Annotated in this window: 184 protein-coding genes, 4 tRNA genes and 10 pseudogenes (1 of these 198 cut by a window edge); 68 read left to right on the plus strand and 130 right to left on the minus strand. The window is 67.7% G+C overall.

Annotation, left to right across the window (positions count from 1 at the left end):
* Nucleotides 1-577, minus strand: a pseudogene (locus AMYHA_RS26555) (IS701 family transposase); the annotation flags it as partial.
* A 226-nt stretch (nt 578-803) separates the two neighbouring features.
* Between AMYHA_RS26555 and AMYHA_RS17200 the strand changes: the two are divergent.
* The 3 genes and pseudogenes from AMYHA_RS17200 to AMYHA_RS17205 all read left to right on the plus strand — a co-directional run.
* Nucleotides 804-1,598: pseudogene (locus AMYHA_RS17200) on the plus strand (IS1380 family transposase); the annotation flags it as partial.
* 577 nt (nt 1,599-2,175) lie between these two features.
* Nucleotides 2,176-3,390, plus strand: a complete 1,215-nt coding sequence (locus tag AMYHA_RS27110) for a phthiocerol/phthiodiolone dimycocerosyl transferase family protein (protein WP_157362199.1) — start codon at nt 2,176-2,178, stop codon at nt 3,388-3,390.
* Nucleotides 3,391-3,822: 432 nt separating this feature from the next.
* Nucleotides 3,823-5,319, plus strand: a complete 1,497-nt coding sequence (locus AMYHA_RS17205) for an ISL3 family transposase (RefSeq protein WP_034272546.1) — start codon at nt 3,823-3,825, stop codon at nt 5,317-5,319.
* A 199-nt stretch (nt 5,320-5,518) separates the two neighbouring features.
* Here AMYHA_RS17205 and AMYHA_RS17210 read toward each other — a convergent pair whose 3' ends face one another.
* The 8 genes and pseudogenes from AMYHA_RS17210 to AMYHA_RS17250 form a co-directional block, all read right to left on the minus strand.
* A complete protein-coding gene (locus tag AMYHA_RS17210; RefSeq protein ID WP_034277689.1) occupies nt 5,519-6,385 on the minus strand; it encodes a 3-hydroxybutyryl-CoA dehydrogenase in 867 nt (288 codons plus the stop codon).
* On the minus strand, nt 6,382-7,407 hold the full coding sequence (locus tag AMYHA_RS17215) for a 3-oxoacyl-ACP synthase III family protein (protein ID WP_330760617.1): 1,026 nt from the start codon (nt 7,405-7,407) through the stop codon (nt 6,382-6,384). Before AMYHA_RS17215 ends, AMYHA_RS17210 begins: the two co-directional genes overlap by 4 nt.
* 256 nt (nt 7,408-7,663) lie before the next feature.
* Nucleotides 7,664-10,603 carry a branched-chain amino acid ABC transporter permease/ATP-binding protein gene (locus AMYHA_RS17225; protein ID WP_051400026.1) on the minus strand — a complete coding sequence of 980 codons (2,940 nt, stop codon included), beginning with the start codon at nt 10,601-10,603 and terminating at the stop codon, nt 7,664-7,666.
* A complete protein-coding gene (locus AMYHA_RS17230; protein ID WP_157362201.1) occupies nt 10,600-12,828 on the minus strand; it encodes an MFS transporter in 2,229 nt (742 codons plus the stop codon). Before AMYHA_RS17230 ends, AMYHA_RS17225 begins: the two co-directional genes overlap by 4 nt.
* 1 nt (nt 12,829) lies before the next feature.
* Nucleotides 12,830-13,342: a hypothetical protein gene (locus tag AMYHA_RS27115; RefSeq protein ID WP_157362203.1), complete on the minus strand. Its 513-nt coding sequence runs from the start codon at nt 13,340-13,342 to the stop codon at nt 12,830-12,832.
* 417 nt (nt 13,343-13,759) lie between these two features.
* A pseudogene (locus AMYHA_RS27975) lies at nt 13,760-14,989 on the minus strand (ISAs1 family transposase).
* A gap of 158 nt (nt 14,990-15,147) precedes the next feature.
* Nucleotides 15,148-15,363 (minus strand): biotin/lipoyl-binding carrier protein, encoded by a 216-nt coding sequence (locus tag AMYHA_RS17245; RefSeq protein ID WP_034272560.1) that lies wholly within the window; start codon nt 15,361-15,363, stop codon nt 15,148-15,150.
* 28 nt (nt 15,364-15,391) lie between these two features.
* On the minus strand, nt 15,392-16,819 hold the full coding sequence (locus tag AMYHA_RS17250; protein ID WP_034272562.1) for an acyl-CoA carboxylase subunit beta: 1,428 nt from the start codon (nt 16,817-16,819) through the stop codon (nt 15,392-15,394).
* A gap of 414 nt (nt 16,820-17,233) precedes the next feature.
* On the opposite strand from AMYHA_RS17250, the pseudogene AMYHA_RS17255 reads away from it, so the two are divergent.
* Nucleotides 17,234-18,530 (plus strand): annotated as a pseudogene (locus AMYHA_RS17255) (IS701 family transposase).
* Nucleotides 18,531-18,554: 24 nt separating this feature from the next.
* Here AMYHA_RS17255 and AMYHA_RS17260 read toward each other — a convergent pair.
* On the minus strand, nt 18,555-19,628 hold the full coding sequence (locus AMYHA_RS17260) for an IS630 family transposase (protein ID WP_084037335.1): 1,074 nt from the start codon (nt 19,626-19,628) through the stop codon (nt 18,555-18,557).
* A gap of 160 nt (nt 19,629-19,788) precedes the next feature.
* Entirely contained in the window at nt 19,789-21,570 is a 1,782-nt protein-coding gene (locus AMYHA_RS17265) for a reverse transcriptase/maturase family protein (RefSeq protein WP_084037336.1), read from the minus strand.
* A gap of 692 nt (nt 21,571-22,262) precedes the next feature.
* Between AMYHA_RS17265 and AMYHA_RS26560 the strand changes: the two are divergent.
* Nucleotides 22,263-23,510: pseudogene (locus AMYHA_RS26560) on the plus strand (IS701 family transposase).
* Between the two features lie 38 nt (nt 23,511-23,548).
* Here the strand turns inward: AMYHA_RS26560 and ccrA are convergent.
* From ccrA to AMYHA_RS17285, 3 genes are all read right to left on the minus strand, one after another.
* Nucleotides 23,549-24,931, minus strand: a complete 1,383-nt coding sequence (ccrA, locus tag AMYHA_RS17280) for a crotonyl-CoA carboxylase/reductase (RefSeq protein ID WP_051400028.1) — start codon at nt 24,929-24,931, stop codon at nt 23,549-23,551.
* 122 nt (nt 24,932-25,053) lie between these two features.
* Nucleotides 25,054-25,398: a hypothetical protein gene (locus AMYHA_RS27120; protein WP_157362205.1), complete on the minus strand. Its 345-nt coding sequence runs from the start codon at nt 25,396-25,398 to the stop codon at nt 25,054-25,056.
* 2 nt (nt 25,399-25,400) lie between these two features.
* A complete protein-coding gene (locus tag AMYHA_RS17285) occupies nt 25,401-26,381 on the minus strand; it encodes an AraC family transcriptional regulator (protein WP_084037337.1) in 981 nt (326 codons plus the stop codon).
* Nucleotides 26,382-26,593: 212 nt separating this feature from the next.
* Here AMYHA_RS17285 and AMYHA_RS17290 point away from each other — a divergent pair, with 212 nt between their 5' ends.
* Nucleotides 26,594-27,637, plus strand: coding sequence for a sigma-70 family RNA polymerase sigma factor (locus AMYHA_RS17290; protein WP_034272568.1), 1,044 nt, complete (start codon nt 26,594-26,596; stop codon nt 27,635-27,637).
* Here AMYHA_RS17290 and AMYHA_RS17295 read toward each other — a convergent pair.
* From AMYHA_RS17295 to AMYHA_RS17305, 3 genes are all read right to left on the minus strand, one after another.
* Nucleotides 27,634-27,891 (minus strand): hypothetical protein, encoded by a 258-nt coding sequence (locus AMYHA_RS17295; RefSeq protein ID WP_034272570.1) that lies wholly within the window; start codon nt 27,889-27,891, stop codon nt 27,634-27,636. The genes AMYHA_RS17290 and AMYHA_RS17295 overlap by 4 nt on opposite strands.
* A 166-nt stretch (nt 27,892-28,057) precedes the next feature.
* Nucleotides 28,058-28,852, minus strand: coding sequence for an SDR family NAD(P)-dependent oxidoreductase (locus AMYHA_RS17300; protein WP_034272572.1), 795 nt, complete (start codon nt 28,850-28,852; stop codon nt 28,058-28,060).
* The gene (locus tag AMYHA_RS17305) at nt 28,849-29,703 is read right to left on the minus strand and encodes an SMP-30/gluconolactonase/LRE family protein (protein WP_051400029.1); all 855 of its coding nucleotides are present in this window, start codon (nt 29,701-29,703) and stop codon (nt 28,849-28,851) included. Before AMYHA_RS17305 ends, AMYHA_RS17300 begins: the two co-directional genes overlap by 4 nt.
* A gap of 282 nt (nt 29,704-29,985) precedes the next feature.
* Between AMYHA_RS17305 and neuC the strand changes: the two genes are divergently transcribed.
* Complete coding sequence (gene neuC / locus AMYHA_RS17310) at nt 29,986-31,167, plus strand: UDP-N-acetylglucosamine 2-epimerase (protein ID WP_051400030.1); 1,182 nt, start codon at nt 29,986-29,988, stop codon at nt 31,165-31,167.
* A gap of 17 nt (nt 31,168-31,184) precedes the next feature.
* On the opposite strand, the gene AMYHA_RS17315 is transcribed toward neuC, so the two are convergent.
* Entirely contained in the window at nt 31,185-32,267 is a 1,083-nt protein-coding gene (locus tag AMYHA_RS17315; protein WP_034272574.1) for a pyridoxal-phosphate dependent enzyme, read from the minus strand.
* A gap of 3 nt (nt 32,268-32,270) precedes the next feature.
* On the minus strand, nt 32,271-33,218 hold the full coding sequence (locus AMYHA_RS25945; protein ID WP_084037340.1) for a succinylglutamate desuccinylase/aspartoacylase family protein: 948 nt from the start codon (nt 33,216-33,218) through the stop codon (nt 32,271-32,273).
* 575 nt (nt 33,219-33,793) lie between these two features.
* Here AMYHA_RS25945 and AMYHA_RS27125 point away from each other — a divergent pair.
* Nucleotides 33,794-33,970 (plus strand): hypothetical protein, encoded by a 177-nt coding sequence (locus AMYHA_RS27125; protein ID WP_157362207.1) that lies wholly within the window; start codon nt 33,794-33,796, stop codon nt 33,968-33,970.
* Between the two features lie 174 nt (nt 33,971-34,144).
* Here the strand turns inward: AMYHA_RS27125 and AMYHA_RS17330 are convergent, their stop codons facing one another.
* Nucleotides 34,145-35,401, minus strand: coding sequence for a thiolase family protein (locus tag AMYHA_RS17330; protein ID WP_034272576.1), 1,257 nt, complete (start codon nt 35,399-35,401; stop codon nt 34,145-34,147).
* A 426-nt stretch (nt 35,402-35,827) separates the two neighbouring features.
* Between AMYHA_RS17330 and AMYHA_RS26565 the strand changes: the two genes are divergently transcribed.
* Together AMYHA_RS26565 and AMYHA_RS17340 are read left to right on the plus strand one after the other, a co-directional pair.
* On the plus strand, nt 35,828-36,910 hold the full coding sequence (locus AMYHA_RS26565; protein WP_084037341.1) for a 3-oxoacyl-ACP synthase III family protein: 1,083 nt from the start codon (nt 35,828-35,830) through the stop codon (nt 36,908-36,910).
* 110 nt (nt 36,911-37,020) lie between these two features.
* A pseudogene (locus tag AMYHA_RS17340) lies at nt 37,021-38,317 on the plus strand (IS701 family transposase).
* A gap of 1,125 nt (nt 38,318-39,442) precedes the next feature.
* On the opposite strand, the gene AMYHA_RS26570 reads toward AMYHA_RS17340, so the two are convergent.
* Together AMYHA_RS26570 and AMYHA_RS17345 are read right to left on the minus strand one after the other, a co-directional pair.
* Nucleotides 39,443-40,474: a class I SAM-dependent methyltransferase gene (locus AMYHA_RS26570; RefSeq protein WP_169732948.1), complete on the minus strand. Its 1,032-nt coding sequence runs from the start codon at nt 40,472-40,474 to the stop codon at nt 39,443-39,445.
* A 76-nt stretch (nt 40,475-40,550) separates the two neighbouring features.
* Nucleotides 40,551-40,992 (minus strand): annotated as a pseudogene (locus tag AMYHA_RS17345) (thiamine pyrophosphate-dependent enzyme); the annotation flags it as partial.
* 798 nt (nt 40,993-41,790) lie between these two features.
* Between AMYHA_RS17345 and AMYHA_RS17355 the strand changes: the two are divergent.
* Both AMYHA_RS17355 and AMYHA_RS17360 read left to right on the plus strand, forming a co-directional pair.
* Nucleotides 41,791-42,774 (plus strand): 3-oxoacyl-ACP synthase III family protein, encoded by a 984-nt coding sequence (locus AMYHA_RS17355; RefSeq protein ID WP_034272585.1) that lies wholly within the window; start codon nt 41,791-41,793, stop codon nt 42,772-42,774.
* A gap of 32 nt (nt 42,775-42,806) precedes the next feature.
* Nucleotides 42,807-43,856 (plus strand): 3-oxoacyl-ACP synthase III family protein, encoded by a 1,050-nt coding sequence (locus AMYHA_RS17360; protein WP_051400034.1) that lies wholly within the window; start codon nt 42,807-42,809, stop codon nt 43,854-43,856.
* A gap of 370 nt (nt 43,857-44,226) precedes the next feature.
* On the opposite strand, the gene AMYHA_RS17365 is transcribed toward AMYHA_RS17360, so the two are convergent.
* Genes AMYHA_RS17365 through AMYHA_RS17370 form a run of 3 tightly spaced genes read right to left on the minus strand, consistent with a single transcriptional unit; the run spans nt 44,227 to nt 44,740 of the window.
* The gene (locus tag AMYHA_RS17365) at nt 44,227-44,433 is read right to left on the minus strand and encodes a hypothetical protein (protein WP_034272587.1); all 207 of its coding nucleotides are present in this window, start codon (nt 44,431-44,433) and stop codon (nt 44,227-44,229) included.
* Nucleotides 44,430-44,558 (minus strand): hypothetical protein, encoded by a 129-nt coding sequence (locus AMYHA_RS28210; protein ID WP_269189759.1) that lies wholly within the window; start codon nt 44,556-44,558, stop codon nt 44,430-44,432. The genes AMYHA_RS17365 and AMYHA_RS28210 overlap by 4 nt, the downstream gene beginning before the upstream one ends.
* Nucleotides 44,555-44,740, minus strand: a complete 186-nt coding sequence (locus tag AMYHA_RS17370) for a hypothetical protein (RefSeq protein WP_034272590.1) — start codon at nt 44,738-44,740, stop codon at nt 44,555-44,557. The genes AMYHA_RS28210 and AMYHA_RS17370 overlap by 4 nt, the downstream gene beginning before the upstream one ends.
* A gap of 118 nt (nt 44,741-44,858) precedes the next feature.
* On the opposite strand from AMYHA_RS17370, the gene AMYHA_RS17375 reads away from it, so the two are divergent.
* The 3 genes from AMYHA_RS17375 to AMYHA_RS17385 all read left to right on the plus strand — a co-directional run bounded on the left by AMYHA_RS17375 (nt 44,859) and on the right by AMYHA_RS17385 (nt 47,250).
* Nucleotides 44,859-45,344, plus strand: a complete 486-nt coding sequence (locus AMYHA_RS17375) for an NUDIX domain-containing protein (RefSeq protein ID WP_034272592.1) — start codon at nt 44,859-44,861, stop codon at nt 45,342-45,344.
* Between the two features lie 33 nt (nt 45,345-45,377).
* Nucleotides 45,378-46,583 (plus strand): helix-turn-helix domain-containing protein, encoded by a 1,206-nt coding sequence (locus AMYHA_RS17380; protein ID WP_034272595.1) that lies wholly within the window; start codon nt 45,378-45,380, stop codon nt 46,581-46,583.
* 115 nt (nt 46,584-46,698) lie between these two features.
* Nucleotides 46,699-47,250, plus strand: coding sequence for a hypothetical protein (locus AMYHA_RS17385; RefSeq protein WP_034272599.1), 552 nt, complete (start codon nt 46,699-46,701; stop codon nt 47,248-47,250).
* Nucleotides 47,251-47,278: 28 nt separating this feature from the next.
* Here AMYHA_RS17385 and AMYHA_RS17390 read toward each other — a convergent pair whose 3' ends face one another.
* From AMYHA_RS17390 to AMYHA_RS17505, 24 genes and pseudogenes are all read right to left on the minus strand, one after another.
* Nucleotides 47,279-48,559 carry an MFS transporter gene (locus AMYHA_RS17390; protein WP_196776923.1) on the minus strand — a complete coding sequence of 427 codons (1,281 nt, stop codon included), beginning with the start codon at nt 48,557-48,559 and terminating at the stop codon, nt 47,279-47,281.
* On the minus strand, nt 48,553-49,827 hold the full coding sequence (locus AMYHA_RS17395; protein ID WP_051400035.1) for an ATP-binding protein: 1,275 nt from the start codon (nt 49,825-49,827) through the stop codon (nt 48,553-48,555). Before AMYHA_RS17395 ends, AMYHA_RS17390 begins: the two co-directional genes overlap by 7 nt.
* Nucleotides 49,824-51,122 (minus strand): ATP-grasp domain-containing protein, encoded by a 1,299-nt coding sequence (locus tag AMYHA_RS17400; protein WP_051400036.1) that lies wholly within the window; start codon nt 51,120-51,122, stop codon nt 49,824-49,826. Before AMYHA_RS17400 ends, AMYHA_RS17395 begins: the two co-directional genes overlap by 4 nt.
* Entirely contained in the window at nt 51,119-52,129 is a 1,011-nt protein-coding gene (locus AMYHA_RS17405) for a PLP-dependent cysteine synthase family protein (protein ID WP_051400037.1), read from the minus strand. Before AMYHA_RS17405 ends, AMYHA_RS17400 begins: the two co-directional genes overlap by 4 nt.
* Before the next feature lie 30 nt (nt 52,130-52,159).
* Nucleotides 52,160-52,801: a serine O-acetyltransferase EpsC gene (epsC, locus tag AMYHA_RS17410; protein ID WP_084037344.1), complete on the minus strand. Its 642-nt coding sequence runs from the start codon at nt 52,799-52,801 to the stop codon at nt 52,160-52,162.
* A gap of 7 nt (nt 52,802-52,808) precedes the next feature.
* Nucleotides 52,809-53,033 carry a tautomerase family protein gene (locus tag AMYHA_RS17415; protein WP_034272602.1) on the minus strand — a complete coding sequence of 75 codons (225 nt, stop codon included), beginning with the start codon at nt 53,031-53,033 and terminating at the stop codon, nt 52,809-52,811.
* Nucleotides 53,034-53,133: 100 nt separating this feature from the next.
* Entirely contained in the window at nt 53,134-56,982 is a 3,849-nt protein-coding gene (locus AMYHA_RS17420) for a non-ribosomal peptide synthetase family protein (protein ID WP_051400038.1), read from the minus strand.
* Nucleotides 56,983-57,018: 36 nt separating this feature from the next.
* Nucleotides 57,019-58,347, minus strand: coding sequence for an MFS transporter (locus AMYHA_RS17425; protein WP_034272605.1), 1,329 nt, complete (start codon nt 58,345-58,347; stop codon nt 57,019-57,021).
* On the minus strand, nt 58,344-59,825 hold the full coding sequence (locus AMYHA_RS17430; protein WP_034272607.1) for an FAD-dependent oxidoreductase: 1,482 nt from the start codon (nt 59,823-59,825) through the stop codon (nt 58,344-58,346). The genes AMYHA_RS17425 and AMYHA_RS17430 overlap by 4 nt, the downstream gene beginning before the upstream one ends.
* The gene (locus AMYHA_RS17435) at nt 59,822-61,930 is read right to left on the minus strand and encodes a molybdopterin oxidoreductase family protein (RefSeq protein WP_034277719.1); all 2,109 of its coding nucleotides are present in this window, start codon (nt 61,928-61,930) and stop codon (nt 59,822-59,824) included. Before AMYHA_RS17435 ends, AMYHA_RS17430 begins: the two co-directional genes overlap by 4 nt.
* A gap of 32 nt (nt 61,931-61,962) precedes the next feature.
* Nucleotides 61,963-63,021, minus strand: a complete 1,059-nt coding sequence (gene aroF / locus AMYHA_RS17440; RefSeq protein ID WP_034272610.1) for a 3-deoxy-7-phosphoheptulonate synthase — start codon at nt 63,019-63,021, stop codon at nt 61,963-61,965.
* A 113-nt stretch (nt 63,022-63,134) separates the two neighbouring features.
* On the minus strand, nt 63,135-64,811 hold the full coding sequence (locus AMYHA_RS17445; RefSeq protein ID WP_034272613.1) for a class I adenylate-forming enzyme family protein: 1,677 nt from the start codon (nt 64,809-64,811) through the stop codon (nt 63,135-63,137).
* Complete coding sequence (locus AMYHA_RS17450) at nt 64,808-65,713, minus strand: prephenate dehydrogenase/arogenate dehydrogenase family protein (RefSeq protein ID WP_034272615.1); 906 nt, start codon at nt 65,711-65,713, stop codon at nt 64,808-64,810. The genes AMYHA_RS17445 and AMYHA_RS17450 overlap by 4 nt, the downstream gene beginning before the upstream one ends.
* Nucleotides 65,710-67,863, minus strand: a complete 2,154-nt coding sequence (pabB, locus tag AMYHA_RS17455; RefSeq protein WP_034272617.1) for an aminodeoxychorismate synthase component I — start codon at nt 67,861-67,863, stop codon at nt 65,710-65,712. Before pabB ends, AMYHA_RS17450 begins: the two co-directional genes overlap by 4 nt.
* A gap of 17 nt (nt 67,864-67,880) precedes the next feature.
* The gene (locus AMYHA_RS17460) at nt 67,881-68,171 is read right to left on the minus strand and encodes a chorismate mutase family protein (RefSeq protein ID WP_034272619.1); all 291 of its coding nucleotides are present in this window, start codon (nt 68,169-68,171) and stop codon (nt 67,881-67,883) included.
* Nucleotides 68,172-68,179: 8 nt separating this feature from the next.
* Nucleotides 68,180-68,809 (minus strand): mycothiol-dependent nitroreductase Rv2466c family protein, encoded by a 630-nt coding sequence (locus AMYHA_RS17465; protein WP_034277721.1) that lies wholly within the window; start codon nt 68,807-68,809, stop codon nt 68,180-68,182.
* Between the two features lie 35 nt (nt 68,810-68,844).
* A pseudogene (locus AMYHA_RS28215) lies at nt 68,845-69,513 on the minus strand (aminotransferase-like domain-containing protein); the annotation flags it as partial.
* A gap of 80 nt (nt 69,514-69,593) precedes the next feature.
* A pseudogene (locus tag AMYHA_RS28440) lies at nt 69,594-70,070 on the minus strand (aminotransferase class I/II-fold pyridoxal phosphate-dependent enzyme); the annotation flags it as partial.
* 49 nt (nt 70,071-70,119) lie between these two features.
* Nucleotides 70,120-71,205, minus strand: coding sequence for a histidinol-phosphate transaminase (locus AMYHA_RS17475; RefSeq protein ID WP_084037345.1), 1,086 nt, complete (start codon nt 71,203-71,205; stop codon nt 70,120-70,122).
* Nucleotides 71,202-72,515 carry an MFS transporter gene (locus AMYHA_RS17480; RefSeq protein WP_051400039.1) on the minus strand — a complete coding sequence of 438 codons (1,314 nt, stop codon included), beginning with the start codon at nt 72,513-72,515 and terminating at the stop codon, nt 71,202-71,204. Before AMYHA_RS17480 ends, AMYHA_RS17475 begins: the two co-directional genes overlap by 4 nt.
* Nucleotides 72,512-73,783 (minus strand): ATP-grasp domain-containing protein, encoded by a 1,272-nt coding sequence (locus AMYHA_RS17485; protein WP_051400040.1) that lies wholly within the window; start codon nt 73,781-73,783, stop codon nt 72,512-72,514. Before AMYHA_RS17485 ends, AMYHA_RS17480 begins: the two co-directional genes overlap by 4 nt.
* Nucleotides 73,780-75,138, minus strand: coding sequence for an ATP-grasp domain-containing protein (locus AMYHA_RS17490; protein ID WP_051400041.1), 1,359 nt, complete (start codon nt 75,136-75,138; stop codon nt 73,780-73,782). Before AMYHA_RS17490 ends, AMYHA_RS17485 begins: the two co-directional genes overlap by 4 nt.
* A gap of 484 nt (nt 75,139-75,622) precedes the next feature.
* Nucleotides 75,623-76,303 carry a hypothetical protein gene (locus AMYHA_RS17500; protein WP_051400042.1) on the minus strand — a complete coding sequence of 227 codons (681 nt, stop codon included), beginning with the start codon at nt 76,301-76,303 and terminating at the stop codon, nt 75,623-75,625.
* Between the two features lie 10 nt (nt 76,304-76,313).
* Complete coding sequence (locus AMYHA_RS17505) at nt 76,314-77,120, minus strand: Rossmann-fold NAD(P)-binding domain-containing protein (RefSeq protein ID WP_034272623.1); 807 nt, start codon at nt 77,118-77,120, stop codon at nt 76,314-76,316.
* 198 nt (nt 77,121-77,318) lie between these two features.
* Between AMYHA_RS17505 and AMYHA_RS17510 the strand changes: the two genes are divergently transcribed.
* Nucleotides 77,319-77,498 (plus strand): hypothetical protein, encoded by a 180-nt coding sequence (locus AMYHA_RS17510; protein WP_034272625.1) that lies wholly within the window; start codon nt 77,319-77,321, stop codon nt 77,496-77,498.
* A gap of 44 nt (nt 77,499-77,542) precedes the next feature.
* On the opposite strand, the gene AMYHA_RS17515 is transcribed toward AMYHA_RS17510, so the two are convergent.
* The gene (locus tag AMYHA_RS17515; RefSeq protein WP_051400043.1) at nt 77,543-80,683 is read right to left on the minus strand and encodes an AfsR/SARP family transcriptional regulator; all 3,141 of its coding nucleotides are present in this window, start codon (nt 80,681-80,683) and stop codon (nt 77,543-77,545) included.
* Between the two features lie 526 nt (nt 80,684-81,209).
* Here AMYHA_RS17515 and AMYHA_RS17520 point away from each other — a divergent pair.
* Together AMYHA_RS17520 and AMYHA_RS17525 are read left to right on the plus strand one after the other, a co-directional pair.
* Nucleotides 81,210-81,629: a hypothetical protein gene (locus AMYHA_RS17520; RefSeq protein ID WP_157362209.1), complete on the plus strand. Its 420-nt coding sequence runs from the start codon at nt 81,210-81,212 to the stop codon at nt 81,627-81,629.
* Entirely contained in the window at nt 81,626-82,135 is a 510-nt protein-coding gene (locus AMYHA_RS17525) for a hypothetical protein (protein WP_157362211.1), read from the plus strand. The genes AMYHA_RS17520 and AMYHA_RS17525 overlap by 4 nt, the downstream gene beginning before the upstream one ends.
* A 1,122-nt stretch (nt 82,136-83,257) precedes the next feature.
* On the opposite strand, the gene AMYHA_RS17535 is transcribed toward AMYHA_RS17525, so the two are convergent.
* The 4 genes from AMYHA_RS17535 to AMYHA_RS17550 all read right to left on the minus strand — a co-directional run bounded on the left by AMYHA_RS17535 (nt 83,258) and on the right by AMYHA_RS17550 (nt 84,048).
* Nucleotides 83,258-83,332, minus strand: a tRNA-Val gene (locus tag AMYHA_RS17535).
* A 1-nt stretch (nt 83,333) separates the two neighbouring features.
* Nucleotides 83,334-83,405, minus strand: a tRNA-Cys gene (locus tag AMYHA_RS17540).
* Between the two features lie 45 nt (nt 83,406-83,450).
* Nucleotides 83,451-83,523: transfer RNA gene (locus tag AMYHA_RS17545), tRNA-Gly, on the minus strand.
* A gap of 99 nt (nt 83,524-83,622) precedes the next feature.
* Complete coding sequence (locus AMYHA_RS17550) at nt 83,623-84,048, minus strand: SsgA family sporulation/cell division regulator (protein WP_034272635.1); 426 nt, start codon at nt 84,046-84,048, stop codon at nt 83,623-83,625.
* A gap of 349 nt (nt 84,049-84,397) precedes the next feature.
* Between AMYHA_RS17550 and AMYHA_RS17555 the strand changes: the two genes are divergently transcribed.
* Nucleotides 84,398-84,469 (plus strand) — tRNA-Val (locus AMYHA_RS17555).
* A 248-nt stretch (nt 84,470-84,717) separates the two neighbouring features.
* Here the strand turns inward: AMYHA_RS17555 and AMYHA_RS17560 are convergent.
* Entirely contained in the window at nt 84,718-85,389 is a 672-nt protein-coding gene (locus AMYHA_RS17560; protein ID WP_157362213.1) for a transposase, read from the minus strand.
* Complete coding sequence (locus AMYHA_RS17565) at nt 85,386-85,793, minus strand: nuclear transport factor 2 family protein (protein ID WP_034272640.1); 408 nt, start codon at nt 85,791-85,793, stop codon at nt 85,386-85,388. The genes AMYHA_RS17560 and AMYHA_RS17565 overlap by 4 nt, the downstream gene beginning before the upstream one ends.
* Nucleotides 85,794-85,941: 148 nt before the next feature.
* On the opposite strand from AMYHA_RS17565, the gene AMYHA_RS17570 reads away from it, so the two are divergent.
* Nucleotides 85,942-89,478, plus strand: coding sequence for an ATP-binding protein (locus AMYHA_RS17570; protein WP_034272641.1), 3,537 nt, complete (start codon nt 85,942-85,944; stop codon nt 89,476-89,478).
* 25 nt (nt 89,479-89,503) lie between these two features.
* On the opposite strand, the gene AMYHA_RS17575 is transcribed toward AMYHA_RS17570, so the two are convergent.
* Complete coding sequence (locus AMYHA_RS17575; protein WP_034272645.1) at nt 89,504-89,926, minus strand: hypothetical protein; 423 nt, start codon at nt 89,924-89,926, stop codon at nt 89,504-89,506.
* Nucleotides 89,927-89,970: 44 nt separating this feature from the next.
* On the opposite strand from AMYHA_RS17575, the gene AMYHA_RS17580 reads away from it, so the two are divergent.
* The 7 genes from AMYHA_RS17580 (at nt 89,971) to crcB (ending at nt 96,856) form a co-directional block, all read left to right on the plus strand.
* Nucleotides 89,971-91,551: a winged helix-turn-helix domain-containing tetratricopeptide repeat protein gene (locus AMYHA_RS17580; protein WP_169732949.1), complete on the plus strand. Its 1,581-nt coding sequence runs from the start codon at nt 89,971-89,973 to the stop codon at nt 91,549-91,551.
* 126 nt (nt 91,552-91,677) lie between these two features.
* Nucleotides 91,678-92,490 carry a class I SAM-dependent methyltransferase gene (locus AMYHA_RS17585; RefSeq protein ID WP_034272652.1) on the plus strand — a complete coding sequence of 271 codons (813 nt, stop codon included), beginning with the start codon at nt 91,678-91,680 and terminating at the stop codon, nt 92,488-92,490.
* A 74-nt stretch (nt 92,491-92,564) separates the two neighbouring features.
* Entirely contained in the window at nt 92,565-93,815 is a 1,251-nt protein-coding gene (locus tag AMYHA_RS17590) for a hypothetical protein (protein ID WP_051400044.1), read from the plus strand.
* Nucleotides 93,812-94,297: a hypothetical protein gene (locus AMYHA_RS17595; protein ID WP_034272655.1), complete on the plus strand. Its 486-nt coding sequence runs from the start codon at nt 93,812-93,814 to the stop codon at nt 94,295-94,297. The genes AMYHA_RS17590 and AMYHA_RS17595 overlap by 4 nt, the downstream gene beginning before the upstream one ends.
* Before the next feature lie 549 nt (nt 94,298-94,846).
* On the plus strand, nt 94,847-96,025 hold the full coding sequence (locus AMYHA_RS17600; protein WP_169732950.1) for a glycosyltransferase family 87 protein: 1,179 nt from the start codon (nt 94,847-94,849) through the stop codon (nt 96,023-96,025).
* A gap of 1 nt (nt 96,026) precedes the next feature.
* Nucleotides 96,027-96,491: a fluoride efflux transporter FluC gene (locus AMYHA_RS17605; protein WP_051400436.1), complete on the plus strand. Its 465-nt coding sequence runs from the start codon at nt 96,027-96,029 to the stop codon at nt 96,489-96,491.
* Complete coding sequence (gene crcB / locus AMYHA_RS17610) at nt 96,488-96,856, plus strand: fluoride efflux transporter CrcB (RefSeq protein WP_034272659.1); 369 nt, start codon at nt 96,488-96,490, stop codon at nt 96,854-96,856. Before AMYHA_RS17605 ends, crcB begins: the two co-directional genes overlap by 4 nt.
* A gap of 93 nt (nt 96,857-96,949) precedes the next feature.
* On the opposite strand, the gene AMYHA_RS17615 is transcribed toward crcB, so the two are convergent.
* Nucleotides 96,950-99,025 (minus strand): S9 family peptidase, encoded by a 2,076-nt coding sequence (locus AMYHA_RS17615; RefSeq protein WP_034277741.1) that lies wholly within the window; start codon nt 99,023-99,025, stop codon nt 96,950-96,952.
* Nucleotides 99,026-99,221: 196 nt separating this feature from the next.
* Here AMYHA_RS17615 and rocD point away from each other — a divergent pair, with 196 nt between their 5' ends.
* Nucleotides 99,222-100,451, plus strand: a complete 1,230-nt coding sequence (gene rocD / locus AMYHA_RS17620) for an ornithine--oxo-acid transaminase (protein WP_034272662.1) — start codon at nt 99,222-99,224, stop codon at nt 100,449-100,451.
* 66 nt (nt 100,452-100,517) lie between these two features.
* Here rocD and AMYHA_RS17625 read toward each other — a convergent pair whose 3' ends face one another.
* A complete protein-coding gene (locus AMYHA_RS17625; protein WP_051400046.1) occupies nt 100,518-101,369 on the minus strand; it encodes a DUF429 domain-containing protein in 852 nt (283 codons plus the stop codon).
* A 62-nt stretch (nt 101,370-101,431) separates the two neighbouring features.
* Here AMYHA_RS17625 and AMYHA_RS17630 point away from each other — a divergent pair, with 62 nt between their 5' ends.
* Nucleotides 101,432-102,037 (plus strand): phosphatase PAP2 family protein, encoded by a 606-nt coding sequence (locus tag AMYHA_RS17630; protein WP_051400047.1) that lies wholly within the window; start codon nt 101,432-101,434, stop codon nt 102,035-102,037.
* Between the two features lie 41 nt (nt 102,038-102,078).
* Here the strand turns inward: AMYHA_RS17630 and zapE are convergent, their stop codons facing one another.
* Nucleotides 102,079-103,089 (minus strand): cell division protein ZapE, encoded by a 1,011-nt coding sequence (zapE, locus tag AMYHA_RS17635; protein ID WP_034272665.1) that lies wholly within the window; start codon nt 103,087-103,089, stop codon nt 102,079-102,081.
* A gap of 42 nt (nt 103,090-103,131) precedes the next feature.
* Between zapE and AMYHA_RS17640 the strand changes: the two genes are divergently transcribed.
* From AMYHA_RS17640 to AMYHA_RS27630, 4 genes are all read left to right on the plus strand, one after another.
* The gene (locus AMYHA_RS17640) at nt 103,132-103,902 is read left to right on the plus strand and encodes a pyrimidine reductase family protein (protein ID WP_051400048.1); all 771 of its coding nucleotides are present in this window, start codon (nt 103,132-103,134) and stop codon (nt 103,900-103,902) included.
* A 72-nt stretch (nt 103,903-103,974) separates the two neighbouring features.
* Nucleotides 103,975-105,531, plus strand: coding sequence for an alpha/beta hydrolase (locus AMYHA_RS17645; protein WP_196776926.1), 1,557 nt, complete (start codon nt 103,975-103,977; stop codon nt 105,529-105,531).
* A gap of 66 nt (nt 105,532-105,597) precedes the next feature.
* On the plus strand, nt 105,598-107,349 hold the full coding sequence (locus AMYHA_RS17650; RefSeq protein ID WP_084037347.1) for a hypothetical protein: 1,752 nt from the start codon (nt 105,598-105,600) through the stop codon (nt 107,347-107,349).
* A gap of 37 nt (nt 107,350-107,386) precedes the next feature.
* Complete coding sequence (locus tag AMYHA_RS27630) at nt 107,387-107,584, plus strand: hypothetical protein (RefSeq protein ID WP_034272668.1); 198 nt, start codon at nt 107,387-107,389, stop codon at nt 107,582-107,584.
* 62 nt (nt 107,585-107,646) lie between these two features.
* Here AMYHA_RS27630 and AMYHA_RS17660 read toward each other — a convergent pair whose 3' ends face one another.
* From AMYHA_RS17660 to AMYHA_RS17675, 4 genes are read right to left on the minus strand one after another with little or no spacing between them, the layout of a single operon-like run.
* On the minus strand, nt 107,647-109,539 hold the full coding sequence (locus tag AMYHA_RS17660) for a glycogen debranching N-terminal domain-containing protein (protein WP_034272671.1): 1,893 nt from the start codon (nt 109,537-109,539) through the stop codon (nt 107,647-107,649).
* Nucleotides 109,536-110,438: a carbohydrate ABC transporter permease gene (locus AMYHA_RS17665; protein ID WP_196777039.1), complete on the minus strand. Its 903-nt coding sequence runs from the start codon at nt 110,436-110,438 to the stop codon at nt 109,536-109,538. The genes AMYHA_RS17660 and AMYHA_RS17665 overlap by 4 nt, the downstream gene beginning before the upstream one ends.
* The gene (locus tag AMYHA_RS17670; protein ID WP_231104792.1) at nt 110,435-111,499 is read right to left on the minus strand and encodes a carbohydrate ABC transporter permease; all 1,065 of its coding nucleotides are present in this window, start codon (nt 111,497-111,499) and stop codon (nt 110,435-110,437) included. Before AMYHA_RS17670 ends, AMYHA_RS17665 begins: the two co-directional genes overlap by 4 nt.
* Nucleotides 111,500-111,551: 52 nt before the next feature.
* Entirely contained in the window at nt 111,552-112,799 is a 1,248-nt protein-coding gene (locus tag AMYHA_RS17675) for a sugar ABC transporter substrate-binding protein (RefSeq protein WP_034272677.1), read from the minus strand.
* 107 nt (nt 112,800-112,906) lie between these two features.
* Between AMYHA_RS17675 and AMYHA_RS17680 the strand changes: the two genes are divergently transcribed.
* On the plus strand, nt 112,907-113,917 hold the full coding sequence (locus AMYHA_RS17680; RefSeq protein WP_196776928.1) for a LacI family DNA-binding transcriptional regulator: 1,011 nt from the start codon (nt 112,907-112,909) through the stop codon (nt 113,915-113,917).
* 331 nt (nt 113,918-114,248) lie between these two features.
* Here AMYHA_RS17680 and AMYHA_RS17685 read toward each other — a convergent pair whose 3' ends face one another.
* From AMYHA_RS17685 to AMYHA_RS17695, 3 genes are all read right to left on the minus strand, one after another.
* On the minus strand, nt 114,249-115,001 hold the full coding sequence (locus AMYHA_RS17685; RefSeq protein ID WP_034272683.1) for an arginase family protein: 753 nt from the start codon (nt 114,999-115,001) through the stop codon (nt 114,249-114,251).
* A gap of 139 nt (nt 115,002-115,140) precedes the next feature.
* Nucleotides 115,141-116,004 (minus strand): esterase/lipase family protein, encoded by an 864-nt coding sequence (locus tag AMYHA_RS17690; protein ID WP_034272686.1) that lies wholly within the window; start codon nt 116,002-116,004, stop codon nt 115,141-115,143.
* A 72-nt stretch (nt 116,005-116,076) separates the two neighbouring features.
* On the minus strand, nt 116,077-117,846 hold the full coding sequence (locus AMYHA_RS17695; RefSeq protein ID WP_051400049.1) for an AMP-dependent synthetase/ligase: 1,770 nt from the start codon (nt 117,844-117,846) through the stop codon (nt 116,077-116,079).
* Nucleotides 117,847-118,041: 195 nt separating this feature from the next.
* Here AMYHA_RS17695 and AMYHA_RS17700 point away from each other — a divergent pair, with 195 nt between their 5' ends.
* The 5 genes from AMYHA_RS17700 (at nt 118,042) to msrB (ending at nt 122,772) form a co-directional block, all read left to right on the plus strand.
* On the plus strand, nt 118,042-119,280 hold the full coding sequence (locus tag AMYHA_RS17700; RefSeq protein ID WP_034272688.1) for a PucR family transcriptional regulator: 1,239 nt from the start codon (nt 118,042-118,044) through the stop codon (nt 119,278-119,280).
* 256 nt (nt 119,281-119,536) lie between these two features.
* Nucleotides 119,537-120,187, plus strand: coding sequence for a TVP38/TMEM64 family protein (locus tag AMYHA_RS17705; protein WP_034272690.1), 651 nt, complete (start codon nt 119,537-119,539; stop codon nt 120,185-120,187).
* Between the two features lie 185 nt (nt 120,188-120,372).
* Nucleotides 120,373-121,974, plus strand: coding sequence for a serine/threonine-protein kinase (locus AMYHA_RS17710; protein ID WP_084037350.1), 1,602 nt, complete (start codon nt 120,373-120,375; stop codon nt 121,972-121,974).
* 43 nt (nt 121,975-122,017) lie between these two features.
* Complete coding sequence (locus AMYHA_RS17715; RefSeq protein ID WP_034272694.1) at nt 122,018-122,320, plus strand: hypothetical protein; 303 nt, start codon at nt 122,018-122,020, stop codon at nt 122,318-122,320.
* Between the two features lie 23 nt (nt 122,321-122,343).
* Nucleotides 122,344-122,772 (plus strand): peptide-methionine (R)-S-oxide reductase MsrB, encoded by a 429-nt coding sequence (msrB, locus tag AMYHA_RS17720; protein ID WP_034272696.1) that lies wholly within the window; start codon nt 122,344-122,346, stop codon nt 122,770-122,772.
* A 19-nt stretch (nt 122,773-122,791) separates the two neighbouring features.
* Here the strand turns inward: msrB and AMYHA_RS17725 are convergent, their stop codons facing one another.
* The 4 genes from AMYHA_RS17725 to hemE form a co-directional block, all read right to left on the minus strand.
* Nucleotides 122,792-124,132 carry a CoA transferase gene (locus tag AMYHA_RS17725; RefSeq protein WP_034272698.1) on the minus strand — a complete coding sequence of 447 codons (1,341 nt, stop codon included), beginning with the start codon at nt 124,130-124,132 and terminating at the stop codon, nt 122,792-122,794.
* Nucleotides 124,133-124,840 (minus strand): hydrogen peroxide-dependent heme synthase, encoded by a 708-nt coding sequence (hemQ, locus tag AMYHA_RS17730; RefSeq protein ID WP_034272701.1) that lies wholly within the window; start codon nt 124,838-124,840, stop codon nt 124,133-124,135. It abuts the gene before it with no gap.
* A gap of 4 nt (nt 124,841-124,844) precedes the next feature.
* Nucleotides 124,845-126,272 (minus strand): protoporphyrinogen oxidase, encoded by a 1,428-nt coding sequence (gene hemG, locus AMYHA_RS17735; RefSeq protein WP_034272703.1) that lies wholly within the window; start codon nt 126,270-126,272, stop codon nt 124,845-124,847.
* Nucleotides 126,273-126,338: 66 nt separating this feature from the next.
* A complete protein-coding gene (gene hemE / locus AMYHA_RS17740) occupies nt 126,339-127,421 on the minus strand; it encodes a uroporphyrinogen decarboxylase (RefSeq protein WP_407919911.1) in 1,083 nt (360 codons plus the stop codon).
* A gap of 166 nt (nt 127,422-127,587) precedes the next feature.
* On the opposite strand from hemE, the gene AMYHA_RS17745 reads away from it, so the two are divergent.
* The 3 genes from AMYHA_RS17745 (at nt 127,588) to AMYHA_RS17755 (ending at nt 130,718) form a co-directional block, all read left to right on the plus strand.
* Nucleotides 127,588-128,151 (plus strand): DUF3000 domain-containing protein, encoded by a 564-nt coding sequence (locus tag AMYHA_RS17745; RefSeq protein WP_034272707.1) that lies wholly within the window; start codon nt 127,588-127,590, stop codon nt 128,149-128,151.
* A gap of 579 nt (nt 128,152-128,730) precedes the next feature.
* The gene (locus AMYHA_RS17750) at nt 128,731-129,384 is read left to right on the plus strand and encodes a response regulator (protein WP_034277762.1); all 654 of its coding nucleotides are present in this window, start codon (nt 128,731-128,733) and stop codon (nt 129,382-129,384) included.
* Between the two features lie 98 nt (nt 129,385-129,482).
* Nucleotides 129,483-130,718 (plus strand): ribonuclease D, encoded by a 1,236-nt coding sequence (locus AMYHA_RS17755; protein WP_034277764.1) that lies wholly within the window; start codon nt 129,483-129,485, stop codon nt 130,716-130,718.
* Here the strand turns inward: AMYHA_RS17755 and AMYHA_RS17760 are convergent.
* From AMYHA_RS17760 to AMYHA_RS17775, 4 genes are all read right to left on the minus strand, one after another.
* Entirely contained in the window at nt 130,704-131,837 is a 1,134-nt protein-coding gene (locus AMYHA_RS17760) for a sensor histidine kinase (protein WP_034277765.1), read from the minus strand. The genes AMYHA_RS17755 and AMYHA_RS17760 overlap by 15 nt on opposite strands.
* On the minus strand, nt 131,837-132,517 hold the full coding sequence (locus tag AMYHA_RS17765; RefSeq protein ID WP_034272710.1) for a response regulator transcription factor: 681 nt from the start codon (nt 132,515-132,517) through the stop codon (nt 131,837-131,839). The genes AMYHA_RS17760 and AMYHA_RS17765 overlap by 1 nt, the downstream gene beginning before the upstream one ends.
* A 32-nt stretch (nt 132,518-132,549) precedes the next feature.
* On the minus strand, nt 132,550-134,505 hold the full coding sequence (dxs, locus tag AMYHA_RS17770) for a 1-deoxy-D-xylulose-5-phosphate synthase (protein WP_034272713.1): 1,956 nt from the start codon (nt 134,503-134,505) through the stop codon (nt 132,550-132,552).
* A gap of 81 nt (nt 134,506-134,586) precedes the next feature.
* Nucleotides 134,587-135,861 carry a class I SAM-dependent RNA methyltransferase gene (locus AMYHA_RS17775; RefSeq protein WP_051400050.1) on the minus strand — a complete coding sequence of 425 codons (1,275 nt, stop codon included), beginning with the start codon at nt 135,859-135,861 and terminating at the stop codon, nt 134,587-134,589.
* Between the two features lie 54 nt (nt 135,862-135,915).
* Between AMYHA_RS17775 and AMYHA_RS17780 the strand changes: the two genes are divergently transcribed.
* Entirely contained in the window at nt 135,916-136,578 is a 663-nt protein-coding gene (locus AMYHA_RS17780; RefSeq protein WP_034272715.1) for a potassium channel family protein, read from the plus strand.
* Nucleotides 136,578-137,231: a potassium channel family protein gene (locus AMYHA_RS17785; protein WP_034272718.1), complete on the plus strand. Its 654-nt coding sequence runs from the start codon at nt 136,578-136,580 to the stop codon at nt 137,229-137,231. Before AMYHA_RS17780 ends, AMYHA_RS17785 begins: the two co-directional genes overlap by 1 nt.
* A 321-nt stretch (nt 137,232-137,552) precedes the next feature.
* Here the strand turns inward: AMYHA_RS17785 and AMYHA_RS17790 are convergent, their stop codons facing one another.
* Nucleotides 137,553-138,224: a DUF3159 domain-containing protein gene (locus AMYHA_RS17790; protein WP_330760652.1), complete on the minus strand. Its 672-nt coding sequence runs from the start codon at nt 138,222-138,224 to the stop codon at nt 137,553-137,555.
* A gap of 305 nt (nt 138,225-138,529) precedes the next feature.
* On the opposite strand from AMYHA_RS17790, the gene AMYHA_RS17795 reads away from it, so the two are divergent.
* Nucleotides 138,530-139,249, plus strand: coding sequence for an alpha/beta fold hydrolase (locus AMYHA_RS17795; protein WP_034272721.1), 720 nt, complete (start codon nt 138,530-138,532; stop codon nt 139,247-139,249).
* 3 nt (nt 139,250-139,252) lie between these two features.
* Here AMYHA_RS17795 and AMYHA_RS17800 read toward each other — a convergent pair whose 3' ends face one another.
* On the minus strand, nt 139,253-139,972 hold the full coding sequence (locus tag AMYHA_RS17800; RefSeq protein WP_034272724.1) for a DUF3710 domain-containing protein: 720 nt from the start codon (nt 139,970-139,972) through the stop codon (nt 139,253-139,255).
* A gap of 85 nt (nt 139,973-140,057) precedes the next feature.
* Nucleotides 140,058-140,510, minus strand: coding sequence for a dUTP diphosphatase (gene dut, locus AMYHA_RS17805; protein WP_034272727.1), 453 nt, complete (start codon nt 140,508-140,510; stop codon nt 140,058-140,060).
* 26 nt (nt 140,511-140,536) lie between these two features.
* On the opposite strand from dut, the gene AMYHA_RS17810 reads away from it, so the two are divergent.
* On the plus strand, nt 140,537-141,085 hold the full coding sequence (locus AMYHA_RS17810) for a DUF3093 domain-containing protein (RefSeq protein ID WP_051400051.1): 549 nt from the start codon (nt 140,537-140,539) through the stop codon (nt 141,083-141,085).
* An 82-nt stretch (nt 141,086-141,167) separates the two neighbouring features.
* Here the strand turns inward: AMYHA_RS17810 and AMYHA_RS17815 are convergent, their stop codons facing one another.
* Complete coding sequence (locus AMYHA_RS17815) at nt 141,168-141,476, minus strand: DUF4193 domain-containing protein (protein ID WP_034272733.1); 309 nt, start codon at nt 141,474-141,476, stop codon at nt 141,168-141,170.
* Between the two features lie 509 nt (nt 141,477-141,985).
* On the opposite strand from AMYHA_RS17815, the gene cei reads away from it, so the two are divergent.
* Complete coding sequence (cei, locus tag AMYHA_RS17820; protein WP_034272736.1) at nt 141,986-142,666, plus strand: envelope integrity protein Cei; 681 nt, start codon at nt 141,986-141,988, stop codon at nt 142,664-142,666.
* Between the two features lie 83 nt (nt 142,667-142,749).
* Here the strand turns inward: cei and AMYHA_RS17825 are convergent, their stop codons facing one another.
* Nucleotides 142,750-143,586 carry an inositol monophosphatase family protein gene (locus AMYHA_RS17825; RefSeq protein ID WP_196776929.1) on the minus strand — a complete coding sequence of 279 codons (837 nt, stop codon included), beginning with the start codon at nt 143,584-143,586 and terminating at the stop codon, nt 142,750-142,752.
* 204 nt (nt 143,587-143,790) lie between these two features.
* Between AMYHA_RS17825 and ppgK the strand changes: the two genes are divergently transcribed.
* The 3 genes from ppgK (at nt 143,791) to AMYHA_RS17840 (ending at nt 148,427) form a co-directional block, all read left to right on the plus strand.
* Nucleotides 143,791-144,549: a polyphosphate--glucose phosphotransferase gene (gene ppgK / locus AMYHA_RS17830; protein ID WP_034272741.1), complete on the plus strand. Its 759-nt coding sequence runs from the start codon at nt 143,791-143,793 to the stop codon at nt 144,547-144,549.
* A gap of 244 nt (nt 144,550-144,793) precedes the next feature.
* Nucleotides 144,794-146,128: an RNA polymerase sigma factor gene (locus tag AMYHA_RS17835; protein WP_034272743.1), complete on the plus strand. Its 1,335-nt coding sequence runs from the start codon at nt 144,794-144,796 to the stop codon at nt 146,126-146,128.
* A 187-nt stretch (nt 146,129-146,315) separates the two neighbouring features.
* On the plus strand, nt 146,316-148,427 hold the full coding sequence (locus AMYHA_RS17840; RefSeq protein ID WP_034272745.1) for an AMP-binding protein: 2,112 nt from the start codon (nt 146,316-146,318) through the stop codon (nt 148,425-148,427).
* Between the two features lie 55 nt (nt 148,428-148,482).
* Here the strand turns inward: AMYHA_RS17840 and AMYHA_RS17845 are convergent, their stop codons facing one another.
* Nucleotides 148,483-149,301: an EamA family transporter gene (locus tag AMYHA_RS17845; protein ID WP_084037629.1), complete on the minus strand. Its 819-nt coding sequence runs from the start codon at nt 149,299-149,301 to the stop codon at nt 148,483-148,485.
* 295 nt (nt 149,302-149,596) lie between these two features.
* Here AMYHA_RS17845 and AMYHA_RS17850 point away from each other — a divergent pair, with 295 nt between their 5' ends.
* Nucleotides 149,597-149,785 carry a DUF7455 domain-containing protein gene (locus AMYHA_RS17850; RefSeq protein WP_034272747.1) on the plus strand — a complete coding sequence of 63 codons (189 nt, stop codon included), beginning with the start codon at nt 149,597-149,599 and terminating at the stop codon, nt 149,783-149,785.
* A gap of 238 nt (nt 149,786-150,023) precedes the next feature.
* On the opposite strand, the gene AMYHA_RS17855 is transcribed toward AMYHA_RS17850, so the two are convergent.
* From AMYHA_RS17855 to AMYHA_RS17875, 5 genes are all read right to left on the minus strand, one after another.
* Nucleotides 150,024-151,193: an ROK family transcriptional regulator gene (locus AMYHA_RS17855; protein WP_034272750.1), complete on the minus strand. Its 1,170-nt coding sequence runs from the start codon at nt 151,191-151,193 to the stop codon at nt 150,024-150,026.
* A 73-nt stretch (nt 151,194-151,266) separates the two neighbouring features.
* Entirely contained in the window at nt 151,267-152,685 is a 1,419-nt protein-coding gene (locus tag AMYHA_RS17860; RefSeq protein WP_034272752.1) for a sugar ABC transporter permease, read from the minus strand.
* Nucleotides 152,686-152,711: 26 nt separating this feature from the next.
* Nucleotides 152,712-153,485: an ATP-binding cassette domain-containing protein gene (locus AMYHA_RS17865; RefSeq protein ID WP_034272756.1), complete on the minus strand. Its 774-nt coding sequence runs from the start codon at nt 153,483-153,485 to the stop codon at nt 152,712-152,714.
* A gap of 70 nt (nt 153,486-153,555) precedes the next feature.
* Nucleotides 153,556-154,677, minus strand: coding sequence for a sugar ABC transporter substrate-binding protein (locus tag AMYHA_RS17870; protein WP_196776930.1), 1,122 nt, complete (start codon nt 154,675-154,677; stop codon nt 153,556-153,558).
* 186 nt (nt 154,678-154,863) lie between these two features.
* The gene (locus tag AMYHA_RS17875) at nt 154,864-156,603 is read right to left on the minus strand and encodes a DEAD/DEAH box helicase (protein ID WP_034272767.1); all 1,740 of its coding nucleotides are present in this window, start codon (nt 156,601-156,603) and stop codon (nt 154,864-154,866) included.
* A gap of 211 nt (nt 156,604-156,814) precedes the next feature.
* Here AMYHA_RS17875 and AMYHA_RS17880 point away from each other — a divergent pair, with 211 nt between their 5' ends.
* A complete protein-coding gene (locus tag AMYHA_RS17880) occupies nt 156,815-158,011 on the plus strand; it encodes a YihY/virulence factor BrkB family protein (protein ID WP_231104795.1) in 1,197 nt (398 codons plus the stop codon).
* A 9-nt stretch (nt 158,012-158,020) separates the two neighbouring features.
* Here the strand turns inward: AMYHA_RS17880 and AMYHA_RS17885 are convergent, their stop codons facing one another.
* Nucleotides 158,021-158,275: a DUF3039 domain-containing protein gene (locus AMYHA_RS17885; protein WP_034272769.1), complete on the minus strand. Its 255-nt coding sequence runs from the start codon at nt 158,273-158,275 to the stop codon at nt 158,021-158,023.
* 233 nt (nt 158,276-158,508) lie between these two features.
* Here AMYHA_RS17885 and AMYHA_RS17890 point away from each other — a divergent pair, with 233 nt between their 5' ends.
* Entirely contained in the window at nt 158,509-159,420 is a 912-nt protein-coding gene (locus tag AMYHA_RS17890; protein ID WP_034272772.1) for a pseudouridine-5'-phosphate glycosidase, read from the plus strand.
* A gap of 111 nt (nt 159,421-159,531) precedes the next feature.
* Here the strand turns inward: AMYHA_RS17890 and AMYHA_RS17895 are convergent, their stop codons facing one another.
* The 7 genes from AMYHA_RS17895 to AMYHA_RS17925 form a co-directional block, all read right to left on the minus strand.
* On the minus strand, nt 159,532-160,404 hold the full coding sequence (locus AMYHA_RS17895; RefSeq protein ID WP_169732951.1) for an NUDIX domain-containing protein: 873 nt from the start codon (nt 160,402-160,404) through the stop codon (nt 159,532-159,534).
* A 4-nt stretch (nt 160,405-160,408) separates the two neighbouring features.
* Nucleotides 160,409-161,365, minus strand: coding sequence for an ROK family glucokinase (locus tag AMYHA_RS17900; protein ID WP_034272781.1), 957 nt, complete (start codon nt 161,363-161,365; stop codon nt 160,409-160,411).
* Nucleotides 161,362-162,009, minus strand: a complete 648-nt coding sequence (locus AMYHA_RS27135; RefSeq protein ID WP_051400053.1) for a hypothetical protein — start codon at nt 162,007-162,009, stop codon at nt 161,362-161,364. Before AMYHA_RS27135 ends, AMYHA_RS17900 begins: the two co-directional genes overlap by 4 nt.
* Nucleotides 162,006-163,166 (minus strand): ArsA family ATPase, encoded by a 1,161-nt coding sequence (locus tag AMYHA_RS17910; RefSeq protein WP_034272784.1) that lies wholly within the window; start codon nt 163,164-163,166, stop codon nt 162,006-162,008. Before AMYHA_RS17910 ends, AMYHA_RS27135 begins: the two co-directional genes overlap by 4 nt.
* A gap of 1 nt (nt 163,167) precedes the next feature.
* Complete coding sequence (locus AMYHA_RS17915) at nt 163,168-163,611, minus strand: SRPBCC family protein (protein WP_034272786.1); 444 nt, start codon at nt 163,609-163,611, stop codon at nt 163,168-163,170.
* A gap of 54 nt (nt 163,612-163,665) precedes the next feature.
* Complete coding sequence (locus tag AMYHA_RS17920) at nt 163,666-164,454, minus strand: metallophosphoesterase family protein (protein WP_034272788.1); 789 nt, start codon at nt 164,452-164,454, stop codon at nt 163,666-163,668.
* An 81-nt stretch (nt 164,455-164,535) separates the two neighbouring features.
* Entirely contained in the window at nt 164,536-164,967 is a 432-nt protein-coding gene (locus tag AMYHA_RS17925; protein ID WP_407919888.1) for a polyketide cyclase / dehydrase and lipid transport, read from the minus strand.
* 111 nt (nt 164,968-165,078) lie between these two features.
* On the opposite strand from AMYHA_RS17925, the gene AMYHA_RS17930 reads away from it, so the two are divergent.
* Nucleotides 165,079-166,884 (plus strand): AMP-dependent synthetase/ligase, encoded by a 1,806-nt coding sequence (locus AMYHA_RS17930; RefSeq protein ID WP_034272792.1) that lies wholly within the window; start codon nt 165,079-165,081, stop codon nt 166,882-166,884.
* 118 nt (nt 166,885-167,002) lie between these two features.
* Nucleotides 167,003-167,641 carry an LmeA family phospholipid-binding protein gene (locus AMYHA_RS17935; RefSeq protein ID WP_034272794.1) on the plus strand — a complete coding sequence of 213 codons (639 nt, stop codon included), beginning with the start codon at nt 167,003-167,005 and terminating at the stop codon, nt 167,639-167,641.
* Between the two features lie 3 nt (nt 167,642-167,644).
* Here AMYHA_RS17935 and AMYHA_RS17940 read toward each other — a convergent pair whose 3' ends face one another.
* The gene (locus tag AMYHA_RS17940) at nt 167,645-169,321 is read right to left on the minus strand and encodes a DUF885 domain-containing protein (RefSeq protein ID WP_034272796.1); all 1,677 of its coding nucleotides are present in this window, start codon (nt 169,319-169,321) and stop codon (nt 167,645-167,647) included.
* Nucleotides 169,318-171,030, minus strand: a complete 1,713-nt coding sequence (locus AMYHA_RS17945; protein ID WP_051400439.1) for a DUF885 domain-containing protein — start codon at nt 171,028-171,030, stop codon at nt 169,318-169,320. Before AMYHA_RS17945 ends, AMYHA_RS17940 begins: the two co-directional genes overlap by 4 nt.
* A 52-nt stretch (nt 171,031-171,082) precedes the next feature.
* Here AMYHA_RS17945 and AMYHA_RS17950 point away from each other — a divergent pair, with 52 nt between their 5' ends.
* Complete coding sequence (locus AMYHA_RS17950; RefSeq protein ID WP_034272797.1) at nt 171,083-172,312, plus strand: AsnC family transcriptional regulator; 1,230 nt, start codon at nt 171,083-171,085, stop codon at nt 172,310-172,312.
* Nucleotides 172,313-172,323: 11 nt separating this feature from the next.
* On the opposite strand, the gene lepB is transcribed toward AMYHA_RS17950, so the two are convergent.
* The 5 genes from lepB to AMYHA_RS17970 all read right to left on the minus strand — a co-directional run bounded on the left by lepB (nt 172,324) and on the right by AMYHA_RS17970 (nt 180,485).
* Nucleotides 172,324-173,004: a signal peptidase I gene (gene lepB, locus AMYHA_RS25955; RefSeq protein ID WP_169732952.1), complete on the minus strand. Its 681-nt coding sequence runs from the start codon at nt 173,002-173,004 to the stop codon at nt 172,324-172,326.
* A gap of 106 nt (nt 173,005-173,110) precedes the next feature.
* The gene (locus AMYHA_RS27140; protein ID WP_051400055.1) at nt 173,111-173,479 is read right to left on the minus strand and encodes a hypothetical protein; all 369 of its coding nucleotides are present in this window, start codon (nt 173,477-173,479) and stop codon (nt 173,111-173,113) included.
* A gap of 15 nt (nt 173,480-173,494) precedes the next feature.
* The gene (locus tag AMYHA_RS27145) at nt 173,495-174,106 is read right to left on the minus strand and encodes a hypothetical protein (RefSeq protein WP_157362223.1); all 612 of its coding nucleotides are present in this window, start codon (nt 174,104-174,106) and stop codon (nt 173,495-173,497) included.
* 389 nt (nt 174,107-174,495) lie between these two features.
* The gene (locus tag AMYHA_RS27150) at nt 174,496-175,107 is read right to left on the minus strand and encodes a hypothetical protein (RefSeq protein ID WP_157362225.1); all 612 of its coding nucleotides are present in this window, start codon (nt 175,105-175,107) and stop codon (nt 174,496-174,498) included.
* On the minus strand, nt 175,107-180,485 hold the full coding sequence (locus tag AMYHA_RS17970; RefSeq protein WP_051400056.1) for an RHS repeat-associated core domain-containing protein: 5,379 nt from the start codon (nt 180,483-180,485) through the stop codon (nt 175,107-175,109). The genes AMYHA_RS27150 and AMYHA_RS17970 overlap by 1 nt, the downstream gene beginning before the upstream one ends.
* A gap of 202 nt (nt 180,486-180,687) precedes the next feature.
* Between AMYHA_RS17970 and AMYHA_RS17975 the strand changes: the two genes are divergently transcribed.
* A complete protein-coding gene (locus AMYHA_RS17975; protein WP_034277011.1) occupies nt 180,688-181,953 on the plus strand; it encodes an IS256 family transposase in 1,266 nt (421 codons plus the stop codon).
* Here AMYHA_RS17975 and AMYHA_RS17980 read toward each other — a convergent pair.
* Nucleotides 181,950-185,459 (minus strand): DNRLRE domain-containing protein, encoded by a 3,510-nt coding sequence (locus AMYHA_RS17980; protein WP_169732953.1) that lies wholly within the window; start codon nt 185,457-185,459, stop codon nt 181,950-181,952. The genes AMYHA_RS17975 and AMYHA_RS17980 overlap by 4 nt on opposite strands.
* A gap of 384 nt (nt 185,460-185,843) precedes the next feature.
* On the opposite strand from AMYHA_RS17980, the gene AMYHA_RS17985 reads away from it, so the two are divergent.
* Together AMYHA_RS17985 and AMYHA_RS27155 are read left to right on the plus strand one after the other, a co-directional pair.
* Nucleotides 185,844-186,080, plus strand: a complete 237-nt coding sequence (locus AMYHA_RS17985) for a hypothetical protein (protein ID WP_157362227.1) — start codon at nt 185,844-185,846, stop codon at nt 186,078-186,080.
* A 337-nt stretch (nt 186,081-186,417) separates the two neighbouring features.
* Nucleotides 186,418-186,822: pseudogene (locus AMYHA_RS27155) on the plus strand (hypothetical protein); the annotation flags it as partial.
* A gap of 75 nt (nt 186,823-186,897) precedes the next feature.
* Here AMYHA_RS27155 and AMYHA_RS17995 read toward each other — a convergent pair.
* The 3 genes from AMYHA_RS17995 to AMYHA_RS18005 all read right to left on the minus strand — a co-directional run bounded on the left by AMYHA_RS17995 (nt 186,898) and on the right by AMYHA_RS18005 (nt 189,921).
* Nucleotides 186,898-187,824: an RluA family pseudouridine synthase gene (locus AMYHA_RS17995; protein ID WP_034272805.1), complete on the minus strand. Its 927-nt coding sequence runs from the start codon at nt 187,822-187,824 to the stop codon at nt 186,898-186,900.
* Complete coding sequence (gene lspA, locus AMYHA_RS18000) at nt 187,821-188,363, minus strand: signal peptidase II (protein ID WP_231104796.1); 543 nt, start codon at nt 188,361-188,363, stop codon at nt 187,821-187,823. The genes AMYHA_RS17995 and lspA overlap by 4 nt, the downstream gene beginning before the upstream one ends.
* A gap of 79 nt (nt 188,364-188,442) precedes the next feature.
* Nucleotides 188,443-189,921, minus strand: a complete 1,479-nt coding sequence (locus AMYHA_RS18005; protein WP_034272810.1) for a potassium/proton antiporter — start codon at nt 189,919-189,921, stop codon at nt 188,443-188,445.
* A gap of 268 nt (nt 189,922-190,189) precedes the next feature.
* Between AMYHA_RS18005 and AMYHA_RS18010 the strand changes: the two genes are divergently transcribed.
* Nucleotides 190,190-190,657 carry a hypothetical protein gene (locus AMYHA_RS18010; protein WP_157362229.1) on the plus strand — a complete coding sequence of 156 codons (468 nt, stop codon included), beginning with the start codon at nt 190,190-190,192 and terminating at the stop codon, nt 190,655-190,657.
* Between the two features lie 21 nt (nt 190,658-190,678).
* Here the strand turns inward: AMYHA_RS18010 and ileS are convergent, their stop codons facing one another.
* From ileS to AMYHA_RS18095, 17 genes are all read right to left on the minus strand, one after another.
* Nucleotides 190,679-193,828: an isoleucine--tRNA ligase gene (ileS, locus tag AMYHA_RS18015; protein ID WP_034272816.1), complete on the minus strand. Its 3,150-nt coding sequence runs from the start codon at nt 193,826-193,828 to the stop codon at nt 190,679-190,681.
* Between the two features lie 341 nt (nt 193,829-194,169).
* Complete coding sequence (locus AMYHA_RS18020; protein ID WP_034272819.1) at nt 194,170-194,859, minus strand: hypothetical protein; 690 nt, start codon at nt 194,857-194,859, stop codon at nt 194,170-194,172.
* Between the two features lie 149 nt (nt 194,860-195,008).
* On the minus strand, nt 195,009-195,905 hold the full coding sequence (gene wag31 / locus AMYHA_RS18025) for a DivIVA-like cell division protein Wag31 (RefSeq protein ID WP_034272821.1): 897 nt from the start codon (nt 195,903-195,905) through the stop codon (nt 195,009-195,011).
* Between the two features lie 48 nt (nt 195,906-195,953).
* Nucleotides 195,954-196,238 (minus strand): YggT family protein, encoded by a 285-nt coding sequence (locus AMYHA_RS18030; RefSeq protein ID WP_034272822.1) that lies wholly within the window; start codon nt 196,236-196,238, stop codon nt 195,954-195,956.
* A 116-nt stretch (nt 196,239-196,354) separates the two neighbouring features.
* Entirely contained in the window at nt 196,355-196,972 is a 618-nt protein-coding gene (locus tag AMYHA_RS18035) for a cell division protein SepF (RefSeq protein ID WP_034272825.1), read from the minus strand.
* 31 nt (nt 196,973-197,003) lie between these two features.
* Complete coding sequence (locus AMYHA_RS18040; protein ID WP_034277791.1) at nt 197,004-197,768, minus strand: YggS family pyridoxal phosphate-dependent enzyme; 765 nt, start codon at nt 197,766-197,768, stop codon at nt 197,004-197,006.
* 5 nt (nt 197,769-197,773) lie between these two features.
* Entirely contained in the window at nt 197,774-198,481 is a 708-nt protein-coding gene (gene pgeF / locus AMYHA_RS18045) for a peptidoglycan editing factor PgeF (protein ID WP_034272828.1), read from the minus strand.
* A gap of 334 nt (nt 198,482-198,815) precedes the next feature.
* Nucleotides 198,816-200,165, minus strand: a complete 1,350-nt coding sequence (gene ftsZ / locus AMYHA_RS18050) for a cell division protein FtsZ (RefSeq protein ID WP_034272831.1) — start codon at nt 200,163-200,165, stop codon at nt 198,816-198,818.
* 271 nt (nt 200,166-200,436) lie between these two features.
* Nucleotides 200,437-201,225 carry a cell division protein FtsQ/DivIB gene (locus AMYHA_RS18055; RefSeq protein WP_034272834.1) on the minus strand — a complete coding sequence of 263 codons (789 nt, stop codon included), beginning with the start codon at nt 201,223-201,225 and terminating at the stop codon, nt 200,437-200,439.
* A 3-nt stretch (nt 201,226-201,228) separates the two neighbouring features.
* Nucleotides 201,229-202,677, minus strand: a complete 1,449-nt coding sequence (murC, locus tag AMYHA_RS18060) for a UDP-N-acetylmuramate--L-alanine ligase (RefSeq protein ID WP_034272838.1) — start codon at nt 202,675-202,677, stop codon at nt 201,229-201,231.
* On the minus strand, nt 202,670-203,761 hold the full coding sequence (murG, locus tag AMYHA_RS18065) for an undecaprenyldiphospho-muramoylpentapeptide beta-N-acetylglucosaminyltransferase (RefSeq protein WP_407919889.1): 1,092 nt from the start codon (nt 203,759-203,761) through the stop codon (nt 202,670-202,672). The genes murC and murG overlap by 8 nt, the downstream gene beginning before the upstream one ends.
* Before the next feature lie 8 nt (nt 203,762-203,769).
* Nucleotides 203,770-205,272, minus strand: coding sequence for a putative lipid II flippase FtsW (gene ftsW, locus AMYHA_RS18070; RefSeq protein WP_084037354.1), 1,503 nt, complete (start codon nt 205,270-205,272; stop codon nt 203,770-203,772).
* Nucleotides 205,259-206,644 (minus strand): UDP-N-acetylmuramoyl-L-alanine--D-glutamate ligase, encoded by a 1,386-nt coding sequence (gene murD / locus AMYHA_RS18075; RefSeq protein WP_034272844.1) that lies wholly within the window; start codon nt 206,642-206,644, stop codon nt 205,259-205,261. The genes ftsW and murD overlap by 14 nt, the downstream gene beginning before the upstream one ends.
* Nucleotides 206,645-207,727, minus strand: coding sequence for a phospho-N-acetylmuramoyl-pentapeptide-transferase (gene mraY, locus AMYHA_RS18080; RefSeq protein WP_034272847.1), 1,083 nt, complete (start codon nt 207,725-207,727; stop codon nt 206,645-206,647).
* Nucleotides 207,724-209,253 carry a UDP-N-acetylmuramoyl-tripeptide--D-alanyl-D-alanine ligase gene (locus AMYHA_RS18085; RefSeq protein ID WP_034272850.1) on the minus strand — a complete coding sequence of 510 codons (1,530 nt, stop codon included), beginning with the start codon at nt 209,251-209,253 and terminating at the stop codon, nt 207,724-207,726. The genes mraY and AMYHA_RS18085 overlap by 4 nt, the downstream gene beginning before the upstream one ends.
* Nucleotides 209,250-210,809 carry a UDP-N-acetylmuramoyl-L-alanyl-D-glutamate--2,6-diaminopimelate ligase gene (locus AMYHA_RS18090; RefSeq protein WP_034272853.1) on the minus strand — a complete coding sequence of 520 codons (1,560 nt, stop codon included), beginning with the start codon at nt 210,807-210,809 and terminating at the stop codon, nt 209,250-209,252. The genes AMYHA_RS18085 and AMYHA_RS18090 overlap by 4 nt, the downstream gene beginning before the upstream one ends.
* 70 nt (nt 210,810-210,879) lie before the next feature.
* A complete protein-coding gene (locus tag AMYHA_RS18095; RefSeq protein WP_034277796.1) occupies nt 210,880-211,905 on the minus strand; it encodes a 6-phosphofructokinase in 1,026 nt (341 codons plus the stop codon).
* A gap of 333 nt (nt 211,906-212,238) precedes the next feature.
* On the opposite strand from AMYHA_RS18095, the gene AMYHA_RS18100 reads away from it, so the two are divergent.
* Nucleotides 212,239-213,327, plus strand: a complete 1,089-nt coding sequence (locus tag AMYHA_RS18100) for a 3-deoxy-7-phosphoheptulonate synthase (protein WP_034272856.1) — start codon at nt 212,239-212,241, stop codon at nt 213,325-213,327.
* Here the strand turns inward: AMYHA_RS18100 and AMYHA_RS18105 are convergent.
* The gene (locus AMYHA_RS18105; RefSeq protein ID WP_034272859.1) at nt 213,324-213,824 is read right to left on the minus strand and encodes a polyadenylate-specific 3'-exoribonuclease AS; all 501 of its coding nucleotides are present in this window, start codon (nt 213,822-213,824) and stop codon (nt 213,324-213,326) included. The genes AMYHA_RS18100 and AMYHA_RS18105 overlap by 4 nt on opposite strands.
* Before the next feature lie 48 nt (nt 213,825-213,872).
* The gene (locus AMYHA_RS18110) at nt 213,873-214,634 is read right to left on the minus strand and encodes a lysophospholipid acyltransferase family protein (protein ID WP_034272862.1); all 762 of its coding nucleotides are present in this window, start codon (nt 214,632-214,634) and stop codon (nt 213,873-213,875) included.
* Nucleotides 214,635-214,831: 197 nt separating this feature from the next.
* Here AMYHA_RS18110 and AMYHA_RS18115 point away from each other — a divergent pair, with 197 nt between their 5' ends.
* Both AMYHA_RS18115 and AMYHA_RS18120 read left to right on the plus strand, forming a co-directional pair.
* On the plus strand, nt 214,832-215,620 hold the full coding sequence (locus AMYHA_RS18115) for an alpha/beta hydrolase (RefSeq protein ID WP_034272864.1): 789 nt from the start codon (nt 214,832-214,834) through the stop codon (nt 215,618-215,620).
* Nucleotides 215,617-216,216 (plus strand): hypothetical protein, encoded by a 600-nt coding sequence (locus AMYHA_RS18120; RefSeq protein ID WP_034272867.1) that lies wholly within the window; start codon nt 215,617-215,619, stop codon nt 216,214-216,216. Before AMYHA_RS18115 ends, AMYHA_RS18120 begins: the two co-directional genes overlap by 4 nt.
* Nucleotides 216,217-216,255: 39 nt before the next feature.
* On the opposite strand, the gene AMYHA_RS18125 is transcribed toward AMYHA_RS18120, so the two are convergent.
* Nucleotides 216,256-216,582 (minus strand): DUF3099 domain-containing protein, encoded by a 327-nt coding sequence (locus AMYHA_RS18125; RefSeq protein WP_034272869.1) that lies wholly within the window; start codon nt 216,580-216,582, stop codon nt 216,256-216,258.
* A gap of 122 nt (nt 216,583-216,704) precedes the next feature.
* Between AMYHA_RS18125 and AMYHA_RS18130 the strand changes: the two genes are divergently transcribed.
* On the plus strand, nt 216,705-218,213 hold the full coding sequence (locus tag AMYHA_RS18130; protein ID WP_034272872.1) for a DUF7782 domain-containing protein: 1,509 nt from the start codon (nt 216,705-216,707) through the stop codon (nt 218,211-218,213).
* Nucleotides 218,210-218,635: a D-aminoacyl-tRNA deacylase gene (gene dtd, locus AMYHA_RS18135; protein ID WP_034272876.1), complete on the plus strand. Its 426-nt coding sequence runs from the start codon at nt 218,210-218,212 to the stop codon at nt 218,633-218,635. Before AMYHA_RS18130 ends, dtd begins: the two co-directional genes overlap by 4 nt.
* A gap of 358 nt (nt 218,636-218,993) precedes the next feature.
* On the opposite strand, the gene AMYHA_RS18140 is transcribed toward dtd, so the two are convergent.
* Complete coding sequence (locus tag AMYHA_RS18140) at nt 218,994-220,394, minus strand: HNH endonuclease signature motif containing protein (RefSeq protein WP_084037355.1); 1,401 nt, start codon at nt 220,392-220,394, stop codon at nt 218,994-218,996.
* Between the two features lie 433 nt (nt 220,395-220,827).
* Between AMYHA_RS18140 and AMYHA_RS18145 the strand changes: the two genes are divergently transcribed.
* Both AMYHA_RS18145 and AMYHA_RS18150 read left to right on the plus strand, forming a co-directional pair.
* Nucleotides 220,828-221,862 carry a sigma-70 family RNA polymerase sigma factor gene (locus AMYHA_RS18145; RefSeq protein ID WP_034272878.1) on the plus strand — a complete coding sequence of 345 codons (1,035 nt, stop codon included), beginning with the start codon at nt 220,828-220,830 and terminating at the stop codon, nt 221,860-221,862.
* A gap of 401 nt (nt 221,863-222,263) precedes the next feature.
* The gene (locus tag AMYHA_RS18150; RefSeq protein WP_034272880.1) at nt 222,264-223,922 is read left to right on the plus strand and encodes a fumarate hydratase; all 1,659 of its coding nucleotides are present in this window, start codon (nt 222,264-222,266) and stop codon (nt 223,920-223,922) included.
* 118 nt (nt 223,923-224,040) lie between these two features.
* On the opposite strand, the gene AMYHA_RS18155 is transcribed toward AMYHA_RS18150, so the two are convergent.
* The 4 genes from AMYHA_RS18155 to AMYHA_RS18170 all read right to left on the minus strand — a co-directional run bounded on the left by AMYHA_RS18155 (nt 224,041) and on the right by AMYHA_RS18170 (nt 230,260).
* Nucleotides 224,041-224,871, minus strand: coding sequence for a M23 family metallopeptidase (locus tag AMYHA_RS18155; protein WP_231104797.1), 831 nt, complete (start codon nt 224,869-224,871; stop codon nt 224,041-224,043).
* Between the two features lie 512 nt (nt 224,872-225,383).
* The gene (locus AMYHA_RS18160) at nt 225,384-228,113 is read right to left on the minus strand and encodes a bifunctional acetate--CoA ligase family protein/GNAT family N-acetyltransferase (RefSeq protein WP_034272884.1); all 2,730 of its coding nucleotides are present in this window, start codon (nt 228,111-228,113) and stop codon (nt 225,384-225,386) included.
* Nucleotides 228,114-228,128: 15 nt separating this feature from the next.
* Nucleotides 228,129-229,310 carry an acetoin utilization protein AcuC gene (locus tag AMYHA_RS18165; protein WP_034272886.1) on the minus strand — a complete coding sequence of 394 codons (1,182 nt, stop codon included), beginning with the start codon at nt 229,308-229,310 and terminating at the stop codon, nt 228,129-228,131.
* Between the two features lie 107 nt (nt 229,311-229,417).
* Complete coding sequence (locus AMYHA_RS18170) at nt 229,418-230,260, minus strand: sulfurtransferase (protein WP_034272888.1); 843 nt, start codon at nt 230,258-230,260, stop codon at nt 229,418-229,420.
* A 115-nt stretch (nt 230,261-230,375) separates the two neighbouring features.
* Here AMYHA_RS18170 and AMYHA_RS18175 point away from each other — a divergent pair, with 115 nt between their 5' ends.
* On the plus strand, nt 230,376-230,686 hold the start of the coding sequence (locus AMYHA_RS18175) for a metal-dependent transcriptional regulator (protein WP_034272891.1). Its footprint extends 388 nt past the window's final position; the window shows 311 of its 699 coding nt (coding positions 1-311); the start codon lies at nt 230,376-230,378; its stop codon lies off the right edge, out of view.

The following is a 230,686-nucleotide window of genomic DNA, read 5'->3' on the forward strand; positions in this document are numbered from 1 at the left end:
GTCGAGCGCGGCGAGGATCATCTCGCGCGCCAGCGTGGGCTTGGTCGCGAACTCCACCTCGCCCGGCACCCCCGCAGCAGCACGCCGCTCGGTGTCGGCGACCCAGGATTTCGGGAGGTACAACGCCCGGTCGATCAGCGCATGCCCCCGACTGGTGGCATAGGGTCAGATACACCGCGACCTGCGAGTTCTCGATCCGACCAGCGGTGCCGGTGTACTGGCGCTGCACCCCGACAGTGCGATTTCCCTTCTTGAGATCGCCCGTCTCATCGACCACCAACACGGCCCGTTCGGCACCGAGGCGCTCGACCACATAGTCACGCAGGTCGTCCCGCACGCCGTCGTGGTCCCACACCGCCCGGCGCAGCAGGTGCTGCAGCCCTTCCGGCGTGGCGTGTCCAACATGCTCAGCGATGGTCCAACAGTTCTTCGTCGGCACCTCCGAGACCAGCCCGCGCACCAGGTCCTCGGCGTGGCGACGCGGCTCTACACGGCCGAACCGGCCACAGATGCGTGCCAACAGATCCTGAAATCGCGCCCCGAACACGCCAGGGTCTACACTGGCAGCCGCGGCCACCGCAAGATCAACTTGGTTCCACACAAACCCGGCATGATCACGCGGTGGCCGCCCTCATGTCACGCCACCACGCCCAAGATCACGATCTACCGCTGTCGTACTAGCCTCGCGCTTTCACGGTGATGTGGTTGGCGGGTCGGGTCGATAAAGAAGAAAGGTGCTCCGAGCTGCGATAATTCGGATTGTCGAGGCCCGAGTTTTCGCGAGTTCGAGGAGCACCTTTCTGGTGGGTAAGTCTACTGGTCCCTACCCGGTGCTGTCGGTTGACACGGCCGGAAGCGGGGTCGTGTCGCAGGCCGGAGCGGTCACACTGCTGCGTACCGCCGAAAAGACAGGACTAACCGGGGCGCTCTCAGCGGCACTTGCATCGTGGCGGAGGCCGTCAGCTACCCATGACCCGGGCAAGATCCTGCTCGATCTCGCGGTCTCGGTGGCGCTGGGTGGGGACTGCCTGGCCGACATCGCGTTGCTGCGCGAGCAGCCAGCGGTGTTCGGCCGGGTGGCGTCGGATCCGACGGTGGTGTCGAGGCTCATCAGCGCTCTCGCCACCGACGCTGGCAAGGTGCTGTCGGCGATCGACCGGGCCCGCGCCGCAGCGCGGAAGCACGCATGGAGGCATGCCGGACAACGCGCTCCTGACCGCAGTATCGACGCCGCTCACCCGTTGATCATCGACCTGGACGCCACCTTGGTGACCGCGCATTCGGAGAAAGAACACGCCGCGCCGACATTCAAGCGTGGCTTCGGCTTCCACCCCTTGTTGGGGTTCGTCGATCACGGAACAGGCGGGACAGGTGAGCCGCTGGCCTGGTTGCTGCGACCGGGCAACGCCGGGGCGAATATCGCCGCCGACCACATCACCGTGGTGCGCGCGTGTCTGCGGCAACTGCCCTGCACTGCCCAGGGCGGCCGGGTTGGGCGCAAGGTATTGATCCGCACCGACGCCGCGGGCGGCACCCACGAGTTCGTCGAGTTCCTCACGAAACAGAAGCTGTCGTATTCGCTGGGGTTCGGACTGTCCCTCGATCTACCGCTGTCGTACTAGTGGTTCCAGTCTCCGACGGCGCGGCGGGCGTCGAAGTGCTGGCGCGGGATTGATCACGGACCTTGCCGGTATCGCAATCGCCTGAAGAAGCGTGATTTCAAACTTGCATGGCCTTCACGCCTTCAACTATGCCCTGTTTGTACGCTACAATTCAGTTGAAATCTGCTGCGGATATGACGAAGGTACGGGTAGACGCCCTTCAGCAAATCTCGCACCTGGTTGCCGATCTGCTCGCGCGCTCACATTGGTGCGGGTACCGTGGCGGGCCAGCCCATCCTCAGGCAGTCCCAGCGAAGGCGGCCAGTGCGGCGACCACGATAGACACCCAGCTCGTAGCGTTGCTGCGTCCTTTCCAACAGACACGCACACAACACAATTGCGGAGGCACGTTCCCTGACATCCAAGACCTACGAATCGCTATACTAAACCATACTAAGATGCCGCAACAGAGCGCTCTTATAGCGTGACTAACTACTGGCGAATATCCTTTTATTTTGCAGCGACGTAAATTGCAAATGTGCACTCATTTCATACAAGAAACAAGGCGGCAGGCATGGAGCGGTACCTAGACAATTTCGAAAGTTGGTCATTGGGAGACGGTGAGCCCCTGGTTGCAGAATACGAAGGAGATCTTGATGGAACAGAGTTTGCAACTGCGGTAAATTTGCTCGGCAAAGCTTACCCCGTTGTAAGAGCGCGTGTGCGATACGATGCCGGCCGACCTGTTTTGTATGCACCTACTGATAGCAGCCCTAAATTAACGGTGTTAGAAGGCGGCGAAAGCGCACTACTTCGCGCCATTGCGGCAAACTGGAATCCCCAGAAGTTCCTTGTGGAATTTACATTAGTTCGCGGAACATGTGCCGGTTACGTAGTCATGCGCATGGATCACAGTGTGTCGGACGGCCATAGCTTGTATGCATTATTTGGAGAACTATGGAATATCTACACGGCGCTTACATCGGGCAATGAAGTAGATATCCGACCAGGTGCATCATTGCCAAAGTCTCACGATGAGGTGCTACAGACAAGATTTTCAGATTGGAATATACCAAACGTGGTTACTAATGCAAACTACGAGACCGCTGCCATGCACCCGGCGGCGGTTCGCCGCGTAACCCTAGATGAGAAAGATAGTAGAAATATCAGAAACTTTGCAGGAAGTAATTCTACTACAGTTCAGGGACTAGTAGGTGGAGCGGTGCTGGTTGCGCAACGACGCTACATTGCAGATTTGTACCCAGACTCAATGCGTGGAAACATTCCAATGACCTGTCGATCTTCAGTGGATCTTCGAAATAGAACCAAACCTGCTATCGGTGCGACAGAAACTACATCTCTAATCGTTGCTCATAAGTCCGAGGTATCTGTGTCGCAAGATTCTGATCCACTGGCAATTGGAAGACAAATTAGCACTCAGATCAAGGAATCGATAGCTAATAAATGCATGCTTCCACCACTAGTGGGCATCACCAGTCGCACCTCTTCCTGCCCCGAGTCGAGGCTACTATCCGCCTCAATTAGCAACGTTGGTGCATTAAATCCAATAGTTTTACCCGGCGGGGTTCGGCTAAATATAGAGTGCAGGCTCTTCCGCGCACGAGAAGTTCCATGCTATGGGGCTTGGACAATCGAAGGTCGATTCAGTCTATCGATAGGATATCCATCTGACTTATTCTGTGAGCAAACCTTAAATTCAGTGACTGACTACATTTGCAAGAACCTTGAAAAATTCGGAGTTTCATCGCAGACTGTGCTTGATCATTGAGCTTTTTTGTTTCTGTTACGTTGGTGTGTGGTGGTGGGTGAGGATCACGGTGAGAGTCGACTGATGACTGATGCGGTGCGCCTGCGGCGAACGTTGGTCAGCGCGTGTCAGGCTGTGAGAGAGGCGGGGATGCTCGCCGATACCGCAGATGGTCGCATGGTGACAGTTGAACCTCTTGCAATACTGGCGGAGAAGTAGGCCTCCGAACCGGGGTCGTGGCGTCGTTGACTACTGTGACGTATCCCTTGTCTGCATGATAAGGATCGCCACGTTGACTGACGCGGCGATGAGACGGTGCAGCCGAACGGCAGGGCGTGTCAGATGGTCGGCTCTGGCCCATATTCGGTGGTGACGGTGGGTGTCGGTTCCGGTCGGATTTGGCGCGTTGTGCCAGGGTGACGCTGGTGCGATGTTGATCAACTTCTAAAGCTTGTGTTCTCTGGACTGTCTTCCCTGCTCATCGAGGGTGTCGAAGCTGGTGCTGGGACGATCGAGGTCCGGGCGTCGACGCTGTCCGAGCCCGTGGCCTGCCCGGAATGCGCGGTCGAGACGGCGCGGGTTTATGGCTATGTCGAGCGGCGGGTCGCCGATGTGCCGGTGGACGGGCGACCGGTCGTAGTCCGGGCGCGGCGGATGCGCTGCCCGAGGCTTGCTTCGCGGCAAACCTTCCGTGAGCACCTGGCCGGTGTCGTTGAGCGGTATCAGCGCCGCACCACGCGGCTGGCTGCGCAGGTGGGCCGTGTCGTGCGGGAGCTGGCCGGGCGTGCCGGGGCCCGGGTGCTGGCCGGTCTCGGTGTCACGCTGTCCCGGCAGACCGCGCTGCGGGCGCTGCTGCGTCTGCCGGTGCCGGTTCGGCCGGTGCCGCCCGTGATCGGAGTCGACGATTTCGCCCTGCGTAAGCGGCAACGCTACGCGACAGTGATCATCAACGCGGAGACCGGCGAGCGCGTCGACGTCCTTGCCGACCGCGCGGCCGACACGCTCGAGACCTGGTTACGGGACCATCGCGGCGTGCAGGTGGTCTGCCGGGATGGCTCGGGCGCATACGCCGAAGCGATCCGGCGTGCGCTGCCCAACGCGGTGCAGGTCGCGGACCGGTGGCACCTGTGGCATAACCTCGCCGAAGCGGTCCTTAAGGAGGTCGCCGCCCACAGTGCATGCTGGGGCAAGACCGGCCCGCCACCGCGCGAGGGCAAACGCGCCGCCACGACCCGTGAACGCTGGCAGCAGATCCATGATCTGCTCGATCGTGGCGTCGGACTGCTTGAGATCTCCCGCCGCTTGAACCTGGCGCTGAACACGGTCAAACGCTACGCCCGCATCGACCAGCCTGAACGGCTGGTGCGGGCTCCGCAGTACCGGCCGACCCTGGTCGATCCGTTCCGGGACTACCTGCGTCGACGCCGGGAGGAAGACCCGGCCGTGCCCGTACTGCAGCTGCTCCATGAGATCACTGAGCTCGGCTATACCGGAAGCCAGAACCTGTTGTATCGCTACATCACGCAAGGACGCGTCGAGTCCGACCGGCCAGCGATCTCTCCCAAGCGGCTGACTCGCTACCTGCTCACCCACCCCGAGCTACTTAGAGAGAACCAGCGGGAGCGGATCGACGCCGCGACCGGCGCCTGCGCCGAGATGACCGGGCTCGCCGCCCTCATCAGCGACTTCGCTGGCCTGCTCACCCCCGACCCCGGCAACGATGAGCGCCTCACCGTCTGGATCGACCAAGCCCGGGCCGAGGACCTGCCCCACCTGCACGCGTTCACGCGAGGACTCGAACTCGATCGCCACGCCGCGGACGCCGCCCTCACCCAGCCATTCCACAACGGACGTACAGAAGGAGTGAACACCAAGACGAAGCTGATCAAGCGGCAGATGTACGGCCGCGCAGGATTCCACCTCCTCCGCCACCGCATACTGCTCGGCTAACACTACCCACCGTCACCACCGAATATGGGCCAGAGCCGTTAATCGGACAGCCCCCGGCCCGATCTTGGTACGCACAGTCTTCGACCGGGTGCCGTTACGAGAGTTCCCACTATGCCCGGCAGGGTCGCGGGGTCTCTTTCCACGAGCCAGCTCGGCGTGTCGGACCAGACACACCCTACGGGCAGTCCCAGCTACCTTCCTACCCGGTGTGGTTGTGGAACCCATGGCCAGTCTTGTTGCCAAGAAGTCCCGAGTCGACCATGCGGACGAGCAACGGGGGCGGGCAGTAGTGGGGTTCGCGGAACTCGGCGTGGAGCGCCTCGGCGACACCCAGAACGACGTCGAGCCCGATCAAGTCGGCGAGCTCGAGGGGCCCCATGGGATGAGCGCAGCCGAGCTTCATGGCCCGGTCGATGCCCATCGCGGACGCGAAGCCGGACTCGAACATCCTGATCGCAGACAGTATGTAGGGGATCAGTAGCGCGTTGACCACGAACCCAGCCCGGTCGCGGGTCCGGATCACGTGCTTTTCGAGAACCGTACTCAGAAACCGCTCGGCACGAGTGACGGCTTCTTCGTCGGCGACCAACGTCTCGACGAGCTCGACCAAGGGCATGCGCGTGGCAGGGTTGAAAAAGTGCATACCGAGCACCCTTTGTGGTCGCGTCGTGATGCTGCCGAGACGTGTGACCGGGATGGACGACGTGTTGGACGCAAGGATCGCGTCCGGTGCTTGGACTATCTTGTCAAGGTTGGTGAAGATCTCGGCCTTCACGTCGCCGTGCTCGACGGCCGCTTCGATGACCAGCTCTCGGTCGGCGAGATCAGCCAGCTCGGTGGTTAACGTGATCTGCGCGAGTATGTCGTCGCGCTGGAGCTCGGTGGTCTGCTGTTTGCGAACGCTACGATCAAGCGACTTGATGATCCGGCCGAGACCGGCACGCTGTGAACTAGCGCTTCGCACCGCCATCCGCACATCGAGACCTGCTCGCGCACAGATCTCGGCGATGCTGGCGCCCATGACGCCGCAGCCGACGACACCAACTCGAGTGATGGTCTCGGTCATGCCGACCACCACCGAAGCAGGCAGCTACCGATCGACATACCGCCGCCGAACCCGGCGAGCAACAGCAGATCTCCATCGGCGAACGCGCCAGCTTGGTTGGCAACGTCGAGTGTGACGGGAACCGAAGCGCTGCCCACGTTGCCGTACCGTTGGAGTGTGCGGTGTGTTGTCACGTGGTCGAGGCCCGCTTTGGTGACGAGGTTGTCGAGCAGGTTGCCGTTCGGCTGATGTGGCACGAAGTGAGTCACCTGATCGGCCTCGATGCCGGCATTGCGCAGGAGGCCCGCCAGAGCGGGCGGCACTTCGTCGAGGACGAAGGAGGTGACGTTCCGGCCCTGCATGGTGAAGTTGTGACCGCCTGTGTCGACGGTCTCGTGTGACGTCGGGATCCGGCTACCGCCAGCGTCCACACGAATGTACTCGTGGGCATCGCCACGGGTGTGCAGCCCGCAACTGACGACGCCGTAGCTAAGCGGAACCGGCCCGACCACGGCCGCGCCCGCGCCGTCGCCGAGAAGAACCGACGTCGCTCGGTCAGCGACGTTGAGAATCCGGGAGTAGAGATCCGCCCCAATCACCAGGACGTACGCGCCGGGATTGAGCGACTGCAGTGCGGCCGCAAGCCCAACGCCATAGGGAAATCCGCTGCATACAACGTTGATGTCGAAGCAGCCCGCGTGGGGGGCTCCGAGCATGTTCTGCACCAAGGCCGCGGTCGGCGGCTGCGGCGAGTCTGGCGTCGATGTGGACACGATGATGTAGTCAACGCGATCGACGGAGATACCCGCCTGATCTAGGGCTAGTTTTGCCGCGCACACCGCAAGGTCTGATGTCGCCTCATGTGGCGCAGCATAGCGGCGTTCGCGGATCTGCGTCTTTCGCTCGATCCACTCCGGTGTCACCCCCACCTTCTCCGCCACCTCAGCATTACTGACTACTCGGTCAGGAAGATATGAGCCGGTCCCTAGGATTCCGGCGGCATGCCCGTTGGTGAACACGCGTCCTCCACGCTGACTTGGCACCGCTCTCTGGTTGCCATGCTCTCGACCTGTTCCAGTAGCAAGCAGAGGACGAGTTCAGGCCCTATGCGAGTCAACCGAGCCAGCAGGGCCAGCTCGACTACGGCGACCAAGACACCGAACGTTAAGGTCACGACGGAACGCAACATCCGCGGCCCGATGAGCAGCCGATCCTTCCCATACATAGGAGGCAACCGGACGTCGGTAGCCCACTATCGCGCGCGTCGAAGCTGAGCGAAGTCTGGCCACTCGGTCGCGCCTATACAGATCGCTGAACGGACACGGGATCCCGCTGGCCAGAACGTTGGATCGCGGTAGGATCGCCACCAAGGTATGCCTCAACTACCCGGCGATCGTGCCGCACCCGTTCAGGCGTGCCGGCGGCCAAGATCCGCCCGTCGGCCATCGCGATGACACGATCGGACAAGCTCATGACCATGGGGATGTCATGTTCGATAATGACTAGCGTCATGTCGAACTGACGCTTGAGATCGCGCAGAAGAATGCCGAGTGCTTCGGTCTCACGCTGAGCGACACCTGACGAGGGTTCATCAAGCAACAGCAGCTTCGGTTCGAGCGCGACAAGACAGGCGAGTTCGGTAATGCGCCGTGTTCCGGTCGACAGCTCGAGGATCTGCTTGGTGCGGTACCGCTCAAGTCCCATGAACTCGACGATGTCACGGGCACGCCTTCTCTTCCGGACGTCGCCGTAGCGCATGCCGAGCACGGAAGAGGCGAACCGGGTGGGCATGGTGCGCTCACATGCGAGCATGACGGTCTCCTCGACGGTCATGGTGGGAAAGAGAGCTGCATCCTGGAAAGAACGGACCAGGCCTAGCCGACCCCGGGCCTCCGGGGTGAGCCAGGTGACATCGCGTCCCTGGAACCAAGCTGTGCCGCGGTCGGGCTGAGTGAAACCACTAACCAATTCGAATGTGGTGGTCTTTCCGGCGCCGTTAGGTCCAATGAGACCAACGGTTTCCCCGTCGTAGATGGTGAAAGACACATCGTCGACGGCTTTTACGCCGCCAAAATGCTTCCGCAGGTGCTGTGCCTCAAGAAGCTTCTCGCGACAATAACCGTTTCGATGCATCACCGGTGCCACCTCCCGTGGACGTGTCATCGTGGGCGCTGGTGCGCCGTCACTGTGGCCGTCGCGTCGCGCGTATGCGGCGTCGACGTCGATCCCCGCACGCCCACCCAAGACGCGAGCGACGCGGTCGCGCAGCGGCACGATGATCTGCACCAGACCTTTCGGCAGATACATGATGATCAGTAACTGGCCGAAGGACGTGGCGGCGAGGCCTGCCGTGTCCAGTGGCACGAACGTCGGGACCCCCATGACGAACAGGGCACCCACGAGTGGTCCCGTGATCATGGAGATCCCGCCGATAACGGCGATCTTGGCAACATCGATACTGGCGGTGACGGGAAAGGCGGTCTCGCCGATGAACGACAGCGCATGCCCATACATTGCTCCCCCGATACCAGCGAGGAAACCCGCGATAAGCATGCCCTGCATCTTGACGGCGGTCGTGCCAACAGTGAAAGCGCGCGCGTTGTCCTCGTTATCACGGACGGCGATGAGCAGGCGCCCGAAGCCGGAGCTTCGGATGTTGCGCGCCAACAAAAGAGCGACGAGAAGAGTGGCGAGGCCGACGAAATAGTAGGCTTTGCCGGAGTCCAGCGGGATCCCGAAGACGATTGGCCGTCCAGGATCGACACCGTCGCCGAGCAACGCCGGGTGGGCGATGATTGCGGCCGGAGTAGCCAATGCGAAGGCGAGTGTCGTGACGGTGATCATGAGGCCGCGGATCCGCAGTGCTGGGAGCCCGACGAGCAAGGCTACAAGGGCGGCGACGACGCCGGCGTAGAGGAAGGACAGTGGGAACCAACCTGTGCGCATGGAGATGTGATACGAGGCGACGGCGCCGATTCCAGCAAAGGCAAACTGCCCTAAGGTGAGCTGACCGCCCATGCCGGTGACGATCACGAGCGATAGGGCAACGATGGCGTAGGCGAAGATGACCGTCATCGACACGGCCGCGCTGTGGGTCATCAGCAGGGGTAGGAGCAATGCCAGCCCGAGGGCGGCGATCCCGAAGAGGCGGCCCATGTTGCGGACCAGCCAGAGCGACCGCAGCTCTTCCGGAAGCGGGCGGATCGCTTGTACAGCTGCCCAGCTGCCCTTGTCCTCCTGGCGTCCTCCCCGTTGTTTCTGCACGAGCAGAGCGATGAGTATGAGCGCAAAGATCGCCAGCTCCACGGCGCCGCCACCCGGGTAGTTCCATTTCAGCACCTGTTCGAACAGCCCTAAACCGACGCCAGCGATGACAGCGACGGGAATGCTGGTCATCCGCGCAATGACCGCGCCCGCCAATGCCATCAGGAGAAGACTCGGCCCAAACGATTCCGCCGTAGTGAACCCACGGGTCGGCTGAGTGAGGATCGCAGTGAACGCGGCCAGAATGCCTGCAAGCCCCCAGGCCAGAGATGACATACGGGAAGCCATAATGCCCGCAAGCCGGGCAGCCTCGCTGTTGGCGGAGGCACTACGGATGCCGATGCCATAACGGCTCCGTTTGAGGAAGACGCCCAGCCCGATGACCAGGATCGGCGAAAGCAGGAGCATCCCGGAGTATGCGGGCGAGACTCGGAGCCCGCCCATCATGAAGTCGGGCAACCCGGGTGGCTGTGGATAGAGTTGCCCAGCTCCAGCTTGGTCGTTAACAGTGAATCCGAACAGCAGTAGGAATTGTCCGACACCCAAGGTGGCGATGATACTCATCAGCTTCGGGGCATTCCGTAGCCTACGGATGACGACGACCTCGGTACCCGCGGCCACGAGGCCACCGAGAGCGAGGGCGAGAGGGAAAGCCAGCCAGTACGGCAAGCCCCACCCGACTACGGACAGCCCGAAAACGGCGGCAGCGAACGCCCCGATCTCGCCATGAGCGAAGTTGATGACCTTGTTGGTGCGATAGACAATCACTAGCCCTGCGGCAAGCAACCCATACGTCGTACCGACGATGGCGCCAAGCATGAGGACCGGCGGGGGTGCCTCCCAGCTACCAGTAGGACTGTCGGTGGACAGCGTGGAAAGCTTCGGCCAGAGGACAAAGAGGGTGACCACGGCGACACCAATGATCGCGATAGCCTTCCTTCTTGACGCCCAGGCCTTCAACATCGTGGTCTTCATTGGCCTGTTCCCTTGGTGGCGCCTTCCAGGAACACCGCGCGTAGCAGGTCACCGCGAGCAAGCAGCTCATCACTCGGTCCGTCGAACCGGATCTCCCCCTTCTCCATGAAATACGCGTGCCGGGCCACGCTGAGGGCTACATTGACTGATTGCTCCACCAGCACCACGGCCGTTCCTTGAGCATTGATTTTCCGGACCAGCTCAAGCAACTGGCCCACAATGACCGGGGCCAGGCCAAGGGAGAGCTCGTCGATCAGTAGAAGTCGTGGACGCAGGATGAGTGCCTTGGACAACCCGAGCATCTGCTGCTCTCCGCCCGAGAGCGTGCTTGCTTGAGAATTTCGTCGCTCGTGGAGCCGCGGAAACGCCTCGAAACTACGGTCGATGGCAGCGTCAATCGCCTTTCGGTCGCGGCCAAGCGTGTAGCCATAAGCACGGAGATTCTCGACCACGTTCATCGTGCCGAACACCGCATGGCCGCCGGGGATCTGGCTGATGCCAAGCTTCACCCGACGCTCAGCATCGAGATAGGTGACGTCCTGTCCCCGGAAACGAACAGTACCGCTGCAGGGGAGAGCGATGCCGGAGATCGCCTTCAACAGCGTGGACTTGCCGGCCCCGTTGGTGCCAAGCAACGCCACCATCTCGCCATCGTCGACCGTGAAGTCCACGCCGAAGAGCACCTGCAGTTGTCCGTAGGAGAAGTCGACCTTGCGGCAGGCCAAGAGTGGCAAGTGGCCCCCCGACGCGATAGTCCTGCGGACCTCTTCGTCCTCGACGATGTCGACAATCAGGCGACCAAGATCCTTGGCGACAAGGTCCTTGGCGCTTCGGATGATTAGCGCGCCGACAACGCCGGGCACCATCAAGGAAATCATCGCTCCGAGAACGCCATAGCGTTCCTCGACACCGGTGAGGAGGAAGACGCCGGCGAGACTGCCTGAAGCCATGAAGACGCCGATGAGGGAGGCGGCATGGGGGCGCCACGCCGCCTCCACCACCGACAGTTGTGCGATCCCCAGCAGCGGTGAGAGGAGTCCGATCAACGCTTGCGCTGCGGAGAAGAGCAGCACCATGAGCAGGAACCACGGCATCAACGACGCAGTGAGGATGCAGATGACAGCCGCAACGAGCGCGATACCGGCGACATCCAGGACGCGGCCGGGATTCTCCCTGAAGATGGCTTCGCCCCGGGGTCCGTACGCGATCAGCGCAACAACACCGACAGCGGCGGTAAAGGCGAAGAAGATGCCGCGTTCGGCGGCGTCCATGCCCCACCGATCGTCAAGGTAGAACGATAGGAAAGTCGTGTAGGGAATAACGAGGATGCCGAACACCAGGTAGCCGAAGGCGAGCCGTCGCACCGTCGGGATGAGCATCAGGCGCCGCATGATTTCGAAGAAGCCTAGTTGAACGTCCTTTGAGGGAAGCCCGGTGGCGCCATCGCTGTGATCGGACTCGTGCACTGCTTCCCTGATCCGTTGGGTGTCCCATTTGCCGTAACCTGGGTCGCGGAGACCGAGCGCGAAGACGGCACCAATGATCGATACACCACCGAGCGCAAGGAAGACGCCTCTCCATGTGAGGTCGAATATCCCGGCAAACACGGCTACTAGTAGTGGTGCGGCAATGCTGGTACTGCGTTCGAATGCTTCTCGGATCGCCAACAAGCGGACACGTGCTGAAGGCGGATAGATGTCCATGATGAGTGGCCGGTGTAACGCCACGGCGCTGCCGACAAGCAAGCCGTCGGCAACAAGCACTATCGCCAGCCCCCACAGACTGACGACGAGCCCAGTCCCCGCGGTGATCAGGCTCCACCCGAACGCAGTGATGATCGATAGCCCGGCCCGCCAGGCACGATTCTGAGTCAATGCTGCCATCGGCAGCGGCGATAGTGCGTGCGCTAGCGCCTGCAGTGTGCGCATCCCTACGATCGCAGCGAGGCTCAATCCCAGCGAACGTGCCATATCGGGGGTGAGGACGGTGAACACGTAGCTTTGGAACTGGTCGACAATAGCCAGCATCCCGAGTGCGGATATCGGATACCAGCCAACCTTGTGCTCGCGGAATACCTTCCGAAGCGGCGGTGCGTCATGGCTCCCGGTGAAGCCAAGACTCTGTCGCGCCTGTTCGTGCAGCTGACGAGGACGACTACCCGCTTCGGTTAGTACTGTGGACGGTGCTGGATCGCTCCGTCGGCCGTTTTCCGGAACATTGACCACGTCATACCGTCCGTTCGAAGTTGAATTGAACGTAGAACGCGCTTTCACCGATCCGACGTCCGGTACCGTCGAGCAGCACGACTACGGCCTCATGCTTTTCGATGTCCCGTCCTGTCGCGGAGAGCCTGGTGAGTTTCAGCCGGGTGTCGTCAGTGGCGTAGACGCCAGAGAGGTTGTCGACAGATCCGCAGGCGCTACTGCCACACGAATCCTCTTGCTGAGCGAGCCATTCAAGACTCTGGCCGGGGGGCATTGGGGTTCGGTCGACAAAGACGGCAAAGTACCCTGCATCACGAAGGGCACGTCCGTCCTTACCCGTAACGCGGAACCCTTCCACTTCCCATCTGAGAGTGATCGGCAAAGTCACCGTGCTGCGGTCAGCCGGTTCGATGATGCGGACGCGATGGTCCTGTACGAACGCCATATTTGACCAGTCGCAGGCGGCAAGGAGGAGTGACAACCCCAGAAGACCTATAACAGCGGCTCCCCAGCGCCGCCCATGGCGGGTGTGCATCCATGACTCCTCTTTGAGTTGGTCGCGTTTAGTGACGTCTGCAGAAGGGGAAGATTATTCGACATCAAGCTCGAGAAACTCGGAGTTATCAAGTTACTGTTGGGACAGTATATTCAACGATATAAACTATTGCAGCAATAGCAACCAATCCGAAACAATAATAACCGAGTCCGAGTATTCAAAAATTAAATAGCAGAACTATGCTGAATGTCGGAACGTATTGTAACCTCAATATGATTCCGAGCTAGTAACTAAATAACTAACTTACATGGAAAAGAGGCTTAAGTTCTTTGTAGGTAATGTGCACACGAAAATGGTTAATTATCGAGCAATCTTCGATGCTTCACGTAAGTTCGCACAGTGCGTACTCAGCAACGCGGCAGCTGCGGCACAACATTTCGACCCGATGAATGCCCTCTACGGCACTCTCGTGTCAGCCACCCACAGCACGGCGTCGGCAAAGTCGGCTTTCAGCAGGTGAGTAGGAGTGTGATGGGGGATGGGGTCCCAGGCGTGATACCGCAGACCTCGTGCGATGTTGGTGACTCCGTTGGTGCGTAGCATGCTGATCACCAGGTTTCTCAGCGAAACCATGGTGCGCGGCGCGTTGCCGGTACGCACCTGGGATCGGTCCTCATCGAGGGTGACATCGCGAACCCAGTGAAGGCGAGTTTCCACGGTCCAGTGGCCGCGTGCCCAGGCGGCCAACTCGGCCGGTCGGGCTTGGTCGGTGGCGAGGCTGGTGACCGCATACACGGTCTCGACTGTGGTCCACTTCGTACTGTTGGCATTGATCCGACGGGGCTTACGGGTGATCTGTAAGGCCTGCCGGGCGTGCGGAAACGCGATCCCGGTCCGGATTGTGACGACCTTTAGCGTGCGCTGCTCGACGCGGCCATGCGCGCGATCGGTACGGCTGTGCACGACGGGTACGTCCTTCCATGGCAGCGCCTTGAGCTAGTTGTGCAACGTGGGCTGGTTCGCCTTCACACTGAGCAGATAGTCAGCCTCGCGCTCGAGCACCAGGTAGTCGGCATGCGCCTTCTGAGCGTGCAGAGCATCGGCGGTGATGACAGCACCTTCGACGTCATCGAGATGCTCGATGAGCTGGGAAAACATCGGAATCTCGTTGGTCTTCGAGCACACGTCGACCTGACCGAGCACCACACCGGCGCAATGATCGATCGCGGCCAACAGGTGCCGCGCATCGGCGACCTCGGAGCCCGAGCCCCGCACCGTCTTGCCATCCACCGCGATCGCCCGCCGCCTGCCGACAGCCGGTTCAGTGCGCGCCGTCGCCCACTGCCCGATCGCGGTGTCCAACTCGTCGCCATCGAGTCGCTGCAGGGTCCGGCGAATACACGACTCGCTGGGCACCGTGTGCACCTGCAGCGCCGCGAGCACCTGCTCGGAGGCATTGGCCGCCCACTCGCTGATCGCAGTGAACGAGCGGCACCCGGCCAGCACCGCGCACGCCGCCACCGCCAGGACCGTCGTGATCGAGTGCCGCACACCCCGCCGCTTGCGGGGATCCGGAACTCGCGCCAGCACCGCCAGCACACCCGCACCGGAGACCGTGTTCGACTCGGCCGCGGTGGCCAAATGAGCGAGCGCAGAGGGAATCAGAGATGATGACGATGCGGGCATGGCTCCTCGATGTCGATCAGGATGGATTCAGCACCCTTCATGATCAACATCGGGCCATGCCCGTCCTACTACCCCTGCGGCATGTCGCCCACCATCACCCCAGGTCACACCCCGCCCTCAAAGACTTTGCCGACGCCGTGGCCACCCACAGACGAGCGTCACTCGATCACGGCGATGAGGTCACCCTCATTGACGAAGTCACCCACAGCGGCATGCAGGGAAGTCACAGTGCCCGGGTCTTCAACGACCGTCGGTATCTCCATCTTCATCGATTCGACGACAACCACGTGGTCACCCCTACGCACGGCCTGGCCTTCGGCAGCGACAACTTCGATCACGTAACCGACTATCTCTGCACGAATTTCCTCGGCCACGGCTTTCCTTTCTCGCGCACCCGGGCGATCAGAGCGGGATGTTTCCGTGCGATCCGCGCTTCGCCGGGACCGCCGCCAGTGCCTTGGCCAGAACGAACCGTGTTTCTGTGGGGTCAATGACTGCGTCGACAACCCCTAGCGATAGCGCCCTCGCTATGCCTCCCGAGGTGTGTTCATGCTCGGCAACCCATCGCTCCCGCACTTCGTCACGTTGATCCTCCGAAAGGGCGGCCAACTCCTTACGACGCAGAATGCCGACCGCTGCTCGCGCTCCCATCACAGCGACCTCCGCATCAGGCCACGCAAAGACGTTCGTAGCATCTAATGCCCGACAGTTCATCGCGATGTAGGCGCCGCCATAGCACTTCCGCACAACTAAGGTCACCCGCGGAACCACGGCCTCAGCGAACGCATACAGCAGCTTGGCGCCCCTCCGCACGACCCCGCCCCATTCCTGGCCAACGCCAGGCAGGTATCCGGGTACATCGACCAGCACTACCAATGGCACGCCGAAGCAATCGCACATGCGGACGAACCGTGCAGCCTTCTCCGCGGCAGCGGAGTCAAGGCAGCCGCCTTTCCGAATCGGGTTGCTCGCGACGACGCCAACAGTATGGCCCGCAAGCCTGCCGAGCCCGACGACGACGTTCGGAGCCCATCCGGGCTGGAACTCCTCGAATGGGTCGTCATTGTTGTCCGCGTCGAGGACGTTTTGGACAAGCGGCTTGATGTCGTAGGCCCGGCGTGCCCGGTCAGGAAGCAACGCGCGCAGATCGCGCGGTCCGCTAACAGAAACTGGGTCGAACACCCCCGGACTGGCGAGAAGGTCGGTGATCCTACGAGCACGCCGCAGGGCGTCGTTTTCCGACGAAGCCACTACATGCACAACGCCCGACTTCTTGCTGTGAGCGTCCGGACCACCAAGGCTCTCCATGTCGATCCGCTCACCAGTGACCTCACGCACCACACCCGGTCCGGTAACAAACACCCGTCCCGCAGGCGCCATGACGATCACGTCGGTCAGTGCGGGACCATAGGCGGCGCCACCGGCAGCCGGACCGAGGATCACCGAAAGCTGCGGCACACGCCCCGATGCCTTAATCATGGCAGCGAACACCCGAGCAACCGCGTCAAGCGATGCCACCCCTTCGGACAACTGCGCCCCGCCGGAGTGCCACAGTCCGATTACGGGGCAGTCTTCGCGCAGGGCCGCCTCGATAGCGTCGACGATGTGCTGACATTCCGTAACGCCAAGCGACCCGCCCCTCGCGTTAGCATCGGTGCAATAGGCTGTTACGGGCGCGCCGTTGACTCGACCGCGGACAGCGATCACTCCACTCTCGTCATGTGGGTGCAGCGGCTCGACCGATGCGGAGTCCAGCAGCGCAGCCAGCCTGTCCTGCGGCGATGGATGGCCACACGCGGTCGAACCTTGCCTCTCCGACGTCGAGGTCATTCGCAATCTCCCACTGGGCTACCCCCGGTCTGGCACAAGTCAGGTGAAATACGTTCACCCCGAGTCCCGAATCTGAACACATTCATTGTCGATCCGGGCAGATCTCTAACGAAGACCGATCGAGTATTTCACAGATACGCCAGATCAACCGTAGCGTTTTTACACCGAGCCGGCGCGATTGTCGTTACGCCACGACTTTCCTGTGGAACTCACCCACACAACCAATCCGCGCGTTCGGCGTCTCGTTTGCATCCTATTGATTTGGATACAGCAGGTTGCGTAACCAGAATGAACATCCAAGGCCCGGGCCCTAGTACGACAGCGGTAGATCGTGATCTTGGGCGTGGTGGCGTGACATGAGGGCGGCCACCGCGTGATCATGCCGGGTTTGTGTGGAACCAAGTTGATCTTGCGGTGGCCGCGGCTGCCAGTGTAGACCCTGGCGTGTTCGGGGCGCGATTTCAGGATCTGTTGGCACGCATCTGTGGCCGGTTCGGCCGTGTAGAGCCGCGTCGCCACGCCGAGGACCTGGTGCGCGGGCTGGTCTCGGAGGTGCCGACGAAGAACTGTTGGACCATCGCTGAGCATGTTGGACACGCCACGCCGGAAGGGCTGCAGCACCTGCTGCGCCGGGCGGTGTGGGACCACGACGGCGTGCGGGACGACCTGCGTGACTATGTGGTCGAGCGCCTCGGTGCCGAACGGGCCGTGTTGGTGGTCGATGAGACGGGCGATCTCAAGAAGGGAAATCGCACTGTCGGGGTGCAGCGCCAGTACACCGGCACCGCTGGTCGGATCGAGAACTCGCAGGTCGCGGTGTATCTGACCCTATGCCACCAGTCGGGGGCATGCGCTGATCGACCGGGCGTTGTACCTCCCGAAATCCTGGGTCGCCGACACCGAGCGGCGTGCTGCTGCGGGGGTGCCGGGCGAGGTGGAGTTCGCGACCAAGCCCACGCTGGCGCGCGAGATGATCCTCGCCGCGCTCGACGGCGGCGCCACCGCGTCCTGGGTGGCTGGCGACGAGGTCTATGGTGCCGACCCGCGCCTGCGCAACGCACTGGAGGATCGCGGTGTCGGCTACGTTCTGGCCGTTGCCCGCAGCCACCCCGTGATGACCGCGGCGAGAAAGCTCCGCGCAGACGCCATCGCCGCCCGCCTGCCCAGATGCGCCTGGCAGCGTCTCTCCGCCGGAGCGGGTTCCAGGGGCCAGCGGTTCTACGACTGGGCTTGGATCACCATCGACACCGCCAAGCCGGGGCAGCGATGGCTACTCATCCGCCGCAACAGCAGCACCGGCGAGCTGGCGTTCTACCGCTGTTACGCCCCGAGCCCGGTGCCGCTATCGGAGCTGGTGCGTGTGGCCGGACGGCGTTGGACCGTGGAGGAGTCGTTCCAGGCCAGCAAAGGCCTGACCGGGCTGGATCAGCACCAGGTTCGCCGCTGGGTCTCCTGGCACCGCTGGACCGTGCTGGCGATGCTTGCCCACGCCTACCTCGCCGTGCTCGCTGCCACCGAACGCGAACGCCACCCGCCACCCGACGGGTTGATCCCGTTGACCTGCAACGAGATACACCACCTCTTCAACGTCCTCATCGCCCGCCCGATCAGCGACTTCAGCCACCGACTGCGCTGGTCACTCTGGCGACGGCAACACCAGTACCGCGCCAAAACCAGCCACTACCAGCGACGCGCACGAACCGAACCATGAACATCTCGATCTACCGCTGTCGTACTAGTGTCGTGTGTTTGAAGTGGTCTGACGGTTGGCTTTCTTGAGGGTTTGGTCTGGGGTTTTGGTCCAGACGAAGAGGTGGCAGCGGTCGTTCCAGCCGGTGATGAAAGCGCGGATTTTGGTGTTGAGGTCGCGCACGGAGCGGAAGCTGCCGCGGCGGATGGCTTGGCGCTCGATGATGCCGAACCACACCTCGATCAGGTTCAGCCACGACCCGGAGGTTGGGGTGAAGTGCACCTGGATCCGGGGATTGGCCTCCAGCCAGTCACGGACCTCAATGCGCTTATGGGCGGCGTAGTTGTCCATCACCAGGTGCAGCTCGCGGTCGGGATAGGCCTTGGCGACCTGCTTGAGGAAGGCAAGGAACTCCTGATGCCGATGTCGCGGCTTGCATGCCGCGGTCACCTTCCCGGTCGCGATCTCTAATGCGGCGAACAGCGTGGTGGTGCCGTGGCGGACGTAGTCGTGGGTGCGCCGCTCGGCCAGCCCAGGCTGCATCGGCAACGTCGGCTGGGTCCGATCCAGCGCCTGGACCTGCGACTTCTCATCGACACAGAGCACGATCGCGTTCTCCGGCGGCGCCAGATACAGCCCGACCACGTCGGTGATCTTGGCGATGAGTTCCGGGTCGGTGGAGAATTTGAACGTCTCGGCCCGCCAGGGCTGCACCCCGTAGTCGCGCCAGGCCCTGGCCACCGTGCCGTTACTGATCCCAAGCCGGGAGGCCAGCAGCCGCGACGACCAGTGCGTCACCCCGAGCTTCTTCGGCGGCGGTGTCAGCGTCGCCGCCACGATCTCCCGATGATCAACCAAGCGGGGCCTGCCCGAACGCGGCTCATCGTGCAGACCGTCGATCCCGCCGTGCTCGTAGCGTTCCCGCCAACCGATCACCGTCGGCCGCGACACCCCCACCCGCTCGGCGATCGCCGTATTCGACACCCCCTCGGCCGCCAGCAGCACGATCCGAGCCCGCTGCACCAGCCCAGCACGCGCCGACGAACTCCGCGTCAACGACACCAGCCGCTCACGATCACCATCACGAAGAGCAAGAGCAGCAGCAGGTCGATTCGCCATGCCGCATTCTGACACCTACACAACCGTCAAACGACTAACAACACGCGACACTAACCGGGTAAGCCGCGCGGCGAGGTGTCTGTAGGCACAGGTCCTTTGCCGCGCTGGCTCCCCGCCGAACCCCGCGGGCACCTTTCGGTGCACGAGGCTCTCCAGTGGTTCATGCCGCGTGCGCTGCGGGTTTCCCGTGGTGGATGGTGTCGTGGCAAGGAGTGCAGACGACGAGCGTCTTGCGCCGCTTCCTTGCCATGTGCGCCGCCCATGGGGGTTGATCTGGCCCGAGTCGGTCGAGCTGTGCGAGTTTGCGGATCTGGTGCACTTGCACCTTGGCCGGTTCTTCACAGAGCTCGCACCTTCCCCGCCTGAGCCTGATGATGAGCTCCTTGCGGGTATAGGTGATCGGGCTGATCAGGACGTGATCGGTGATGATCGCGTTGCGATCCCGTGCGAGGGGTATCCCGCCGAACCGTGCGACCAGTGGCTGCTTGCCGATGCGTGGAACGCGGGCTTCGAAGCAGGTCCGCGGTCCGTGTGCGGTATCGATCGTCGCCTTGTGTTTGGCGGCGATCTTGGACACGGTGGACTGGTGCTTGGCGGCCAGCGTCTTGAGCATCGATGTCTCGGCGACCCAGTGCAGGCGGGTGAGTCGCCAGACGTCGGTGGCGAGCAAGTAGTACTGGACGATGCCCCGGTATTCGGCCCCGTAGGTGGCGACGATGTCGTAGTCGTCGAGGTTGTGCAGGGCCGTCCTGGCTTCGGGTTTGCCTCGGCGCAGGTAGGGCAGGCATTTCGCCGTGATCACATCGCGGGGCACGCGCAGCGCGATGGTTCCGTTGGTCGACCGGCGACCTCGGGTGACCTTATTGTCGCTGCGCTGGGTGATGATCTCGTAGCCGAGGTATCGCGCTGCCCGGGTGCGGGCGTGCGTGATCAGCGTCTTGTCGGCGGATAGTTCCAGCTTGAGTTCGTCGCGCAGGAACGTCGCCAGCTGATCCTTGATCTGTTCGGCTTCGGCTTTCGGTCCAACGAATCCCAGAAGATGATCATCTGCGTAGCGGGAGTAGCGCAGCCGCCGATAGCCTGGATCGTGGGGATCTTGGCTGGGCATGCCGCGTAGTTGCCGGCACAGCTGGCGGGCTCGCGCCCGGTCGCCATGTCGGCGTGCCCGTACGAGGGCCTGACTGATCCTGTTGTACTCGGGATTGGGTGTCCGGAGCACTCCCTGGGTGTATTGCGGAATCAGAACCGTCTCGACGAAGGTGTCCAGTTTGTGCAGGTAGATATTCGAGAGGACGGGCGAAACGGTCCCGCCTTGCGGGGCGCCGCTCAGCGTGGCGTTCCACCGCCAGTCCTCCAGATACCCGGCTGTGAGCATGTTGCGGATCAGCCGCAGGAACCGGTTGTCGGGGATCTTCTCCGCCAGGATGTCGACCATGACGTCATGGTCGAGCGATCCGAAGCAGTCGGAGATGTCTCCCTCGATAAACCACGTGGTCCCGGTCCAGGTCCGGGCCACCTCGCGCAACGCGGTGTGGCAGCCCCGGCCGGGTCGGAACCCGTGCGAGTGGTCGGAAAACCGTGGCTCGTAGTAGGCCTCCAGTAGCAGGCGCACTACTTCGCCGACGAGCTTGTCCGACCAGGTCGGCAAGCCCAGCGGGCGCAACTTCCCATTCTTCTTAGGAATATGGACCCGTCGCACCGGAGTGAATCGGTAACGCTCGTGACGCATCGCCTCGATGATGGCCCCGATTTTCTCCAAGGACATGCCGTCCGCGGTTTCCTGCGTGGCCCCGGGCGTCATCGCCCCGTGGTTGGAATAGATACACCCGTAAGCCAGCAGGTATAGCTGCGGGTTGAACAGTTGTCGATACAGTTCTTCGCACGGCAGACCTTTCCTGCCGCGTTCACGGAGGACACCGAGTATCGTTTCGGCGTTCTGCATTTCGCATACCTCTCGGTCATGTAGATGTCCAAAACCACCTGTGCCCCTTCGCCCTGTGGGCGGCGTTACCGTCCTCCCTGGCAGGTCGTGACTCCTGCGACTACTACGGGCACTGTGTCGCCATGGGGCTCGCGCCCGACAGGCGATCCCACGTTCGTCTCTGCTGCACGTCTCTAGCGTGACGTAGGCGTCCCACTCATCTCCTTCAATGCCCTCGCTGGGCATCGCTCCACCGTCGGAGGATGCGGCGGGTCAGTACTCCCCCCGCCGCAGACGATGGCGCCGGTTTCAGACGTCTTTCCGGCGGGCGCGGCTTTTACACCTTCTGGAAATTGGGATTCAGGCAATCAAGCTTTCGCCGTATCACGCGGGTCGCCCAACGTGCCGCCCCATACGCCTGGGCACGACCGCTGGTTTCCTGGCATGCTATTGTCCCCTTCACCTTTCGGATCCAGGTAAGCCATAAGACCCAGAGATACTCCTCCAATCTCTCCCCGCTCCGCGAGGAATGCATTCAGAGCGCCTCGTGGCGCAGATACGGCAGCCGGACTTCGTGATCTTGAGCGTGGCGGCGTGACGTAGAACGGCCACCGCGTGATCATGCCGGGTTTGTGTGGAACTCAGATGATCTTGCGGTGGCCGCGGGTCACAGCGTATCGCCCGCCCGGTAGTGGGCGCACTTCGACGATCTGTTGGCGCGGATCGGGTGCCGGTTCGCGCGGGTGGAATCGCGTCGGCGGGCTCGTGACCTGCTGCTTGGGTTGGTGTCGGACCTGCCGGTCAAGAACTGCTGGACGATCGCTGAGCATGCCGGGCACGAGTCGCCGGACGGGTTGCAGCATCTGCTGCGTAAAGCGGTGTGGGACCACGACGCGGTACGTGAGGATCTGCGCGGCTATGTGGTGGAACACCTTGGCGCCGAGGGTGCTGTGCTTGTGGTGGACGAGACCGGCGACCTCAAGAAGGGCACCCACACGGTCGGGGTGCAACGCCAGTACACCGGCACCGCGGGCCGGATCGAGAACTCGCAGGTCGCGGTGTATCTGACCTACGCCACGAGCGCCGGTCACGCGTTGATCGACCGTGCTCTGTACCTGCCGAAATCCTGGTGCGAGGACATCGATCGGCGTGCGGCGGCGGGGGGGGTGTGCCCGAGGACGTGGAGTTTGCGACCAAACCCGCGCTGGCGAAGGAGCTGATCGTGCGGGCGCTCGAAGATGGCGCGCCGCCGCAGCCTGGGTCGTCGGCGATGAGGTTTACGGGGCCGACCCCGGGCTGCGCGAGGAGCTGGAGCAGCGCCAGGTGGGCTATGTGCTGGCCGTGGCCTGCAGCCACCCGGTGACCACCGCGGCCGGAAAGCAGCGCGCCGACTACATCGCCGCCCGCCTGCCCAAACATGTGTGGCAGCGGCTCTCCGCCGGGAACGGTTCCAAGGGCCAACGGTTCTACGACTGGACCTGGATCACCCTCGACGCCGAGCGGGGCGGGCATCGCTGGCTGCTGATCCGCCGCAACACCAGCACCGGCGAGCTGGCGTTCTACCGCTGCTACGCGCCCGGACCGGTGCCGCTGGCCACCCTCGTTCGCATCGCCGGTCGCCGCTGGACCGTGGAGGAATCCTTCCAAACCGGCAGGGCCTGGCCGGGCTCGACCAGCATCAAGTCCGCCGCTGGACCTCCTGGCACCGGTGGACCGTGCTCGCGATGCTCGCTCACGCATTCCTGGTCGTGCTCGCGGTCGCCGAACGCGCCCAGCGTCCCGCGCCCGACGGTCTGATCTCGCTGACCCGCAACGAGATCCACCACCTGTTCAACGTCCTCATCGCACAGCCCATCAACAGCATCTGGCACCGACTGACCTGGTCAACCTGGCGACGACGACACCAACACCACGCCAAAGCGAGCCACTACCGGCGACGAGCCGAAGCGGCAGCGCCATGAAGATCTCGATCTACGGCTGCCGTACTAGGACAAGGAGATCAGGCGCTCCGAACGAGCTGGAGGCGTTCTCCTACTTCGTCACGCAGCTCTGGATTCGTCACGCCAAGTCCCTCTTCGGGTGCCAAGCACAGCACCCCTACCTTGCCGATGTGCTGATTGAGCTGAACCAGCCGCGCGGCTTCACCGACGTGGTCGAGCGGATAGACCGTCGACAGCATCGGCACGACGCGACCCAGTCCGATCAGCCGGTTGGTCTCCCATTGCTCCTGCAGGTTTGCCACGTGGCTGCCGATGATGCGCTTGAGCTTCATCCAGAGGTAGCGATTGTCGTATTGATGGGCGTATCCGGTGCTCGACCCACACGTCACGACGACCCCACCGCGCCGAACGACAAACACCGATATCCCGAACGTAGCCTTCCCGACATAGTCGAACACCACGTGCGGCTCAGTGCCCGTTTCCCGCCGTATGATCGCACCCAGCCGCTTGCCAATCTCGACTGTCTGTGAGGGGTCATCCCCGTTGTAGTTGGCGAAGCCAAGCTCGTCCCGATTGATGATGAGGTCGCACCCCAGTGCCCGGAGTACCCGAGCCTTCCGCTCCGAACTGACCACGCCAACGGCGATGCCGCCACCGTTACGAACGTACTGCACCGCATACCCGCCGAGTCCCCCGGTCGCTCCCCAGATGAGGACAACGTCTCCTTGCTTGATCCGGGCAGCGTGCTCACCGACCAGCATGCGATACGCCGTGCCCGCGCACAGCGTGTTGCACGCAGCCTCTTCCCAGGTGAGATGCGCCGGCTTCGGAATCAACTGGCTTGCCCGCACGATCGTATAGTGCGCCAGTGCACCGAAGTTCGTCTCGAATCCCCACGCGAGCTGTCGGGAGCCCATCATTCCGTCAGCGTGCGTGCCTGGCTCTTGATCGTCGACATAGGCGGGGCTGGCGACAACGTGATCCCCTGCGTGCCAATGCCGAACGCCACTCCCCAGCCGCACAATGACACCCGCGGCGTCGGAGCCGACGACGTGATTCGGCTGATCGTGCCGCGCCTCCCACGCTCCCTGCTTGCCAAACTTCGCCAAGAACTGGAACGTCGGAATCGGCTCGAACATCGCCGACCACAACGTGTTGTAGTTGATGGAGCTGGCCATCACCGCAACGAGAATCTCGTCCGGCGCCAGCTCCGGCATCGGCACGGGGCCGACGTGCAACGACCTGCGGACGTCCTTGTCAGCAGTGTCCGCGAACATATCGACGTCCTCGCGGCGCAAATGAGCCGCGACGTACTCATCCGGGATCGGATGCTGTTCCAGCACGCTGCCGGAAGCACCGGCTAGAACAGCATCGGAAAGCTCGTCGGTAACCACTCGCACCTCTCCACAACTCACGTGGGCACTCGTCACTGGCGTGCTCATGGTTATTGATCGCGAGCAACCTCAGCAGAGGTCGACTTACAGTCCCCGGTCGGATGGGCATTATTTTCGGCGACACCGTATGTACGACGTAGACCCTTCGGACGACACCCGACGCGGACCGGTCAGCCGAGCCCGCGCGCGGAATTGACCGGCACATGAGCCGGCGCACGATACCCCGATTGCCGATATGGTCGCAGGACAACCACAGGCGGCCCGGAGCAGTCGGACGTCACATAGACCAACACCGGGAACTGGGAGTAGTTCACCGAAGACACCGCTTGCATAGGCGACGTTGCTCCGGTGCACGCTCCCCTTTCCACACGATTCGTCTGGGCGGACATCGCTGGCGAGAAGCCAGCTTCCGGGTAGAGCGTCACCGTGCCAACCGATTCGGAAGAATTCACCGCAGTGGTGAAAGCAAGCGCGAACGCGAGAAAGGCACTCGCCAGCAGCAAACGATCAGACATCCTCATGCTCCGCGCTTCAGCGTGCACATCGGAGTCTCGCCGTATCGCCGCCGATACGCGGCATACGTGTGGCCTTTGACCGGCAGGTGCCACTTGGCCATGACTTCGCTGACAGTGACGTCATCCGGGTGGGCGGCTCGGAGTTCGTCATGCACGCGTCGCAGCCGAATGTCCTGCAGCACCTCCTGGAACGTGGTACCGAGCGCAACGTGGAATCCACGCTGAAGGCTGCGGGCGCTCACGGCTACCTGTTCCGCCAGACCTGTCACGGTGTGCGGCTGCTCGGGATAGCTCTCGAGCAGGGCGACGGCGTGATCGATTTCTCTGGACCTTGCCGGCCTCGGGGCCGCATTGAGCTGGCCACTGTAGTTGTGCTGATGGCCGAGTAGCAGCTCGGTGATCAGCATGCGCTCGAACGCCCGCCCGAATGCCTCGTTGTCTAATAGCCCTCGGTTTCGATCCAGCTGTGTCGCGATATACCGAAGCGCGTTACTCACGTATGCCCCGACCCCATGGGTGGTGTCCATCTTTCGCTCGAATCGCAGTGGATGCCGCACGCATTCGCCGAGAAGGCTCGCGAGCCGCGCCTCCGCGGCACCACGCTCGATCCGGACGATGAGCTTCGCGCACCCGCTGTGCCAGCGCACCGGGATGTCGTCACCGGGCGAGACCACCCACGCGAGCGCCGGGGTGGACGGGAACTGATCGCCGTCACGTCCGATCGTGCTGGTGCCGGTCAGCGGGAGGTGGATCGCGAAGTAGGTGGTTGCCGCGTCCGGCTGCATGACGACTTCCGCACCGTAGATGAGGAAGTTGATCGAGACGTCGGATAAGCGGCGCGTGTACAACCTGGCATCAAGTGGGCTGGACGTGTCGACTGTCGTGAGGCGGTGTGGGCCGAGAATTCGGCCGACCACGTCGCACACATATTTCTGTTCCACTGAGTGAAACACTTTGTAGCGATGTAGGGGCAGACGTGCCATCTGGACTCCTCAACTCCTTGCGGTTGTCGTCCCCGACTGCAAGTTGCACGTCGCCAAAGCGGGATTTGTGACGACCGAACCACTCGATCGGGACGTATTTACCCGAATGGAGCAGTTGAAACCGCAAACGCGGCCCCCTTGTTTTGACCAATAAACCGTGGGTATCATTTACAATCTGCTTCCAACGGACTACAGATTGGGGCGGTGGGGAGATGCCGGGCCAGGACTTCATCGACTTCTTTCGTCGTCACTACGACTGGGTCAGGAGGTATGCGTCGCGTTACCAGAGCCTGGACGCCGACGAGCTCGCCCATCTCGCGCTGGTGCGTGTCTGGTTGAACTGGGAGGACTTCAACCCCCGCAAGCCGCGTGCATGGCTCAAAACGGTCGTCAACAACGCCGCGCTCGACGAAATGCGCAGGCAGCAACGCACGCACGTCGACGCGGATGTCGACGTGGAGGCAGCGGTGCTCGTTGCCACGCGCCAAGACGATCCCGCGGAGCAGGCGGTGTGGGCCGAGCGCCTAGAACAGCTGCTGGAACTTTTGCACGAGCTACCCCAGCAGCAGCGAGTGCTGCTCGAGCGAAAGTTCCTCGATGAAGCCAGCTACGACGTGCTCAGCGACGAATTCGGTATCAGCTACAACGCGGTGCGCCAGCGAGTGCATCGAGCGCTGAAGAAGCTCACGGAACTCGCTAAGAAGCGGCGCATCACATGTCTTGCGCTCCCTATCACGCTCGGCAGCATGCTCAGCGGTCTTCGCCGGATGTGGATGTCGGCACCGACCGGATTCGCGACGAGCGCCGGCGCCGTGGTGTTCGCCGTCGGCTACGGGACGGGAATCTTTGGTCCCGAGACCGGCACGGACGCCGATATCACGATGCGAACTCCCACGGTGGTCGCGCCATCAACGCCGTCGGCAGGACGAGCGGACCCACCCATCGGGGGATCCGTCGTCCCATCGACGGCCACTTCAGCCGCAAGTCCGCCACCTGTGTCGTCCGGCGCCCGGGCGCCGGACGGCGACCGCGCTCCCCCACCGCGGCCGCCGATGACCGCGTCGGTCGATATACCACCGCCCGACACCGGACCTGGCAAGAAGCAGTCACACGACGTCAGAATCCCGACACCAGCGGGCGACGTCACAACCGATAACGAGGTCTACTCCACGGGCCCGCTGGTGGGCCCTGCTTGTGACTCAGAACCGTTGCCGCGAGCTGATGTCGCGTGCCCGCAGGCTAGCTCCGACGACTAGATGGGCACACAGACGAAGGTCCTGACCATCACGGTCGGGTCCAGCCCTACTCCGGTCTTCGCGCACAGCGTCGACCACGGGTATGGCTGGCAGTACGGGCCGACTTCGTGGGTCCCGGTCGCGGTGCCGCTGACCGTTGCTCCGACGCAGATCGGGTCGGCCTGTGCCGGTGCGGCAACGGCGATCCCGAGGGCGGCGAGCACTGCACTCGTACCCAGCAGCGCGAAGCAGCGGTGGAAGATCGTGCGGTACATGTTTGCTCCTCTCGTAGTGGCTTACGGAAGGAGCACGCACCGGAACTGCGGTTGTGACCGGGTCGGAACGGAGTTGGCGCGATCGGTCGCGGCAACCGCTTTGAGGTCGCCGAATGGACGATCACGTTGAGCGTAATAGGTGTCGCTGCACCAGGGGCCCGAACCATCAGAGCGGTGTCCAGCCGCCGTCGACGGTGAGGGCTTGGCCGGTGATGAAGTCGCTGTCGGGGCCGAGCAGGAAGCTGACGACGCTGGCGACGTCGTCGGCCGTGCCTCTGCGTCGCAGGATCTGGTTGTCGAAGACCGTGGCCGTCACGGCGTCCTGGTCCGGGTAGGCCTCCAGCTCCTCCTCGGTCTGGATCGCCCCGGGGACCACGCAGTTCACCCGGATGCCGCGCTGGCCCAGTTCTTGTGCGAGGGAGCGGGTGAAGCCGAGGATGCCTGCCTTGGTGGTGGCGTAGTGCAGCGAGTTCGGGGCGCCGAGTCGCGCGAGCACGCTGCTGATCGTGACGATGCCACCCCCAGAGCCCGTGCCGCCCGGGCCGTCCGGTGCCGGTGGGTCGGTGCCGAAGGCGCGGCGACAGCACAGGAACGCTCCTTTCAGGTTGACGTCCATGATGCGGTCCCAGGTGTCTTCGGTGATCTCGGTCCACGACTCCCGCCCGGTCGCCGCGGCGTTGAGGACCAGTGCGGTCACTGGCCCCAGCTCCTGCTCGCACCGGGAGAACAGCTCGTCGACGGCGGTCGCGTCGCTGATGTCGGCCGGATACACCACGGCACGCCCACCCGCGTGCTCGATCTCAGCGGCGACGTGCTTGGCCACCGACAGCATCGCCTCGTCCGGATAACTGTTGATCGCCACCGCCATGCCGTCGGCGGCGAGCCGGCGCGCGGTCGCGGCACCGATACCGCGCGACGCGCCGGTCACGAGCGCGACACCAGCCGGCTCGCGCGGACTCATGGCGAGTCCCCGGTGAACCGCGGCGACCGGCGCCCTCGCGCGGGAAGGTCCACCGCGTACAGCAGACCACCACCGGGCGCGTTCTCGTGCGCCGCACTGGTGATGAACAACGTCGACAACGGCGTCGCGGGGGACCGGCTCCCGAACGCGCAGCTGGTCGGATAGCGGGTGGGCACGGTGACGATCCCGGTCTGCTCGCCGGTCGTCGCGTCGATGCGCCAGACCTGCCCGCACCCCCAGATCGCGAGCCAGATGTCGCCGTCGTCGTCGACCGTCAACCCATCCGGCAGTCCGACCTCGGGCGGGACCGTGCACAGCCGCCGCCCGTCACCAAGGGTGCCGGATACGACGTCGCAGTCCCACGCCGTGAGCGTGCCCGCCACGGAGTCAACGTGGTAGAGCACGCCCCCATCCGCCGACCAGTCGATACCATTCGACATCCCGATGCCGGTGAGCACGGTGGTGACCGCCGTGCCATCGAAGCGGAAGAGCGCGCCCCTGCCGCTGCCGTCCCGCACCGCCGACCCCGCCCAGCACGCGCCACCCGGATCGATCGCGCCGTCATTCATCGACATCGCCTCGTCGTGCAGGGTCGTAGCCAGCTCATCGACCCGCCCGCTCACCGGATCCAACACCCCGAAACCGTTACCAGTCACCGCGCACAACGTGCCGCCCGAACTCCGCTCAATCGCCGTCACCGTCCGGGTAACGCCGACAACCGACTCGACACCGTCCAGCGCACGAGTGAACAACCGCCGCCCAGCCACATCCAGCCAACGCAACCCCACATCGTCATCCCACAACGGAGACTCACCGAGTTCGGCGACGCCCTCAGCCACCGGCGCCGCCACGCACCGAAGCAGAGACGAAGCGCTACTCGAGATATCGCTCATCGACGCAAGGGTGACGGACAGTACCCAGTACTACCAGGACCTTGCTAAGCCGGAGTAGGCATTAGAAAGCGACCGCAGGCGTTACCGCCATAGGCACAATTCACACGAGCGTAAACGGCGCCCTTGTGCTCGGGTTCCCATCGTAGAGAATCGTGACCGACGGGATTTCTACTGCGCCCACTATTAGCGCATAGCTGGCCGGTGTCGCGAAGGGCTGGGTTCACGATCAGACGGATATGTGTGTTCACCGGTTCGCGTGCCGATTACGGCTCACTCGTGCCCGTCATGGCGGCCCTGCGCGACGACAGCGACGTCGATCTGAAGCTGCTCGTCTGCGGTGGTCACCTGGTGCCGACACAGGGCTACACGCTAGAGCAGGTGACTCAGGACGGCTTTGTCGCCGACGAGGTCGTCGACATGGTGCTGGCCAACGACACCCCAACCGCCGTCGCGAAGTCGTTCGGCCTTGGTTGCATCGGTTTCACCGATGCGCTCGAGCGACTTAATCCCGACCTTCTGGTCGTCCTCGGTGACCGTTACGAAGCGCTCGCGGTGGCCGTCTGCGCGACGTTGCGGCTGCTTCCCGTGGCACACCTTGCCGGCGGCGACGTCACCGAGGGGTCGACGGACGATCCGGTTCGCCACGCCATCACGAAGATGTCCCAGCTGCATTTCACGGCGACCGAGGACATGCGGCGACGCGTCATTCAACTCGGGGAGCATCCCGACACGGTGTTCAACACCGGTGCGCCGACCATCGATTCCGTCGTGAGCGCACCGCTGATCGGGCGCGATGACTGGGCGTCCCTCTACGGTCGCGAACTCACTGAACCCACCATTGTGGTCACGTACCATCCGGTCACCGCTGATCCCGACGCGAGCCATGAGGGTTTGGACGCGCTACTCGCCGCGCTGGAGCACTTCCCCGACGCCACTGTTGTCTTCACTGGAACGAACGTGGACCAGGGCGGCAGCTACCTCGCCAAGCTGATCGAGGATTACGTCACTGACTATCCACGGCAGGCGATTCTGGTTCCCTCACTCGGAAAGCTGCACTACCTCAGCCTCATCCACCACGCGAACGTCGTGGTCGGCAATTCCTCCAGTGGTCTCACTGAGACACCTACGCTGCAGACAGCAACCGTGAACATCGGATCGCGACAGGACGGCAGACCACGGGCCGATTCGGTGATCGACTGCGGCGAGACCGCTGCCGATGTGCGCGCCGCGATCGACCGAGCGCTGTCCGCGGACATGCAGGAACACGCACGGCGTGCCCAGTCGCCCTACGGCGATGGCAAGGCAACGAACCGGATCGTCGACATTCTCAAGCACGCCGACCTTGACTCACTCATCCCGAAGAGGTTCTACGACCTTCCAGTTACCGTTCGCACCAGCGACGCCGTCGACACCGAGGTGTGAGAGGACGGCGAGGCGCTTCAGAGGCTGCTACGCCATTTATCGACTCGGCTGACCACGTCGTCGACCGTAATGAGTGGGACGCGTGCGTCGTCGGCTTCGAAGCGCGCGAGGTCCTTCCACCCGGCACCGGTCAGCACGAGCACGGGGTGGTCGGTGGGCTGTAGTCGTCGCCGATCGAGGTCATTGAGCACGGCCGCGAGTGAGGCAGCCGAAGCGGGCTCGACGAAGACGCCTTCGGTCTTGGCGAGCAGACGTTGCGCGTCAAGGATGGCGGCATCGTCCGGCGCCGTACCCCAGCCGGCGGACGTCTCGACCGCGGTGGCGGCGAGCGTGCCGTCCGGTGGTCGCGGTAGCTGCAACGCCGAGATATCGCTGTCACAGCGCGAGATCGCCGACACGTCAGTGTTTCCGTTGAGGAAGTCGACGATCGGCGCGCATCCCGCTGGTTGGCAGGCGACGACTTTCGCGGTCATCCCCCGATGTCGCAAGCCTCGGGCGATCCCGGTGAGCAGCCCGCCGCCACCTGTCGGCACGTACACATGGGAGGCGTCCGGAACCTGCTCCGCGAGTTCGTAGCTGATGGTGTCGACGCCGCGCATCCCGGACGGGTTGAACGCGTGCGCGGTGATGCCGAGAAACAGGTTCTGTTGCTCCGCCGCCACGCGCACCTGCTCCATCAGCGCCGTGGCCACCTGAGCGGTTCCCTCCCGCCCAACACCGTCGACGCTCACCACCTCGACGGCATACGGCAGCAGCGCTAGGCGTTTCTCCTGCGGCGCGGAGGCGACCATGCACAGAAAGCCCGCTAGACCGGCGCGGGTGCCGTAGGCGGCCATCGACAGCCCAGCGTTGCCGGATGAGGTAGCGATCCAGCCCGCGTTGCCGTGGTGCAGGGCCAAAGAGAGCGACATCACCGCGATTCGGTCCTTATAGGACCCGGTGGGGTTTTGCGATTCCATCTTGGCCGACAGTCGGCTCAGCCCGAGGCGCTCGGCCAACGCCGTCAGTTCGATGACGGGGGTGTCCCCCTCGCCGAGGCTGACGAACCGCTCAACTGTGGGCAGGTCGTCGGCAAACCGGCTCACACCCTCGGATGCCATGGATTACTCCTGCCGCGGGGTGAGGTCGGCCAGCACGAACAGAACGTCATCGGCAAGCGTACGAGCCTGCCTGCGGAGGAACATGACCACGCCTGGGCGAGGTGCCCGCACGATCTCGAGCAAGCGGCCGCGGTAGTCATAGCAGCGGCCGATCTCGTCGTCGATGTCCACGATGTCGCCCGCGTTCACCGCACTCACGAAGAGACCGTCGCGCTTGGCCTGCATCCCCGAATCCAGGTCGCCCGGCCCGTACACCCAATGCGGTTCTTTTCGCGTATTCAGGCCTCCGGGATCGGGGAGCATGCCCAGGTCGGCGAGCACCGTCAGCACACCGGCCACGTACGTGTCGAGCTCGTGTCGGCGGATGCTGCCGCCACCGGAGCACTCGGCATAGATCGAGGGAACTCCGAGTTCGGCCGCGACGGACAGGCTGCGTCCCGGTGACGAATCCGTGTGCGCCCAGACCAGTGGGGTACCGAACGCTTCGGCGGCCCGCCGCGACTGGTCGGCAGCCTCGACGTCGCTCACGAACCCGCACATGAGCGGCATGCGGTAGCGCATCCCAGCTGAATGGAGGTCGATCAGCAGGTCGGCACCTTTGATGAGGTTCCTGGTGATGTCGGCGGCTAGGTGGTGGGTTGGTCCGTCCCCACCGGCACCCGGGAAGCACCGTGCGAGGTTCTCGCCGTCGAGCGGACTCACCCGGCTCTGCGCAGCCCATGCGACCGGATTTGCCGTCGCGACCGCGTGAACCGTGCCGGTCAGTTCGGACGATCGCAGCTCGTCCAACACCCGTAGTACGGCAAGCACGCCTTCGTCCTCATCGCCGTGGACGCCGCCGAGTAGCGACACTGTCGGCCCTGGTCGGGGACCCTGCAACGTCGTGATGGTGACACCGCTGGGTAGCGCACTACGGTCCTGCGTCGGCCCGTCGGAGGGGGTCACAACCATGAGTCAATAGTGAAATGGGTATTTTGCTATGGCAACTAAGTTTGATGTTCGCAGTTTGGGACCGGTCGTCGCCGCCATGGCCATGGCCGCATAGCTCCGAACTCAAGCAGATGAGTACTCACAGCCAATCAGCCCTATCCGGACGGTGCCGGATGGGGCTGACCTGGTGCGCAATACTTGGGTTGAACCACGCTTTCCGTCCTTTGACCGGGACCGTGTCCGGATTCTTTCCCGTCGTGCGGCGGACAGCCCCAAGGCGCGCATTGCCCGGTCCATGCTGCTCAGCGAGCCATCGGGAATCAGGCGCGTGACCAGGGGCGGTCATCTTCAGCGCCCGTTGAACCCTTCCGGAGTCGTCTTCCGGCGGGCGCCTGGATCGGTGGTCCAGGCGATGTCGCGCACCGGGTCGATCACCTGCGCGTCGGTGATGGTGCGGGCGGCCACCGAGCGGTCGGGCCGCTTCCACTCCCGATAAGCCCGCGCGGCGATCTGGCAGCCCTACTCCGACAGGGCTCGGCAGATCGACTCAGGCCGCTCCCCTTGCCGCGCCACGGTCTCGCACGCAGCCGTCTGCGATGGGTACTCTCCTGCTGGTGCTCGGTCACCAGCTGCGCCGCCCCTGCCTTCAGCTGCTCATCGACTTCTTCGGCATGAACCGCATCATTCCAACTCAGAAAGATGTGCCATCAAATCTAGGACGCTTCACTATGAATCCCGCCAGCCGCCTCATCGTGCATTCCCTGATCTTGTAGAAGCGGTCGCCCGAGTGTTCCCGTAACAGCAACCCGACCCGGCCACGCCGCAGCGTTGTTCGTTCCATCAACGACCAGACCCGCAGACTGGGCCGGGCTTTACGTTCAGCCCAAGGCGCTACCCTGGCGCAGTCGCCAGCCGCCACAGCTGACATCACGAAGTCCGCTGGATCACTACGCCGCGCGCTCCAGAATAGTAGTCGAGGTGACGGCGATGTCCAGTCCGACCAGGCCACCACCATTCTCTGCCATAGCAAGGCGTGCGTTGGGGACTTGAGATTCTCCAGCCTCACCGCGCAGTTGCACAGCAAGCTCGTTGAGCATCATGATGCCGGTGGCGCTGATCGGATGGCCGCGAGAGACGAGACCGCCGGAGGGGTTGACCGGGATCTTGCCGCCAAGCTGCGTCGCGCCTGATTCGGTGAAGGGCCCGCCCTCACCGCGCGCGCACAGGCCGAGGTCTTCGATCAGATGTATCTCGGCGAACGACGTCGCGTCGTGCAGTTCAACAAGATCCAGGTCCGACGGCTGCACGCCTGCCATCTCGTACGTCTGTTCTGCTGATACGACGGGCGAGCGCTGACCCTCCCAACTCGTGTTGATCCGGCCGCCAGCCATTGAGTGCCCACGCACCTTGATCGCCCGCTCGCGCACTGACACCGGCTGCTTCTTTAGGAAGTCGTCCGAGCACACGAGCACCGCTCCCGCGCCGTCCCCGCGCGGCGATGCCATCGCGCGGGTCAGCGGGTCCGCGACCATCCGGTCGGCGAGCACCTGATCCGTGGTCATCGGGAAGCGATACTGCGCACGGGGATTATGCACAGCATTCGTGTGATTCTTCGCAGCCGCTGAGGCGATCTGCTCAATCGTTGTACCGTAGTCACGCATGTGCGACATCGCCAGCACCGCGTAGAGATCCATCGCCAGTGATCGGTCCGGGCCGAACTCGAGTGTGATTCCAAGCTCATGGGCAAGCCGTCGGAAAGCGTCCCAGTAAGACTCGGGCACTCCAGCATCCAGCCACCGGATGAACTCCGCGACGTTCCCCTCAGGGTTCATCTTCTCCACACCAATGGCCAGTGTGAGATCCGCGCCAGATTGAATGGCCGACCAGGCGCCGTTGAACGCCGCCGATGCGCCCGCGCAGCCGGTCTCGATGTTAGTGATGCGCTGCCCATTCGGGAAAAGGCCCTCTTCGACTAGCGGGGCAAGAATTCTGAGTCCCCGTGCAGCACGCATACTCCAGTAGTCGGCATACATGTTGGCGAGCCACGTGCCTTCGATGCGCTCCGGTTCGGCCAATTGTGCGTCCTTAACGGAAGTGCTGTATGCGTCCGCGACCAGATCAGTAAACGAACGCTCCGGATACCGCCCGACCGATGTCACGCCAATGCCAATAATGTAAGTGTCCCGATTTCCTGTGTACGCCATATACTGCACTCCTCAAAATCGCGAGGTCAACATAGTTGAGCGCCAAGTTCGGATTTATAAGCCAGTCATTGTTCCGGCCAAAGACGTAACATATTGAACTACAACGACCACCACATTCGGCTACCAATAAGAATGGAGGACAATCTAAGATTGCAGTGTCAGTAGTATCAATTCTTCTATCTAGTAGTAATAGTACGGTTCGAAATACATTACGTCAAGAAATCTGCTATCAATTTGCCACACAGGCGCTCCAATATTCCGTACAGCACCCCTGTATGATTCCTCGCCATAGCCACACATCAATACGGCTATCAACCGACAGTTGAGGCAATTTGAAAATACACCCAGCGCGCCTTGGGCAAATTCGCCCCCTATCGTTTTCGTTCGGGCGTTAGAACTATAGCGTCAAGCAGCAATAATTCAGAGATGATATCTGAGTTGCGGGACCAACTGGAGGCGATAGTGAACGTAGGTATTGTGGGAACAGGCTCGTACTTGCCGCCAAATATTCTCACAAGTACAGATCTTGCAGCTAAACTCAACATAACCGAGGAATGGATTCTAGAGAAAACCGGAATCTATCAACGGCACATCGCTGGCCCTGATGAAGCTGCGTCCGACCTCGCTCTTGCGGCGTCCCGCCGTGCACTAAATTCTTGTCAGCTAAGTCCATCTGCAATTGATCTGATAATATTAGCAACTTCGACCGGCGACCAGCCTGTTCCAGCAACGGCTTGCCGCGTACAATCAATTCTCGAGGCAAATAATTCTATTCCACTGGACGTCAGCGCAGGTTGTAGCGGTTTCTTGTATGCCCTACGCATCGGACGCGACATGTTAATGGCGTCACCAGATATGCGATATGCGCTAATAATAGGTTCCGAAGTAACTTCTCGGTTTGTTGATTACACAGACAAGCGCACTTGTGTTCTATTTGGAGACGGAGCTGGAGCTGTCGTTCTCACTAAAGTCCATAGTGGCGGGATCATACGCTGTGTTTTGGGCGCGGATGGTCATCAAGGTGCTGAGTTTGGAGGCGTTCCGGGCGGCGGAAGTCGGATGCCCGCTTCTTCAACAACATTGGCAAGCGGATCACATTACCTAAGAATGAACGGCCGTAGGATTACAAAGTGGGTTGGTGACACGATATTCAAGCTGTTTTTTGATATGCTAGAGCCTGAAAAGCTATCAGCAAGCGAGATGAGGCTAGTTGTGCCGCATCAGCCAAATGGCAAAATGCTCGATGAATGGCCGCAGCTTCTCGGCTTGAGGGTTGATCAAGTTTACAAGAATGTACAGAAGGTTGGCAACACGAGTTCGGCTTCAATTCCAATCGCATTGGATCAGGCAGCCAAAGATTCGAATCTCCGCTTCGGTGAACTCATTCTCTTCCTGGCAGTGGGTGGAGGTGGCACATGGGGAGCAACATTGCTGCGATGGTGCTTAGGAGATGACGCGGTTACGAGTACTCCTGGCCTCGACTCAAGGTTACTCGGTGGAACGGTGTAGGGCTTCCTAGTACGACAGCGGTAGATCGTGATCTTGGGCGTGGTGGCGTGACATGAGGGCGGCCACCGCGTGATCATGCCGGGTTTGTGTGGAACCAAGTTGATCTTGCGGTGGCCGCGGCTGCCAGTGTAGACCCTGGCGTGTTCGGGGCGCGATTTCAGGATCTGTTGGCACGCATCTGTGGCCGGTTCGGCCGTGTAGAGCCGCGTCGCCACGCCGAGGACCTGGTGCGCGGGCTGGTCTCGGAGGTGCCGACGAAGAACTGTTGGACCATCGCTGAGCATGTTGGACACGCCACGCCGGAAGGGCTGCAGCACCTGCTGCGCCGGGCGGTGTGGGACCACGACGGCGTGCGGGACGACCTGCGTGACTATGTGGTCGAGCGCCTCGGTGCCGAACGGGCCGTGTTGGTGGTCGATGAGACGGGCGATCTCAAGAAGGGAAATCGCACTGTCGGGGTGCAGCGCCAGTACACCGGCACCGCTGGTCGGATCGAGAACTCGCAGGTCGCGGTGTATCTGACCCTATGCCACCAGTCGGGGGCATGCGCTGATCGACCGGGCGTTGTACCTCCCGAAATCCTGGGTCGCCGACACCGAGCGGCGTGCTGCTGCGGGGGTGCCGGGCGAGGTGGAGTTCGCGACCAAGCCCACGCTGGCGCGCGAGATGATCCTCGCCGCGCTCGACGGCGGCGCCACCGCGTCCTGGGTGGCTGGCGACGAGGTCTATGGTGCCGACCCGCGCCTGCGCAACGCACTGGAGGATCGCGGTGTCGGCTACGTTCTGGCCGTTGCCCGCAGCCACCCCGTGATGACCGCGGCGAGAAAGCTCCGCGCAGACGCCATCGCCGCCCGCCTGCCCAGATGCGCCTGGCAGCGTCTCTCCGCCGGAGCGGGTTCCAGGGGCCAGCGGTTCTACGACTGGGCTTGGATCACCATCGACACCGCCAAGCCGGGGCAGCGATGGCTACTCATCCGCCGCAACAGCAGCACCGGCGAGCTGGCGTTCTACCGCTGTTACGCCCCGAGCCCGGTGCCGCTATCGGAGCTGGTGCGTGTGGCCGGACGGCGTTGGACCGTGGAGGAGTCGTTCCAGGCCAGCAAAGGCCTGACCGGGCTGGATCAGCACCAGGTTCGCCGCTGGGTCTCCTGGCACCGCTGGACCGTGCTGGCGATGCTTGCCCACGCCTACCTCGCCGTGCTCGCTGCCACCGAACGCGAACGCCACCCGCCACCCGACGGGTTGATCCCGTTGACCTGCAACGAGATACACCACCTCTTCAACGTCCTCATCGCCCGCCCGATCAGCGACTTCAGCCACCGACTGCGCTGGTCACTCTGGCGACGGCAACACCAGTACCGCGCCAAAACCAGCCACTACCAGCGACGCGCACGAACCGAACCATGAACATCTCGATCTACCGCTGTCGTACTAGACGGCGTTATGAACAACGTGACGCAAAGGGAGCGTTGCGCAGGCCGCTACCCGTCGAGACCTAGACCTCCGCCGCCGCGAGGCCCGGCAGCAGCACTGGATGACCAAACGTGACACCGTCGAGTCGGACGCCATAGAAGATCATGTAATCACGAAGCTTGGCGACCCGGCTGGCAGGCCAGGGTTTTGACGAAGGGTGGGCGTCGTGCCCGGCCTTGAGCACCTAACGACCCTTGGTCGCTAAGACACGTCGGAAACACGGGCCGAGGATGAACGCCGGCACGTGGGACCGTCAACGGGAAACCCAGTCCCATCCGTCAGCAAACCGACGGTGATCTACTGTTCCAGCCGCCGTTGCTTGGAGAAGCCCGGGCTCGCGGACCCCAATCCCAGGCGTCGGCCTCTAAGTACATCGTCGTCACATCGTAGAGAAGCAGCGTCATCGCGCTGCCTCCTACATCGGCACAGATACGCAGCCGCAACTGACCGTCCGGTAGGATGGCTGGTCGACGCAGCCTCGACCAGCACCCGCAGTGAGTCCAGCTTGCTGGTCGGCTCGATGGTCACAGCAGTACCAACAACTTGAACACCTCATCCCGGTGCCAGGTGCGAGCCCCGGCGCGTTCTAGCCGCGGCTCAGGGCGTCCAGCACATGCACTATCCGCGAGACATGGCCCACAACGCCGCACCCTGGTTCGCTGGACTGTCCGGCAGAGGGAGTCTTACTCGCCCTGCACCGCGGCGAGCCGCTGCCGCGCTACCGCCTTGAGCAACTCCAAGTCCGCCTCAGTGTGCGCAGACCGACGTGCTCGATGCATACGATTCGGTGAAGAGAGTGCACGATCTGAACCGCCCACACTTCGGATGCCGCCTTCACCAATAGAACCCACCCGCTAAGTGCACGCACACCAAACCAATACTCAAAGTCACGCCACCGGACTCAAAATCAAAAACCCTGGCCCAAGTCGGAAGCTTTAAAGCGCAAATGTCGACTTGAACTGCGGGTTAGCTTCCGGCTTAACATCCGGCTAAAACCTGAAGCGAGACGAGCCATAATAGCGGCTCGATGGCTTAGTCTCCTGATCACAAATAGCGACCTCAATCTCTGAATTTACGGCATGTGATGTACGTCCACGGTCCACGAAGACGATCTCGCTGCATATATAGTTTCGTGGCACAGTACTTCATTAAGAACAATCGATCACGCAGTGCTTCTTGCGTTGGAGGATCACCCTCAACCTTCTCAGATCCACCGATCCAGCCCAATACAACATCATGATACGGAACGAGCGCGTCAATCAACTCCGTCGTAGAGATTTCGATCCACTCTTCGAAATGATGGAGCGGCTCCAATCCAGCATCAGAAAGTTCATCAAGATACAAATCGATCGGCTTGATCGGGGGGTATACTCGTGATCGGATTTCTTTATAGGCCAACATCAGCGAATCATCATCGATGAGATGGCGGTATTTCTCGAACAGAGGCTCAGTCTTGACAATTTCTTGGGCGATCGTATGTACGACTTCAACTGTATCATGAAGGCGCCAATCGCCCTGCCGCTTCTTCGGATTACTCATGTCCCCGGTGCTCACAAGCGCAAGTCCACCACGTCTAAGGACACGATTCCAAGACGCAAATGTATCGGCAAGATTCGGATACAAATGGACTGCATTTGCGGATGTAAGAATGTCAATTCCTCGATTTAGTAGAACCTCGCCGATAGTGTCATCGAGTGACTGAAGTTGGCCGTTTTCGCTAATCCTCTTCTGAAGTCGTAGTGCAACCCGATCGTCGAGCTTGAATTTGTCCGCAACAACTCTCAAGTATTTCGGAGATACGTCCACATTGAGTATGCGCGTTGGACGTGAAAAATATTCAAATAGTCGTTCAGTGAATAGCCCGGTTCCACACGAGTAATCGAGGATTATGTGTTCGTCGTCCAGAACCGACAACACCTGCGCGATCGTTGGATCCCAATTCTTGTTGAATGCGTTCGAACCGTGTTTATTATACCGCATCGCAGACTCTTCAACGGGCTTCTTCAGCCAATCTTCGTCAGGGATTCTATCGAAACCTTCCGGCCAGCGGCCGCCAGATTTCCTTGATTCATGATTCGAGTGCAAGTCCACTACTGCTCCGTTCATGTCGATTATACATATTGCGTTTCACGACTATCAGGTGGAAACCTTTCAGTCGACTTTCGACTCAGATCTCATCCTCGTTGAATAGAGATGGATAACGCGGCGGCCATGATCTCGTCGTTGCCGGTTCCCGCGGCGACCATCGGCCACACCTGGGCGTCCTTGCCGACGATGAAGTCGATGACGACCGGCCGGTCGTTGATGTCCATCGCCTTCTTGATCACGTCGTCGACCTCGTCCTTGGCGTCACACCGCAGCCCGACGCAGCCCATCGACTCAGCGAGCAGCACGAAGTCGGGGATGCGGTGGGCGTGGGTGCCGAGGTCGGTGCTGGAGTAGCGCTCGGCGTAGAACAAGTTCTGCCACTGGCGCACCATGCCCAGGTTGCCGTTGTTGATGACCGCGACCTTGATCGGGGCACCCTCGATCGCGCAGGTGGCAAGCTCCTGGTTGGTCATCTGGAAACACCCGTCCCCGTCGATAGCCCACACCTGCTTGTCCGAGGCAACCGAACCTGCTTCGCAACCCAACGCACGCCATGATTCACACGTCCCGAAACAACCTCAGGCGCTGCTCTCCGACCTGCGCTCGCAACGCCGGATCCGTGACACCCAGTCCCTCTCTGGGTGCGAGGCCCAGCACACCGACCTTCCCGGTGTGTTGGTTCGTCTGAACCAGACGGGCGACCTCTCCCACCCGCTCGAAGGAGTACACCGACGACAGGAGCCGGGACAACGACCACGTCGGCAACGTCCGAACCCACAACCTGATATGGCTGGTCGTGTCGCGCTTCCCAAACCCCTTGCCTTCCGAATTGCGCCAAGAACCCAATAGTCGGAACGGGCTCGAACTTCTCCGACCAAACTGTATTGTAGTTGATGACGCTCGCCATTACAGCTACGAATACCTCATCCGGCGACAGTTCCGGCACCGAGACAGTTCCGTCAATATCTTCCGCACCATCGAAAACATTGATGTCATCTGGTCGAAGGTGTGTAGTAAAATACTCTGCCAGTGCCTGTCTCTGGTGCAACTCATCATGTGTTGCACCACTGATAACTGCCTCGGAAACCTCGTCCATCGTCAACCTTTTCGCGTGCGCGCAGCTCCTTGATCTGGCCCAGATTTCGGCTGATTCCATGCGATGCTTCCTGCGGGAGACCGAAGGATACAGAGGGCTCCTTCAGGCACGGATCGCCTGGCCGTCCGTGCCTGCGCACAGCGCAGGTGAACTCGCCTCCTGGTTGGAGACGTCAAGCAACGGGAGCATTCAGATAAGCATCTACGCCAGAACCGGAGAAACTATGGGTGTCGGTATTGTCGCAACGGGGTCCTACCTGCCGATGTCCGTTCTCGGGAATGCCGAACTGGCTGCGCGGATAAAGGTTGACACCGACTGGATCGTGCAAAAAACCGGAATCCGCGAACGACGCATCGCCGCCCCGGGTGATGCCACGTCCGACTTGGCGGCGCGGGCTGGTAAACGAGCGCTTCGCTCGGCGGGCATTGCCGCGACCGATCTCGATGTGGTGATTGTCGCGACTGGCACAGGCGACCAACCCTCCCCCGCCACTGCGTGCTATGTGCAGGCCAAGCTCCGCGCGAGCAACGCGGTGGCATTCGACGTCATGGCGGTCTGCTCAGGATTCATCTACGGGCTGACTATCGCCCGCGACATGCTGTTCGCCGACCAATCGCGGAAGTACGCACTCGTCGTTGGCGCAGAAGTGTACTCACGCTTCGTCGACTACCAGCAGAAGGGAGCGAGTGCCCTCCTTGGAGACGGTGCTGGTGCAGTCATCGTGGGCAGGACCGAAAGCGGCGGAATCCTAGCCAGCCGATTGGTCACAGACGGCACGTTAGCCCACCTTGGCGGGATTGCCGGCGGCGGAAGCCGTCACCCCGCCTCCCCAGCAACTCTGTCATCCGGCATGCACTACGTAACCATGGACGGTCGCACCATCCGCGAGATGGTCGCTAGTCTCCTGCCCGGACTGGTAACAGCATTGACCGATCTGCTCGCCATCAAACTATCTGATCTGAATCTAATCGTCCCGCACCAAGCCAATGGCACGATGCTCAAAGAATGGGTACAGCTCCTCGACATCGATCCAGAAATTACACACGAGACTGTCACCAGGTACGGCAACACCGGGGCCGCGTCGATCCCCATAACACTCGATGACGCAGTTCAATGCGGACGCCTGTCCCCAGGAGATCGAATTCTATCGATTTCATTCGGAGCTGGCGTCGCTTGGGGCGGAGTCATCGTCGAATGGGAACAGTAATCGACCTATGAAGTGAAGGATAGCCGCACGTTATGCAAACTGCGATCATGGGAACGGGCTCTTACCTGCCAGAGAAGGTGCTAACTAGCACCGAACTCGGTGAACGACTCGGTGTAGGAACGCAATGGATCCTCGACAAAACCGGGATCGAGGCGCGTCGAATTGCCGCAAAGGACGAAACTACGTCTGACCTCGCGTCATTTGCCGCGCTGAACGCAATGAAAGACGCCGGCATTGCGCCAGCGGACGTTGATGTAATCGTACTTGCGACCGCGACGAAGGACCAGCCGATCCCGGCAACTGCATGTATGGTACAGAGAAGAATTGGAGCGTCGCGTGCGGCGGCCTTTGACATAGATGCGGCTTGCTCCGGATTTATCTATGGTTTGGTCGCGGCCCATTCGATGCTCGTGGCAGATCCCGCTCGCCGCACCGCCCTTGTCATCGGCGCTGAAGTGTACTCCCGATTTCTCGACTATGACGATAAACGCACGTGCGTACTGCTTGGCGATGGTGCTGGCGCGATGGTGCTCGCTAAGACGTCCACGGGCACTGGATTCCTGTCGAACAAGCTTGTATCAGAGGGCACCCTCTCCGATTTGGTGCAGATTCCCGCCGGCGGCAGCAGACACCCCGCGAGCCATGAGACAGTCGGCGCGCGAGAGCATTTTCTGACAATGCGTGGCCGGGATGTGCGGTCGCTCGCCGCGAAGGTGTTGCCCGAATTGGTGGTCGACCTCCTCGAGTCAGCGAACCTCGCACTCCCGGACGTCCGGCTCATCGTGCCACACCAAGCGAACGGCGTCATGCTGACCGAATGGTCAGACGCGCTGCACCTGGAACCCGGCCAGATGCACGTAACCGTACGGGGCTACGGCAACACTGGGGCTGCTTCGGTGCCGATCACGTTCGACGACGGCGTGCGAAAGGGAAAGATCAAGCACGGTGATGCCCTGATGCTCGTCGCGTTCGGTGGCGGGATGACCTGGGGCGGAGTAACCATGCGGTGGACGACAGAGCACAAAGGCTGCCTTAGTGCACCCGACCCGAGCGGCACGCTCGGGACCGCGCTTCTTGATTAGCTGGCACGAAACGCGTCACTTCTCCGCGTCCGATCCTCGGCGTTCTCCACCGGTACCACCGCTGCGGTCATCGGACGATGCGCACGGGCTGTCGATAGAGAGACACTGACTCGTTCAGTCGTCACAATTCACGACCGGACTACGTCGTCCCACACAGCTAACCGTCGCCAACCCGGGTTGGGACCCGTTGCGGCGTTCCCATCGCCGGAACATCGCCATGTGATCTTGCCTCGGTTGAGGGTGAACGACGACGCACGGAATAGGTCGGCTCATATAAACAGTCCTGCCACGGATCATCCCCGGGTGCATGCGGGGATGATCCCCGCTATCGACCTGATCATGCGCTACTCGCGGCAGCTGTGTCTTCTTCTCACCTCGAGTCGATCACGACGCGGTTGGCACGCTCAGTCAGCAAGCTGCCGATCTGGCTCAGCTCAGTGCCGAGCCCACGGAGGAGTTCGTCGTCCAGCCCCGCACCGTCGATCTCGTCAAGCAAGAGACGGATCGTGCGCACGATGCCAGGCTCGATCGCCGCGAGAGCCGCCCACAGCTCCGGGTCGCTCGTGCGGGTCTTCACAGCACCACCCGGAGCACGGCCCACGTTGTCGCGGTGATGAGCGCGAGCAGCAGGAGGGCAGCCACGACGGCCCCGCGCTGATCACTGCGCCGTTGCCGGTCCCACGAGTCAACGTGACGACTCACGACTCCCGCTCCCGCTCATCGGTCCCGCGCTGGGTCTCCGCTTCGCGCTCGGCCTCGTCGGCACGCACGTCCGCGTCCTCAATGATGATCGGTTCTGGATAGAACCGTGTGCTGATGAGCTGCCTGCCGCCCTCCGGCGGACCGCAGCTTGCCCCTGATCGATATGATATCGGGAGCGTCACACCACTGTCGGCGACAGAACAGCGCGCGCCGCCAGCAGTCCACCCGGTATGACCTGCCGTTCTATGCCTCTCACGCCTAGAAACCCACACCTGCTCCTACCCCGGTAGTCTCGCGGCCGTGGATCTCTTGCCGTTCGACGAATACGTCGCCCAGTTGCCTCGCAAGCGCATGGCCGCCGGCGTGCTACTGCGCTCGGTCGACGGCAGGATTCTGCTGGTCGAGCCGTCCTACAAACCGACATGGGACATACCGGGCGGAAGCGTGGACGCCGACGAAGCACCCTGGACCACCGCACGCAGAGAACTCCAGGAGGAATTGGGGCTCGACCGCCCCATACACACCGTGCTGGTGATCGATCACGAACACGCCGCGAACGGCTACCCCGAGGCCATGGTGTGGATCTTCGACGGCGGCACAGTCGACGACATCGAACACCTCCACCCCACCGATGACGAGATCATCTCGGTTGGCCTCTACCACCTCGACGAGGTCAGCGGAAAGCTCAAACCCGCCCTGGCCAGGCGGCTCTCCGTGGCCGCGGACGTCGCCACCCGTGGCGGCCCGCTGGCGTTGTGCGATGACGGCGTGCGCAGGACGTCGTAACGTGGTCACCGTTCGTAAAGATCAGGAGGACCCGTGTCGCCGCTCTCCGAAAATCTAGCCCGTTTCCGCAAAGCGCGTGATCTCTCCCAGGAGCGTCTCGCTGAACGGGCCGCTGTCGGCGTAGACACCATCGCCCGGATCGAACAGGGCACGAGAACCACCACAAGGCCACACACGCTCAATCGACTGGCCGCCGCGCTGGGCGTCAGCCACGATCAGCTGCTCGGCACCACCCCCACCACATACGCCACCGTCGACGTCGCGCCGCTGCGCCGCGCGATTACGTCCGGGCAGAACATCCCTGGTCTCACCGACTTCGCTGAGAACGACGAGACCATGACCGTGGACGACCTCGTCCGCAGCGCGCACCAAGCGTGGCGCGCCTACGTCGACGGCCGACACGGCGAGCTCCTGCACTCACTTCCCGCCGTCCTAGCCGACACGCGCCGGGTCATCCACAACTCGCTCGACGACGAACGCGGCGCCGCGTACCGCGTGCTCTCCACCGCCTACCGACTCTGCGCCGGCATCGCAGGACGCCTCGATCTCGACGACCTCGCCTGGACCGCAGCGGAACGAGCGCTCACCGCCGCCCGCCAGTGCGACAACCCCGACGTCGAGGCCGCCATCTCGTTGCGCTACCTCGCCTGGACGCTCGTGCGGCAGGGACGAGCCGGGGACGCCGAGCACGTGGCCGTGCAGGCGGCCGAGAAGATCCAGCCGGACATGTTCGACCGCGACCCGATACGGGGCGGCGTGTTCGGCAATCTGTTGTTCAACGCGGCCAGCGCCGCGCTCGCGGGCAACAACCCGCAGCGGGCGGAGGACCTTCTCGCCGAAGCCAGCGCCGCCGCAGCCCGAACGCGCGGCGACTCCGCCAGCGAAGCAGCCATCTTCGGACCCCGCGTCGCCGCCCTCCAAGTCATCGACAGCATCGCCCGCGCCGACGACCCCGACAAGGCGCTCAAGCGCGCCAGAACCATCCCGCACGCACACGGGAAGGTACCCGCGTTCTGGGAAGCAGGGCACCGACTTCGGCTCGCAGCCGCAGCGCTGGCGTGCCGCCACGAAACAGCAGCACTCACACACCTCGCCGACGCTCGCGACCTCGCACCCGACTGGGTCCGCTGCCAGCCCCTCGGCAAGAACGTCATGGCCCAACTCGTTGACCGCGCCACCCGACGCCGAGGGACAACCTTCGCCGAACTGGCTCAGCACCACGGCGTGGTACCACGCTGAACGACCGCACAGGTCGACGGCCGAGACCGCTCTCGGTTCCACCCGCCGGTTGCCTATCGACTCCGCGATAGGCAACCGATAGTTCGGGGTTAGCCGGCGGGCTCATCGTTGCGGCATGACCGCGACCGTCCACCACCTACCACGGGCCAGCCTCCCGGCGCTCCATCGAGCGCGCCGTCCCGCGGCCCTGGGTGCGCTCGACGCGGCGCGTGCGCCGTATCTCGCGCTCGGCTGGCCTGTCACCATCGACCGGATCACCCGCAGACTGCTGGTGATCACCGGGACCGCGGTCGAGGCCATCAGCATGCCCGCTCTCTTCGCCGAGGCGGTGCTGACCGACCTGAGGATCGCGCTGCAGGACGGCCCCGTGCTCGCGGACCTCGCCGACGACCGCTGGGCGTTCCTCACCCGCTGCGCCGACGAGCCGGTGAACCTCCCGGCCGACATCACCGGCTTCGGCGTGCGGCTGATCGCCGGAGGACAACCGCTGTACCTGCCCGCCGGTTCCGGCGACGAGCACGAGATCTGGATCCGGCCGCCGGAACGCGGCAGGGAACCGTGGCCGCGTACCGCGGCCATCGGTGCGGCCCGGCGGCTGGCGTACCGGCTCAGCCGGGACCACCACGACGAGCGGCGGGCCGTCCCGGATCTCGGGAGAAGAGCGTGATCGCTGCCGTGCGGGCCGCTGTCACACGCTATGCGTGCTGCGGGTGGGGCACGGGCCGCACGGCAGGCGGCGGCTGCGTGACCGCGCCACCCTGCGTGACCGCACCACCGATACGGACGGCGTCGGCGGGCAGCCTCCGCTCAAGGCGCAGCATGCCCAGCGCGGAGCCACCGACCCCGGCGGCCAGCAGCAGCCACATCCCGGTCGCGGACAGCGTGAGCAGCGCGGTCAGCACCGCGGGCGCCAACGCGGTCGGCACCGCCCAGGACAGCTGGTACACCGCGAGGTGTCTGCCTCGGGTGGCTTCCGGCGCCGCACTGGCCACCAGCGCGGACGCGGTCGCTCCGTGCATCAGCTCCCCCACGGTGAACAACGCGGTCGCGGCGAACACGGCGATCAGCAACCCCGTCCCACTCGACAGCTGGCCGAGCACCGCGAAGCTGACGAACGCGAGGCAGAACACCGCGCCACCGGACGCCACCACTCGGGTGCGTCGGTAGCGGGTCAGGCGGCGCGTCAGTGGAATCTGCAGCGCGGCGATCCCCACCGTGTTCACCGCGTAGAGCACGCCAGGCAGCGAGTTCGACGCCCCGAGCTCCTGCGTGACGTACACCGGCAGGCTGACGGCGAGCACCATGTAGCCGAACGCGGTCGGGATGTTGAGCAACGTCAGACCGAGGAACGGCCGGTTGCGCGCGACCAGCCGGTACCCGCGCCGCACCGGCGCGGCAGCGGCCGTTCCTGAGCTGCGCGGCACCGGGATACCGCGAATCAGGCTGGCGGCGACGACGAACAGCGCCCCGGTGCCAAGCACGATGACGTGGAACGCGGCGTCGTTACTCACCGCGAGGGCAGCACCGGCGAGGAGGGCGCCAACGCCGAGCCCCGCGTTCCGGATGCAGCGCTGGGCGGCGAGCAGCCCGTCCCGCTCGGCACCGGTAACGATCTCGGCGATGAACGACTGGATCGACGGCGGAAAGGAATAGTCACCGAAAGCGACCACACCCACGGCGAGTGCCATCGTCCACGCCGAGTCGACGAACGGGTAGCAGGCGAAGCCACTCGCCCGCAGAAGATATCCGCCGACCACGACGGCGCGCGCGCCGTACCGGTCGACGAGCACCCCGGCGAGCGGGTTGCTGAGCAACCCGACGACGGCAGCGGCGGTCATGATCGCACCGACCTGCGGCAGCGGCAGCCCGATCATGAAGTGGAAGTACAGCAGCGACAAGGGCAGATACATACCGGAACCGGTGGCGTCGACCACCATGCAGGCCAGGTACCTGCCCTTGACCGATGAGTTCAGCACGACGCGGCCTCCAGGGTGTCCGTCTCAGCGACGATGTCGGTCTCGTCGACAATGTCGGTCTCGGCGACGATGCGCGCGCCGAGGTCGCGCAGCCTGCGCTCGCATTCGGCGCGGGTGGGTGCGGTGGCGACCGCGGCGGTGAGGAAGTCCGAGGACCCGGCGGCTGGCGGGATCAGTTGCCCCGGCTCGGCGTACACCCAGAACCGCTGGACCCAGTCTTCGGCAGGCCGCGCGGGAAGCGAGCGAACCAGCCCCGGCCGTTTCATCGTCAGCACCTGGCCGCCCATCGCGCGCGGTCGCGGCAACTCCCCCGCCAGCATGGCCTGCTCCAGCGCGGGCAGCGGCAGGCCGAGCTGGGCACGGGTGGCGTACTCCGCCGGGTCGGCATCGAACAGGCTCCGCAGCACGTCACGCACCTTCGCCCCCGCGGGACGGCAGGCGATCTCGCAGAGCACCAGACGGTCGTCCGGGGTGTGAAACACCTCGGCGTGGAAGGCATAGTCGCGCAACCGCGACGTGCCGTCACCGGTCAGCGCGGCCAACGTCCTGTCGGTGAACTCCAGCAACCGGCCGGTCAGCGGGTCGTCGGCGTCCAGCGTCACGTCGACCCTCGCGCCGGTATCCGAGCCGAACGAGGCCAAGTCGTACTGGTACTGCGACGGCCAGGCCAGCGCGGTCTTGCCCGCGGCGACGACGCCGTCGACATGGCACATCCGGCCGGGTACGAACGCTTCCAGCAGCACGTCCCCGAACTCGATCCCGGCGAGCTCGGCACGATCGCGGACGATGCGCAGGCCGATCGAACTGAAACCCGCCCGGTCCTTGACCACCACCGGGAAGCCGTGCGCGGTGGCGAACCGCACCGCCTCGGCGCTGCTGCGCGGCACGCTATGCGGCGCCACCTCGATCCCGGCCCGCATCGCGCGCGCCTTCATGATCAGCTTGTCCCGGAACGGGACGACATCGGCAGGGTAGGCCCCCGCTAGCCCGAACTCCTCGCGCAGCGCCGCAGCACGGCCGACATCGGCCTCGTGATGGGCGATCACGTGGGTGATGGACCGTGCGGCGATCTCCTCGCGCGCACGCCGCAGCACCCGGGGGTGGTCGAAATCGGTGAACGTCTCCAGCACCGGATAGCCCCGCGCGGGCGCGACGCCGTCCATAGCCGCGGCGGCGGCCAGGACCACGACCTCGCCGTCGTACTCGGCCAGCCACCGTGGGTACGGGAACGCGGCCAGCGGCAGCCGCTGCAGCACCAGCACGCTCATGACAGCGCCGCCGTCCGCTGGGGCAGCTCGGCGACCCTGGCGAAACTGGTCTCGCCGTCGCCGGTGTCCACCGCGATCCGGATATGGTCGCCGATCAGCCGCGCGCCGCGCGCCACCGCCGCCGTGGTGTCCGCGCCGGTCACCGCAACCAGCCCGAGCCGGTCCCAGTTGTCCCGCAGCGTCCGGACCTCGTCACCCGGCTTCGCGGTGAGCCGCACGTCGAGGACGTCGTCCGCCCGCGTGGCCTCCTCCGTTCCCGCGACCGAGGTCACCGTGCCGGGGTCGCCGACGATGAACCGGGTGCTCGCACCCGCGTGCGGAACCGGGCGATCGGGCAGCTCCGGCACAAGGCCGAACGGCCAGCCGACGGCCAGCGTCACCATATCGATCCCGAACGCGCCGTAGATCAGCTCGGAAATGGCGTCGCCGCCAAGCCGGTTGTGGCTCTCGATCACCTGCGGACCGAACGCGCTGAGCCGCACCTCGGTGTGCGCGACACCGTCACGCAGACCCATCAGCGTCAAAAACCGGCTGACGCCCGCGCGGATCCGTTCCTCGGTGTCGGTGTCGAGCCGGGCGGGCAAGGCGTGGCCCAGCTCCGCGAAGTGCGTGTCATCGGTGAACTTCTCGGTGATCGCGATGACGACGTGCCGCCCGCCGAAGCTGGCGGTCTCCACGCTGAACTCCGGTCCGGAAACGTAGCCCTCCATCATGAAGTCCCGCAGCACGAACAGCGTGGAGATCCGATCGGTCCGCGTCCCGCGCAGCCGCCGCACCGTCGCCCACACTCGGTCGGCGTCCTCGGGGCCGTCGACCCGGTGCACGCCGATGCTCGCGGTCGCGTCCACCGGCTTGACGATGAACGGATAGCCGTGGGCGGCGGCGAAGTCGGCGAGGTCTCGTGCGGTCTCCAGCGGCGCGGCTGGCACGGCGTCGGGGTCGACCCCGGCCAGGTAACGGCGCATGGCGTACTTGTCGCGGAACCGCTCGGTCACCACCTGGCCGGTGCCGCCGAGGCCGAACAGGTCGTTGACCCGGCCCGCGCCGTCCAGCCCAGGCTCAGTCAGCGACATCGCGACGGAGAACCCCTGTGACGCGGCCAGCTCACGGGCGGCCGGCTCCAGCTGAGCCCAGTCGGTGTAGTCGAGCACCCGGACGACGTCGGCGTGCTCGTACTGCGCCGCTGTCAGCGTGCTCGGGTGCTGGACCAGCAGGACGCGCAGGCCAAGCCGCTTGGCCTTCACCACGGTCTCGTCGTTGCCACCGATCAACAGCAGCGTGCCCGCATTACTCATGCCTGAGTCCCCTCTTCGTCGGTTGTCCGCTCGGTCGTGGCGGCGTACACGCTCAGGTACCGTTCGCCGGTGTCCGGCAGCACGACGACGATCGTGGTTCCGGCGCTCTCGGGACGGCGGGCGATCCGCATCGCCCCGTGCACCGCGGCGCCGGACGAGATCCCGGCGAGCACACCCACCCGGCGGGCCAGCCACCGTGCGGTGTCCATGGCTTCGTCGTCGGTCACCGTGAGCACGTCGTCGATCAGGTCGAGATCGGTGGTCTCGGCGACGAAGCCACCGTTCATGCCGGGGATGGCGTGCGTGCCGGCGTAGCCGTGGGTCAGCAGCGGAGACGCGGCTGGCTCGACCGCGACCGCACGCACCCTCGGCTTGCGCTCCTTCAGGTACCCGGCGGTGCCGCACAGCGTTCCCCCGGTCCCGATCCCGCACACCAGGGTGTCCACCGTGCCTTCGGTGTCGGCGAAGATCTCCGGACCGGTGCTCTCCCGATGCGCGCGCACGTTGTCGGCGTTGGCGTGCTGGCGCGGGAACCACGATCCCGGCGTCCGCCGGTGCAGCTCCGCCGCGGCATCGATCGCGCCCTGGTAGCGCAGTTCGCGCGGGGTCAGCACCACCTCAGCGCCCAGCGCCTCAAGCAGGGCGACGCGTTCGGCGGTGGCGCTGTCCGGCAGCACGATGACGCACCGGTACCCGCGCGCCGCGGCAAGACCCGCGAGGGCGATCCCGGTGTTGCCAGACGTCGCTTCGATCACCGTGCCGCCCTCGGCCAGTTCGCCGGAGGCTTCCGCGGCCCGCAGCATCCACCGCGCGGGCCGGTCCTTGACGCTGGCGAGCGGGTTCGCTGACTCGAGCTTGGCGAGCACCCGCACGCCGGGCGCGGCGTCATCCGGCAGCGGCAGCCGCAGCAGCGGTGTATTGCCGATCAGGTCCTCGATGCTGTCGGCGACGCGCGGCGTCAGCCCGGACAGTGGTGACACTATGTGTGATGCGGTCGGGGTGGACATTCGGCACTCCTCACCTGGGGGACGTCGGGATCACCACGAGCCGGCGGACGCGGTGTGGCGCAGCAGATCGAGCGCAGTGGTTGCCCTGCCCTGCCGGACGGAACCGGCCGGTGCGTTGGCTCGGGCCCCGGCGGGCATGTCGTCGGTGACCAGCGCGTGCGCTCCGATGACCGCACCGGCTCCGATCGACACCGGGCCGAGCACCGAGGCGTTCGCCCCGATCACCACGCCGGAGCCGACCATCGGATGGCGTCGCTCACCGTCGTCGCGGCGGTTGTCCCGCCACCAGCCGAGCGCGCCGAGCGTCACTTGGTGGTAGATCGTCACGTCGTCACCGACCACCGCCGTCTCGCCGATCACCACACCGGAGCCGTGATCGATGAACACCCGGCGGCCGAGCCGGGCGCCGGGGTGAATCTCCACGCCGGTGACGGCGCGGACCAGCACCATGGCCAGTCGTGCGGAGAGCCGAGCGCCACCGCGGTAGCGCCGGTGCGCGAACCGGTGCACCCACAAGGCGGGCAATGCGGGGTGCAGCAGTGCCTCGACCGGCCCGGCGATCGACGGGTCCCGTTCGACGACGGTGCGCAGGTCCTCGCGCAGCAGGGCGAACAAGCCAGGGTGACCGGGCCCCTGCCAGGCCTGGTCCGAGGGCGGCGTCGTCACCGTCATGGCCGCCTCAGTAGTTCGGTTTCTTCGCCAGCGCGCGCCCGCCGTGCGCGATCTCGGGCAGGTACACCCGCTCGCGCCACACCTCCTGCGGCACCGGCTCGACCGCGACGGAGATCACCCCGTCGTCGCAGCCGAAGGCGCGTTGAATCGCCTCGGCCACCTCCTGGACCAGGCCATCCTTGTGCTGCTCGTCAAGCAGGCCAGCGAAATGTTTGATGGTGACGTGCGGCATGACGGTGCCTTCCCTTCGTCGTGAATCGCGTCGCGTGGAGTGAATCGCGTCGCGTGGAGTGGATCGGGTTGCGTGGCGTGGATCGGGTCGCGGCCAGGGATCAGGACGCGAGCGTGTCCGCCCGCGCGTCGTTTCCGGCCAGCCGTTCGCGCAGCATGGCCGCCAGCCGCTCGACGTGTGGTTCGCCGAGCAGGCGGTAGTGGCCGGCGGGCAACCGGACGATCGCCGGGTCGGCCACCATGCGGCCGGCCGGTGTCTCGATGAACGAACGCTGGTCGCCCCGTGCGGTGAACACGCTCACCGGTGCGGCGAGCCGGTCGGCGACGAGCGCGGTGCCGCGCATGCGGTACGTGTCGCGCACGATCCGCACGATCCGGCGCACCTGCGCCGGTTCGAACGCCGGGAATCGATCGGCGATGAACGCGGCGAAGCTGTCGTCGTCGGTGACCTCCGCGAGGCATTCCGCGAGGTGCGGGCCGTCGATCCGGCCCGCGAACACCGAGAACAACACCATCAGGTAAGCCCGGTCGCGGTAACTGGGCACAGCGACCGTGTCGGTGGCCCGCGCGCCGTCGATACGCGGCGAGCCCGGTGCGAGCAGGAACAGGTGCTCGACCCGCTCCCCCGCCGCCTCCAGCCTGCGCGCCACCTCGAACGCCAGTCGCGCGCCGAAGGAGTACCCGCACAACACATAGGGCCCCGCGGCCTGCGTGCCGCGCACCAGGTCGACATCGTGCTCGGCCATGTCGGCGAGCGTCGGGTATGGCTGCTCACCGCTGTTGACGCCATGCGCCTGCACGCCATACACCGGCCGGTCCGCGCCGAGCGCCGTGGCCAGCGGCCGCAGGTTCATCGGGTATCCGCCGAGGCCGGGCCAGCAGAACATCGCGGGTCCAGCGCCCGCGTCGCTGAGCCGCACCAGCCGCGAACCGCGCATCGGTCGCCGCCCGGACACCGTCCGCGCGAGCGCCTCGATCGTCGGGGATTCGAACAGCACCTGCATCGGCAGGTCGCAGCCAAACTCCCGGTTCAACCGGTGGACGAGTGAGACGGCGATCAGCGAGTTGCCACCGCACGCGAAGAAGTCGTCACGCACCGACAACGACTCGCAGTCAAGGGCCTGCTGCCAGATCGCGTGGATCCGTTCCTCGTCCGGCGTGCGCGGTGCCACGAGCGGGATCGACTCCGCGTCGGCTTCCAGCCGGGCGAGCGCGGCGGCGTCGACCTTGCCGTTGGCCAGCTCCGGCAGCCGGTCCACCACCCGAACCGCATTGGGCACCATGTAGTCCGGCAGTTCGGCGGTCAGGTCATCGCGGATCAGCTCGGCGGGTCCCTTCATGTGCACGATGTCCTCACGCATGCCCTCGCTGCGCCGCTGCTCCTCGCTGATCCGGCCGCCGAGGATGAAGTACGTCGGTGCGTCCGCGCCGTCGGCGAGGATCGTGGCCAGTTTCCTGGCCGCCGCGAGATCGTCGCCGGTGCGCGAGCTGTACCCGGACGGCATCATGCCCACCGCAGCCCCGGACATCGCCAGGTGCTGGGCCGTACGGCCCAGCGCGAGGTAGCGGGCCCACTCAGGGCCGCCGCGGCCGCGCAGCGTGATGCCGAAGCTCGCCCTGTCGTACACCGCCTGATTGATCGCGATGACGTCGTTGCGCTCCACCAGATCGTCGGCGACCCGGTGCAGCTGCCCGTCGGCATACCGGTACTGCCCGGCGGGCAGCTCGGGGATCCGGCCGGGGTGGCTCTGCACGTACATCTCGGTGCCGTCGTCGGGCGCGGCCGCAGCGAACGGGACGATACGGACCGAGCCGAGGTACCGGTCGTCGGCGGCGACGTCCAGCTCGCCGAGCACGGACGCGTTGTGGCAGGCATCGGTGAGCTCGCCGATGCCGTACCCGTATCCGGGAAGGACCGCGTCGAACAGGCCGACCATGTGGCCGGCCTCGATCTCCAGCACCTCCTGGATGTTCTTGGTGTACACCGGCTCGATGGCCTGGTTCTTGCCGACGAAGTGGACACTGATGCCGGGCGTCACCGCCTGGCTGGTCCCGCTCATGCGCACCAGCACATGCCGCGCCGGGTGGTAGTAGTACACGCCGTCGGGCAGCCCAGCGACCTCACCGGCTTCCAGGTAGAGCTGGGTGGCGTACAGGGCGCCGGGTGAGGCGTAGGCGTACTTGGGCAGCAGGCGCTCATCGCTGTGGAACTGCCCGAAGTTGCGCAGGATCTCGCCGAGTTCGGTCAGGGTCAGCTCGTCGAGACCGCGGTTGCGCGCCACGCTCACCGGACCTCGCAGGGTCCGCAGCAGGTCGTCGATCGAGACCTGCCCGCCATCGAAGAAGCGGTACGTCTTGCGCGCGAACGCCCGCCCGCGCTGGCGCGACGTCGCCTCCGTGCCCGGCAGAGCGATGATGGTTCTGGCATCGACGTCGGCGTCGTCGCGGCAGCCGAGCTGGTCGAGCTGCGCCTTCACCTGCAGCTTGCTCGCCTTCGACCGGTGATGGGCTCCGGCCTCGCCCTGGTCCATCACACTGGCCTCCGCCGGGTCCAGCTCGACGAAGGTAACCAGCTTCTGGTGCCCAGTACGCGGATCGTCGGCGACGATGGCCGCGGCGGCACGCACCCAGGTGTGCGCCTCGACGGCATGCCGCACCTCGTCCAGTTCGATGCGGAAACCACGCAGCTTGACCTGGTTGTCGACACGGCCGACGAACTGCACGGTGCCGTCGGCGTTGCGGTACACCAGGTCGCCGGTGCGGTACAGCCGCTGATGGCCGAGATGCTCGCCGGGATCGATGAACCGCTGCGCGGTCAGCTCCGGCTGGCGCAGGTAGCCACGGGCCAGCTGCACACCGCCGATGTAGAGTTCGCCGACCTCGCCGACGGCGAGTGGTCGCCGGTGCTCGTCGAGCACGTGGTAACTGGTGCCCGCCGCGGGCGCACCGATGGAGACGGTGTTCGGCCCGTTGGCGATCACGTCCTTGTCGACCCGGTGCGCGGAGGTGTTCACCGTGCATTCGGTCGGGCCGTAGAGGTTCACCAGCTCGGCGCCCGGCAGCTGGTCGAGGCAGCGCGCCGCCAGCCGCCGCGACAGTGCCTCGCCGCCGCTGAACACCCGCCGCAGGGACGTGCACGTGCCCAGATCACCGGTGTCCACCAGCGCCTGTAGCAAGGTCGGGACACACTGCAGGGTGGTCACCTCGTGCCCGCGGATCGTCTCGATCAGCGCATCGGGATCGCGGTAGGCGCCTGCCCGCGCCAGCACCACCGTGCTGCCGACGCCGCACGCGAGTAGTTCCCACTGCGCCGCGTCGAAGCTCATCGGTGTCTTCGCCACCACGGTGGCGTCCGCGTCGAGACCGTGCGCGCGCCGCAGCCAGCGCATCTGGTTGACGATGGCGTGGTGCTCGATCATCACGCCCTTGGGTGTGCCAGTGCTGCCGGAGGTGTAGATGACGTAGGCGAGGCTGTCGTGCCGGGGTCCATCGGACGGCAGCGCGTTCGCCAGCGCGGACCGCGCGACCTCCTCGACCGTCACGATCCGGGTCCCCTCCGGTGCGAAGCCGGCGATCTCGCTCCGGAGCGCTTCGGCGGTGAGAACCAGGTCAACGCGCGCGTCGGCGAGCATGTAACGCAGCCGGTTGGCCGGGTACTGCGGTGAGAGCGGCAGGTACGCGCCGCCCGCGCGGAGCACGCCCCACACCCCGGTGATCAGCTCGACGCCAGGGTCGAGGAACAGGCCGACCGGGGTATCCGCGCCGACACCGTGCCGCTGCAGGAACGCGGCGAGCCCGGCGCTGTCGGCCGCCAGCTCGGCGAAGGTGCGGGTGCGCTCACCCGCGATGACCGCGATGTCCTCCGGACGGTTCGCGGTCTGCTCCGCCAACAGCTCCGGCAGTGTGGTCGGAACCCTGCGCCGCCGGTTGGCCGGCACGGTTGGTGGCATGACGGTATCCCCTCTCCTCTGGCACGGACGGGAGTCTCAAACGTTGGCCGGGGCAAGGCTGGGCACCAGGCGCACGGCGATCGCGCGGCGGCGATAGCACCACCAGGTCAGCGCGAAGCAGCCCGCGTAGCAGGCGATGAAGCCGAGCATCGCCGTGTCGGCGGTGCCGGTGCTCGCCACGGACATGGCGAACGCACGGCTGACGCCGAACCCGCCGAACGCGCCGATCGCCGACGCGATACCGATCGCGGCAGCCGCCTCGCGCCGCGCGCGAGCCGGGTCATCACCGCAGCGTGCGGAGAAGATCGCCGGAATCATCCTGTAGGTCGAGCCGTTGCCGATGCCGCTGGTGACGAACAGCACGAGGAACGCGCCGAGGAACAGCGGGAAGCTCCCCGCTGCCCGGCCGACGACGACCAGACCGGCGGCACCGGCCATCGCGGCGAAGTTCCACTGCGACACCAGGCTGCCGCTTGAGCGGTCGGCGAGCCAGCCACCCAACGGTCGGCTCACCGCGCCGACCAGCGGCCCGAGCCAGGCGTAGTGCGCGACCGGCACCTCGGGGAACTGCGTGGCGATCAACAGCGGCATCGCGAACGAGTAACCGATGAACGATCCGAACGTGCCGATGTAGAGCGTCGACACCACCCACGTGTGCGCGCGGGTCGCGGCGGCGGCGTGCGCCCGGAAATCGCCGCGCACACCGGGCAGGTCGTCCATCAGCGACAGCGCGAGCAGCGAGGAGAGCAGCACCACCGGCAGGTACACGACGCCCGCGTAGGCCAGGTGGATTCCGGTACCGAGCGAGATCACGATCGGCACCACGACCTGGACCACTGTCACGCCGATGTTGCCGCCGGTCGCGTTGATCGCCAGCGCCGTTCCCTGCCGCTGTGCGGGGTAGAAGTGGGAGATGTTGGCCATCGACGAGGCGAAGTTGCCGCCGCCGAGCCCGGCGAGTCCCGCGGCGAGCAGGAACACGCCGTACGACGCGCTGGACGACACGCAGTAGATCAGCAACCCGCACGGGACGAGCAGCACGATGCCGCTCAGGAAGGTCCACAGGCGCCCGCCGAACACGGCCACCAGATAGGTGTAGGGCAGCCGCAGGGCCGCGCCGATCAGGTTGGGCAGTGCGGTGAGCCAGAACAGCTGGTCGACGCTGAAGGCGAACCCGGCGGCTGGCAGGCTCACCACCACGACGCTCCAGATCGCCCACAGCGAGAACGCGACATGCTCGCACAGCATGGACACGAGCAGGTTGCGTCGCGCCGTCGCGCGGCCGGTGCGCCGCCAGAACTCGGCGTCCTCCGGATCCCAGCGCGCCAGCCGCCGACGCGGGCTGGCCTTCTCGATAATGCTCACGCCGCAACTCCTTCTATCTCGGCCCAGTCCGCGGTCGCCGCCGCCGCGGCGGGTTCGGCTCGCGCGAGTGCGTCGGCCAGCGCGCAGACGGTGTCGCGGCAGCCGCCGCAACCGCTGCCGGCCCGGGTGGCCTCGCGCAGCGCGTCGACGCTGCGCGCGCCCGCCTGCCACGCCGTGACCAGCTCGCCCTTCGTCACCGTGTTGCACCGGCAGATCACCGAGGAAGCCTGCCGGTGGAGCACCGGTCCGCTCGCTGGCGCGGTCGCTCCGGCCAGCAGGTCCAGTGGCTCGGCAGGCGCCGCGTTCGGCGTGCCGTACAGCTGGGCGACGGTGGCGGCGCCAGCGGGGAAGCCGATCATGATCGCCCCGGTCACTCGCTCATTCCGTACGACGAGCTTCACGTAGCGGCGGCGCGCGGGGTCCGCCAGCCGCAGCACCTCGGCGACGGGGTCGGACGGTTCGGTGTGCGTCTCGCCGAGCGCTACTAGGTCGATCCCGCGCGCCTTGAGCGCCGTCACCGGCGCGCTCCCCCGGTAACGCGCGGCCGGATCGGCACCGGTGAGCAGGTCGGCGAGCACGCTCGCCTGCTCCCACGCCGGTCCGACGAGGCCGGAGCTCACACCGTCGTGCTGTGCGCAGTCACCGATGGCGTGCACCGCCGGATCGTCCGTGCGCAGCAGGTCGTCCACGACGACGCCGTGCTCGACCGCGATCCCGGCCGCGGCCGCCAGGCTCACCGCGGGACGGACGCCGGTGGCGACCACCACCAGCCGTGCGGGAACCACCGTGCCGTTGGCGAGTTCCAGCCCGGTTCCCGGCCGGTAACGCCGCACCTGGCAGCCAAGCAGCACGCCGACCCCCGCGTCGGTGAGGGCATCGGCGAGCACCGCACCGGCCGGTCCGTCGAGCTGACGGTCCATCAGCCGGTCGGACCGGTGCACCACGGTCACTTGGGTGCCCCGTTCGGCGAGCGCGCTGGCGCTCTCCAGGCCGAGCACACCGCCGCCGAGCACCGCGACCGGTTCGCCGCGCTCGGCGACTGCCGCGATGCGCGGGCAGTCGTCCAGGTCATGCAACACCGCGACGCCCTCGGCGAGTGCCGCGCCGTCGCGCAGCCCCTCGATCGGCGGAAGCCACGGCGTGCTGCCGGTCGCCAGCACCAGCCGGTCGTAACCGACCGTCCTGCCATCGTCGAGCAGGACGCGGTTGCCCGCGCGGTCGACGGCTCGCACGGTGGTGCCCAGCAGCAACTCGACGCGGTTCTCCCGCGCCCAGCCCGCGCCGTGCAGCGCCGCGTCCGCCCGGCTGAGTTCGCCCTCGACGATGTGCGGGAGCAGCACCCGGTTGTACGCCAGGTGCCGCTCCGCGCCGATGATCGTGATCCGCACGGCTGCCGCGTCCGGGTCGCGGGCCCGGATCTCCTCGGCGAGCCTGGCGCCCGCCATCCCGTACCCGACGATGACGACATGGGTGTTCATCTACCCTCCGGAAGGTCGGGCCACGGCGCCAGCCGGGCAGCGCACGTCTTGAACTCGGGCATGCGGCTGACCGGATCGAGCGCCGGGTTGGTGATCAAGTTCGCGCGCTGGGCGTCAGGAAAGTGGATCGGCACGAACACCGTGTCCCTGCGCATCGACGGTGTGCACCTGACCCTCGCCCGCACCTCACCCCGCCGGGATGCCACCACGGCGAGGTCGCCGTCCGACACGTTCGCGCGCGCCGCCGTGTCCGGATGGACCTCGACGAACGCCTCCGGCACCGCCGCGGCCAACTCCGGCACCCGCCGGGTCTGCGCCCCGGTCTGATAGTGCTGCAGCACGCGGCCGGTGGTCGCCCACAACGGGTAGCGCGCGTCCGGTTCCTCCGCAGGCCCGTTGTGGTCCACGGCCGCCATCCTCGCCTTGCCGTCCGGATGCGCGAACGCGTCGAGGAACAGCCGTGGCGTGCCCGGATGCGCGGCGTCGGGTACCGGCCAGTGCAGCGCCTCGCCCGCACGCAGGCGCGCGTGGCTGATGCCTGAGTAGTCGGCTGGACCGCCCGCCGAGGCCATACCCAGCTCGGCGAATGCCGCTTCCTGGCTGGTCGGGAACCGGCTCGCGGGCTGGCCGAGCCGCACGGCGAGCGCGTTGAGCACGTCGAGATCGCCGCGCACCCCGTCCGGAGCCGGTATCGCCTTGCGGCGCAACAGCACTCGGCCGTCGAGGTTGGTCGTCGTCCCGTCTTCTTCCGCCCACTGCGCCACCGGGAACACCACGTCGGCCAGCGCGGCCGTTTCTGATGCCACGAAGTCGGCCACGACAAGCAGGTCGAGCGCGCCGAGCCGGTCAGCGACGTGGCCGGTGTTCGGCGCCGACATCACGGGGTTCGACCCGAACACCACCAGCCCGCGCGGACCGCCGTCGGTACCGAGCGCGTCGAGCAGTTCATACGCCGAGCGGCCAGGGCCAGGCAGGCTGTCCGGCTCGACACCCCACACTCCGGCGACGTGCGCGCGGGCGGCGGGATCGGTGATGCGGCGGTAGCCCGGCAGCTGATCGGCCTTCTGCCCATGCTCGCGTCCGCCCTGACCGTTGCCCTGCCCGGTGAGGCAGCCGAACCCGGAGCCCATCGTGCCGGGCAGGCCGAGCGCCAGGCTCAGGTTGATCCACGCGGATACCGCGTTCACACCGTCAGCGTGTTGCTCGGTGCCCCGCCCGGTCAGAACGTATGCCCCGTCGGCCGCGGCCAGCAGGCGAACCGCCGACCGCATGTCCGCCACCGGGACACCGGTGACGCGCATCGCGCGTTGCGGCCACCATCGCGCCGCCGCGTGCCACGCCTCGTCGAACCCGGTGACCCGCGCGGCGAGGTAGTCACGGTCGATGTGACCCTCGGCGAGGGCGATGTGCAGCATGCCGAGGGCGAGCGCCACATCCGTGCCCGGCGCGGGCTGCAGATGAAGCGAGGCCAGCTCGGCGGTGGCGCTGCGCCGGGGATCGATCACGATGAGCCCGCCTGCCCGTGCGGCACGGCCGAGGTGTCGCACGAACGGCGGCATCGTCTCCGCCACGTTGGCGCCGACGAGCAGCACCGCCTCCGCGTCGGCCAGGTCGGTGACCGGGAACGGCAGTCCCCGGTCGATGCCGAACGCACGAGTGGCCGCCGCGGCCGCCGACGACATGCAGAACCGGCCGTTGTAGTCGATCTGCGACGTCCCGAGCGCGACGCGCGCGAACTTGCCGAGTAGATAGGCCTTCTCGTTGCTCAAGCCGCCGCTGCCGAACACGGCGACCGCGTCGTCGCCGTGGTCGGCCCGCAGCTCGCGCAGCCTGTCCGCCACGAAGTCCAGTGCCTCGTCCCAGCTCACCGGGCTCAGCGGCGCGCCGCGCCTGCGGCGGAGCAGCGGTGTGGTGAGCCTGCCCTGCGTGTCAAGCAGCGACGCCGAGGTCCAGCCCTTCTGGCACAGCCCGCCCTGGTTGGCCGGGAAGTCGCGGGCGGCGACCCGTACCGGCCCGCCGCCCTGCCGCGTCGTCGGCGAGAGCCGCATCCCGCACTGGAGTGCGCAATACGGGCAGTGCGTGTCGACCTGGGTTACGACCGGCATCGGCTGGCCGTCGCCGCTGGGTCGTTCGCGGCTCACCCTGTCGGTTGCAGCATCGGCGCCGTCACCCCGGCGAGCTTGCGGCCGAGGCCCATGGCCAGCATCTCCAGCCTGCCCATCAGCTGCTCGAAGTCAGCGGGCAGCAGCGCCTGCTTCCCGTCGCACAGCGCCGATTCCGGCTGGCCGTGGACATCGACGAGCAGGGCGTCCGCGCCAGCCGCCACCGCCGCCATGGCGACCGGTTCGACCAGCGACGGGATGCCCGCCGAGTGGCTCGGGTCGACCATCACCGGCAGATGCGTGCGCTGTTTGAACAGCGCGACCGCCGAGATGTCGAGGGTGAAGCGGGTCGCGGACTCGAACGTGCGGATGCCCCGCTCGCACAGCACGACCTGGTCGTTGCCCTGGCACAGGATGTATTCGGCCGCGGCGAGCACTTCGTCGACCGTGCAGCCGAAGCCGCGCTTGAGCACCACCGGCTTGCCGGCCGCGCCCGCCTCCCGCAGCAGCTCGAAGTTCTGCATGTTGCGCGCGCCGATCTGCAGGCCGTCGGCGACCGCCGCGACCTCGGTGACATGCCGTGGGTCGAGCACCTCGGTCAGAATTGGCAGCCCGCTGCGCTCGCGGGCCTCATCCAGCATCGCGAGGCCTTCCCACCACAGGCCCTGGAAGTCATAGGGAGACGTGCGCGGCTTGAACGCGCCGCCGCGCATCCCGACCGCGCCCGCGGCCCGGACCACGCCGACGGTGTCGTGCAATTGCTCGCTGGTCTCGACCGCGCACGGGCCCGCGAAGACCGAGATGGCCCCGTCGCCGATGTCGGCGGGTCCGATCTGGACGATCGTGCCCTCGGGGCGGATGTCGGAGTGGCCGTAGCGGCTCTTGCCCGTCGTCGGGACCACCGCCAGCGGCTCGGGCAGGTGCGCTGGGCGGGCGTGGGCTGGTCCGTCGCCGGTGGCCAGGATGGTGGGCGTGGCGCCGAACCGGAGCGGGGTGGCGGTGCCGCCCGCCGACGTGAGGTACTCGACCCAGCCGGCGACATCGGACGCGCCGACGGCGGGAGCGAAAACGTGGACTCGTTCGTGACCGGACATGACAGGTCCGCCTTTCGGGTATGCGATCGGAAAGGTCTGCGAATGGCGGTGCCGGCCGCGCTGTCGAGCGCACGGCCGGCACCGGCGGGTGTAGTGAGTTCGTCGCGGTGGCGCTAGATCAGACCGGTGTGGGCCAGGTCCACGCCGTCGGCACCTCGCAGATACGTGCCGAGGTCGGCGTACTTCTCCCGCAGCTGCCGCTTGAGGACCTTGCCGGTGACACCCACTGGGAAGTCCGCATCGGTACGGGCGATCTCCAGGACGTCGATCGCGGGATGCCCGGCTGCCCGCAGTGCCTCGTTGGACCGCGCGAGCAGCTTGTCGCCCTCGGCGACCGCCGAGCCGACGGTCACCACGGCGACCGGAGCTACCCGTCCGTCGATCCTGCCCGCGATGACGGCGCAGTCCACCACGTCAGCGACGTCGGACAGCAGCACTTCCTCCATGAACACCGTGTAGCCGGTGCCGGATGCCGTCTCAACCGCGTCGGCGGTGCGATCGACAAGGAAGTAGTCGCCGTTGTCGTCCCGGTAGGCGTTGTCGCCGGTGAGCCAATAGCCGGAGAGCCGGAACCGGTAGGACAAATCGGAGTTGTTCCAGTAGCCGGGGGTGATCGCCGGTCCCTTCGCGGCGAGCAGCCCGACCTCGTTGGCCTCGGCCTCCGTGCCGTCCTTGCGTAGCACGGTCACCTCAGCGACACCGACCGGCTTGCCCGCGCACCGGTCGTTGCGTTCGCTGGTCAGCTGACGCACCTTCAGCAGCACGCCCCAGCCGAGCTCGGTGGTGCCGAGCCGGTCGAGGAACGCGGCGGGCGGCTTGTCCGCCGACCGCCTGCCGAGGATGTTCTTGATGTGCGCCTCGTGCACCGCGTCGCCGATGGAGACCCAGGCGTCGACCGAGTCCAGCGCGCCGTCCGGCAGGTCAAGCGTGGCCATCTCGGAGTAGGCGTGGGCGAACGACATGACGGCCGTCGGCCGCTGCTCCCGCACCGCAGCGGCGAGTTCCGCGCCCGGCCGGTCGAAGGCGGCGATGGTCGGTGAACCGGACAACACCGCGTAGACGGTGTAGGCGATGCAGCCGAGGTGCGACTGCGGGAGGCTGGTCATCATCACCGCGCCGGGCGTTTCCTTGTGGTCGACCAGCCGGAACTGCGGACCCGCGACGATCGACCGGTGGTTGTGCACCGTTGGCTTCGGGACACCGGTGGTGCCGGAGGAATGCAGGATCACCACCGGGTCCTCGGATACGTGCCGGAACCGCGCGGTATCAGGCAGCTGGGCAGGCGGTGGGGCCGGTAGCTCCTCGACGGCCTGCACGAAGCGCAGGTCACTCAGCTCGCCGACGGCGTCGCCGAGCCTGCCCAGCCGCTCGCGGTCGGCGTACAGTCCCACCGGACCGGTTTGGGTCAGCAGCGACAGTGCGATCTCGCGGGGCGCGTTGCTGTTGATGAGCACCGCGACCGCGCCGATTTGTGCCAGCGCGTAGAAGTGCACCGAGTAGGAGAAGGAGTCCTCGAAGAAGACGGCGACCCGGTCACGCGGGCCGACACCCTGCTCGATGTACCACGCCGACCAGCTCTGCGCGAGGTGGTCGATGTCGTGCAGGCTCAGCTCGTGCATCGGCGTACCGTCGGTGCCGATGACGGGCCGGGTGGGGCGTACGAACGGGATCTCCGGGTGTGGGTTGGCCGCGATGGCCGAGGGGAGCAGGTTGCCGCCGCCGACGGACATGTCGGCCGCGAGCGCGGCCCTGTCCTGCGGGGACAGCACGGTGGGGGCGAACGAACTCATGCGTGTTCCTCTCTGTGTGGTTGCTGCGGCACGACAGCGAACAGCCGGGCGCAGTGCTCCCGGTACCGTTCGAGTTCGGGGCCGAGGTAGCCGGCGAGGCGCGCCAGCAGTGCGCTGAACGCGGCCGGGTCCGGGGCCTCGACCATGTCGGCGACGGCGCGCAGGCCGTGGGCGAGCGCTTCCCGCGCGGATGCCGCCATCGGGTTGGTGGACTGCACGTCCCAATACACGTCCGGCTCGCCGGTGCAGATTCGCGTGAGCAGCGCGAGCATCGTCGTGTGCGGTGGCGGCGCCAGCGCCGACAACTGCCGGACGTCCAGGTCGAGCCCGGCTAGCGCGTGGCCGAACGCGAGCACGGACGCGTGCGTCATGGCCTGTGCGGCGGCGGCGAGCTGGTCGTGGGCTGACGCGTCCACGGCCGTCAGCAGCGCGCCCGCCTCCGCGAGCACGCGGCGCAGCGTGCGAACCCGCTGCCCGTCGCGCAGCACGACCTCGGCGACCGGACGCCCTGCCATGCCAAGCGACGGCGCGAACATCGGGTTGAGGCCGACCGCCTCGATGTCGGCGCCGAGCTCAGCCACCGCGCTGGCGAACGGGCCTTTGACCGACAGCGTGTCCACCAGCAGCGCGCCGGGGCGCAGCGCGCCGGACACCGGGCCGAGGCAGGCCAGCGCCACCCGTTCCGGCACCGCCAGCACCACCGCGTCCGCGGTACCGAGCGCGCCGCGCAGCTCCGGGCCCGGCGCGGTCACGTCGGCCGCCATCACCCCAGGGCCAGGGGCGATGTCGACGATCGTCACCTGACTGCCCTCTGCCCGGAGCAGATCGGCGAACATCGCACCGACCGCACCAGCACCGCCTGCGACGACACACCGCGTGAGCCCGCCCGGCGGCGCGCTCACGCCGCCTTCCCGAGCGAGGGCCCGTCAACGGTGATCTCGGCGGGCTCGCCGAGTTCGAGCGCGGTGTCCAGCACCGCGCTGACCATCGGCCGCGATTTGACCGCGGTCTCCTCGAACTCGGCGTCGGCGTCGGAGAGCGCGATGATCGCGCCGCCGACGCCGAAGCTCACGTGGTCGCTGGTGGCGACCAGGGTGCGAATGATGATGTTGAGGTCGACCGCGCCGCTGAGCCCGAACCACCCCATCGCCCCGGAGTAGGCACCGCGCGGCCCGTCCTCCAGCCGGTCGATGATCTCCATCGTGCGGATCTTCGGCGCCCCGGTCATCGAACCGCCGGGAAAGGCGGCCCGCACCAAGCCGACCGGCGACTCCCCCGGCCGCAGCGTCCCTCGGATAGTGGACACCAGCTGGTGCACCGGGGCGTAGGTCTCGACGTCGAACAGCGTGGGCACGTGCACCGAGCCCACTTCGCAGGCGACGTTGAGGTCATTGCGGATCAGATCGACGATCATCAGGTTCTCGGCGTGATCCTTCGCGTTGCCGAGCAGATCCGCGCGCAACGCGTCGTCGTCGGCCGTGGTCGTTCCCCTCGGCCGGGTACCCTTGATCGGCTTGGACTCCGCGACCCGGTTCACATCGATCGACAGGAACCGCTCCGGTGAGGCGCACAGCACCGAGACGTCGCCGAAGTCGAGCAGCCCGCCGTAGGGAACCGGGCTGATGGTGCGCAGGTACGAGTACGTGCGCAGCGCGTCGATCCTCGCCCGCATGGTCACCGAGTTGGTCAGGCAGATCTCATAGGACTCGCCGTGGCGGATTTCCTGGAAACACTCGTCGATGCGTTTGACGTAGGCATCGTGGTCGTGCCTCGGCCGCACCACGCTCGCCGCTTCCGGCGCGTTCATGTCACGCAGCCGGTGCGGGCCGTCGACGGCGTGCACCGGCGGTTGCGCCTGGAGCGCTCCGAGCACCTCGGCGGTGTGCTCAAGCCAGGCACGCGCCCGTGCCTCGGACGATCCGTCGGCGTCATGGACGCTCAACGCCATCAGGTAGGCCTCGCCTTCCTGATGGTCCAGCGCCAGCGCCCGGTCCGTGAAGACCAGCGCGGCGTCCGGTTCCTCGGCATGGTAGGCCGCCGACCCGCGCGACTCCGCTTTCAGCTCGTAACCGAGGTAGCCCACGTAGCCGAGGTTGAAGTCGAACGGCAGCTCGGCGGTTCCTGCAACCCGCCGCCGGGCCAGTTCGGCGTCGAGGTAGTCGAACAGGCCGCTCTCGATGTGCTCGACGTGCCCGTCCGACGAGGTCACGGTGACCGTGCCGTCGGCGATGCGGTAGCTGACGAACTCGGCGAGCGGACCGCTGGCGTCGCCGAGGAACGAGAACCGCGACAGCCCGTCGATGACCGCGCTGCTGTCCAGCCAGAAGCTGTGGGCGTTCCGCGCGAAGAGGGCGCGATACGCCGTCTCCGGGTCCGGCATGGTGGCGAGCTTGCGCGCGTGCACCTGATACATCGGTGCGGGCTCCGGTTCCGGTTCCGGCGTGGCCACCGGCGACGGCACGGTCGCCGCCGCGACCGGCGAGTACTGCCGCACCAAGTCGCGGAAGTTGGCCACGATCTGGCGTCCGTACTGGCTGCTGATCGACTCCGGGTGGAACTGCACGCCCCACAGCGGGCGCTCGCGGTGCCGCACGCCCATGACGATGTCGTCGGTCCAGGCAACAGCTTCGATCTGCGGCGGCAGTTCGGTCACCGCGAGCGAGTGGTAGCGGACGACGTCGAACGGCGATGGCAGCCCGGCGAAGACGTCCACACCGGTGTGCTCGACCGGGAACACGCGCCCGTGCACCGGCTCAGGGGCCTCCTCGACCGTGCCGCCGAGCAACGCACAGATCCCCTGGTGCCCGAGGCACACGCCGAGCACGGGCAGCGAACCCTCCAGGATGACCCGCGCGCTGATGCCGAAGTCAGCTGGCCGGTCCGGCCTGCCCGGGCCTGGCGAGATGACCACGCCGTCGTAGTGATCGAGGTCGAGCTCGGCCCAGTCGGTGTCGTTGGGCACCACATCCGGCGGCGTGCCAACCACCTCGCCGAGGTACTGATACAGGTTGTAGGTGAACGAGTCGTAGTTGTCGATGAGCAGGATGCGCATGATGGTCTCCCGAGAACTCAAGACGGGGCGGGCACGCCGATCACGTGGTCCTCGACCCGGCAGGTCTCGGCGATGATCAGCTCGTAGAGGCGGTACAGGAAGTCGCCGTCGATGTCGTGCTCCTGGCCGAACCGCGCGGCCCTGCGCTGCACGATGCCGATGCGGTGCGGCTGCATCATCGGGACGTTGTTCTCACGCTTGTACTCGGCGATCTCGACACAACAGCGGATCCGGTCCCGCAGCGTCGCCAGCAGTTCCAGGTCGAGCGCGTCGAGTCGCGCACGCAGGTCTTCCAGTGCGTTGGTCATGGTGCTCCTCAGCTGAAGTCGAGCTCGCCGGTGCGGGAGCGTTTGAGTTCGCAGAACGTCGGGTGCGCCGCGAGTTCACGCGCGGCGTCGAACAGCCGGGCGGCCTGCTCCCCACGCGGAATCGCGGTGAACACCGGGCCGAAGAAGCCGCCGCCGTCGAGGTGGATGGCCGGTGTGCCGAGCTCCTCGCCGACCACGTCGATGCCGCGCTGGTGGCTGGCCCGCAGCGCATCGTCGAACTCGGTCGACTTCGCCGCGCCCGCCAAGTGCGCGGGTAGGTTCAGTTCGGCGAGCGCGTCGTCGATCACCGAGGGGAAGTCCTTGTTGCCACCGTCGTGGATCCGGGTGCCCAGCGCGGTGTACAGGTCGCCGAGGATGTCCTCACCGGCGTGCGCCGCGACGGCCATGGCCACCCGTACGGGACCCCACGCCCGGTCGCAGAACTCCCGGTACCACGGCTCGATCTCGCGGTGTTCGTTGAGCACCGCGAGGCTCATCACCTTGAACCGCAGGTCGATCTCGCGCAGTCGTTCGACCTCGACGATCCACCGCGAGGTGATCCAGGCGAACGGGCACGCGGGGTCGAAGTAGAAGTCGACCCGCGTGGAGGCCCGCGTGGAGGTCGTGCTTGCCGTCATCTCCGCCAGCTCCTGTCGTTGTTTCGTGGGGGTGGTCATGGGTGGGTCACCGGCCCTCGCGCTTCGCGGCCGATGACGCCGGCGAGCCTGCGAACGCCTTCGGCGATCTCGGCCGGTTCCGGGTACGAAAAGGACAGTCGCATGTGGTCGCGCCCCGACCCGTCGGCGTAAAAGCCCGTGCCGGGGACATAGGCCACGCCGGCGTCGATCGCCCGCGAGATCATCCGCTTGGCGTCCGTTCCCGGCGGCAGGCCGAGCCAGATGAAGAATCCGCCGTCCGGGGCGGTGAACCGGCAGCCATCCGGCAGCTCCGCGGCCATCGCGGACAGCATCGCCGCGCGGCGATCCCAGTACAGCTCGCGGAGCGCCTTGACGTGATCGAGCCATGGTTCCTCGGACAGGTACCGCGCGACGGTCAGCTGGCTGAGCGCGGAGTGGCACAACAGCGCCGACTCGGCCGCGCGGACCAGCTGATCTCGCAACGCGGGCGGGGCGAGCGCCCAGCCGACGCGCAGTCCCGGCGACAGGATCTTGGAGAACGACCCGAGATAGAGCACATCCGGGTGCCGGGCGCGGATCGGCGCGAGGTGTTCGCCCTCCAGCCGGAGCAGGCCGTACGGGTTGTCCTCCACCACGAGCACCCCGGCGCGGCGGGCCAGCTCGGCCACGTCGTCCCGGCGCGGGCCGCTGAGCGTGCTACCCGACGGGTGCCGAACGTCGGCACGGTGTAGAGCAGCTTCACCCGCCGTCCCGCAGCGGCCTGCTCGGCCAGAATCCCGGCCAGCGCGTCCGGTCGCATGCCGTCGTCGTCACCGGGGACGTGGACCACGTTCGCCTGATACGAGGCGAACGTGGTCAGCGCTCCGACATACGCCGGGGACTCGACAAGCACGACGTCGCCCGGATCGATGATGAGCTTCGCGACGAGGTCCAGTGCCTGCTGCGAGCCGACGGTCACCACCACGTCGTCCGGGTCGGCGGTGATGCCTTCGACGCCCATTACGTCGCGGATCTGTTCCCGCAACCTCGGCTCGCCCTGTCCTGGCCCGTACTGCAGTGCCTGGCTGCCGTGATCGGCAAGGACCTTGCCGATCAGCGCGCTGAGCAGCTGGGTCGGCAGCGCTTGCGGGGCAGGCATGCCGCCTGCCAGTGAGACCACCTCCGGCCGGGCGGCGACCGCGAACAGGCCACGGATCTCCGAGGCCACCATCGCGCTGGCTCGTTCGGCGAGCAGTCCGCCCGCCGCTGGTAAGGCTTCCATCGGATTTCTCCTCGCAGATTGTTCATCGCTGTTGCCTGCCAGCGCGGCGTTACCGCGCGTCGCGGTAGGCGGCGCAGATGCCGAGAAACGCGTCGTTGGCGTGCGGAGTCGCGATGGACATCCGCACGCCCTCGCCGTCGAAAGCGCGCACCAGCAGCCCTCCCGCCGCGCATGCCTCGGCCAGACCGACCGCTTCCGGCGTGCGCAGCCACAGGAAGTTGGCCTCGCTCCGCGCGACTCGCCAGCCCTGCTCGAGCAGCGCCGAGCGCACTCGGTCGCGTTCCTTGACGGTGTGCTCGACGCGGCCAAGCAGTTCGTCCTCGGCCGCCAGTGAGGCGATCACCGCGGCCTGCGCGGGGCCGTTGACCGCGAAACCAAGCCGGGCCTTGCGCACCGCCGACACCACCCGCTCGTCCCCCGCCAGGTACCCGACCCGTAGCGCCGCGAGGCCGTACGCCTTGGAGAACGTCCTGAGCACTGCCACGTTGGGGCGTCCTGCGGCCACGTACAGGCCGTCGGGCACATCAGGGTCGCGTACGTACTCGCGGTATGCCTCGTCCAGCAGCACAAGGCAGTCGGCCGGAACCCGGTCCAGGAAGGCCGACAGTTCGTCGGCGTGTACCGGCACCCCTGTCGGGTTGTTCGGATTGCACACCAGGATCAACCGCGTGTTCGGGGTGATCGCCGCCGCCATCTCATCGAGGTCGTGGCCGCCGTCCTCGCGCAGTGGTACGGCCACCGGCCGCATCTCGGCCAGCGCGGCGATCGTGGGGTAGGCCTCGAACGATCGCCACGGATAGATCACCTCGCTGCCCGGCTCGCTGACGGCCGAGAACACCATCTGCGTGACGCCGACCGCTCCCGCGCCGACGACGACGTTGTCGGGACCGACGCCGAGCCACCGGGCGATCTCGCCGGTGACCTCGGTGCAGTGGTAATCCGGGTAGTAGTTCAGTTCGGTCGCCGCCCTGTGCACCGCTGCCAGCACCGATGGCAGCGGGCCTTCCGGCGACTCGTTGGCCGCCATCCGCTGCCCAACCCGCGGTGGGCCGGCTTTTCGCTCCGGAAGGGCGTCGATGGCGGCACGCATGCGTGGCGTCGTCATGGTGTCCTCCGCTGTGATCGCGTCGCTCATCGGGCCTCGGTGGGTTCTCGGGTGGGTTCGGCGGCATCGGCGGAGATGTCGGCTGGCGCCGGGTTGACGATGCCTGCGGTGGTCACCGTGCGTAGCACCAGCCGGTACTGCCACACGATGATCAGGCCGAACACCGCGTACAGACCCGCCATGCCCCAGGAGGGCAGTACCGAGCCGACGGTGATGCACAGCGCGGCGATCAGCTGTGCCAGCCGGATGTTCAGGTTGTGCACGGCCATGTAGCGGGTGCGGCTGTGGTCAGGGACCAGGTTGGCCAGCAGGGTCTGCTTGATCGGCACGCTCATGAGCTCGCCGACGGTGAAGACGAACCCGGCGACCATCAGCAGCCAGCCGGTGTTGCTCACCGCGAGCACCATGTACCCGCCGATGAACAGCCCTGTGCCGAGGTAGAGCCCGATCCGATCGGACACCTTCCGCAGCAGCACCGGCGCGAAGAGCGCCATGATCACGACCAGGATGGTGTTCTCGGCGCGCAGCACGCCGAGCATCTCGGGCCCGTCCACCCGCACGCTCCAGGTGCCCAGCGACAGCAGGTCCTGTTCTGGCAGGTCGGCGGCCAGCCGCACGCCGACGTAGTTGATCAGCTGGAACTCCACCGCGAGGGTCAGCGTCCCGGCCACCATCAGCTGGATGAACGTGCGGTCGCGCAGCACCTGGCGGTATCCGCTGACGAACTCGCGCATCGGCGGCTTCGCGGCTTCGGTGCGTACCGTTTCCGGTTTCGTCTCCGCGATCCACAGCCACGTCGAGACCACCACCCCCGCCGACCCGACGGCTGCGATGACCAGCATGAGCACGAAGCGCCCGTCGTAGAGGACCGCGCCGAGCATCGCCCCGGTGGCCAGCGCCAAGTTCACGGCCCAGAAGTTGACCGTGTACACCTGCTTGCGGATCTCCGGCGTCGTGATGTCCACGATCAGCGAGTCGTGCGCTGGCAGCGCGAGACTGGCGGCGAACTTGTTCACCACGTAGGCCAGATAGACCACCAGGGGGCTGGCCAGCAGCGACGACTCGCCGAACACCATCACGACGAAGGTGACGACCACCGCCGATTCACCGGCCAGCAGCGTGACCCGGCGGCCCCTGCTGTCGGCGACATGCCCGCCGATGAGCATGCCGACCACGCCGAGCGAGACCACCGCGACCATCAGGACCCCGGCAAGCGCGACCGAGTACTCCAGCGCGAGGTAGATCGCCATGAACGTGGTGATCATGGAGTCGGCGAACCGGTTGACGAAGCCAACGCCGATACGCAGGCGCAGGGCGGGAGACAACGAGAAGAACGTCATGCCACTACCTCCGCGATATCGCTCGATTCCCCGGGCTCCGCTGCGGGGCTGACCCGGACGTCGAGCAGGTCCTCGACCTCGGCGAGCCGTGCCGCGGTCTGCGCGACCGACGTGCCGCTGACCACGACGAAGCCGTGCCGTGTCCGCCAGTCCACGGTTTCCGGGATGGTGTCGCCGACGGCGAACGGCATGCTCAGCTCGCTGACGTAGGGCAGCGCGCGGATCTCGGTGAGCCCGCCGATCGCCTCGATGACTCCGGTCGGCAGCTGGAAGTAACCGATCCGCGCCGCGCCGGCGCCAGGATCACTCGGTGTCGGGGGGCGACCGGCCAACGCGGCGAGGACGGCGCGCTCCATGTCCAGCCCGGTGGCCAGGTGCACCAGCTGCGGAATCTTGTCACCGGCCAGCCTGGCCTGCGATTCGATGATGCGCGGGCCAGCGGGGGTCATTCTGATCTCGGTGTGCGCCGGCCCGGTCTGATACCCGCTGAGCTCGAGCATCGTCACGGTCAGTGCGCCCAGTTGCGCGGTACTGTCGCCTTCCGGCTCCGGATGCACGTGTCCCGTCTCGACGAACAGCGGCGGTGCGCCGAGCAGCTTGCGGGTCACGCCGATCACGTGGTGCCTGCCACGCACGCTCACCGTCTCCACGCTGAACTCCGGTCCGGTGAGGAATTCCTCCACCAGGACCGGCCCGTCATAGTCGTACGACGTCAGCAGCGCGCCCCACTCGTCGAGCTGTGCGGGGTCGTCGAGCAGCAACACTCCTCGGCTGCCGGAAAGGTCGGTCGGCTTCACCACGACCGGGAGTTCGACGTCGCCGAGCAGCTCGGCGACGTCTCGCCAGTGTGTGGCGTGCGCGAACCGCACCGGCGACACGTCATGCTTGGCGAGCATCTCGCGCAGCGCGAACTTGTCGTTGAGCACCGCGATCGACGACGCCGGGTTCGCCGCGAGCCCCAGTTCCTCGGCCAGCCGCGACGGGCCGAGCATGCTCTCCTCCTGACCGACGTGGTACACGACATCGGCGTCGAAGTCGGCCACCGCCGTGCGGATCGCCGCCGACAGCGCCGCCTCGTCGTTGAAGTCGGTGAGGGCGAACCCGTCGGCGAGCTCGGCTGCTTCGGCCAGGTAGGCATCGGCGGGAGCACCCGCACCGAAGATGCTTTCCGCCACCGCCCGGTCCCAGATGGCGTGGATCCGCATGCCTTCGGACTTGGCAGCGGTCAAATACCGGTGGTAAGGCATGATCATCACGACGTTCTTCATGCCGCACACTCCTTCGTCCCCTCATCGGCGGCAGTACCGGGAGCGCTGACCGCGATGGTGATCGCGGCGCGCACCCTGGCTTCCAATTCGTCGAGTTCCGCCGGGTTCGGCGCGTCGATCAGCGCCGTCACCGCGCGGTCATCCGAGCTGCGCAACGGCCCGAGCCACGCGCCGCGCTCCTTGAGCACCAGCACCGCACGCAGCGTGGCCGGGTCATCGGCGGCGCCCGGTTCGATCTCCGGCCACTGGCCGGCCTCACCAACCCACGTGGGCGTGATCCCAGGCCAGTCCACCCGTACGTCGTCGAGTACGCCGTGGTCAGCCTCGACGTAGACCTGGCGGGTGAAGCGGCGCGGGGCGGGATACTCGGTGGGCACGCCGAGCGCGATGTCGACGATGACCGGTTCCAGCGGCGCTCCGGTGGCCAGTTCGTACAGGACGCACAGGCCGTCGCCGGGGGTGCGCGCGGCGACCTCCATCAGCCGCGGCACGCCGTCCGCGTCAACGCGCCACTCCGCGTGCGTGATGCCGTCACGCATGTCCAGCCGCCGCAGCACCGCCTCGTTCGCGGCGAGCACCTGGCCCGCCGCTGTCCCGTCGGCTGGCACCGAATGGGCCAGCTCGACGAAGGCCTCACCGCCTGCCTCGTTGGTGTCCTTGCGGGTGACAGAGGCGAACAGGATCGTGCCGTCCTGCGTCAGCGTCTCCACCGAGTACTCCTGCCCCCACACCCGGCTCTCGGCGAGCAACGTCTCGTGGCCCGGATACTCGGCCATGGCCACCCGCAGAGCCGACTCGTCCGGCACAGTGACCACACCAGAGCTGGAATGCCTGCTCGCCGGCTTGAGCACCGCGGGATAGGACACCTCGCGGAGGTCGGTCGTGTCCCGGCCGCCAGCCGGGATCACCGTCGACGGTGGGCTGGCGTCCGGCAGATACCAGCGCTGCAGATACTTGCTGCGGCACACCCGGCTGGCGCGCAGTCCAGGGCCAGGTAACCCGAGCGCGTCGGCGAGCAGTCCGGTGGGCTCGACCATCGTCTCGCCCACCGCGTACGCGCCGACGATGCGATACCGGCGCTGCCAGTCGCGCGCCGCGGCGATCGCGCCCGCGTTGAACGATCCCTCGTGGTCGGGACTGCCTGCCACGAAGGCGATCTCATCGGCCGCGGTGGCGGGGTGCCCCGGCTCGGCGAGGCTCGCCTCGGCATCGGCACGCCACCGGGCCGGGGTCGCCAGCAAGACCGTCAGCCCGCGACTGTGCAGCTCCGCGAGATAGCGGGGAGCCCGGCATATAGCGATGAACGAACCCGTGAGAATAAATGCGTCCTGCTTTGCTCCAGCGGTGCTATTCATGCTTCTTCTCTCTTGTATCCAGGCCGGCCGAAGCACGTCATGAATGCCGGTTAAGCACACGATGACGGCGATTCGAAATGGGGATAGAAGATACGATTCCTTGAGTGGCTTCACGGCTGTGCCGGCCCATCCTGCTGCGGGCACAGCGGTGCCACACGAAAAGCGTGACACTTCGCAAGCTGCGGAGTCAACACTTTTGGGCGATTTTTTTCCGAACACGTCTGCGACCATTTTTAACGCAGCATTGGGACCCGTCGCGGTGCGACGGGTCCCAATTCGTGTTTTCGACATTATCGTTATCAGGTCAATTGAACGCTCGACTCCGCGATCTCGAAAAGCTCGTCGAGGTCATACTCCGCACGACCGCGCTTGCCATACCGCGTCAATTTCCCGCGGCTGGCCCATTTCCGGATCGTGGCTTCCGATACGCCCACCGCGAGTGCGGCGAGCTGAGTGGGGACGGTGCGTCTCCGCCGCGCGCCGGTCATGCCGCCGCCCCGAGCGACTCGTCCGCCGCGGCGGTCCGCAGCCATCGACTGAGCAGCAGCCACTGGTGCGGCGGCAGAGTGTGTCCCGCCGAGCAGCTGACCGGCCGCCGTGGTTTCTCGCCCGGTGCGGCGTAGACGGTGGCCGCCACCGTCCGGTCACAATCCGGCTCGGCGCACACTCCGAGGTGCACTTGCTTTACCGGGGTGGGGTCGAGTACACGGCGGGCGTCCGCGAGCAGCGTGGTGATCTCGTCGGCGAAGTCGTCCACGGCCGGATGGGTGGCCAGCCACGGCAGGTGCTCGTCCAGGTAGGTGGCCATCACCGTGACATCGGCGCTGCCCGCACTGGGGACCCCTGCTTCCTCGGCGACCAACGCGCACCAGGAGGCCAGTATCGCGACGATGTCGCCGCGCACCGTCATCGCCGTCTCGCTGAGGCTGATGCCGATCCTGCGGGTTCCGCTGACCCGTTCGGAGAGCCAGCCCGGCCGCCGGTCGAGCATGTCCGCGCATTCGTCGTAGTCCTCGGCGAGGCTGCGCACCGTGGCACTCACCTCCGCCGCGCAGGTCTGGCAGATTCGCCACTCGTCTACGGGGCGGCGGTGGCAGGCCGGTAACGCACACGGCTCGGGCAGTGAGCCGCCCGCATGCGGGCCGATGGTTTCCGTGGTGAGCATGTCTGCCTCCTTAGTACTGTGCATCCGTCGAGTCGCTACTAGTCGCCGGTGATTCCTGGGCGGTGTCTGGTCGTAGGGCCCGATACAGCCGATACGCGAGCGCGATGTCCGGATGTTCGGCGCCGAGCAGGTCCATCAGCACCAGCCCGGCAGGCCGGGCTGGCGCCAGTCCGGTGATGAGTTCGCCAAGGTCGGCATCGGTGAACACGGCGGACACCCGCCGTGCGATGTCGCGAGATACGACCGAGCCGCCCGCGTTGATCAGCACCGCCTCATCGCAGAGCTGCCCGCGAGACAGCTGGGCGGCATCGGAGGCGGCGACCAACAGATTCGCGCCGTAGACGGCGTCCTGCTGCCGTGCCGCGATCGTGAACCCGATCCCTGCCTCGTCCAGTTGTTCGCCCACCTCGTCCGGGACGGGTTCCGGCGCCCAGGCCTCGATGTGGCTGATGTGCTGCGGGCAGTGCGCGAGAGTCGCGAGCATGACCGGTACCCGGACGGCGTCTCCGCACACACTCGCGGTGGCCGACCCTGGCGGCAGCAGCGCCCGCGTCGCGACACTCGCGAGCGCGGCGGCCCGGCACGCGTACAGCAGCGCCGGCGGGAACGCGCACAGTGCGACATCGTCCGGATCACGCAGCACGAGGGCCGCGGTTTCCTGCGCCCGCAAGGAATAGCCCCGTGCCACCGGCGAGTCCGCGGCGCCGTCGACGAAGGCATCGTCGAACAGTCCTCCGATGACACCGGCCGCGGGGTCCATGTGACGCAGCGCCGCGAGAACGTCGCCGATGCCAAGGGGCTGCTCGGTGCGTCTCATCCTGATCACCTCCGCGGGTCCGACTCACTCGTGCTGCCTACGACTGTCCGAATCCGGCCCTACTCGTCGCTATCGGCGCGCTATCGCGGCCGCGATAGTCAGCGGACGGCGCACGAGAGGTGAACCGAAACCGCCGCTCAGTCAACTGGTTCCAGGCCGGCAGCAAGCCGGAAGAAGCACCACTCGGAGGACTGAGATATGACCGCGACCCGCAAGCTCACGACCGCCGTGTTCGGCACCATCGCCAGCGCCATCGTCTGCGTCGCCATCGCGGCACCCGGCATCGGCGGGGATGACACGCACTGGAACGTGCGGGCCGACACGCACTGGGCGATCGCGCAGAGCGGCGACGCGGACCTGCAGGACACCCACTGGTGAGCAGGCGCCAACCAACCAGCGCGCCCGACAGGCTCGCCGGACCGTCAGTTCCCGACGGTCTCCGGCGAGCCTTCGGCTGTCGCGGTGGCGCCCGACCCGAGCTCGGTGAGCAGCCGCGAGGACTCCGGCGAGTCCGACTCGCTGAGCATCCGCACCGCCTCGGCATGATGGCCGCGCGCGGCATCGCCGTCACCGGCCGCGGACGAGACCTCGGACAACAGCAGCAGCGTGCGTGCCAGCCAGACGACCGATCCCAGCTCCGCGAACAGCTCCCGTGCCGGGTGCAGCTCCGCGGCCGCGCTCTCGACACCTCCGCGCGCCAGCCGCAACTCTCCGAGCGCGAAGCGCGCCTTGGCCTCGATCATCCGTTCCTCGATCCGGCGCGCGATGTCGAGCGCGTGCATCATCGACGCCTCCGCGGTGTCCAGCCGGCCCTCGCGCTGACGCACGATGCCCAGCCCGTAGAGCGCGTGCGCCTCACCGAGCCGGTCGCCGAGATCCCGGACAATCCGCAGCACCTGGTGCAGCGCCTGCCGCGCCTTGTCGATCTGGCCCTGCCGCAGGTACAGCTCGGCGAACCGATGCACCACCTGCGATTCGGTGCGCACACAGGACTCCTCCAGGCAGATCCGTAGCGCGCGTTCCAGCAGCTCCGCGGCCTTGTCCAGATCACCGTCCTCGATCCAGTACCGTGCCTGGCTACGCAGCACATGGGCTTCGCCGATGCGGTCACCGACCTTCACCAGCGTGGCGAGTGAACGCTCGTACTTGGCCATCATCGCCGTGACGTCACCGTGCATGCTGTCCACATTCGCCGCGTTGCGCAGCACCAGCGCGAGTCCGTGTTCGTCGCCGACCTCGCGAAAGATCGCCGCGGCCTCGGTGAAGCACTGTTCGGCATCGTCGAGCCGGGTTTGGAACATGTTCAGCGTGCCGAGCGAGTACAGCATGGCCGCGATACCCCGCCGGTTACCCACTCGCTGCGTGACATCCAACGCGATCTGGCTTGTCGACTTCCAGTCGTCGAAGTAGCCCTTCATCTCGAACAACGTCACCGACGTGAGGGCGAGGTCCCAGCACAGCTCGTCGAGCTGCTCGGCAGCGGCCTGGCGAATCGCCGCGACCAGTGCCTGCCGCTCGCTCTCCCACCAGGCGAGCGCGCGGCGGCCCGATTCGAGCAGCTCGACGTCGTCCGGGTGCCAGCGTGGCGCGTCGCCGTGCACGATGGTGTAAGCGCCGCCGTACTCGCGGTTGTGCGCCGACTCGGCAAGGGCCAACCAGCCGCCGAGCACCCTGATCAGCGACGCCCTGCGCTCATCGTCGGTGACCACCTCGTAGAGCTGCTCACGCGCGTACACCCTGATCAATGTGTGGAACCGGTACCGCATCAGATGCGCGTCCGGATACACCACGGTGTCCAGCAACTGCGCGTCGACCAGGGTCTCCAGCACCTCTTCGGCGTCGGCCACCGAGGTGTCCAGCAGCGCGGCGGCCGTCCACACTGGAAAGTCCGGCGCGTCGATCAGCGCGGACAGCCGAAACAGCCTGCGGCCGACCTCGTCAAGACCGCTGTAGGTGAGGCCGATGTTGGAACGCAGTTCGACGCCGTGATGCGCGAACTCATCGAGCCTGCCGGCCTCATCGCGAAGCCGGTGCACCAGCCCGCTGATCCGCCAGTTCGGCCGCGACGCCAGCCGCGCACCAGCGATCCGCAGCGCCAGCGGCAGCCCAGCGCAGAACCGCACCAGCTCGCTCGCCGCGTCCTGCTCGGCCCGCACGCGTTCCGCGCCGACCATGCGGTCAAGGAGTTCGGTCGACTTGTGCTCGTCGAAGACGTCGATGTCGATGAAGCTGGCGCCCGGCAGGCCGCCGAGTTTCGCGCGGCTGGTGATGATCACCGCGCAGGTCGAGCTGCCCGGCAACAGCGCACGCACCTGTTCGGCGCTGGCCGCGTCGTCGAGCACCACCAGGATTCGCTGTCCGGACAGTTTGCTGCGGAACAGCTCGCCGCGTTCCTCCACGTCCCCTGGTACGGCCGTGCCCGCGACGCCGAGCGCGCGCAGGAAACGCGCCAGCACGATCGCCGTGCGATCATCGCCGTTGGGCGCCTGCAGATCCGCGTACAGCTGACCGTCCGGATAGCACTCACCGACCTCGTGCGCGGCGCGGATCGCCAGCGTTGACTTGCCGACGCCGCCCTTGCCGGAGATCGCCACGACCGGGACCGCGAACCCCTCGTGCTCGCGCGCCTCGGTGAGCATCGCCTTGATCGCGTCGACGTGGTCGTGGCGGCCGGTGAAGTCGGCGATGGTCGCCGGAAGCTGCCGAGGGCACACCTGCTTGGGCTGGCTCGCCTTCACCGGCTGCGCCGCCGATGCCGACAGCGGCGGCCGCGCGCTTCCGGCCTCGGACGCTGGTCGCTCAGCGGGCTCCGGCGGGTCGAGGGACGGGTCTTGATTCAGGATGGCATGCTCGATGTGTTGCAGCTCAGCGCCGGGTTCGACCCCGATCTCCTCGATCAGCCGCTCGCGCGCGCTGCGGCCGACCTCAAGCGCCTCGGCCTGCCGTCCCGCACGGTACAGCGCGAGCATCAGCAGTTCGTAGAGCCGCTCCCGGAGGGGATGCTCGGCGACCAGCCCGGTCAGTTCGCCGCAGACCTCGCCGTGCCTGCCGAGGCTGAGATCCAGCCGAATGCGTTCCTCCATCGCCGCTAGCCGGGCGGTGTCCAGCACTACCGCGCCGCGTTCCACCAGCTCACTGCGTACCCCGGCGAGCGCGGGTCCGCGCCACAGCCGCAGCGCGTCCGCCAGCCTCCCCGCGGCCTCGGCTTTCCGCCCCGCGTTCGCATCGGACTTCGCGGCCGACACCAGGCTCGTGAACTGCAGGCTGTCCAGCTCGTCGGTGCCCAGTTCCAGCACATACCCGGGGGCTTTCGTTTTGATCGCGTGCGGCATCCCAGCGTCGGAGAACATCCTGCGCAGTGCGGAAATGCAGATCTGGATCTGGCCGCGCGCCGTCGACGGTGGGTCCTCGCCCCACACCGCTTCGACCAGCTGATCGACCGCGGTGACTCGATTCGCGTTGAGCCCGAGCATCGCGAGCACGACCTGCTGCCGATGCCCGCTCGGAGCGATGCCCACTTCTCCCAAGGCCAGTTCGACCGGCCCCAGCAACCTGAGCCCCACGTGACCGCCTCCCCGCCCTCGAAACTTTGCCCCGGCCGAGGGAACCAGCATGACTATAGGCACACACCGCCTCGCTGCCAACCGCCGGACTTGTACTGTTCGCGTCCCGCTGTCGTTATTTTCGTTTCTGATCTCTCCGTGAGAGATATCCGTCCAGCACAGCCGCTCACGACGTTCGTCCGCTCCCCCGACGGGTACGGCTCCGCATCCGTGCTGCCTGGTCCGGGCCTCGTCAGCGCGTTCGGGACGGATTCGCGCCAGCCAGCCGCACACAACCTCCTATGCCGCACATGGCAGCCCCCGGGATGATGTCCGACAGCTGACCCTGTTTCGTATGTCCAGCGAGGCGTTTGCTGTGGTGTAGCAGGTGAAGGATTCGAACCTCGAAGGGTGAGTCGGCTGATCTACAACCGCAATTCGAGGAGTTCGTCATCGACGCAGTGACAGGGGAACTTCTCCAGCAATCAGCTACCTGAGCTGAGTCAACAACCACCTCGCCCGGACCAGCCCACACGGAGACCCCACTGTGAATCGAAATGTTTATCGACGCCTACGCTTTGCCGTCATCCCTGCAGCAGTACTGACTCTTACGCCCTTTGCTCCCTTGGCCGCTGCAGCGACAGCCACCGACGCGTTACTCCCCGAAGAGCAAGCCGACGTTTTCTACAAGATCACGCTCGCAGAGCCCGCCAGCACCGCCGATCTCCTGGAGGCAGCCAAGGCCTACGACTTGTCGATCCAAAGCGTGCGCCATGGCGGGACGACCAATGGGGAGCTGATCGTTGGCGGCACGCCCCTGGCTAAAGCCCTGGACATGTACCGAGAGACCAACATCGGGAACTTCGGCACACCACCCCAGATTGAGTCCTTCATCACCGATCAAGCACCCCCTCCGACGTGCACGTTGGCGACACCGTTCCGACTTCTGTACAAGCTCAGACCTTGAGCTCTACAGATCCGACGCCAACCGAAGAAGATATAACTGCCGCAAACATTGAAGACCCGTGGGCACCGCGTAGAGGAACCCTCTGGGCCCACAACAGCAACACAGGCTTTCCTCGCCAAATTCGTCACAAGATGTACTGGAGTAACCGCGCCGGCCTCAATTCGTACGAGACCAGCGACGCCGAATTCGTCTACGAACACGACAACAAGCTGTACGACCGAGACCCCTATGGAGTCGGAGCCATGGGACACAAGGCATGTTTGCCCGACTACTGGCTCTCGGGTGACACCTGGATCGTCACATCCAACGTGCCGAGTTCTTCCAAGGTGTACGCAGACAACGCCAACGCCTCCGACCCTTGCGGCGTACACGACATCAGCTTCGGGATCTTCGACCCCGAAAACCTCCGAACCAACTACACTTACAAGATTGTCGTCGGAGGTAATGCTGGCGACGCCCGACGGTCGCCGTTCGGGCTGCTGGGTCAAAAAATGGTCCGCTCCTGAGGTGTGGATAGCGCATGGTGCGTAAGCCTCGGGAGCGACCCCCGCGAACGGAGCGACATCTACATCAATGAAAGTCGCAACTGGAAGGTACCTGGCTGCTACACGTGGTACACCTCCGACGACAAGTCGCCCGTCCGCGGCAGCTGCTGACGCAGACATGGGACCCGTTACCGGAGCTCAGGGCTAAACCGATGCTAATCTCCCGCCCTGTGACAAGGTATCAACCAACCGGCATACAGCCCCGGGCAAGCCGCCCAGGAGTCTCGTCGTGATCACGCCTGGCACCCGCCAGCTTCTCATCCAACGTGTCATCGCCGGGGTAGCTGTCGCAATTACTGGGCTAATCGGGCTCGCTGTATGGGCGGTAGGTCAGGCCCAGTACACGGAGGACTACTGCTTCACTCGTGCGCCAATGCCCGAAGGCGCTAACGACGAGCTCCGCGGGGAGATGCGACCGGCACACCTCGACGGCCCTATCACGATCCGCTGTGAGTACTCCGAGTATCCCGATGTGGTCGTCCGTGACGGTGCGATCCTTGCGGGAACCCTCGTCTTAGCGCTCATAGTCATCGGGGTATGGGCCCTCATCTGGCGGTGGTACAAGCACAAGACCTACAGACAAGGTCATTAGCAGGAACACCGACATTGAGGTAATCCGAAAGGCCCCGGTCTGGATTTTCCAGGAGCCGGGGCCTTCGAGGTCGTGCTACGAACATGTGCTTGGGCAACCGTTCGCCAACGATGCTGCTCTAGTTACGTCGCGAGGAGAAGACAGGAAGCTACCGCTATAGCTCAAAACGCGCCGCTGGAGCAGTGGCCGGCGGGTCGCGGTGCCGCCGGCCGACCGCGCGAACCGCCGCCTCCAGAAAGGCCGACCACCGCGGCGGCTGCCGGTGCTGCCCGTTAGCGTTCCCGCATGACCTATCCGCGCCGCTTTCAACGCCTCGACGACACAAGCCGAACTGTTCCCTGTCCCCTCAGCTGACGCGTGGACGTACACGACGCTTGCGAGATGCGATAGATCCAGCCGAGGCAGGACCAGTGTAACCCGGTTCGTTCCATGAGCCGTTCCACGCGGGTCCTGCTCACATGCCACTGGCCAGCGTTTCCGCTGGCCAGTGATGGTGCGCGATACTGGGATTGAACCAGTGACCTCTACCGTGTCAAGGTAGCGCTCTCCCGCTGAGCTAATCGCGCGAGGCGGAGACGGGAATCGAACCCGTGTACAGGGCTTTGCAGGCCCTTGCCTGAACCACTCGGCCACTCCGCCAGGTGGGCCAACCTCTACGTTGAGGCTATCGCAGGGGCCCAACCGAGCGGACGACGGGACTCGAACCCGCGACCCTCACCTTGGCAAGGTGATGCGCTACCAGCTGCGCTACGTCCGCCTGTGAGCGTCGGGAGGCCGTTGCTGACCTCGCCGCGCTGTGTGGAGAACTCTACAAGATCCATGATCGACGCCGAGAATCGGGGGTAGGACTTCGGAATCAGGCCAGGTCGTGCGGGATGAGATGGGTCAGCGCGTCGTCGACGTCGACCCACAGGTGCTCGTTGCCGGGCAGCACGACGTCATAGGTGCGGTCGAGGAAGTCGGCCAGTTCCTGCGCTGAGGCCTCGAACATCGCGTGCCCCGACGGCGAGTTCAGCTCGACGAGCACCGATTCGGGATCCTCAACGGAAGGCCGGATGCGGACGTCACCGTCGCCGGCGTCGGCGAGAAGGCCGTCAGCGAGCAGGTCCCGGGCGTAAACCCATTCGACCCAGCCCGCGCGTCCAGTGCGGAACGCGGCGACCACCGCGTACGGGTCTCGCGTGTCGTATCGCAACTCGACCTTCACCGGAACGGCGGGCGTCCGAGGTGCCAGCAAGTCGAATACCGCGGTCGAGCGGAGCGTCACGTGGTCGTTGCGCATCGTCCTACCCTTCGTCTCCCTTCCCCGGCCAACTAACGACCGAGCATTCCAGGTGTGACGCCATAGCCTGCGAGGTGGCCCCTGTTGTTGTCGCAGATCACCCAGATGGCGTCATCAAGGTCCTGGCGGTTCCCCCTTACATACTGGACGGTAATAATCGCGCACAACAGTGGGTTCCCGCTAATGCCGGAAGACGAACGTCACATGGACGTTATAGTCGCCAACACCATCCGTCCGGCTGACCACCGAGTTGTTCACAGGGTGTCGAGATCACTGCTTGGCGTGATCACCGGAATGGACCCGTGTGTGAGCGGCGTTGAGCGGTCCGGTAGAGTTTTGATCGTTCCCGGCGCGATTAGCTCAGCGGGAGAGCGCTTCGTTCACACCGAAGAGGTCACTGGTTCGATCCCAGTATCGCGCACCGAGGTCAGGCCGTAGACCCTGCCAGCTCTGACGTCTGTGCGGGTGACAAACTGAGTGACTAACTCCGGCTCGTCGAGTGACAAGCGACTCCTTCGCTTCGCTGCGGAAAGACCTGGTCCCTCAACATCGCACCGTGCCGCTCACAGGACGCAGCTGATATCAGCAGACCTTCTTAGTCATCATTGCGCCCGCGTGTCCGACGATCCTGGAGATCTTCTCGAGCGGCACACCGTCACAGCTTGTCGCTTAACCCCCACCTGGGAGTCGACCGCGCTGGAGCCGGTTGCGGGCCTGTCCGACTCCGAGGAGCTGCTTGGCTGCGGCGATGGCGGTCTCGATGGGCCAGCGGGCGGCGTAACGGGCCACAATCTCGGCTGCTGGGCTGTTCAGGTCGGTGGTGAACAGCGCCAGGTCGTACCCGTCGGCCCGGCCGGCCTCACGCACCAGCACCGTGCGGCCGGGTGCGTTGCCGAACGCGCCGTACCAGATCGAGTCGACGGCCGCGATCTCGATTGTGTCGCGGCGCCCGTAGCGAGAGACGGTCACCTGCTGCCAAGTCGCGGTCGTGGCGAGGTCGGCGGGTCTGCCGAGCCGGTGCCCCTGCAGCCGGGGCCGGCCGCGTGTGCCGGTGCGAGGCGGTTTCGGCCCGAACAGGGCGGCGTTGGACGGCAGCCGGGTGGTCCACGACGTGCCCGCCACCACGAGGGAGGTGCCGTGGTAGGCGGCGTCACCGACGCCGTGAATCGTGCGGCCGTCGAACTGCTCGGCAAGGAGTTTCAGCATGTCGCCGGCCAACTGGACGGGCGAGGCGAGGCGCTGCCCTTGCCGCCCCACAGCCGCAGCAGCACCAGCAGGAGCGAGCCGGTCGACCGGCCGGGACCGGCACCCTCGGCCCGTGCCCTGCCCGGCAGACGTCACCGACCGAGTTCCTCGAAGACCCGCTGAAGTTCAGCTGGCCGGTCGAGCATGGCCCAGCGTTCGGCGAGCTTGCCGTCGCGGAGCACGCATACATCAATGATCTGCACGCTGCGCTGGTGGTTGTTCAAGTCGAACGTGGCGGTGCCGAGGCCGACGACGTAGCCGGCGAGCACTTCGGCGTTGTGGTGCTCGATGGTCTGGCCACCGAGTTGCATCATCGCCGCGAACTGCTGCAGCACCGCGTCTCGCCCTTCGAGCACCGGCGGCATCCCCGTCACCCCGGGGATCGAGTGGAACACCACGTCGTCGGTGAGCTCGGCGGCAATCGCGTCGAGATCGCGGCGGTTGAACGCGTCATGGATGCGGCCGATGATTCCCGTGTCGGGCGGGGTCTGCGTGGTCATCGTGATCCTCCTTGGTTGCGGGGATGGCGGGGCGTCTGGGACCTACGGTGGCTCAATGGTGTTGGAGCAGTGTTGATGCCGTGTTGACGTTGCGTGCACGGGGCGCGATGCTCAGTGCGACAGACGGCGGGCACCCGGGGGGTGAGCAATGCTGGTCCGAGTGCTCGGGTCGATCGAGGTCAGGTCGTCGCCGGAGCAACCGTGGGTCCAGCCCACTCCGCAGCAGCGGCTGGTCCTGGCGTTACTGGTGGCGCAGGCGGGCCGGCCATGCAGCACCGACCGGCTCGTGCACGCATTGTGGGGCGAGCACGCCACCGACCGCGCGCCCCGGCTCGCGCAGGGGCTCGTGTCACGCTTGCGGTGCCTGCTCGAGCCAACCGACAGCCACAACACCAGGCTGTTGAGCGTGCCGGGCGGGTGGACGCTCGCGGTTGCGCCCGAGGAGGTCGATGCGACGCGCTTCGAACAACTCGCGCAGGCAGCAGCCGAGCTACTTGAGCAGCGTGACAACGCCGCGGCCGGCCGGAAGTTGCGGGAGGCCGCGAGCCTGTGGCGGGGCAGGCCATTCGGGGAGCTGGCCGACCGGCCGCACCTCGTTGGGGACACCGTGCGGCTTGAGGAGCAGTGGCTATTGGTGCGTGAGCGCCTGCTGCGGCTGCGACTCGACACCGGAGAGCACGCCGAGGTCGTTGGCGTGTTACAGGAGCTCGTGGCGGAGCAGCCGCTGCGTGAACGCTTGTGGGCGTTGCTGATGGAGGCGCTCTACGCATCGGGCAGGCAGGCTGATGCACTGGCGGCGTACCAGCGACTGCGTGAACAGCTCGTCGACGAGCTCGGTGCGGAGCCGAGTCCCGAGCTGCAGGCGCTGCATGCGGCGATCTTGCGTCACGAGTTACCGGTGAGTGCTCCTGTGCCCGCCGTCGTGTCATCTCGGCGGCGCCACGAGCCCGCCTCCTCGTGGCCGTGTCGTCGCGACCTGCGTCTCGTGGAGCGCGCACGCGAACTTAGCTCACTGCGGGCTGCGCTGGCGACATCCCGCGAAGGTCGGCGACAGGTCGTGCTCGTTGCCGGTGAGCCTGGGTCGGGTAAGACCCGCCTGGTTGCCGAGCTCGCCTGCGCTGCTTCCGCCGAGGACGTTACGGTGCTGGTGGGCCGCTGCGTTGACGCGGCGGCGGCGCCGTATCAACCGTTCGTGGAGGCGCTGCGCGCGGACGCCGGGGCGACACCGGACAGCGGGCTCGATGCGCGACTCGGCGTACGTCCTGGCGAGCTCGCACGACTGGTTCCCGAGCTCGCCGAGCGCACCGGACAGTGCCCATCACCGGACTCCACCAGAGCGGAGCTCGATCGGCACCGCCTGTTTGACGCGGTGGCTGGGTGGCTCGAGGCGGCCGCAACACCGGGACCGCTGCTGCTCGTTCTGGAGGACCTGCATGTGGCGACCCGACCCACCCTGCAGCTGCTCCGGCACATTCTCAACGCCACAGCTGGTGCCGCGCTTGTGGTCGTCGCGACTTACCGGGACACCACCGAGGAGCGTTCCGGCGAGTTCACTGACACACTCGCGGAGTTGGCAACCCATCCTGACGTCACACGTCTGGAGCTCGGCGGGTTGACCGCTGATGGCGTGGCGCAGTTGGTCGAGGACACCATCGGCGCCGACGCCCGGCTGGCATCGGAGTTGCATGCGGTCACCACGGGCAACCCGCTGTTCGTGCAGGAGCTGCTCGCCGGGCTGCGTTCGGGCGCGATCACCGGACTCACCCAGCTGCGCGACCCTGACTCGGTGCCGTGGACGCTGCGGCAGCTGACCGATGCTCGTGTGCAGCGGCTGGCGCCGGCGACCGTACGGTTGCTGGAGCAAGCGGCGGTGGCCGGTGCGACCTTCCCGTTCGGGCCCGTCGCAGAGGCAGCCATGGTGGCCGAGGATGCCGCGCTGGACGCGCTGGACGAGGCCATCCGGGCGCGGCTGGTGACGGCGGTCGAGCCGCGCCACGACCGGTATTCCTTCAGCCATGCGCTGATGCGCTCCGCGCTGCTCGGCCGGGTCAGCCCGAGCAGGCGGATGCGACTCCACGCGCAGCTGGCTACGGCCCTGGAGCAGCATCACGCCGGCGACCTCGACCGGGTTCTCGGCGAGCTCGCCTACCACCACGGTCAGGCCGGACCTGCCGGGAACCCGGCGAAGGCGAGACGGTTCGCCCGATCCGCAGGCGACGTCGCGCTCTCCCAGCTCGCCTATGACGAAGCCGCGGCCTGCTACGAGCAGGCGCTCGATCTGTTCGACCCCGCCGACCGCGACCGGCCGGTGGTCGAACAGCGCTGTGACCTGCTGATCGCACTCGGCGACGCCCAGCAGCGCGCAGGTCCCGGCGTGCACAGCATCACCCTGCGTGCGGCGCTCAACCTCGCTGTCGAGCTCGGCGACCCCGAGCGCGCCGCCCGTGCGGCGTGGGCGCACAATCGCGGGTTCCCCGGCCATCTGTCCAGCGTCGACGGCGAGCGCGTGGCAGTGCTGGAACGGGCGCTCGACGTCGTCGGCAGCGACGCGCCGGGGCCACGTGCCACGGTGCTCGCGGTGCTTGCCGGTGAGCTCGCGTTCGCCAGCGACCGCGCGTGGCCGCGGCGCTTGAGCGACGAGGCACTCGCCCTGGCCCGGCGTGCCGACGACGCCGTACTTGCCCAGGTGCTGTCGTTGCGGCAGTTCACGATCCAGGGTCCGGACACGGTGGCTGAGCGTCTGGCGGCCACCGGCGAGCTCGTCCAGCTCGCTGACCGGCTCGACGATGCCAACCTGCAGGTGTTCGCTCGCTGGTGGCGAGCGGTGGCGGCACTCGAGGCCGGTGACCGCGCTGAGGTCGATGCGCGCGTTCCCGAGGCCTGCCGGCTCGCCGACGAGCTCGGTGAGCCGTTCATGATGTGTGCGAGCCGCATGCTCGCCGCCAATCGGGAGCTCGCGTGGGGCGAGCTCGATAACGTCGCCAAGCTCGCAGACCGCTACCGCGAGTTCGGCAGGCTCGCCGACGCCGCCGACATCGACGGGCCCTACTTGTTCCACCACCTGTGGCTGCATCGTGAACGCGGCGATCTCGCCGAGGCGCTGCCCCACCTCGAGGAGCTGTACGCTCGCTTCGCCGACCGCCCTCACGCGCAGGCGATGATGGCCCGATCGTGGTGGGAAGTTGGCAGCAGCCAGCAGGCCCTCGCGGTCCTCGACCGCTTCGCGGCGGATAGCTTCGGCAGCGTCCCGATCACCATGATGTGGCTGCAAACCTTGTGCCCGCTCGCCGAGGTCGCGGCAGCCGCCGGTCGCGCCGCCGATGCCCGGGTCTTGCTCGACCAGCTCGCTCCGCACGCGGAGCAGCTGGCCGCCGATCCCGCGCTGTGCGGCGGGTCGGTGGCGCACTACTGCGGCCTGCTGGCCACCACGCTGGCCGATTGGGGACGCGCCGAGGACTACCTCGAGCTGGCCACCCGCACTCAGGAGCGTCTCGGCGCCGCCAGGTGGGTCAACCGCAGCCGACTCGCCCATGCCCAGCTGCTACTCGCCCGCGGCGATCCCGGTGATCGCGACGCCGCCGACGATCTCCTCCGCGCCACCGGGGCCTGCGCACGCAGCGAGGGCCAGATGGCGCTCACGCGCACCTGCGACGATCTGCGCCTCGCAGGCGCGAGCCGCGGATAGGTGCGACCACACCCTGCCCGCGTTCTTATCGGTCCGCCATGGCACGTGACAGGCGCTCGCGGCCTTCGATAAACGCGTCGGCAGACCGTGAGCCGGTCGCCGTAGCGACCAGATCGCAGGAGAGCACAATGTCACGCGAGCAGTACCCCAACACTGGCAGGGACCGCGCCGCATCGGCTGCCGCGACCGTGCCGCCAGGCACCGCATCGGCCTCGGGTACCGGCAGCCCGGCAACCTCGAACGTCGCCTCGCCCTCGATGACCAGCGGCACGCGGCTGGTGGCCAGCACGCACAGCCGCGGACACGCCGACGACAACTCGCCGACCAGCTCCGCGCACACCTCCACCACGTGCTCGCAATTATCGAGTACCACCAGCAGATGCCGGTTATGAAGCTGCTCGGCGAGCGTGGCGGTCAGCGCCTGTTCGGGTCGTTCGTGGATGCCCAACGAAGCAACAGGTCCGTTATGACCGAACTGGTACCGTTGTCGTGGTGCTGTACTTCGGCGACTGCGTGCTTGACCGCGGCCGTTTCGAGCTCAGGCGGGCCGGAGAGGTCGTGCCGATCGAGCCGCGCGCCCTGCGGGTTCTGCTGCACCTGATCGATCATCGTGATCGGGCGGTGCCGAAGGAAGAGTTGCTCGACTCGGTGTGGGGTAGCCGGTTCGTCAGCGAGTCCGCGCTGTCCGCGCAGATCAAGGGCGCGCGACGGGCGATCGGTGACACCGGGCGTGGTCAGCGCATGGTAAAGACCGTGCACGGGCAGGGGTACATGTTCGTCGCACCCGTGTCCGACGAGGCTGCCGCCCAGGACACAGACCCATCAGCGCCAGAGGGCCCCGACCACACAACTGTCGCCGCGTCCGCGGCGCGCGATCGGCCCGTGGTGGCCGTCCTGCCCTTCACCAACCTCACACCAGCGACCGGACACCGTCACGTGGCCCGGGGGCTCACCCACGACGTGATCGCCGCTTTGTCGAAACACCGGTGGCTGCGGGTGCTGACCGCGGCGGCGACGGCGGGGCTCAGTGACGATCCCGATGTCGTCCAGCGGCTCCACGACGAACTCGGCGCCCGCTACGCGGTGGACGGAACGATCCGCCTCGACGGGCAGCGACTACGGGTCACCGCGAGCCTCACCGACACGGCCGCCGGTGTCTGCCTGTGGGCGGATCGCTTCGATCGCGAGTTCAAGGATTTGTTCGACGTCCTCGACGAGCTGACCGACATGATCGTGGCGACCGTCGAACCCGAGCTCGGCTATGCCGAACGCGGCCGAAGCAGCAGAACGCCGCGGCCTGACCTTCGGACGTGGGACCTGTTCCACCTGGGAGTTGATCGCTTCTTCCGGTTCACCAGCGAGGGCAACCATCAAGCCCAGCGCATGCTGCACCGGTGCCGGGAACTGGACCCCGACTTTCCCGACGCGCACGCCTGGTGGGCCTATGCCGTCGTACTAGGGATGGTCTACTGGGACACCGACCCCAAGCCGGACCTGCTCGACAACGCCCTCGACGCCACCAGGATCGCGCTACGGGCTGATGACCAGAACGCGCTATTCCACGTGTTGTATGGCCGGGTCCAGCTCGCCCGCCGGGAGTACCAGGCAGCGCTACGCGCGAACGCGCGTGCCATCGAGCTGAATCCCACCTTCGCAGCCGCGTACTGCGGGCTGGGTGATTCGCTGTGTTACGAGGGCCGCTACACCGAGGCGATCGCCCGGTTCGAACGCTCGGTGGCGCTCGGCGCGCACGACCCCCAGTTGTGGGCGTTCCTCACCTACGGCGCCTTGGCTCTGCTGTTCGCGCAGCGCTACGAGGAGGCGATCGACTGGACCGAGCAGGCCGCCTCCATCCCCAACTGCCAGTACTGGACGACGTCGCATCGGCTGGTCGCGTTGGCCCACGCAGGACACGCTCGGCAGGCGTCGGCCACGGTGCCCGCACTGCTCGAGCAGTGTCCGATGTTCTCGATCGACTACGCCGAACGCAAGCTGTTCTACCTGAAGCGGCCCGAGCAACGCGCCTTGTATCTCGACGGCCTGCACGCCGCGGGCGTGCCGGAGCAGTCGTAGGCGCTTCACCGAAACTCCCGGGTTTCTTCACGCGATCTCCAAGATTCGCGGCCAGCTGTCACGGAGTCTGAAACCGGTGTATCGCCAGAGGACGACTGGCGCCCGTGACCAGAAGGGACTGCGACGATGACGACCACGCTCAGCTTCGACGAGATCAAGCACAAACAACAGGCGACGTGGAATAGCGGGGACTACGGCAGGATCGCGTGGCTGACCGTGCCACTGGGAGACGCGCTGTGTGAAGCCGTCGACGTGCGGCCGGGGTCGCGCGTGCTTGACGTCGCCACGGGCACCGGGCACGTGGCGCTGGCGGCAGCGCGCCGGTTCTGCGAGGTCACCGGCATCGACTACGTGCCATCACTCATTGAAACGGCGTCCACCCGGGCAGCGGCCGAAGACCTGTCCATGGATTTCCGGGAAGCCGACGCCGAGAACCTCCCGTTCCCCGACGGCTCGTTCGACACCGTCCTCTCCGCGTTCGGGGTCATGTTCACCGCTGATCACCAGCGCGCCGCCGACGAACTGGTGCGGGTGTGCCGTTCCGGGGGCCACATCGGGCTGGCCAGTTGGACACCGACAGGGTTCGTCGGTCAGCTGCTGGCAACCGTAGGCAAGCACGCCGCCCCGCCACCGGGCACGCTGCCACCCGTCCGGTGGGGCAGCGAGGAGACGCTACGGGAGCTGTTCGGCGACCGCATCACGCGGCTGTCCTGCGACACCCGGACGCTGACGCTGCGATTCCTCTCGCCCGAGCACTTCGCCGACTTCTTCCTGACCCACTACGGGCCAACGCTGAAGGCGTCGCAGCGACTCGACGCCCAAGGCAACAAAGCCTTCCGGGCGGATCTCGTCGCACTCGCCGCCGACGAGAACCGAGTCACCGACGGCAGCCTCGTCTGCGACTGGGAGTACCTCACCGCCGTGGCCACCAAGGCCTGACCTCACACCGACACCTGTGCGCTCCTGGCGCGGGCGCTCGACGCTAGCTGAGCGTGTGTGGTTCGCTATGGCGCGTGACCGAAGTAGCCGAATGGTCTGGGCGCGAGGCGGCTGCGCTGCGGCTCGCGCTGCGGTTGAGTGTGCGTGAGTTTGCCGATCACCTTGGGGTGAGTCAGCGCATCGTGTCGCAGTGGGAGCGTCTTGGCGCTGGCACGGTGCCGCGCCCGCACATGCAACAGATCCTCGATACCGCGCTCGCGAGGGCCGACGAGGCCGTGCGGCGGCGTTTCGACGCGGTGTGTGGCGGTGCGACACTGGAGACGGCAGCAACGGACGACGTCGAACGGGCCGACGACGTGAACCGCAAGGACTTTCTCCGTGTGACGCTCGGTGTGGGTGCTGGGGCATGGGTGGCGCACCATTTCCCTGGCCACGATGCGAGCGAGCTGGTGGCGTCGATTGCTGGGCCGACCGCGCATTACCGGCGTATGGAACAGACCGTGCCCACTGATCGGCTGGTGCTTGCCGTTGAGGCGCACCGCCAGCTCGCGGCGGGCATCGTGGCCGACGCGGTGCCGACTTCGGCTGGGTATGCGGTGCTCGCCGAGACCACCGGGCTGGCCGCGTGGCTGGCCGCCGACCAGGGCGCCACGGGTGCCGCGCGCAAGCACTACGCCACCTCTGTGATGCAGGCCGAGCGCGCCGGGCACCCACTGTTGGCCGCGTACATGCGCGCCAGCCTCGGCCGCTACGCCGCCGACACCGGCGACCCTCGGCACGGGCTGACGCTGCTGCGACAGGCGCGCCGCACGGTCGGCGAGCAGGCACCGGACGCCGCACGGGCATGGTTGGCCGCACTGCACGCCACCGCGCACGCCGCGCTCGGCGACCAGGTGGCCGCGCATACGGAGTTGCGTACCGCCGAGCGGCTCGCCGATCGGCAACGCGGTGAACCGTCGTGGCCGTGGGTGTTCACGTTCGACAGCGCCAAGGCCGCCCGCTACCAGGCCGCCACCCTCGCCGCACTCGGCGACGTCGACGCCGCCCGCACGGCCTACGACGCCGCTGCGCCCGCGCTGGCCGCGCCGAAGGCCCGCGCGCTCGCGCAGGTCGGGCACGCTCGCGCGCTCGCCGACGCCGGGCATGTCGCCGAGGGGTGCGCGCTCGCGGCCGACGCGCTCACCATCGCGCGCCGCTACGGCTCCGAACGCATCACCGGCCGGGTGCGGGAGTTCCGCGCCAGCCTGCCGCACTACACCAGCGACGCGGCCGACCTCGATGACGAGCTGACCGCGCTGTATGCCGCCGACGAGGGCATGTCGTGACGCGGTTAGCGATCACCGGCCACCGAGGGTTGCCGGACGAGACGGTGCGGCTCGTCGACGCCGCGCTGCGCGCCGAGGTCAACCAGCGCGCCCGCGATCACGGTTCGCTCATCGGGGTGAGTGCACTCGCCGACGGTGCCGACACGCTGTTCGCTCGCGCCGTGCTCGACGCCGACGGTGAGCTGGTAGTGATCGTGCCCGCTGAGCAGTACCGCGACGGGCTACCCGCCGAGCACCACCCGACCTATGACGCGCTGTTCAACCACGCTGCCGACGTGATCCGCCTGGACCACACCGCCTCGACCAGCAATGCGCACATGGCCGCGTCGGTGCGCATGCTCGACGAGGCCGACGAGCTGCTCGCCGTGTGGGACGGGCAGCCCGCACGCGGCTACGGCGGAACCGCCGACGTCGTCAACGCCGCCCGCGAGCGCGCCCTACCCATCACCGTCGTGTGGCCCAACGGCGCCACCCGCGACTAAAGCCACGCGCGGGGTCGACATGACGTGTGCGCCGTCACGACGCACCGCCAGGCTTCGGGTGCCCGTCAGCACTACCGTCGTCGTACTTCCGGTGAGTACCCCTGCACCACGCAGGGCAGGGACGCTGCTGCCAGTAACGAAGCTTACGATTACTCATGGGTCGGACCTCCTCGTCCGCTCAAGGCCCCTCGGCTGGTGTTACCGGCACCGCTGGGGGCGGTCTACAATGGACACTCTGGGGAGCCCAAAAGGGAGCCTATGCAGGCGGACTTTGACGGACTCGCCCGAACACAACGGGGCGGCTACATGCGGTATGACCTGCACGTTCATGTAGGTTCGCGCGGACCTACGCGGACGTGCTGGCGTTCCTTCACATCGAAGAGATCACTGGTTCGATCCCGGTATCGCGCACCCAGTCAGCCGCTCAGTGCAGTGACGTAGGCATACCGTAGACGACGAAAGGCATCCGTGACACCGAGCATCCCCCACAGGCTTCTCAACAGCACGCGGTTCCACGTGCTGTTGGCCATGGGCGTCACGGTGCACGTCGTGACCTTCCTCATACTCCAGCTCGGCATCCCGCATATCGACCTGCAGGTATACCGATTTGCCGTGGATGTCTGGTTCGGCAACGGCGACATCTACGGCCCGCTGCCGATGACCGACGTCGACCTCGAACTCCCCTACATCTACCCACCGTTCGCGATCCTGCCCGCGATTCCGCTCGCCCTCATGCCGATGACGGCGGCGTTCGTGGTGCTGTTCGCGCTCAACATCGTGGCCATCGCGGGCACGCTGTACCTGGTCGGCAGGCGGGTGTGGCCGGAAGGCGGAACACGCGGCGCGGCGCTCATCGCGGCGGCGGGACTGTCGCTGTCGCTGACCCTGGAGCCGGTGCGCGACACGTTCTCGTTCGGCCAGATCAACCTGCTGCTCATGGGCCTGGTCGCGGCGGACTGCCTCACCCGCGCGCCGCGCTGGCCGCGGGGTCTGCTGATCGGTATCGCGGCGGCGATCAAGCTCACCCCCGCCGTGTTCGTGCTGTTCTTCCTCGTCCGCAAGGATTACCGCGCGGCGATCGTCGCCGGAATCACTGGCGTCGCCGCCACCGCGCTCGGCTTCCTGACCAGCTTCTCGGCGTCGGTGGAGTACTGGTTCGGTGGGCTGGGTGATACCGCGCGCATCAGCGGCTCGACGTATCGCGCGAACCAGACCGTCACGGCGGCGTTCGCGCGGTTCGGCATCGAAAAGCCGCTGCTGACGGTGCTGGTGGCGGTCGTCGTGCTGGCTCTGCTGATCCTGGTGGCGCGCACCATCCGGCACAGCGGCCCCGCGACGGCGCTGGCGTTGGTCGGCACGTTCCTCGTGCTGGCATCGCCGACGTCGTGGTCACACCACTGGGTGTGGATCGCGCCCGCGTCCGTGGTGATGCTCGCGGCGACCACCAGGGCGTTCGGCGACGGCTCGCGAGCCCGCTGGCCGCTGGCGGCAGCGTCTGGCACGACGGTGCTGCTGTTCGTGATCGCGCCGTTCCACTTCCTGCCCGGTAACCACGACTGGACCGTCGGCGTGCCCGACGTCGAACTGACCTGGTCGCCGTGGGAGCACCTGGTGGGTGACCTCTACATCCTCGCGGGCATCGCGTGGATCGTCGGCTGCGCGATCGCGCTGCGTCCTCGGACGACTAACCCCCGGCAGCAGCCGCAGCCGGTGAGTGCGCGGGGCTGACGTGCGGACGTCACCATCAGAGACGGCGTCCGGTGTCGCTGTCGCTCGTCGCCCGATCCAGTGGGACGTGCCGCTCGCGGTGGCCGCCGGTGGCGCCATCGGCAGCCTCGCGCGTTACGGCCTCGCCGTGGCGCTGCCGACGACGCCGGGCGGGTTTCCGTGGGCGACGCTGCTGGCGAACGTCCTCGGCTGCCTGCTGATCGGGGCGCTGATGGCGGCGCTCACCGAGGCGGGCCGTCCGCATCGACTGCTGCGGCCGTTCGTCGGCATCGGGGTGCTCGGCGGGTTCACCACGCTGTCGACGTACGTCATCGAGGTGATCGACGCGGGCGCGGCGGGTGCGCCCGGCGTCGCGGTGCTCTACGGCCTGGGCACGGTGGTGACCGCGCTGCTGGCCGTCGTGGCGGGCCTCGTCCTCACCCGTGCCGCGCTCCGGCCCCGTATCCGCAGGACGGAGCCGTCATGACGGCGTTGCTGGTCGCGGCGGGCGGCGCCCTCGGGGCCACGCTGCGCTACCTCATCGACCAGTGGGTGCAGCGGCGCAGCAGCGGCGGCTTCCCCTACGGCACGCTGACGGTCAACGTCCTCGGCTCGGCACTGCTCGGCCTGCTGGCCGGGCTCACGCTGGACGGCGCGGGTGGCGATGCGGTTCGCTCGCTGGTCGGCATCGGCCTGTGTGGGTCGCTGACGACGTACTCCACGTTCGGCTACGAAACCGTGCGCCTGGTCACCGATGGCGCGCGGCGGCACGCCGTGGCCAACGTCGTCGGCACGCTGCTCGCGGGGTTCGCGGCAGCGGGTGTGGGCCTGCTGCTAGCGACGGCGTTCTGACGCGCACTGCACTGACGGCGCTGTTCCGGCGCCGGGTGTGGCCGCCGCACCCGGGCGACAGCGCCAGAGACGACGGCCACGCCTGGCCAGAGGTCAGCCGATGCCCAGCTCGCGCTTGAGCCAGTCCACCTGCAGGTGCAGCAGGTTCTCCGCGACGACCTCGTCGCTCGGCGTCATGTGGGTGGTGCCGACCAGCGGCAGGAAGTCGTGCCACTTCCCCGCCGCGAGCAACGCCGAGGACAGCCGCAGCGCGTGCGCCACGAACACGTTGTCATCGGCGAGCCCGTGCACGATCAGCAGCGACCGCTCCAGTCGGTCAGCGGCGTCGATCAGCGAGTTCCGCTGGTAGGACTCCGCCTGCTCGGCGGGGTGGCCGAGGTAGCGCTCGGTGTAGTGCGTGTCGTACAGCGACCAGTCGGTGACCGGGGCACCCGCGATTCCGGCGTGGAAGACGTCCGGCCTGCGCAGCACCGCCAGCGCCGACAGGTAGCCGCCGTAGGACCAGCCCCGGATCGCCACCTTCGATGTGTCCAGTTCGGACTGCTGGGCAGCGACGGCGTGCAGCGCGTCCACCTGGTCGGTGAGGCTGACCTCGGCCAGCGCGCCGCCGATCTCCTTCTCCCACGCTGGTCCACGACCGGGGCTGCCCCTGCCGTCCGCGATGAGCACGGCGAATCCCTGGTCGGCGAACCACTGCGAGGTCAGGAACGCGTTGCGGGTGTGAAGCACGCGCTGGGCGTGCGGCCCGCCGTACGGGTCGAGTAGCACTGGCAGTGGGCCGTCGGTCGGCTGGTAGCCGGTGGGCAGCAGCAGTGCGCACCGCAGGTCCCGCTCCCCCACCGTGAGCATCCGCAGGTTCGGAGTGATGCCGGGATCCGCCGTGTGGCTGGCGATCGGCACCGCGGCGCCGTCGCGCCGGACACTGACCTTCGGCCCGGCGTGCTCCAGCGACCAGGACGACACCACGCACGTCTCGGCCCTGCCCGCGGCGACGTGGACGCCGTCCACATCGGACACGCGGGTCACGCTGCCAGCCGACGTGCGGTAGACGTGGATCTGCGTCGGGTCGTCCTCGGAGCCGCTGAACAACACCTCATCGCCGACGTGCAGCACTGAGCGCACCTGCAGTCCGGGGTCGGTCACCGGCTTACCGTCGATGACCAGCTGGTAGGAGTCGTCGGCCGCCTCGACTCGCACCAGCCTGCCGTCCGGTGTCCAGGCGGGCACGCCGGAGATGATCTCCACCCAGGCGGGGTCCGTCTCGCTGTGCACCAGTGACGTCGAGCCATCGGTGACGTCGATGGCGAGGATGTCCAGCCTGCGCTGGTCGCGCGGCTGCACCGTGATCAGCGGCAGTCCGCCCGCCGACCAGTGCGCCGCGACCAGGTACTCCCAGTCGCCGCGCTCGACGTCCACAGTGGATCCATCGAGCCCGATGATCCGCAGCGACACCGCGACGTTGCGCTCCCCCGCCGCCGGGTAGGCGACGGTGTTGACCGGCGCGCCCGGGTTCGCGGGGTCGGCGATGTTCCAGCGCGGCACTCCGGTGCTGTCGGTGCGCTGCGCCAGCACGGCCGTGCCGTCCGGCGACCACCAGTACCCGCGCGAGCGGTTCATCTCCTCGGCGGCGATGAACTCCGCGACGCCCCACGTGATCTGCGGGTCGTCCTCGGCGGCGAGCACGGTGTCCGCGCCACTGGCGCGTTCGATCACCCGGAGCGCGCCGTTCGCAGCGTAGGCGACGTGCGTGCCCTGCGGGTTCAGCCTGGGGTCGATGACCGCGCCGGAAACGTGTTCAGCGACCGCGCCGCTGGCGACGTCGACGGAGTACAGCGTGCCGCCGAGCGAGAACACCGCCGTCTCGCAGGCGGCGTCCACGGCGTAGCGCACGACGCCGCCACCGGACTCCCTGCTGCGCTCACGGCGCGCCCGCTCCTCCTGCGACAGCTCCTCCTCGCCTGGCAGCAGCCGCTCGGCGTCGACCAGCTTCGACTCCGTGCCGTTGGTGACGTCCAGCGACCAGAGGCTGTGCGTGCGGTCATAGCCATCGCCGCTGCGCAGGTACAGCACCCGTGAGCCATCCCGCGCGACCTGGAACTCCTTGGGCGCGCCGAGGGTGAATCGCTGGGTACGGGCGAGCTTGCGAAGAAACGAGAGATCTGCTGTCACAGGATGCACTCTGTCAGACGCGCGTCTGCCCGCGCACGCCTCCCGACTCGGTCCGGCGCGACCCGGCGTGGCCGCAACCACAGTCCCACTCGATCGCAACGAATCGTCGATCCAAGCGGATATTTGCGCAACGAATAATGGCAATGCGCAACGTTGCCCGGATGATCGAACGCCGCTAGCCGCATAATCTGGCCTCATGACGATGACCGCAGCCACCACCTCGCCGCTCACGCAGGAGTTCATCGACGCCGACGAGCAGTGGTCGACGCACAACTACCACCCGCTTCCCGTCGTCATCGCCGAAGCGGAGGGCGCGTGGGTCACCGACGTCGAGGGCAACCGCTACCTGGACTTCCTCGCCGGGTACTCGGCGTTGAACTTCGGGCACCGCCACCCCGCGCTGATCGAGGCCACGACCGCGCAGCTGGGCCGGGTCACGCTGACCTCGCGGGCGTTCCACCACGACCAGTTCGGCGCGTTCTGCCGCGAGCTGGCGGAACTGACCGGCACCGAGATGGTGCTGCCGATGAACTCGGGAGCCGAAGCCGTCGAGTCGGCCATCAAGATCGCGCGCAAGTGGGCTTACCGGGTGAAGGGGGTGCCCGCCGACGCCGCGCAGATCGTCGTAGCCGGGTCGAACTTCCACGGCCGCACCACCACCATCGTCTCGTTCTCCGACGACGAGGAGGCCCGCGCGGACTACGGCCCCTACACGCCCGGTTTCGTCACCGTGCCGTATGGCGACGCGGACGCGCTGGCGGCTGCCGTCACGGACAACACCGCCGCCGTGATGCTGGAGCCGATCCAGGGCGAGGCGGGTGTCAACGTCCCGCCACAGGGCTACTTCGCGGAGGTGCGGCGGATCTGCGACGAGCGCGGTGCGCTGTTCGTCGCCGACGAGATCCAGTCGGGCCTCGCTCGCACCGGCACGTTGCTGGCGCTGGAGCACGAGGGCGTGCGGGCGGACCTGACCACGCTCGGCAAGGCGCTCGGTGGCGGCATCCTGCCGGTCTCGGCGGTCGTCGGCAGCCGCGACGTCCTCGGTGTGCTGCGGCCGGGTGAGCACGGCTCGACGTTCGGTGGCAACCCGCTGGCCTGCGCCGTGGGCCGTGCGGTGGTCAAGCTGCTCGCGACCGGCGAGTTCCAGCAGCGCTCCGCCGAACTGGGCGCGCATCTGCACGCCAGGCTGGGTGAGCTGGTCGGCCACGGCGTGTCCGCTGTGCGCGGGCGTGGCCTGTGGGCTGGGGTCGACATCGCCGAGGGTGGGCTGACCGGCAGGCAGGCCGCGCAGGCGCTCGCGGGCAAGGGCGTGCTGTGCAAGGAAACGCACGGCTCGACGTTGCGGCTCGCGCCGCCGCTGGTGATCAGCAAGGACGACCTCGACCGGGGCATCGACGCCGTGGCCGACACTGTCTCGCGCGGGTAGCCGCACACGATCCAGCGGGTCGAGGGTAGCGCCCGTTGTGCGTGTGGGCGCCACCCTCGGCGTTCGTCAACTGCCTTGGGCAGGGTCTTCACAGTTCAACGATGACGGCGCGGGCCCCCGATGTCCCGCCCGGCCGGGCGACTTCGAGGCGGGAGGCGCTTGCCGCGAATGATCGTGGGCTGGTGGTTCGGGCGGTAGAAGCGGTGGCGGCGGCGTGACGATGTATCCGTCTTCGAGTGAACCGTAGACCTGCAGGTGGTCCGGGCGGTGGTGCCAGAGCCAGGCCAGGTGCGCGCACAGGATCGCGTCCAGCTCGTCCTCGATCCGATCCAAGTCGCCGGGCTTCGGATCGGCGACCACGCGAGACAGCTCGGTCCAGCGTGGATACTCGCTCAGGCACAACTCATCGATCGAGGCGAGGTGCCGGACCAACAGGGCGAAACCTTCCGCCCGGAATGGCCCCGACTTGTACATGATCCGCTCCGAGAGACCGAACAGCCCGACCATCGCCGGATGCGGATAGACCTCGATGCACGCCGGGGAACCAACACTCCCACGCTGCGTCGGGTCTACCGACCACCCGAATCGGCCCGCCAGCGTCGCCGCACGCGGAGGGTCGAACTCGGCACGGCCTCGGTTAGACGAGTGCGCGCCGATCTTGTACCGCCAGAATGCTCGGGAGATCTCCGTCTCGCATCGTCGCTGCCCCGACTCGTTCGGCACGATCAGCGGCGCGTCGACCGCAGCAACGACAACGTGGCCAGCGAACGTTCGGAGCCACGCATCGATCTCATCATCGGTCCGGACAGCGCCGGAGTGGATCAACCGGCCAGCGTCGTCGACCACGGCAACGCCCGTCCTCGCCTTGGAACCCCAGGCCAAGTCGATGCCGACGAAGCTCGGCAACATCGTGGTCATAGCCAGAGCGTAGTGCGGTGCCCACTCCGTGAACCGGCATGCCGTTAGGAGATGATCGAGGCGTGCTGGTAGTTGCGGTGGTAGGCGCGCTGATCACGACGCTGATCGGGCTGCGCTACGCGGGGGAACGCGAGGCGAGCGCGGTCGACACCGTCATCGAGGACGTCCTCGTTGGCGCTGTCGGGTCCGGTGACCTGGCGTGGCTGCTGGTGATGCCGTCGGAGCCGCAGGTGGTGCTGCCGCTGGCAGCGCTGCTGGCCACGGTCTGTCTAGTGCAGCGCCGGTGGCGTGGCGCGGCGTTCGCGGCGGCCGCTCCGCTGCTGGCGGTCGCGCTCAATACGTGGGTGCTCAAGCCCGCGTTCGGCAGGCTGGCCGAGGGCCACCTCGCGTATCCAAGCGGCCACACCGTCAGCATCGTCGCGGTCAGCGCGGTGTTGGTGCTGCTGGCGCGGCCGGGCGTCGCGCGCTGGGTTGCCGCGGTCGTGGGTGCGGCGGTCTCTCTCGGTGTGGGTGTCGCGCTGGTGACGCTGGACTTCCACTACCCAACCGACGTCCTCGGCGGGATTGCGTTCGCGCTGACCGTGGTGCCGCTGGTGGCGCTAGCGTTGCGCCGGTTCGGGTCGGAAGTCGGAACTCGCGACAGCGAAGGTGCAATTCACGCGGATTAAGGTGCAACTCGGCGCATTTAAGGTGCGACTCGCGGGCGGTGTCAGCCTGCGTCGCGTGCCAGTGCGGTCAGGCGGCTGATGGCGCGGAGGTATTTCTTGCGGTAGCCGCCGTGCAGCATCTCGTCGGTGAACAGCTCCGAGAGCGGCTTGCCCGAGGTCACGACCGGGATCGCGCGGTCGTAGAGCCGGTCGGCGAAGGCCACCAGCCGCAGCGCGACGCCCTGGTCCGGCGCCGCTGTCACGTCTCGCAGGTGCACCGCGCTGACGCCGTCCACGAGCGTGCCGTACTTGGACGGGTGCAGCCGCGCCAGATGCCCGCACAGCGCGTCGAAGTCGTCCAGTGTGGCGCCCTCGCGCGCGGCGGAGTCGGTCAGTTCGTCCTCGCTGACCGGTTCCGGCGCGTCCGGCAGGCCGCGATGACGGTAGTCGGGGCCGTCGACGCGCACCACGTCGAACCGCGCGGACAGCGCGTGGATCTCACGCAGGAAGTCCTCGGCGGCGAAGCGGCCCTCCCCCAGCTTGTCCGGCAGCGTGTTGGACGTCGCGGCGACGTGCACGCCGGTGGCCATCAGCTCCTGGAGCAGCCGGGTGACCAGCATGGTGTCGCCGGGGTCGTCCAGCTCGAACTCGTCGATCGCTAGGAGCGTGTGCCCGGAGAGCCGGCGGACCGCTTCGGTGAAGCCGAGCGCGCCGACCAGGTTGGTCAGCTCGACGAACGTGCCGTACGCCTTGGGGCCGGGCACCTCGTGCCACAGCGAGGCGAGCAGGTGGGTCTTGCCGACGCCGAACCCGCCGTCGAAGTACAGCCCCCGCGTGGCGTCAGACGAGCGCGAGCCGAACAGCGACCGCAGACGCCCGCGCTTGCCGGTGCCCCCGCTGACCCGCTCGGCGAACGCCGTGCCCTCGGCGACGGCGGCGGCCTGGCTCGGTTCGTCGGGGTTCGGCACGTAGGTGCTGAACCGGACGACGTCGAACCGAGGCGGCGGTACGAGCGCGGCGACGAGTTCGTCCGCCGCGAGCTCTGGCACGCGATCGATCAGCTGGCCTGGCACGGTCCGAGCGTAACGGCGCGACCGGTGTGATCAGATGGAGCCGTGCACACGCTGTGGCCCCTGACACCCGGACAATCACCGGACAACCCCGCTCAGGACGCCGTCACCGACGCCGACCTCGAGCGGATCTACGCCTACCCCGATGATCTCGATCGGCCGTGGGTCCAGGTCAACTTCGTCAGCTCCGCCGACGGCGCCGCCGCGCTCGGCGGACTGTCCGAAGGTCTGTCGCACCCGGCGGACAAACGTATCTTCGCGCTGGGCCGCGACCTGGCCGACGTCGTGCTGGTCGGTGCGGGCACCGCCGTCGCGGAGCAGTACACCGGCGTCAAGCGCGGCGAACGCCGTAAGGAGCGCAGGCAGCGGTTCGGGCTGGCGCCGATCCCGCCGATCGCGGTGGTCAGCGCGCGGTGCTCGCTGCCGCTCGACTCCCCGGTGCTCACCGACACCCACGTTGCGCCGATCGTGTTCACCACGGACGCCGCGCCGCACGAGCGCCGATCCGCGCTGGCCGACGCGGGCGCGGAGATCGTCGTCGCGGGTGACGGGCATGTGCATCTGCCGTCGGTGCTGCACGAACTGGGCGAGCGCGGCCTGCTGCGGATCAACTGCGAGGGCGGTCCCAGGCTGCTCGCCAGCATGGTGGCGGCCGACCTGGTTGACCAGCTGTGCCTGACGCTCGCGCCGGTACTCACGGGCGCCGGCGCGGAGCGGATCGTGACCGGCGCGGTCACCGATGCGCCGCGCGAGTTGGCGCTGGCCTCGGTGCTGCACGAGGATGGCTTCCTGATGCTGCGCTACCGCAGGCGGTGACTGGCTCACCGCACGCTCACCCGCGTCGTGCCATCCTCGAAAGGACCGGACCACAACGCAGAGGGGACGACCGTGGCTCGTGTTCGGCCTGCCGCGCGGCGCGCGCTGCTGCTTGGCGCCGTGCTGCCTGCGCTGCTCGCTGGCTGCACGGTGGGGCCGTCCGACCGCCCCGCTGTGCTCGCCCGTGACGGTAATCCCCAGCCGAGCACGGAGACGCCGCGGGACGAGGCCCCGCTGCCGCCGCTCGGCACGCAGAGCGACGACCTCGTGCCGTGGGCCGACTGCGACGAGCGCACCCGCCGTGCGCTCGACATGCCGGAGCGGCGGGACGCGGGCACGGTGCGCTACTCCTGCGCCACCGTCCCCAGCACGCTCGACGCGCCGCAGCTCCCCGACCGGGGGGTGCTGCGGATCTCGGTGCTCAAGGCGGAGTCGGGCACCGGCGGCGACCGGATTCCGCTGCTCGTCGTCAACGACATCGACGGCGAACCGGGCACGGTGTTCGCGGCGCGGCTCGCGGCCCAGCTGCCCGACGAGCTGCTGAAGCAGTTCTCGATCATCGGTGTCGACCGCAGGGGTACCGGCGAGTCGAATCCGACCGATTGCATCCCGGCGAAGGTGCGGGGCGAGCTGCTCAGCTTCGACCCGGCCGCCACCGACCTCGATCCGCTGTTCGACGCGACGCGTGAGGCAGGCCAGGAGTGTGCGCTGATCCTGAAGAACCAGCAGGGCGCGCTCGACACCTGGCGCACCGCCGGTGACCTCGACGAGGTCCGGCGGCAGCTCGGCACGCCGTTCCTGCACGTGCTCGCGCGCGGCGAGGGTTCGGGGGTAGTGCAGGCCTATGCGCAGCGATTCACCGACAAGCTCGGCAGGGTGGTGCTCGACGGCATCCCCGACCCCTCCGAGCAGGCACAAACCGTGCTGGAAGGCAGGGCGGCCGGCGCGGAGGACACCCTGGACGCCTTCGCCAGCGACTGCGACTCCCGGAGCTGCCCGCTCGACGACCCGCGCGACGCGGTGTCGCGGCTGCTGGACACGCTGCGGCAAGGCGATAGCCAGCTGCCGCCCGGTCTCGCCACCCGCGCGATCCTCACCGGGCTCGGCGAGCCGGACCGCTGGCCCGCGCTGGCGAAAGCCATCGACGCCGCACTGGACGACGACGTCCGGCCGCTGGCCGAGTTCCTCGGTCCGCTCGGCACGGACAACCCGCACCCGTCGGTGCTGGACGCGGCCCTGGCCACGGCGTGCAACGACACCCGCACCCGGCTGGCGCCGCCACGCATCGCCGAGCTGGCGGACGACTGGCGAGAGCAGCATCCGGTGTTCGGCGGCCTGCTCGCGCAGCGGCTGGTGTGGTGCAGCCAGTGGCCGGTGCGCCGCGAACCGGTGGCTGATCCCGCCATGCGGGGTGCCCCGCCGGTCCTGGTAGTGAGCACGGCGGCCGACCCGCGCACGCCCGAGCTGGGCACCAAGCGCACGGCGCAGCAAATGCCGTCTTCGGTGCGAGTCGGCTGGGAAGGTGCTGGCCACGGCGCGGTCGGCCGGTCGGATTGCGTCACCAAGGAGGTCGCCGGGTTCCTGGTGGACGGGAATGTGCCCAGCGAGGGCGTGACCTGCCCGCCGTAACCTGCCCACTGTGACCGCCGCGCGGCACCCGCTCGCTGGCCGCCGCTCTGGTTACCATGCGCTGTCATGACCGCAGCGCCACCTCCCAGCGTCCGCCGCGCCCGCGATGATTCCGCCCACGAACTGGGCTTCACCCGGCAGCACGCCGTGCGGTGGCTCGCTCCCCGGGTGCTCATCGCGACCGGTGCGAAGGCTCTGCTGGCGGCGATCTTCGGCGCCTACGCCGACAAGCGGGAGTTGCAGGGCTCCCTGCCGTGGGAGGTGTACCGGTACACGAGCGACGGGAGCGGCACCGACGGCGGCGAGCTGTGGCTGGACTACGTGGCCGACCTCGGCGACGGCTTCGACGCCACCTACTCGGTCGCCACCGTGCTCGCCCAGCGGGAGATCGACGTCGGCGACGCCACGCTGCCGCGCGGCAGGCTGCTGGTCATGGGCGGCGACCAGGTCTACCCGGCGGCATCGATCCAGACGTACCGGGACCGCACCAGGGGCGTCTATCAGGCCGCGTTCCCGGAACCAGACGGCGAGCCGAGGCCAGCGCTGTTCGCGCTGCCCGGTAACCACGACTGGTACGACGGGCTGACGGCGTTCCTGCGGGTGTTCGCCCAACAGCGGTCGTTCGGCGCGTGGTGTACCGAGCAGACGCGCAGTTACTTCGCGGTCGAACTGCCGCAGCGCTGGTGGTTGTTCGCGATCGACACCCAGTTCGACGACCACATCGACGCGCCACAGCTCGCCTACTTCGCCGAGGCGGCGGCACGGCTGGAACCCGGTGACGCGGTGATCCTCTGCACGCCATCGCCAGCCTGGGTGTACGCGGGATCGCACGCCGGTGAGGCGGCCTACGACATCATCGAGTTCTTCGACGCCGAGTTCGTCCGCCCGGCGGGCGCGTCGATCCGGGTCATGCTCTCCGGCGACAAGCACCACTACTCCCGTTACGCCGAGCGCGACGGCTCGCGGCAGAACATCACCTGCGGGCTGGGCGGGGCGTATCTCGCCGCGACGCACGAGTTGCCAGAGCAGGTCGAGCTGCCGCCGCCCACGACGCGGGTGCGGGAGGCGGAGCCGCGTGGGACCTACGACCTGGCAGGGCGGTACCCGAGCAAGTGGCAGTCACGACTGTTCGCGGCGGGCATCTTCCGGCTGCCGTGGCGCAATCCCGGCTTCTGGGGCATGACGGGACTGGTGCAGTCGGCGGTGACGCTGGCGGTGCTGTTCGGCATCGCTGGCCCGTTCGGTGGCGGAGAACGTGGGTTCTTCGCACTTGTCGCCAGCTGGACGCCCGCGGTGATCCTCGGCGGGCTGCTGGTGCTGGCCGGGATCTTCTTCGCCAGAATGGACTCGCACACGCCGCGCAGACCGGCGACAGTGGCCGGTTCGCTGCACGGCGTCGCGCACATCGCGCTGAACGTGACCTGGGCGTTGGGCATCATCCAGCTGCACCGGCTACTGCCGCCCAACCTGGTGACGGAATGGACGACGCTGCTGCTGATCGTGGTCGGCACGCCGCTGGTGCTCGGGTTCGCGCACAGTGAGCTGGTCGCGGCGTACCTGGTGATCGCGAGCCGGTTCGGCATCAACCTCAATGAGGTGATGGCGGGCCAGAGCATCGAGGACCACAAGGGATTCCTGCGACTGCACATCGCCACCGACGGCACGCTGACCATCCACCCGATCGCGATCAGCCAGGTGTGCCGGACGTGGCGCGCCGACCCCGATGGCGCACCAAGCGACCCGTTGCTGCGGCCGGTCGGCGTCCCGCCCGCACCAACCCGCATCGAGGAGCCGATCGTGGTGCCCCGGGCGGAGTGAAGGGCGTCGGCCCTCGGACACACGCACGATTCACCCGGTGGTGCTCAGTACCCAGGCACTGATCTCACCGGCGTTGACTGGTCCTGACTTCCCGCACGTCAACTTCCTGTTCTTCTGGAGAAGCCACCTACTGCTGACGGTCGCCGCCCTGCTCGCCACTGTGTGGGCTCTAATGACCTTCCTGACTGGGTGGCACGACGCTCGTGCGTCCGATCGTGCCGGTCCCCGTCGCTAGAATCGCCGATGATCGAAAACCTCCCCATCGCCGCGCTGTCTTAGGCGACAGCGCCCGATCCATCACACACACGCCGACGGGCCAACGAGCGTGCCCACTAGACCTAGGCAGGTGACGGCGGCGGCGGCCGACCACGCTTGCGGTCGGCACGCGGCTGGATAGGGCACCGGCTGGGACCATTCGCTGCAGTCGTGGCCTGAGTGCAACTCGGGCATTCGGTAGCGGAAGCCTTCGGCGGCGTTGAGCAGTCCGTCGACGATAATGGCCGCTTCCTTGTGGTTGCCGGTTCGCGTCATACCGTGCGCGATAATCGCCGAGTCGTGCGCCCATACCGCGCCGACGTGGTAGCCCAGCTGCCAGTACCCGCCAGACTCGGTCGACAGAGTCCGCACGCCGTAACCGGAGTACATGGCCGGCCCTGTCAGGAGGCGGGCGATGCGGGACTCGGCGTCGGCGTCGAGGATGCCGGTGCCGAGGAGGTGCCCGATGTTGCTGGCGAGCGCGTCGACCGCCCTGCCGTCGCGATCGAGTGCAATGGCCGGGTAGGTGCCCTCGTCGGTGGTGACCCAGAAGCGCTCGTTGAACCGGGCGCGAAGGTCGGCGGCCCAGGAACGCCATCTCTCAGCGCCCTTCTCGCCGAACGCATCGAGGAGTTCGGCCGCTCCTGTCGCCGCCTCGTGGGCGTAGCCCTGCACCTCTGACAGCGCGATGGGCCCGGCGGCGAGTCGCCCGTCGCGCCATTGGATCGAGTCGCCGGAGTCTTTCCAGCCCTGGTTCGACAACCCATTGCCGTTACGGTCGAAGTAGGAAATGAAGCCGTCTGCGCCCGCTGAGGCCGCGAGCCAGTCCAGCGCTGCCCTCAGGTTCGGGATGAGCTCGGCCACCTCCTCCCTGGGCATCCCGGCCCGCCATGCCTCTCTCAGCAGGCAGACCCACAATGCGGTTGCGTCGACCGTGCCGTAGTACAGCGACGGCAGCGAGATCCCCTCGCCTGGCATCTCGAAGGCCGAAGCACGCAGCTCATGCGCGATCTTGCCGGGCTGTTCTTCGGTCACCGCGTCATCGCGCGTGCCCTGCAGGCGGGCGAGCACCCGCAGTGTGGAGGCGGCGATTGAGACGTCAACCGGGAGCATCATGCGTGCCGCCCAGATCGAGTCGCGACCAAACAGGGTGAAGAACCAGGGCGGCCCAGCCGCGAGAAAGGCGTCCTTCGGGTGGTCGGGCAGCGCGAGCCGGAGTGCGTGCAGGTCGTCGAGGGCGGTCCGCACCCAGAGCGCCAGGCGCGGGTCGACGCCATCGGTTGGCAGTTCCCAGTCCGACGGCATGGAAGGAGAGCACACGACCAAGCTCGGGTCGTGCATGGTGGCCGACCACGTCAGGACGACCTGTGTGCCGGGTTCGACGCGGAACCGCCATTCAAGGCACAACCGGTCGGGTTCGATCCGCCACTGCCCGCGGTCCGCCGCCAGTTCGAACGAAGCGTCGCCGCTGGTGACCGTCACGCGGTCGCCGACAACGGTGGTCCGCCAGGGCCGAGGCTCGCCTATTCCCGCCTTGACCTCCTGCAACGGCTCGAAGTCCGGTTCGACGACCAGCTGGAGCGTCGCCTCGGCCGCTGTCGCGAGGGCGGATCGGATGACGATCGTCTCACGCATCTGTCCTTCCGCGACAGTGCGGGTGCGCGCCAGGTCGATGTGCGGATCGGGCGCGGCGTCGTCGATGCCGCGCAGGATCGCTCCGAACACGGCCGTGCGTGCGGTGCTCTCGTCGACGGCGATCTCTTCCGGGCGTTCGCCGTTGACGTCGATCCAGAGCCCGCGCAGGAACCGGCGATCGCCGTGGAACAGGCCGTCGATCGCGCTGGTCATCGCGCCATCGGACCGTGACCAGGCCTGAGTCGGCGCGTGCAGGGCTATGACGGCATCGTGCAAAAGCGGCTGGCGGCCGGTACTCATCCCTTGACGGCCCCTCCTGTGGTGTTCGTGATGTGTCGTTGGAAGATGAAGAACAGGACCGCGACCGGGATCGTCATGATCGCCGCGGCCGCGAGTTTGAGTGGGTACTGCGTACCTTGACTGAGCTGGCCCGACGCCAGTGCGGCGACGCCCTTGGTGAGGGTGGTCAGTTCAGGAGACTGGGCTGAGACGATGAAATGGCTCAACTCGTTCCACGACCCTTGGAACGAGAGGATGACGATGGTGATCAGCGCCGGTCGGGCCATGGGCAGCACGACCGACCAGTAGATGCGGAAGGCTCCAGCCCCGTCGATTCGGGCCTGCTCCTCCACCGACCGAGGGATGGACTCGAAGAAGTTCTTCATGATGAACACGCCCGCGGCGTCGACTAGCAGCGGGAGGATCATGCCCGCGTACGAGTCGTAGAGCCCGAGTTGGTTGAGCACAAGGAACTTCGGGATCAGCAGCACGACCTGTGGCACTGCCATGACGGCCACAAGGGTTCCGAACACCAAACCGCGGCCAGGGAACCGCAACCGCGCCAGCGCGTATCCGGCGAGAGAGGCGAAGAAGACGCGTCCAATCGTGACCGCCACGGTCACGAAGGCCGAGTTCGCGAACCACACCGGGAAGTCCGAGTGAGCGAACAGCATCTCGTAAGCCGCGAACGTGAACGTCTGGGGTACCAGCGACACGGCGTTCGAAGCCGCTTCCGCCTCGGTCTTGAACGACGTCGCGATCTGCACCAGGAAGGGCAGAATGTAGATCAGCGCGAGGACGACCAGCACCGTGTACAGCCCGATGTCGCCGATCGATCGTATCGAGCCTGGACGGCGGGCGCGTTGCTTCGGGGTCGTCGTGGCCGACGAGGACTTGGGCGTAAGGGTCGTCGTGGTCACGATGCGCCCCCGTTCTCGCGGGCCGTCATCCGGTATTGCCGCATTCGCCGCTTGGCCACGCCCCGCTCCCGCAGTGCCCAACGCTGGACGACGGTGAACGCGACGATGATGAGGAACAGAATGAAAGAGATCGCCGCGCCCTGTCCCCATCGCTGGTCGGTGAATGCCGACTCATACGACAGGTAGGCGGGGGTCAGGGTGGTCTTGCCAGGGCCGCCCTGTGTGCCGGTGTAGATCTGGTCGAACACCTGCCAGCATCCGATCAGCCCCAGGGTGAGCACGGTGAACAGCGCGGGTCGCAGTTGCGGCAGCGTAATCCTCCAGAACCGCTGCCATGTGCTCGCACCGTCGACCCTGCCAGCCTCGTCGACATCGGGGCTGAGGCTCTGCAGCGCCGCGAGGAAGAGCAGCATGAAAGTGCCGCTGGTAGTGAACACGGCCATGAGGATCAGCGCGGCCATCGCGATCGACGGTCCAGACAACCAATCCCACCACGACACACCGAGGATGTCGGCGTCGGTGAGCACCGCTGGTCCTGCCTCCACCCCGACTGCGGACAACGCCACGTGCACAATGCCGCGTGGGTCGTTGAACCAGTTCGGTCCGTTCATTCCCACCCAGGACAGCACCTGGTTGACCACACCGGTGGATGAGAACAGGAACAGCCACAGCACGGTAATCGCGACTGAGCTGGTGACCGACGGAAAGTAAAAGGAGATGCGGAAGAAAGTGCGGCCCCGCAGCGCCGCGCGGTTGACGAGGAGCGCCAGGAACAGCGACAGCGCGGTCTGCAGCGGGATGACCAGCACCGCGTACCAGGCGTTGTTGCGCAGCGCTATACCGAAGTTTCGCTCGGGCAAGCCGCCGCCACTGGTGATCTCGGCGTAGTTGTCGAAACCAACGAAACCGGTTCCCGCTGAGAACGGGCTGCCGCGACCGGTCCAGTCGGAAAAGCTCACCCACAGTGCCATCAGGACTGGCACGAACAGGAACAGACCGAGGATGACTATGACCGGGAGCGTGAACAGCCACCCTGCGGAGCCCTCACCGCGTCGGGCCACGCTCGTGCGGCGAGACCCGACACGGCTTGACGCCCGTGCGGCGACACCCATCTCAGCCGACCACGGCTTCCAGGTTGTTCTGGACCGTGGTGAGCATCTTCTCGGGGTCGGAGCTCTTGAGCGATTCCAGCTGAGCATTGAAATCGCTGATGACCTCGTCGGCACCGACATCGGTGGGCATGCCGGTCGCATAGTCGGCGCCGTCGAGGAATGCCGTCAAGTCCGGATTGTCGCTGCGCCACTGATCGCCTGCTGATTCGACAGACGGCATGGGTCCGAACGCCGCTGAGAATTCGAGCTGTTGCTCAGCGCTCGTCAGGAACTCGACAAGCTCGAGCGTCGCCTCTTGGTTGGGGCTGTCGGCGGCCATGCCCCAGCAGTTGGTGAACTGCAGCGTGCCCTGCCCTGCTGGGCCCGTGGGGAGCGGCACGACCTGGTAGTTCACGTCAGGGAAGTCGGCTTCGAGCGCACCGGTGATCCAGTTGCCCTCGATGGTCATAGCCGCCTGACCCTTCCCGAACGCCTCTCCGCCCCATCCGGCGCCGAGATCCGTCGCATAGGCGAACGTGCCGCCCTTGAGGTGAGACCGCACGAATTCCAGGCCTTCGATGTTCTCGCTCGACTCAGCCACGGCCTGGGCGCCGTCATCGGTCACCAGACTGCCGCCCGCCTGGGCCATGAAGACGCCGACTCGCTGGTATTCGGGACTGAACGTCAGTCCCGCGCGTTGGCCGGTGGTGAGGGCGTTCGCCGCTGCGTCGAGTTCGTCCCAAGTGGTGGGGATATCGGCGTCGGTGAGTCCAGCCTTGTCCCACAGGTCGGTGTTGATCACCAAGGCGAGGGTCGAGAAGTCCTTGGGGGCGCAGTAGAACTCGCCGTCGACGGTGAAGTTCTCCACCAGCGACGGGTAGAAGTCGTCCCTATTGGACAGCAGATCACCATAGGGCTTGAGCGAGCCGTTGTCGGCGTACCCGGCGATCTGTTCAGGCGCGAGATAGAACAGGTCGGCCGGGGAGCCGGACGCGAATCCCTGCGAGAGCTCCTGAGTCAGGTTGGTCGCTGCCAGCGCGGTGACGTCGATGCCGGATTCTTTAGACCAGGCAGCGACGGCGTCCTCGACGGCGTCCTTCTCTGCGTCGCCGCTCGCGCCGTAGAGCACGGTGAGGGCGGAGTTCGACGAGGTCAGTTCATCGTCGGTGCTGTCTTGAGCGGAGTCGTCGAACCCCGAACCTCCGCAGCCCGAGAGGGCGAAGAATGTGGAGGCGGCCGTGCCCCCTGCGATGAGTGCTCTGAAATTCACGCCGCATCTCCCTTGATAGTGGAATTTGATCGATCTAATTTCGGTTGGAACGGTCAAACGCTAGAGTGCGAAGAAGCCCCCGTCAATGGTGAATGCGGAGAGTCAGGTTGCCAGCACGACGAGTAGCAACGATCGCGGATGTCGCTCGCGAAGCGGGTGTGTCGCGGCAGACGGTGAGCAACGTGCTCAATTCACCGGAAATCGTGCGTGAATCCACGCGACAGCGGGTACGGGCAGCCGTTGATGCCCTCAGTTACTCGCCGAACACCGTGGCCCGCAATCTACGCACCCGCCGCACTTCCACGATTGGGGTGCGGCTCGATGCCTACTCGGGAGGGATCTCCGGCGTGGTCTTGGACCGGTTCGTCCACGCTCTGACTGAGCAGGCTGCCTCCCTCGGCCTGCGCGTCCTCCTATATGTGGCGCGGACGCTGGAGGAAGAGTTGGATCGGATCGACGAACTCGCCGACGGCGCCGAGGTCGACGCTGTGGTCCTTACCGGCACCAACAGCGTTGACTGTCGCGCGGCGCGTCTTAGGAAGCGCAACATCCCCTTCGTGGCATTCGGCCGCCCATGGTGGGCCGACGACGTCGACCGCGCCGGGCATCCGTGGGTCGACGTCGATGGAGCAGCGGGCGTCCGGAACGCTACTCGGAATCTGCTCGCGCAGGCCGGCGAGCGTGTCGCGTTCCTCGGGTGGCCACCCGACTCGGGAACCGGCGACGACCGCGAACGCGGCTGGCGCGAGGTTATCGGGGATCGAGCGGGAGGGTCGTCCGCACCTCGGCTGATCAGTATCGACGGGGCCCCCGAAGGCCAAGTCCAAGCGCGGGCACTGCTGGAGAAGACTGCGGTGGACGCGATCGTCTGCGCCAGCGACGCACTGGCCATCGGCGCTCGTCTCGCGAGCGTGGAAGCGGGAAAGCCAGACCTGCCAATCGTCGGATTCGACAACACCGCCGCCGCCGAGTCATTAGGAGTCTCCAGCATCGAGCAGTTGCCAGAGAAAATCGTGGCCGAGATTCTGGACATGCTCACCGACCAGGCAGCCCCCGCGGTCATCCGACAATCCGAACCCGAGGGGCGCCTCATCGAACCCCGTATAGTCTGGCGCTGACCCCAGCGACCGACCGGTGGCGTCGGACTCGACGACCAGCTCGGCTACTCCGGCGGGCAGGCTTCCGTCCGCCCTCGTTTCGAGCGCACCGATCTGTGTGCTTCCTGCTACCTGGTTCAGCCGCAGCTGGACCTTGACCGGGATCCGGTCAGGGGATCCGACAACAACGCCCTCGCCCGACGGCTACATCTCGGTGACCCCACTCGACGGGGACTGGACCGCATCCAGCGAGGCCTACCGGATCGGGTCGACGCTGCCACCAGTGGCGATGAGCCGACCGGCGAGCCCGTGTGGGACCCGCGGTCCAACCCGGCTGACGATGGGCATGCGATCAAGCAGGAGCTCGGATAGCCGCGTCGACCACGGCTTGCACACGCGCTGCTGCGCCGTTGCCGTGATGCCAGGTGCAGCCCAGGCCGACCGCGGCGACGCGGCCGACGTCGACGACCCGGCTCACAGCCTGCGCCACGGCCTCTTCAGTCGGTCCGCCTGCTGCGGGGAACAGCTGATCAGGCAGATACTCCGGGTTGATCACGTCGAGATCAATGTGCAGGTAGATCGGCGCGCTGGGCAGCACATCGGTAGCCAGCTCGTCGATGGCGATGTGCTGGATCCGTGAGCGTTCGAGGTACGTGCGCTCCGGCGGGTCGAGGTCGCGAGCGTCGACCAGCACAATGGCGTCCTCGGCAACCGGGGTCAGGCCGATGGCCGCAGCGATCAGCTCTGTCCGGTAGCCCGCTATGAGCCGCAACGGTATCCCGCCCAGGTAGCCGGACGTCGATGTCTCCAGTGTCTGCACGTCGCCGTGCGCGTCGAACCACACCACCGACGGTGTCTGACCAGCGCGTTGCAGACCGGCGACAACGGCCAGCGACGTCGTGCAGTCACTCGACATCACCAGTGACCGCTCGCCGCGCCGGGCATTGGCGGCAACCGTGTCGGCGACCGGGCGGTAGAGGGAGGCCATGCGTGTCCACACATCACCGTCGGGCAGCTCCGCCGTGATCGTGCGATCCGGCGACACTGGCGCGTCGAACCCCGACACATACTCGTCGAGGTGATACGGCACCGAAATCGTCTGCATGCGGCAAACGGTAGCCGCGAGAGTGGCCACCGTCATCCGACTTTCCGCGCGCCAAGTGGACCTTGAGACATCGCGGCGGCCAGAGCAGCCACAACGCCTCAAGATCCACTACCGGACGTCGGTCAGCGCCGCCCTTCGCTCAGAACGGGAATCCCGCCGAGCACGGGAACGGCATGGCGTTGGCCGGGTCGAGCGCGTTGGTCACCATGTTCCAGACGTTGGTGTCGTACGCCTCGCCAATGTGACCCACCGGGTCGTGCGGGCACGTCTCCTGGACGTACTTGTTGTCCACCCCTGGCTCCGGCACGAACGACGTCTCGGTGGGGGTGACCATCTGGTCGTTGGTGGAGGTGATGATCGTGTAGGTGACGCCTTGCTGAGCGATCGGGCCGTCCGTGAGCACCTCGACGGCGTCCCCATCGGGGCCGAGATCGGTGCACGCGGCGCAGCCGACGGTCTTGAGCGCCTCGTCGACGAGGTCACGCGAGGTGTCGCCGTACACGTATGCCAGCGCGTAGAGCCCGCCGAACGTGGTGCCGTGCGTCGGCGGCGCGATGGCGATGACCTTGTCGATCTTGTCAGCGATGCCTTGCGTCTTGGTGACGTAGAGGGACTGGAACCCACCCTCCGAGTGGCCGACTATGTCCACTGTGGACGCACCGGTCGTGGCGAGCACGTCGAGGATGAACGCCCTGATCTCCTGCGCCGAGTCGGCGATGGGTCGCAGACCGCCAACGAACGGGAATTCCTCGTGCGCGCCGTAGGTCAGGCTGTAGGTGCAGTAGCCCTGGCTGGCGATCTCGTCCTGCATGACGTTGGTGTCGGCGTTCTTGTTCGCTCCGAGGCCATGCAAGAACACCACCGGGTTGGGGTGCGCGGCGCTCGGCTGACAGTCCGGGTCGTTGACGCCGCCTTCGGCCGCCCGCACCGGCGCGGCGGCGGCCGTGGTGATCACCGCGGCGGTGAGCGCGACACCGAGCGCGCGTCGGACTAGTCGTTTCATGGAATCTCCTTTGTGTGCTGCCGCGTCGCGGCATGGTGACGGCCAAACCCCCTGGTCAGGCCCGTGAAGCGATCAGGAGTACAGCGATGCGACGAGGTCGGCGTAGCGCTGCGCGACGACGTCCCTGCGGACCTTGAACGTCGGCGTCAGCTCACCCGCTGCGATGGTGAACGGCTCGGGCACGATGGCGAAGTCGCGAATCCGCTCCGGCGGGGAGTACGACGCGTTGACCCGCGCGACGTCGTCAGCGATGAGATCGCGCAGTCGCGCATCGGCACGCCATGCGGGATCACCGACGTCGATCCCAGCCCCGGTGACGGCATCCTCGTCGAGCGCGATCAGCGCCACCGGGTACGGACGCCGGTCGCCGAGCATCACCGCTTGTTCGATGAATCGGGTCTGCCGCAGGTCGTTCTCGATGTTCGCCGGGGTCAGGTTCTTCCCTGCCGAGGTGATGATGATGTCCTTCTTGCGACCGGTGATGCTGAGGAATCCGTCCTCGTCGAGCGTGCCGAGGTCACCGGTGCGGAGCCAGCCGTCCACAATGGTCTCGGCGGTGGCGGTCTCGTCGCGCCAGTAGCCGGAGAAGATGCCAGCCGACCGCGCCTGGATCTCCCCATCCTCGGCGATGCGCACCTCTACCCCGCTGACCGGGCGGCCGACGGTGCCCACCCGCCACGCACCGGGGACGTTCGCGCTGATCACCGCAGACGACTCGGTCAGCCCATACGCCTCGTAGACAGGCACGCCGCAGGCGGAGAAGAATTCGACGATCTCGGGCGCGATCGGTGCGCCCCCGGTCAGCGCCTGCTTGATCCGGCTGCCGAAGGCGGCCCGAACCAGGCTGAACAGGCGTTCGTCCGCCGCGGCGAATCGCCGTTCGTTCTCCTCGCTGACCGGTTCTCCCCGTTCCCGTGCCCCACGCACGGCCAGTCCCAGCGCCACGGACTCCTCGAACTCGGCACGCTCCGCGTCGCCACGAGCCGCGACCCGCGCCCGCACGACCGAGTACACCTTCTCGAACAGTGTCGGCACCGACGGCAGATGCGTCGGCGCGACCTCGTTCAGCTCGCCGACGATTCCGTGGATGTCGCCCCGCGAATACGCGATCGTGGCGCCGGTATGCAGGCAGAACAGCTGCAGCATCCGGGTCAGCAGGTGTGCGAGCGGCAGGTAGGCGAACACGACGTCGCCTCGGCCGAGGTCGGTCAGCCCGCGCAGCATCGCCACTACCGCGCTGATGTTGCGGTGCGAGAGCACGCAGCCCTTCGGGTTACCTGTCGTGCCCGACGTGTAGACGATCGTGAACGGGTCGTCCTCGGCCACGGCGACGTCGGGCAGATCCTCCGTGGCTTCGGCATCGCCCGAGTCGATCAGCTCAGCGAGGGGACCGCACCACGTGGTGGCGACGTCGATGCCGAACACCAGCCGCACGTCGGCCAGCTCACCGACCAGCGCTACCTGCTCGGCCGTCTCGGCGATCACCGCGATCGATCCCGAGTCGTTCAGCACCCACGCGATCTGGTCTCGGGTGCTCGTCGGATACACCGGAACGCAGATCGCCCCGATGCGGGTGATCGCCAGGTCGCAGACCGTCCACTCCGCACGCGTCGCGGATTGCAACGCCACCCGGTCCCCCTGCCGCACGCCTGCCGCGTGTAGCACTCGTGCGACGCGGGTGACGGCCTCGTGCAGCTCGGTGAAAGTGCGCTTCGCCCAGCCGCCCTCGACTGGTATCCGCTGGGCGACGGCGTCGCCGAACCACAGCGCCGACGCCTGGGCGAGGTCGGTGAGCACGCCGGATTTCACTGGCTGTGCCGCACGGTCGGTCGGCATCGGCATTCGCTGCCTCCGGAGCTGGCTTCGGCGGGCGGTATGCGCTGCACGCTAGGAGCTGGATCACACCCTGCCCAGGCTTCGCGCTGGATTCCGTGCAGCGTCCGAACTCGCTCGCCAAGGGTTGTCACCACGCCCAAGGAACGGGTCTCACCTGTCACCGCACCTGCCTACGGACTGGTGACCTGCCAGAATCCACGAATGGAGTTCGCACCGGCGCCGCGGTCTCGGCTCAGCGCCGCGCTGTACACCCGCGCGACGGCACGCATCACCCAGATCGCGGAACAAGCCGTTGACCAGTTCGTCGCGGAGATACCGTTCTATGCCGTGCTGCCGACCGACGTCGTCCACGGCGAGACGACCGAGTCGGTCACGGCGGCGCTGTCGGCGTTTCTCCGCGCGCTGCGCGACGGCACCGCGCCCACCTCGGAGGAGCTGGCGATCCCGCTGGCAGCGGCGGCCCATCGCGCGCAGGAGCACGTCCCGCTCGCCGTGGTGCTCACCGCGTATCACATCGCCGCGCGTGTCGGGTGGGAAGCGCTACTCGACCTCGCGGAACAGGACGAGCTACCCGAAGTGCTCGCGGCGGGCAGCCAGGTGCTGCGCTACCTGCAGGGTGTCGTGCCCGCCGTGGCCGACGTCTACTTGGAGGAACGCCAGGCCATCCACGGCGAGGAGCGGGAAGCCCGCCGCGCGCTGGTGTCAGCGCTGCTGACCGGCCAGCCCTCCGCCGCACTGGCGGAACGCCTCCAGATCGACCTCGCCCCGGCCTACGCCGTGCTGCACCTCCACGTGCTGACCGGCGCCGGCGACGGAGCGTCGGCCAGGTCGGCGGTCGCCGCACGCAGCCGCGCTCGGCGGATGCAGTCCGCACTGGACGAGTTCGTCGGTCAGCCCGTGCTGAGCGCTCTGGACAGCAGGGGCGGAACCGCGCTCATCCCCGCCACCGGTGAGACGACGTCCGCGGTGCTCGCCGACGTGCCGAGGCTCGTCGCGAGCATCGCGGACGCGATCGGATACGGCGTGATCGCGGGGGCCGCGCTCGCCGAGACCGTCGACGCGGTGCCGCAGGCTGCCGGTGAAGCCGGCGAGGTCGCCACGCTCGCCGCGCGGCTCGGCCACCCCTCCGGCTTGTACCTGCTGGACGACCTGCTGCTCGAGTACCAGATCACCCGGCCGGGCGCGGCCCGCGCACGTCTGGCAGGGAAGCTGGCGGAGTTGGCCGAGCACCCCCATCTGCTCGACGCCCTGCGTAGCTGGGTGGCCCAGGAGCACAACCGGCGGCGTGCCGCGCGAGACCTGCATATTCACCCGAACACGCTCGACTACCGGCTCAGCAGGGTCGGCCAGATCACCGGCCTCGACCCGCAGCAAGCCTCCGACGCCCGGATCCTGGCGGCCGCCTTGCTGATCCACACCGTCACGAGCGAGTCTGACTAGCGCCGCGTCCGCGAGTCCCGGGACAGTGCGAGAACGTCCTGCCGCTGAGCTAATGTGCACGTCCCCACCTCCCGGCGCTCACCCAGCCGAGGTGGCATACCGTTGTCTGGTGCGGGATCAGACACGACGGGGGTCGCTGCGACGTCGCGCAGCGGACGCGATCTTGAGACATCGTGGCGATACGGATCACCAAAACGCCTCAAGATCGACAGGCGCCACCGCACGCGCCGTCACGACGTCGAGAACACGCGCCGTAGTGGCACTGGGCGTGCTCATCGCCTGCGTCGTGCTCGCGTTCACCGCGCCAATCCCCAGCCCAGCCGAGGTGCGGGCGATGGCGGTGGCGGCCGGACCGGCGGCGCCGTTGCTGTTCTTCTGCGTGTACGCGGTCTGCGTAGCGCTGCCGCTGCCACGGACGGCGTTCAACCTGGCCTCCGGGCTGCTGCTCGGCAACGCACTCGGCATCGGCATCGCGCTCGCCGCGACCATGACGTCGGGCGTGCTGGGCTACGCCATCGCGCGACCCATTGGCACTCGGCTGTTCCACCGGCACCTGGACCACGACGCGGTGCGGGCCGTCGACGCGAAGCTCACCGGCGGCGGGCTCTTGGGGGTCGCGTCACTGCGGCTGATTCCGGTGATCCCGTTCGCCCCGATGAGCTACTGCTGCGGGTTGTCGTCCATCCCGCTGCGCCCGTACGTGCTCGGCACCGCGCTGGGCAGCGTGCCTGGCACGGCGGCGGTGGTGATCCTCGGTGACGCGCTGACCGGCCAGACCCCACCCGCGCTGATCGCGTGCTATGCCGCGTTCGCTCTAGTCGGCGGATTCGGGGTGTACCGGATCGTGCGCACCTCACCTGCGGGGGTAACACCGGCACCCGCGACCGCGACACGCTCGAATGAGTGAGTGGCGGGTGACATAGGACCGGCGAACGCTCGCCAGTACACTCGATCGGGCGCTCGCAATGCTGTCCTGCGGCGGTGTCACCCCCGCGCCGTGGTGACACGCGGTAGCGGCACCCGAGGCACAACATCCTTAACTCTGGCGCGGAAACTCTCTCGCTAGGAGCGTTCGTCATCGAAACAGGGCAACTGGTAGCTGGGCACTATCGGCTCGTCGAGCACATCGGCAGTGGCGCGATGGGCGTCGTGTGGCGCGCCGTCGACGAGCGACTAGAGCGATCCGTCGCGGTCAAGAAGGTCGTAGGCCAGCAGGGACTGTCCGAGGCTGACCGCGCCGACCTGCACCGGCGCGCGATGCGCGAGGCCAAGATCGCGGCCCGGCTCCAGCACCCCAACGCCATCGTCGTCTACGACATCACCGAACACGAGGGCGATCCGTGTCTGGTGATGGAGTACCTGCCCTCGCACAGCCTGTCCCAGCTGCTCGCCCAGCACGGCACCATGCCGGTCGCCGAGGCGTGCCGCATCGGCGAACAAATGGCTAACGCCCTGGTCGCCGCGCACCACGCCGGGATCGTTCACCGCGACGTCAAGCCGGGCAACATCCTCATCGAGGAGTCCGGTGTGGCGAAGCTCACCGACTTCGGTATCTCCCGCGCGCAGGGTGACATCACGCTCACTCAGACCGGCCTCGTCGGCGGCACGCCCGCCTACATCGCGCCAGAACTGGCGCGCGGCGCCGACCCGTCGCCGTCCTCCGACGTCTTCGCGCTCGGCGCGACCCTCTACCACGCGATCGAGGGCCAGTCGCCGTACGGCAGTAACCCGAATCAGCTCGCGCTGCTGCACACCGCCGCCAGCGGCAAGATCAACCCGCCGCGCGTGGCCGGGTCGGCGACCGCGCTGCTGATGGCGATGCTGCGCCCCGAGCCGGGCGACCGGATCAGCATGCAGCAGGCCTCGGAACGCCTCGCCGCGATCGCATCCGGCGGCGGCGTGCCCGCTCCTCCCCCGCCGGTAACGCCGAACCAGCCGCCGAACGACCCGCACCAGCCGAGCAACGGCCAGAGACCGCCGTGGCAGCGCACGGCCGTGGCGCCCGCCGCCACACACCAGCCCGCACCGCAGCAGCGGCCCCAACACGGCACCGCCGCCTTCACCGCCGTGAACGGCGCTCACGGCATGAACGGCGCGACCCACACCGAGCACCAGCCAGGCCCGCCGCCAGGGCAGCGGCAGACCGGCGAGCGGGACGGGAACGACCGCAAGCGCACCATCGCGCTCGTCGCGGGTATGGTCGCGCTGCTCGCGCTCGTCGGCATCTCATTCGCGCTGCTGTCCGGCGAGGACGACCAGCCGGGCACAGCGGCGCCGAACCAGGGCGGCGACCAGGCGACGACCGCCCCGCCGACGACGACCACCGAGCCGCCGGAGCAGACCCAGCCGCAGGCCAACGCGGGCAACGAGCCGATCCCGTGGGGACAGGCAGGCCAGCTCGTCATCGACTTCTACACCTTCCCTGACGGGATGAGCAGGTCATGGGACATGCTCACGCCGCAGGCGCGGGCCGAGTTCGGCAGCTACGAGGAGTTTCAGGATCACTGGTCGGAGTTCAGCCAGGTCTACGCGGAGAAGGCCGTAGTCGTAGGCGGCGAGTACAACGACGACGGCTCCGTCACGATCAGCACGACGGTCACCGAACTCGAGGGTGACGACCAGAACGTCGAGCGCAGGCAGCTGCGGGTGGTCCGCTCCAACGGGTCGCTGCTGATCGACTCCGACCCTCGCTGAGGTCGACGTAGGAAAACCCGCGCATTTGCCATACGGTTGATGTATGGCGCGTGAACAGCCCGACACTGGCCCGCACTCGCGGTTCACGGACGACCTCATCGGCCTCGACCCCGATGACCCTGAAGCGCGCGCCTTCGCGGCGCACCTGGACCGGATGGAGCGCAGCGGGCCCAACTTCACCATCGAGTCCTCGCTGGCAGGCGTGGCCGACTTCGCGGAGTCGACGAACCGCATGGACGGCGTGCGCAGGCATTTCGCCTGGCTGGTCGTCACGCTGATCCTTCTCGGCGTGCTCCTCGGCGCGTGGGAGACCTTGCGCTTGGCCCTGACCTGGCTCGCGGGCTGATCCTGCCCGGTACCGTGGCTGACATGGAACCAGTTGTCGGCGCTACCCCCAAAGTCGTCAAATCCGACGAAGAATGGCGGGAAGAACTCTCGCCAGACGAGTACAGCGTGCTCCGCCAAGCGGGTACGGAACGCCCGTTCACCGGCAAGTACACCGACACCACCACGGTCGGGGTCTACTCCTGCCGAGGCTGCGGTACCGAGCTGTTCACCAGCGACACCAAGTTCGAGAGCCACTGCGGCTGGCCGTCGTTCTACGACCCCGCCGACTCCGACGCGGTGATCACCCGGGAGGACCGCAGCCTGCCTGGCCGTCCGCGCATCGAGGTGCTGTGCGCGACCTGCCACGGCCACCTGGGGCACGTGTTCGAGGGCGAGGGTTACGACACGCCCACCGACCAGCGGTACTGCATCAACTCCGTCGCGCTGACGCTGCGCCCCGCCGACGACTGACCGCGCTGGGCCGGTCCCGCTACCACCAGGCGGCGGGATCGGCCCCCGCCGCGTGCGGGCCGTGCGTCCAGCGTGGCGGCGCGGCGGGCACCGTGCCCGGCATCCGCACGTGCGTGACCGTGCCGATCGCGGACGGCGTCTCGGTGAGCAGGTCATCATGTGGCGCGACGTCGGCGCCCGCGGTGCGGCCGAGCGAGTCCAGCCAGGCCGCCGTGTGCGCGAGCGCCAGCCTCGCCCGCCACGAACCGCCTTCGCGTGTCCGCCTGTGTAGCAGCGTCATCGCGGCAGCCGCCGCGAGCCAGCCGGTCGCGTGGTCCAGCGCCTGTGCGGGCAGCGCAGCTGGGCGCGTCACGGTGCCGCACTCGGCAGCGATGCCGGTGGCGCACTGCACCAGGCTGTCGAAGCCGCGACGGGTCGCCCACGGGCCGCGCCAGCCGTACGCGGACAAGGCCACGCTCACGATGCCAGGCCGCAGTGCCGCGAGCGTTGCCGCGTCGAATCCCTTCGCGTCCAGCGCACCCGGCCGGTAGGAGTGCAGCACGACGTCCGCCTGGCTGATCAACCCCCGCAGCCGGTCGCGGTCCTGCTCCGCGCGCAGGTCGAGATGAGCGGAGCGTTTGCCGAACCCGGTATCGGCGACAACCGGCGGCAGGTCCGGCAGATGCGCCGCCCCGATGTGCAGTACGTCCGCGCCGTGTGCCGCGAGCACCCTGCCCGCGACCGGTCCCGCGATCACGTGCGTCAGCTCCACCACCCTGACCCCGGCCAGCGGCCGATCCCCCGGCGGTAGCGGCGCGGCGGGCGCGTCGCCGAGCCGGTCGATGCCGATCAGGGGCGCGTCCCGGACCGCATGGCCCTGCGGATGCGTCGCCCACTGCTCGGCGGTCCGCACGGCGGCCGCAGCGCCGCCCTCGGCGATGACGGCCTCCTGCACGTCCCACGCCGCCCAGCGCGCCACCTCGGCCTCGACGGCCGAGCGGTCCTCCGTCACGCCGAGCGCGCGGCAGGCGGCGCTGGCGTGGTGGGGATAGTTGCCGTGCAGCCGGACCCAGCCGTCCGCCGCCCGGTAGAGCCCGGACAGCGGCGCCCACAGCTCCCAGTCCTGCCTGCCGTCGACGGCGACGTGCTGCTCGCTGCGAAACGCCGTCGCCGCGTGGCGGGTGTCCACGCTGATCGGGCCGGGGTCGATGCCACGTGCCCTGAGCAATTCCGCCGCTGCCGACGTCGCGGCTGCCACGGTCGCGGTGGCGGCGTCGGTTACCCGGAACGGGCCGGGCAGGGCGTCCTCCGGACCGGTAACGGCGACGTGCGGCGGGTCAACGTCGAGTGCCCGCGAAACGGTGGCGAGCGCGCGACGCACTTACGGCAGGCCGGTGACGAGGTCGGCGGCGGCGACCCGGGTGCCGGTGTAGAACGGCACCTCCTCGCGCACGTGCCTGCGCGCGTCGCTCGCCCGCAGCGCGCGCATCAGGTCGACGATGCGGTACAGCTCGTCGGCCTCGAACGCCAGCATCCACTCATAGTCGCCCAGTGCGAACGACGCCACCGTGTTGGCGCGCACGTCCGGGTAGTCGCGGGCCTGCATGCCGTGCTGGGCGAGCATCGCGCGGCGCTCCTCGTCGGGCAGCAGGTACCACTCGTAGGAGCGCACGAACGGATACACGCAGACGTACTTGCGGGGCTCCTCGTCGGCGAGGAACGCGGGGATGTGGCTCTTGTTGAACTCGGCGGGCCGGTGCAGCGCGGCCTGGCTCCACACCGGCTCGGACGCGCGGCCGAGCGGGGTGCGGCGGAAGCCGGTGTAGGCGTCCTGCAGCTGCTCGATTTCCTCGGCGTGCCACCAGATCATGTAGTCCGCGTCGGCGCGCAGGCCCGCGACGTCGTACACACCGCGCACCGTGACGCCTTTGCCGTCGAGCGCGTCGAGGTACTGCTGGGTCTCGGCGGCGGCCGGTCCCCTGTCGTCGGCCAGCGTGCCCGGTCGCACCCGGAACACCGACCACATGGTGTAGCGGATGGTCTCGTTGAGCTCGCGGATGCGGGCGGCATTGGGATTCGATTCGGCCATGGTTCTAGTCTCCCACCAGTGCGGACGCGGGCAGCAGTTGGTCGGCGAGCTCGTGGGCCGCGGCACTCGCGGTGGCCACGCAGGCAGGGATGCCGACGCCGTGCCAGGTGGCCCCGGCGAGCGCGATCCGGCCCAGCGCGGCGACGTGCCGCTCGATGCGGGCGACGCGCTCGGGGTGGCCGACGCCGTACTGCGGCAGCCCACCGCCCCAGCGGCGCACGGTCGCGGCGACGGGCTCCGTAGTGATGCCGGTCAGCTCCGCGAGGTCCGCGCGGACCCTGCGGATCAGCTCGTCGTCGGTGGGGCGCAGTGCGTCGGGGTCGCCGAAGCGGCCGACAGAGCCACGCAGCAGCACCGGGCCGCCATGGTCGCTGTCCAGGTGCGCCCATTTCCGCGAGGAGAGTGTGAACGCCTTGGCGGTGAACGGCGTGCCGTCGTCCCACGTCTCTCCGGCTCCGATGAGGATGCCGCTCGCCTCGGGCAGCGCGGTGCCGGACGGCAGCGCCAGCGCGACGACGGCCATCGAGGCGAGTTCGACGTCGGCGAGGTCGGTGGCGGCGTTCTCGTCGCCCGCGCTGGCGAGCAGCTTGCGGGCGGCGGGCGCGGGGACGGCGAGCAGCACGGCGTCGCAGTCCTCGCTCCGGGTACCGGCGTCGGTGGTGACGGACAGGCGCCAGCCCGTCTCGGTGCGATGCAACTCCCGCACCATGGCGCCGGTGACGACATCGGCGCGGGCGGCGTCGACGAGCGCGTCGACGAGGACACCCAGCCCGCCGGGCAGGGTGCCGAACACTGGCGAGTCGCTCGCGGGTGGCAGCAGCCCGGCGACGGCCTCGGTGAGCGAGGCCGTGCCCGCGTCGATCCGCTCCGCCAGCGCGGGCAGCACCGCGCGGAGGCCGAGCGAGTCCGCTCCCCCGCCGTAGACACCCGCCAGTAGCGGGTCCACCAGCCGGTCGACCAGTTCGTTGCCGAACCGCTCCCGCAGCAGCGCGCCCAGCGAGACGTCGTGGCCCGGCAGCGTCGGCGGCGGCAGGGTGGGCTCGGCGGCCACCGCCGCCACGCCGTCCTCGGACAGCACCCCGGCGACCTGCGCGGCCGAGGCGGGAATGCCCATCAGCGTGCCGGTCGGCAGCGGGGCGGTGCGCCCGCCCGCGCGGACACGGGGCCGCATCGACGTCGGATGCACCACCCGGTCACCGAGGCCCAGCTCCTCGGCCAGCGCGACGGCTTCCGGCCTGCGGACCAGGAAGGCTTCGGCGCCCACGTCGACGGCGGCGCCGTCGGTGCCAGCCAGCGTCTCTGTGCGCAGCTTGCCACCGGGCCGGTCAGCGGCGTCGAAGACGGTGAGTTCGGCGTCGTCCCCCAACGCCTGCCGCAACCGGTAGGCGGCGGTGAGTCCGGAGATCCCGGCCCCGACGACGGCCACCTTCATGCCCGGCTCCCGCCGCGTCCGCGCTGGCGAACGCTGTCACCGCGTCCGATGCGGGGAAAGCGTCGTTCAGCGCACCGACTCACTGTGCACCAGCTCCACGATGCGGGTCAGCACGTCGGGATCGGTCTCCGGCAGCACGCCGTGGCCCAGGTTGAACACGTGCCCAGCAGCGGAGCGGCCCTCGGCGATGATCCGGCGCACCTCGCGCTCGACGCCGTCCCACGACGCCAGCAGCACCGCGGGGTCGAGGTTGCCCTGCACGATCGGCCGGTACTTGCCAGCGGGGCACGCGGCGGCGAGCCTGCTCACCGCGACGTCCAGCGGCACCCGCCAGTCCACCCCGACGACGTCGGCGCCCGCCTCGCGCATCGATGGCAGCAGCTCGGACGTCCCGACCCCGAAGTGGATGCGCGGCACTCTGGCGTCGGCGATGCCCTCGAACACCTTCGCCGAGTGCGGCATGACGTACTCGCGGTAGTCCCGCTCGGACAGCGCGCCTGCCCAGGAGTCGAACAGCTGCACCGCGTCGACGCCGGCGGCGAGCTGCGCGCGCAGGAACGTCAGCGCGACGTCGGAGAGCCGGTCCATCAGCTCGTGCCACAGCGCGGGCTCGGAGTGCATCAGCGCCTTGGTGCGCTCGTGGTGCTTGCTCGGCCCGCCCTCGACGAGGTAGGAGGCCAGCGTGAACGGTGCCCCGGCGAAGCCGATCAACGGCGTCTGTCCCAGCTGCGACACCAGCAGTGTCACCCCGGCCGCGACCGCGTCGACCTGGTCGGCGTGCAGCGGCGGCAGCGCACGGACGTCGGCGGCGGAACGGATCGGCGAGGCGACCACCGGCCCGGTGCCCGCGACGATGTCGATCTCCACGCCGGCCGCCTTGAGCGGCACCACGATGTCGCTGAACAGGATCGCGGCATCGACGCCGTGCCTGCGCACCGGCTGCATGGTGATCTCGGCGAGCAGTTCCGGCTCGAAGCACGCGTCCAGCATGGGGGTGTCTTTGCGCAGCTCGCGGTATTCTGGCAGCGAGCGCCCGGCCTGGCGCATGAACCAGACCGGGATGTGGCGCGGGCGTTCTCCGCGAGCGGCGGCGAGGAACGGCGACTCAGCGAGAACGCGCCGAGCGCCTGCAAGGGCTGGTTCAGTCAGTGAGGGCATCACGGCTTATGATCCCACACGGCGATTCCCCGTTTCTTCCGCAGTCCTGCGATTCGCGTCACGGTCTCGCAGGCCAGGCACGCCGAGCCTGCCCGCTTGCCCCGTCCTCGGCGTGGCTACGGCCCACCCAGGGTGGTTCCGTCCTACAGTCAGCGTCGTGTCTGCGATGACCCAAGCGCCTTCCGAGTTTCAGGCAGCAGTGGCGGCACTGCGGTCGGTGGAACCCAGGCCGGAGATCGAACTGGAGCCGGTCCGGCCGCCGCAGCGGCTCGCACCCTGGTCCTACGCGCTGAGCTGCGAGGTCACCGGCCCGGCCGAGGTGCTCGCCTCGGGCAGACTCGTGCTGCTGCACGACCCGGACGGCCAGGACGCGTGGCACGGGGTCCTCCGGCTCGTCGCCTACGTCACGGCGGAGCTCGACGCGGAGCTGGCTTCCGACCCGTTCCTGCCGTCGGTAGGCTGGTCCTGGCTCACCGAGGCACTGGAATCGACCGAGGCCAGCTACACCGCGCTCGGCGGCACCGTGACTGAGACGTCGTCGGCGCGCTTCGGTGACATCGCGGGACCGTCGCAGACCGAGGACCTCGAACTGCGCGCGTCCTGGACGCCCCTGTCGAGCGACCTCAAACCTCACGGCGATGCGTTCTGTCAGCTCATGGCCAGTGTGGTGGGCCTGCCACCGGTTGGGGTTACCTTGTTCGAGCAACGCAGCGGCTCCTGAACGACCCAGCCGAACCCCGGCGCACGCCCCGGTGAGTGATATTCACCCGAACGTGGGCGGATCGCGCTCGCATCCGACGCAACGCGGGGTGGCATCCGCGCGTCCCCCTAATAGCAACCTGGACTCGTGGTTTCGCGTGAAGATCGGTTCCTCCCTACCGTCCGCGCGTACACCCAGATGGGTGGCCACGGTGCCCCGTCCAGGCCCGCTCGCGCAGGCGTGCCCCCGCCTGCGCGAGCGGTATGCACATGCACTCGCAGGCCCAGGTCAGAACGGTTAACCTTGTTACATCGCCCGCTGCGCGGTGTGTGTTACAGGTTCGGGAGTTAATACCCCATTTGTGGGACATCGATGGCATACGGTGAGGAATTCGTTCAAATACTTACCCAATCGATCCCCCCACTGACCCTCTCGGGCGGCTAGAGTGCTCTCCACGACACCACTTTCGGTCCATAGCTGGCGCGGCTACATGGCCGAAGGTGCCTGTGCCGGTCGGGGGGCACGACCGACTCCAGGGAGGTAGTGACGTGGCTACCGTCGGCTTTACTCAGGCCGTTCGATCCACGCCTGCCGGCAAGCATGGTTCCGCATCCGCGGGAAGAGCTGTTCTCGGTGCTCGTGGTCGATGACCACCCGTTACTGAGAGAGGCGATTTCCGCACGACTCGCACAAATGGGTGCGGGTACTGTTCACGAGGCCGCCACGGTGGCCGAGGCGAGGTTACGGGCGTCGGCCACTGGGCCGTGCGATCTCGCGATCCTCGACCTCGGGTTGCCTGATGGCAGCGGCATCGAGCTGGTTACGGAACTCCGTAGCCACGGGTGGCCTCGGGTTGTGGTGCTCGCATCATCAGATGACCCGTACGCGGTACGGGCTGCGTTTCAGGCAGGTGCCCAGGCGTACCTGCTGAAATCGGCATCACCAGTCGCGGTGACCGACGGCGTCCGTAGGGTGCTCGAGGGTGGGGTGTACGCCGATCCCGGCGTCGCTCCGATACTGGCGACCGGAACCAGGGTGCCTGGCACCGACAACACCCCGCGCGAGTTGTCCTCGCGTGAGGTGCAGGTGCTGCAGCTCGTCGCGGACGGTCAGTCCAACAAGGAAATCGGTGAGGAGCTCAACCTCTCCGCGCTCACGGTGAAGTCTCACCTGTCGCGGATTGGCCGCAAGCTCGGCACCGGTGACCGGGCGCAGATGGTCGCCCTCGCCATGCGCGCGGGTGTCATTCGCTGATCACAGATCCCTACGGGACGGACGGCACCGCCGTCCGTCCCGTAGGGTTTCCGTCCGTGACGGACTTCTCGGACAACTCCGGCGAGGGCACTGACGGCATGGGTGGTGACGGTCTCACGGGCCAGGTGACGGTGATCCCGTTGCATGAGCCCAGGGACGGCGTCCCCGACGTCGTCGCCGACGATGCGGCGCTGGCGCGCGCCTGCGAGCGGATCGCCGAGGGCACCGGCGCGATCGCCGTCGACACCGAGCGGGCGTCCGGCTACCGCTACTGGCCCAAGGCCTACCTGATCCAGATCCGCCGCGACGGCGCGGGCACGCACCTCATCGACCCCACGGCGCTCGACGACGGTGGCCTCGCCCCGCTCGCCGAGATCCTCAACGACGCCCCGTGGGTGCTGCACGCCGCATCGCAGGATCTGCCCTGTCTCGCTGAACTCGATCTGTATCCCGCCGCGCTGTTCGACACCGAACTCGCCGCGCGGCTCGCCGGATACCACCGGGTCGCGCTGGGCACCATGGTTGAGCAACTGCTCGGCTACCAGCTGGAGAAGGGCCACAGCGCGGCCGACTGGTCCACCCGGCCGCTGCCAGCCGCCTGGCTGAACTACGCCGCACTCGACGTCGAATTGCTGCTGCCGCTGCGCGACCGGCTCCATGACGACCTGGAACAGCAGGGCAAGCTCGGCTGGGCCGAGCAGGAGTTCGAGGCCGTGCGCACCGCACCGGCACCCGAACCGAAGGCGGAACCATGGCGGCGCACCTCAGGCATCCACAAGATCCGCACGCCACGGGCGCTGGCCACGGTGCGCGCGCTGTGGCAGGCGCGTGACCAGCTCGCCCGCAAGCGGGACCGCGCGCCGGGCAGGGTGCTGCCTGACAGCGCGATCATCGCCGCCGCCAGCGCCGATCCCCGCACCGTCGAGCAACTGCGCGCGCTGCCGGTGTTCGGCGGCAAGATGCAGCGACGGCTCTCGTCGATGTGGCTGCGCCACATCCAGGCCGCGCGGAGCCTGCCCAAGGAGGAGCTGCCCAGCGCGGCGCAGAACAACGGCGGCCCGCCGCCCACGAACCGCTGGGCCGACCGCGACCCGGACGCCGCGGCGCGGCTGGCCGCCGCCCGCACGGCGTTGACCGAGCTGGCCGAGCGGCTACAGCTGCCGGTGGAGAACCTGTTGCTGCCGGACCTCGTCCGCAGGCTGTGCTGGGAGCCGCCCGACGACGTCTCCCCCGACGCCATCGCGGCGGAGCTGGCCGTTCGTGGCGCCCGCCCGTGGCAGGTGGAACAGACGGCGGGGTTGCTGAGCGAGGCGTTGCGCTCACGTGCTGGGTAGCGTCACCGTCACGCCCAGCCCGCCGCCAACGACCGGCTCGGCGGAGACGGTGCCGTCGTGGGCGTCCACGGCGGCCCGCACGATGGACAACCCCAGCCCGGCCCCCGCGCGCCCGGTGCGGCCCGCCCCGCCCCGGTGAAACGGCTCGAACAGCTCCGCCACCGTCGCCGGGTCGATCAGCGGCCCGGCGGAGCGCACCGTCAACGTCGAGTGTGTCGCGAACGCCTCGGTGCGCACGGTGATCCAGCCGCCGTCGACGTTGTGGCGTACCGCGTTCTCCAACAGGTTGCCTGCCACCCGTTCCAACAGCGCGGCATCACCCACCGCGGGCGCGGGCGCCACGCTCAGCTCTACCCGCAGACCGCGCTGCTCAGCTTCGTCGGCCACCGCCTGCCACGCGGTGCTGACCACGGTGCCGAGATCCACGGGCTCGCGCACGGCGAGCCCGGTGGCGTCGGTGCGCGCGAGCAGCAGCAGCGCGCCGACCAGCTGCTCAGCGCGGCGGGTGGCGGTGCGGACCACCTCGGCCATCCGCCGCAGCTCAGCCTCGTCGGCGGTGTCGTCGGCGAGGGTCACGTCCAACTCGGTACGGATCACCGTCAGCGGCGTCCGCAGCTCGTGACTGGCGTTGGCGACGAACCGGCGTTGAGCGTCGAACGCGCCCGCCAGCCGGTCCAGCATGTCGTCGATGGTCTCGGCGAGCGCGGCCAGTTCGTCGCGCGGCCGCAGTTCGCCGATCCGCTCCTCCAGCGACTCTGCGGAGAGACGGCGCGCGGTCCCTGCGATCTCGGCGAGCGGGCGCAGCACCCGCGAGGTGAGCGTCCACGCCAGGATCCCTGCGGCGAGCACCACGAACCCGAATGACAGCCCACCAGCGAGCAGCACCTGCTCACGGGCCTGCGCGCGCAGGTGATCGGCCAGCGCGGACGCCTCCACCTGAACACCGTCGACCTCGACCATGGTGCCGGGCGGCATCTGCGGCACGGCGGCGACGGAGTCGCGCACCAGCAGCCAGGCCAGCACCAGCAGCGCGGCGCTGACGCCCGCCGTCAGGCACACCGCGAGCAGGGTGATGCGCCCGCGGAGACCGCGGATGGGCAATGATGCCTGCCTGCCGATCACTCGTGTGAGGCTGTCCCGGCACCGGGCACCCGGTAGCCGGAGCCGACGACGGTCTCGATGATCCCCGGCTCGCCGAGCTTCTTGCGCAACGTCATCACGGTGACCCGCACGGTCGTGGTGAACGGGTCGGCGTTCTCGTCCCACACCCGCTCCAGCAGCTCCTCACTGCTGACCACGGCGCCACTGGCGCCGAGCAGCACCTCGAGCACGCCGAACTCCTTGCGGGTCAGCTCGATGGGGCCGCTGTCGCGATGCACGGTGCGCTTGGCGGGGTCGAGCCGCACGTCGCCAGCCGTCAGCAGCGGCGGTTTCGCCGGGGTGGAGCGCCTGCCGAGCGCGCGCACCCGCGCGACCAGCTCCGGGAAGGCGAACGGCTTGGCGAGGTAGTCGTCCGCACCGAGGGACAGGCCGGTGACCCGGTCTTCCACCGTGCCGCTCGCGGTCAGCATCAGCACGCGCGAGAGCTGGCCAGCGGCCACGATCTCCCGGCACAGCTCGTCACCCGGCATGCCAGGCAGGTCCCGGTCGAGCACGATCACGTCGTAGCGGGTGATCATCGCCTTCTCGTGCCCATCGTCACCGTTGAGCGCGACGTCGACAGCCATGCCCTCGCGTCGCAGGCCTCGCGCGACCGCTTCGGCCAGCGCTTCCTCGTCCTCAACTACCAGTACTCGCACGTCGTTACCGTGCCACAGCTCACGAACTGGCTTCAGTTCGGGCTCTCCGGAGCGGTTTGGTCTATGGCAGCGCGATTGTCCAGTTCAGCCTCCGCGACGACGCCGTCCAACCGGTCGGCCACCCATTCGGTGACCCGGCGCGCCACGTCTTGCGCGGTCAGGCCGAGCGAGGCGAGCAGCTCGCCTCGCGAGGCGTGCGAGTGGAACCGCTGCGGCACGCCGAGATCACGCAACGGGACGTCGACGTCGGCGTCCCGGAGCGCCTGCGCGAACGCCGCCCCGAAGCCACCGTGCCGTCCGCTGTCTTCCACTGAGACCACCAGCCGGTGCCGCCGCGCGAGCGCGATCAGCTCCTCGGGCACCGGCAGCACCCAGCGCGGGTCCACCACGGTGACACCGATGCCCTGGTCGGCGAGCTTGTCAGCGGCGTCGAGGCCGAGCTGGCCGAACGCGCCGACCGCGACAAGCAGCACGTCCTCGGAATCAGCCGCGCTGGCGGGCTCGCGGAGCACGTCGACGACGCCCTCGCGGCGCACCGCCTCGATCGGCGCGCCGACCTTGCCCCGCGAGAACCGCAGGGCCGTCGGGCTGTCGGAGACCGCGACCGCCTCGCGCAGCTCCTCGCGCAGCGTCGGCTCGTCGCGCGGCGCGGCCACCCGCATGCCCGGCACCATGCCCAGCAGCGACAGGTCCCACATGCCGTGGTGGCTCGCGCCGTCCGGGCCGGTGATGCCCGCGCGGTCCAGCACGAACGTCACCGCCTGCCGGTGCATCGCGACGTCCATCAACATCTGGTCGAACGCGCGGTTCAGGAACGTCGAGTAGATCGCGACGACGGGGTGCATGCCGCCCATGGCGAGTCCCGCCGCCGAGGTCACCGCGTGCTGTTCGGCGATACCGACGTCGAACACCCGCTCCGGGTGCGCCTCCGCGAGCTTGTGCAGCCCGGTGGAGTGCAGCATCGCCGCCGTGATGCCCACGATGTCGGAGCGGTTCTCCGCGACGCGCGCCAGCTCGTCGCCGAAGACCGACGTCCAGGCGGTGCCCGTGCTCGCGGGCGGCTTGCCGGTCGCCGGGTCCACGGCGGCCGTCTGGTGCATCTGGTCGACCTCGTCGTTGACGGCGGGCTCGTAGCCGTGGCCCTTCTCGGTGACCGCGTGCACGATCACCGGGTGCCGGAACGCCTTCGCGCGCGTCAGCGCGGACTCCAGCGCGTGCAGGTCGTGTCCGTCGACCGGGCCGAGGTACTTCAGCCCCAGGTCGGAGAACAGCGCCTGCGGGCTCAGCGCGTCCTTCAGGCCCGCCTTGGCGGCATGCGCCGCCGCGTACATCGGCTTGCCAACGACCGGGGTGTGCTGCAGCAGCTCTTTGCCGCGCTGCAGGAAGCGCTCATAGCCGGGCTGCAGCCGCAGTGACGCGAGGTGCTCGGCGATGCCGCCGATGGTGGGCAGGTAGGAGCGACCGTTGTCGTTGACGACGATCACGACGGGACGTTCCGAGGCCGCGATGTTGTTCAGCGCCTCCCAGCACATGCCGCCGGTGAGCGCGCCGTCGCCCACGACGGCGACCACGGTGCGGCCCTCACCGCCGGAGAGCTCGAACGCCTTCGCCATACCGTCGGCATAGGACAGTGCGGTGGAGGCGTGGCTGTTCTCGACGTGGTCGTGCTCGCTCTCGTCGCGCGCCGGGTAGCCGGAGACGCCGCCGCGTTGGCGCAGCAGGTCGAAGCCGTCCTGTCTGCCGGTGAGCATCTTGTGCACGTAGCTCTGGTGGCCGACATCCCAGAGCAGTGCGTCCTTGGGCGACTCGAACACCCGGTGCAACGCCAGCGTCAGCTCGACGACGCCGAGGTTCGGGCCGAGGTGCCCACCAGCGGCGCTGACTTTGTCGACGAGGAACTCCCTGATCTCAGCCGCGAGCTGAACCAGTTCGTCCTCGCTGAGCCGGGTGAGATCCCGGGGTTCCTGCACGGTTTCGAGCAACGTCACGCTCCACCTCGTCTCCAGCCCACGTTCTGGGAACCGTTGTACCAGTCTAGGAGCGCGGACCCATCCGAACGTGGCACCCGGCTATTGTGACGCCCGCGACGCGGTGCTATCAGGCCGCAGCAGGGCGACGCATTCGACGTGATGCGTCAGCGGAAATGCGTCGAAAGCTCGCAATTCAGACAGGCTATATCCGTGCTTGGCGAGTATCGCCACATCTCGGGCGAGTGCCGCCGGATCGCATGCGACGTAGACGATCCGCTCGGGTTCGCGGGCCGCGATGGCGTCCACGACGGCCTTGCCCGCGCCCTTGCGAGGCGGGTCGAGCACGACCACCTGTGGCAGTCCGGCGAGGCGTTCGAGCTGCCGCGCGACACTCCCCCGCCGCCATTCCACCTGGCCGACGTCCACCAGCGCGCGTTCGCCGTCGGCCACGGCCTGCCGGGATGACTCCACCGCGACGACGTGGCCATCAGCACCGACCTGCTCGGCCAGCACGGCGGCGAACAGCCCGACTCCGGCGTAGAGGTCCCAGGCCAGCGCGCCCTCGTCCGCCCGTGCCCACTCGGCGACCACGTCGGCGAAGGCGTCCGCGGCGGCCGGATGCACCTGCCAGAAGCCGTGCGCGTCGAACCGCCAGTCCCGTCCCGCCGCATGCTCGCGCGCCTGCCCGCCCGCGTACTGCCTCGTCTTCGTTCTGCCCCGCACGGTCTCGCTCGACCGCACGTGTACCCGGCCGCTGCCGTCCCGAGTGACCTCGATGTCCGCGCCCGGTCGCCAGCGCCGCGCCAGGACGTCGTCCAGCGCGCCAGGCACCGTGATGGCGCAACCGTGTCCTTCCAGCGGGATCACCTGGTGGCTACGGTGCGCGCGCAGGCCAGCGCGGCCGTCCTTGCCCGCCACCAGCCGGGTGCGGGTGCGCCAGCCAAGCGACCCGCCGGGCAGTTCCTCGACCTCGACGTCCCGCTCGATCCCAGCCAGCCGGCTGAGCTGTTCCGCGACCACGGCGGCCTTCAACTCGCGCTGGGTAGCGGGCGAAGCGTGCTGCCAGTCGCAGCCGCCGCACCCGCCCGGCCCGGACACCGGGCATGGCGGCGTCACCCTGCCCGGTGCGGCGTCGTAGACCTCGACGGCATCGGCGCGACAGAACGACCCGCCATTGTCCTCGGTGACCAGGGCCCGCACCCGCTCGCCCGGCAGGCAGTGCCGGACGAACACCACCCTGCCGTCGTGACGGGCGACGCAGTGGCCGCCGTGCGCGACGGCGTCGATGGTCAGATCGATGTGCTGGCCGTGCCAGCTCGTCTGTTGGTTCGTCGCCACATCGCGATCCGGTGCGGACTGTCGGTCGGTAGCCATGAGACATCAACAGTAGCCTGGTCGGCAGACCAGACGGTGTTGGGAGGTAGCGGCGTGCGCGTGATCATCATGGGGTGCGGCAGGGTCGGCGCCTCGCTCGCGGGCGCGCTGGAACGCCTTGGGCACGAGGTGGCCGTCATCGACAAGAACCTGGAGTCGTTTCGCAGGCTCGGCAGCGAGTTCCACGGCGACCAAGTGATCGGGACAGGATTCGACCGGGATGTGCTGGTCGAGGCAGGCATCGAGCGGGCGAGCGCGTTCGCGGCGGTGTCCAGCGGCGACAACTCGAACATCATCTCGGCACGGGTGGCGCGGGAGACGTTCGGCGTGCCGCGCGTCATCGCGCGCATCTACGACCCGAAGCGCGCCGCCGTGTACGAACGGCTCGGCATCCCCACCGTCGCGACGGTGCCGTGGACGACCGACCGGTTCCTGCGCACGCTGGTGCCGGACGGCGACGCCGAGGCCTGGCGCGACCCAACCGGCACGGTCGCGCTGCTGCGGCTGCAGCTGCACCAGGACTGGGCCGGGCACAGCGTGGCCGATCTGCAGGCGGCGACCGGGGCGCGGATCGCGTTCGTGAGCCGCTCCGGCGTCGCCCGCATCCCCGCCGAGACGGACACGCTGCACGCGGTCGACGAGGTCTACGTCGCGGCCCCCGCCTCGACGACCCGCGACATCACCACGCTGGCCGCGAGCACCCCACGGAGGACATGATGCGTGTCGCCATCGCGGGCGCGGGCGCCGTCGGGCGCTCCATCGCCTCCGAGCTGACCGACGCTGACCACGTCGTGATCCTGATCGAGCGCTACTCGGGCTCGTTCGAGCCGGAGAGCGTCGAGCGGGCGGACTGGATCCTCGGCGACGCCTGCGAGGTGTCCACGCTGGAGGAATCCGGGCTGGGCGACTGCGACGTCGTCATCGCCGCGACCGGGGACGACAAGGTCAATCTCGTGGTGTCGCTGCTGGCCAAGGAGGAATTCGAGGTGCCGCGCGTAGTGGCGCGGGTCAACGCGCCGGCCAACGAGTGGCTGTTCACCGAGGAATGGGGCGTGGACGCCGCGGTGTCGACACCTCGGATGCTCGCGGCGATGGTCGAGGAAGCCACCGGACTCGGCGAGCTGGTGCGGCTGATGACGTTCCGGCAGGGCCAGGCCGCGCTGGTGGAGATGACGCTGCCGGAACACGCTCGCGTAGTGGGCAAGTCGGTGCGCGACCTGGCTCTGCCAACGGGCGCGACGCTGGTGGCGATCCTGCGCGGGCCCACCGCGATCGCGCCACAGCTGGACGACCGGCTCGCGCCCGGCGACGAGCTGCTGTTCGTCGCCCGCGCCGAGACCGAGCCCCAACTCAGGGAAGCCCTCAGCTAGCGCACCCCCGCATCGCGGGGTCGCGCCGTGTCCCCCACTCGGCACGTTGTGTCCGACGTTCCCGACGCCGTGTCCTGCACTCCCGGCGCCGTGTCCGACGTTCCCGACGCCGTGTCGTGCACTCCGGACGCTGTGTGGCACTGACCGTCACCGTCGGCGAGCCCGCGATGTCCTGGGTGCGCACCACGCCCTCCCGGGCGCTCACTACGACGTCACGAGCGCCAGACATGGCGTCCTGAGTGCCGGACACGACGTTCTGAATGCAGGACACGGCGTCCTGAGTGCCGGACACGGCGTCCTGAGTGCAGGACACGATGTTGGTTAGGAGTACTTCTCGCGCAGGCGTTGTTCGATCTCGGCCTCGGTCTCGATGCGCTCGGCGGCGAGCGCTTTGAGACGCCGCTCCGAACGGCGGATCGCCCAGATCACCACGATCAGCGCGAGCCCGAACAGCGGCAGGCCCATGGCGATCTTGGTGAACGCCAGCCAGCCGGTCAGGTTCTCGGCGTAGAGCCACTGCTGCACGGTGTAGCGAGCGAAGAACACCACCGCGCACGCCAATGTGGCGATGTCGTATGCCCGCAGCGACGGCTTGTCCTTGCGCCACGCCATGCCTGAGCCGTTGAGCAGGTTCCAGGCGACGCCGACCAGCGGCCAGCGCACCAGCACCGAGGTCACGAACACTCCGCCGTAGACCAGGCTCACCCAGATGCCCCACAGGAAGAACCCGCGCGCCTCGCCGGTGCGGTAGGCGATGAACGCCGCGATCCCGACGCCGAAGAAGCCGGACACCGCAGGCTGCACGGTCTCCTTGCGCACGACACGCACGACCGTGATGATCGCGGCGCTGACGAGCGCGCTCCAGATACCGATGGTCAGGTTCCCGATCGAGTTCGCCAGCACGAACACGATCACCGGGATGGCTGAGTACACCATTCCGGTGACGCCGCCCATCTGCTCCAGCAACGACTTCTCGTCGACCTTGCGCCGCACCTCGGCAGCGGCGTCGGCGGGAGCGGCACCGCCAGTGCCGTCGGGCTGCGCGCCCGCACCGTCGGCGTGCGCACCACCACCGTCAGGGTTCGCGCCGTCACCACTGGGGTTGCCGCCGCTGTCGATCGGCGCCGCAGCGGTGTCGCTGGGCGCATCGCCGGATTCGGCCTCGGCCTGTGCCTGCTCTACTCGGTCGGCCACGCGGGTCTCACGTTTCTGTCGCGGTGCGGCTGTCTGTGCTGGTGCTGCTGCCAGCGTAGCGCCCACCGGCGTGGGCGCGGATGTGGTCAACGATCATAAGGCGCATGGACGTCCCCGACAGCCAGCACGCGCGGACCGCGATCCTGCTGCCCGGCACCGGTTCGGACGAGGTGTTCGTCGCGGCGGCGTTCGCGCGGCCGCTGGCCGAGCACGGGATCCGGCTGATCGCCCCGCCCCCGGAACCGGGCGCGGACCTGGCGCACGCCGCCACCCGCGCACTGGACGAGGCGGCGGACGAGGCGGGCGCGCCGGTGCTGGTCGGCGGAATCTCGCTCGGCGCGCACGTCGCGGCATCCTGGGCGCTGCGCAACCAACGCCGCTGCGCTGGTCTGCTCGCGGCACTGCCAGCGTGGAACGGCGCGGCCGACGCCGCACCAGCCGCACTCGCGGCACGCTCATCGGCAAGCCTGGTGCGGGCCAACGGGCTGGACCGGGCGCTCGACATCGCCACCGCGGACGTCGCGCCGTGGCTAGCCGCCGAGCTCAGCCGGGCGTGGCGGCGCACAGGACCCGGCCTCGCGGACGGCCTCGACGCGGCGGCATCACACCCCGCACCGGAACTGACCGCGCTGGCCACCCTCGACGTCCCCGCCGGGATCGCGGCCTGCTTCGATGACGACGTCCACCCCGCCGACATCGCCTATGCCTGGGCGGACGCGCTGCCGATGGCCGCAGTGCGGGAGACGTCACTGACCGCGATCGGCGCGGACCCAGCGTGTCTCGGCCACGCGGCGGTACGCGCCTACCTGGACATCACCGGGTAGCGGCTACTCGCCCCTGCGGGCTGCGATGTGGTCGGCGATCGCGGCCGGAAGCGTGATCGGCAGCGGGTTGCGCACCGGCATCGGGCCCTCGCCCCGGTTCACGACCGTGCCCCTGACCAGCGCGCGCAGCATCTCCGGCGCGCCCTCGGCGACCTGGTGCGAGCCCGCGATGACACCGCGCAGCATCCACCTCGGCCCGTCGACGCCGACGAAGAACAACGCCGTGTCGCCCATGCGCACCGACAGCTCCATGCCCCAGACGCCGCGCAACCGCCGCACGGTCGCGCCATCGGAGCGCAGTTGCTCGGCCAGCTCGTTGCTCACGTCGGGCCACAGCCGTCCGCTTCGCGGCGCGGCGTAGGCGCTGATGGTGACCTGCCCGTGCGCGGTGACGACGTGCACGGCGCGCACGTTCTGCGTCTCCTGGTCCATCTCGACCTGCACCTGCGCGCCTTCCGGCACCGGCACCTGCACCGAGCCGAGGTCCATTCGCGCGACGCTGTCGTCCGGCGCGTCGGCGATGTCGTAGGGGCCATCGGTCTCGGCGAGCGTCGCGCCGCGCGGGGCCGACGCCTCGTCCTCGTAGTACTCGTGGCCCTCGTAGCCGTAGTGATCGTACTCGGGCTGCTCGCCATCGACGTAGTCGGTATCGCCCGGTTCCGGCAGTGCGTGGCGCCCCCGCTTGACGGGCTCGCTGCGACGCTTCCGACCGAAGATTCCCACTATGCCCACTTCTCCATCATTCGCACGCGCTTCTCGTCGCGCGCGTCGTCCGGGTTCGTCACCTGGTGTATCACGAGCATGGCCATCACAGGATGGCGTGGCCGCCGGTGGACCCGTAACCACCAGCGCCGCGCTCGGAGTCCGGCAGCTCGTCGACCTCGACGAACTCGGCCTGTGCCACGCGCTGCACGATCAGCTGCGCGATCCGGTCGCCCCTCAGGAGCTTGATCGACTCCCTCGGATCGTGATTGATCAGGCAGACCTTGATCTCGCCGCGATATCCCGCGTCAATCGTGCCCGGCGCGTTGACGATCGACAAGCCCGACCGGGCGGCGAGACCGGAACGCGGATGCACGAACGCGGCATACCCGACAGGCAGCGCGATCGCCACCCCAGTGCCGACCATCACCCGCTCCCCCGGCGCGAGCACCGCGTCGGTCGTGGTGACGAGATCGGCTCCGGCGTCTCCTGGCTTCGCGTAGCGTGGCAGCGGCACATCGGGGTCGAGCCGCGACAAGGGGACCTGAACGTCTGGCACGGCAGCCGAGACTACTCTGACACCTTGTGGGAGCTTCCTCGGAGTCTGGTGAACCGTCCGGTCCGGCAGCGCGAACCGCCCCCGCCGTGATCTATACCGAGCGGCTGTATGTCGCCTGGTGGGGCTGGCTGCTGCCGCTGGCCGCCGCCGTGCTGATCGCCTTCGAAGTGGGCATGGCCTACGACGCCGTGCCGGCTTGGCTGCCGTATGTCGTCACGGTGCCGCTCGCGCTGGCCGTGTTGCTCATGCTCGGCAAGACGACCGTGCGCATCACCACAGCGTACGACGAGGACGGCGAGACCGAGCTGCACGTGGGGAACGCACATCTGCCGGTCCGCTACATCGGCGACGTCGAGGTGATCGCGCAGCCGGACAAACGCATCGCGCTCGGTCCTGGCCTCGACCCGGTCGCCTTCGTCGTCCACCGGGGCTGGATCGGCTCGCTGCTCCGCGTCGAGGTCGCCGACGAGCGGGATCCGACGCCGTACTGGCTGTTCAGCACTCGCAAGCCGGAGCGGGTGGCCGCACTCCTGACCACCGCGGCTGGCCGCGACGGCTCGAGCACCCAGCGTTAGCACCGGTAGAACACCGGTAGAAACAGTTCGGCGGGGTGACCGGACTAATCCCGTCACCCCGCCGGACGCGCCGCGTCACGCTTCAGGCGCAGTCCCTGCAGATCATCTTGCCGCCGCCTTCCTCGGCGAGCCTGCTGCGGTGATGCACCAAGAAGCACACCGAGCAGGTGAACTCGTCCGCCTGCTTCGGCACGACCTTGACCGTCAGGTCCTCACCGGACAGGCCGGACAGGTCAGCACCTGGCAGCTCGAAGTTCTCGGCAGACGCGTCCTCGTCGACGTCAACGACGCCGGACTGCGTCTCGTTTCGTCGCGCCTTCAGCTCCTCCAACGAGTCTTCGGCCAGCTCGTCGGCTTCGCTGCGGCGCGGAGCGTCATAGTCAGTCGCCATGGTCCCTCACCCCTGCGCTCAGCATCGTTCATCGGTTACCTGGATACCCAGTCCTCGACCGGGTATACCGTTTTCGCTGGACAACGATCCAGCACCCAGATTTGTGCCCGAATCGCAAGGGAAATCGTGGGTTGGCGGCGATGTACGCCTCTTACCTGGTGGAATCCCTCCACGCTCCGGAGCCCGCAGAGGGTAGCCCATGGCAGGTGCCAATATGCAACTACTCACGCGGCACTGATACGCAAGTCACGCCGAGTTTAAGCCAATCGGGTAACGGTCACACAAATTCCAGCCGAACCATCGCCGTGTCAGCTTGCCCGGGTTGCCCCGTTCGTGATCCGATTTCGGCTGGATAGCCGCCGGTAGGCCACCCTGCTGGCGGTCTTATGCTGAGCCCGGCTCATCGCAACCCCGATGTCTGAGCCGGTGGCCCTGGGACGTAAGACTTACGCTTGTTAACAGCGATATACGGGGCGCGTAGCGGTCGGCTGAGCGGAAGGGACAGGCAAGTGCCAGCGGGGATCGGGTTCTCGGGGCGAAAATCACGCCCCTACCGGAAGCACCGTCCTCTACCTGCCGTGCTCCTGGTCACCCTGCTCGGAGCGGCCTCGCTCTACATCTGGTTCTCGGTATTCGAGAATGCGGGCAACGTCGACGAGGCCATCCGCTGCCATCCACCGGCGTCGGCGCCACCAGGTACGCAGTACACCTCGGTCGGCCACGACGCGCTGGACGACGTCGCCCCGATCCCGCCTGGCGCGGTCCCCGTTCAGGTGCTCAACGCCGGCGATATGCGCGGCGAGGCCGCCATCACCACCGCCGAGCTGCGCCAGCTCGGCTTCACACAGCTCGAGGAACCGGCCAACGATCCCGCCTACAAGGACCGGACAGCCAACTGCAGGGGCCAGATCCGGTTCGGTGACAACGGCGCGGCCGCCGCGCGCACACTGAGCCTGATCGACACTTGCCTCGAGCTGATCAACGACGGCCGCAAGGACGCGACCGTGGATCTCGCGATCGGCACCCAGTTCACCGACGTGATGCCGCGCAGCGAGGCCGTCGAAGTGCTCGACCAGCTCAGCGCGTGGGCGAAACGCAACTCCGGCAGGGGAAACAGCGAGCTGGCAAGCAAGAACGGGCCCGCCATCGACGAAAACCTGCTTGAGGCGGCTCGCCCGCCCAACTGCTGACGGCCCCCGCGCCGCACGTGTCGGACGCGGCCCAGAACGTCAGAGTCACGCCCGCTGCGGGCACCGCCCGGCGCCGCTGACGCTCACACCTCGGCGGCGCCGCAGTCGATCAGCGCGGTGCGCAGCGGCTCGGCGATCGTCGGCGCCGCGGCCAGGATGGCGTCGGCACCCAGCTCGAGGTCATCGCCGGGCAGCGTCACCCGCACGCCTGCCTCCGCCGCGATGAGCGCGCCCGCAGCCCAATCCCAGCGGGACAGGCCGTGCTCGCAGTAGGCGTCGACCCAACCCGCCGCGACCGCGCACAGGTCCAGCGCCGATGACCCGCCCCGGCGGATGTCGCGGACCCTGCCCAGCATCGCCGCGACCAGCCGCGCCTGGCGCTGCCTGCGGTCCGACCGGTAGGCGAACCCGGTCGCGAGCAGGGTGAGGTCGAGACTGTCCGGGCTGCCGCGCAGCGGAACGCCGTCGAGCCAGGCGCCCACTCCCCTGGCCGCCGTCCAGCGCCTGCCGCTGACCGGCTCCACCACCGCACCCGCGACGGAAACGCCGTCAATCTGCGCGGCAACCGAGACCGCGAACGCCGGATAGCCGTAGAGGAAGTTCACGGTGCCATCGATCGGGTCGACCACCCAGGTCACGCCGCCCGCCGCGGTGTCGGTCGCGCTGTCCGTAGCGCCGTTGCCTTCCTCCTCGCCGAGCACAGCGTCACCGGGTCGCAGCTCGGCGAGCCGTGACCGGATCAGCCGCTCGGACTCCGTGTCGGCGGCGGTCACGACGTCGGTCGCGCTGGACTTGGTCTCCACGCTCATCGCGCCGCCGTCGCGCATCTCGGCGTGACGCTGGCGCACCAGCTCGGCCGCGTCGGCCGCGACGGTCTCGGCGATCTCGGCGATCTCGGTCAAGCTCCGTTCGTCTGTCACGACGTCATCCGACCACAGTCAGCCGCGTGTCGCGGACGCAGGGGCACGCGCGGGTGACGCGCTGAACGGGCGACTCGCCGCGTCAGAACGGAGGACTCGCGGCCACCTTACGGAATTGATACAGACACAACGCCATGCCCGGGACGGGAACCCTCTAGAGTCACACCATCGACCCATGCATGACAGGAAGGGACTACCGTCCAGATGACCTCCCTCGGCTTCGGTATCGACATCGGCGGCAGCGGCGTCAAAGGGGCGCTCGTCGACCTCGCCACCGGCACCCTCGCTGGCGACCGGATGCGCATCCCCACTCCCCAGCCAGCGACACCGGACGCCGTCGCCGATGTGGTGGCCGAGCTGGTCGAGACCTTCGACTGGGCGGGCCCGGTCGGGGTCGCGCTGCCCAGCGTCGTCAAGCATGGCGTCACGCAGACCGCCGCCAACGTCGACAAGGCGTGGATCGGCACCGATGCTGATGAGCTGCTGGCCAAGCGGCTCGGTCGCGACGTCGACGACATCGGGGTGCTCAACGACGCCGACGCCGCGGGCATCGCGGAGGTGCATTTCGGCGACACGCGCGCCAGCAAGGGCGTCGTGGCGTTTCTGACCTTCGGCACCGGGATCGGCAGCGCGCTGTTCGTCGACGGCACGCTCGTGCCGAACACCGAGTTCGGCCACATCGAAGTCGACGGCGTCGACGGCGAGACACGCGCGGCCGCGTCGGCGCGCGACACCGAGAATCTCGATTACCCAGAGTGGGCCGAGCGGGTCTCCCGTTATCTGACCGTGTTCGAAAATTTGCTGTGGCCAGATCTGATCGTCGTCGGCGGCGGTGTCAGCAAGAAATCCGAAATGTGGGTGCCACTACTGACCGTGCGCACCCCCATCGCGGTGGCCTCGCTCAAGAACCATGCGGGTATCGTCGGTGCCGCGGTCGCGGCCAACGAGGGCCTCGCACACTGACACAGAGTAGGTTCCCATCCGGCGATGGACCGCGTGTTCCAGTCCATTTGGGTGACGAAGACGCGGTAGGATTGGCGGTCGCGATGATCGCTTCGGAGCCTATTCCTGGTTCGTCGTTACAATGGAACACGGCCCCCGCTTCCGGCACACGAAACCGCAGGCAGGAGCCTTTACCCCGAAACCTGAAGCAGCTGAGGTCGTTGATCCTCGGCGTAGCAGATTCACGAGCTGCGAAAGGGCATACGTGGCAGCCGCAAACACTGCAACCCGGCACGGGTCCAAGGCAGGCAACACAGAGCGCGCCGACGACACGACCGACGCGGCGTCGGGTGTCACCGACGCTGAGTCAGCTCCGAAGACGGCCAAGGGTCGCAAGGGCGGCACGAAAGCAGCAGGCAAGAAGAAGACCAGCAAGAAGGCTGGCACCGTCGCCGACGCCGCCGAGGCCATCGAGGCAGCCGCCGAGGAGAAGGAATCCCCCGACCTCGCTGATCTCGAGGCGGTCGAGGTCGATGTCGTCGATGCGACCGTGACGGAGGAGCTCGAGGAGGTCGCTGAGCAGAAGCCAGGCGGCAAGACCAAGGCCGACGGCGACTTCGTCTGGGACGAGGAGGAATCCGAGGCGCTGCGGCAGGCGCGCAAGGACGCCGAGCTCACCGCGTCGGCGGACTCCGTCCGGGCGTACCTCAAGCAGATCGGTAAGGTCGCGCTGCTCAACGCCGCCGAGGAGGTCGACCTCGCCAAGCGCATCGAGGCCGGTCTGTACGCCTCGGAGCGGCTGCGCGCCGCTGAGGAGGACGGCGAGAAGCTCGCCACCCAGATGCGCCGGGATCTGCGCTGGATCGTCCGCGACGGCGAACGCGCCAAGAACCACCTGCTTGAAGCGAACCTCCGGCTCGTCGTCTCGCTCGCCAAGCGCTACACCGGCCGCGGCATGGCCTTCCTCGACCTGATTCAGGAAGGCAACCTCGGCCTGATCCGCGCGGTGGAGAAGTTCGACTACACCAAGGGCTACAAGTTCTCCACCTACGCGACCTGGTGGATCCGGCAGGCGATAACTCGCGCCATGGCCGACCAGGCCCGCACCATCCGTATACCGGTGCACATGGTGGAGGTCATCAACAAGCTCGGCCGCATCCAGCGCGAGCTGCTGCAGGACCTCGGTCGCGAGCCCACCCCGGAGGAGCTCGCGAAGGAGATGGACATCTCCCCGGAGAAGGTCCTTGAGATCCAGCAGTACGCCCGCGAGCCGATCTCGCTTGACCAGACCATCGGCGACGAGGGCGACTCGCAGCTCGGCGACTTCATAGAGGACTCAGAAGCCGTCGTCGCGGTCGACGCGGTCTCCTTCACGCTGCTGCAGGACCAGCTGCAGTCGGTGCTGCAGACGCTGTCCGAGCGCGAGGCGGGTGTCGTGCGGCTGCGGTTCGGCCTCACCGACGGCCAGCCGCGCACGCTGGACGAGATCGGTCAGGTCTACGGCGTCACGCGGGAGCGGATCCGGCAGATCGAGTCCAAGACGATGTCCAAGTTGCGCCATCCGTCCCGTTCGCAGGTGCTCCGGGACTACCTCGACTGACCCCACTTCACCCTTCCCCATCCGACCGTCCGCTTCGGCCGATTGGCGTACTTGGTCGGCCGTTCAGCGGTCCTGGCGGGTCATCACGGACGCCATTTACTAACCCGAGCGCACTAGTACTTGACCGTGTGTTGTTCCTCTCGCTAGACAAGGGGGCGCACTAAGTCACAGCGGGGATGGGTGAAGGGTGAAGCAGTCACGACAGCGTGGCACGTCGTCCGACTACGTCAGGTATGAGACGGTTCTCGACCACCCCAGAAGCGAGTTGTGGGAGCTGCTCAGCAGGCCTGAGCTGTACCCACGCTTCTTCCGGGGCCTGAGCGTCTGCACCAAGATCCCGCCCGCCGAGCCGGACAAGACGACCGAGTACACCGTCCGGGTGACGCGACCAGGGCACGGCGCGACCGACTTACGACTGCGCACGGTGACCCGTCGTAAGCAGGAGAAGTTCGTGCTGGCGCCGGTGCCGGAGAGCGGGAAGTGGATCTCGCTGACGCTCAGCGACGCGCGGCCGGGCAGAACCAAGGTCGCGCTGGTGATGTCGACGCCGATCGGGCTGCCCGCCGAGTTCACGCCGCGCAAGGCCGAGCTGCGCACCTGGGCGCAACACGGCCTCGACCGCGTGTCGCGGTACCTGGGCCGGGTCCCCGACCGGCCGGTGAGGCACCCGGATGACACCGGGCCGGCGCGGGTCCAGATCGCACGCACGCTGGTAACGTCCGGCATCCTCAAACCCACCCGGCCCGACGTCGCGGCGCGGCAGCTGACTCTGCTGAACCGGTGGGGCTTCAACCTCGTCGGCGGCTACGCGCAGGCGTCGGCACGCGATCCGCGGGCGCCAGCACTGATCGACGAGCACGAGCCGCGCACCTTCGCCGAGGTGTGGCAGCGCGCGCAATGGCTGGCCGCGGGCCTCATCGAGCGCGGCATCGGCCCGAGGACCACCGTCGCGGTGATGGCGCGCAACCACAGCGCGATGGTCGAGTGCATGACGGCGTGCGGCATCATCGGCGCGACGCTGATCCTGCTCAACACCGGGCTGTCGAGCAGACAGATCGAGGACATCGCCGAGAAGCACGAGCTGCACACGTTGTTCGTCGACGACGAGTTCTCGCCGCTGGTGCAGTACCTGCCAGCAGAGGTGGACCAGATCAGCACAACGCCGGGCGGCACGGTCACGCGGCGCGAGACGATCGACGAGATCATCGACACCGCGCCGGATCGCGCCCTCACCCCGCCGAAACAGCAGGGCAGGCTGGTGGTGCTCACCTCGGGTACCGGCGGCACGCCGAAGGGCGCCAAACGGCCAGCGGCGAAGGGCTGGAGCACGATCGCGGCGATCCTGTCGCGGCTACCGCTGCGCACCGGGGAACGGATGCTGATCGCCGCGCCGATCTTCCACAGCTGGGGGCTGGCTGCGCTACAGCTCAGCACGCCGCTGCGGGCGACGGTGATCCTGCAGGACCGGTTCGACGCCGAAGAGTGCCTGCGCGCGATCTCGCGGCACCGCGCCACCACGCTGGTCGCGGTGCCGATCATGCTGCAGCGCATCCTGAACCTGCCTCCCGAGATCAGGGACAAGTACGACACGTCGAGCCTGCGGATGGCGGCGAGCAGCGGCTCGGTGCTGCCCGGCCCGCTTGTCACCGGGTTCATGGACACCTTCGGCGACATTCTCTACAACTTCTACGGCTCGACCGAGGTCTCGCAGGCGACCGTGGCGACGCCAGCCGACCTGCGGGCGGCGCCCACCACGGCGGGCCACGCCGCGCTCGGCACCCAGGTCGCGATCCTCGACCAGGACGGGCTGCAAGTCCCGCGCGGCTCGGTCGGCCGGATCTTCGTCGGCAACGAAATGCTGTTCGACGGCTACACCGACGGCAACTCGGCCGAGATCAAGGACACCTTCATGGACACCGGCGATCTCGGCTACGTCGACGCCGACGGCAGGTTGTTCGTCTCCGGCCGCGACGACGAGATGATCATCTCCGGCGGCGAGAACGTGTTCCCGCGCCCGGTCGAGGAGGCCCTCGCCGCCCTGCCCCAGGTCAGCGAGGTGGCCGTGGTCGGCGTGCCGGACGACGAATACGGCCAGCGCCTCGCCGCGTTCATCGTGCCGAGGACGGGCGCCCGGCTGGACCCCGCGATGGTGCGTTCTTACATCCACCACCGGCTGAGCCGGTTCTCGGTGCCAAGAGACGTGACGTTTCTGACCCGGTTGCCGCGCAACACCACCGGCAAGATTCTCAAGCGGCTGCTGGTGGAGCGCAGCGGCAGGCCGCCGGAACTGACCGCCTGAGTGGCTCGCAGCGGCGGCCATGGGTTCAGCGGCTCCCAGGGCGTCTCCCGCCACCTCACGGCGGTTCCTGGGGCGACTCAGCCGTCCGCTGGCCATCCTCACGGGACCGCAGCGCCACGCCGATGACGACGGCGAGGATGCCGAGCGCCTCCATGCCGGTCGGTACCTGCGCCAGCACCAGCAGCCCGATCACGGTCGCCGTCACCGGCAGCAGCGCCAGCAGCAGCGCGAACGCCGCACGGCCGACCTTGCGGAGCACGAATTGGTCCAGGGTGTAGGGCACAACCGTGGAGAGCACCCCGACCCCGACGCCGAGTGCGAGCAGGTCCGGCGCGCCCCAGACCGCACCGGTGCCGAGCGCCAGCGGCGAGAGCACCACCGTGGCCACCGCGAAACCGACCGCGAGACTGTCGAAGCCCGACACGCCGGTGTCGGCGAGTGCGACCCGGTTGCCGAGCACGATGTAGCCGGCCCAGGCCGCGGCGGCCGCCAGCGCGAACGCCACGCCGAGGGGCTCGCCAGCGAGCTGGACGTCGGCGATGAGCACCACGCCGAGGGCGACCATGGCCAACGCGGCGATGTCGCGCCGCGTCCGGGAGCCGATGGCGGCGACCACCACCGGCCCGACGAACTCAAGCGCGACCGCGGTGCCGAGCGGCAGCCGGGCGATCGCCTCGTAGAAGACCACGTTCATGCCCGCCGTCACGGTGCCGAACGCGCCGGCGAGCAACAGCGCCTTGCCGCGCCAGGCCGCGCGCGGTGGTCTGCGCCATGCCAGCAGCACCATCGCCGCGCCGAGGCACCGCAACCAGGCCACACCGGAGGGGGTGGCGTCGTCGAACAACCACACCGCCATCGCCGCGCCGACGTACATCGACGTTCCGCTGATGGCGAACAACACCGGGGCCGGTGCCTGTGCCAGCCAGGGAGCAACACGCAATCCAGTCACCATGCCATCGTGCCTGACGTGCGCAAACGACTTTCCATGACGGTGGGCTACTGGATCGTGATCTTCGGCTGCGACATCCGGAGGATTTCGGCGTGACTGACATCCCAGCTATGCGGGAACACTTGCAGTGGTGGAATCGTCTGCAACAGTAGAAGCAACGCATGACAGCGTTGAGTCGAGTGGCATCGGGCTCACGATGCTGGGACGGAGGGAGACTCCAATGAGCGCTACGCTCACCCGCCCCGAGTTGACCAAGGCGGATCGCTGTGATCGCTGCAGCGCGGCGGCGCAGGTTCGCGCAATCCTGCCCACCGGCGGTGAACTGCTCTTCTGCGGTCACCACGCCCGCCAGCACGAGAACAGGCTGAAGGAGCTTGAGGCCGAGATCCAACGCGACGAGACCGAGTGATCGCAACTCGACCCACCACTAGACGCCCTCGGGCGGGAATCCAGCCAGGATTCCCGCCCGAGGTGTATCTAGGGCCTCGGCCCGCCCGTCGAGGGCCAGGCCCGACCGGGCTCAGCCCGATCACGTGGATCTTGAGGCGTTTTGGTCGCTATAGCAGCCACAACGCCTCAAGATCACCGGACATCGCCGCTGCTCACCCCCGCGCGACCGCGCCAGGCACGCCCGCGGCGTTCGGAGCTCACACGGTGTCGAGTACGCCCTCGAACGCCGACTCCGCCGCACCGAGCAGCTTGACGTCCGCACCGAGCGCGGACGTCACCACCCGCACTCCCCCGACGGCGCGGCTGACCATGCTGCGCGCCCGCACCTGCTCACCGACGGCGTCCAGCACTGGCCGCGGCAACGCGGCGAACAGGTCGCCGAGCACGACCAGCTCAGGGCCGAGCACATTCACGAGGCTGACCAGTCCGAGCGTCAGCCACTCCGCGAACTCGGCCAGCTGCTCGCCAGCGGTGCCCGCCTCGCCGAGTAACCGCAGCTCGGCCACGATCGCCCCGCGCGGGCTGTCGTCCGGCAGATCGAGCGCCCGCGCCAGCGCCGCCTCGCCGATCTCGGTCTCCCAGCAGCCGACGTTGCCGCAGTAGCACGGCCTGCCGCCGGGCCGCACGATCATGTGCCCGATCTCGCCGACGTAGCCGCCCCCACCGCGCAGCGACGAGCCCTGGGCGATCACCCCGCCACCGACACCGACGTCGGCGGAGACGAACACCATGTCGTCCGAGCCGCGCGCCACCCCGCGCAGGTGCTCGGCCAGCGCGCCGAACTCCGCGTCGTTGCCGACCGTGACTGGGATGCCGAGCCCCGCGCTCATCAACTCACCGAGCGGGACGTCGTGCCAGCGCAGGTTCGGCGCCTCGTGGATGTGGCCGTCGGAGCGCCGGGCGACGCCGGGCACCGAGATCCCTGCCGCCACCGGCCGCACCCCCAGATCGGCCGCAAGCAGCTGGGTCGACTCGATGACGTGCGTGATGACCTCGCCCGGCTCTCCCATACGGCCATGCAGGTTCCACCGGTTGCGGCCGAGGATCTGCCCGCCGAGACCGACCAGTGCGATCGCGACATGCTCGACCTGGACGTCGACAGCGAGCACGACGGCGGCCTGCGGCTGCGGCAGCACCAGCAGCGAGGGGCGACCCGCCGCTGCCCTGCCCGAGCGCGGCACGCGCTCCTCGACCACGCCCGCTTCGGCGAGCCCGTCGACCAGGGTCTTGATCGTGCTGCGGTTGAGCCCCAGTTCGGTCGCCAGCACCGCCCGCGTGCACGGGCCGGTGACGTGCAGCAGGCGGAGCAGGCTGGATCGGTTATACCGGCGCACCTCGTCGGGTCGGGCAACGGATGTGCTGGTCACGAGAGCATCGTCTCACTCCCTGTGGCACCACCCGTCACAGCACCAGCCGGGCAGCCGGTCAGCGGACATCGCATCAGCGGGCCGCCGTCGTCGCGCGCCGCCTCGACAGCGCGTCGACGGTCGCGGCCAGCAGCAGCACCAAGCCGGTCACGATCGCGACGACGGCGGCGGGCTGTTGCAGCAGGCCGAGCCCGTTGGCGATGGTCGCCAGCACGGTGCCACCGATGACCGCGTCGATCACCTTGCCCCTGCCGCCGAACAGCGACGCCCCACCGATCACGGCGGCGCCCACGGCGAACAGCAGCGTGTTGAGGCCGCCTGCTTGCGGGTCCACCGAGCCGACCTTCGAGGAGTACACGATCGCGCCGAGCGCGGCCATCGAGGAACACACCACGAACGCGCTCGCCTTGACCTTGGTGACGTCGATGCCAGCCCTGCGCGCGGCCTCCTTGTTGCCGCCGACGGCGTAGATGTGCCTGCCGTAGCGGGTGCGGTTGAGCACGTAGGTGCCGATGACGAGCAGACCGAGCACGATCGGCACCACGTACGGCACCCCGGAGATCTCGATGCTCTCGTTGGGAGAGCGGTTGATCGTCAGCAACGCCGTCACCACCGCCCCGAGCACGCCGACCGCGCCCACCTTGAACACGACGAGCGGTGTTGGCTGGGTGACGAGACCCCGGTTGAGCCTACGGAAGTGCTGGCCGAGCGTCGTCGCGGCGAACCCACCCGCGGCGACGACGAACAGCGCCCAGCTACCGACCGTGGACAGGTTGCCGTTGGCGACCTTGTTCAGCACGTCGGACGTGCTGATGCCGATCACGCCGCCTTCACCGATGAACTGCAGGATCACGCCCTGCCACGTCAGGAACAGCGCCAGCGTCACCACGAACGATGGCATGCCGATCTTGGCGACGAGGAATCCGGTGATGCAGCCGATCGCGGTGCCGACCGACAGCGCGAGCAGCATCTCCAGCCACGGATTCGCCGCCATGCCCGATACCGAGATCGCCAACGCGACCAGCGACATCGCCACGCCTGGCCAGATCCGCAGCAGCGCGGCGAGCACGGCGGCGAGCACCAGCACGGCGTTGAACACGATGAACACGGTGGTGCCCATGCCGCCGAGCAGGTTGCCGTTCTCGGCGTAGTGCAGCGCGAGTACGGCACCGGCCACGCCGGACGCCGTGCCCGCCGACAGGTCGATCTCGCCAACGAGCAGCACGAAGACGATGCCCATCGCGAGCATGGTCTGCCCCGCACCCTGAGCGAGCAGGTTCGCGACGTTGTGCAGCGAGAAGAAGACGTCCGACAGCGACGAGAAGAGCACGAACAGCGCGACGAGACCGAGCGCGGCGGGCAGCGAGCCGAGCTGGCCGCCCCGCAGCCGGGAGAAGTAGTCACGGATCGCCTCGGTCGTGGACATCGCGGTGGTGTCGATGCCGAAATCGGTGATCGCCGCGCCGGACGGTGCGGAAGAGGTCTGGGTCATGGTGGGTTCTTCCTTGCTCACGAGGCTCACACGGTGGCGGTATCGGGGCGGGCAAGGCCGAGGTCGCCAGAGCGGCCCGCGGTGATCAGTTCGACGACCTGGCCGTGGGTGACCTCCTTGGTGTTCACCTCGGCGGCCAGCCGGCCCAGGTACAGCACGGCGACCCGATCGGAGACCTCGAACACGTCGGCCATGTTGTGGCTGATCAGCACCACGCCGAGACCCTGCTCGGCGAGCCTGCGCACCAGGTCGAGCACCTGGCGGGTCTGCGCGACACCGAGCGCGGCGGTCGGCTCGTCGAGCAGCACCACTTTGCTGTCCCACAGCACGGATTTGGCGATCGCCACGGTCTGCCGCTGCCCGCCGGACAGCGACGACACCGGGGTGCGCACCGACTTGACCGTGCGCACCGACAGCGAGGCCAGCGTCTGCCGCGCGGCCTGTTCCATGCTCGCCTCGTCGAGCAGCCAGCCGCTGCCCCGCTCACGGCCGAGGAACATGTTCTGCACGATGTCGAGGTTGTCGGCCAGCGCGAGGTCCTGGTACACGACCTCGATGCCGAGCTCGGCGGCGTCCTTCGGACCGCGAATGTGCACCGGCTCGCCCTGGAACCGCACCTCACCCGAGTCGGAGGCGTGGATCCCCGCGATGCATTTCACCAGCGTTGACTTACCGGCACCGTTGTCGCCGACCAGCGCGGTGACCTCACCGGCGCGCACCTTCAGGTCGACGTCGTGCAGCACGTGCACCGGCCCGAAGCTCTTGTTGAGTCCGTGCAGTTCGAGGATGGGCTCACTCATCGTTGTCTCCGTGGTGCTGGGGCGGGCCACGCGGTCGGGGCGCGCGGCCCGCCCCAGCGGGTAGGGTCGGTCAGGAGATGCCGAGCTTGTCGCAGACGTCGGCGAGATCGCGGACGCAGAGGTCGCTCGCGGGCACGTAACCGGCGTCGACCACCGTCTTGACGTTGTCCTTGGTGATCAGCTCTGGCTCGAGCAGCATCGACTTGACGTCACGGTCGCCCTTCGAGTCATGCACGGTGTCCGAGGCGAGTTCGTCGGCGGCCGCGGTGTCGCCCTCGGCCAGCGCGGCGGCCAGCTTCGCGGTGGCCTCCGCCTCCTTCTTGATCGGCTTGAACACCGTCATGTACTGATGGCCGCGCAGGATCGACTTGAGCCCCGCAGGGGTGGCGTCCTGGCCGGTGACCGGGACCTTCCCCGCGAGACCGTTCTTCTTCAGCACGGTGATGATCGCACCGGCGAGGCCGTCGTTGGCGGCGACGACGCCGTCCACCGTGCCGCCGTTGCTGGTCAGGATCTGCTCGAAAATGGTGCCGCCCTTCTGGTTGTCCCAGTTGTCGATGGGCTGGCTTTGCACGAGTTCCAGCTCGCCGGAGTCGTAGAGCGGCTGCAGCACGTTGCGCTGACCCTCGTGGAACAGCGTGGCGTTGTTGTCGGTCGGCGCGCCCTCGATCTCGATGACCTCGGCACCCTGCTGACCCTCGAGCGCCTCGGCGAGCCCCTCGCCTTGCAGCTCACCGACCCGCACGTTGTCGAACGAGACGTAGTAGTCCGAGCCACCACCCAGGTTGAGCCGGTCGTAATCGATGGTGGGGATGCCAGCGGCCTTCGCCTGGGAGACGACCGCACTGCCGACCTCGCTGTTGATCGCGGCGATCACGAGGACGTCGACGCCCTTGGCGATCATGCCGTCGGCGAGCGTGGTGAACTTCTGCACCTCACCCTGCGCGTTCTGCACGTCGGCCTCGAAGCCTTCCGCACGCAGCGCCTTCTCCAGCAGGGGTTTGTCGAAACCTTCCCACCGCGATGAGCTCGCGGTCTCGGGCAGGATGACACCCACCGTGCCCTTGGTGGCTTCGTTGGAACCGGTGTCGGCGGCGGCGCCGTCGTCGCCGCCCGCGGTGTTCGCACCGCAGGCGCTGAGTACGAGCAGGCCGGCCGCCGCGGCGGTCGCGAGGAGTCTCTTGGTCCGCATCACTGAGAACCTTTCCGGGTCTAAGCTGGCGGCTAACCCGGCTGCGCCGAGGTCCGCCATGTAAATGTTGTGAGCGACAACATATTCGGCGACGCGGCGGCGCGGAAGAGGACCTGTATCGATTTAGTTCCCGGCGTCAGGACACGATTCGGCAACGACACCTACGGGACATCCGTTAGATAGCACTCACCATGAGCGCATCGTCGCAATGCGCTCCTCCAGTTGCTCCACCGTCGCCATGGCGGTCGGTGGGCCGCCGCAGACCCGGCGGAGTTCGTTGTGGATCGCGCCGTGCGGCTTGTTCGTGCGGTGGTGATACATCCCGACGAGCGCGTTGAGTTCCTTGCGCAGCGCGGCACGGCGCTCCCGCATGCTGGCGGGCGCTGCCTGCCGCTGCGGTTCCTGCTCGGGTTCCTTCGGCTTCCTGCGCTTGTCGTCGGCGAGCTGTTCCTCCTGCCGCTTACGCAGCAACGCCCGCACCTGGTCCGGCTCAAGCAGACCAGGCAGGCCCAGGTACTCCTGCTCCTCCTCGGAACCGGCGAACACGGCGGTTCCGAACGAGTTGCCGTCGTAGATCACCTGGTCCAGCTCGGCGGAGGCGTGCAGCGACTGGAAACCGCGATCGTCGTCGGTCTGCTCGTCCTCGGTGCGGTTGGCCGCGGCGAGCAGCTCGTCGTCCCAGCCATCCTTCTCCCGGTCCGGCTTGCCGAGCACGTGGTCGCGCTCCGCTTCCAGCTGACTGGCCAGTTCGAGCAACGTGGGCACGCTGGGCAGGAACACGCTCGCGGTCTCCCCCGGCCGCCGCGCACGGACGAACCGGCCGATGGCCTGCGCGAAGAACAACGGCGTCGACGCGCTCGTCGCATAGACGCCGACCGCGAGCCGCGGCACGTCGACGCCCTCGGAGACCATCCGCACCGCGATCATCCAGTGGTCGTCCGACTCGGCGAACTCGCCGATGCGCTTGGTCGCCTGTGGATCGTCGGAGAGCACCACCACCGGCTCGGTGCCGGTGACTTCGCGGAGGATCGTGGCGTACGCCCTGGCCGAGTCCTGGTCGCTGGCGATGACGAGGCCGCCCGCGTCAGGCACACCACCGGAGCGCAGCTGGGTGAGCCGGACATGCGCGGCGTGCAGCACCGATGGCACCCACTCGCCGCTCGGGTCCAGTGCGGTACGCCACGCTCGCGCCGTCTGCTCTGCTGTCAGCGGCTCGCCCAGGCGGGCGGTGAACTCCTCCCCCGCGTTGGTCCGCCAGTGGGCCTCACCCGAGTAGGCGAGGAACACGACCGGGCGCACGACGCCGTCGGCCAGCGCGTCGGAGTAGTTGTACGAGTGGTCCGCCTTGCTGCGCATGGCGCCATCGGCGTCTTCCTCGTACGTGACGAACGGGATCGGCGAGTCGTCGCTGCGGAACGGTGTTCCGGTCAGCGCGACTCGTCTCGTGGCTGGCGTGAACGCCTCGCGGATCGCATCACCCCAGGACTTGGCGTCGCCACCGTGATGGATCTCGTCAAGAATCACCAGCGTCTTGCGGTTCTCGGTGCGCACCCGATGCAACGTCGGATGCGCCGCCACCTGCGCGTAGGTGAGCGCGACACCCCGGAAGTCCGGCGAGACCGCGCCATCGGCGTTGCGGAAGTTGGAGTCGATCGCGATGCCCGCGTGGCTCGCCGCGCTGGCCCACTGGTGCTTGAGGTGCTCGGTCGGGGTGACGATCGTGACACTGTCGATGGTGCGGTCCGAGAGCAGCTCAGCGGCGATCCGCAAGCCGAACACCGTCTTACCGGCGCCGGGCGTGGCCACCGCGAGGAAGTCCTTCGGGTTGCGGGTGAGGTACTTCGTCAACGCCCTGCGCTGCCACGCACGCAACGGCTTCGCCGTCGCGTCCTGCTCCGGCTCTGGCGCAACAAACGTCTCCGGCAACTCCCGGCTCCTCTCCCCGCTGTCGGCACGGCGCAACACCGCACGGTCAAGACAGGCAAATGCCCCCACACGAGAGCCGTGCCGCAGGCGCCGCGGCACGCGGTGAGGGCGCCCGTTGAGGGTACCTGGCGGGTGAGGGTGACCGGGCACAGAGACACACCTCGCGAGTGACGAGCCAAAATTACGGAAATACACCATGCTGGAAGGTGAGATGACTGCTCACGGGGACGCCACGGATACCGACGGCAAGCGGACCAGGAAAGGTCCGCTGCGCCTGATCGGTCTCACCCTGAGCAAGGCATGGCGCGGCAGCATCTTCTCCGAGTCGGCCGAGGCCGCGTTCTGGCAGGCACTCTCACTCGCGCCGCTGATGCTCGGGATACTCGGGCTGCTCGGCTACGTCAGCGACTGGTTCGGCCACCGCGTCGCCGCGCGCGCCAGCGAGCAGATCGTGAGTTTCAGTGACAAGGCGTTCAGCGACGAGGTCGTCGGGAACATCGTGAAGCCGACCGTGGAGAGCATGCTCACCGAGGGCAAGGGCGCGATCGCCTCGGTGGGTTTCATCATCGCGCTGTGGGCGGGATCGTCCGCGATGTCGTCGTTCGTGGACGCCATCACGGTGGCGCACGACCAGGAAGGCGTCCGTAACGAGGTGTGGCAGCGGATTTTCTCGCTGCTGCTCTACATCGGCAGCCTGGTGTTGCTGATCATCGGACTCCCGCTGATCGCCATCGGCCCCGACCTGCTGCCCCGGTTCTTCCCGGAGTCCTGGCACGGCATGATCGGCTTCTGGGTGCGGGTGCTGTACTACCCCACCCTCGGTGTGCTGATCGTCGTCGCGCTCGCCACGCTGTACAAGGTGGCGCTACCGCGCAAGCTGCCCTGGCACCGGGGCATACCTGGGGCGATCCTCGCGATGGCGATCTTCCTGCTGACCAGTGCCAGCCTGCGGTTTTACCTTGGCGGGGTCTCCGCGACCGGCTACACCTACGGCGCGCTCGCCACGCCGGTGGCGTTCCTGCTGTTCCTGTTCTTCATCGGGCTCGCCGTGGTCGGCGGGGCGTACTTCAACGCCGCCATCCAGGAGCTGTGGCCCGCCAAGCCGACGCGGCGGCAGCAACGCAGGTGGCGACGGCTGGAGCTGGAACGGGTCAACCGCGCGCTGCATCCGGAGGAGGGCGGACGGCGTGGCACCGGGCAGCCCAGTGGGCGGGGTGACGATGCGCAGGGTGGCCCGGCGGAGGACGCGGAGCGCCGCCCCGCCGTGCCGGAGTCCAACGGGACTGGCGCGGCGGCTGATCACGGACCAGCGCAGTCCGGTGACAGCCCGGCCACCCCTTCGGAGGCATCACCAAGGGCGCGCTCGGCGTCGTCCAGCGAGAACTCAGACGCCGAGCACGTCCGCTGACCAGCGGGCTCAGTCGTTGTCGTCGCCGCCGGGCGGCAAGCCCTTGTAGATGCGCTGGCACTCCGGGCATACCGGAGAACCTGGCTTGGCTGACTTCGTCACCGGGAACGTCTCACCGCACAGCGCCACCACGTACGAGCCCATGACCGCACTCTCCGCGATCTTGTTCTTCTTCACGTAGTGGAACATCTCCGGCGTGTCGTCGTCGGTGACGTCACTGCCTTCCGGCCGCGTGTCTACATCGGGAAGAACCTGAGTACTCACGCCTCTATTCTGCCCCAGGCTCGCGCCGTGTCCCACACCCATACCGTTGTGTCCTGCACTCTCGACGCCGTGTCCTGCACTCTCGACGCTGTGTCCTGCACTCTCGACGCCGTGTCCTGCGTTCCCGACGCTGTGTCCTGCACTCTCGACGCTGTGTCCTGCACTCTCGACGCTGTGTCCTGCAGTCCTCCCCCGAGACGCGGCCGTCAGCACACTTCGGCACGATGCCAGGCATGGCTCTCACGTTCGCGCCCGAGGTAGCGGAGGCGCTCGATGCTGGACGTCCTGTCGTCGCACTGGAATCCACACTGCTCGCTCATGGCCTTCCGAGCGGCCGCAACCTCACGCTGGCGCGGGGATTGGGCGACGCGATCCGGGCGCAAGGCGCCGTCCCCGCCACGATCGCGGTCCTCGACGGCGCGCCCACGATCGGCCTCTCCCCTGACCAACTCGGCCGGGTCTGTACCGAAAGCACCGCGCTGGCCAAACTCAGCGCGCGCGACCTCGGTCCCGCCATCGCGCTCGGCCGGTCTGGCGCGACGACCGTCGCCGCGACCAGCGTCCTGGCGCACCGTGCGGGCATCAGGGTGTTCGCCACCGGTGGTCTCGGCGGCGTCCACCTGCCAGCACCCGGCGACGCCACGACCTGGGACGTCTCGGCGGACCTCGGCGTCCTCGCGACGACGCCACTCCTCGTGGTGTGTTCCGGGGTGAAGTCGGTGCTGGACATCGCGGCGACACTCGAAGTGCTGGAAGCGCGGTCCGTGCCGGTGCTCGGCTACCGCACCGACGACTTCCCCGCGTTCTACCTGCGCTCATCTGGGCACCCGGTGCCATGGCGCGTCGACGACCCCGGAACCGTCGCGGCCACAGTCCTCGCCCACCGTGAACACGCGACGTCCGGGGCCGTGCTGGCGAATCCGGTGCCGCCCGAACATGAGATGGAGCGCACGCTGCACGACCGGCTGCTCGCCGAAGGCCTCGACCGGCTGCGGGACACCGGCGCGTCCGGATCGGACGTCACGCCGGTGCTGCTGGAGCATTTCCACACGGCCAGCGGCGGCATCAGCGTCGCGACCAACGAGGCGTTGGTGCTCGCCAACGCCACCCTCGCCGCCCAGGTCGCCGTCACGCTCTCGGCGTAGCCGTGCGTGTGGGTGCGGGACACGGGGTCCGGAATGGGGAACACAACGTCGAGACTGCAGGACACAACGTCGAGACTGCAGGACACAACGTCGAGACTGCAGGACACGACGTCAGAGCGGCAGGAGTCCTAACAGGGCGAAGGGGCGCATCCGGCTGGCACCTTCGGCCTCCACCCTGGCGCGGAGCTCACGGTCGGCGGTGGCGACCAACACGTGATCGTCGGGCGCGTCGATCACGGCCTGCCGGGTGACGTCGACGATGGCGGAGTCACCGTCGCGCTCGGCGGCGACCACCTCGACACCGTCGACGCCGGTGACACCACGCGCGGCGCCCTCGACGACGAGGACGATGCGCGGCAGCCAGCACCACAGGTCGCTGCCGGGAATGTCGTCCCGTCCGCCGGCGATGCCGTCGGTCGCGAGCACGGCGAGCCCGTCACGCAGCCGCTCGGCAGCGCCAGCGCGGTCCCGCCACCAGCCGTCCGGCCGGGAGCCCATCACGTTGGCGGCGTCCACCACCAGCACCAGCCGCCTGCCCACGTGCTCGCGCAGCGCGGGCCAGGCGCGGGCGAAGTCGCGGTGCAGCGGGTAGTGCTCCACTTCGTGCGGCGGTACCCACCGCATGCCGGTGCTCTCCGCGTTGGCCGCCCGCGCGTCGACCGCCCGACGTACCGACGCGAGCACTGTGGTGTAGCGCCACGTGCCGTGGTCGACGACCGAGATCGCCGTCAGCCGCACCGCCTGCGCTGGCACGTCGGCTTCTTCCTCGGCCTCCCGCATCGCAGCCTGCTCGGCTGTCTCGGCGTTGCGCAGCGCCCCGCCTGGCAGCGCCCAGGTGCGCCCGTGGTGCACCCACCACGCCCTGCGCTGCAACAACACGCCGCGCTCCGGGTCGGACAGCAGCAGCCCGGCGGCGCCGTTGGTGCCCCAGTGCACGTTGCCGCACGAGCACCGCACGAAGCCGTCACCGTCACCGAGTCGCACGACGCTAGCCTCGCACATCACCGGCGGCCGCTGCCGCCAGTGTCGCGGCGCCGACGATGCCCGCGTCGCCGCGGAGCTGGGCGGTCCTGATCCGCGCGAGTGGCCGGTGCCCCGCCCCGGTCAGCACCGAGGCGTAGTGCTCGCGAGCGTCGTCAAGGAACAGCGGCGCGGACTCCGACACCCCGCCCCCGATGACGATGACCTCCGGGTCGTAGACGTCGGCCACGAGCGCGAGCCCTTCGCCCAGCCAGATCGCGAACTGCGTCATGGCTTGCTTGGCGACGACGTCGCCCTCCCGCGCGGCGGCCGCCACCCGGCGTCCGGTGAGCGCGCTGTAGTCGTCCGCGAACTCGCGGGCCAGCACGGTCGACGCCGTCTCGTGCCTGGCCAGCAGCTCAAGCGCCGTGGTGGCCAATGCGGTGCCGCTGCAGTAGCGCTCCCAACAGCCGCGCTTACCGCAGGAGCACGACCGGCCGTCCGGTACGAGCCGCAGGTGCCCCAGCTCGGGCCCGACGCCGTGCGCGCCGTGGAACACCGTGCCATCTTGCAGCAGCGCGCCGCCGATTCCGGTGCCGATCGCGACGAGCACCACGACGCCCGCGCCCCGGCCCGCGCCGTAGGTGTGCTCGGCGACGGCGGCGGCGTTCGCGTCGTGTTCCAGCGTCACCGGCAGCCCGATCCGCGCGGCGATGCGGTCAGCGACGGGCGCGTCACGCCACGGCAGGTGCGGCGCGTACCGCACGGTGTTGCGATCGACCGCGACAAACCCGGCGACGGCCAGACCGACCGCGGTGATCGGGTGCCGGCTTCGCAGTTCGTCGACGGCGTGCGCGATCGCGACTTCCAGCGCGTCGGCGTCGTCCGGGGTCGGCGCGCGCGCCGTGTCGATCACAGTGCCGTGCTCATCGACGACACCCGCGCGCAAGCTGGTGCCGCCGACGTCGATGCCGACGGCGTTCAGAACGTCTCCCCCGGCTCGGCGGACCAGCTCGACTCAGCGGACCCAGCGGGATCTGCGGACCCAGAGGAGCCGGTCTTGCGCACGGTGATGTGCTGCGCACGCGAGGCCCCAGCGGGTCGACCGGCATCGGAGCGGCCAGCAGCGGTGCCCCCAGCGGTGGACCGCCCGGCAGCCGCGGCCTGCGGGGCCGAGGGCCGGGTGCGGGGACCATCGGTCCAGGCCGGGCCGGTGTCCTGCCGTTCGGCGCGCGGTGCGCCGGGCATGTGGATGCCCTCGCCCGGGTACCACCGGTCCGCGAGTACCGCCCGCAACACCCCGACCAGCTGCGCCAGCTGTTCAACGGCCCGTGAGGAGAACTCCGGCCGGTCGCCACGCGCCATGCTGACAACGGCGCACAGCGGGCACCAGCCGCAGTTGTACTGCGCGTTCGCGTGTTCGGACGATGCCCCGCCGCCGGAGTCGCCGGTGTCATCGGGGGTGCCAGAAGCACCACCGCCGAACAGTCCGCCGGTGTGCCCTGCCGCGATGAGCCCGTCGAGCCACGGCGCGGCATGCTCCACGATCATTTCGATGAGCAGCATGAGTTCGGTGCCGAGGTCAGCGGCGGCATCGTTGGCCGAGATCCGCTCGGTTCGCTCGGTCATGCCTGACCTCCTGGGTCGGTCAGCAGCACCACAAGGCCTTCGGCGTCGGTCTCCGCACCGACCACCTCGCACGGTCGCAGCAGTCTCGGCAGCGCGACCAGCCTGCGGAACCCGTCGATGGTGATGGCGAGGTCGTCGTCGATGCGTGCCAGATCGACGTCGGCATCCGGCGCGAGCGGCAACGCGATCCGCAGCCGATAGCCCTCGTCTGACTCGGTGATGCGCAGCATCGGGGCGACATCGTCGGCTTCTCCCGCCAGCGGGTCCCCGCCACCGTAGAGTTCCTTGGCGATCTCGGCAAGTGCCTCAAGCCCGACCGGTTCGGACGCCCGGTGCTCGACGAGCCGCACCCCGGACAACCCCGCGGCGCCCGCTTCGGCGAGCACCGCTTCTTGCTGCGATCGGCGCTCCCGCAGCCAGGACGCCGCGCCGCCGCGCCACAAACCGGCGGCGGGCATCATCCGGTTGGCCACGATGCCGTCGACGCGGATGCCACGCAGCGCGAGCGCGGTGAGCGTGCGGCGGGTTTCGGCGACCACCATGCGTTCCGGGGTGAGTACGAGCCGCACCGTGGTGATCTCGCGGTCGGTGAGCATTGCCCGCAACGACTCCAGGTGGGTGCCCAGCTCCATCACCGACGCCGCCGCCCCGCTCAGCGCCCGCGCCCGTGGCGAGACCGGCTGCCAGCCATACACCCGCCGCAGATAGCCCGCGACGGCTTCCGGCAACGCGAACAGCCGCAGCGTCTCGGCGGTCGGGCCGCAGTCGACGACGACGGCGTGCCAGTACTTCGTCGCGGCGAGCCGCCGCACCTCGCTGAGCGCGAGGAGTTCGTCGACGCCAGGCAGCACGGTCAGTTCCGCGGCATCCAGCGCGTCCACGCCGATCCCGGACAGCGCGGTGCCGAGCTGACCCCGCAATCGCTGCCACGCGGTGTCGGCCAGCGATCGGCTGTCGATCTGCACCGCGTCCAGCCTTCTGTCCACTTCGGTGGGTTCGGGGCCGAGCGGGGTGCCGTAGGAGTCGGCGAGCGAGTGCGCCGGGTCGGTGGAGACGACGAGCGTCCGCCTGCCTTGCGTGGCCAGCGTCGCTCCGGTGGCAGCGGCGAGCGTGGTCTTGCCAACTCCCCCCTTCCCGGTGAACAGCACCAGCCGCACGCTAGCGATCACTCTCCGCGCGCCGCTTGAGCTCCTTCAACGCGATGTCCATGATCATCTTTTCCGCCTTGCGCCGCAGCTGGCCGATCATCGGCAACGCGAGTTCCACCGAGAGGGTGTAGGTCACTTCGGTCTGGCCGTCCTCGAGGGGCGTGAGCTCGTAGCGGCCACGTTGCGCCTTCTGCATCTGGCCCTTGACCAGGTGCCAGCTGACGCTGAGCCCGTCCGGAGCCCAGTCGTACTCCAGCGTGTAGACATCCTTGACCGGGCCAGCGTCGAGGGTGAACGACACCCGGAACGCCTGGCCGTTGGCGTCGCGTTCCAGCACCTCGGTAGAGCGGACAGCCTTCGCCCACTCAGGATAAGACTCCAGATCGGCGATCACCGCCATGATCTGGTCCGGTGGTGCGTCGACGACGATCGACTGAGTGGACTCGTCGGCCATGCCAAGAGGGTAGCTGGAAGGGCACCCCCTGTTGGTGCGACGGGTGGGGTTATGTCACCACCGCAGCACGAAAGGGCGTTCGGCCAGCTTGAAATGGCCGACGTTGCAGCACTCTGTCCTGCCGCTGCGCAGCCGTTCCGTCAGCGGTTGGTGCACGTGGCCGAACAGTGCCCAGCGCGGTTGCTCCCGCTCGATGGCCTCGCGCAGGCTTGGCGCGCCCGCTTCGGATCGTTTGGTGACGACGTCGTAGGTCAGCTCCGGGATATCCGGCGGGATGTGGCTGCACAGGACATCGATCTGGCCGAGTCCGGCGACCGCCTCGGCGAACTCGTCGTGCGGGCGCAGGTACGGCGTCCACGCCGATGACGTGCGCGGCGGCGCACCGTCCGGGCGCAGCGAGCCGCCGACGAAACCGAACCGCAACCCGCCGATTTTCGCGACGTCGCCGTCGAGCACATGAATGCCGCCCTCGGCGAACTCCGGCCACAGCCACGGCGCGTCCACATTGCCCGGCGTGGCGTAGGTAGGCGCGCTCATCGCGCCGAACAGCTCGGCGTACTGCTCCCGGATCGCCTCCTCGATCAGGGCGGCCGGATCGTCGAGGCTGCCCCACAACTCACGCGAGTAGGCGATGGTGGCCTCGCGGTCGCCAGCGCGACGCAGGTCAGCGAACGTCTTCACCTTGTCCGCACCGAACAGCCTGCCGAGGATGCCCTTCTCGTGCTGGTGGTAGTCGACGAAGTCGATCAGGTCGCCCAGTACGACGAGCGCGTCCGCGCCGTCCCCCGCCCTGGCGAGGGCTTCGGCGTTGCCATGGACATCGGACACGACGTGTACACGCACTGCGTTGTCCCCTCGCTGGTCGCTGTTAGCACGGCGGCATCGGTCGTGAGTGGCTATCCGGGTTAGAACACCGCTAGCCACTCACGACCGCGGTGGCATCCCTGGCTGACGGCCGTCCTCCAGGGTGTCTTTCAGCCCGAGCGCGATCGCCTTGGCCGCGCGCGCCCGCGCGTCGTACTCCCTGGCGAGCTGGCGCGGCGGCAGGTCGAGCGGCTCCCCGGCGGCGTCGGCGGGGGTGGCCCGCAGGAAGTAGTGCAGCAGCGTGCCGTCCAGCATCGCCTCGCACCACACTTCCATGGTGCCGATGAGCGCCCCGCGCACCGTCCAGCGCATGCCTTCCTCGCCGCGGTCGCGGTAGACCTTGAGCACCAGGTCGGGCCAGTAGCGCGACCACGAACCGGGATCGGCGAAGGCGGCGGCGACCGTCGACGGCGGCACCGCGAGGAACGTCTCGTCCACGAGATCGATCGCCGGAGCTGCGGGAACGTTCACCTGGTCTGATAATGCGGTCACGGCCTGAAGAATCTCACGTCATCGTATCGCGGCATCCGGCGTGGTCCCCGAAAACGGGCCAACGATAGAGTTACCCCGAAGTAACAGGATCCGTCATGAGAGGTTGTCATCGTGCGCGAGTACACCGCTGCGTCCGCCCCCGACATCTCGGCTGAGGAGAACCTCACCGACGTCATCTGGGCGCACGCCGAGCGATACGGCGACGTCGTCAGCTTCCGCCGTCAGGCGGACGGTGGCTGGCGCGACGTCACGGCGCGCGACTACGCGACGGAGGTGCTCGGCGTCGCCAAGGGCCTCATCGCGGCGGGCATCAGCACCGGCGACCGGGTTGGCCTCATCGCCAAGACCCGCTACGAGTGGACGCTGCTCGACTTCGCGATCTGGACGGCGGGCGGCGTGACGGTGCCGGTCTACGAGACGTCCTCGCCGGACCAGATCGCCTGGATCTTGTCGAACTCCGGTGCGAAGGCCGTGATCGTGGAGACCGATGAGCACCGCGCGCGGGTCGACGAGGTGGCGGGCAAGCTCGACGCCCTGGACAACATCTGGCAGATCGAGGGCTCCGGCTCGGCGACGCCCGCCGTGACGGCGCTCACCGAACTCGGCTCAGACGTCAGCGACGAGGCCGCGCACGAGCGGCGCCGGTCGGTCGGCGCGGACGACCTCGCCACGATCGTCTACACCTCAGGCACCACCGGCCGACCCAAGGGTGTGGCGCTGACGCATCGCAACCTGCTCGCCGAGATCCGTGCCTGCGTGGCCGCGCTGCCGAAGCTGCTCGCCGCGGGCAACTCGATGCTGGTGTTCCTCCCGCTGGCGCACATCTTGGCCCGCGCGATCGCGCTGATGGCGGTGTACTCGCGGGTCACGGTCGGCCACACGCCCGACCCGAAGACCCTGCTCGACGACCTCGCGCAGTTCCAGCCCAGCGCCGTCATCGCGGTGCCACGGGTGTTCGAGAAGGTGTACAACAGCGCGAAGCTCAAGGCTCACTCCGAGGGCAAGGGCAAGATCTTCGACGCGGCCGAGCGCGCCGCGATCGCCTACAGCGAGCGGATGGACACGTTCCCGATGCCCGTCACGCTCAAGGTCAAGCACGCGATCTTCGACAAGCTGGTCTACAGCAAGCTGCGCGCCGCGCTCGGCGGCCACTGCCTCGGCGCGGTCTCCGGTGGCGCCCCGCTCGGCAGCAGGCTGGCGCACTTCTTCCGGGGCATCGGCGTCACCGTGTACGAGGGCTACGGGCTCACCGAGACGTCGGCGGCGGCCGCGGTCAACACCGAGGGCGCCATCAAGATCGGCACCGTGGGCAAGCCCGTCGCGGGCACATCGGCGCGCATCGCCGAGGACGGCGAGATCATGCTCAAAGGCGACGTCGTGTTCGACGGCTACTGGCGGAACGAGGAGGCCACCGCCGAGGCGCTGGAGGACGGCTGGTTCCACACCGGCGACCTCGGGGCGATCGACGACGAGGGCTTCCTGTCGATCACCGGCAGGAAGAAGGAGATCATCGTCACCGCGGGCGGCAAGAACGTCGCGCCGTCCGGGCTCGAGGAGACGCTGAAGTCGAAGCCGCTGATCAGCCAGGCGATGGTGGTCGGCGATCAGCGGCCGTTCATCGCCGCTCTGATCACCATCGACGAGGAGTTCTTCCCGGCCTGGAAGCAGCAGCACGGCAAGCCGGAGGACGCGACGGTGGCCGATCTCGCCGACGACCCCGACCTGCGGGCCGACGTGCAGGCCGCCGTCGACGAGGCCAACACGTCCGTCTCGCAGGCCGAGGCGATCCGCAAGTTCACCGTGCTGCCGGAGGACTTCACCGAGGCAGCGGGCGAGATCACGCCGAGCTTGAAGCTCAAGCGCAACGTCGTCAGCGAGCACCAGGCCGACACAATCGAGCGGCTGTACCAGTCCTGAACCAGGCCGACACCGCGGCGGCGTGGCTATACTCCGGTGAGCCGCCCGCCCGTCGCGGGGACGTCCGGTTCCGGGAAGACCACCACCGGGACCCCAGCTGGCTTGGTGAGCGCTGGCCATGAGCACCTTCGAGCACATCCGCACCGCCGTCATCACGCTGCTGCGGGCGGAGAGTGTGGAGTTCGACCCGCCGCCGCGCAAACTCGCGCGATCGGCGCTCACCCGGCGCATCGAACGGCTGGAGATGCGCGCCAGCGGGGTACCGATCGAGGACACCGACGTCCTGCTGGCCCGGCTCGACCTGGTCGCCGAGGATGTGCGGGTGCGGTTCTCGCTGCGCGGTCCCGTGCTTGACGTCGGCGAGACGACGTTCGCCGCGACGCTGACGCAGGACCAGCTGAGCACGCTGGTGCCGCTGCCGCCGGGGGTGGACCGGCTGTCGGTGACCCGGCGCGGGTTCACCTTCCACACCGTGGCGGGCATCCCGATCTACACGTCGGTGAGCCTCAACGACAGCAAGATCGTCGTCGCTCCGTCCGCACCGGCGAAGGTGCCGCTGCTCGACCTGATCGGCATCGACATCGAGATGCCGCAACTGCCGGTGCGCAGCGGGCTGGAGCAGCTCACCCGGTTCGGGCTGAGCTTCGACCTGCCCGAGCTGCCCGCGAACGCCACGATCGAGCGGCTGCAGCTGCGGGACGGGCACGTGGTGGTGTCCGGAACGGCGGAGTTGAGTGGTGGCGACGCGGGCGAGTAGACCTCACACCGCCGCCCGCGCCTTGCGGTGTGCCCAGTCCGCCACCACGGTGTTGAGGATCGGCATCGGCAACGACCCGCCGCCGAGCACGACGTCGTGGAACTCGCGGATGTCGAACGCGGCGCCGAGCGCCTGCTCGGCCTGGCTGCGCATCCGTTGCAGCTCCAGCCTGCCCACCATGTACGACAGCGCCTGCGCTGGCACAGCGGTGTAGCGGTCCACTTCGGACTCGATCTCCATGGCTGGCATCGGCGTGTGCTCGGTAAGGAACGCGACCGCGCGCTGCCTGCTCCAGCCATAGGCGTGCAGACCGGTGTCTACCACCAGCCGCGCGGCGCGCATCGACTCCTGGCTGAGCAGGCCGAGTCGCGCGAGGTCGTCGGAGTACAGCCCCATCTCGTCGGCCAGCCGCTCCGCGTACAACCCCCATCCCTCGGAGTAGGCGTTGATCTCCGCGATACGGCGCAGCAGCGGCAGCTTCTCCAGCCCGAGCGCGGTGGTGATCTGGAAGTGATGCCCGGGGACGGCCTCGTGGAACGCGATCGCCTCGGACAGGTGGCGGCAGCGCTGGGTCACGTCGAGGGTGTTCGCGAAGTACGTGCCGGGCCGGGAACCGTCCAGCGACGGCGGCGTGTAGTACGCCAGCGACCCACCCTCGGCCTCGGCCGCGGGCACCGGCGCCACGACGACCCGCTCCGACGGCACCCGGCCGAACCAGCGCGCCGCGGCAGCCTCCGCGCGGGCGATGGCGCGCCGCGCGGAGCTGAGCAGTTCCTCGCCACTGGACCAGCGCAGCGCTGGGTCGTGCCTGAGCCGGTGGAAGATCTCGGCCTGCGAGCGGGTGCCGAACACACGCGCACCGACCGTGGCGTACTCGGCGGTCAGTTTCTCCAGCAGCTCAAGGCCAGTCTGGTGCAGCTCCCCAGGGCTGTGGTCCGTCGTGGTGTGCACGGCTGCGAGCGCCTGGTACCGCTGCTCGCCGTCCGGTTGCCACCACAACCCCGACTGACCGTCCTCCCGCGCCTTGGGCAGCAGTTCGTAGGCCAGGAAGTCCCGGTAGTGCCCGTAGGCCGGCCGGACGGCGGTGTCGATCAGCAGGTCCCTGCGGGCCGCGAACCGCGCGTTCTCCCGCTGCGGCCGGATCGCACGCAGCGGGTCGTCGTGTTGGGCGCGCAGGTAGCGGTCGATGAACTCGACACCGGCCCGCACCAGGAACGCGGGCGGCGCGAGGCCCCTTGCGACGCCGTCTCGCTGCCGCTCGGACACCGTGGCCAGGTAGCCCGGCAGCGCGTCGAGGCGGGCCAGGAATCCCTCGGCCATCTCGTCGTCGGACAGCGAGATCAGCGGCAGCGCCAACAAGGGCCACAACGCGGGCGCGGACAGCCCGTCGCTGACCGAGAACTCCTCGAGCCGGACGTCGATCTCAGCGGCCAGCGCGAACGCCTGCTGCACGATCAGCTCCCGGGTGACTCGATCCGACTCGTCGAGCGTGGTGGGATCGATGTCGGTCGCGGCGCGCGCCAGCGCGAACATGTGGTCGCGGGTGTGCTGGCGGCGGTGTTCGCGGTAGTCGGTCAGCCGGTGGTGCGGCCCTGGCAGGCCGAGCAGCGACGCCTCGAAGGGATAGGCCTCGAAACGGGCGGCGACCAATTCATCGGCAAGCTCGGTGATCTCACTCATGCGCCGCGGTGTGCCTCACCGTCCGCCCACTCGGCGATCAGTTTCTCAAGCACCGCGAGCGGCACCGCCCCGCTGCCAAGCACGACGTCGTGGAATCCCTTGACGTCGAAGGCGTTCCCGAGGCGCCGCTCGGCATCGGCCCGCAGCCGCTGGATCTCCAGCCTGCCGACCATGTACGACAGCGCCTGGCCAGGATACGCGATGTAGCGGTCCACTTCGGACTCGATCTCGACCAGCGGCATGGGCGTGTTCTCCCGCAGGTAGTCGATCGCCTGCTGGCGGCTCCAGCCCTTGGCGTGCAGACCGGTGTCGACGACGAGCCTGCCCGCGCGCATCGAGTCCATACTGAGCATGCCAAGCAACGCCACGTCGCCGGAGTAGAGCCCCATCTCGTCGGCGAGCCGCTCGGTGTAGAGCCCCCACCCTTCGGTGTAAGCGGTGAAGTGACTGATCCTGCGCAGCAGCGGCACCTCGGTCAGGCCCTGCGCGAGGCTGATCTGGAAGTGGTGCCCTGGGATGGCCTCGTGGAAGGCGATGACCTCAGCGGTGTGCCGGAATCGCTCGGTCGCCTCGTAGGTGTTGGCGAAGTAGGTGCCGGGTCGGGAACCGTCGGTCGACGGCATCAAGTAATAGGCGGCGGGCGCGCCCGGTGCGGCGGCTTCCGGCACCGGCTCGACGGTCCACGGCTGCTCCGGGATGGTGCCGAACCAGCGGGGCGCCTCTTCGGCGGCGCGCTCGATCGTGGTGCGGGCGGTGTCCAGCAACTCGTCCGCGCTGGACCAGCGCAGCTCGGAGTCGGTGCGCAGCCGCTCGAAGATCTCCTGCTGCGAGCGGGTGCCGAACACCCGCTCACCGATCTCCGCGTACTCCTCGGCGAGTTCGGCGATGAGGTCGAGCCCAGTCTGGTGGAGCTCGTCCGGGCCGCGGTCGGTGGTGGTGTGCACCCGCGCGAGCGTCGCGTAGCTCGCGTCGCCGTCCGGCAGCCAGCACAGGCCCGGCTTGTCCGAGGGACGGCTGTGCGGCGCGATGTCGCTCGCCAGTCCGTCACGGTAGGCGGCGAAGGCGGGGCGCACCTCCTCGCGCAGGATCCGCTCCCGGTCGCTGTCGAACCGCTCGGCCAGGTCCTCGGGGGCCTGCGGGCGCAGCAGCGGGTCGGACTCCGGTGCGGCGAGGTGCCGATCGATGTGCTCGATCGCGGCGGTGACCAGGTGGGCGACACCGACCCTGCCGGAGGCGACACCCGCCCGATGCCGCTCAAGCGCGGCGTCGAGATACGCCGGGATGGCGCGCAGCCGCCCCAGGTAGGACTCCGCCGATGCGGCATCGGAGATCGCGAGCATCGGCAGCGAGGTCAGCAACCCCGACGCTGGCGCGACGAACAGGTCGGTGATGGTGAACTCGGCCAGCTTCAGCGCGGCCTCGTCCAGGTGGCTGGTGGCCAGCGCGATGACGACGTCGCGGGTGATGGCGTCCTGGGTGCTCAGCCCGTGCGGGTCGATCGCCTTCGCCCGCGCGAGGACGTCCTCGGTGGCGGCGGCTGTGCGCCGCTCGTCGGCCTCGCTGATGTCGCCGAGGCCGCCACGGGTGCTGTCGACGCCGAGCAGGGCAGGCAACAGCGGGTTCGCCGCGAACTGCACCTCGAGAAGTTGATCAGCAACCGCCGCGACGTCTGGTCGCGCTCCGTCCGTGTCCGTGCTCGTATCGTGCATGGCGGTCAGCCTATCCAACATCGCGTCGGTTCCACGCGGTAGCGTTTGGCGTGTGGCCGTGACCGATCCGAACGACGCTCGATTACTCGCCGCTCTCGCCGAGCACGGCAAGGCACCGGTACATGAACTCGCCGCACGGCTGGGCATGGACCCCCGCGATGTCGCGTACCGGCTGGTCACCCTCTCCGGCAGCGGGCTGCCGCTGCTGGTCGGGGTGGAATGCGACGTGCGGGGCCTGCGGGCCGCACTCGCGGGCTCGCCGTACGGGCAGGGCTCGGGTATGCAGCCAGGGCCGCCATCGGAGCCGCAACCTGGTGGCCAGCCTTCGGGAGCGCAGCCGGGCGTGTCGCCTGGCCCGCCGTCGGGCGCGCAGCCGGTGCGGGGCGTGCCGAGTGGGCCGTATCCGCACCCCGGCCAGGTGCCGCACCAGGCCCAAGGGTGGTACCCGCAGGGCCCCGCGACGTCAGGGCCACACGCCACGTCGCCATCCGGGGCGTCGTCAGGCGCGTACGCCGCCCCAGCGGCCGGGACACCATCTGGTCCGTACGCTTCGCCCTCGTCGGGCGCGTATCCCGCTCCGCCTGCCGGGGCGCATCCCGCCTACGGCGCGCCGTCCGCGCCGTACTCCCCACCTGCCGCACCGTCAGGCCCGTACCCCGTGCAGGGTGCCGCGTCGGGGCCGTATGCCATGCAAGGCGCGTCCGCGACGCCGTCTCCGTCCACGTCCGGCCCGCACGCTTCGGCGCCGCACTCCCCCGCGACGGCCGATCCGGTGATGAGCACCTGGGGTCCGCCGCAGACGGCGTCCTGGGCGCGGGGCGACCAGCCACCCGCCGCGCCAGCCACGACCTCCGCTGTGCGGCACACCGGCCGGATCGGCGAGGCGCTGGAAAGCCAGGGGCTCGAAGGCGAGCGCCTTCGCCTGCAACTGCTCGAGGTGCAGGATCCCGCCGATTATCTGTTCGGCGCGGCGGGATACCAGCTTGACGAGGGTGAACGCGCCGTCGTCGTCCACACCGAGATCACCAACATCGGGCAGATCCCGTTCGCCTCACTGCCGGACAACTATCTCGAACTGCTCACCGACGACGGCGCGCCCATCGGCAAGGCAGCGGTGTCGTTGACCTCAAGGCCGCCGCATCGGATCGGCGTCCAGCCCGGCGAGACCCTCGGCGGGCACACGGTGTATGTGCTGCCGGAAACCACCACGGTGCGGGCGGTGCGGTGGAGTCCCCGCCCTGAACCGGACGAGCGCACCGTGACGTGGGTGCTCGACAACTGACGCCGAGTTGGTTAGCGGCTCGCTCGCGCCTGCGTCCTCTTGCGCCGGAGCCAGAAGAGCGCCGGGACCAACCACAGTAATCCGGCGAGGGTGAGCAGCAGGCCCCCGCCCGTAGCCGCGAACGGCGTCACATTCACCAGACCGGCGCGGTCCGTGCGGTTCGGGAGTCCGGCGTCGGTGAAGGCCGTCGTCGAATGGACCTCCCGGTAGTCCGCACCCGCCGCCACGACGACACCCTCGATATCGGACTGCGGAATGCCACCCCGATCAGGCTCGTCCAGGCGCAGACGTGAGTCAGAGGAGTTCGTTCGGTTGTCACCCATGACGAACACCGTGCCGTCAGGAACTGTGGCCGTGAACTCCCGCTGGGGGCGGTTCGCGACATAAGGTTCTCGCACAGACTTACCGTTGACCTGCACGTTTCCGTCCTCATCGCAGCATGTGACCGTGTCGCCTCCCACGCCGATGATCCGTTTGATCCAGAGGACGTCCGCGCGGTTTCCCTGGCTCCAGGCCGCGCGGAACACCGCGATGTCTCCGCGCTCAACCTCCACGCCCTTGCGAACCAGCACCCGTTCCTCAGCCCCAATGGTTGGGCTCATTGCTCCGGAAGGAACTATGTAGCGGGCATAGTCGCTGAGCATGACGACGAGGCCACCCACAGCCATCACCAGCCCGATCACGATCACCACCGCCGGGGGCACCCACACCCGACGCCGACGGGCCTTGTCCCGCCGCACTAATCGCGGATCGTCACCCCAGCCCTCCTCGCCTGCCGCAGAACCTCTCACGGTTGGTTCAGTCATAGAACGCACACCACACATTCATGCCATCAGGAACCGTCACAGACCCCGCTCCGGAACCCATCTCGTCCGGCGTCACCCAATCGTCCGGGGCGAGGCGTTCGGGAAACCACCCCGCCACCTCAACTACCGAAGCCGAGGTAACAACCCATATCGTGTCAGTGCGACGCTCCGCATCCTCGGCATCAGCATTCTCGACATAAAGCCGCACGTCCGCGACATCTGGCCTCGCCCGGATCGAACGCAACAGCCGATAAAACTCCTGCGGCTCGGGAGGATCCGGCAAGTTATACCCAATTGACTCTGGGTCATCATTACCTTCAAAGAAGGCTTCCAGACTCACCAACCACTCGGACAAAGACATACCATCACGCCCAACCTACCCCTCACTTGCCACCAGGATCGCGCCCTCAATCGGCGCATCGGCCGACTCCAACATCGGCACACCCAACGCCCTCAAATACCGTTCCAACATCTCAGGAGTAAAGCGATCACGAATACGCCGCTTCGAATAATTCTCCACCTCCTCAAAATCAAACGGCTCCCCCTCGGTACCGAATGACCAACGCCCGCGATCACACGCGGCGCGAATCAGTCGCCGACTGTGAAGTGGGCCTGGACAAGCTGGATCGTAAACCTCAAACATTACTGACGGGTGCTCGAAGCCGTAAGATGAAACAGCCTTGATAGCACGAGACGACAACACATCCGGCGCCTTCCACGGAAGTGGACCGAGATCAGTTCCTGCGGATGCGTTGTTTAACAGTGCCGTCCATTGTCCGAGTGGAATCAAAAGATCGCGCCGATCACCAGTCTCCGGAATACGGGATGAGAGAACGTCCGCGAGAAGATTACACAACTTCTCTCGCGGCTTAACCGTAGTCGATCGACGTTCAATTTCTTTGATCCAGTTTGCGAGCTGAACAGAGTGGGTCTCGAAGTATCCGACCGTGTGGGTCGTTCGGCCCGCAGCATCTGATGGGAGGATCATGGTATCTCCACAACCGTGACGGAGGCTTTTGGATCGTTCGCCAGGATACGGCGTACGTGCGACAACCCGCGCGGAGCTCCCGGACCCTCATACTCACTGTAGTACCGTCGGTCACCGAGGGTGTACCGACGATCAGGTCGGTTGAGACCGACCCGTTGCCCTGAAGCATCGAATTGCTGTTGGTTACTACGGATGTCTGTTACATCATTTGGTAGATTGGCGATGTCGAAATCCTGCCTCGCCCGGATCGAACGCAACAGCCGATAAAACTCCTGCGGCTCGGGAGGCTCCGGCAAATTGTACCCGATTGACTCTGGGTCATCGTTACCTTCAAAGAAGGCTTCCAGACTCACCAACCACCCGGGAAACGACATACCATCACACCCAACCTACCCCTCACTTGCCACCAGGATCGCGCCCTCAATCGGGTCATCCGCCGACTCCAACATCGGCACACCCAACGCGATCAGATACCGCTCCAACATCTCAGGAGTAAACCGATCCCTGATACGCCGCTTCGAATAATTCTCCGTCTCCTCAAAATCAAACGGCTCCCCCTCCGTATCAAACGACCAACGCCCCCGATCACTCATCGCATAGATCAGCCGACGCCTATTCAGCGGCGCACCTATCCCTGGTTCGTAAACTTCAAGCATCGTGGCCGGATGTTCGCTAAGTCTTGATGAAACTGCACGTATACCACGATATCCGTGATATTCAGCGGCCACGCCAGGTAACCCTCCAACGTCGGTACCGGCAACGCTGTTATTGATAAGAGCAGACCACGAACCCAACGGAATCAATAAATCACGCCGCGCGAAGTCTCGCATATCGGCAGCACTTGGGACCTCGCGTATTAGGTCAACAAGAGTTGCAGACGGCAGGAGATGCCAAGATCGGTTACCGATACTGGCAATCCATTGCGAGGCGTTCCGGGCCTCGGTTTCGAAGAATCCGACCTCCCGTGTTGCTGGTCCTGCGATGTCTGAAGGGAGCAGCATTATGGGATCTCCACGACGGTGACGACGGCGTTGGGGTCGTTGGCCAGAATACGACGGACGTGGGACAAGCCACGTGGTGCCCCTGGACCCTCGTACTCGATGTAGTGGCGCCGACCATCAAGGGTGTACTGAAGGTCTGGGCGATTGATCCCAACACGGTTTGGACCAGCATCAACTTGCTGTTGGTTGACGCGAATGTCTCTGGCGCCCAGCCGCCTAGCATACCGAAGGTCGGCCAGGAGCTGTGCGTTGTGAGATGCGCGTTGTCCACGGGCCGGCACCTTCTGCGATGCCCGTGGCGGTGTCCGAAAGACACTGCCAGCAGCGACATCCTGCGACTTGCGTGGCGCGCCGAAGACCCCGCCTGGGCCGTGCGGGCTGGTGATCTTCGGGGTGTCTCCGCAGCCGCCGAAGATGGTGTTGCGGTTGAAGGTGGTGCCGTTCTGGTTGGGGGTCCAGGTTTGACTTACGGTGCAACCGTTCTGCGAGGCATATAGGTGCTGCTGTGATGGTTGGCTGGTTGCCTGCGCCATATGCTTCGGCTTGAACGGATCGAGAGTCTGGTTTCCGGCGACGATGCCCAGGTGGGTGTCGTTGGCCGGATCGTTGGCGTCCTCCCATGCGCCGGACGCGGCCTTGCGCACCGTCATTTCATACTCTGGGCGAGACGCGAACGTGTTAGCGCGTTCCTTCACGATGCGCGCCCAGTACTGCTGCCGCGCCTTCTCTTGGGCCTCTTTCTGCATCGCCTCGGCGCACGAAGCAGTACAGCTTGCACCGCCGCTATACGTCGTGTCGACGTAGTCCACCTGTGTGGTGTCTGAGCTGCCGCAGAAGTAGCCACCAATCAACTGACAACCGGCTCCGGGCATGACGACTGGCGTGGGCGCCGGTGCGTAGTCATACGTGACAACCGGATTCCTAATTTGTCCTGGTGCTACCCGATATTCTCTCGGCCAGAGCCCGTAGAGCAGGAGAGAAGTGGCATTAGGACCACCCCAGAACAGAGCTTCCCAGAAGAACTCCGCCTCACTATCGACGCAATACGCACCCGGGTCTGAACACGGATCCGGGTAGTTGCCGCTCGGGTCGGTGTGCACCAGTGGGCTGCTGGCCGCGTAGCCGTAGCGGTTGGCGTTACCTACGTCGCGGGGGTCGAGGGTGGCGGTGTCGCGGGAGGCGAATCCTCCGGTGCCGGGTTCGTACCAGCGGGTGCCCATGTTGGTCATGCCCGTGGCGGGGTCGGTGTACTGGTGCTGATAGCCCAGCAGCGGCTGAGCACCGGCGGAGCCGGTCTCATCGCCGAACGGGTCGTAGCTGCGCGACCCGCCCAAGCCACCGGTGGTCGGGTCGTAGAGTCCGATCAGGTCGGTGTGCCGGTCGGTGGCCGCGAGCCCGGTGGTGGTGCCATCACCGGCACCCAGCAGGTCCCCGCTGGGTAGGTAGCTGTAATCCCACGAACCAGTGGCGGTGACATTCCTGCTGGTGCCGAGGTACGACAACGTCGTACTGCCACGGGACACGAGCCGGTTGAGTGCGTCGTAGGCGTAGTTCGTGCCGTCCGCCGCGACGAGCTCGTCGAACGCGTTATAGCTCATCGTCGACGTCGTGCCGTCGGTGGTGCTCGACGACAGGGTGCCGCGAGCCGTGTATGTCCGAGTGGCCCCACCGGACTCGACGAGCTGGTTGCGTTCGTTGAACACCTGGGTCGTGCCAGCCTTGTCGACCAGGTTGCCGGCGTCGTCCCAGCCATAGCTGACCGTGTTGCTGCCGTTGTCCCACGAGGTCAACCGACCGGCCTGGTCATAGCCATAGGTGTGGGTGCTCGACCCGGCGTACCCGGTGGTGGTCTTCGCCGTCAGCCGATCGGCCTTGTCGTAGCCGTAGGTGACCTTCGCCGACACTGAACCGTCCGGCTTCGACACCGTGTCCGAGGTCAGGCGTCCGTGGGTGTCGTAGCCGTACTCCCGGTTCGCCCCGTCGACCACACCGGCCGAGGCCACTCGACCTGCTTGGTCGTAGGTGTAGTCGACGGTCGCGCCACTGACGGGATCAACCGCCGAGGCCAACCGGCCCTGGGCGTAGGCGTAGTCAGCCGTACCCGCGCCGGTTGTGGCACCGGCGAGTTGGCCGTCGGCGTTCCAGGTGAAGTCGGTGTCCCCCGAAGGACCGGTGGCCGAGACCAGCAGTCCCCGGTCGTTGTAGGTGTAGACGTTGTCCCCACCCGGTGCCGACGCTCGGGTCATCCGGCCCGCGAGATCGTAGGAGAACGCCCGATCCTGCGTCGCCACGTCGGCACCCGCACCGGTCTGCGTGACCAGCCGTCCCAGCGCGTCATAGCTGTTGCTGATCGTCACACCACCGGGCTTGGCCAACGACGCCATCAACCCGCGCGCGTTGTAGCTGACGGTGTAGGTGCGATCAGCCGCGTCGGGATGCTGCGTGGTCGCCGGTTCGATGGTCGATTCCGGCAAACCCCAGGCGTTGGCGGTGAACACGGTCTCGTTGCCGTTGCCGTCGGTGGCCCGGGTGATGTTGCCCGCCGCGTCGTAGCCGTAGCTGGTGGTGATCGACGCGGTGTCCGACACCGGCCGCGTGATCGTCCTGAGCTGATCGCGCGCATCGAACGTGTAGTTCGTGGTCGCGCCCGTGGCATCGGTCGCGGCGGTCAGGTTACCGACACGGTCGTAGACGAAGCTGCGTTCCCGCAGTGTCGTACCCGTGGCGTCCTCATCCCAGGACGAGACCTGCCGACCACCCATGTCGTAGTCGAACCGCTGCACGGCGTTCTGCGGACGCTCCGAGCGAACGACATTGCCACGCACGTCGTAGGTCGAGGTCGTCGTGACCCCTGCCGGATCGGTCACCTCGATCGGGTTGGACAACCCGTCGTAGGCGACGGTGCTCGTCAATCCGGACGGCGACGTCGTCGAGGTGAGGTTGCCCAGCGGGTCGTAGCGATACTCGGTCGTCAGGTTCCGCAGCGACGGCGTCCGCTCGACGACGGTCGACGTCACCTTCCGGCCGAGTTGGTCATACGTCGCTTCGGTGCGCGCACCGGTGGGGCCAGTCACCGACAACGGCAGACCGGTCGGCGTGTAGGTCATCTCGGTGACCCCACCCGAGCTCTCGGTGCCCACCGGGGGATCAACCTTCCGGCGCAGGTTACCGAGCTTGTCGTATGCGAACGTCGTCACATTCCCCGCGGGATCGGTCTGCTTGGTAACCCGGCCCGCGGCGTCGTACTCCCAGCCAGTGGTCGCCACGACCGGCTCGGCCACACCCGGTGGCGTGTAGTTCGGCAAGGTCCGCGACACACGGCGGCCCAGCTTGTCGAACGCCGTCGTGGTGGTATTGCCGTTGGCGTCAACGACCCTGGTGGCCTCGCCGAAGGCGTTGTAGCCGGTCTTGCTCACCGGCCGCTTCGTACTGGCCGCGTTGCCACCGGACTCAACCTCGACCGGAGGTTCAGCCACCTGCACCTGACGTCCCCGCGCGTCGTAGCTGAAATCGGTGGCGAACTTGTTCGGATCCGCACCCGTGACATTGCCCCGTGGGCCGACCACGCGAGTCGGCAAGCCACGCTCATCGCGCGTCGTGGTGGTGACAGCGGTCGTGGTCGCGTCAAGGTGCTCGACCCGCCTGGTCTCACGACCCAACGCGTCATACTCGAAATCCTGACGGGACACCTCGGTGTCGTCCGGCTTGTGCAGACTGACCCGCACGGGGTTGTCGACGTCGTCGACCACCCGCTTCTCGACCCGCTGCTCATCGTAGAGGCCGTCGCGCTCACTCACCTCTACCGCACGACCGCCCGGATCGTAAGTGGTGTAGGTGGAGTGCTCAGTCTCCGGCCCGATGTCCCACGTGATCTCTCCAGTACCGAGGTGGTTGTACCAGTTGAGCATCCGGTTCGAGGTGTCGCCTGTGTCGGGGTCGACATAGTCGAGCAGATGCGTCCACGTGAGCCAGTTGTTCCGGAAGTAGGCGTAGCTCAGCGTGTTGCCCATCGCGTCCGTCTTGCGCGCTAACCGACCGGCGGGGTCATACGCGCGAGACTCCAGCACGACATCGCGTGCCTCGCCGCCGTCACCGGCCCAGCCGTGCACGGTGGTCTCCGCTAGCTGCCGACCGGCATGAGTGGGCACATACGAGTAGGAGAACTCGGTTCCGGTCTTGTCGGTCCTGGTCGCGACGTCACCAAAGATGGTGTAGCTGACCGTCTCAGTACCGCCTTCCGAGTCGGTGACCGTGGTGCGACGGCCTCGCTCGTCATAGCCGAACGTGGTGGTCCGCTCGGAACCCGTCTGCTTGACGTCCGAGACTGAGGTTGACGTCAGCCAGCCGGCGGCGTCGTAGGTGTTGACCGTGCGCCGCTGCTGCTCGGCACCCGTCACCTCATTGGTGACAACGGGGCCGACCTTCTCGGTCACGCGGGACGCGCCGTCATAGCTGTAGCTCGTTGTCGCGGCGTCCGCACCATCGGATGCTGCCTCGGTCGTGCTAGTTAGGCGACCGAGGCCGTCGTAGGCGTGATCCACACGATGCCCGGCCGGGTCGGATTTCCACGCTAGGTCACCGGATTCGGTGTAGGAATAATCGATCGTGCTGCCATCGGGTCGTGTGATCTGGCGCAGCAGGCCCGCGGGCATAGTGCCGCCACCGACGGCCGTCTCCGTGCCATCGGTATAAGTGCGGGTGGTGATGCGCTCCAGACCGGTGGTGGCACCGGGGGCTTGGATTTCCTCCACCTGGCCGTTTCCGTTGTGGACGTAGCGAGTCAGGTAGGTGTCGTCGGTTGCCGATTCCGAGCGGGCGTTGCGGTGGTCGGTCACCTGGTCATTGCGGGGATCAAGCGGATCGTCCGGGTTGAGGAAGTATTCCCAGTGCTCCGTCAACGTCGATGACGACCCGTAGGGCACTGTCCGTGACAGCAAATTGCCCCGCTTATCGTGCCGCAACTCCGTGGCGTTCCCGTTGGGATCGGTGACCGTGTAGAGGAAGCCGCGTTCGTCGTACTCGTACGTGACACTGCCCCCGCCACGGTCGCCGGGATTCGTGATCGATGTCAGGCGACCAGCCCGTGCCGGGTCGTAGGCGTAGGTGGTGTCCTGGCCGTTGGGGTCGGTGACGGCCACTTTGGTGCGCCAGATGGTGTTGTCGTCAGCGTCCACGGACTCGCTCACCGTAGGGTCGCCATAGGTCCAGGTGGCGCCGTCGGCATCGGTGTAGTCGTGCACCCGTTCGCTCGCCCGGTCGTAGACCAGGTCCGCAGCGGTCACCGATCCAGGCTCGGTGATCGTGGTCAGCCAGTCGACCGCCGTGTGCGCGCCGTAGTTTTCGGCGGCTTCGATATGGCCGATCGGCCGGTTGTACACGGCGGCTTCGGCGATGCTGCCGTCGAAGTAGCCCCAGTCGTCGACGGGGCGGGCGGGGGGTGCAAGATCTTTTGTGGAAGTGGGCGGGCCATGATCATCGGTGGGCCGGAGGGTCCGGGCCGGTGGAAGGGAACGCTACGTGACGACGGACAAGGCGCAGGATGCGGTCGAGGGCTCGGCGGCGGAGGAGGCTTCGCGGCGGTTGGCGGAGCTGGTCTCGCCGGAGGGTATTGATCGGATTCTGGCTGACGCGAAAGCGTCGGGGACGCCGTTGGATGGCCCGGACGGCATTCTGAATCAGATGAGTAAGGCGGTGATCGAGCGGGCGTTGGGCGCGGAGATGCATGAGCATCTCGGGTACGCGAAACACGACGCTGCGGGACGCGGAACGGGCAATTCCCGCAACGGGTATTCGGCGAAGACGGTCACCACCAACACCGGTAAGGTCCAGATCGAGGTTCCGCGGGACCGCACGGGCGGGTTTGAACCGCGGATCGTGAAGAAGCATCAGCGTCGGCTCGGCCAGATCGATGACATGATCTTGTCGCTGTATGCGAAAGGGATGACCACCCGCGATATCAAGGATCATTTGCTCGAGGTGTATGGCGCCGAGGCGAGCCACGAGCTGATTTCGAATGTGACCGATGTGGTGCATGACGAGATCAAGACGTGGCAGAACCGTCCGCTGGACCAGGTGTATGTGATCGCCTACATCGACGCGCTGGTGGTCAAGATCCGCACCAACGGGGTGGTGATCAACCGGCCGGCCTACATCGTCACCGGTGTCGACGTCGACGGGTTCAAGCACGTGCTGGGTGTGTGGATCGGCCCCACCGAGGGGGAGAGCAAGGCCCACTGGCTAGCGGTACTGACCGAGGTGAAGAACCGCGGCGTGGAAGACGTACTGATCGTGTGCTGCGACGGGCTGACCGGACTGCCGGACGCGATCCGCACTGTGTGGCCGAAAGCCGAGGTGCAAACCTGCGTGATTCATTTGATCCGGAATTCGATGAAATACGTGTCCTATTCCGACCGCAAGAAGGTTGCCGCCGCGTTGAAACCGATCTACACGGCCGTCAACGCCGAAGCCGCCGAGATAGCGCTGGAGCATCTCCGTAAAGAGTGGGGCACGAAATACCCAGGCATGCTCGCCGCGTGGGATCGCGCCTGGGAAGACTTCACTCCGTTCCTCAAATACCCGAAAGAAATACGAAAAGTGGTGTATACCACTAACGCGATCGAATCATTGAATTTTCAACTGCGGAAAATCATGAAAAACAGAGGACATTTCACCACCGAGGACGCCGCGATGAAGCTGCTTTATCTCGGCATCCGACACGTCACCGGACGCTACATCGACGGTGACGGTCATGTTCGCGCCAAGGGCGAACGCGGCACCGGCACTTACGGGTGGAAAGCCGCGCTCAACCACTTCGCCGTCCTCTTCGGCGACCGGCTCGTCCTCTAACGCGCCGTCACACACAGTGACGGATTCGACCACTCATCAAAAGCAACGAAAAGGATAAACAGGCCCAAACATCCACAAAAATCTTGACACGCTGGGCGGGCGGGCCAGTCCAGCGTGGTGACCAGACCCGCACCCAGGTAGGTGTAGTTGTAACCGCCACACCAGTAGCCGGTGTCCTGAGTGCCTGCCAGATTGCCGTCGAGGAACAGCGACTGCGCGCCATCGGCCTGCGACAGCACCACGTGGTGCCACGCGCCATCGTTGACCGCCGCCGAGGTGACGATGCCGGTGACCTCACCATTACAGAAATGCCCGTACAGCTTGCCGTCGGTGCCGACATACAACACAGGCATCGACCCGCCCGACCCGGTCTCGCCCGGCTGGAACCGCGACGTGTTGACCAGCACCCCGCCCTCGGTGGTCGTGGTCTTGAACCACAGCTCCACCGACCGATACCGCTTACCCATCACCGGGTTCTCATCGAACTTCACATAGCTCGACGAGCCGTCCAAACCGGCCGCGGGCACACCGTTCCCATCGACCGGGCCACCAGCATCATCGACCACGTTGTTCGCGGTGCCAGACAGATCGGTGCCCAGCCCGGGAACCTCACTAGCAACCGCGCCAGAGTCCGCATCGGACAGTCGCCAATAGCCGGCGGGATTCGAATCGGTCACCGTCGACCGGTAACCGTTCCCGGCCGTCCACGAGTAGCGGGTGCACTCGCCCTCGGGGTTACAGACCTCCGTCAGCCGGTCACCCGAGTAGCCGTACGTCCACGACAACACCGGCGATGGACCGGTCGTCACCGTCGTGACATGGCCGCCGCTCCATACGAAGCTCAGCGAGCGCCCGGACGCGGTATCCGTTGCCGTGGTGAGCTGACCGCCCGCGTCGTAGGTGAGTTCCTGGGCACGGCCATGGGCGTCGGTGATCGTGACCAGACGACCCTGGCCATTGAACTCGTACCGGGTGTTGCCGACCGTGCGTAACGTCCAGCCCCCGGTATCGGTCGCGACCAGCGTCGCCTTCTGCCCGTCCGGGGCGGCGTAGCTGCCGTCGGGGTTGAGCCCGAACCGGGCCTGCTGCCCGTTCGGATAGGTGATGACGACGTTGCCGGAGTCGTCATCGTCGACCACCAACCGGGTGTCCCATCGCGTGGACCACCCGGAACCGAAAGCGAGATCCCCTCGTGGGTCCAGGCTGTTGTAGGTCCGTGTCACCGACAGCTCGGGTCCCACGACCGCCAGCGTCGCATCAGTCGCCGACGTGGTGAAGTTCCCAACACCCGGATCGACCCCGCCTCCGGACTTTCCACCGAGATGACTGGTGATCGCAGGCTGCGGCACCTTCGTGACGAGCTTGGCGGCCCGCGTCCATGGACCCCACGTCTCGGTATCCGACACGCGTCCGTACCACAGATACGATTCGGACCATTCCAGGAGCTCATCAGGCACCCGCCAGCGCTTCGACGTTCTCACCGCGGACTTCGTGCAGTTCGCGCCATCCGAATCGCAGACCTTGAACTGGTACTCCAACCCGTTGCCCGGCCAGTCGTCCGGATCGGTACCCGTCAACCGCAACGTCGGACGCAACGTATCCGCCACATACCCGCTCCGCGGGTTCATCGACGTCACATGTGGCTTCTGGTTCGGTATCTCGAAATGTACCGCGTAGGACCACGGAACACCTTTGCCCGAGAACCAGAACGAACCGGTCTTCACCATGTCCCAGCGCAGCTTGTACTTGCCAGGCGGCAACGCCTTAATCTTGGCGTCCAGCGTGATGCTCTGCCCCGTCGTGACCTTCTTCGTCATGTCGGTGCGCAGCTTGTATTTCCTGCCGAGCTTGTCACCGCTGACGGTGTCCCACAGCTTGTAGCCGAGATCAAACTCGTTGCTCGGCGTCCACGTGTCCTTGCCGTCGTTCTTGACCGTCACCCGCATGACACCGTCGTCGGTGGCTGTCGGCGCCGTGATCATGTCGCCGACGGTGTACTCCGCCCAGTGACGTGAGTAGGTGATATCCAGGTACGGCGCGTTCACCGTGTTCGCGCTCGCGAACTTCTTCCACCCGTACGAATCCGTCGTGGACGCCGAAAGCCGCAGACCGTGGTTCGCCTTACCACGCACCCACCCCTGAACCAGGTCCACACCGTTGGCACCGAGGTTGATCACTTCCCACTTCGGGTCACAACTGTTCGCGTAGCCATGAGCGAACTTCTTCCTGCCTACTCGTGAGCCGACTGACGGTCCCGGATACGACTTGTTGCCGCCCACCGACCACGACTCGGTCACGGGATGCACCTTCACCCGCCGCGCGTCACAGGAATACGACCAGACGTTGTACAACCCCAGCCGCGCGTCCAAGATCTTCATCCCCGACAGATCCGAGGACACGCTGTTGAACTTCATGAACGCCTTCGCTTTGTTGCTGCCGCCGTTGTAGGTGCCCACCTTCAGAACCGACTCACCCGAGTAGTCGTTCGTGTAAGGCGAGAGCACATAGGTCGAGCCGTTCGACTCCTTCTGCACCGACGGATCAACCTTCACCGGATAAACCCGCTCCGGAGCCCGCAGCCACTCCTTGTCGGCAGACACATGCAGCACCTGCCGCCCACCTGGCTCCTCCGAGAGCCGGTACGACACATCATGCGACCGCGCACCATCACCAGAGCGCGGATCGATGTTCGAGTCCTCCATGAACCCCGGCGGAATGACAGCCTCGACGCCTCCGTCCACGTTGACCAGCTCCACCGCGCCCTCGTCATTCAGCCGCGCGCTCAAGCCGTCCAATGTGAGCGGAAAAGACCACTCCGCCGGCGCGTCCGCCGAGTGCAGAACGATGGTCTCCTTGACCCCATTCGGTGTCGCCTGCAGTACCAAGTCTGAGGAGGCACGTACCTCCTCATAAGTCACGGTGTCTTCGGTTACCGACCCGATCGCGCCGCGAGCATCCGAAACGCCGAACCCAAACGACTGGCCATCTCCCAGGTCAACCGACACCAGCTGACGGGCGTTCGCCGCCCTCGCGAACCGCTTATCCCTGGAATCCGCACGCGCGCGCCATCCCTCATCTCCGGCGCGCTCAACCAACGTCGGGTCGACACGCTTCCAGCGCCCATCCGGGTTCTTAAACATGCGCCGACCGATGAAATGTCGAACCGTCGTCGTGCCGTCCGCGTTCTCGAACACCTGGCGCCGCGGCCCACCTCGTTCGGGAAGCTCACGGCTCGTCTCAGGATCAAACCCAGGCGCCGCGGGCGCCTGTTCATCCCGGTCCACCTCGACAGTCGTCTTCTGCCGTTTCGGCTTAGCCAGGTCCGGCTGCCGCACCGACTCGTCCGGCGCGTTACCGCCCTTCGCCGGCGGACCACCCGGCGGGTCATCCAGCACAGCGTCATCACCGACTGCGGTCTCATCTGACGAGACCTGATGTGGCTGGCCATCCGCATTGCCCATCGACTGCTCCGGCCGATCGCCGGGGTCTGGTGCAGCCGCAGTCACAGCCTGAGGCAATGCCGACATCAACCCGACGATCATCACCATCGCCAGCAGCACAGACAGCAGGCGAGACACACTCGCGTGGACCACTGAGCTCTCCCCTCGCACGGTCGCGACACGGAGCGAGACTGCGTGACTCGTCACGCTCAGTGGTTCGGCAACTACTGGCTAAAACCGACTGACCACGTTAACCAGACGAACGAGCCGATACAACACATTCGACTGAACTACTCAAATGGAATTTATCCGCATATACAGTGAGTAGAAATCTCAAATGGACAGTGAGAACGAATACCACTGACGGAGTACTTGACGCTACCCAGCTTGGACGTCCAGTCCGTCCTGAACAGACTCGCGACCGCGCCGTACGACGCGCACAGCAACGTAATGAGCCTTAGTGACCGTAGCGCGTGGGTCGACGGCACCTGTGTCGTCAATTATGGCTGGGATGATGCGAGCAACCTGGTCGACAACGCCGGTACGACGCAGGTGTTCAACGAACGCAACCAGCTCGTCGACTCCGGTGGGTCCAGTCGGACCTACACCGCCCGCGGCACACTCTCGTCGAGCACGACCGACGGTGTGACCTCAACGGTCAGCTGCAACACGTTCGACATCTGGTAGGAGTTTGTTGATGGGGCGAATTATGATCGACACGACACCGCAGGGCGCTGAGTTTATGGAGCGGATAGTGAATATCATGATCCGGCTATTCGCTATGTCGCGAGGCGAAGCGATGGGTCGCTTGAACAGGCATTGGTCTGGACAGCAGTTTAGGACTGCAGGAAAACAAATGGCGCTATTCCATGAGACGCCCGAGTGGTGGGCCAAAACTATCGTCTACGGCCCGGCTTCAGAGTGGTGGCTTGACGAGGAGAACGCGAGAGCTCTTCCTTACCCATAAACAATCCTAACCAGCGATCAGTACACTCTGCGAGACTGGGTGCTGAGCGAAAGGAACATGGCCGGTGTTGATCGAACTCACGGTGGGAGACGCGTACGGCGGGTTTCGAGTACGCCGACCCCGCGTTCGTCGCTGAACACAACACGCTTGCGGGCTACGTTCAGCACCCAACGCACCTCGATCTGCGCCCCGGCTGCTACACCGACGACACCCAGACGAGCATCGCCATCGCGGAGGCGCTGGTGTCCGAGGTCGTCGTGGCGGGCTCACCGATTCGTCGACACATTTCATCGCGACCGACGTGTCGGGTACTCCGGTCGACTCTATGAAATGCTGCTCCACGTCGAGGACGGCAACGACCTGCTCACCAGGATCAACCCAGCCAGCGACAAGAGCGGCGCAGCCATGCGCGCCGGACCCCTCGGTTTACTGTCCGAGGTCTCCGACGTGCTGCGCTACGCCGACGTCCAGGCACGGATCACGCACGACACGCCGGACGGTATCGAGGCCGCACAGGCCGCGCCGCGCCACACACCGTCACTGCTCCTCGCGGAGCTCCTCCAGCGCGTCGGCCAGGTCGTCCGGGTGCTCCGAGACGAACTCGACCCAACGGCCGTCGTCCGGGTGGGCGAAGCCGAGCGAGTGGGCGTGCAGCCATTGCCGCGTCAGCTTGAGCCTGCGCGCCAGCACGGGATCGGCACCATAGGTAAGGTCCCCGACGCAGGGGTGACGCAGCGCCGCGAAGTGCACCCGGATCTGATGGGTGCGACCGGTCTCCAGCTTCACCTGGACCAGCGACGCCGCCCGGAACGCCTCGATCAGCTCGTAGTGGGTGACGCTCTCTCGCCCGCCCGCGACGACGGCGAACTTGTAGTCGTGCTTCGGGTGGCGGTCGATCGGGGCGTCGATCGTGCCCTTACTCGGGTCAGGGTGGCCTTGCACCAGCGCGTGGTAGCCCTTGTCGACGGTGCGCTCCTTGAAGGCGCGCTTCAGCACGCTGTAGGCGTGCTCGCTCTTGGCGACCACCATCACGCCGGTGGTGCCCGCGTCGAGGCGGTGCACCACGCCCTTCCGCTCGGCAGCGCCCGACGTCGAGATCCGGGTTCCCACCGCGGCGAGTCCACCGATCACCGTCGGTCCGGTCCAGCCGGGGCTGGGATGCACCGCGACGCCGATCGGCTTGTCCACGACGACGATGTGATCGTCCTCGTGCAGCACCCGCATGCCCTCGACCGGTTCAGCGGCCACCGGTTCCGCCCGTTGCGGCTCTGGCAGCGTCACCTCGAGCAGCCCGCCCGCCGAGAGCCGATCGGACTTGCCCGCTGGCGCGCCGTCGAGCAGCACATCACCGGCCGTGGCCAACTCGGCGACGGCGGTGCGGGACAGCCCCAGGAGTTTCGCCAGCCCCGCATCGACACGCATGCCGTCGAGACCGTCGGGCACCGGCAGCATCCGCACGCTCATTCCTCCGCCACCGACTGCTTACGTCGCTTGCTCACGGTGCCGTCGTATTCCTTGCCAAGCAGGGTCAGCACCACGATCAGGATGCCGCCACAGACGATGGCGGAGTCTGCGACGTTGAACACCGGCCAGACCTCGCCGTTGGGAGCGAACACCGACACGAAGTCGACGACGTGGCCTTGCAGCACACCGGGCGCACGGAAGATGCGGTCGATGAGGTTGCCGAGCGCACCGGCGAGCACCAGCGCCAACCCGATCGCCCAGCCGGTCGAGCGCAGCTTGGGCGCGATCCAGCAGATGGCGGCGACGACGATGATCGCGATGATCGCGAGCAGCCAGGTCATCCCGGTCGCCATCGAGAACGCCGCGCCAGGGTTGCGCAGCAGCTGGAGGTAGACAAATCCGCCAAGGACGCGGACGGGTTCCTGGCCTTCGAGCACCGCGACCGCGAGAATCTTCGTCGCGAGGTCGAGCCCGAGGACGATCAGCGCGATCAGGGCGACAAGTACGCCCCTGCGCCGAGGTAGCTGCTCGGTGTTCACCCCGCCATTGTCCACTATGCGGACATGCCTAGCAGCGCCCGGCCACCCGACGCGCCTGGCGCCCGGTTCCGTGGTGGGCTCAGCCACCGGTCTCGCCCCGCCAGCGAGCGAGCCTGCCCGCCCGGTCGACGGCCCTGATCCGGCGCTCGGCAGCATCGCGCACCCGTGCGGTCGTCACCACAAGCAGCTGGTCGCGCTCCTGCAGCCGAGTGGTGTCCTGCGGCGTGAACCCCTTGCCGCCCCGCACGATCAGGCTCACCGACGCGCCCTTCGGTAGCCGCAGCTCGGCCAGGTAGACGCCGTGGAGCCGCGACCCTGGCTGGATCCTGACCTGCAACAGCTCAGCACCCAGCTCATCCAGCGGCGCCGCATCGACCTCCAGCGCCCTCGGCTCGGCGCGTTCGGCGAGGCCGAGCAGCCGGACCAGCGGCGTCATCGTCGCGCCCTGCACCAGGGTGAACACGATGACCAGCACGAACACCGTGTCCACCAGCCGATCGGCGCCGTCGATGCCCTGCGCGAGCGGAATCGAAGCCAGCACGATCGGCACCGCACCCCGCAGGCCTGCCCAAGACACGAACACCTGCTCCCGCAACGGCACCCGGAACGGCAGCAATGCGAGCACCACCGACAGCGGCCGCGCCAGCAGGAGCAGCACCGCACCGGCGATCAGACCAGGCACGATGGCGTCAAGTAGCCGTTGCGGGGCCGCGAAGACACCGAGCAGCACGAACAGCCCGATCTGGGAGAGCCAGCCGAGCCCCTCGGCGAACGACACGGTGTCCGAACGGTGCGGCAGCCGGGCGTTGCCGAGCACGAGCGCGGACAGATACGTCGCAAGCAGCCCGGATGCCTCGGCGAGCTGCCCGCTGGCGAACGCCAAGACGCACACCGCGACCGTGGCCAGTGGATACAGGCCGGTCGCTGGCAACGCCGCCCGCCGCAATGTCCACGCCCCGAGCCAGCCAAGACCGACGCCGATGGCCCCGCCGACCACGAGCTGGTAGATCAGTTCCAGCGGGAACAGCAAGGTCATCGGCTCGGCCGAGGCGAGCAGGACCACCAGGATGTATACCGGGGCGTCGTTGAGACCGGACTCCAGCTCCAGCGTGCCGCGCAGCCGCCTGCCGATGCCCGCGCCTCGGAGCACGCTGAACACGGCGGCGGCGTCGGTGGACGACAACACCGCACCCCACAGCAGCGCGACTCGCCAGTCCAGCCCGAGCAGCCACCACATCGCGGCCCCGGTCACCGCGACGCTGACGCCCACCGACAACGTCGACAGCGCGATGCCAGGCCCGAGCGAGGGCCGCACGTCCGACCAGCGGGTGGTCAGCCCACCTTCGGTGAGGATCATCACCAGCGCGGCGATGCCGAGCGCCTGGGTCAGCTCAGGATCGTCGAGCCGGAGGCCGAAGCCTTCCTCGCCGAGCAGCACCCCGATGCCCAGGTAGAGCACCAGTGACGGGAAGCCCAGCGTGATCGACACCCGCACCGCGACGACCGCCGCCAGCAGGACGGCGGCGCCGAGACCGAGAATGATCGGGAGCTGATCCACCGCACCTCCCGTCACGCCTGCTGTTCCGGCCCACATTCTCGCTGATGAGGTCGCCAGCGGCCCGTTCTTGTGATCAGCGGCGCGTCAGCGCGCGAGCAGCGCGGTCTTCCGATACGCGCAGCTGTCACGACGCCGCCCACCGGCCAGCTGTGGACCGACTCGGCCTACCCCGCGGACCGCCCCTGAGTAAACCTGGTGGGTGCCGCTTCGGCCCACAAGTCCGGAAACGGCGCCCCACCCGACCCAAGACGGATATGCTGCTATGCCGATGAGAACGCGAACCCGGTTCACGGCCGTCCTGCTCCTGTCACCCGCCCTGGCGGCCTGCGTCAACCCCGTCGCGGATGACGCTGTCGAGATCGGCGTCGATCGGGCCACCTTGGAGCAGGAAGCACATGGGGCTGGGGTCCCCGTGCTGGTGCCGGAACGGCTACCCAGCGGCTACCAGATGCTCGATGTGTCCAGTTCTCGGTCCGCTGGCGGCCACGTCGGCGTCCGGGAGTTCACGATCTCTCGCATCGACGGCGAGCAGCCATCGGTGATTTTCACCTGTGTCCAGGACAAGGGCGCACAGCTCTGCGACGGCGACGAGGAAGGCAAGCGCTCACTCCGGCGCACGGTCGACAGCGCCGAGGTGGTCATCCGATGGGATGCCTCAGACAGCGCTGTCGACACGGCGTTCTGGCGCGAAGTCCCGTTTACTACTGAACTCGACAACGTCGACTGGCTGACCTGATCACGGACGCTCGCCGCGCCGCTAGACCTTGGCCACCCGCACGCGGGTCTTGACGCCGTCGCCGACGGTGCCGCCGAATGCGTCGCTGTCCTCAACGGCCCCGTACGACACCGCGTGCGCCAGCGTCTCGCTCGCCAGGAACTCCTCGTGCGCCTTGGCGGCGGCCACGACATCCTCCGGGGCGTCCACGGTCAGCGTGATCCGGTCGGAGACGTCCAGCCCGGCGTCGCGGCGCGCTTGCTGCACCACTCGCACCAGATCGCGGGCGATGCCCTCGGCGGCGAGTTCCGGCGTGACGTCGGTATCCAGCACGACGAGGCCAGAACCACCGGGCAGTGCCTCGGCGGCACCCGGGTCCTTCGAGACCAGCCTGCGGTCGTACTCACCCTCGTGCAGCTCGATACCCGCCGCGACGACACCGCCGTCGGGCGTGCTGGACCACTCGCCTGCCTTGACTGCCTTGATCACCCGCTGCACGTCCTTGCCGAGCCGAGGGCCAGCCGCGCGAGCGTTGACGACGACCTCGAACCCGCCGTGCTCGGCGACGTCCGTGGTCAGCTCGACGGACTTGACGTTGACCTCGTCGCGGATGATGTCGGCGAAGTCGTCCAGCCGGTCGGCGTCCTCGGCCGCGACCAGCAGCCGAGCAAGCGGCAGCCGCACCCGCAGCGTGTTCGCCTTACGCAGCGCCAGCGCACACGAAGCCACCTGCCGCACCCGGTCCATCGCGCTGACCAGCGCCGAGTCGCTGGGCAACTCGTCGAGAAGCGGCCAGTCCGCCAGGTGCACCGAGCGCTCGCCGGTCAGCCCGCGCCAGACGGCCTCCGCCGTCAGGGGCAGCAGCGGTGCGACCACCCGGCAGGTCACCTCGAGCACGGTGTGCAGCGTGTCGATCGCGTCGGCCTCGCCAGCCCAGAACCGGTCGCGGGAGCGCCGCACGTACCAGTTGGTCAGCACTTCGAGGAAGTCCCGCACCGTCGCGCACGCACCGGCGATGTCGTAGCCGTCCATGGCGGACTCGACGTCGGTGATCAGCTCGTTGGTCTTGGCGAGGATGTAGCGGTCAAGCACGTGCTGCGAATCCGTCCTGACCTTGCCCTCGACGCCCTCGGCGTTGGCGTAGAGGGCGAGGAAGTAGTACGAGTTCCACAGCGGCAGCACGGCCTGGCGCACCGCGTCCCGGATGCCCCGCTCGGTGACGACAAGATCGCCGCCGCGCAGGATCGGGCTCGCCATCAGGAACCAGCGCATCGCGTCGGCGCCGTCGCGGGCGAACACCTCTTTGACGTCCGGGTAGTTCTTCAGCGACTTGGACATCTTCTGCCCGTCGTCGCCGAGGACGATGCCGTGCACCACGCAGTTGCGAAACGCCGGCCGGTCGAACAGCGCGGTGGCCAGCACGTGCAGCGTGTAGAACCAGCCGCGGGTCTGCCCGTTGTACTCGACGATGAAGTCGCCCGGGTAGTGGTGTTCGAACCAGTCGGCGTTCTCGAACGGGTAGTGCACCTGCGCGAACGGCATCGAGCCGGACTCGAACCAGCAGTCGAGCACCTCGGGCACCCGACGCATGGTGGACTCACCGGTCGGGTCGTCCGGGTTCGGCCGGGTCAGCTCGTCGATGTGCGGCCGGTGCAGGTCGGTGGGCCGCACACCGAAGTCGCGCTCCAGTTCGTCCAGCGAGCCGTAGACGTCGACGCGTGGGTAGTCCGGGTTGTCGGAGACCCACACCGGGATGGGCGAGCCCCAGTACCGGTTGCGCGAGATGCCCCAGTCGCGAGCGTTCTCCAGCCAGCGGCCGAACTGGCCGTCGCGGATGTAGCTCGGCACCCAGTTGATCTGCTGGTTCAGTTCGACCATGCGGTCGCGGAACTTGGTCACCGCGACGAACCACGACGACACCGCCCGCTGGATCAGCGGGTTGTCGCAGCGCCAGCAGTGCGGGTACGGGTGGTCGTAGGTCTCGTGCCGCAGCACCACGCCCGCTGCCTTGAGGTCGGCGATGATCGCCTTGTTGGCGTCAAAAACCTGCTGCCCTTCGTAGGGCGACACCTGGGCGTCGAACTCACCACGGGAGTTGACCGGCGTGACCGGCTCGATGCCCGCCGCGTCGGTGATGACCTTGTCTTCCTCACCGTAGGCCGGTGCGATGTGGACGATCCCGGTGCCGTCTTCGGTGGTGACGTAGTCCGCGAGCAGTACCTGATGCGCGGCGGCTTGCTGGCCCGCGAAGAAGTCGAACGGCGGGCTGTAGCGAGTCCCCAGCAGCTCGGTACCCGCGTAGCGGGCCAGCACCTCCGGCTCCTCCCCCAGCTCACGCGCGTAGGCGGGAACTCGCGCCTCGGCGAGCAGGTAACGCTCGCCACTGGAGCCACGCACCACCACGTACTCCACCTCGGGGTGCACCGCGGCGGCGAGGTTCGACGGCAGCGTCCACGGCGTGGTCGTCCAGACCAGCGCGCGGGCGCCATCCAGGTCGGCGTTGTCCGAGTTGACCCGCAGGCCGACAGTGAGGGCCGGGTCCTGCCGCTGCCGGTAGACGTCGTCCATTTTGGTCTCGGTGTTGGACAGCGGCGTCTCGCAGCGCCAGCAGTACCAGAGCACCCGGAAGCCCTCGTAGACCAGGCCCTTGTCCCACAACGACTTGAACGCCCACATGACGCTTTCCATGTAGTCCAGGTCGAGCGTCTTGTAGTCGTTGGCGAAGTCGACCCAGCGGGCCTGGCGAGTGACGTACTCCTCCCAGTCGCCGGTGTAGCGCAAGACCGAGGCGCGGCAGGCGTCGTTGAACTCGGCGACGCCCATCGCCTCGATCTCGTTCTTGTGCGAGATGCCGAGCTGCTTCTCAGCCTCGACCTCGGCGGGCAGGCCGTGGCAGTCCCAGCCGAACCGGCGCTCCACCCTGCGCCCGCGCATGGTCTTATACCGCGGCACGACGTCCTTGACGTAGCCGGTCAGCAGGTGACCGTAGTGCGGCAGGCCGTTGGCGAACGGCGGGCCGTCGTAGAAGACGAACTCGTTGCCGCCGTTCTCGCCAGGCTCGCGCGCCTCGACGCTGGCCTCGAACGTGTTGTCCTTGGACCAGTACGCCAGCACGTCCTGCTCGAGCTTCGGGAAGGACGGCTGGGATGCGACGGCGTCGGTGCCACCGTGGCTGACCTTCGGATACGGCATGGGTCGTGCTCCTCGCGGGTGTCGTGCTCGCATGTGATCGTCACTGATCGCCACGCGGGGACGACGCGCACACCATGGGCCTGCGCTCCGCGGTACCACCCCGCTTGTCCGCACACTGGGCACGCCCTGGGGCACGTCCGTGGCGCGGACCTCTCATCGCGCGGCTGTGACGGGCCGCTCCCGTCCGGGTCTAATAAGGCCGCTGTCGCGGCCCGTTCTTCCGGATGGCTCCCCGGTGATGGCCGGATCGTCGCCGTGGTGACTCTAGGTTAACGCCGCCGGGCAACCGCGTTGTTCCGAGGGTCGGATCGACGTCACCGCGCGCCGCACCGGACGCGCGACTACTCGCGGCCGAACTTGCCCAGCGACCGCTTGCGCTTCCTCCTGGCCCGCGTCACCAGCGACGCGTCGGGGCCGCACCGGGCGCACGGGGTGAAACCGAGTTCGCGCGCCTCGGACACCTCGATCGGGATGGTGTCCTTGTCGACCAGCCAGCCGCACTCCGGCAGGTGGTAGCGGGGCTGCTCGTCGATGACCAGCACCTGATCGTCGAGTTCGGACACCAGCAGCAGATCGGCCGCGTCGGTGTCCTCCTCGCCGGGCGGGGTGTGCGGGTCATACGCACCGATGGCGGAACGCTCGGGCTTGGCCGGCTCCGGCGGCGCGCTCGCGGTGTCCGCCGCGGTCGGCGACGGCTCCGCGGTGTCAACGTCAGTGGTGTCGGCGGTGTCGGACGTGTCCGCTACCGCGTCCGTGGCGGTGTCCGCGGCTACGTCCGTCGCAGCGACCTCGTCCCCCGCAGACGCGGCCTCGTCCGCCTCGTCCGCGGTCTCCCCTTCCGGCTCGTCAGACGCCTCAGCAACGGCCTTGCGCTGCCGTGCGCGCCTGCGCAGCCAGTCGACGAACAGCACCACCGCGGCGAGCGCCGACGCACCGATGGACAACCACGCCCACAGCGACGACGCGGTGATCAGTGCGGTGACCAGCAGCGCCAACGCCGCCAGCACCAAGATCAACACGAGAGAAAGCACGCCGAATTACATCACACAAGACAACGCGACTGGGCCTGTGACACCCCGGAGGTGCCTGGCCAGCCGCCAGTGGCTGGAAGGTGGTGACAGACCTGGTTCCGGTCCCCCGACACGGGAGACCGGAACCGGCGTGAGGTCAGTGCGTCGCGTCAGCCCGCCTCCGCGCGCGGGCCGAACGAGAATCCTTGGTTACCGCCACCAGCGGGGGCGCTCTCGTTGCCCCCGGAGGTCGCCGCCGATGCTGGCGCGGCGGAACCACGGTCGTCGAGTTCGCGGAGTTGCGATTCGAGGAAACCACGCAACCGGGTGCGGTACTCCCGCTCGATCGTGCGTAGCTCGTCGATCTTCTTGCTGAGTGCGTCCTTCTCAGCGTTGAGGTTGTTCATGGACTCGGTGTACTTGCGCTGTGCCTCGCGCTCCATCGACGTCGCCTTGTCGCGCGACTGCCGCTCGATCGTCTCCGCACGGGTCCGCGCGTCGTTGAGCATGGTCTCCGCCCTGGTGCGGGCCTCGTTGACCATCGCGTCGGCCTTCGAGCGTGCCTCGGAGAGCAACTGTTCCGATTTAGCGCGCGCTTCGGAGAGCATCCCGTCGGACTCGGCCTTGGCCTCGCCGGTCAGCCGGTCGGCCATCTCCTGTGCGAGGCCGAGCACCTTGGCGGCCTGCACGTTCGGCTCGCCAGAGTCGCCGGAGGCCTGGCCGGCCAATGCGGCGGCGTGCGCCTGGGTCTGCTCCAGTGCCGTCTGCGGGTTCGGCACCGACGCCAGCCGACGCGGCGGCTCCTCCTGGTGCCGCGCTGGCGGAGCTGGCGGCGGGGCACTCGGCGCGGGGGCGGAGGAGGACTGCGCGTCGCTGCGCGCGGCCTCCAGCTCCGCGTCGAGCTGCTCGACCTGCTGCCGCAGCTCGTTGTTCTCCTCGATCAGGCGGGCAAGCTCGGTCTCCACCAAGTCGAGGAAGGCGTCCACCTCGTCCTCGTTGTAGCCCCGTTTGCCTATCGGTGGCTTGCTGAACGCGACGTTATGCACGTCAGCGGGGGTCAAGGACATCTGATCACCTCACGCACTCCAGGCCTGCAGGGTACCCAGGCTCTCTCATCACCCGGGATATGCCAGTTGCATCATTATGAACACAACCAACAGCAGCACCATAATCGATAGGTCCAGTCCCACATTGCCGATTCGCACTGTCGGGATGACCCGACGGAACAATCGAACAGGTGGGTCGGTCACTGTGTAGATGGTCTCCAGCGTCACCGCAACCCCGCCTGCGGGACGCCACTCGCGCGAAAACGATCGCACCAGCTCGACCACCAGCCTTGCCAAGATGAACAGCCACAGGGCGAACAGCACCCAGTACACAACGATCCGGACAGCATCCACGGGTCCACTCTGCCATAGTGCTCGACTCAGAACGCAGGCCACTCATGGTGTGCCCATGTTCCGCTTCCTCACGTCTTGGTCCTGCCGTCCCGCACGCCGTGGGCTGATCATGCTGATCAGCGGCGTAGGAACATCCCACCTTCGGCGATCCGCCTGCGGTCTTCGGCCGTGACATCGATGTCGGGCGGTGAGAGCAGGAACACCTTGCTGGTCACCTTGTCCATGGCACCACGCAACGCGAAGGCAAGCCCGGCGGCGAAATCGACGAGCCGCTTCGCATCCGCATTGTCCATTTCGGTAAGGTTCATGATCACCGGGTTGCCATCTCGAAAGGCCTCGCCGATGTCACGAGCCTCACTGTACCCAGTCGGGTGCAGCGTGACGATCCGACTGAGCGGGTCCCGCGCGACGGGCGGCTGTTGCTCCGCGACGGGACGCAGCTGCCGTACCGGCTCCGGCTGGCGATCCATCGCCAGCGCGCCGGAGACAGCGGGCTCCGGCCTGCTCCTACCCCGCCCCCGCACGGAGTAGTCGTCGTCGATATCGTCGCCGATACGGTAGGACGCGCGCCGGAGCGCGGCACGGCTCACCGGACGCTCGGGGTAGTCGTATTCCTCGTACCCTCGGCCGTACCGATCCCCGTGCGGGTAGTCGTACCGGTCATCGATATCGTCGATGCCGTCATCAGCCGGGACCATCCCGAAGTAGGCCTTCAGCTTCTCCAGCGCGCTCATGCCTCTCCCTCACTCCCGGCATGTCCCGTCATCACTCCCGCGAGGCTAGCTCTCGACCCCCCAGCAGCGCAGTTCCGACACGCACACAGGTCGAGCCGTGCGCGACAGCACGTTCCAGGTCGCCGCTCATGCCCGCGGAGAGTTCGACTACCCCGGGATAATCCCGCTGGACCTGCTGAAACAGCCGCTCCAGCCGGGCGAACGTCGCGTCCTGATCCGCACCGATCGGCGCGACGGTCATCAGGCCGGTGAGTGAGAGTTCACTCATTTGGTCTATGTGATTCACCAGGTCAGGCAAGTCCTCGATCGAGCAGCCACCGCGCGCGGGGTCAGCGTCCATGCTGACCTGCACCTGGACGTCTAAGGGCCCCGTGCGCTCACCGGCCTGGATCCGGTTCGCCACGGCGCGGCCGAGCGCGTCCGCGAGCCGGATCGAGTCGACGGACTGCACCTCGTCGGCCCACCGCACCACGGTGCGCGCCTTGTTGCGCTGCAGCCTGCCGACCATGTGCCAGCGGACATCCGCGTCGGGGCGCAGCCGGGCCACCTCCGCGGCCTTGCCAGCCGCCTCCTGGTCTTTGTTCTCCGCGAAGTCACGCAGTCCGAGATCGATCAGCGCGGCCACGTCGGTGGCGGGGAACGTCTTGGTGACCGCGAGCAGCCACACCTCACTGAGATCACGACCCGCGGCCGCGCAGGCGTCCGCGATACGCGCCTGGACCGCGTCCAGCGAGTCGCGCAGCTGGTCGAGGCGTTCGGCGCTTGTCCTGTCGGTCTTGTCAGCGTTGTCGGTCATCCGCGTCATTCAGGCTCGGTCCACGTCACGGCGGCGATCCTGCCCGTCGTGCCGTCGCGCCGGTAACTGAACAGCGAATCGTCCTCCACGGTGCAGCGAGGGTCGACGCCGACTTTGCCGACACCGAGTGCGGCGAGTTGCTCCCAGAGTCCCGCTCGCAGGTCGATGCCGGTAGTGCCGGAGCGGGTCTTCGCCGCGCTGCCTGGCAGGTGGGTGGCGACGTCGGCTGCCATCTCGGGCGGCACCTCGTAGCACTCGCCGCAGATGGCGGGCCCGAGCAGCGCTTCCATCCGCGACGGCTCGGCACCCAGCTCGATCATGGCCTTCACGGCGGCAGGCAGCACGCCGACGCGGCAGCCGACCCTGCCAGCATGCACCGCGCCGACAACCCCAGCGTCGGGGTCGCCGAGCAGCACCGGGACACAGTCGGCGACCAGCACGGTGAGCGCCAGCCCTGGCGTCGCGGTCACCAGTGCGTCGGTGGCCTCCACCGGGTCGGTGATCGGCTCGTCGACCACACCGACGGTGCGACCGTGCACCTGTTCCATCCAGACGAACCGGTGCTGGTCAACGCCGAGTTCAGTGGCGAGCCGGGCGCGGTTGGCCGCGACGGCGTCCGCGTCGTCCCCGACGTGATCACCGAGGTTGAACGACTCGTACGGCGGGCGTGACCGGCCGCCAGCGCGTGTGGTGACCACCCGACGAATCCGCACCCTGCCTGTCCTCCCATGTGTCGCATAGCCGCTGTGGCGGCCGTTCTGCATCGGCACCCGTTCTAGCCTCGCACACGGTCACCGTGCCGCCGACGGGAGTCTTGACGGGCTCGGCTCACCGCAGTGGCCCCAGAACTTGCGACAGGGTTCCTAAACTGACCAGCCCACAGCCGCTCGGCGGTTGACTTCACTTCGCCAGGGATATTGCCGCGAGAACCGGGCAACCGACGCCGAAACGGGCGCTAATCACGCAACAAACCTGGTGAAGCGTTACACACGGCCCGGGTGCCGCGGTCGGGTGCGGCGTACTCCGGGCCGTGTGTGCGGGGAGCGCTCAGCGGCGCATGAACGGGGGAACGTCGACCTCGTCGTCGTCGGTGTCGTCGACCGGAACGGCGCGGTTGGGCAGACTGCCTCGGTTGGGCGGTGCGCCCATGCCACTGCCACGGTTCGACTGCGGCGGGGCACCACGGGAGTAGCCGCCGCCAGCGGCACCACCGTCAGAGCCCTGCGCGCTGCCAGAGCCCTGCGGCGGTGCCGCCCCTGGCTGCTGTCGCGCGACGCCCGGCGTCGGGTTGGACTGCTGCTGCGGGGCGGCCTGCTGGCCCACGGGCTGCCCACTCCCCCTCGCGCCAGCGCCGCTTGCCGCGCCGTTGCCGCCGACCGAACCGGCCTCGGCCGATGCCGTCGACTCGCGGGAGCCAACCGTCGGCGGGTCGAGCTTCTTGTGCGTCGGCGCGCCCGCGTCGAACCCAGCCGCTATTACCGTCACGCGCACCTCGTCGCCGAGCGAGTCGTCGATGATCGTGCCGAAGATGATGTTCGCCTCGGGGTGGGCCGCCTCCTGCACCAGCGACGCGGCCTCGTTGATCTCGAACAGCCCGAGGTCGGAGCCGCCGGCGATGGACAGCAGCGCGCCGTGCGCGCCGTCCATGGAGGCTTCCAGCAGCGGCGAGTTGATGGCTTTCTCGGCGGCCTGCACCGCCCTGCCCTCGCCCCGTGACGAGCCGATGCCCATCAGCGCGCTGCCAGCCCCTGACATCACGCTCTTGACGTCGGCGAAGTCCAGGTTGATCAGACCGGGGGTGGTGATCAGATCGGTGATGCCCTGCACACCGGAGAGCAGCACCTCGTCGGCGGAGCGGAAGGCGTCCATCAGCGAGACACCGATGTCGCCGAGCTGCAGCAACCGGTCATTCGGGATGACGATCAGCGTGTCGCACTCGTTGCGCAGCTGCTGTATGCCGTCCTCTGCCTGCTTGCCCCTGCGCTTGCCCTCGAACGAGAACGGCCGGGTGACCACACCGATGGTCAGCGCGCCGAGCTTGCGGGCGATCTGCGCGACGACGGGCGCGCCGCCAGTACCCGTGCCACCGCCCTCGCCAGCGGTCACGAAGACCATGTCGGCCCCCTTGAGGACCTCCTCGATCTCCTCACGGTGGTCCTCGGCGGCCTTCTCGCCGACATCCGGCGCGGCCCCCGCGCCAAGACCACGGGTCAGTTCCCTGCCGATGTCCAGCTTGACGTCGGCGTCGGACATCAGCAGGGCCTGCGCGTCGGTGTTCACCGCGATGAACTCGACACCCTTGAGGCCGACCTCGATCATGCGGTTCACGGCGTTCACACCGCCGCCGCCGATTCCGACGACCTTGATCACCGCGAGGTAGTTGTGCGGGGGCGTCATCGGGTCCGCCTTCCTGATCGTGACTGAGCTACTGCAAGGTGGCACCGGCAAGAGTTGCCCGCATCGGGTGACTGCCTCCCGAAAACTCTGAACCTCTACATGAGGGTTAGAGTTATGTCAACTTCTAGCCTTGCCTGTGGACGGTAAGCACCACATCGCGACGAATCCAGCAGCCACGCCGCGTGTCGTGGGGTTTGTGACCACGACCCCACCAAGATCACCAACTAGGTCGACACCGCGTCACTCCCCCGCGCGGCGCACCCGGCGCCGGCTAGTCCGACACCGTTGGCAGTTCAGGGCTCGACACGTCGTACACCCTGCCCGGCCGGGTGAGCAGGGCGGCGAGCACCCGGGACTTACGCTCGATCTGCTGCGCGTCACCCCACTGAATGACCTTGCCGCCGCGCAGCCGTAGCTCCACGCTGACCGGGCTGGGCGCGGTCACCATGGCCACCCGCCCGGCGAGCTGGTCCGGAATGCCGGTCAGCACCGCCGTGGCGGCGCGGGTGGCTGGGTCGTCGGTGGCGACGGTGTCGACCCGCAGTTCGGGCAGCTTCTTCGGCGGCTTACTCACCCGATGGAACGGCACACCCATCCGATCGACGAGGCGGGTGCCGTCATAGGCGGCGAAGTACGCGACCGATGTCCGCTCGGTGATGTCGATCCGCACCGTCGACGGCAGCGAGCGCGACACCGAGACGCTCTCCACTTGCGGCAGCGAGGCCACCGCCCGTTCCGCGGCGTCGGTGTCGACCCGCAGCAGCGAGCGCCGCATCGGGATCTCGGCCAGCTCGACGACGTCCTCGCGATCGATCCGGTTGATCCCGGTGACCTTGACGTCGCTGACCCCGATAAGCGGGGTGAACAGCAGCACCGCACCGAGGCTGATGATCGCGAGCACGATAGCGATCGCGACGAGTCGTCTGCGCAGGATCGTGCGGCGGGCCTTGCGCTTGCTCGGCGACATCGCCGAGCGGGCGGAGTCCGGCCGCCTGCCCCGCACCGGACGCGAGTCACGCCCGCCCCTCGTGCCACGCCGCGCCTGCCGTGCCGACGTCACGCGCTACTCCCCCGTGGCCGACGCGCCACCTCTGTCGTCCAGCTCCCTGATGATCTCCGGGCCCAGCTGCGTGACATCGCCCGCTCCCATGGTGACCAGCAGGTCACCGGGCCGCGCGAGACCAGCGGCGAGGGTGACCGCCCTGTCGAACGCGGGCTCGTAGTGGCACTTCGCGCCCGTGATCTGGTCCGCGATCAGCGCACCGGACACCCCTGGCTCCGGTTGCTCCCGAGCGCCGAAGACATCCAGCACCACCACCTCGTCGGCCAGGCCGAGCGCATCGGCGAACGCAGCGGCGAACGCCTTGGTGCGCGAGTACAGGTGCGGCTGGAACACCACGACGACCCTGCCGTCGCCAGCCGAGTGCCGCACCGCACGCAGCTGCGCCGCCACCTCGGTGGGGTGGTGGGCGTAGTCGTCGTAGACCCGCACCTCGCCGGAACGGCCCTTGAACTCGAACCGCCTGCGCACCCCGCCGAACGCGGCGACGCCCTCGGCGAGGCACTCGGCGGGCGCGCCCAGCTCCTCACCGGCAAGCAGCGCCGCGATCGCGTTGAACGCCATGTGCTCGCCGGGCACCGCGACGTGGATGTCGGTCTCGGCGCCGCGCAGCGCGACCCGCACCACGCAACCGTCGTCCGGCAGCGGCCGGTAGTCCACCACCCGCACGTCGTCCTCGGCGGTGGCGGTGCGCCCGTAGCGGCGCACCCGCACGCCGTCGGCGAGTAGCCCATCGGCGGCCGCACGGGTGGCCAGCTCATCGGCCGCCGGGTCGTCGCAGCACACGATCAGCACACCACCGGGCCTGATGCGGCTGACGAACTCGGTGAACACCGAGGAGTAGGCATCGGCGGTGCCGTGGTGATCGAGGTGGTCCGGCTCGATGTTGGTGATCACCGCGACCGTTGGCTCGAACACCAGGAACGACCCGTCGCTCTCGTCGGCCTCCGCGACGAACATCGCCCCGGTGCCGTGGTGCGCGTTCGCGCCAGACTCGTTCAGGTCGCCGCCGATGGCGAACGACGGGTCCAGGCGGCAATGCTGCAGCGCCACCGTCAGCATCGAGGTCGTCGACGTCTTGCCGTGGGTGCCCGCGATGCACGCGACGGTGTCGCCGGTCATCAGCTCTGCCAGCGCCTCGGCGCGATGCAGCACCGGGATGCCGCGTTCCCTGGCGCGAGCGAGCTCGGGATTGGTGTCGTGGATCGCGGTCGACACGATCACCGAGGACGGCGGCTGGTCCAGCGCGTCGATGTTCTCCGCGCGCTGCCCGACGGCGATCTCCGCGCCCTGGGCACGTAGTGTGAGAAAACTGCGGGAGTCCTTGGCGTCCGAGCCGGACACCGCGCCGCCACGCGCGAGCAGGATCCGGGCGATACCGCTCATGCCAGCGCCACCGATGCCGATCAGATGCGCGCGGCGCAGCACATCAGGAACACCGTTCTCAGCCACCGCAAGCCTCCAGCACGATTTTGGCGAGCACTTCGTCGGCCTCCCGGTGCCCGAGACCAACCGCAGCGGCACCCATTGTCGCCAACCGCGACTTATCGGACACCAGCGGGATGACGTGTTCGACGACCCATTCCGGCGTCAACCGCGCGTCGTCGACCATCACGGCGGCACCGGCCTTGACGGCGGGCTCCGCGTTGAGCGCCTGCTCGCCGTTGCCGTGCGGCAATGGCACGAACACCGCCGGCAGCCCGACGGCCGACACCTCGGCCACCGTCATCGCGCCCGACCGGCACAGCACGGCGTCGGCGGCGGCGTAGGCGAGGTCCATCCTGTCCAGATACGGCACGGGAACATACGGCGGCGCACCGGCGAACTCGCGCACCGCGAGGGTGTTCTTCGGTCCGTGGGCATGCAGCACCCCGATGCCAGCGCCGGCGAGTTCGCCGGCGGCCCCCGACACGGCATCGTTGAGCGAGCGCGCGCCCTGCGAGCCGCCGAACACCAGCAGTGTCGGCGCGTCGGGGTCGAGCCCGAATTCGGCGCGGGCCTCCTTGCGCAGCGCATCCCTGTCCAGCGCGGTGATGCTGCGCCGCAGCGGGATACCGATGGTCTCCGCGTTCGGCAGCGGCGTCCCGTCGGCCGCGCCGAAGACCCGCTCCGCGAACCGGGCGCCGACCTTGTTCGCCAGCCCCGCGTGCCGGTTCGCCTCGTGCACGAAGATCGGCACCCTGCCGCGCGCCGCGAGGTAGGCGGACAACGCCACGTAGCCGCCGAAGCCGACGACGACGTCGGCACCAACCCGGTCAAGCACCTCACGGGTGCGCTTCACCGAGGCGCGGACCTTGCCCGGCATCCGCAACAGTTCCGGGGTGAGCTTGCGCGGCAGCGGTACCGGCGGCACAAGCGCAAGCTCGTACCCGCGCGCGGGCACCAGCGTGCTCTCCAGGCCGCGCTCGGTACCGAGCGCGACCACGCGCGCCCGCGGCCGCAGCCGCAGCACCGCGTCCGCCAGTGCGAGCGCGGGCTCGATGTGTCCCGCCGTCCCGCCACCGGCGACCACAACCGTCGGTTCCGTGACGGTCACTGAGTCGCTCACCTTCGTCCTCCACGTCGTGGCTGCGTGCGCCCCACGGCCCTGCCCTGGCGCGCCTGGGTGCGGCTCCGTGCCGCCGCCGCGTTGCGCGCCGGTGGCCTGCCCCGCCTCGGCTGCCGCCCGCCCCCTGCTGGCTTCGACCGAGGCCGATAGGGCTCCGGTGGCCGCAGCCGCAGGATCGTGCCGAACTTGCCTGGTCCCTGCGTCCGCAACGCGGCGACCGCCTCCGGCTCATGCCGCGCGCAGTTCGCCAGGATGCCGAACTGCCCCAGCGTGACCACCAACGAGGTACCGCCGTATGAAATCAACGGTAGCGTGACTCCGGTGACGGGCAACAACCCGGCGACGTAGCCGATGTTGATGGCGGCCTGCGAAACCAGCCACACGGTCAGCGTGCCCGCGACGACCCTGATCCACGGGTCGATGTTGCGAGTGGCGATGCGCAGCCCGACGATCGCCACCCCGGCGAATAGTCCGATCACGACGGCACAGCCGAGGAAGCCCAGCTCCTCACCGATCAGCGCGAAGATGAAGTCGTGATGCACGTTGGGCAGGTAGTGCCACTTCGAGCCGCCCTGGCCGAGCCCCCTGCCGAGCAGCCCACCATCGGCGAGCGCGTATTGCGCCTGCTGCGCCTGGTAGCCGGAGTCCGCCGAGTCCGTATCCGGCGAGAGGAACGAAAGCACCCTGGCGAGACGGTAGTCGGCGATCAGCGCCAGCCCGATCACGCCGGCGACACCGCCCGCGATCACGGCCGCGAACAGCCCCCTCGGCGCGCCGCCGAACCACAGCAACGCGACGAGCACGACGCCGAGGCTGACCGTGCCGCCGAGGTCGGGCTGGGCCATCAGCAGCGCGAACATCACCAGCGCCACCGGCACCAGCGGGACGAGCACGTGCCGCCACAGGTGCGCGAGCCGCGCCTTGAGAACGAGGATGTGCGCGCCCCACAACGCCAGCGCCACCTTCGCGACCTCGACCGGCTGCAGCGAGAACCCGCCGACGACGATCCAGCCCTGCGAGCCGTTGACCACGGCTCCCAGCGGCGACAACACGGTGACCAGCAGCGCGAGGCTCACGAACAGCAGCGTGCTCGACGCGCCCCTGATCACCCGCAGCGGCAGCCGCAGCGCGATCCAGAACACCACCATGCCGACGAGCAGGAACACGACGTGCTTCTTGAACAGCGAGTACGCGGTCGCGCCCTCGGTGAGGTAGGTCGACTCGACCGAGGACGCCGAGAGCACCATCACCGTGCCGATCACGGCGAGCATGCCGCACAGCGCGAGCACGAGGTGGAACGAGGCGAGCGGCCGGGACAGCCACGCCGTCAGCGCGGTGCGCAGCGAGGTCAGCTTCGCGGCGAACCACGACGGCTTGCGCTGCCGCCGTGTGCGCTGCTCACCCCGTACCGCGCCCGGCGTCGCACCCCGTGTTCCGGATGCCGCTGCCGTGCGGCGTGCCGTTCTGCCTGCCCGCTCAACCTGCTCAAGGGCTGCCATCTGCGGACTCCCCCGCCAGGACACGCACCGCGGCAGCGAACGCCTCACCACGGTGGGCGTAGTCGCGGAACATATCCAGCGAAGCAGCGGCAGGGGCGAGCAGCACGACGTCACCCGGTCGTGCCCATGCGCTCGCCGCGCTCACCGCCGCAACCATGGGGTCATCGTCACCCGGATCGAGCGTGGTCATGGGGACATCTGGCGCGTGTCGGGAAACCGCGTCGGCGATCACATCCGCGTCCGCGCCCAGCAGCACGACGCCACGCAGCCGATCGGCGGCATCGGCGACAAGCGAGGACACCTCAGCGCCTTTGAGCTGGCCACCGGCGATCCAGACCACGTGCTCGTAGGACAGCAGCGAGCCCGACGCGGCGTGCGGGTTGGTCGCCTTGGAGTCGTTGATGTAGCGCACTCCGGCCACGGTGGCGACCTCGGCCGCGCGGTGCTCTCCCGGTGTGAAGGCTCGCAGCCCGTCGCGGACGGCCGCTGGCGACACACCGTAGGCGCGGGCCAGCGCGGCGGCGGCCAGCGCGTTGGCGATGTTGTGTTTGCCCTCGGGCCGCACATCCGCGACGTCGGCGAGCACGACCGGTTCGTCGGAGTACGCGGCGTCGACCAGAGTGCTGTCGACGATGCCGAGTTGGCCCGGCTTCGGCTTGCCACGGGTGAAGCCGACCCACTGCGCGTCGCGGGCGGCGTGGTCGGCGACCAGCCGCGTCGAGATCGCATCATCGGCGTTGGCGACGGCGACCTGGGTCGCGGCGTGCAGCGTGCCCTTGGCGGCAGCGTAGGTGTCCAGGTCGCCGTGCCAGTCGAGGTGATCCTCCGCGACGTTGAGCACGACGGACGCGTGCGGCGCGAGGCTGTTCGACCAGTGCAGCTGGAAGCTGGACAGCTCCACCGCGAGCACCTCGTAACCGGCGTGGACAGCGTCGAGCACGGCGAAGCCGACGTTGCCGCAGGCCACCGCGTTGGCCCCCGCCGCGCGCAGCATCGCGGCGAGCATGCCGACGGTGGTGGTCTTGCCGTTGGTGCCGGTGACAGCGAGCCACACCGGCGGTGTCGGCCGTTCGTTGCCGATGCGCCACGCCAGCTCGACGTCGCCGATCACCTCGATGCCCGCCGCGGCGGCCGAGGCGAGCAGCGGCGAGTCCGGCCGCCAGCCGGGACTGGTCACCACAAGCTCGGTGCCCTCAGGCGGCGTGGTGAGTCCGCGCTCGATCCGCGCCGGGGTGTCGGCCAGCGCGGCGAGGCGATCGGCGTTGGCGTCGGTGACGGTCACCTGGGCGCCCGCCTCGCACAGCGTGGTAACCACGGAACGTCCCGTCACGCCAGCCCCCGCGACGAGCACCGCACGACCGCGCAGGTCCACCTAGCCTCCCACGAAAGAGAGCTGCTCACTGTAGAACAGCCCGAGCCCGAACATGCAGCAGATGCCAGCGAGCAGCCAGAACCGGATGATCACGGTGGTTTCGGCCCAGCCAGCCAGCTCGAAGTGGTGGTGGAACGGCGCCATGCGGAACAGCCTGCGCCGGGTGGTGCGGAAGACCGCGATCTGGACGACCACCGAGACCATCTCCACCACGAACAGCCCGCCGATGACGATGGCAAGCAACTCGGTACGGGTGGTCACCGACAGCCCGGCGACAAGGCCGCCGAGCGCGAGCGAACCGGTGTCGCCCATGAAGATCTTCGCGGGAGCGGCGTTCCACCACAGGAAGCCGATGCACGCGCCGGTCGCGGCAGCGGCGACGACAGCGAGGTCGAGCGGATCGCGCACGTGGTAGCAGGCGTCCTGTGGCACCGGCGTGCACGACAGTCGTGCCTGCCAGAACGAGATCACCACGTAGGTGCCGAGCACCATCGCCGCCGCGCCGCCAGCGAGCCCGTCGAGCCCGTCGGTGAAGTTCACCGCGTTCGACCATGCCGAGATCAGCAGGTAGCAGAAGATGATGAACACCGGCACCGGGAATGTGATCAGTGCCAGATCGCGGACATAGGACAGTTGCAGCGAGGCAGGGGTGAGCCCGTTGTCGTCAGCGAAGTTGATCGCAAGGATGGCGAAGCTGACCGCGATGACCAGCTGACCAACCAGCTTGGACGTCTTGTTCAGCCCGAGGTTGCGCTGTTTACGGATCTTGATGAAGTCATCGAGGAACCCGACCACGCCGAGGCCGACCGCGAGGTACAGCACCACAAGGCCGGACGCCGATGGGCCGCTGCCGTCGGCGAGGGCGAACCGCAGCAGGTGCGCGGTGAAGTAGCCGACGACCATCGCCACGATGATCGCCACGCCGCCCATCGTGGGCGTACCGCGCTTGGACCGGTGCCCCTGCGGGCCCTCTTCCCTGATCTCCTGGCCGAAGCCTTGCTTGGCGAACACCCGGATGAGGTATGGCGTGAGCAGAATCGAGACGAGCAGACCAACCGAAGCGGCGATCAGAATGCTGATCACGCGATACCACCATCCTGTGTCCCAGTGCTGACCGTGTCGGCGATGTCCGGCCCAGCCGCGCCAATCTCCGCCCCGAGCAGCGCGTCGGCGACTCGCCAAAGCTCGGCCACCTTAGACGCCTTGACCAACACGGCGTCATCGGGGCCCACCTCCTCGGTGAGCACCGCGATGGCCTCCGCCGCGTCCGCGACGAGCATCGACTCGTCACCCCACGAACCCTCGTGGCAGGCGCCGTGGTGCATCGCGGCGGCTCGCTCGCCAACGACGATGAGCCGGTTGATGTTGAGCCGCACCGCGAGCCTGCCGATCTCGTCATGGGCGGTGACGCTGTCCGCGCCCAGTTCGGCCATCTCGCCGAGCACGGCCCAGGAACGCTGGTCCCTGCTGACCGACGCGAGCGCTTTCAGCGCGGCCCGCATCGACTCCGGATTGGCGTTGTAAGAGTCGTTGAGCACGATCAGCCCGTCGGACCGGGTGGTGACGTGCATCCGGCGTTCGGAGCGGCGCTCCACCGCGCTCAGCCGCGCGCCGACGTCGTCGATCGACGCGCCGAGCTCCAGCGCGACGGCAGCGGCCGCGAGCGCGTTGCCCACGTGGTGCTCACCGTGCAGCCCCAGCGCCACCTCGGTCTCGCCGTGCGCGCTGACCAGCCGGAACGACGCCCGTGCCAGTTCGTCCAGCTGGACGTCGACCGCCCGCACGTCGGCATCGGGTGACTCGCCGACCCGCACCACCTTCGCGCTGGTGCGCTCGGCCATCGCGGCGACGAGCGGGTCGTCGGCGTTCAGCACCGCCACCCCGCCGTCTTCGGCAGGCGGCAGTGCCTCGACCAGTTCACCCTTGGTGGCGGCGATGCCTTCCCGGGAGCCGAACTCGCCGACGTGTGCGGTGCCGACGTTGAGCACGACGCCAAGCCGGGGTGGCGCGATCCGCGCCAGCTCCGCGATGTGGCCCGGCCCGCGCGCGGACAGCTCCAGCACCAGGTGCCGAGTCTCGGTGTCGGCCAGCAGCGCGGTCCACGGGTGGCCCAGCTCGTTGTTGAACGACCCTGGCGGGGCCACGGTCGGGCCCATCGGCTCAAGCAGCTGCGCGATGACGTCCTTCGTGGACGTCTTGCCGGAGGATCCGGTCACGCCGACCACGGCGAGCCCTGATTCGGCCAGCTCGGCCACCACGTGCCGCGCGAGCGCGGCCAGCGCGGCGAGCACGGCGGCGCCGGAGCCGTCGGTGTCGCCGGTGAGCGCGACCGAGCCCGCGTTGGCCGCGCCCGGTGGCAGCGGCGGCACGATCACGGCTGGCGCGTCGACAGGACGGGCGGCGAGCACCCCGGCAGCGCCCGCGGCGACCGCACCTGCGGCGAATGCGTGCCCGTCCACCCGCTCCCCTGGCAGCGCGATGAACAGCCCGCCCGCCTCGATGCGCCGGGAGTCGAACTCCACGCCCGCGGTGATGGTCTCGGTGCCGTCGCTGTCGTGCAGCGTGCCGCCGACGATCTCGGCGAGCCGCGCCAGGCTCATGCTGATCACAGTCGGGCTCCTTCCACCGCGGCGCGCAGCGCGGCGGCCAGTTCGTCACGGTCGGAGAACGGGTGCACCACCCCGGCGATGTTCTGTCCTGTCTCGTGGCCCTTGCCCGCGATCAGCACGGAATCGCCCGGCGCGGCGAGCGAAACGGCGTGCCGGATGGCTTCCTTGCGGTCGCCGATCTCGACGACCTCCCCCGCGAACTCCGGCGCGACGGCCTTGGCACCGGACAGCACGGCCGCCCTGATCTCGGCGGGGTCCTCGCTGCGCGGGTTGTCGTCGGTGACGATCAGCACGTCGCTGCGGCGCGCGGCGGCCTCGCCCATCTGCGCGCGCTTGCCCGCGTCGCGGTCACCCCCGCAGCCGAGCACCGTGATGACCTTGCCCTCGGTCTGCCCGCGCAGCGCGTCCAGCCCGAGCGCGACGGCGGCGGGCTTGTGCGCGTAGTCGACGACGGCGGTGAACCGCTGCCCCTCGTCGACGCGTTCCATCCTGCCCGGCACCTGTACCGAGGACAGCCCGGTGGCGATCTCGTCAGGCCCGACGCCGGTGACGTCCAGGATCGCGGCGGCGAGCAGCGCGTTGACGACGTTGAACTCCCCTGGCAGCGGCAGCGTGGTGCGGATCGACACCCCACCTGGCCCGTGCAGCGTGAACGACTGCTCCCCCGTCGGCGTCGAGCCGAGATCGCTCGCGGTCCAGGCGGCCCCGGTACTCGCGTCCAGCGCGACGGTGATGGTCTGCGGCGTCACGAGCGTCTGGCCCCACGCGCTGTCGATCACGACGACCTCGGTCGTCGAGCGACCGTCGAACAACTGCGCCTTCGCCGCGAAGTACTCCGCCATGTCGCGGTGGAAGTCCAGGTGGTCCTGCGAGAGGTTGGTGAACGCGCCGACGGTGAACCGGGTGCCATTGACCCGCCCGAGGGACAGTGCGTGGCTGGAGACCTCCATCGGCACGTGGGTGACGCCTCGCTCCACCATCAGCGCGAACAACGCCTGCAGGTCCGGCGCCTCCGGGGTGGTGAACGCACTCGTCAGCCGCTCGCCCGCGACGCGGGTCTCCACCGTGCCGATCAGCCCGGTGGTCTTGCCAGCGGCACGCAGCCCGGACTCGACCAGGTAGGCCGTGGTCGTCTTGCCTGAGGTGCCGGTGATGCCGAGCACCGCGACATCGAGCGAGGGCTCGCCGTAGATCCAGGCGGCGATCTCGCCGAGCACTCCGCGGGGATCGTCGTGCACAAGCAGCGGCACCTCGGCGTCGGTCAGCCTCGGCCGCGCCGCGCCCTCCGGGTCGGTGAGCACCGCCGCCGCGCCCGCGGCGATCGCCTGGTCCACGAAATCGGCGCCGTGCGCGCGGGCGCCGGGCAGCGCGGCGAACAGATCGCCGGGCCGCACCTGATGCGCCCGCAACGCCGCCCCGGTCACGGTGATCTCGTCGATGGGGTCGGCACCGGCCGCTGGTATGAGACGGCCATCCGCGCGCGCGACGAGCGTGGTCACCGGCACCGGAACCGTATTGCTCGGACGCCAGCCTGTCATCGACTCAGCACTTCCCATGGACACGCGCCGAAGGTTACCGGCGCGACGGTGCTCACTCGGCCCCGGGATGGGCGGTGCCCTAGCCGCCCTAGCCGAAGAACACCTGGGCCTCGGTGTAGCGATCCTCCGGCACCGTCTTGAGCTTGGCGGTGGCGTCGGCGAGCTTCACCCGGACGATATCGGTGCCGCGCAACGCCACCATGGCACCGAAGTCGCCCTCGGCTACCGCGTCGACGGCCTGCAGCCCGAACCGGGTCGCCAGCACTCGGTCGTAGGCGGTCGGCGTGCCGCCGCGCTGGGTGTGGCCGAGCACGACCGCGCGAGACTCCTTGCCGGTGCGATCCGCGATCTCCTCGGCGAGCCACTGGCCGACGCCGCCGAGCCGGACGTGCCCGAAGGCGTCCCGCTCCCCGGAGTGCAGCACTTCCGCGCCGCCGACCGGCACCGCGCCCTCCGCGACCACGATGATCGGCGCGTACATGCGCTCGAACCGGCGCTCCACCCACTCGACGACCTGCTCGACATCGAACTCCCGCTCGGGGACCAAGATCACATTCGCGCCGCCAGCGAGACCGGAGTGCAGCGCGATCCAGCCCGCGTGCCTGCCCATCACCTCGACGACCAGCGCGCGGTGGTGCGACTCCGCCGTGGTGCGTAGCCGGTCGATGGCCTCGGTTGCGATGTGGACCGCGGTGTCGAAGCCGAACGTGTAGTCGGTGGCGTCCAAGTCGTTGTCGATGGTCTTCGGCACGCCGACGACGTTCACGCCGTCCTCGCCGAGCCGGTTCGCCACGCCGAGGGTGTCCTCCCCACCGATGGCGACCAGCGCGTCGACGCTCTCCTCGGCGAGCGTTTTCTTGATCGCCTCAGCGCCGCCGTCCTCTTTGTACGGGTTGGTGCGCGACGAGCCGAGGATGGTGCCGCCTCGGTCGAGGATGTCCTCGACGTCGTCGAGCCCGAGCGGCCTGCTGTCGCCGGTCATCGGCCCCTGCCAGCCGCTGCGGAAGCCGACAAGGTCCCAGTCGTGCACTTCGATTCCCTTGCGCACCACCGCCCTGATCACGGCGTTCAGTCCAGGGCAGTCACCGCCGCCGGTCAGCAAGCCAACACGCATGAAGTCCTCCGAGTCCCAGGTCGTGGCGCTCACAGTGATGTCTCAGGTGTCTCACAGTGCGGACGCGGCTGCGCCTGTGCCGGGTCTCACACCGCCAGGGTTCAGCCTAGTCACGACAACTGGATCGGTGCAGCCACCCCGATGCGAACCGCAACATCCCGACAGTGGCGCTCACCGGGAGCTGTTACGGTGTTCGCTATGCAGCGTTATTTCTGGTTTAGCGAGCCGGCCCTGGGTGGGCGCGGCAGCCGAACCATGCGCTGACCTCTCACCCCGAGCCGGAACAACAAGCCGGCTCGGGCGTCCGGGGCGGCTTGGAGAAAGGAAGTGACCATGCCGCCCACCGCAGGCAGAGGCGACGCATCCACGATCGAGCTGCACAATCAACGTGTCACTGGCGTCAGCCCGTTGCTGTCGCCCGCGCTGCTGCGCCAGGAGTTCCCACTGGCGCCCGCCGCCGCCAAGACCGTGAGCCAGGGCCGCACTGACACCGTCAACGTGCTGAACGGCGACGACGACCGGCTGCTTGTCGTGGTCGGGCCGTGCTCGGTGCACGATCCGGACGCCGCCATCGATTACGCGCGCACGCTCGCCGCGCAGGCCGAGCGGCTCCGCGACGACCTGCACGTCGTGATGCGGGTGTACTTCGAGAAGCCGCGCACCACGCTCGGGTGGAAGGGCTTGATCAACGACCCCGATCTCGACGGCAGCTTCGCCGTGAACCGGGGCCTGCGCATCGCCCGCAAGCTCCTGCTGGACATCTCCGAGATCGGCCTGCCTGTCGGCTGCGAGTTCCTCGACCCGATCACCCCGCAGTTCATCGCCGATGCCGTCAGCTGGGGTTCCATCGGCGCCCGCACCGCGGCCAGCCAGGTGCACCGGCAGCTGTGCAGCGGGCTGTCCATGCCGATCGGCATCAAGAACTCCACCGAGGGCGACGTCCAGGTCGCCGTGGACGCCACCCGCGCGGCGGCGGCGAGCCACGTCTTCCCCGGCATCAATGACGACGGTCTCGCCGCGCTGCTGACGACGTCCGGCAACGCCGACTGCCACGTCATCCTGCGCGGCAGCGCGTCCGGTCCGAATCACGACGCCACCACCGTCGCGGACACCCTCGCGCGGCTGACCAAGGCCGGGCTGCCGGAACGAGTGATCATCGACGCCAGCCATGGCAACAGCGGCAAGGACCACGTCCGGCAGGCCGAACTCACTGGCGAGATCGCCGAGCGCGTCGCCGAGGGCGAACGCGGCATCACCGGCGTCATGCTGGAGAGCTTCCTCGCGGCGGGCCGCCAGGATCTCACCCTCGGCAAGCGCGACGAGCTGGACTACGGCCGCAGCATCACCGACGCCTGCATGGACTGGGACACCACCAGCACGCTGCTCGACCAGCTGGCGGCCGCCGTGCGTGTGCGGCGCTAGCCGGGCAGGCCGCGCCTGCGGCGTACCTGTTCGAGCGCCTGCCACCGGGCGAGGTTGTGCCGCGCGTCCGCGAGCGCGTCATGCGCGTTCGCGGGCGGCGGCGGCAACTCCGGCTTACCCAGGTCCTCCCAGCGTTGCCGCAGGTCGCGGGTGAACCGGGGCAGCTGGCGCGGCAGTGCGGGCATCGCGCCCCACAGCTGCGCGAGCGCGACATGGTCGTAGGCGGCGAACCAGGCCCAGAGCTGCACCCCGCCGTACGGCTTGCCGATGAACTCAAGCAGGTCCTGCCTGATCCGCTCCCTGCTGCGCCACGCCTTGTCGCTCGGGGACGGCAGCTGCGGCAGCACGTGCTCGCGCACCCACGGGCCAGCACGGTCCGGGTCGAACTCGGTGGACACCGCATAGAACTCGCGGCCACGTTCGTCAACGACGCCGATGGACACCAGGTCGATCGTCCTGCCGTCCTCGATGAACTCGGTGTCGTAGAAGAATCGCACTGGCCAACCTTACGAAGAGTCACCATCACCAGCGGGATGGGGGGCGGCTCAGCTCGCTTCGGTCTCCGGGGTACGAGCGGCGTCGCGCGCCTGCTCCTGCCTCGGCACCGCGACCGGGGTTCCCGCGCGCTCGGCGTCGGCGAGCTCCTTGGCGCGAGCGGCGTAGATGTCGACGTACTCCTGCCCGGAGAGTTCCATCAGGTTGTACATCACCTCGTCGGCGATGGAACGCTCGACGAACCGATCCCCCGCGAGGCCGTCGTAGCGGGAGAAGTCGAGCGGCGTGCCGATGTGGATCTCGATCCGCTTCGGCCACCACATCTTGGAGCCGATCGGGTTGACCTTCTCGGTGCCGACCATCGCGACCGGGATGACCGGCACCTGTGCCTGCAGCGCCATCCGCGCGATGCCGGTCTTGCCCTTGTGCAGCCTGCCATCCGGCGACCGGGTGCCCTCTGGATACACGCCGAGCAGGTTGCCTTCCCGCAGCAGCCGCACGCCGGTGTTCAGCGCGGCCTGCCCGGCTGACCCGCCAGAACGGTCAACCGGGTACTGACCGGTGCCCGCGAAGAACCACTTCTTCAGCTTCCCCTTGATACCGGGTTCGGTGAAGTACTCGCTCTTGGCGAGGAACACGATGCGGCGCTTGACATGTGTCGGCAGGAAGAACGAGTCGACGACGGCGAGGTGGTTGCTCGCCAGGATCGCGCCACCGGTCTTCGGGATGTTGTCGAGGCCGGTGACCTTGGTCGGCCAGAAAAGCTTCAGAAGCGGACCCAGGAGGACGTACTTCAAGGTCCAATAGAGCACTACACACCCACTTCCTTGCTTTCACGGCGAGATCAGATTACGAACCCGCGTGGTGCGGGCACAATGTGAGCGAGCCAATCACGGCACCCTCGCGACCGATCTCACACCTGGGATACCCCGCGAGGGCGGCACCCTCACACGTGTGGTCCGTGCGACCATGGAACCACAGCAGCGCACCGCGAGAGACGGAGTCCGGTATGCCAGTTCTGCCCGGCGCTGAGCCGTTCACGCACTCCGGCTCGTCTGAGATCGGCGTGCTGTTGTGTCACGGTTTCACTGGCACCCCGGCCAGCATGCGGCCGTGGGGCGAGTTCCTCGCCGACGCCGGACTGACCGTGCGCGGGCCCCGGCTCCCTGGGCACGGCACCACCTGGCAGGAGATGAACCGCACCACCTGGCAGGACTGGTACACCTGCGTGCGCGACGAGACCACCTCGCTGCTGGCGTCGTGCTCCTCGGTGTTCGTGTTCGGGCAGTCGATGGGCGGCACGCTGACCCTGCGGCTCGCGCAAGAGTTCGGCGACGCGATCTCCGGCATCACGCTGGTCAACCCATCGGTGATGACGCGGCGCAAGGACGCCAAGCTGCTGCCGGTGCTCTCCCGGCTGTGGCCGTCGATCCCCGGGGTCGGCGGCGACATCGCCAAGCCAGACGCTGCCGAGCTGAGCTACACGCGGGTGCCGCTGCGCGCCGCCGCCAGCCTCGCCGAGCTGTGGCGGCTGGTGCGCGCCGACCTGCACCTGGTGCGCCAACCGGTGCTGCTGCTTCGCTCGCGGGTCGATCACGTCGTCGAGCCGGAAAACGCACGTATCGTGGCGTCGGGGGTCGCCAGCACCGACATCACCGAGGTGGAGCTGCACCGCAGCTATCACGTCGCGACGCTCGACCACGACGCGCCGGAAATATTCGAGCGCAGTCTGGCGTTCGCGAAGCGTATACATGAAGGCAAGACCGACACGCCAGCCACCGAACTGGGCGCGACATGAGCAGGACCGGTAAGGACCCCAACGGCCAGGACGACGTCGACGCGATCTTCGGCGAGATCGTCGCCGACCTCAGGGCCGAGGGCGTCGGCGCGCGCATCGACACGGACCGCCGCGACGCGCGCTCATCCACCGAGGCGGATGACCAGCACGACACGGACCCCGACCGCGATGCCGGGAACTGGCTCGACACCGACACCGAGCGCCACGACGGCCGCACCGACCGGAATGATGACCGGGCGGGAGATGAGCACGCCCGTCCGCGTCCCGCTACCAGCGACTGGCGCGCCAGCGAGGTCGGCTGGGACGAGACGATGCTGTCCGATTCGGACCCCACCGCCGACGATGACGACGAGCACTTCGTGCCGCCGGAGCCGCCACCGCTGCCGAAACCGAGCCGCAGCATGGGCATCGTGGCGTTGTTCGTCGTGGTCGGGCTGGTGCTGCTGATCGCACCGCACATCATCGGCATCGGGGTGACGGTGGCGACGCCGCTCGGCATGCTCTCGCTCGCCGCGGGACTCGGGTTCCTCCTGCTGCACGCCCGCGACGACAACCGCCCGCCCGGTGCCGATCCGGACAACGGCGCGCAGGTGTAGGCCCTCGGCTGGCTCGACCCAGCCTTGAACTCGGCGCTGCTAGCCGTCGATCACGCGGTGCTCGCGGGCTTCCAGCGCCCGTGCGGGGCGCTCGTAACGGTTGACCTTCTCCGACTTGCGCGGCGGCCGGTCGTTGGCGATAAGCACGGCGATCCACGGCAGCGGCACGGACAACACGATGAACGCGAGCGCCAGCCACCAGGTCTGGTAAAAGATCCCGGCCAGGATCAGGCACGGGAACCGCAAGCCCATCATGATCATGTACTTGCGCTTGCGGTCGGCATGCTGGTCGTCGTACGAGCGAGCGGCGGCCGTGATCAACACCGGGTCACCATGGGCGGTACCGCCGTTGCCCGACGAGCTCATCGCATGCCACCTCCGCTCGCTGCTCCATCCCCACCCTACGCTGGCTAACTCCAGCTACCGAGAGCCGGATCGCGGGGTACCTGTGCGGCGGGATGCCCATCACACTGGCACGATAAACAGCCGTGACTGCGCCGTACTTCTCTCCTGACTTCTGCGCACGGCTGCGCGAGGCATTCCTGCGCACCGGGTATGACGCGGACGGGGTGCTCACCACCATCGGTGGGCCCGCGCACGCCGCGCTGACCAGGGACGAACCGGAGCTGGCGTATCAGGCCAGCCAGGACGCTGGCGAACTTGGCACGGTGATCCGGCTGTTCCTGCTCGGTGCCGCCGAACCCGCGGCGGACGCAGCCGCGGCCATCGCGCCGGTCTGCATCGACGACGCGCTCAGCACCGGGCTGCTGCGCGGCGCGGGCGAGGCGATCCGCGCCGGGTTCGACGTCCGCCCGCACGGCGACGACGACGGCGGCTCCTGGTGGGTGATCTCAGACCTTGAGCCGGAGCACCGCCGCTGGCTCGACCACGAGCTGTCGACCGATCACGTACTCGGCATCGGGCAGGCGTCGATGAGCCTGGTCCGCGCGACGAGCAGGCGCCCGGTGGGGACACTGCTCGACATGGGCACCGGCAACGGGGTGCAGGCGCTACACGGCAGCAGGCACGCCGAACGGGTGACCGCGACCGACGTCTCGGAGCGCGCGCTGGCCCTCGCTGCGGCCACGTTCGCCCTCAACGGCCTGGACATCGAGCTGGCCAACGGCGAGTGGTTCGCCCCAGTCGCGCGCAGGCGGTTCGATCAGATCGTGTGCAACCCACCGTTCGTGGTGGGTCCGGCGCGGGTCGACTTCACCTACCGCGACTCCGGGCTGGGCGGCGACGACGCCAGCGCACTCGTGGTGCGGCAGCTTCCCGGTTTCCTCGAGCCCGGCGGCACCGGGCACGTGCTCGCATCGTGGCTGCACCGCGACGGCGAAGACTGGATCGAGCGGGTGAGCGGCTGGGTGCCGCCCGGCGTCGACGCCTGGTTCGTGCAGCGCGACATCGCCGACCCCGGCCTGTACGTCGGCACCTGGCTGCGCGACGCGGGCATCGACCCCCGCTCGCCGCTGGGGCGCGAGCAGGCCGCGACCTGGCTGGACTGGTTCGCCGAGAACAAGGTGGACGGCGTCGGCTTCGGGTTCGTCACGCTGCGCCGCAGCGACGTCGACAACCCCACGGTGCTGTGCGAGGACATGCGCCAGGCCTACGACGACCCGCTCGGCGACGAGGCCGCGGCATGGCTGGACCGGGTGAGCTGGCTTCGCGAGCACCCTGACCTGCTGGCGGAACGGTTCCTGGTGCCGGACTCCGTGGTGTTGGAGCAGATCTCCGCGCCGGACGACGAGGGCTGGCAGCCGACGATCCGCAGGCTGCACCGCACCGACGGCCCCGGCTGGCAGCACGAGGTGGACGAGCTGGTCACGGCGCTGCTTGCGGGTTGCAGGGGCGCGCTGCCGCTGTCGGATCTGCTCGGCCTGCTCGCGGCGGCGCACGGGGAGCCGATCGACGCGCTGACCGAGGCGGCACTGCCGGTGGTGCGGGAGCTGGTCCGGCACGGGATGCTGATGCCCGCCGACGAGACAGCCACATGAGGGCTGTCGTCACCAGGGTCACCGAGGCGAGGGTGACCGTCGATGACGAGGTTGTCGGCGAGATCGCCGAGCAGGGTCTGCTCGTGTTACTCGGCATCAGCGCTGCGGACACCGACGAGCAGGTGCCGCGCATGGCCCGCAAGTTGCACGAGCTGCGACTCCTGCGCGATGAGGAGTCCTGCGCGTCGGTGAACGCTCCCCTGCTGGTCGTCAGCCAGTTCACGCTGTACGGCGACACCCGCAAGGGCAGGCGCCCATCCTGGACGGCAGCCGCCCGGCCCGAGCACGCCGAGCCGCTGATCGACGCGGTGGTTACCGAACTGCGTACTAGGGGCGCGACGGTCGAAACGGGGCGATTCGGTGCGATGATGCGGCTGCACAGCGTCAACGACGGACCTTTCACCGTGCTCGTCGAGGTGTGACACCCGACGGCTCGCACCCACCCAGCTGATTACCGCTGCGAGTAACGGGCCAATCGGTCATATCGATCTCCGAGTGGAGGTGCCGATGATGACCGATAGCGCGACGGGCGAATTCTCCCCTGCTGCGACCCGCTGGGGATGGTCCGGCTTGGCCTTGATCGGGCTGGCGTTGCTGGCTATCGGAAACCTCACCACCGTGGGTGTCCGGGACAGTAGCCATGACGAACAACGTCGGGACGGTCGTCCGCTTCGACTACACGTGCACAGTGCATGGCGATGGCTCCGGCCAGTGGTCGTTGGTCGAACTCGATCACGCGCGGCAGTAACTCCCCGTGTGCGACGGCTACAGACTCCCGGATCAACCGCTGTCGACCGGGAATGGGGCGAAGGCGGTATTTCGTCGGGGCCGTTGACTCGGGTCGAGCCATTTTGGCGGTATGCATTCGGGTTTGCCGTCTGCCGTCATGCGGATGGTCCAGTCGCTGGCGTGGATGAGGCGGTGATGCATGCCGCAGAGCAGCACCAAGTTATCGAGGTCCGTCGGCCCGTTGTGCTCGTACCACTCCCGACGGTGGTGCACCTCGGACCAGTGCGCCGGACGAGTACACCCCGGAAAGACACACCCCTTATCCCGCAACACCAGTGCCCGACGCTGAGCTGTGCTCGCCAGGCGTTGTTCCCGCCCGAGGTCGAGGACTTCACCGTCGCTACCCAGCACCGCCGGGATGATCCGAGCATCACACGCGAGCCGGCGAGCTTCATCGACACCGATCGGGATCTCACCGTTCAGCAGCGGCAACTCCCGACCGACGAGGGCATTAACCCGGTCACGAAGACCGCCGCTCTCACCGTTTGGGTCGGCATGGTGGTCTTCAGCGGTGTCGCGATCGCCTGGGTGCGTCGCGGCGGCAGCATCGCAGTCACACCTATGGCCGCGGAGGTCGTTGAGGCCCACGGTGACCATGAGCGCGGTCTTCTCACCCGCTTCGGTGGGCAGCTTCGCCGCCCGCTGCGCAAAGTCCAGTAACTCCGCGAAAGCATCGCCGTTGCGTTGCTCCACGCTGCGTCGATCGCGTTCACCATCCTCACCGGGACGCGGCTTCGCCAATGGCGAGAGGAGTTTCTCCAGCTGAGCACCGGATACCGCGTCGAGGATGCCCTTGACATGCAGCCGCCCATCGAGGCTCCAGGACCACCGCAACTCCCGCTCCGGACGCTCCGGCAACGGCGGATCCGGCTGAAGATACTCCTGCTCCAACCGTTGCAGCAGATGCCGCCCAGCCTTGGTGACCGCACTCGGGTGCGACGGTTCCGCCGCGAGCTCCACCAGGATCTTCTCGTAGACCTTGCGGTCCTCATCCGGCACCGCACCCGGCATCTCAGCCAAGGTTTTCACGATGGAATCGACATGGGCGGTGTTGATATCACCGCGGGCGAACGCCTCCCGCGTCGCCGGCGCCGTCGCCGGCACCCGCTGCGTGCCCTCAGAATAATCATGGCAGGCCAACGCGCGACGCACACGCATACGCCCATCCGCGCGGGTGCACTGCACGACATCCTTCAGTAGCGCTTCCACGCTGCCATACCCGAAACACGGATACGGACCCCGCGACTGCACCTCCGCCAGAATCTCCCCTTGCGCCGCCTGCACACGACGCATCAGCGACTCCAACTCCCGCAACGAGCCAACCAGCTCGCCCTGATCAGCCCGAGACCAATCAGTGCCGGGGCGAACAAGAAGGTCAGTGGAAGTCCCCATACACCAATGTTAGAACACACGTTCGACATGTGTCAAGCATCACACGTTGACCTATCGCGCCATCAACGCCCAATCACAGACAGATCACGGCCAACTCGGATCGGCGTCACACCATGGCTGCCAACCGCTCTCACACCACCAAGACATCGGACGAACCCGGCGCGCGCCATCGCCGTCACGGACAGTGAAAAGGTGGCCACTGACCTGGGCGAAGGTCCGCACTGCGCGAATCTTCCCGCCGCGACCAGCACTCTCAGCAAAACTTAAGGTTTGGTTGAGGGTGTCCCCGGGAACTCAATGAGAAAACTTATTCCCTCCGGGAACGAATACAGCGATGGCAACGTTGTTCAAGGTGTCCGGCACTTGAGGCGGCCGGACCGTAGGGCGGGGTGTCCGTCCACGCCTGTTGCCAGGGTGCAAGGGGAGGCTGAGCATGTCCGTGAAGACTCTCGACCGCGAGACTCGCGACACGCCTATCGAGGCTGACGCGACCGACGTGTCTACGGTCGTGCCAATCCAACCGAGTCCGCAGCACGAAGCCGATCTCGATGCGCAGGGCCCAGCAGCCGACCTCGTGCGCGTATACCTGAACGGCATCGGCAAGACGGCACTACTCACCGCGGCGGACGAGGTCGACCTCGCCAAGCGGATCGAGGCAGGGGTGTTCGCGCAGCACATGCTGGACACCGAAGAGGGACTGTCCCGCAAGCGGCGTTCCGAGCTCGCCGCGCTGGTCCGCGATGGGCACCGCGCCAAGAACCATCTGCTGGAAGCCAACCTGCGGCTCGTCGTGTCGCTGGCCAAGCGCTACACCGGCCGCGGCATGCCGCTGCTCGACCTGATCCAGGAGGGCAACCTGGGTCTCATCCGCGCGGTGGAGAAGTTCGACTACACCAAGGGCTTCAAGTTCTCCACCTATGCGACCTGGTGGATCCGGCAGGCGATCACGCGCGGCATGGCGGATCAGGGTCGCACCATCCGGCTGCCAGTGCACCTTGTCGAGCAGGTCAACAAGCTCAGCAGGATCAAGCGTGACATGCACCAGCAGTACGGCAGGGAGGCCACGCACGCGGAACTGGCCGAGGAGTCCGGCATCCCCGAGGCGAAGATCGCCAAGCTGCTCGACCACGCTCGCGATCCGGTCAGCCTCGACATGCCGGTCGGCACCGAGGAAGATGCCCCGCTGGGCGACTTCATCGAGGACTCCGAGGCGACCGACGCGGAGAACGCTGTGATCTCCGGCATCCTGCAGGACGACCTGCGCCGGGTGCTCGGCACGCTGGAGGAACGCGAGCAGCATGTGATCCGGCTGCGCTACGGCATCGACGACGGTCAGCCGCGCACACTCGACCAGATCGGGCGGCACTTCGGGCTGTCCCGGGAACGGGTCCGCCAGATCGAGCGTGAGGTCATGGCCAAGCTCCGGCAGGGTGAGCGCGCCGACCGGCTGCGTGCCTACGCGAGCTGACACCGCCGCGAGACCGAGAACTCACGCGTGAACTGACGCCGTTCCCGCCCGCTGCGCCGTGCCCAGCTGACTGCGCTCCGACAGGGGCTGATTACGCTCCGAGCACATGCGGAACCCGATCGGCCGTTGACTTGTGGCCGCGATCACGGCACGGTCTGTAGGCGGTACGGCAGCGTCGCCTCCGGTACAGGTAGGTCTTCGTGGTTGGGCACGACTGCCTGCCGCGTTCCCCGGAAGGTCGGGCCCGTCGGGGTGGGCCCGGCCTTCCGACTACCGGAGCCGTGCTGGCCGAGAACACCGTCCTGGCTCACACCGGCACCGGGTGGTCACCGACGTCTCATCGTGGCGCGCGGTACGGTCTGAGCCACCCGAGACGGAGCGCAGAGGGAGCCAGCTCAGCCGTGACCACCTTCGAGTACAGCGACGTCCTGCCACTTGGCAAGGACACCACCACCGAGTACCGCCTGATCAGCGATGAGGGCGTGCGCGTCGTCGAAGCGGCGGGCCGCACGTTCCTCGAAGTCGAGCCGGAGGCCCTGACCCGGCTCGCGAGAACCGCGATCACCGACATCCAGCACCTGCTGCGCGGCTCGCACCTCGCGCAGCTGCGGTCGATCGTCGACGACCCCGAGGCCAGCGGCAACGACCGGTTCGTCGCCATGGACCTGCTGCGCAACGCCGCCATCTCGGCGGGAGGGGTGCTGCCGATGTGCCAGGACACCGGCACCGCGATCGTCATCGGCAAGCGCACCGAGCAGGTGTTGACCGGCGGCGACGACGAGCGAGCGCTGGCGCGCGGCATTTACGACGCCTACCAGGAGTTGAACCTGCGCTACTCGCAGATGGCGCCGCTGACCTTCTGGGACGAGAAGAACACTGGCACCAACCTGCCCGCGCAGATCGAGCTGTACCACAAGCCGGGCGAGGAACCGTCCTACGAGTTCCTGTTCATGGCCAAGGGCGGCGGCAGCGCGAACAAGACGTTCCTCTACCAGGAGACCAAGGCGGTGCTGAACCCGAAGCGCCTCGCCGGGTTCCTTGACGAGAAGCTGCGCAGCCTCGGCACCGCCGCCTGCCCGCCGTATCACCTCGCCATCGTCGTCGGCGGCATGTCGGCCGAGTACAACCTCAAGGTCGCCAAGCTCGCCTCCGCCCGCTACCTGGACGAACTGCCGCGCGAGGGCTCCCCTGCCGGCCACGCCTTCCGCGACGTCGAGCTGGAGCAGCAGGTGCTGGAGATGACCCGGCAGTTCGGCATCGGCGCGCAGTTCGGCGGCAAGTACTTCTGCCACGACGTCCGCGTCATCCGGCTGCCCCGGCACGGCGCGTCCTGCCCTGTCGGTGTCGCGGTGTCCTGTTCGGCCGACCGGCAGGCCAAGGCGAAGATCACCCCGGAGGGTGTGTTCATCGAGCAGTTGGAGCGCGACCCGGCACGGTTCCTGCCGGAGGTCACCGACGAGGATCTCTCCGACGAGGTCGTGCAGATCGACCTCACCCGCCCGATGGATGAGATCCGCGCGACGCTCACGCAGCTGCCGGTGAAGACGCGGCTCTCGCTGACCGGACCACTGGTCGTCGCCCGCGACATCGCGCACGCGAAGATCGCGGAACGGCTCGACGCGGGCGAGGAGATGCCGCAGTACCTCAAGGACCACCCGGTGTACTACGCGGGTCCGGCCAAGACCCCGGATGGCTACGCCTCCGGCTCGTTCGGCCCCACGACGGCGGGACGGATGGACTCCTATGTGGCGCAGTTCCAGGCCAAGGGCGGCTCAATGGTGATGCTGGCCAAAGGCAACCGCTCCAAGCAGGTCGCCGCGTCGTGTGAGCAGCACGGCGGGTTCTACCTCGGCTCGATCGGCGGCCCGGCCGCCCGGCTCGCGCAGGACTGCATCAAGAAGGTCGAGGTGCTGGAGTACCCCGAACTGGGCATGGAAGCCATCTGGAAGATCGAGGTGGAGGACTTCCCCGCCTTCATCGTCGTCGACGACAAGGGCAACGACTTCTTCAGTGACGTTGCGGCAACGTCGGAGCCGGTGCTGCAGATTTCGTTCCGCTGACGCTAGATGCGCGGCTTCGCCGGGGTTCTTGCGCAGGAAACCGGACAACACGTGCGTTAACCGGAACCATTCGCGCAAGCTCCCCGGCGAAGGCCGCCAGAAGGAATCGGGCGCGTGCCTACACCGACACGCCGCGCGCGGCGAGCCAGCCCAGCGGGTCGACCTTGGTGCCGCCGTCCACCCAGACCTCGAAGTGCAGGTGCGGGCCCGTCGAGTAGCCACGGTTGCCGATGGTGGCGATCTGCTGCCCCGCACGGACGCGCTGCCCGGCCCCGGCGGTGATCTCGTTCATGTGGCCGTACACGGTCACCGTGCCGTCGTCGTGACGCACCTTCACCCACAGCCCGAAGCCACTCGCCGGGCCTGCCTCGATCACGGTGCCGTCCGCGACGGCGACGATCGGCGTGCCGATGGCGTTGGCGATGTCGATGCCGGTGTGGGTCGTGCCCCACCGGGCGCCGAAGCCCGATGTCAGCCTGCCGACCGCGGGCCGTACGAAGTCCGGCCGCGCCGCGGCACGCTCGGCGGCGCGCTTCTTGGCGCGCTCGGCGGCCTTGCGCTTCGCTTCGGCCTTCGCCTTAGCTTTGGCCTTCGCGGCCCGGCGTTCGGCCTTGCGCTCCTGCCGCTCCTCTTCGGCCATGGCGACGCTCTTGATCTCGGCGATCTCGGTGTACGGATCCACCGGACCCGGGGAGAGCGACCTGGGGCGCTCCGGCTGCGCCACGAACGCCTTCAACGCCACGCTGCCTTGCTCCGACACCGGCTGTTCCCGCGCCTCAGCGGGCTGGCTGAACGGCACGAGGGCGCTGGCGGCCAGCAGTGCCGCCATCAGCTGGCGGTGCGGCGGTAGGAGCTTCGAGCGAGCGGGGGCCCCGGCGTCCGCGTGCTGGCCTTCACTGGCCTGCGGCGCCGGGGACTGTCTGTCACCGTCGGGGGGTGTCGCGGGCATGCTGCTGCCTTCCGTCTCGGGGAGGTCCGGACTCGACACCGGGCGGGGGATCCCGGTGGACCGAGCGCCGCATAACGACGACCGTGCCCATGTCGTGACCGAACCGTGACGTGCCGAGCGACGGTAACCGTGTGCGATCAGGGGCGGCAAACCTCCACCATGACGGCGCTCACACCGTTTCGAGTGAGGTGTAACGACATTCGCCCTGGTCACGATGACTTCCGGCTCGGCGCGGCGCGACAGTGGCGCCCACCGTCGCGACCCATCGCCCTCACCCAGGACAGGCGGTCGACATCGCGAGATTCGCTTGACACGGCACCGAAATCGGAACTCCCGTGTGGACGGCGATCGCGATACCGTCGCGAATGGAGCGTTGCACACGCAGGGTGATCGACTACCCCAGGTAGCCCACCACGGCACTCAAACCGACACGCCGGAAAGGTTGCGTGATGTGACGGACGTCATGCCGCGGGTGTGGCGCGCGACGCACTCCCGTCGCCCGGAAGGTTGAGCTACTCGACCGGTTCGTCGATGGAACGCAGCCTGCGCGGCCCGCTGTCCGGCCGTGAGGGCGGCTCCCCCACCGCGATGCGAGCGCCGATGACCGTGGCGCCGTCCGGGGTCGCGATCACCGGGTCCAGCTCCAGCGCACGCACCTCGGGGATGTCCTCGGACAACGCGGCGACCCGCAGGACCAAGTCGGACAACGCGCCGAGGTCGGCCGGCTCGTCGCCGGTGTAGCCCGCGAGCAGCGGCGCCATCCTTGGTTCGCGCACCAGATCGGCCGCGTCAGTGTCGGTGAGCGGCACCGCCCGGTAGGCCCTGTCCCCGATCAGGTCGCCCAGCACGCCGGACAGCCCGAACGAGACCAGCGAGCCGAACGACGGGTCGTCCTGCAGCGCGATCGCGCAGGAACTCCCCCTCGGCCCCATGCGCTGCACGTACACCTCTGGCACCCCGGACATCTCCAGCAGGTCGGCATGCGCGCTTCGCACCCCGTCCTCGCTGAGCAGGTCGAGCCGGGAGCCGGACAGGTCGGGGCGCCTGCTGAGCCGCTGGTCCACCGACTTCACCGCGACCGGGTAACCAAGCCGCTCAGCGGCTGCGACAGCGTCATCGGCCGAGGCGACCCGCTCGTACGGCACCACGTCAATGCCGTAGCAGTTCAGTAGCTCCTGGCACTCGGCGTCAGTCAGCCAGTGGTAGATGTCGTCAGCGTCGTCGGAGCTGGCCGGGCTCCGCAGCGCGGTATGCACGACCTGCCCAGCGTGCTCAGGGTGCAGCCCGTCCGGGCGCACGTACGATCCGGTCGGGCGCTGCCGCCACGCCGCGTAGCGGATCACCCGCGCCAGCGCCGTGACCGCCCGCTCCGGGCTCGGGTAGGACGGGATCGAACCCAGCGTGGGCGTGCCGTCCTCCGCGGGAACGGCCAACTCCTCCGGCACGCCTTCCACCGCGAGAAACGTCGACACGATCGGCTTCGCGGCGTGCTGCGCGGCAACGTTCGCGACCTCGCGCACCGCGCGGGCGTAGGTGGTGCCCGCGATCGCCAGCGGCGGCACGAACACCACCACCAGCGCGTCGACGTCCGGATCGTGCAGCGCGTCGCGGACGGCCGCGGCGAACTCCTCAGGGCCGGTCTGCGCTCCGACGTCGACCGGGTCGAACGCCAGCGTGAGGCCATGGGCCATCGCGGTGTCGGCGGCCAGCGCGCCGATCGCCGCCGAGTTGCCGACGATGGCCACGCTGGGTCCTTCCGGCAGCGGCTGGTTCGCCAGCAACAGCGCGGTGTCGAACAGCTGCGCCAGCGAATCCACCCGGATCACCCCGGCTTGCTCGAACAGCGCCTGCACGCTGGCCTCGTCGACGTTGGCCGAGGTCGCGGCCAGTTCCCTGCGCACGGCGTGCCGCCCGGAACGCACCGCGACGATCGGCTTGCTGCGTGCGAGCCTGCGCGCCAGCCGCGCGAACTTGCGCGGGTTGCCGAACGACTCCAGATACAGCAGCACGACGTCGGTGTTCGGGTCGGTCTCCCAGTACTGCAGCAGGTCGTTGCCGGAGACGTCGGCACGGTTGCCAGCCGAGACGAACGTCGACAGCCCGAGCCCGCGCTGTCGCGCGTCGGCGAGGATCGCGATGCCCAGCGCACCGGACTGGCAGAAGAACCCGGTGTTGCCGCGTGGCGGCAGTTGCGGCGCGAGCGAACCGTTGAACCGCACCGACGGGTGGGTGTTGACCACACCGAGCGCGTTCGGGCCGACCACCCGCATACCGTGCGCCCGCGCCTCACCGACCAGCTGCAGCTCGGCGTGCAGACCGTGCGGTCCGCTCTCGCCGAAACCGGCCGAGACGATCACCAGCGCGGACACGCCCTTGGCGAGCGCGCCGTCGAGGACCTCGGAGACCTGCTCTGCGGGCACCGCCACGATCGCGAGGTCCACCTCGCCGGGCACGTCGACAACGGAGGGGTAGGACCGCACGCCGCGCACCGACTCGTGCGCCGGGTTGACCGGATACACGGTGCCCGCGAAGTCGGCGGTGAGGACGTTGGTCAGTACCGCGTAGCCGATCTTCGCGGGGTCGCGCGACGCGCCGATGACGGCGACCGAACGCGGATGCAGCAGGTTGTGCACGCTGCGCGCCTCAGCCGCCTGCTCCCGCGCCCGCGCGACCGCGAGGGACTCCTCGGTGGGGTCGATGTCGAACTCCAGGTGCAGCGCCCCGTGGTCCAGCTCCTTGCTGACCTGGTAACCGGCCTCGGCGAACACCCGCGCCATCGCCCGGTTCTCGGCGAGCACCTCGGCCTCGAAGCGGGCGATGCCGCACTCGGCGGCCGCCGCGGCGAGGTGTTCCAGCAGGATCGAGCCGAGTCCCCTGCCTTGGTGGGCGTCGGCCACGACGAACGCGACCTCGGCGCTCGGGCCCTCGTCCAGCCGTTCGTAACGGCCGACGGCGACGATCTCGTCGCCGAGCAGCGCCGCGAAGGCCACCCGGTTGTAGTGGTCGACGACCGAGAACCGCTTCAGGTCCCGCTCCGGGATCCTCGGATACGCACCGAAATAACGGAGGTAGCGGGTCTCGTCAGAGAGCTTGCCGTGGAACGCGACGATGGCGTCGGCGTCGTCGGGCACGATCGGCCGCAGGTGGGCGGTGCGGCCGTCGGCCAGCACGACGTCGGCTTCCCACCGGCGCGGGTAGTCGTGTGGGTCGCGGGGACCGGCATCGCTCGGTGCGGTGGTCATGGTCAGTCCCTCGGTCTAGTCCCTCGGATCGTCAGGATCGAGTCCGTGCAACGGGAATACCGCACGCCGGGTGCTGGTAATCGCCTCGTCCACCCGGTGCTCGCTGTCGCCGCCCCAAGGCTGGCAGGTGGGATCGCCGCCGTCCGACAACGTGGGGGGCAGCTCCAGCTGCGGCGCCGCGGCACGCACGGCCCGCAGCCAGCCCTGCGGCATCGGCGTGTCCGGGGCGATGTCGGCGCCGAGCGCGGTCGCCAGCAGATGCGTCCAGGACCTCGGCACCACCTTGACCAGCTGGTAGCCGCCCCCGCCGAGCGCGAGCCAGTTCCCCCCGGCGTGGTGTTCGGCGAGGTCGCGGAGCCGCTGATAAATGGCGCGGTGCCCATCGACGGTGAGCGCGAGGTCGGCGAGCGGGTCATCGCGGTGGGTGTCGACGCCGCATTGGGTGACGAGCAGCTGCGGCTGGAACGCGCCGAGCAGTGAGGGCACCACGGCGTCGAAGGCTCGCAGCCAGCCGGCGTCGGAGGTCATCGGCGGCAGCGCGACGTTCACCGAACCTCCCTGCGCGTTGTCGCCGCCGGTCTCGCTCGGCGTCCCGGTGCCTGGCCACAGTGTCATCGGATGCTGATGCAAGGAGATGGTCAGCACCCTCGGATCGTCGTAGAACGCGGCCTGCACGCCGTCGCCGTGGTGGACGTCGGTGTCGATGTAGGCGATGCGGTCGAAGCCGTTGTCCAGCAGCCAGGAGATCGCGATCGAGCAGTCGTTGTAGATGCAAAAGCCAGCCGCGGTGTCACGCATGGCGTGGTGCAGCCCACCCGCGATGTTGACCGCCCGTTTCGTCACGCCGGACGCGATCTGCCGCGCGGCGAGCAGGCTGGAGCCTGCCACCAGCGATGCGGCCGAGTGCATGTTCTCGAACACCGGGTTGTCGTCGGTGCCAAGTCCATGTCCGACGTCGAATGGCTCACCAGGGGCACGTTTGACGGCATCGAGGTAGTCCTGGCTGTGCACGCGCAGCAACTCGGCCTCCGGTGCCTGTTCCGGCACAAGCAGCGAGACGCCGTCCAGCACACCGAGCTCGCTGGCGAGCCGGATGGTCAGATCCAGCCGGACGGGGTTGAGCGGGTGGGATCCGCCGAGGTCGTAGTCCAGCAGCGCCGAGTTCCACACGACGGCGGCGTCTGTCGGGGTAGCCACCGTGACAGGGTATCCGGCCGGTCCCCGGCTCGCCGTGGACCATGCACGCCCGGCGTGGCCCGAGTCGTCACCGCGTAGCTGCCTCAGTCGTCGTGGCTCTGGGCCGTTCAGCCCGGCTCGGAGCCGGTGGCGGCGGGCCGTTGCGGATCCCTGCTCCACTGCGACCACGACCCCGGATAGAGCGCGGCTGGCTCGCGCCGTCCGGCTGCCTCCAGCGCGAGCACGATCGAGGATGCCGTCACCCCGGAACCGCAGTACGCGCCGACCGGCCGCTCCCCGGTGACGCCGAGCGCGGCGAACCGGGCGGCGAGGTCATCGGCGGGCAGCCAGCGGCCGTTCTCGCCGAGGTGCTCGGTGAACGGCGCGTTGACGGCGCCGGGGATGTGACCCGCGCGGGGATCGACGGGCTCGGTCTCGCCCGCGTAGCGCTCAGGGGCCCGCGCGTCGAGCAGCACGGCCTCCCTGGCGAGCGCGCCAGCCGCGTCGGTGTCCAGCACCGGCATCGCGCCCGGCGTGACCGTGATGTCGCCCGGCTCAGGGTCCGGCACCTCAGCGGTGACCGGCCTGCCCTCCTCGGTCCACGCGGCGAACCCGCCGTCGAGCACCGCCACGTCCGCGTGCCCAGCCCAGCGCAACAGCCACCAGGCGCGAGCAGCGATCGAACCGTCGGCGTCGTCGTAGGCGATGACCACGCTATCGTCGCGCACTCCGGCCGCGCGTAGCGTGCGCTGCAGGTCGGCGGGATCGGGCAGCGGGTGCCTGCCGCCGTCCCCCGGCGCGGCGGCGAGATCGTCGTCGATAGAGAGGAAGACCGCGCCCGGCAGATGTGATTCAGAGTATGATTCATATCCGGGAGGGCCGCTCAGCCGCCAGCGCACGTCCAGTACCACAGGCGGTTGCGTCGACGTGAGGCGTGAGGCGAGTTCTGACGTGCTGATGAGCGGATGCATAATGCCGATTCTTCCGTATCTCATGGCATAACCCGGCGCGCCGCCCGGTTGTTGCCTGATGCGTACTTTGCAGCGCCGACGACTACCATGAAGACGTGACGAAAGGTTGTGTCCCGTGAATGAGCTGATCGACACCACGGAGATGTACCTGCGCACCATCTTCGAGCTCGAAGAGGAGGGTGTCGTGCCGCTGCGGGCGCGGATCGCGGAACGACTGCAGCAGAGCGGGCCCACCGTGAGCCAGACGGTGGCGCGGATGGAACGCGACAAGCTGGTCATCGTCGCTGGCGACCGTCACCTTCAGCTGACCGACCACGGCAGAGAGCTGGCGGTGGCCGTGATGCGCAAGCACCGGCTCGCCGAGCGGCTGCTGGTCGATGTGATCGGCCTGGAATGGGAGCACGTCCACGCCGAGGCGTGCCGCTG

The organism is Haloechinothrix halophila YIM 93223 (genome assembly GCF_000504245.1).
In the GTDB taxonomy this organism is placed as follows: Bacteria; Actinomycetota; Actinomycetes; order Mycobacteriales; family Pseudonocardiaceae; genus Haloechinothrix_A; species Haloechinothrix_A halophila.

Coding starts and splice junctions, on each gene's coding strand:
- AMYHA_RS17660 (WP_034272671.1), bottom strand. CDS start 109,539: ATGAGTACCGGCCGCCAGCCGCTTTTGCACGATGCCGTCATAGCCCTG.
- AMYHA_RS17290 (WP_034272568.1), top strand. CDS start 26,594: ATGCCGGGCCAGGACTTCATCGACTTCTTTCGTCGTCACTACGACTGG.
- AMYHA_RS17775 (WP_051400050.1), bottom strand. CDS start 135,861: ATGGCTACCGACCGACAGTCCGCACCGGATCGCGATGTGGCGACGAAC.
- AMYHA_RS18010 (WP_157362229.1), top strand. CDS start 190,190: ATGAGAACGCGAACCCGGTTCACGGCCGTCCTGCTCCTGTCACCCGCC.
- ppgK (WP_034272741.1), top strand. CDS start 143,791: ATGACCTCCCTCGGCTTCGGTATCGACATCGGCGGCAGCGGCGTCAAA.
- AMYHA_RS17695 (WP_051400049.1), bottom strand. CDS start 117,846: ATGCCGATGCCGACCGACCGTGCGGCACAGCCAGTGAAATCCGGCGTG.
- AMYHA_RS18120 (WP_034272867.1), top strand. CDS start 215,617: ATGAGCAGGACCGGTAAGGACCCCAACGGCCAGGACGACGTCGACGCG.
- AMYHA_RS17940 (WP_034272796.1), bottom strand. CDS start 169,321: ATGAGTGAGATCACCGAGCTTGCCGATGAATTGGTCGCCGCCCGTTTC.
- AMYHA_RS17815 (WP_034272733.1), bottom strand. CDS start 141,476: ATGGCGACTGACTATGACGCTCCGCGCCGCAGCGAAGCCGACGAGCTG.
- AMYHA_RS18040 (WP_034277791.1), bottom strand. CDS start 197,768: ATGACCGACAACGCTGACAAGACCGACAGGACAAGCGCCGAACGCCTC.
- AMYHA_RS17860 (WP_034272752.1), bottom strand. CDS start 152,685: ATGACCCAGACCTCTTCCGCACCGTCCGGCGCGGCGATCACCGATTTC.
- AMYHA_RS17995 (WP_034272805.1), bottom strand. CDS start 187,824: ATGAGCGTGCGGATGCTGCCGGTGCCCGACGGTCTCGACGGCATGCGT.
- AMYHA_RS17395 (WP_051400035.1), bottom strand. CDS start 49,827: ATGAGCGTGCTGGTGCTGCAGCGGCTGCCGCTGGCCGCGTTCCCGTAC.
- AMYHA_RS17690 (WP_034272686.1), bottom strand. CDS start 116,004: ATGAAACGACTAGTCCGACGCGCGCTCGGTGTCGCGCTCACCGCCGCG.
- AMYHA_RS17355 (WP_034272585.1), top strand. CDS start 41,791: ATGGGTGTCGGTATTGTCGCAACGGGGTCCTACCTGCCGATGTCCGTT.
- AMYHA_RS17850 (WP_034272747.1), top strand. CDS start 149,597: ATGAGCGCTACGCTCACCCGCCCCGAGTTGACCAAGGCGGATCGCTGT.
- AMYHA_RS18115 (WP_034272864.1), top strand. CDS start 214,832: ATGCCAGTTCTGCCCGGCGCTGAGCCGTTCACGCACTCCGGCTCGTCT.
- AMYHA_RS17490 (WP_051400041.1), bottom strand. CDS start 75,138: ATGAATAGCACCGCTGGAGCAAAGCAGGACGCATTTATTCTCACGGGT.
- AMYHA_RS27120 (WP_157362205.1), bottom strand. CDS start 25,398: ATGTCTGATCGTTTGCTGCTGGCGAGTGCCTTTCTCGCGTTCGCGCTT.
- AMYHA_RS17415 (WP_034272602.1), bottom strand. CDS start 53,033: ATGCCGCACGTCACCATCAAACATTTCGCTGGCCTGCTTGACGAGCAG.
- AMYHA_RS18090 (WP_034272853.1), bottom strand. CDS start 210,809: ATGGGAAGTGCTGAGTCGATGACAGGCTGGCGTCCGAGCAATACGGTT.
- AMYHA_RS17210 (WP_034277689.1), bottom strand. CDS start 6,385: ATGACCGAGACCATCACTCGAGTTGGTGTCGTCGGCTGCGGCGTCATG.
- AMYHA_RS17260 (WP_084037335.1), bottom strand. CDS start 19,628: ATGGCGAATCGACCTGCTGCTGCTCTTGCTCTTCGTGATGGTGATCGT.
- AMYHA_RS17565 (WP_034272640.1), bottom strand. CDS start 85,793: ATGACCACGCAGACCCCGCCCGACACGGGAATCATCGGCCGCATCCAT.
- AMYHA_RS17625 (WP_051400046.1), bottom strand. CDS start 101,369: ATGACCACGATGTTGCCGAGCTTCGTCGGCATCGACTTGGCCTGGGGT.
- AMYHA_RS17315 (WP_034272574.1), bottom strand. CDS start 32,267: ATGGCATCCGAGGGTGTGAGCCGGTTTGCCGACGACCTGCCCACAGTT.
- AMYHA_RS17915 (WP_034272786.1), bottom strand. CDS start 163,611: ATGGCCGACGAGTCCACTCAGTCGATCGTCGTCGACGCACCACCGGAC.
- AMYHA_RS17460 (WP_034272619.1), bottom strand. CDS start 68,171: ATGACCAACGCACTGGAAGACCTGCGTGCGCGACTCGACGCGCTCGAC.
- dtd (WP_034272876.1), top strand. CDS start 218,210: ATGAGGGCTGTCGTCACCAGGGTCACCGAGGCGAGGGTGACCGTCGAT.
- AMYHA_RS17430 (WP_034272607.1), bottom strand. CDS start 59,825: ATGAACACCCATGTCGTCATCGTCGGGTACGGGATGGCGGGCGCCAGG.
- AMYHA_RS18035 (WP_034272825.1), bottom strand. CDS start 196,972: ATGAGCGCGCTGGAGAAGCTGAAGGCCTACTTCGGGATGGTCCCGGCT.
- AMYHA_RS27110 (WP_157362199.1), top strand. CDS start 2,176: ATGGAGCGGTACCTAGACAATTTCGAAAGTTGGTCATTGGGAGACGGT.
- aroF (WP_034272610.1), bottom strand. CDS start 63,021: ATGTCCGGTCACGAACGAGTCCACGTTTTCGCTCCCGCCGTCGGCGCG.
- AMYHA_RS17250 (WP_034272562.1), bottom strand. CDS start 16,819: ATGACCTCGACGTCGGAGAGGCAAGGTTCGACCGCGTGTGGCCATCCA.
- AMYHA_RS17225 (WP_051400026.1), bottom strand. CDS start 10,603: ATGAAGACCACGATGTTGAAGGCCTGGGCGTCAAGAAGGAAGGCTATC.
- hemQ (WP_034272701.1), bottom strand. CDS start 124,840: ATGGCCGAATCGAATCCCAATGCCGCCCGCATCCGCGAGCTCAACGAG.
- AMYHA_RS17300 (WP_034272572.1), bottom strand. CDS start 28,852: ATGAGTCCGCGCGAGCCGGCTGGTGTCGCGCTCGTGACCGGCGCGTCG.
- AMYHA_RS17265 (WP_084037336.1), bottom strand. CDS start 21,570: ATGCAGAACGCCGAAACGATACTCGGTGTCCTCCGTGAACGCGGCAGG.
- crcB (WP_034272659.1), top strand. CDS start 96,488: ATGACGGCGTTGCTGGTCGCGGCGGGCGGCGCCCTCGGGGCCACGCTG.
- AMYHA_RS17700 (WP_034272688.1), top strand. CDS start 118,042: ATGGAGTTCGCACCGGCGCCGCGGTCTCGGCTCAGCGCCGCGCTGTAC.
- AMYHA_RS18170 (WP_034272888.1), bottom strand. CDS start 230,260: ATGCATCCGCTCATCAGCACGTCAGAACTCGCCTCACGCCTCACGTCG.
- hemG (WP_034272703.1), bottom strand. CDS start 126,272: ATGAAGGTGGCCGTCGTCGGGGCCGGGATCTCCGGACTCACCGCCGCC.
- AMYHA_RS18160 (WP_034272884.1), bottom strand. CDS start 228,113: ATGACCACCGCACCGAGCGATGCCGGTCCCCGCGACCCACACGACTAC.
- AMYHA_RS17845 (WP_084037629.1), bottom strand. CDS start 149,301: ATGTACGTCGGCGCGGCGATGGCGGTGTGGTTGTTCGACGACGCCACC.
- AMYHA_RS18155 (WP_231104797.1), bottom strand. CDS start 224,871: ATGCCCGCGACACCCCCCGACGGTGACAGACAGTCCCCGGCGCCGCAG.
- AMYHA_RS17585 (WP_034272652.1), top strand. CDS start 91,678: ATGACGACCACGCTCAGCTTCGACGAGATCAAGCACAAACAACAGGCG.
- AMYHA_RS17475 (WP_084037345.1), bottom strand. CDS start 71,205: ATGAGCGACGCGATCACAGCGGAGGACACCATGACGACGCCACGCATG.
- AMYHA_RS18125 (WP_034272869.1), bottom strand. CDS start 216,582: ATGAGCTCGTCGGGCAACGGCGGTACCGCCCATGGTGACCCGGTGTTG.
- AMYHA_RS27145 (WP_157362223.1), bottom strand. CDS start 174,106: ATGATCCTCCCATCAGATGCTGCGGGCCGAACGACCCACACGGTCGGA.
- AMYHA_RS17550 (WP_034272635.1), bottom strand. CDS start 84,048: ATGCGCAACGACCACGTGACGCTCCGCTCGACCGCGGTATTCGACTTG.
- AMYHA_RS27135 (WP_051400053.1), bottom strand. CDS start 162,009: ATGACCGAGCGAACCGAGCGGATCTCGGCCAACGATGCCGCCGCTGAC.
- AMYHA_RS17755 (WP_034277764.1), top strand. CDS start 129,483: ATGGGTGGTGACGGTCTCACGGGCCAGGTGACGGTGATCCCGTTGCAT.
- AMYHA_RS17385 (WP_034272599.1), top strand. CDS start 46,699: ATGACCGCGACCGTCCACCACCTACCACGGGCCAGCCTCCCGGCGCTC.
- AMYHA_RS18145 (WP_034272878.1), top strand. CDS start 220,828: ATGTCCGTGAAGACTCTCGACCGCGAGACTCGCGACACGCCTATCGAG.
- AMYHA_RS17285 (WP_084037337.1), bottom strand. CDS start 26,381: ATGGCACGTCTGCCCCTACATCGCTACAAAGTGTTTCACTCAGTGGAA.
- AMYHA_RS27125 (WP_157362207.1), top strand. CDS start 33,794: ATGGGTACTCTCCTGCTGGTGCTCGGTCACCAGCTGCGCCGCCCCTGC.
- AMYHA_RS17445 (WP_034272613.1), bottom strand. CDS start 64,811: ATGAGTTCGTTCGCCCCCACCGTGCTGTCCCCGCAGGACAGGGCCGCG.
- AMYHA_RS17360 (WP_051400034.1), top strand. CDS start 42,807: ATGCAAACTGCGATCATGGGAACGGGCTCTTACCTGCCAGAGAAGGTG.
- AMYHA_RS17685 (WP_034272683.1), bottom strand. CDS start 115,001: ATGCAGACGATTTCGGTGCCGTATCACCTCGACGAGTATGTGTCGGGG.
- wag31 (WP_034272821.1), bottom strand. CDS start 195,905: ATGTCCTTGACCCCCGCTGACGTGCATAACGTCGCGTTCAGCAAGCCA.
- AMYHA_RS17500 (WP_051400042.1), bottom strand. CDS start 76,303: ATGCTCACCACGGAAACCATCGGCCCGCATGCGGGCGGCTCACTGCCC.
- AMYHA_RS17420 (WP_051400038.1), bottom strand. CDS start 56,982: ATGCCACCAACCGTGCCGGCCAACCGGCGGCGCAGGGTTCCGACCACA.
- ftsZ (WP_034272831.1), bottom strand. CDS start 200,165: ATGACGCCCCCGCACAACTACCTCGCGGTGATCAAGGTCGTCGGAATC.
- AMYHA_RS17650 (WP_084037347.1), top strand. CDS start 105,598: ATGACCGCAGCGCCACCTCCCAGCGTCCGCCGCGCCCGCGATGATTCC.
- AMYHA_RS17510 (WP_034272625.1), top strand. CDS start 77,319: ATGACCGCGACCCGCAAGCTCACGACCGCCGTGTTCGGCACCATCGCC.
- epsC (WP_084037344.1), bottom strand. CDS start 52,801: ATGACGGTGACGACGCCGCCCTCGGACCAGGCCTGGCAGGGGCCCGGT.
- AMYHA_RS17715 (WP_034272694.1), top strand. CDS start 122,018: ATGGCGCGTGAACAGCCCGACACTGGCCCGCACTCGCGGTTCACGGAC.
- pabB (WP_034272617.1), bottom strand. CDS start 67,863: ATGCGCATCCTGCTCATCGACAACTACGACTCGTTCACCTACAACCTG.
- AMYHA_RS17435 (WP_034277719.1), bottom strand. CDS start 61,930: ATGCCGGTCGTAACCCAGGTCGACACGCACTGCCCGTATTGCGCACTC.
- AMYHA_RS17880 (WP_231104795.1), top strand. CDS start 156,815: ATGACTGCTCACGGGGACGCCACGGATACCGACGGCAAGCGGACCAGG.
- AMYHA_RS17465 (WP_034277721.1), bottom strand. CDS start 68,809: ATGACGGCAAGCACGACCTCCACGCGGGCCTCCACGCGGGTCGACTTC.
- AMYHA_RS17295 (WP_034272570.1), bottom strand. CDS start 27,891: ATGTACCGCACGATCTTCCACCGCTGCTTCGCGCTGCTGGGTACGAGT.
- AMYHA_RS17785 (WP_034272718.1), top strand. CDS start 136,578: ATGCGTGTCGCCATCGCGGGCGCGGGCGCCGTCGGGCGCTCCATCGCC.
- AMYHA_RS17795 (WP_034272721.1), top strand. CDS start 138,530: ATGGACGTCCCCGACAGCCAGCACGCGCGGACCGCGATCCTGCTGCCC.
- AMYHA_RS18100 (WP_034272856.1), top strand. CDS start 212,239: ATGCCGCCCACCGCAGGCAGAGGCGACGCATCCACGATCGAGCTGCAC.
- AMYHA_RS25945 (WP_084037340.1), bottom strand. CDS start 33,218: ATGGTTGTGACCCCCTCCGACGGGCCGACGCAGGACCGTAGTGCGCTA.
- AMYHA_RS17400 (WP_051400036.1), bottom strand. CDS start 51,122: ATGAGTAATGCGGGCACGCTGCTGTTGATCGGTGGCAACGACGAGACC.
- AMYHA_RS17985 (WP_157362227.1), top strand. CDS start 185,844: ATGAGCCTTAGTGACCGTAGCGCGTGGGTCGACGGCACCTGTGTCGTC.
- AMYHA_RS17405 (WP_051400037.1), bottom strand. CDS start 52,129: ATGTCCACCCCGACCGCATCACACATAGTGTCACCACTGTCCGGGCTG.
- AMYHA_RS18095 (WP_034277796.1), bottom strand. CDS start 211,905: ATGCGTGTTGGCTTGCTGACCGGCGGCGGTGACTGCCCTGGACTGAAC.
- AMYHA_RS17865 (WP_034272756.1), bottom strand. CDS start 153,485: ATGAGTGAGCCCATCCTCGAACTGCACGGACTCAACAAGAGCTTCGGG.
- AMYHA_RS17750 (WP_034277762.1), top strand. CDS start 128,731: ATGGTTCCGCATCCGCGGGAAGAGCTGTTCTCGGTGCTCGTGGTCGAT.
- ccrA (WP_051400028.1), bottom strand. CDS start 24,931: ATGAGCACGCCAGTGACGAGTGCCCACGTGAGTTGTGGAGAGGTGCGA.
- AMYHA_RS17505 (WP_034272623.1), bottom strand. CDS start 77,120: ATGAGACGCACCGAGCAGCCCCTTGGCATCGGCGACGTTCTCGCGGCG.
- AMYHA_RS17935 (WP_034272794.1), top strand. CDS start 167,003: ATGAGCACCTTCGAGCACATCCGCACCGCCGTCATCACGCTGCTGCGG.
- AMYHA_RS17485 (WP_051400040.1), bottom strand. CDS start 73,783: ATGAAGAACGTCGTGATGATCATGCCTTACCACCGGTATTTGACCGCT.
- AMYHA_RS27140 (WP_051400055.1), bottom strand. CDS start 173,479: ATGTCTTTGTCCGAGTGGTTGGTGAGTCTGGAAGCCTTCTTTGAAGGT.
- AMYHA_RS17890 (WP_034272772.1), top strand. CDS start 158,509: ATGGCTCTCACGTTCGCGCCCGAGGTAGCGGAGGCGCTCGATGCTGGA.
- rocD (WP_034272662.1), top strand. CDS start 99,222: ATGACGATGACCGCAGCCACCACCTCGCCGCTCACGCAGGAGTTCATC.
- AMYHA_RS27150 (WP_157362225.1), bottom strand. CDS start 175,107: ATGCTGCTCCCTTCAGACATCGCAGGACCAGCAACACGGGAGGTCGGA.
- AMYHA_RS26565 (WP_084037341.1), top strand. CDS start 35,828: ATGATATCTGAGTTGCGGGACCAACTGGAGGCGATAGTGAACGTAGGT.
- AMYHA_RS18140 (WP_084037355.1), bottom strand. CDS start 220,394: ATGGGGACTTCCACTGACCTTCTTGTTCGCCCCGGCACTGATTGGTCT.
- ftsW (WP_084037354.1), bottom strand. CDS start 205,272: ATGGCAGCCCTTGAGCAGGTTGAGCGGGCAGGCAGAACGGCACGCCGC.
- AMYHA_RS17480 (WP_051400039.1), bottom strand. CDS start 72,515: ATGACGTTCTTCTCGTTGTCTCCCGCCCTGCGCCTGCGTATCGGCGTT.
- ileS (WP_034272816.1), bottom strand. CDS start 193,828: ATGCCGTATCCGAAGGTCAGCCACGGTGGCACCGACGCCGTCGCATCC.
- AMYHA_RS17570 (WP_034272641.1), top strand. CDS start 85,942: ATGCTGGTCCGAGTGCTCGGGTCGATCGAGGTCAGGTCGTCGCCGGAG.
- AMYHA_RS17870 (WP_196776930.1), bottom strand. CDS start 154,677: ATGCGGACCAAGAGACTCCTCGCGACCGCCGCGGCGGCCGGCCTGCTC.
- AMYHA_RS17330 (WP_034272576.1), bottom strand. CDS start 35,401: ATGGCGTACACAGGAAATCGGGACACTTACATTATTGGCATTGGCGTG.
- msrB (WP_034272696.1), top strand. CDS start 122,344: ATGGAACCAGTTGTCGGCGCTACCCCCAAAGTCGTCAAATCCGACGAA.
- AMYHA_RS27115 (WP_157362203.1), bottom strand. CDS start 13,342: ATGCACACCCGCCATGGGCGGCGCTGGGGAGCCGCTGTTATAGGTCTT.
- AMYHA_RS17945 (WP_051400439.1), bottom strand. CDS start 171,030: ATGCACGATACGAGCACGGACACGGACGGAGCGCGACCAGACGTCGCG.